Genomic DNA, 205,535 nt, shown 5'->3' with positions numbered 1-205,535 from the left:
GTTCTTTAACAATCAGGAAGAAGTAAAGAAATGGGTAGATTGCATTGCTGGTGGTGCTTAAGGGTGCTGCTGGTGATGAAACAAACACATGGAGAGTATGATTTTAGATGCTTATGGAAGTAGGTGTCTGAGGTTATAGGATCAAGCGAATAAGTGCATGTGGTGGATGCCTAGGCGATTACAGGCGAAGAAAGACGTGGTAGCCTGCGAGAAGCTCCGGGGAGCTGGCAAACGAGCATTGATCCGGAGATGTCTGAATGGGGAAACCCACCCGCGAGGGTACCCATGACTGAATACATAGGTCATGAGGAGCGAACCTGCTGAACTGAAACATCTAAGTAGGCAGAGGAAAAGAAATCAACCGAGATTCCCGTAGTAGTGGCGAGCGAACCGGGAAGAGCCTGCAACATTTAGCCATTAATTTAGCGGAACGGAATGGAAAGTCCGACCATAGTGGGTGATAGTCCCGTACGCGAAGGATTAGTGGTGGAACTGGGGTTGCGACAAGTAGGGCGGGACACGTGGAATCCTGTCTGAAGATGGGGGGACCATCCTCCAAGGCTAAATACTCGTAATCGACCGATAGTGAACCAGTACCGTGAGGGAAAGGCGAAAAGAACCCCGGGAGGGGAGTGAAATAGAACCTGAAACCGCATGCATACAAACAGTGGGAGCCTCGAAAGGGGTGACTGCGTACCTTTTGTATAATGGGTCAGCGACTTACATTCTGTGGCAAGCTTAACCGAATAGGGGAGGCGTAGCGAAAGCGAGTCTGAATAGGGCGAATAGTCGCAGGGTGTAGACCCGAAACCAGATGAGCTATTCATGGCCAGGTTGAAGGCAGGGTAATACCTGTTGGAGGACCGAACCCACTAGTGTTGAAAAACTAGGGGATGAGCTGTGGATAGGGGTGAAAGGCTTAACAAATCTGGAAATAGCTGGTTCTCTCCGAAAACTATTTAGGTAGTGCCTCACGTATCACTTCTGGGGGTAGAGCACTGTTTTGGCTAGGGGGTCGTTTAGATCTACCAAACCAAGGCAAACTCCGAATACTGGAAAGTGTGAGCGTGGGAGACAGACACCGGGTGCTAACGTCCGGTGTCGAGAGGGAAACAACCCAGACCCTCAGCTAAGGTCCCCAAGACGTGGTTAAGTGGAGAACGAAGTGGGAAGGCGAAGACAGTCAGGAAGTTGGCTTAGAAGCAGCCATCCTTTAAAGAAAGCGTAATAGCTCACTGATCGAGTCGTCCTGCGCGGAAGATGTAACGGGGCTCAAACCATGCACCGAAGCTAGGGATATCAGTAATGATATGGTAGGAGAGCGTTCAGTAGGCCTGAGAAGGTGAGGTGTGAACCTTGCTGGAGGTATCTGAAGTGCGAATGCTGACATGAGTAGCGATAAAGCGGGTGAAAGGCCCGCTCGCCGAAAACCCAAGGTTTCCTGCGCAACGTTCATCGGCGCAGGGTGAGTCGGCCCCTAAGGCGAGGCTGAGAAGCGTAGCTGATGGGAAATCGGTTAATATTCCGATACCTTTGTGGAATGCGAAGGGGGGACGGAGAAGGTTAGGCAAGCCGGGTGTTGGATGTCCTGGTTTAAGCGTGTAGGCAGATCTCTTAGGTAAATCCGGGGGGTTAATGTCGAGGCGTGATGACGAGTAGTCTTAGACTATGAAGTTGCTGATACCAAGCTTCCAAGAAAAGCCTCTAAGCGATAGTTTCACGAAGACCGTACCGCAAACCGACACAGGTGGGTAGGATGAGAATTCTAAGGCGCTTGAGAGAACTCGGGTGAAGGAACTCGGCAAATTAGCACCGTAACTTCGGGATAAGGTGCGCCCCGATGATGTGAAGGTCCTTGCGACTGGAGCAGTAAGGGGTTGCAGTGAAATGGTGGCTGCGACTGTTTAATAAAAACACAGCACTCTGCAAACACGAAAGTGGACGTATAGGGTGTGACGCCTGCCCGGTGCTGGAAGGTTAAGTGATGGGGTGCAAGCTCTTGATCGAAGCCCCAGTAAACGGCGGCCGTAACTATAACGGTCCTAAGGTAGCGAAATTCCTTGTCGGGTAAGTTCCGACCCGCACGAATGGCGTAACGATGGCCACACTGTCTCCACCCGAGACTCAGCGAAGTTGAAGTGTTTGTGAAGATGCAATCTCCCCGCTGCTAGACGGAAAGACCCCATGCACCTTTACTGTAGCTTTACATTGGACTTTGATGAGATTTGTGTAGGATAGGTGGGAGGCGTTGAGAGCATGCCGCTAGGTGTGCTGGAGCCGACCTTGAAATACCACCCTGATGTTATTGAGGTTCTAACCTAGGTCCATTAACTGGATCGGGGACCGTGTATGGTAGGCAGTTTGACTGGGGCGGTCTCCTCCCAAAGAGTAACGGAGGAGTGCGAAGGTATCCTAGGTACGGTCGGACATCGTACTGATAGTGCAATGGCATAAGGATGCTTAACTGCGAGACTGACAAGTCGAGCAGGTGCGAAAGCAGGTCATAGTGATCCGGTGGTTCTGAATGGAAGGGCCATCGCTCAACGGATAAAAGGTACGCTGGGGATAACAGGCTGATTCCTCCCAAGAGTTCATATCGACGGGGGAGTTTGGCACCTCGATGTCGGCTCATCACATCCTGGGGCTGTAGCCGGTCCCAAGGGTATGGCTGTTCGCCATTTAAAGTGGTACGTGAGCTGGGTTTAAAACGTCGTGAGACAGTTTGGTCCCTATCTGCAGTGGGCGTTGGAAGTTTGACGGGGGGCTGCTCCTAGTACGAGAGGACCGGAGTGGACGAACCTCTGGTGTACCGGTTATGACGCCAGTCGTATTGCCGGGTAGCTAAGTTCGGAAGAGATAACCGCTGAAAGCATCTAAGCGGGAAACTTGCCTCAAGATGAGACTTCCCTGAGGGTTTAACCCTCCTAAAGGTTCGTTCGAGACCAGGACGTTGATAGGTCGGGTGTGGAAGCGCAGTAATGTGTTAAGCTAACCGATACTAATTGACCGTGAGGCTTGATCCTATAATCACAGACATCTTCTGTGTGAATTTACCTTATATTTACTTCTTCTTGGTAGTTGAAGACACCGACTAAGCTTTGTTTGGCGGCTATAGCGTCTTGGACCCACCCCTTCCCATCTCGAACAGGGCCGTGAAACGAGACCGCGCCGATGATAGTGTGGATTGCCCATGCGAAAGTAGGTCACCGCCAGACTCCCTACTCAAAAAAACCCCTTAATCAGGGGGTTTTTTTCTATTATTTAATTAAATTATTTAATTTAGTTGATTGGGTTAACTACGTAGTGTTCCTTCTGTTGTAGGTATACAACCTCAGCAAAACCTGATGGCACAATATCTGACTCTTTTACGTCATACAAGTCATGGTAATCTCGTCCTTGTTCTTTTAATGAGTTGTTACATACTTCAAACTGGACATCTTCTTTTTTTAGGGCTTCAATTTTTGTTTTAATATCATCATTTGGATGATCAAGCAAAGTGACACCCTTTGCATAAAGAATAACTACTGTTTTTAAATGTCCTTTCCATTCTTTGGTGGCTTTTATTGCGTTTTCTATATTTCTTAATTTCATTCCTTGGATTTTTGGGTTATCTGTAGTTAGTGGTACTACTACTTTTAAGTTTCCATATTCTTGATGATGAATAGTTGGTTTTACGTAGTGTGATTTAGATTCTTCTGCAAACGTATTATTAGTGGTTATGGCTGATAATATTATGAAGCTCGTGATAATGGTCTTTCTAATCATTGTTATAACTCCTTATGGTTAATTAGTTTGTTGGTAAGCTGCAAATCCGTATTCTTTAAAAATAGATAATGCTTTTTGCGATTGTAAAAAATCTATCCATAATTGTGCAGCCTCGAGATGATGGCTTCCTTTAACAGTTGTCGCAGCGTAGATTGCTCGTGTATTGATTTGATCGGGTAACATTACATAATCAATTGGATTGCCGATTTTTTTTTGAAATATCGCCTCAGATTGCCATGTCACTCCTGCATCTGCCTTCTTTTCAAGCAGTGTGAGTGGTGTTTGTCGGTGATGAATATGGGTAAGGATGGTTTCACCATTGCTAACCTTGGTTTCATACACCGCTTGTTTTAACTGCTCTCCCCCTGCCTTCACCAAACTCTTTTCAATTTGTTGGGCTATCCCTTCAAATTGCGGATTGGGCATAACCAGTTTTACTCCAGGTTTTGCTAGGTCATTGAGAGAGGTAATATGTATTGGATTGCTTTTAGGTACCATAATGGCAAGGGTATTCGTTACATATGGCACAGCCTTATTATCACTGCTAAGGCCATCTTTGATAAGTTGGTTAACCCGTCGTAAGCCGGCAGCATAAACATCTGCCTGTACTTGCCAGGTCATATTGCCAACAGTTATCACCCCTTGTTGTTCGATTTGTTTGTATAGTAATCCCGGTGGTAGGGTTTCATAATAAATTTTTCCATCAAACTCTGGATGTTCTTTAACAAACTCTTCTACCAAGGGAGCCATAACAAAAAAGTAATTGCCTCCTAAAAATATGTTGAGTTCTGAATGAAATGGGTCACCATGAATATCAGGTAGGTTATCTACTTCAGGTACAGTTATCTCAAGTCCTCTTTGCTTAACTGGATTGTTCTTGCCATGACTCCAGGGTGGATAAAAGTTATCTTCTGCATAAGTATTGGCACTAATTAAACATAATGAAACAACGACTGTGAAAAGGCGTTGTCTTTTATTTTTTGTCATTTTGTTTTTCAATTGAGCTAATGTGCTGTTCATAATTGATATCCTTAACGAATACTAATAACGAGAGTCTTGTGGTTTACCACCTTGCGGCCAATCTTTGGTTTTTTTAGCGAAATCTGGGCGAGCTTGATGGGTGAAATACTGGGCTACATCAACGGCATCTTGATCAGATAACCCACCTTGTCCCAACGGAAAGTTCATGTTGTTTGAGATAGGCATATCATGTTTTACAAACGCTGCTGCCGTATAGGTTCGACTCATCCCTGCGCCAATATTAAATGATCTTGCCCCCCACACTGGCGGGAAATAGTAATGACCATCTTTGGCTTTTAATCCAGCACCATCCTTACCGTGACAAATAGCGCATTTCTCCTGGTAGACAGTTTTACCATGGGTTTCATTGGCAATGACTGCGTACATTTTTTTACCTACCCCTCTACCTGGTATTGCTGCTTTGGGAGCCACAGGAGATTTCATGGCATCTATAAAAGCGACCATGGCATTTATTTCCACAGAGTTTTTATCTAAGGGTTTTCCGTTCATTGAGCGTTGCATACAACCATTTAATCGATCCTTAAAGTCAATTACCTTTCCCGCGCGTGGTCTGTAACTTGGAAATACGGAGGTTAATCCTACATAGGGTCCTGCCAACTCCACTGTTCCAGCATTCAAATGACAACTGGTACAGTTAAGATCATTGCCTACATGATTGGGTAGCAGCTGTGCGGTATGAAGCATAATCGACATCCCTTGAATTAACTGACTACTATTAGGACGATCTAGCATGTCAGCAAAACGTGGGGTATTAAATTTTCCTGGTAGGGTATTACTAAGATTTAATTGTTGACGAATTGTGGCTACCTCTTCTTCACGAATAACTTGTGCATGATTTCCCCATTGTGTTCTGATAAATGTCAAAATTTCAGCTATCTCTTTGTTGCTCAATTGTTGAAATGCTGGCATGGCAAAACCACTTTCATAGGTATGGGTTTTAGGCGCGTAGGATCCTGTTAATAAAACATGAATCAAGGAGGTGGTATTGTCAGATAAAAGAGAGGTATTATTCTTAAGCGTGGGAAAATAATGCGTAACTCCTTGCCCGTCTTCCTGATGGCAGGTTGAGCAGAATTGGATATATCCTAATCCTCCTCGTGTGTGATAAAGCGCTTTCTCGTCACTCTTCGTTGTAGTTGAAAAGCTGAATGTGCTGGCTGGGGTAAGGCTTACTAAATAATCACCGATTGCTGCGAGATCATTGTCAGATAAATATTGAGTACTATGGTGTACAACTTCAGACATTGTGCCATAGGCTGTGCCATATGAATTTTGGCCAGTTTTTAAGAACTCTGCGAATTGGTTACTGTTCCAATGATTTTTTAAATTTACCGCATGCCAATTTTCAATGGTATTACCAGAGAGATAAAAACGGCCGGTTTTACCCATTGCGGATAGGGTTTTTTCTTCCATGCCATAACCCCTTGGCGTATGGCAGGAGCCACAGTGACCTAAACCTTGTACAAGATAAGCACCCCGATTCCACTGGCTCGATTGAGTGCTGTCATTTTGATAAATACCTTTATTTAAAAAGAATTGGTTCCATACAGCAATACCTGCTCGAATATTAAACGGAAAATGTAATTGATTCTGTTTTTCTTCAGCATGAATTGGTTTAACTCCTTTCATAAAATAGGCATAGAGAGCCTGCATATCCTCATCAGTGATTTTGGCAAAGCTCGTATAGGGCATTGCGGGATACAAATGCTCTCCATCAGGAGTAATTCCTTCTCTTAAGGCTTTAGCAAAATCTTGGTAAGTATATTTACCAATCCCCGTTTCAGGGTCAGGGGTGATATTGGTGGAATAGAGTCGTCCAAAAGGAGTGCTAAATGCGACTCCCCCCGCCATGGGTTGATCGTCATGGCTTGTGTGACATGCTACACAATCGCCTATCCGAGCAAGGTAGGCTCCTTTATCAATTAAATTGTTACTATCAACTGAATTTGCTGCAGAGCACGTGGCGCTAGTGAGTAAACCAAACAATAAAGTGAAACAGATAAATTGTAGTCGGTGTGTCATTGCAAGCTCTCTCCTAAGTTTATTTTTTTATGTTTTTTTCTATTAAACCTGATTTTTTAATTTGATTAATTAATTATTTATCGATATTGTATTAATTAAATTAATGCATTAAAGGTGTTCAGTGAAGTTAACCTTACGGCAATTACAATTGTTTTTGGCAGTATCGCGTACCCAGAGTGCAACAAAAGCGGCTGAACAGGTGGCTTTATCGCAGTCTGCCGTTAGTATTGCCATTAGTGAATTAGAAAGACATGTTGGGGCTGTTTTATTTGATCGAGTTGGTCGTAAATTAGTATTGAATAACAATGGCCGTTTGTTTTTGCCACGTGTACAGACTTTAATGGCTCAATTAGAGGATTTAACTTATCTTTTTAAGGATAAAAATTCGTTCTCTTTGTGCCTTGGCGCAAGCTTAACTATTGGTAATTATTTACTGCCACGATTTCTTGCTCAATATTGGAAGAAAAACAATATCGTACTGGGAGATAGCGCACCACAGGCGCAAATAATGATAGATAGCACGCTTAGAATTGTTGATAAAGTAGTTAATTTTGAAGTGGATTGTGGTTTGGTTGAAGGCGTATCACATCGCACAGATTTAAATATAATTCCTTGGATGACAGATCAATTATTGTTGGTGTGCTCTCCCCACCACCCGATTGTTAAAGGGATTAACGCACGTAAAAAGATTTCATGTTCACGATTAAGTGATACCAATTGGTTAATTCGTGAACAAGGTTCTGGAACGCGAGAAATTCTTGAGCAAAATTTATTTCCTCATCTCAAAATGATTCGTAGCAGCCTTGAATTTAGCGATCATGAAGCGATAAAACATGCCGCTGCAGAAGGGTTGGGTGTCGCCTGTTTATCGCGTTTTGTGGTTGAGGATATGCTGCGCTCAGGTCAACTCATTGAGTTGAATGCGGATATTCCTCAGTTACAGCGCTATTTTTATATTTTACTCAATCGACATCGCACGGTGACTCCAGCTACTGAGAGACTACTTGAGTTTTTAGTTCGCTCAGGTGAGCAGTCGTTAAAACAAAACTAAACAAGCAATAATTACAAACTATATTGAGACAATTCGATGGTGTAGTGTCTTTCATCAACACACGTTAATGTCGCGAGACCACCTATTGGGAGTGTGTATTTATCGCGCACATGACCAAAGGGGAAATTTTCTATAATGGGTATGGATAATTTGTTTCTTAAATAATGAATGACTTGCGTGAGAGAATAATTGGTGGCTGAACGATCTGTGGCGACACAATGATTAAATTGGCATAGTAATAGAGCGCTTTGTTTTTGTAGGATCCCTGCATGATAGAGTTGCATAAGCATACGTTCAATTTTATAGGGCTCTTCATTGACCTCTTCAATGAATAAAATCCCTCCTTCAATAGCAGGTAAATAAGGGGTACCCGTCAAATGACTGAGAATAGATAAGTTACCTCCCCACAGTATTCCCTGTAATGGACGAGGAAGATAGTTGAGCGTTTTTTCATGATCAGATAGAGCGTTCTTGTTTTCAAGAAATGGGATACGTTGACTGATAAAATGTGTTGAGGTTAATAAAGGTTCGAACACTGACTCAAGGTAGGGGCTCAGGTTGTCATGCCCCATGTCAGGTACTAACATGGGCCCCTGAAAACTGACATAACGGGCTTTGGCGAGTAGTGCTAAATTGAGTGCCGTTACATCGCTAAAGCCAATGATTGGTTTTTGTGACTGAGCGATGAGTTCATAGTCGATATGCTCTAGAAGCCTTGTTAAACCGTAGCCACCGCGTGCAGCAATAATGGCTTGTACTTTATTATCTGATACCAATGAATGCAAATCCGCTAAGCGTTCTGTATCAGTTCCAGAGAAATACTCGCTTTGTCCTCGTGTATGAGAGCTTTCAATAAGACTAAAACCACGCTTAATGAGATAGTCTTTTGCTTGATCTAATCTATGAAGATCTGCAATAAAGCCAGACGGTGCACACACACCAAAGGTGGCATGTGTGCTAATACGCTTGGGAAGACGTCGGTTCATTATACTCGTGATGATTGAGCATCAACCACAGCTAAAGCCGTCATATTAATAATGCGACGCACCGTTGCTGTTGGCGTAAGGATATGCGCTGGTGCATTAATACCCAACAGTATAGGACCAACCGTGACATTGTCCCCAATCACGCGTACCAAGTTGTAGGCGATATTGGCCGCATCAAGCGTTGGCATAACCAACAAATTGGCTCTACCAGTTAGTTTTGATCCAGGCATGACATTATGACGAATCTCATCGGACATAGCAGCATCAGCATGCATTTCACCATCTATTTCCAGTTTAGGTAGACGTTGTCTGATGATTTCTAAAGCCTCACGCATCTTGATTGCAGACTCTGTGTCATAACTACCAAAGGAGGAATGCGACAGCATGGCAACACGTGGGACAATACCAAAACGTTGTACTTCCTCTGCGGCAAGACTGACAATGTCCGCTAATTCATATGCAGTGGGATTAGGGTTGACGTAGGTGTCACAAACAAAGAAAGTCCCTTTGGGGTTTAACAACATATTCATGGCTGCTGCAGTGGAAACCTCTTTTTTTAAGCCCAACACATTCTGAACATAATAAAGATGCTCTGCATAGCGACCAATACAGCCGCAAATTAACCCATCCGCTTCCCCTCTCTTAACCATTAAAGCCGAAGTTAGTGTGGGTTCACGATAGACCTCATGTTTGGCTAGATTGGGCGTTACCCCTTTGCGTTCCATCATCTGATGATAGAGTTGCCAGTACTCTCGATAACGAGGATCTGAATTGATGTTAACCATTTCAAAATCTTTGTTTTCAGTTAAACGCAAACCAAGGCGCTCAATACGCATACTAATCACTTCTGGACGGCCAACTAAAATTGGTCGAGCTAGACGTTCGTCACAAATGGTTTGTACAGCTTGAAGAATTCGTTCATCTTCCCCCTCTGAGAAAACAATTCGTTTAGGAGAAGTCTTGGCTTTAGCGAATACAGGACGCATGACAAGATTAGAATGATAGACAAATTGATTCAAACGATCATGATAGGCTGCCATATCACTGATAGGGCTGGTTGCAACGCCGCTATCCATCGCCGCTTGGGCTACGGCAGAGGCAATTTTAACAATGAGACGTGGATCAAAGGGTTTAGGAATTAAATACTCCGCACCAAATGTGAGGTTTTGATTGCTATAGGCTTCTGCCACAATATCAGAGGGTTCAGCGCGCGCAAGACTAGCAATGGCTTGAACGGCAGCGATTTTCATGGGCTCATTAATTGTGGTAGCCCCCACGTCTAGAGCGCCGCGGAAAATGAAGGGAAAACACAATACATTATTAACTTGATTGGGGTAATCAGAACGTCCTGTTGCAACAATGGCATCATCGCGAACTGCTCGCACTTGATCGGGGTGAATTTCTGGTTCTGGGTTGGCTAGAGCTAAGATTAATGGTTTATTTGCCATTACTTTAACCATCTCAGGTTTTAATACCCCACCTGCTGATAGACCTAAAAATATATCAGCCCCACCAATCACCTCAGCCAGGGTTCTGGCACTGGTATCCTGACAATAACGCTCTTTATTGGGGTCCATTAATTCTTTACGACCAGTATAAACAACGCCAGCTAAGTCGGTTACATAAATATTATGGCGTGGTATCCCTAAGGCCACCAGCATATCAAGACACGATAAGGCGGCAGCCCCAGCCCCAGAAGTAACCAGTTTGACTTCGTTGATTTTTTTGCCAACCACTTCAAGACCATTTAATACAGCAGCACCCACAATAATAGCAGTACCGTGTTGATCATCATGGAAAACGGGGATTTTCATGCGTTCACGAAGTCGTCGCTCCACTTCAAAACATTCAGGTGCTTTGATATCTTCTAAGTTGATGCCACCAAAAGTAGGTTCGAGTGCGGCAATGGCATCTACTAATTTATCAACATTGGTTTCGTTGAGTTCAATGTCGAAACAATCAATACCGGCAAATTTTTTAAACAAAACCGCTTTCCCTTCCATTACCGGTTTGGCTGCAAGAGGTCCAATTGAGCCTAATCCAAGTACTGCTGTACCGTTTGTCACCACGCCAACTAAATTTGCTCGCGAGGTTAAATGTCTTACCTGGGAGGGATCCTCCACAATTGCTTCACAGGCAGCTGCAACGCCGGGACTGTAGGCTAGAGCTAAATCGGCTTGGGTGGTGAGTGGTTTGGTTGCGGCAATCTCAATTTTGCCTGGAGTGGGTTGGCGATGGTAATCCAGCGCATTTTTTCTTAAATCGTCAAGCATAGTATCCTCATTATTTTACAGGAGTCTATTTTTTTCCCTTCTTATGACTCCAATAGATGCTATGTTAAACTCTTATATCTATTTAGGCGAGGTACTTTTGCATGTCAGGTAATACCCTTGGACGATTATTTTGTGTTACATCTTTTGGTGAAAGTCACGGCCCAGCCATTGGCTGTGTGGTTGATGGCTGCCCACCAGGCTTGGCTTTATCTGAAGCTGATATACAAAAGGAATTAGATCGTCGTAAGCCAGGTACATCAAGGCATGTTACTCAACGCCGAGAAAGTGATGAAGTCGAGATACTCTCAGGAGTGTTTGAAGGTAAAACCACAGGGACTCCTATTGCTTTACTAATACGTAATCATGATCAACGCAGCAAAGACTATAACAACATTCAAGGCGCCTTTCGTCCAGGTCATGCGGATTATACTTATATTCAAAAGTATGGTTTACGCGATCATCGGGGCGGTGGTCGATCCTCTGCCAGGGAAACTGCCGTACGTGTTGCTGCTGGCGCCATTGCAAAAAAATGGTTGGCGGAGCGTTATGGTGTTGTTATACGGGGTTATTTGTCGCAGTTGGGGAGCACTGTTATTCCTTTTCAAGATTGGCAAGCGGTGAATCATAACCCTTTTTTTGTGGCAAATAGTGAGATTGTTCCTCAACTCGAAGAGCAAATGGATGCTTTAAGGAAATCTGGGGACTCTATTGGTGCGCGTATTAATGTAGTTGCATCACACGTTCCAGCAGGCTGGGGTGAACCAGTCTATGATCGCCTTGATGCGGAAATTGCTTATGCCATGATGAGCATTAATGCGGTTAAAGGGGTGGAAGTAGGGGCAGGTTTTGCGAGCGTCACCCAGCGTGGAACTGAGCATGGTGATGAAATGACCAGTAATGGTTTTTTAAGTAACCATGCAGGTGGTATTTTAGGTGGTATTTCAACTGGACAAGATATTTTAGTCAGTATTGGCATTAAGCCGACTTCCAGTATTAGAATTCCAAGACAAAGTATTGATCTAACGGGCCACAATCAGGAGGTGGCGACCACGGGACGTCACGATCCTTGTGTTGGGATAAGAGCAACGCCAATTGCTGAAGCGATGCTAGCTATTGTACTGATGGATCATGCTCTACGCCATCGTGGACAAAATGCTGACGTAGTGGTACCCACACCACCAATCCCCGGAGACTTATCTCTATAGGCCTGTTCGATCTTTTAAGGCTGTGTCATAATTTAAGGTCTTAATGAGGCTTTAAAAGATGAAACCAACAACCTTATATGAAAAGTTATGGCGCTCTCATGTGGTTCGTGAAGAGGCCGATGGTACTGCGTTAATTTACATTGATCGTCACTTGGTTCATGAAGTGACGAGTCCACAAGCATTTGAAGGATTAAAGCTGGCAAATCGTCCGTTGTGGAGAGTTAACTCAATTTTGGCGACGGCAGATCATAATACTCCCACGACCAATCAAGAGATTATCGCTGATCCTGTGTCACGTTTGCAGGTTGAGACTTTGGATAAAAATTGCGCAGAATACAAAATTACTGAATTTCCGATGGGAGACCATCGTCAAGGTATCGTGCACGTAATTGGTCCTGAACAAGGAGCAACCCTTCCTGGCATGACGGTGGTATGTGGTGATTCTCACACCAGCACCCATGGCGCTTTTGCAGCGTTAGCCATGGGCATTGGTACCTCTGAAGTGGAACATGTCATGGCCACCCAAACTTTAATTACCAAGCGCGCTAAAACATTGCGCGTTACAGTTGAAGGTACTTTATCCAAAGGCGTGACAGCAAAAGATGTGGCCTTGGCTATTATCGGTAAAATCGGTACCGCAGGGGGGACAGGTTTTGCTATTGAATTTGCAGGATCTTCGATCCGTTCCTTGAGCATGGAAGGACGTATGACTTTATGTAACATGGCTATTGAAGCGGGTGCCCGAGCCGGGATGGTTGCAGTGGATGACACCACGATTCAATATATAAAAGGCCGCCCCTTCGCACCGAAGGGGGAGTTGTGGGACAAAGCTGTCACTTATTGGCGCACATTAGTGAGTGATGAGGGAGCTCAATTTGACAAGGAAGTGAAATTAGAGGCTTCTCAAATAGAGCCTTTGGTTACATGGGGAACCTCTCCTGAAATGGTCGTACCTATCAATGGCCTTATTCCTGACCCTCAACTTGAATCAGATGTTACTCGTCGCGAGGGTATGGAGCGTGCCTTGCGTTATATGGACTTAACTCCTGGAAAAGCGATTACATCTATTCAAATTGATAAGGTATTTATTGGTTCATGTACCAACTCACGTATTGAAGATTTACGTGCCGCAGCGCAGGTACTAAAAGGTAAAAGAATTGCCGCCAATATTAAATTAGCTCTCGCAGTTCCTGGCTCTGGTTTGGTTAAAGCCCAAGCCGAACAAGAAGGGTTAGATGTGATATTCAAAGAAGCGGGTTTTGAGTGGCGTAATCCTGGTTGCTCAATGTGTCTTGGTATGAACGATGATCGCCTATCACCTGGAGAGCGTTGCGCATCCACCTCAAATAGAAACTTTGAAGGTCGCCAAGGTGCCTTGAGTCGCACCCATCTTGTTAGTCCTCAAATGGCTGCAGCCGCTGCTGTCGCTGGGCATTTTGCTGACGTTAGAGCGTTAATCAGTTAAGGGATAAAACGAATGCAAGCATTTACACAAGTGTCAGGAGTAGTTCTTCCGATTGATCGGTCCAATGTGGATACCGATGCCATCATTCCTAAACAGTTTTTGAAATCCATACACCGTTCAGGTTTTGGCCCACATTTATTTGACGCATGGCGCTACCTAGATGAAGGTCAACCAGGGCAGGACTGTTCTAGTCGTCCATTAAATAAAGACTTTGTAATGAATGAACCACGTTACCAAGGCGCAAGTATTTTATTGGCGCGTGATAACTTCGGTTGTGGATCCAGTCGTGAACATGCTCCTTGGGCTCTCAGCGATTATGGTATTCGTGCCTTAATAGCGCCAAGTTATGCTGATATTTTCTTTAATAATTGTTTTAAAAATGGCATCCTCCCAGTGGTCTTGGCAGAAGCAATTATTGATAAATTATTTCAGGCAGTCCTTTCAACGCCACATTATCAACTCACTGTCGATCTCAATGCTAAGCAGGTTATTACTCCTGATGGTGAGCAATTTGCTTTTGAAGTTGATGATTTTCGTCGCTACTGTCTTTTGAATGGCTTGGATGACATTGGTCTAACTCTTCGTCATGCCGATGATATAAAAGCTTATGAAGCACAACGTAAACAATCTGAACCTTGGATTTTTGGAGTAACACAGTAATGAAAATAGCACTGTTGCCGGGTGATGGTATTGGTCCTGAAATAATGGCTGAGGCCGAAAAGATAATTGATTTCTTTGTCCGTGAAGGCGAGCACATAGAAACTGAAACAGCTCTGGTTGGAGGTGCTGCGGTGGATCAGTTTGATGATCCCCTACCAGATACCACTTTACAGCTGTGTCTTGCAGCTGATGCAGTACTATTTGGATCTATTGGTGGGCCCCAGTACGATACCTTGCCTCGCCCCAAGCGACCTGAGAGAGGATTGTTACGTTTACGTAAAGCCATGGACCTCTTCGCTAACCTCCGACCTGCCCGAGTATATGAAGCATTAGCTGACTCTTCAACCTTGAAAAAAGAAGTGGTGGCAGGTCTTGATATTATGATAGTACGAGAACTTACTGGTGATATCTACTTTGGTGAACCACGGGGTATTCATATTAATGACCAAGGGTTACGTTGTGGTGTTAATACCATGACCTATGATGAGAATGAAATTAAGCGTGTGGCGCATTGGGGTTTCCAGGCCGCGCAAAAAAGACATGGTTCGTTATGTTCAGTTGATAAAATGAATGTATTGGAAACAACACAATTATGGCGTGATGTCGTGATTGAAGTATCTCGTGATTATCCTGATGTGAAACTAACGCACATGTTGGTTGATAATGCGGCGATGCAGTTAATTCGCAATCCGCAACAGTTTGATGTCATCGTTACAGGTAATCTATTTGGCGATATTCTCTCAGATGAGGCCTCCATGTTAACAGGCTCAATAGGGTTATTACCCTCTGCGTCATTGAACCAGTCTGGACAAGGTTTATTTGAGCCTATTCATGGTAGTGCGCCGGATATAGCTGGGCGTGGAATAGCTAACCCCTTAGCTCAAATCTTATCCCTAGCTATGATGTTTCGTTATTCATTAAAACGAATAGACTTGGCTGATCGTATCGAGAGTGCCGTTGAGAAAGTGATTAACCAAGGAATTCGTACGCAAGACATTGTCCGCCCTGGTGAGAGCGCTGTGTCAACAAGTGCCATGGGTGACGCAGTGCTTTCAGCGCTGGCGTAATAAAGGTTAAGGAGAGTGGCGGTTATGTTAACGGTTGGATTTGTTGGATGGCGTGGAATGGTGGGGTCTGTGCTCTTAGAGCGCATGAGAGCAGAACAAGACTTTGATCATATAGAACCAGTTTTTTTTACCACTTCACAAGTGGGTTCATTGGGTCCTAGCGTGGGTTCACACGCAGCTAAACCGCTATTAAGTGCTCAAAGTCTGGATGATTTGGCGCAAATGGATGTAATTATTTCCTGCCAAGGTGGTGATTATACCGAGGCCACGCATGCACCATTAAGGCAACGTGGGTGGCAAGGGTATTGGATTGATGCAGCTTCCACTTTACGCATGAAGGAACACGCCATTATTATTCTCGATCCTGTTAACAGACAGGTGATAGATAACGCTTTAAATAAAGGTATTAGAGATTTTGTTGGTGGTAACTGTACTGTAAGTCTCATGCTTATGGCTTTAGGGGGCTTATTTAAAGCCAATTTAGTCGAGTGGGTATCTGCTATGACCTATCAAGCAGCTTCTGGTGCAGGGGCGCAAAATATGCGTGAATTATTGGCGCAAATGGGTGTATTACACCAATCTGTGTCTGAGTTACTTAACGATCCATCTTCCGCTATTCTTGATATTGATCGTCGCGTCAGTGAAACGCTTCGCTCACAGAGCATGCCTACTGAAAATTTTAGGCATGTTCCACTAGCCGGTAGTTTGATCCCATGGATTGATAAGGCAGTTGATAATGGTCAGAGTAAGGAGGAATGGAAGGGTGGTGCTGAATGCAATAAAATTTTAGGATTGCCACCGTTTAGATCGCCTGGATCAATTCCTGTTGATGGTTTATGTGTCAGGGTTGGAGCCATGCGTTGCCATTCTCAAGGTTTAACGATTAAATTGAAAAAAAATGTGCCACTAGATGAGATTGAGGCGCTGATTGCTAAAGCCAATGAGTGGGTAAAGGTCATTCCAAATGACAGAGAACTTAGTGAACAACAACTCACGCCAGCAGCAGTATCGGGTACTTTATCGGTACCAATTGGTCGATTACATAAATTGGCTATGGGTGATGATTATTTAGGTGCTTTCACCGTAGGTGACCAATTACTCTGGGGTGCTGCAGAGCCACTACGTAGAATGCTCAATATTGTGGTTAATCAATAATGCTATTCAATATTGATGACGTACCAAACTGGTTGAAAGACGATCAAGGTCATTCTTGGTTACGACTACTTAATGATTGGGGTTACTATCATCCAAGTGAACTCATTGTTGGCGGATTTATTGGCTTTTTATTTACAATGGGAATTATTGTGGTGTGGCGTATAGGTAAGTTAAGACCTGCAGCTCCTCCTAATCTATGGAATGACGATTCGCTTTTTGAAAAAACACTAGGCCTCACCAGAGAAGAGCTAGCAGAAGTAGGTCTACCTTTGGCTGGCAAGCTGATAGCGCTAGAAGAAGACGTTATCATCGCGCCCACTTATGACGCTATTAACGAGAGTCAAACAAACAAAAAACAGCCATCTCTACCTCAATCAATAACCGGCCTCACTTTGCAAGAGTGCCTATTGATTGCGCAATTTTGTTCTTGGCGTGATGATAGTTTAGGGGTTCGTATGGCCATTAAACGGGTTATGACGGAAGGTGATGACCAACAGAAAAAAATGGCGCTAACGATACTTGAAACCATCAATCAGACAACTTCATGAGAATCGCCTTAGGCGTTGAATATGATGGCAGTCGATTTTGTGGTTGGCAAAAGCAACCTCATTTGCGTTCTGTACAAGCAACACTAAATAAAGCATTGAGTACTATTGCAGGAGAAGAGATCAACACAGTCTGTGCCGGTCGAACTGATGCAGAAGTTCATGCTTTAGGTCAGGTTATTCATTTTGATACCAATGCTATACGCCCTCATCAAGCTTGGGTACGTGGGGTTAATAGTTTATTACCACGAGATGTGTGCGTATTATGGGCAAAAGAGGTTGATGAGCTATTTCATGCACGATTTAGTGCTTTGTCCCGCACTTATCACTATTGGTTGTACTCACATCCAATTCGCCCAGCGTTAGCCTATCCCTATCTAGGTTGGACTCACATGCCGTTAAATCTCAACGCCATAGAACAGGCTATGCATTCCCTTTTGGGCGAACAGGATTTTAGTGCTTTTAGAAGTAGTGAATGTCAAGCTAAGTCCCCTATTAAGATTATGTATGAGGCGCAGATAATACCTCGTGGGGCATTGATTCAACTTGTTTTTAGAGCCAATGCATTTTTACATCATATGGTACGTAATATGGTGGGGGCATTAGTTTATATAGGGCAAGGTCGTGAGAATGTGCAATGGGTAAAATACCTCTTAGAACAGAAAAACAGGACGCTTGCCGCCCCCACTTTTGCACCACATGGTTTATATTTGAGCAAGATAGAATACAGTGAGAGTTGGCAAATACCAGACAGTCATGGACGCCCTCATTTTTTTATATAAAAGCGACTTAAGGAAAGCTTATGCGAGTTAAAATTTGCGGTATTACAAGCATTGAGCAAGCGCTAGCCATAGCCAAGCTAGGGGCGGATGCAATAGGATTGGTCTTTTATGAAAAAAGTCCTCGATATGTCACTATTGCCACTGCGCAGGCTATTGTCGCTGCGCTCCCTCCTTTTGTAAGCAGTGTGGGCTTGTTCGTTAATCACGATAAAGACACGGTAGAGGATGTTCTGCAACAGATCCCACTTGATTACTTACAATTTCATGGCGATGAGCCTCCTGAGTTTTGTGGGCAATTTAATCGTCCCTATATTAAGGCTGTACGAGTCAAAGAGGGGATTGATTTGGTACAATATGCAGTTGAGTTTAAAAAAGCCAAAGCGTTGTTGGTTGACGCTTACTTAGATGGGATACCTGGTGGCACTGGTAAAACCTTTGATTGGCGCTTAATACCCCAAGAACTACCTTTGCCGGTTATTCTATCGGGTGGTCTTACGCCAAACAATGTTAAGGAAGCCATCAAGGCAGTGATGCCATGGGCTGTAGATGTAAGTAGTGGTGTGGAACAAAGTCCAGGAATAAAAGACATAGATAAATGCCACGCATTTATTCAAGGAGCGCGATGATGAAGCCGTATGATATGCCAAGTAGTGATGGTCATTTTGGACCTTATGGGGGAACATTTGTTTCGGAAACCCTTATTGCTGCTATTGAAAATTTAAAAAAAGAATACTTATTTGTTCGTGATGATCCTGCATTTCAGCAGGAATTAGCTTACGAATTAAAACATTATGTGGGTCGTCCAAGCCCTATTTATCATGCCAAACGCTTGTCTGATAGTTTGGGTGGGGCGCAGATTTATTTAAAACGTGAAGATTTAAACCACACAGGTGCCCATAAAATTAACAATACGGTGGGTCAGGCCATGTTGGCGAAACGCATGGGTAAACCTCGCGTCATTGCTGAAACTGGCGCAGGCCAACATGGTGTGGCAACGGCGACGGTTGCTGCGCGCTATGGTATGGAATGTGTGGTGTATATGGGCGCTGAAGATGTTAAAAGACAAGCCCAAAATGTATACCGCATGAAGTTACTGGGTGCTGAGGTAGTTCCAGTGACAAGTGGTTCTAAAACCCTTAAAGACGCTTTAAATGAAGCCATGCGTGACTGGGTCACTAATGTTCATAATACATTTTACATTATTGGTACTGTTGCAGGACCTCATCCTTACCCCATGATGGTACGTGATTTTAATTCTGTAGTAGGACGCGAGTGCCTTGTACAAATGCCTGATATGATCGGTCGTCATCCTGATGCAGTACTGGCGTGTGTTGGTGGTGGTTCTAATGCAATGGGTATTTTTTATCCCTACATCAATGAAACGGATGTTCAGTTAATTGGTGTGGAAGCAGGTGGTGAAGGTATTGCTTCAGGACGTCATTCCGCCTCATTGTCTGCAGGAAGTCCAGGCGTGTTACATGGTAACCGCACTTATCTATTGCAAGATGATAATGGTCAGATTATTGAAACTCACTCCATTTCTGCTGGGCTAGATTATCCAGGGGTTGGGCCTGAGCATGCTTGGCTTAAAGACTCCGGAAGGGCGCAGTATGTTGCCATTAATGATGATGAAGCACTTAAGTCTTTTCATACTTTATGCCGTCTTGAAGGAATTATTCCTGCACTTGAATCAAGTCATGCACTGGCTCATGCCATTAAAATTGCTCCGACGCTACCTAAAGACAAAGTACTATTGATTAATTTGTCTGGTCGTGGTGATAAGGACATGGCAACCGTTGCTGAACAAAGTGGCATTACTCTTTAAATGATAAGAACATAGGACTGAGATTGTGTCGCGAATAGAAAACGTATTTAATAATTTACAAGCACAAAAGCGTTGTGCGCTGATTCCTTTTTTTACAGTTGGTGATCCTGATTTATCAACTTGTCTGCCAACGATGCATGCTATGGTGAGTGCAGGAGCTGATGTAATTGAACTAGGCGTTCCCTTTTCTGACCCTATGGCTGATGGTCCGGTGATACAGCGTGCTAGTGAACGTGCTTTAAAAAATAATGTGCGATTGGCAGATGTGTTGCAAGTGGTTAAAGAGTTTCGTCAAACCAACCAACACACACCTATAGTATTAATGGGCTATGCTAATCCTATTGAGAGAATGGGTGTGGAAGTATTTGTCAGTACTTGTCATCAAGTGGGTGTGGATGGTGTGCTTGTTGTTGATTACCCTCCCAGTGAAGCACAAGCATTATCTCAAGCTTTAGCACCTTACTCTATTGACCCCATATTTTTGATTGCACCCACAACCACAGATGATCGTGTAAAAGAAATTGCACGTATTGCTAGAGGCTATGTGTATTACGTTTCGCTAAGGGGCGTTACAGGGGCCAGTCACATTGATGTTGAAGATGTAAAAAATCAATTACATAGAATTAAGCAGCATGTCACCATTCCTGTTGGAGTGGGATTTGGTATCCGCGATGCAAAAACTGCTCAAGCAATTGGTGAACTTGCTGATGCGGTGGTGGTGGGGTCAAGAATTGTTGAAACCATAGAAAAATCAGAGAAGGACACCATCCCACGTGATGTGGGCGCATTTATAAATGAATTAAGACAGGCTTTGGATAATTCACTATGAGTTGGTTTAAAAAATTACTACCACCACGTATTAAACGTGATAAGCATAATATTAAAGGCTCTGTTCCTGAAGGGTTGTGGGTGAAATGCGGTTCATGCGAAACTGTACTGTATCGTTCAGATCTTGAGAGCAATCTGCATGTTTGCCCAAAATGCTCTCATCATATTCGTATTAATGCTCGCACCCGTTTAGATTTATTTTTAGATCAGGGAGACCGTTTTGAAATTGGCTCCGAAGTGATTCCCGTTGATTCATTGAAGTTCAAAGACAGTCGACGCTATCCTGAACGTCTGGATGAAGCAAAACAGGCTACGGGTGAAACCGATGCTTTGGTGGTTATGCAGGGTACGCTTGAGGGATTACCTGTTATTGCTGCGTCATTTGAGTTTTCTTTTATGGGTGGATCAATGGGCTCTGTGGTAGGAGAGCGTTTTGTGCGTGCAGTAGAAGCGGCAATTGATCAACGTCTACCTTATATCTGCTTTTTAGCTAGTGGTGGGGCAAGAATGCAAGAAGGGTTGTTATCTCTTATGCAAATGGCTAAAACTTGCGCTGCATTAACCCATTTGTCAGAACACAAGCTTCCTTTTATATCTATTTTAACGGATCCTACCATGGGTGGGGTATCGGCAAGTTTTGCCATGATCGGTGATGTGGTCATTGCAGAACCTAATGCGCTCATTGGTTTTGCTGGTCCAAGGGTTATTGAGCAAACAGTTAGAGAAAAACTGCCAGAAGGCTTTCAGCGCTCTGAATTTCTATTAGAAAAGGGTGCGATTGATATGATAGTTGATCGTCGAGAAATGCGCCCACGCGTAGCCAATATTCTTCGTCAACTAACCAATGTGTCTCAAGACGAGTAATAGATAGCGATGGCGAAACCCAAGGAGTGGGATGATATAGATCTGTATCGTGTCAGCGCACGAAGAAGGGCAATAGGTGCCGCCGTCATTATGGTTATAGTGATCGTGTTACTCCCTATGATGCTTAACCACTCCCAATCGCCAAAGCTTAAATCAGAGACTAATACAACTCCTCAGGTAAGTGCAGCACCTATATCTATTGCCAACTTACCTAATACCCCACCTCAATCGCTAACGCCGCCTCAGGATGCAACGCTGATTAACAACAAACAAGTGGCAGTGAATAATCAGACAGCATCAACTACTGCTCCTAACCAAACACCCAAAGCTATTACACCTGTAATTAATAACAAACAATCAACTTTTGATGCCAATAAAAAAACAGAACTTGCCACAGTTAAATCCGAATTAAATGATAAGCAAATAACCACTTCTAGTCAGGTTGAGTCTAAAGCGCAGGAGACAGTCCAACAAAAATCAGTTGCCTCGCAATCTAATAGTGAGCAAGAAGCCGCTTTATCCTCTGGAGTATCTCCAACTAGTAAAGCACAACATGACAACCAGCAGAAGACAGGAAAAAATAAAACTGAAGCGAGTTCGTCAGTTGCCAACAACAAAAATAGTAATAAGATTCTACAGTTGGGCCTCTTTAGCGAAGAGTCTCGTGCCAAAATACTTGTTAAAGAAGTGAAGCATCACAATTTACATGCCAAAATTGAAAAAATTAAAATAAAAAACAGTGATCGTTATCGGGTTTATGTAGGGCCATTCTCTTCAAATGAAAAACTTCATAAGACAAAAAAACAATTGAATGATGTTGGCTTTGCTTCACTAGTTAAGGACCACCGCTAGTGAGTATTGAGCATCTTAATTGGATAGATTATGTAGCCATCGGCCTGATTGGTTTATCCACTTTGTTTGGCTTGTTTCGTGGTATGGTTAAAGAGGTAATGGGAATCGTTGGTTGGGTGGCAGCGTTTATACTGGCTAAACTGACTAGTCCAATACTTGCTAATTATTTGATACGTTTTATTGATAACCCTAGCCTGCGTTTGGTTGCTGCTTTTGTCATAGTGTTTATTGTTGTATTAATTATTGTGGCAATTATTTCATCAATGCTTGGTTTTGCTGTGGAAAAAACTGGCTTAGGATCCTTAAACCGTTTATTAGGTGCAACCTTTGGTTTGGTTCGCGGTTACTTCATTTTTCTCATCTTGATCATATTGGCAGGGTTTACCTTACTGCCACAACAGGCTGATTGGCAAACTTCTACGAGTGTTAAGATAGGGCTGTGGGGTGTGTCTCACTTGAAACCTTATCTTCCTCAAGATGTAGCGCAATTTTTTCATTTTTAGTACGTAAATGTGCTGAGTGGAGTAGAATATTAATTCTTCAGAAATAATCTTCGGAGTGTGATTTGGTATGTGTGGAATAGTGGGTATTGTTGCAAAAACTCCAGTTAACCAGTTGCTCTACGATGGTTTACAACTTCTACAGCATCGTGGTCAAGATGCAGCAGGGATTGCTACAGCAGATGGCAGTACCTTTCACATGCACAAAGGGTTAGGTTTAGTTCGTGACGTGTTTCGCACAAGAGACATGAGAAGTTTAACGGGAAACATTGGTATTGGCCATTGCCGTTACCCTACAGCGGGTTCAGCCAAATCCTCCGCAGAAGCACAACCATTTTATGTGAATTCGCCTTTTGGTATTGTATTAGGACATAACGGCAATCTCACCAATTCAGATGAATTAAAAGAAAATTTGTTTGCTCTTGACCGTCGCCATGTCAATACAAACTCTGATTCAGAGGTGCTACTTAATGTACTCGCTCACGAACTTGATGAAGTAGCGAAGGGAAGTCGACTCACCCCCAGTGAAATTTTTTGTGCAGTATCAGGGGTGCATAAACGTTGTCGTGGCGCCTATGCTACTGTCGCGTTGATTGCAGGTCATGGTTTATTGGCTTTTCGTGATCCTTATGGTATCCGTCCTTTGGTGATTGGTACACATATGACAGCAGATGGGCCTGAATATATTTTAGCCTCAGAGAGTGTTGCGCTTGATGCGTTAGGTTTTAAACTATTACGTGATGTTGAACCCGGTGAGGCAATCTTTATTGATGAGTCAGGAGTATTACATCATCAACAATGTGCGCTTAATCCTGAAAAATCCCCTTGTATTTTTGAATACGTCTATCTGGCTCGCCCAGACTCTGTTATTGACGGTATTTCAGTTTATGAAACTCGTTTACGTATGGGCGAGAGTTTAGGGCAAAAGATTCAACACACCGCACCACACTTGAATATTGAAGTGGTGATTCCGATTCCTGATACCAGTCGCCCAAGTGCGTTGCAATTAGCACAGAAATTGAATGTCCCCTATCGCGAAGGGTTTATTAAGAACCGTTACATCGGTAGAACTTTTATTATGCCGGGACAGGCTGAAAGAAAAAAATCAGTCAGACAGAAGCTTAACGCCATTGGAATGGAGTTTGAGGGTAAAAATGTATTATTAGTGGATGACTCGATTGTTCGTGGTACCACTAGCCGTGAGATAGTTCAAATGGCCCGAGACTGTGGCGCACGTCAGGTTTATTTTGCCTCAGCAGCTCCTCCTGTACGTTTCCCGAATGTATATGGTATTGATATGCCAAGCCGTACGGAGTTATTGGCTACCGGACGTACCGATAAAGAAATTGCTCTAGAAATCGGAGCAGATGCTGTGTTTTATCAGGACTTAAATGACTTGATTCGTGATGTGAAGTCACAGGCTACCAATATTGAACGATTTGACTGTTCATGTTTTGATGGGTGTTATATTACAGACGATGTGACTCCTGAGTATCTGGCTAAGATTGAGTCTGCTAGAAAAGACGGGGAAACCAACGCTCAAAAAAAAGTTAATCAACTTGATTTAAACCTCACTATCGCTGAAACCGCTTAACTGCTATGACAGAACCCTATGATTTAGAAACACTGGCTATCCGTTCAGGAATCCATAGAACACAATTTAATGAACATGCTGAAGCATTGTTCATGACTTCAAGCTATATTTTTGATAATGCTCAGCAGGCAGCTGATCGTTTTCAGAACAAAGAACCTGGTTATATTTATTCACGTTTTACCAATCCAACTGTTAACGCTTTTCAAGAACGATTAGCTGTCATGGAAGGAGGGGAATGCGCTATTGCTACAGCCAGTGGTATGTCAGCGATACTTACCACCATGATGGGCTTGTTAAAAGCAGGTGACCATGTGGTGGTGTCACAAAGTATTTTTGGTGCTGCTGTTCAGTTATTTACTAATATCTTAGCGCGTTTTGGTATTGAATATACGTTTGTTCCTCTGTCTGATATTAACGGTTGGAAACAGGCGATTAAATCTAATACACGGCTTTTTTATCTTGAAACTCCTTCTAATCCCACTATGGAGTTGGTGGATATTGAAGCGTTATCTGAGGTGAGTAAAAACGCCAACATTCATCTTGTGGTAGATAATTGTTTTTGTACTCCCATACTACAAAGGCCACTTTTACTGGGGGCAGATATTGTTATTCACTCAGCAACAAAATATATTGATGGTCAGGGAAGAGTGTTAGGTGGAGCCATTGTGGGGTCCAAAGCGGTATTAATGGATGGAATTTATTCTTTTTTAAGAACTGCTGGCCCCAGTTTAAGTGCGTTTAATGCATGGATATTGTTAAAAGGGCTCGAAACGTTAAAACTTCGTGTGGAAGCTCAATCTCATGCAGCCCTTGAGCTTGCTAAGTGGCTATCTGATCATCCTCATGTGGCTCGTGTGTTGCACCCAGGATTAAGTTCTCATCCACAATATGATTTGGCTAAAAAACAGCAAACCCATGGGGGGGCGGTGGTTAGTTTTGAAGTCAAAGGTGGGCAAGAAAAAGCGTGGAAAGTAATTGATTCTACTCAATTAATTTCTATTACTGGTAATCTTGGTGACACCAAGACTACCATTACTCATCCAGCAACCACCACTCATGGCAGAATAAGTGCAGAGGCACGTAAGCTTGCAGGTATAAGTGATGGTTTAATTCGTGTTTCGGTAGGATTAGAATCCCTTGATGATATTAAACTCGATTTAAGCCGTGGATTAGATTGATTGCTTATCCAAACGGCTTAATTGGCGAGCAATCGTAAAAAAAGAGTTAACATAGGGTATTGATAGGTCTTCTTTACGAATACCTAAATGTATTTTTTTCATGATCCCCTTTTTGCCTAACTTAACTAATGATAATTGAAGTTTTGGCACATATTCTAATGCCAACCATTTCGGTAGTGCTGTAACTCCTCTTCCATTGGCTACCATTTGTAAGATAATGTCTGTGGTTTCAACAGTCTTGTGTTTGCGAGGCATGATACCTGCTGGCATTAGAAATTGATTGAAAATATCTAATCTTTCAACACTCACAGGATAGGTAATGAGTGTTTCGTTGTTTAGATGTTCTGGGTCAATAAACGGATAATGTGCCAGCTGATGATTATTGGCAGTTACCAACACCTGCTCATAATCAAAGACAGGTTCAAAATACAGTCCCGATTTATACAGAGGATCAGGAGTTACAAGGATATCTATCTCATAACTGAATAGGGCGCCCATTCCCCCAAACTGAAATTTTTGTTTCACATCTACATCCACATCAGGAAGTGATAGTAAGTAGGGGGAAACAACTTTTAATAACCATTGATAGCAGGGGTGACACTCCATGCCAATATGTAATGTCCCTCTCTCCCCCTGTGCGTATTGACGCAATTGATTTTCAGCCATAATGAGTTGAGGTAGCAATCGGTTGGCGATAGACAATAAATATTGCCCTGATTGGGTAAGTTGCAACTGTTTTCCTTCCCTAATCCACAATGTTGTACCCAACTGCTGCTCTAGTTTTTTTATTGAGTGACTTAGAGCTGATTGAGTTAAATGTAATTGTTTGGCGGCAGCAGTTAGCGAGCCACATTGGTCGATTTCTTTTAATATAGCTAAGTGGATACGCTCTAACATATATGAATAAATTTCATTTATTTCTGAAAAAATACCATTTTACTTCATAATTAATTTTATCCAAAATAGTATTTTTTAATAGATAGATTGGATAAAAAATGGTTACAACGCATAATCTTGGTTTTCCTAGAATTGGTCGTCACAGAGAACTTAAGTTTGCTCTTGAGTCGTATTGGCAAGATGGGTCGTCCTTGACTGATCTCATTGCGCTTGGTAGTCATTTAAGACAACAAAATTGGCAGCATCAGGCAGCACTCGATTTTATTCCGGTTGGAGATTTTTCCTTTTACGATAATGTGCTTGATATGACGTTTTTACTGGGAAACTTGCCTGAACGAGTTAAGGAGTTTCAGGGGCATGAGTTAGATAATTATTTTCGTCTAGCACGAGGGCGCTCAAAACAAGCACATCATAATGATATCGGGTGTTGTTCAGGCGTTAAGGCAGGTGAAATGACTAAATGGTTTGATACTAACTATCATTATATTGTTCCAGAATTTACCCGCCAGACCACTTTTGAGTTAAACCCAACAAGAATTTTAAATTTTATTCAAGAAGCAAAACTATCTCATCAAAATATCAAACCAGTAATTATTGGTCCTGTTACTTATTTGGCTTTAGGTAAGGCCAAAGATGATATAAATAAGTTAGATCTGCTTACAAAACTGTTACCAGTTTATGGTGAATTACTTGAACTGTTTATTAATCACGGAATTGAGTGGGTACAGATTGACGAACCCATTTTAGTCACTGAACTTAATTCTGAGTGGCAACATGCCTTTAATATGGCGTACCATCATTTAAAGTTTAGTAAGATAAATATTTTAATCGCTACTTACTTTGGCCAGTTAAAAGATAACTTACATTTAGCCACTAATCTTCCTGTGGCAGGCTTACATATTGATGTTTCTGATAATAAGGATGAGATTATTCCTGTTATTAATTTATTAGCACCTCATAAAATACTTTCTTTAGGCTTAATTAGTGGGAGAAATATTTGGCGTTCAGATTTAAATAGTATTCTTGATTGGTTAGAGCCTATTGCAAAAGAGCTTAAGGAGCGGTTATGGATTGCTCCTTCATGTTCGCTTTTGCACGTTCCAGTGGATTTGGCTAGTGAGGATAAAATGGATGAAGAAATTCGTAGTTGGTTATCCTTTGCTATTCAAAAAATAGAAGAAATTAGATTGTTGGGGAGTGCTATTAACCAGGGGCGTGCAACAGTTCAAGATCAACTAGATATAAATAAAGCAGCTATCGAATCACGACAGTCATCAGATCGTGTTAATAATAGACAAGTTCAAGAGAGAGTAAAAGCTATTCACTCCAATATGGGGCAGCGTAAAAGTAGCCATTCAGTACGTGTCATTAAACAGAATACCATATTAAATCTACCAATTTTTCCAACTACCACTATCGGTTCTTTTCCGCAAACAAATGAGATTCGATCTATTAGAAAGAAGTACAAGTTGGGTGATATCTCTTTTACAGATTATTCATTAGCTATGAAAAGTGAAATAGAGCGCTGCGTAAGAGAGCAAGAGCGTATAGGGCTTGATGTACTTGTTCATGGGGAACCTGAACGAAATGATATGGTTGAATATTTTGGTGAGCAATTGAACGGCTATGTATTTAGTCAAGCAGGATGGGTGCAGTCCTATGGCTCACGCTGCGTTAAACCACCCATCATTTATGGCGATATTAGCCGAGAAAAGGTCATGACTGTAGAGTGGGCTGTCTATGCTCAGTCACTCACCGATAAGCCAATGAAAGGAATGTTAACTGGCCCTGTGACCATGTTAAATTGGTCATTTGTTCGAGATGATCAGCCACGTTCCACCACCTGTAGACAACTTTCATTGGCACTGAGAGACGAGGTTATTGATTTAGAACGTGCTGGTATTAAAGTAATTCAAATAGATGAAGCAGCTTTAAGAGAGGGACTCCCTCTACGCAAAGCGCTATGGCAGGATTATTTATCTTGGGCAATAGAGTGTTTTAGAATTACTGCCAATGGTGTAGAGGATGAAACGCAAATTCACACTCATATGTGTTACTCCGAATTTAATGACATTATGGAGGCGGTGGCGAGAATGGATGCAGATGTTATTACCATTGAAACGTCACGTTCAGATATGGAATTATTAGACGCCTTTGACCATTTTAACTATCCCAATCAAATTGGTCCGGGCGTGTATGACATTCATACCCCCAATACCCCAAATAGTGTAGAAATTACTCAGTTAATGAAAAAAGCCGCACAGCGCATCCCATTACATAATTTATGGATTAATCCTGATTGCGGCTTAAAAACAAGAAAGTGGGATGAGGTTATTCCTGCCCTTGAAAATATGATGAAAGCAGCTTATGAGCTCAGGCAGAACATGAATTAACAAATATTTAACACAATATGTTGTGTTTTTTGTTGACTTTTACCCCGAATATTGTGTTTAATAGCTAAACGGTTTGTAAGAGTAGTTCTTACAATTAAAAGGGAACAAGGTGTGATACCTTGGCTGCCCCCGCAACTGTAATTGGCGAGTACTTTCTCCTTTCTATACCACTGGATAACTCTGGGAAGGTTTGAGTAAGTATTAGGACCCAAAAGCCAGGAGACCTGCCGTATTTCTAAACAACAAAAAATGGGGCGGGGTGTCCTCTGGTTGAATAATTTTGTTATTCCTTGTTTGCTTACGCAAAAACCACAGTCATCGCGCCTACCTTAGGGAGGCTAAGTGGATACCAATATTTCTCAAGATGTAAATCTAGAACAAGCTGCTAATCTTTATCAAGTTGTTCGACGTTCGGGTGATGTGGTTAGTTTTCAGGCAGATAAAATTAATGTTGCAGTACATAAAGCATTTATCGCTGTACATGGAGAAACTGCTCAACTGTCTAGTTCTGTAAGGCAACAGTGTAAACAGCTTACTGAACAAGTCATCTCTACTTTGCTGCGTCGTCAACCTCTAGGTGGAACAGTACATATTGAGACCATTCAAGATCAAGTTGAATTGGCATTAATGCGTTCAGGTGAGCATGATGTGGCTCGAGCTTATGTGTTATATCGCGAAAAACGTGCTCAAGAACGCGCCAAAACCCAACCATCTCATGATGTAACAATTCATGTTAAGGAGGGAAATAACACAAAACTATTAGATATCGATTGGTTAACAAGTATGGTAAGTGAAGCGTGTCATGGTTTGCATGATGTTGAGCCATCACTCATCGTTAACCAAACTTTACGCGATTTATATGATGGCATTTCATATATTGAATTAGAAAAAGCGTTAATCATGTCTTCTAGAAGTCTCATTGAACGTGAGCCTCAATATAATTATGTCACTGCGCGATTATTACTTAAACAAATTCAGCGCGAAGTATTAGGACAGACTGCCAATGATAAAGAGGTTGAATTATCTACTCGACAATATTTCAGTCAGTTTATAAAGAAAGGCATTGAAGCAGAGTTATTAGACCATAAGTTAGCTGAATTTGATTTAACCATATTGGCTAACGCCATTGATATCAAAAGAGATCGTCAATTTGGTTATCTCGGTTTACAGACATTATATGATCGTTACTTTTTGCATATTAATGAACAACGCATTGAACTACCGCAAATCTTTTTCATGAGAGTGGCGATGGGGCTAGCTCTTCAAGAGATTAACCGTGAGGAGAAGGCCATTGAGTTTTATCATCTACTCTCATCCTTTGACTTTATGAGCTCAACTCCAACCTTATTTAATAGTGGAACCAAACATTCTCAATTGTCCTCTTGTTACCTTACTACGGTACAAGACGATTTAAATAGTATTTTTGACAATATAAGAGAAAACGCACTACTACAAAAGTATGCAGGCGGTCTTGGTAATGATTGGACACCTGTCCGGGCTTTGTCTTCACGTATAAAGGGAACCAATGGTAAAAGCCAAGGGGTGATTCCCTTTTTGAAAGTAGTTAATGATACTGCTGTTGCAGTCAATCAAGGTGGGAAGAGAAAGGGTGCTGTGTGTGGATATCTTGAGACTTGGCATCTTGATATCGAAGAATTTCTTGATTTAAGAAAGAATACTGGGGATGATCGTCGACGTACGCACGACATGAACACCGCCAATTGGATTCCTGACCTATTTATGAAGCGTGTTGATCAAAACCAAGATTGGACGTTGTTTTCTCCGTCCGATGTGCCTGATTTACATGATAAGTATGGTAGAGCATTTGAAGAAGCGTATCTGCGTTATGAGAGTAAGGCTGACAGCGGTGAAATTACTTTGTTTAAGAGGGTGTCTGCAGTTCAATTATGGCGTCGAATCCTGTCTATGTTATTTGAAACAGGTCACCCATGGATTACTTTTAAAGATCCCTGTAATATTCGTTCTCCCCAGCAACACGTAGGTGTAGTACATAGTTCTAACTTATGTACAGAAATCACACTAAATACATCAGACACAGAAACAGCAGTATGTAACTTAGGCTCGGTTAATTTACTACAACACATCAAACCAGTTGACGGAATATTGACCGTTGACGAGGAGAAGTTAAGAAAAACAATTAAAACAGCAATGCGTATGTTAGATAACGTTATTGATATTAATTTCTACGCAGTAGCAAAAGCGAGAAATTCTAATGTACGACATCGTCCTGTTGGACTAGGTATTATGGGTTTTCAGGATATGTTACACGCTATGCGTATCCCATATGCTTCAAATCAAGCTGTTGAATTAGCTGACTCAACAATGGAACAGGTTTGCTTTTACGCTTATCTGGCGTCAACTGAGTTGGCAGCTGAACGTGGAGCTTATTCTAGCTTCAAAGGAAGTTTATGGGATAGAGGTATATTGCCACTCGATACGCTTACTATGCTGGAACAAGAGCGTGGTGGATATCTTGAAGTTGATCTCAGTACTCGACTGGATTGGTCAATAGTAAGACAAGCTATTGCACAACACGGAATGCGTAATTCTAATTGTGTGGCTATTGCCCCTACTGCAACCATTTCAAATATTGTTGGTGTATCAGCAAGTATTGAACCTGATTATCAGAATCTCTATGTAAAATCCAATCTCTCAGGCGAATTCACTGTTGTTAATGAGTCATTGGTTAATGATTTAAAACAAAGAGGATTGTGGGATGAGGCGATGATTGCGGATATCAAATACTATGATGGCTCATTAAGTCAAATAGAAAGAATTCCGCAAGATTTAAAAGAGCTATACGCCACAGCCTTTGAGGTTGATCCCAAATGGTTAATTGAAGCTGCTGCACGCCGACAAAAATGGATTGATCAGGCACAATCTCTCAACCTCTATTTTGCAACACCCAGTGGAAAAAAACTAAACGAAATCTATGTCTTGGCATGGTTACGTGGTTTGAAGACAACCTATTACTTACGTTCATTAGGTGCTAGTGCAGCAGAGAAATCTACTGGACAAGGAGGGGAACTCAACGCAGTTAAAATTCAACCGCAAGAAACGGAAATCAAACAGTGTTTGATTGATGATCCCACCTGTGAAGCTTGCCAATAATAAAATTAAAAGGACTATAATAATGCTGGTATTTGAAGACGAAATTCAATTAGGTAATCAAATTAATTCAGATGTAAAAGAAGTAAATCAAGACCATGTAGCTGTCAACAAACCTATTTTACATACTGCTGCAAATCAGTCATCTCACACAGGACGTGTAGCTGTGGCTGAGAAAAGAGCCATCAATGGACAAACAGATGTGAACCAACTGGTTCCATTTAAATACCATTGGGCCTGGGAGAAATACCTTGCAGGCTGTGCAAATCATTGGATGCCTCAAGAAATTTCAATGAGTCGCGATATCGCGCAATGGAAAGAAAATGGGGTATTGTCAGAAGATGAAAAATTAATTGTTAAACGTAATTTAGGGTTCTTTGTTACAGCTGACTCTTTGGCTGCCAATAATATTGTATTAGGTACTTATCGCCATATTACTGCTCCTGAATGTAGACAGTATTTGTTAAGACAGGCTTTTGAGGAGGCGATTCATACTCATGCCTACCAATACATTGTTGAAAGTTTAGGATTGGATGAATCTGAGATTTTTAATGCTTACCATGAAGTGTCGAGTATTCGTGAAAAAGATCAGTTTTTAATACCTTTTATAGAAACCTTAACCAATCCTGATTTTAAAACAGGCACACCTGAGGCAGACCAGCAACTTCTTTTATCATTAATTGTATTTGCCTGCATGATGGAAGGATTGTTTTTCTATGTTGGTTTTGTACAGATTTTAGCATTAGGGCGTCAAAATAAAATGCAAGGTGCTGCAGAACAATACCAATATATTCTGAGAGATGAATCCATGCATTGTAACTTCGGGGTGGATTTGATTAATACAATCAAATTGGAAAACCCCCATTTATGGACTGAATCCTTTAAGAATGAAGTGAAAGAGTTAATGCAAAAAGCGGTAGAACTGGAATACCGTTATGCAGAAGACACAATGCCGCGTGGGGTATTGGGTTTAAATGCACACATGTTTAAAGAGTACCTCCGTTTCATAGCCAATCGACGATTACAGCAAATTGGTATTGATGCTTTATTTCCTGGAGCAACCAATCCTTTTCCTTGGATGAGTGAAATGATTGACTTGAAAAAAGAGAAAAATTTCTTTGAAACTAGGGTAACTGAGTATCAAACAGGTGGTGCCTTGTCTTGGGATTAATAACTGTTTAATAACTTATAAAGTGACGGCCCGACAGCCGTCACGATCGCAATATAAGTAACCAGCTTTTTGATTGGTCCAATCGGTTAAAACCCAACGCTCACATTTATGATCGTCGATATGGTAGACATGCCGTGCTGGTCGATGAGTATGGCCATGGATAACGCGAGGATAATCATTCTTCCTAATCAATTCCATAACAGCCTGTGCTGACACATCCATTATTTCCATGGTTTTCTTTTTCTTAGCATCAGTGCTCATATTTGTTGCATCCTGAGCCATTTTGCGTCGTTGTTCGATGGGTAAGGCAAGAACTTGTTTTTGCCATTGTGGAGAGCGGACTTGTTTGCGCCATTGTTGATAATCCACATCATCGGTACACAATTGATCACCATGTGTCAGGATGGTTCTAACACCATAGAGTAAAACATCTGTTGGGTCGGTGATTAACGTTGCACCTGTTGCTTGGGCAAATTGATTACCAATCAGAAAATCACGGTTGCCGTGCATGATAAAGAGCAACGTTCCGGAATCTGTTAATTCTTTTAAAGCAGAAACAATTTTTTGATTAAAAGTTGATTCTAGATCATCATCTCCAATCCAACTTTCAAATAAATCACCCAAAATATAGAGAGATTCAGCTTCTCGAGCAGGACCTGCTAGAAACTCAAGAAAACGCTTACGTAATGTAAGCGTTTTGGGTGATAAATGAAGATCAGAGATGAACAGACTATGTTGCACGATCGTCTCTTATTCTACCGTTGCAGAGAGAATAACAACATCATCTTTAGGTACATCAGCATGGCCTGCACGATTCCCTGTGGCCACTTTTTTGATTGCGTCAACTACAGACTGTCCTTCAGTAACTTGTCCAAATACACAATAGCCAAAGCCATCAGGGGTGGCTGAACGGAAATTGAGGAAGCTATTGTTAGCAACATTAATGAAAAACTGAGCGGTGGCAGAATGCGGGTTGGGTGTACGTGCCATAGCAATAGTGTACATGTCATTGGTTAACCCGTTGGCTGCCTCATTGTCTACAGGTGCACGAGTAGCTTTTTGGTTCATGCCGGGTTCGAAACCACCACCTTGAATCATAAAACCATCTATCACACGATGAAATATGGTGTTGTTATAAAAACCAGCTTCAACATATTCCAAGAAATTAGCTACTGTTTTAGGTGCTTTTTCAGCATTGAGTTCAATGACGATATCACCAAGATTTGTTTTAAGACGAACCATGTTTACTCCAAGTTAGAAAGGGTGGTTATTTTTTGCTTTAAACTTTTACTTTTGGGATTTTCTTTTTGTGCTTTTGTATAAGCCTCTTTGGCTTTAGTCAAATAGATATCACCAAGATTTTCTAATGCAGTTGCATAGTTAGGTTGAATTTGAACTGCCATTTCAAGCATTTTTCTGGCGTCATTCAAACGACCTTTTTGTGCATAGAGTACTGCAAGATTATTGTACGGGGTAGCCATTTCAGGGGCCACCTCGGTTAAGTTTTCAAGCACACTAATGGCCTCGTCTACCTTTTTTAATTGAGTGAGCGCCTGTGCTTTTATAAACAAAACCTCACCGTTATGTGAGTCCATATCTAAGTAGCGATTAGCCTCTTTAATTGCTTCTGCATATCGTTGCTGAGCCATAAGAGGCTGTAAGGTTTTCATTGGGTTAACCGGAAAACCTGCAGGAGGATTTCCAGGTTCAGTAACGGACTGTACACTGGCTGTACTTTGTTGATTAGGATCAGACTTGGGAGTGGTTGGATTGGGGTTATCGGCCAGTGAGACTAATGGCACTAACGACACCAGACAAACTACAAGGGTCGAGAGGCGACGTATCATATCGTGGTATACTTTCGGATTTAGATAAACTTTAATTATATCAATTAATTGTGTTTATTTCCAATGGCTTGAATTAGCCCTAAATTGATAAGATAACTATGCTAACACTTCACAATTCTCTGACTAAGAAGAAAGAAACTTTTATTCCTATTGTAGCTAATCAAGTTCGTATGTATGTATGTGGTATGACAGTATATGATCGCTGCCATTTAGGACATGCCAGAATGCTGGTTAATTTTGATGTTCTATACCGTTGGTTACAGGTGCTTGGTTTTCAGGTGACTTATGTACGAAATATTACTGATATAGATGATAAGATTATTGCTAGAGCTCACGAAAATAATGAGTCAATACAGTCTCTTACTGAAAGAATGATTGATTTAATGCACGCTGATCTAACTGCCCTTGGTGTATTGCCTCCCAGTGTAGAGCCCAAAGCCACTCAACATATTCCAGGTATGATCAAGTTAATTGGGCAACTGATTGAAAGAAAGCTTGCTTATCTTGGTGATAATGGTGACGTCTATTATTCTGTTAGAGATTTTCCTCATTATGGAAAACTATCTGGCAAGTCACTTGAAGATCTTCGTTCTGGTGAGAGGGTTGCAGTTGATCTTCATAAGAAAGATCCCTTAGATTTTGTACTTTGGAAAGCAGCCAAACCAGGTGAACCTTTTTGGGATTCTCCTTGGGGAAAAGGGCGGCCTGGTTGGCACATTGAATGTTCAGCCATGAGTGAGCATTATTTAGGTGAGCATTTTGATATTCATGGGGGAGGGCATGATCTCCAATTCCCTCATCACGAAAATGAGATAGCTCAATCTGAAGGTGCGCACGGTCATGAGTTTGTAAATATTTGGATGCATAACGGCTTTTTACGCGTTAATGATGAAAAAATGTCTAAGTCGTTAGGTAATTTCTTCACCATCGCTGATGTATTAAAAGTGTTTCATCCAGAGGTAGTGCGTTTCTTTCTACTGCGTGGCCATTATCGCAGTCCGTTGAATTATACAGATCAACATTTAAATGATGCTAAAGCCGCATTAACAACATTGTATACAGCACTTCGCGGACAGCATCTTACCCTGCCAACTGATGTAGATTGGAACAATGAGCATGCTAAACGTTTTCAAGAGGCAATGAACGATGATCTTAATACCTCTGAAGCAGTAGCAGTACTGTTTCACTTAGCCCGTGAATTTAATCGAACCCAGGATAAGTTAAACTTAATTTTACTCAAACAACTCTCTTCAATTCTTGGTTTACTAGATCAAGACCCAGAACAATGGTTACGTCAGGGAAGTGTTTCTGATAGTGGCTTAAATTTATCTGATGAAGAAATTGAGCAGGCTATTGAGGACAGAAAACAAGCAAGAAAAGACAAAAATTACGCTCGATCAGATGAAATTCGTGATACGTTGCTGTCCAAAGGGGTGGTCTTGGAAGACACCCCCTCTGGTACAACATGGCGTAGACTATAATTTATTCGTTACTTGGGTTAAAAAAGTCACGCACTTTGTCCATAAATGTTTTGGCACGTGGACTGTGCGTGTCACTACCATGAGTAGTGGAGTCTAATTGGCGAAGCAACTCTTTTTGCTCTTCAGTGAGCCTTACTGGCGTTTCAACAGTAACATGGCACATTAAATCACCATACCCACTTCCTCTTAACTGTTTAATCCCTTTTCCTCTTAAACGAAAGACTTGTCCAGTTTGAGTTTCTGCTGGTATTTTTAATTTAGCTTGACCATCTAGAGTCGGGATTTCTATCTCTCCCCCTAGCGCTGCTGTGGCAAAACTAATCGGCATCTCGCAATGAAGATCAGCACCGTCTCGTTCAAAAACAGGATGTGGTCTAATCTGCACTACTACGTATAGATCTCCTGGCGGTCCACCTGACACGCCATGTTCACCTTCACCTGCAAGGCGGACTCGATCACCGTGATCAATACCTGCCGGAATTTTAACAGAAAGTGTTTTATGTTTTTTAGTACGACCTGAACCATGGCAATCATTACATGGGTTAGTAATCATTTTGCCTGAGCCATGACAGACAGGACAGGTTTGTTGTAAAGAAAAAAACCCTTGTTGCATACGGACTTGTCCTTGTCCTCCACAGGTCGAGCAGGTGGTAGGTGAAGTCCCTTTTTTAGCACCTGATCCATTACAGCTCTCGCAGGTTACCATTGTAGGTATTCGAATTTGGGTTTCTGTTCCTCGTGCAGCTTGCTCTAGACTGATATCAAGGTTGTAGCGTAAATCAGCACCACGATACACTCCACCTTGACGAGAACGACCGCCAGCCCCTCCGCCGCCAAAGAGATCGCCAAATATGTCACCAAAAGCATCAGAGAAGCCACCCATGCCACCGAACCCTCCTGCTCCTGGCCCGCCTCCTTGCGAGGGGTCAACACCCGCATGACCAAACCTATCGTAGGCTGCTCGTTTGTCATCATCAGATAGAATTTCGTAAGCTTCTTTAGCTTCTTTAAATAACGCTTCTGCTTTGGGGTTATCTGGGTTACGGTCGGGGTGATGTTTCATGGCTAATTTTCGGTAAGCTTTTTTTATATCTTCCGCGCTGGCATCACGACTCACACCAAGAACTTCGTAGTAATCTTTTTTACTCATAATTAAATATCGTTCTCTTTAATGGACGAAGGGCCGGAGGTGTGAGTGATCATTGATCAATACACGTCCGGCCAATGGTTCCTTAATAATTACTTTTTATCTTTAACTTCTTCAAACTCGGCATCAACGACGTTTTCGTTGGCTTTTCCAGAATTAGAACCGGACTCTTGCGAGGCTGCCGAATCTGCTTGAGGATTTTCTGCTGCATACATTTTTTCAGCTAAGGTGTAGCTTGCTTGAGACAGCGCTTCACTTTTTGCTTTCATCGCTTCAACATCATCATTTTTCAAGGCATCTTGCGCTTCTTTTAAAGCTGTTTCAATCTTCGCTTTTTCGTCAGCTGATACTTTGTCGCCATGATCTTTTAATGATTTTTCAACGCTATGAATCAATGCTTCCAAGCTGTTTTTAGCGTTCACTTTTTCTAGGTTTTTGCGATCTTCTTCTGCATGATCTTCAGCATCTTTTACCATACGTTGAATTTCGCTTTCTGATAAACCAGAGCTTGCTTGAATAGTAATTTTATTTTCTTTGCCTGTGGCTTTATCTTTTGCGCTGACATGTAAAATACCATTAGCATCAATATCAAAAGTTACTTCAATTTGAGGCATTCCTCTTGGTGCTGCAGGAATGTCTGAGAGGTTGAATTGACCTAAGCTCTTATTGCCCGAGGCAACATCTCTTTCACCCTGTAAAACGTGAATGGTCACAGCAGACTGGTTGTCCTCTGCAGTAGAAAACACTTGGGATGCTTTAGTTGGGATAGTGGTATTTTTTTGAATGAGTTTAGTCATTACACCACCTAATGTTTCAATACCGAGTGAAAGCGGAGTGACGTCTAATAATAATACGTCTTTAACATCCCCTTGTAATACCCCACCTTGAATAGCCGCTCCGATAGCAACGGCCTCATCTGGGTTTACATCTTTTCTAGGATCACGGCCAAAGAACTCTTTAACACGCTCTTGTACTTTAGGCATACGTGATTGACCGCCAACTAAAATAACATCAGCGATATCATTAATGTTAACACCTGCATCTTTGATTGCTACTTCACAGGGTTTAATAGTGCGAGCAATCAAGTCTTCCACTAAACTCTCAAGTTTTGCACGAGTTAGTTTGACCACTAAATGCTTAGGTCCCGATGCATCAGCAGTAATGTAAGGTAAATTTACTTCTGTTTGATTGGAAGAGGAGAGTTCGATTTTCGCTTTTTCAGCAGCTTCTTTTAAGCGTTGTAGAGCTAACACATCTTTTTTCAAATCAATACCGTTCTCACGTTTGAATTCCTCAGCTAAAAACTCAATAACACGTAAGTCGAAATCTTCACCACCAAGGAACGTATCCCCATTGGTTGAAAGTACTTCAAACTGATGTTCTCCATCAATTTCTGCAATCTCAATAATAGAAATATCAAATGTACCGCCACCAAGGTCATAAACAGCAATTTTTCTATCACCCTCTTTTTTGTCTAGACCAAAAGCAAGAGCAGCTGCAGTGGGTTCGTTGATAATACGTTTTACTTCAAGACCTGCAATTCGTCCGGCATCTTTGGTTGCTTGACGTTGACTATCATTGAAGTAGGCTGGAACGGTAATCACTGCCTCTGTAACTGGTTCACCAAGGTAGTCTTCGGCTGTTTTTTTCATTTTCTGTAAAACAGCAGCAGAAATTTCAGGTGGTGCCATTTGTTTACCTTGTGCTTCAACCCAAGCATCACCATTTTTTGCTTTGATAATGCTATAAGGCACCATATCAATATCTTTTTGAACCATGTTTTCTTCAAACTTACGGCCAATAAGACGTTTTACAGCGAACAAAGTGTTTTTAGGATTGGTAATAGCTTGGCGTTTAGCAGGAGCGCCAACCAATACTTCACTACCTTCAAGATAAGCCACAATTGAAGGAGTGGTACGTGCACCCTCAGCGTTTTCAATTACTTTTGGTTTGCCATTTTCCATTACAGCAACACATGAATTGGTTGTACCTAAATCTATACCGATAATCTTGCCCATAATAATTAATCCTTAAAATATCTGTTAGTGTTTAAATAGGGATGTATTTCTAAAATTCAAGGGTGTTACGATGATTTTGCTTTAGATACGGTAACTAAAGCTGGTCGTAACACTCGCTCATGCAAAGCAAATCCTTTTTGCATAACTGATAACACAGTATTGGGAGCTACCTCGTCATTTTCTAGAGCAGCAATGGCTTGGTGGCGATTGGGATCAAACTTTTCATTAACTGGATTAATTTCTGTGAGATTGAATTTCTCAAAGGTGGTTTTTAATTGCCTTGCTGTGAGTTCAACCCCATTTCTGTAACTATCAAGACTTGCTTCTGTTACAGCTAAAGCAGCATCAAGGCTATCCATTACTGCAAGTAATTCTGATGCGAAGGATTCCAATGCAAACTTCTTGGCAGAAGCTAAATCTTGAGCAGCACGTTTGCGAATATTTTCTGATTCTGCCAATGCCCTGAGCCAGGCATCATTTTTTTCTTTTACTTGTTTTTCTGCTTCAGTCAGCGCCAGTTGTAGGGTATCTAACTCGCTGACGGTATCGGCACTGTGTGCTTCACTGTTTTCTGTACTGTTGTTGGATGAATCCAATTCATCATGTGGTTTTTGTTCCATACCAGTCTCCATCAAAGAATATACCCTAAGTGGAGACTATTTTTAGATTTTCAAGTATGGTTAGATAAAAAATTATCTTGCTGCACCTAAAGCCAATGCTCGCTGCTTAGATAACTCACCTTCACGCTGATCATCCTCTTGATTCCATTGAGGTTTTAGCCAACCTTGTAGGTGCGACAAGGTTATATCTGTTAACGCATTAATCCAAATGGGATCATCATTTAATGCGGGAATATAGTGATAATCACGCCCTCCAGCTTCCATAAAGGCTGCTTTGACTTCCATCCCTATCTCTTCAAGAGTTTCGAGACAATCTGACGGAAAACCAGGACAGACTACATGTATGTTGTTTATACCTTCTTTAGCTAGAGCGATAACTGAGGGTTCGGTATATGGCTTTATCCATTCCGCACGACCAAAAAGTGATTGGAATGTAACCATATATTGACTGGGTTGTAAACCTAACTTTTCAGCAAGTAGGCGTCCTGTTTTATGGCATTGGCAATGATATGGATCTCCCTTGTCAAGGGTATATCGAGGAACCCCATGAAAGCTCATGATGAGCTTTTCCGGGCGACCATGTTGTTGCCAAAAAGTATTGATGCGTGAGGCGAGGGCATTAATATAAGCAGGATGATCGTGATATTGACGAACTACTCTTACTCCAGGTGTATTGCGATAGCGTTTTAATGTGTCAAACAACGCATCCATAGAAGAGCCTGTGGTACTGGCTGCGTACTGAGGATAGAGTGGAACCATTAAAATATTTTCACAACCTTGTTCCTTCAATTCTTGGATACGCGATGGAATGCTTGGGCTTCCATAACGCATAGCATAGGTTACAACTAATGGCGAAGGGGTGCTTTCTTGCAATTGTTTAGCAAGTTGTAGAGCTTGTTTTTCAGTGTTAGCTTTTAGGGGAGATCCTTCAGCAGTCCAAATAGAGGCGTATTTTTTTGCTGATTTTTTAGGACGAACATTTAAAATAATACCATTTAGTATTAACCACCAAATTGGCCGCGGAATTTCTACTACTCTTGTGTCACTCAGAAACTGTTTTAAGTAACGTTTTAGTGATGGCGCATCAGGCGCATCTGGTGTACCAAGATTAACCAGTAGCACTCCGGTTTTAAGTGTTGAACCATGGTTGAACACTGGTTCAGGAAGATAATTAGCCATTGCAATCCTTATTCATTAATGTTGGGAAAGTGCGCTAGAAAGAAGTTTTGCCGTGATATCTACAATCGGGATAATACGTTCATAAGCCATACGTGTTGGTCCTACTACGCCAAGAGTTCCAACTACTTGGCCATCGACTTCGTAGGGTGCTGTCACCACGCTAAACTCATCTAGAGGTACAACGGAAGATTCTCCGCCAATAAAGATTTTTACTCCATCAGCACTCTCACTCATTTCTAATAGTTGTAACAATCCAGTTTTTTGTTCAAATACATCAAATAATTGGCGTAACTTACTCATGTTATGACTGACATCATTATGTTGAATAAGTTTTGTTTCGCCGCTCAATATGTAATCATTTTGTCTTTCCTTAAGCGCCGCACTACCTACTTCCAGTGCGGTGTTCATAAGGGATTGAATGTCACTGCTCAGAGTCTGTAGATCAGATCGTAAAGTATGTCTGATTTGATTAAAATCACTACCAGAATAATGTTCATTCAGGTAGTTTGCAGCTTGAGTTAAGTCACTTTGACTGTATTGCGTTTCCGTAAAAATAACTCGATTCTGCACATCACCTTCAAGGGTGACGAGAATGAGTAATAATCTTTTTTCGGAGAGTCTTAAAAATTCAAGATGTCTAAATCCCTCACTTCGTCTTTTAGGTGTTCTCACCACTCCGGCATAGGCGGTTAATTCTGATAGCATTTGCGAGGCCGCAGAAATTAGGCGTTGAGGGTCAGTAGGGCTCAAATGCTCTTCAAGTTGCGTGCGAGTGAGGGCTTCGATGGGTTTAATGGTCATAAGGCTATCAACAAAAAAACGATAACCGCGAGGTGTAGGAATCCGTCCCGCTGAAGTATGTGGGCTTGAGATAAACCCTAATTCCTCGAGATCCGCCATCACATTACGAATGGTTGCCGCTGATAAATCCATACCAGAGGTTTTGGATAAGGCGCGCGAGCCTATGGGCTGCCCATCTTCTATGTAGCGTTCAATTAAAGCTTTTAATAAAGCACGTGCACGATCGTTTAACATAACCATATTTTACCTAAATGTGGTTTAATTCCAAACATGAACTTTATTTTTAAAAAAATCGGTATTGTTGGTAAGTACAACAGCCATAATTTAGCCGCGCCGATGGGGCGTTTAATTCATTTTTTTGAAAAAAATGAATTATATTTTGTACTTGACCCCAAAAGTGCTGCTGCCGTTCCAGCTACCAGCGCCCAAATCGTACAAATTGAAGAAATGGGACAATATGTTGATGTGGTGGTGGTTTTGGGGGGCGATGGTACGCTGTTGTCGGCCGCACGCTCTTTATTAGGGCAAAAAGTACCTATGCTTGGTATTAATCTTGGTCAGCTTGGTTTTTTAACCGATATTCCATCGCAGCATTTAGAAGAAGAATTAATAAAAGTTCTTCATGGTCACTTTGTTGAAGAAAAGCGTTCTTTGTTAGAAACAGAGATTTGGCGTGACAACAAAATGATATCGCGACACTTTGCTTTAAATGACGTGGTCTTAACAAAAGGTGCTCAAGGCAGCATGATTGAGCTTGAGGTCTCAGTGGATGAGCGTTTTGTCTACAGTTTACGTGCCGACGGACTTATTGCTGCGACACCAACTGGATCCACAGCCTATGCGCTCTCAAGTGGTGGACCTATTATTCATCCTGAACTACAGGCTACAGTGTTGGTGCCAATTTGTCCTCATACACTCAGTAATCGTCCTATTGTATTGAGTGAACGCTCAAAAATTGAGGTAGTTTTACAAAAAGGAAAAGGATCATTTGCCAATTTTGATGTGCAAGACCATATGGCATTAGAGAGCGATGACCGATTAATCATTTCACATGCAAAAGAGCAAGTGACGCTGTTGCATCCCGTAACCCATGATTATTATGCTATGTTACGTGAAAAGTTACGCTGGGGGACAAAACTGTAACAATGCTAAGATCTTTATCAATTCGTAATTATGTCATTGTTGAGTCACTTGATTTGGAGTTTGATGCTGGTTTAACTGTGTTTACTGGAGAAACGGGAGCAGGCAAGTCCATATTAATTGATGCACTGTCATTAGCGCTTGGTGGACGTGCAGATGCCTCTGCTATTCGTCAAGGCGCTACTCGTTCTGAAATTGCTGCAACCTTTGATATTACTAGTAACCATCATTTAAATACTTTATTGCATGAGATGGGTTTATCAGCAGGTGAGGATGAACCTATTTGTTTATTAAGACGCTTAATTGATAATCAAGGTAAATCCCGTGCTTTTATTAATGGTTCCTCAGTTACCCTAGGACAATTAAAGGATGTGGCGCAGTATTTGATTAACATACATGGTCAACATGCTCATCAAACACTTCAGTTAAGTGCAACACAACGGCAATTACTCGATAGTTTTGCGGATAATTTTAAGTTAATTGAAAAAGTATCGAACTGTTATCGAGACTGGCAAGACAAATCAAAACAATTTGAAAATTGGCAACTACGTTCAGCCACTCTTGAGCAGGATAAGCAACGAATCATTGATGAAATTAAAGAATTAGAAAATGTTGTCATCGCACCCGATGAATGGGTTGAGTTTAATGAGCAGCATAGCCGTCTGACCTATGCCCTTCAAGTGTTAAATTTAAACCAACAAGTTATGGAAAGCTTGGGGGAGGGTGCTGACAGTGCGCTTGAGCGAATCGAAAAAGCGCTTTCGCTTTTACAGGAGATGCCCTATGAAGATGCTAAGCTGAAACCTTCCATTGAATTAATACACAGCTCGGCTATTCAACTTGATGAAGCATTAATAGGTATTCGACATTTTATTCATAGTATTGAATTAGACGATTCGCGCTTACAGGCTATGGATGAACAAATGGCTCAACTACTTCATTGTGCGAGACGTTTTCGTGTGGGCCCTGAAAACTTGTGGCAGCTATTACAAACGCGTATTCAGGAACTTAACTCGATTGAATTATTGAGTAGTGGAGAGGATCTGGAAAAACAACAGAAAAAAGCATTTGATGATTATCTACATGTGGCTGGTTTATTAACCGAAAAAAGACAAAAAGCAGCACAATTATTGTCCACAATTATAACTAATACCCTTAAGGATTTAGCCTTAGGTGATGGGCGGTTTACTATTGAAATCATGCGACTTGATGAGCCTACCATGCATGGTATGGATCAGGTAACTTTTAAAGTGTCTACTCATGAAAAACAACTACCACAAGACATTGCAAAAGTTGCTTCGGGTGGTGAATTATCTAGAATTAGCCTCGCAATACAAGCTGCCTTAAGTCAAACCGCTAACGTACCTACACTTATATTTGATGAAGTAGATACAGGAATTGGTGGACGTGTTGCTGAAATTGTCGGTCGCTTGTTAAAAGAGCTCGGTAAAACATTTCAAGTATTATGCGTCACACATTTGCCTCAAGTTGCGAGTTGTGGTCATCATCATTTTCAAGTGATGAAAAAAACCAATACCGATGAAGTGGTAAGTCGTGTGGAATACCTGACGCTGGATCAGCGCAAGAATGAAATTGCAAGAATGTTAGGTGGGATTGAAATAACCGCTACTACATTACAGCATGCTCAAGAAATGTTAGATATGGCGCGAGAATAGTCGCTGTGGGGATAGATTATCCAACAAAGTTTTCTCAATAGGTTGTGGTTCCCCAGTTATTAAACTTCTTATAATTCTGGCATTTAATACGCTCCATACAATTCCGCGAGAAGCATTACCCATAATACAATAAAGACCTTTTTGAGAGAGTTCGCCGACCACAGGTAGACGGTCTCGACTGACACTTCTATAAGCAATTCGGTCTAATACACTATTAAATGCAAGCGGATTTTTTCCTAGAATAGCTAACAGGCGCTGTTGGTTTTTTTCATGATTAGTGATTGTTGGATTGGGATCAAGCTCATGATCATAGGTGGCTCCTGATAGAACTTGATTGTTGGGTAATGTGATAATGTAACCATCCTTACATAGTACAGGGAGTGCGGCTGTTAAGTTAGGGTGGTTAAATAAAGACAATTGACCGCGATTGATTGTTAAACCAAGCATTTCAGTCACAGAGAGATTATTGGCTCCAAGACAAAGTACAAGAGAGTCAAATTCACCTATTTGTTCATTATTGGCATTAAAGACTAGCCATTTGTCATTTTGTTGTTTGATTTGCTGTATTTCAGTGTTCAAATGTAGTGTTAATCGTTGTGATGAGAGGTGTATTGCTCTCTCACACAATCGTTGAGGATTGATGAAGCCTGCTTGCGTAAAAAAAAGTCCTCCTAATGGGTGATCTATTTGAAAACGTGTTTTTATTTCTTCACCAGTCAGGTAGGTAACATAATCAGTTGGGAAGTGCCGTGTTTTAACGATATCTTGCTGTGTAATTTGTTCAGTATGGTCTTTAGCTAGATGGATAACACCGGGGTAGTGTGCTATGAGTTCACTTGAATGGTATTCAAGCTCTTTAATCAATTGTTTAGTTAAGAAAAAGCCGCGGCGTGTAATTCGTGACAAGATATTGTCATCTTTACTGACCACAGGCCTTAAAATACCTGCAGGATTACCAGAGGCGGCGTTGGCAATATGACTACCACGTTCAAATAGTGTGACATTAATTTGACTTTGAGTAAGTACATAAGTTAACAACGATCCAGCTATTCCACCTCCCACAACACCGACTTGTTTAACAGAAGATTGTTTAAGATAGCGTGAAATATGTGGAAAATAACGTTCCTGACGAATGGCTTGTTTGTCTTCTGGAATGCGATCAAATTGCCCTACCAAACGATGTTTTTTTTGCCCAAATCCTTTCTCGCGAGTTAAGTTAAAGCCCGCTTTGGTAAGTACTTCGCGAACACTTCCAGCCACGCACCAAGTTGCTAATGTGGTTTTAGCGTGACAGTGTTTGGCTAAGGTCATCAAGATATCTTCTTGCCACATATCTGGATTTTTTTTAGGAGAAAATCCATCTAGAAAAAGGGCGTCAATAGACATGGTAAGGTTATTCGTGGCACTTCTAATGTCATCAAAGATTAGGGTAAGGGTGATGGATTCTTTATTGAAACGAATTTCATGATATCCGGTAGTTAAAGATGGCCACTGATTAATAAGTTGCTTAGTTATATTTTCTGGAAAAACATACTCTTGAATAATGTGATTTAAATCAGATGAGCTAACAGGAAATTTCTCACAAGCTACATAATGCAAATGAGCTTGGTCGTTTGATCTATTTTCATACCAACATTGAGCTGTAGCAAGAAAATTAACACCAACGCCAAATCCTGTTTCAAAAATGGAAAATTGATTATTTTTAAGTGCAGCAAATCGCTCAGGTAAATGATTTCCTGAAACAAATACTGTATGCGCTTGTTCCCTAGCGCCCGATGAGGAATGATAAATATCATCAAATTCTAAGGAATACACTGTACCATTGATTTGTTGGATAGCAGCTTGTTTTACTTTGTTCATGTGTGAAAGTTTATCATTACTGTGCGGGAATACCTCTCGTTTGGGGAGATAGAACGTTAATTAAGCACTTTTATTTGCCCTTACTATTACTTATAACTAAATAAAAAAACAATTCTTTTATTTGAGTCAGTTATGTTTCTTCGATAATCTCACGGGAATCACAAACATCGTCAAGTGATTCGGGATAGAGTTGGATGGCTAGCCCGTATGGTTGAAGTAGATGTCGGTAATTATTGTGTAACCTTGATAGTATGATGTTACATATATATATTTTGGAAAAATAGAGAGCTATCGTTATACTTATTAAATACTTAATACTTATTCTTAATCCATGAGTCTTTTTTTAATTTTAATTAGTTTATTTACCGAAAAGTATCGTCCCCACTATTTACAGGATTATACGTTTTCTTATTTTACAAAATACTTGGTTTATTTGGATGAGTTGTTGAATTCAGGTGAGCGTCATCATGGAGTAGTAGCATGGTTGGTAGCCACATTACCGATACTTATTATCTATAATCTTTTCGATTATCTTTTAACCTACATTAACCTTCATATAATGTGGTTGATAGATTTATTGGTTTTACTCTCAGTGATACGTTTTCGTAGTATTTTAAAAAAATTGATTAGTGCGGGAGAACAAATACGCACTAAAGTGAAGGAAAGCAGTGAATTGGATGAGGATAGCTTATCCCCTCAAGAGCTTCGTACCCAACAGGTTGCAAGTTCCATCGAGCACGCTATCAATGAGGCACACACTTATTTATTCTCTATTTTATTTTGGTATGGGGTGCTACCGGGTGTAAATGGCGTATTACTGTACATTACTGCTTTATATATTAATAATCATTGGGGTCAGGATAGGCAAACTGATTTTGGTTATTTCTCTAGAAGAATGTTTTACTATTTGAATTGGCCTGTGTATTACCTAACAGCCCTGACATTTGCAATAGTGGGTAACTTTGAAGATGCTTTGTTTTGTTGGCGTACCCAGGGTGTTAAAGAAGGAGAATCAGCTACCTCGCAAATTTATTTTGCGAGTGCCGCAGGTGCGTTAGGTATTCGTTTGGGTGACCCTAATTCGGCTCAACGTCTTATCAATGGACTAGATTTGGGGTTGGGGGAGTTGCCTGATTTAGATCATCTTAAAAGTACTGAAGGACTTATTTGGCGGGCACTTGTAGTGTGGATTATCGTTTATGCGTTAATGACTTTAGCAGCTCATGTTTAACGTTGATTTGCTTGTTGCAGTTCAATAAGTAACTCCAGTCGTCGTTGTTTCATGGGATCATTTGCTGCGCATTCTTTGAATTTACACTGCGGTTCATTACGATGCTGGCAGTTGTGAAAACGACATTGTCCAATGAGCGGGCTGAACTCTCTAAATAGATTCTCAAGTCCAGCATTGCTAATGTGGTTGAGTCCAAACTCTTGAACACCAGGCGAATCAATGATGAAAGTATCGGAATTTACCTTGTAGCGTCTAGTAAATGTGGTGGTATGTTTACCAGAGTCTAGAGCAGCTGAGATATCATTAGTTCTTGCTGGTTGATGAGGTATTAACTGATTAATAATTGTCGATTTACCCATCCCTGACTGCCCAACAAGAAGGCTTGTTTTTTTATCTAAGACAGTTAATAGGGCGTTGATGTTTTGATTTTTAGCACTAATGTCAATGACTTGGTAATTAAGAGTTGTGTAGTAATTAATAATCTGACGGTCGCGATCGCTTAAGGGTAAATCTATTTTATTATGGACAATGACTGTATCGCATTGATTGGACTCGCCGGCAACTAAAATTCTTGCTAATAACGCATCACTAAAGGTGGGTTCGTTGGCAATAACTGCAACCACTTGATCGATATTAGCAGCCAGTGTTTTTTGTCGATTATGATCAGAACGATAAAAGAGATTTTTATAAGGAATTTTATCGATAATTACCGCTTCATTATTTAATGTTGTTTCTATTAATACTCGGTCATTACAAGTTATGTCTTGCTTTTTGCCACGACGAGTAGCAATAAGAATATCACCTTGATTGTTTTCAACCTCATAGTGACGACCAAAACTAGCCGTCACTGTAGCTTCAATTGCTCTCATGCTGGGTGACGGGCTAAACGGTCGAGATGAGCAATACGTATGGCTGCTGGTGGATGTGAATCGTATATGGCTGAGTGAAGTGGGTCAGGTGTTAGTGTCGCTGCGTTTTCTTTATACAGTTTAACTAATGCGCTAATAAGAGAATCGGCTTTTGCATATCTACTGGCATAGGCATCCGCCTCAAACTCATGTTTTCTGGAAAAGAGGCTCATGAGTGGTTGAAGTGGAAAACCTATTATTGGGATAACCAGCATAAATAAAGTAAGCGCCATGGCATTACTTGGTATTTGATGCCCTAAACCAACGTAAAACCAGTTAGAAGTATAAAACCAGCCCAGTAGTGCTAAGAAAGCCAAACTAAGTATGAAAATACTAATTAAACGATAAATAACATGTCGTAGACGATAGTGACCTAACTCATGGGCCAACACGGCAAGGATTTCATCGGTATCAAGACTTTCTAATAATGTATCAAAAAACACCACTCTCTTGGCTTTACCAAAGCCGGTGAAATAGGCATTGCCATGACTAGAACGCTTCGAGCCATCCATAACAAATAAACCACTTGCATTAAAACCGCATGTTTTTATGAGCTGTTCTACTTTCTTTCTTAATTCACCCTCAGGTAAAGGGGAAAAACGGTTAAACAATGGAGCAATCCAGGTAGGATAAATAGCCAACAACAGTGTATTAAATAACATCCAAGCACACCAAGCGTAAAGCCACCAATAACTCCCCAGAGATGCCATCATCCACAACGCTGCTAAGATAATTGGGATACCTAGTACCATTCCCAAAAGTGTATTTTTAAATAAATCGATTACATACATTTGAGGGGTCATACGGTTAAAGCCAAATCGTTGTTCAATGATAAAAGTACTATAAAGGGTGAGAGGTAGATCAATAATTGCCCCCATTAGGCTGACCCCGCCAATCAGTAACATACCGCTGAGTAGAGGAGATTGGAAATGGTTAATGAGCCAATTATTCCACAATGAAAGTAGACCTTCTTCAATTAAACAATAAAGCCAAATTGACTCAATAACTGTACTAATCATAGTCATCTTAACTTTTGCTACAGTATAGTTAGCGGCTTTTTGGTGTTGTTCAAGTGATATGGAGGCACTAAATGCATTAGGAACCTTATTCTGATGGATCCATACATGATTTAACTGACGACGACTCAACCATAATTTTGTGAGGGTCACTAATAGTAAAAGTACTAAAAATAAAGTATTAAAATTCACTGCTATTCCTTCTATAAACCTGTTAACCTTTGAACGTTCATTATTTATTTAAAGTTTATTATGGCACAAGATAAGAATCATCTCATTTGGATTGACATGGAAATGACTGGATTAAATCCCGTCACTGACAAAATAATTGAAATCGCATTAATTATTACTGATAGTGAGCTCAATCAGGTTGCTACCGCTCCCGTAATGGTTATCCACCAATCTGATGAAATACTTGATGGAATGGATGCATGGAATAAAGGTACCCATGGACGTTCTGGTCTGATTGATAAAGTGAAAGCCTCTCTCATAGATGAAGCCACAGCAGAGCAACAGTTACTTGAGTTTGTGAGTCAGTATGTTCCTGCTAATGAATCACCAATGTGTGGTAACACTATTTGTCAGGACCGTCGTTTTTTAGCTAAGTACCTACCAAAGTTGGAACAATACTTTCATTATCGAAATCTGGACGTGAGTACGCTAAAAGAGTTGGCTAAACGGTGGCGTCCCCAGCTTTATAATGGTTTTAAAAAAGCTGGGAAACATGAAGCTCTTGCAGATATTGAAGAGTCAATTGCTGAACTTCGTTATTACCGAGAAAACTTTTTGCGTATGAATTAACGAAAGGCATCCTCTAGGGTACGCATAAATTGGTCTTTTGGTACAAATCCGGCCATTCTTAGGTTAATGAGTTCTACGCCGTTTTTGTTGTAGAGAATCATTCCAGGCGGACCAAATAAACCGAATCGGGCCAATATGGCGCGATCTTCAGTACTATTTTTTGTGACATCAGCGCGAAGAAGAGTAGCTGTTTCTAGTTTATTCTTGACCTCTTTTTCGGAGAAAACAGAGTTTTCCATTTCAATGCAAGAGGTACACCAGTCTGCATAGAAGTCTAAAAAGACGGGTTTATGGGCTACTCTTGCTTGATTTAGCGCTTTATCCAGTTCTGCAACGGAGTGAATTGCTTGGAAATGAGGTCCTTCTGTTTTGAATAAACCAATCCATAATGGTTTAACCATCCACACGGCCACAGCAATGAGTAATACACCAAAGAAACGTTTCACCCAGTTCATCCATTGACCAGCTCGAGGAAGAAATGCTCCTGCTGAGGTCCCGATTAACACTAAGGGTGCCCCCATACCTAACGACATGACAAACAAAGCACTCCCTCCAATTAGCCAATTTTTAGTTTGAGCAATATAGATGAGCCCTCCTGCCAGAGGTGCCGCGACACATGGTCCTACAACTAAAGCGGAAATCAACCCCATAATGGCCACTGCAAGGTATTTTCCTCCAGGAAGACGATTGGACTGATGATTTAGTTTTGTTTGCCAACTGGCTGGTATTTGAAGTTGATACACATCAAACATTGATAATGCCAATAAGATAAATATTATTGCTATTGCAATCTCTACAGGGGGTGTTTGTAAGCTATTAGAGACAAGGGTGCCGGTTAAGCCTGCAATGACCCCTGCTATGGCATAGGTAACAGACATACCAAGTACATAAGTGATAGATAACCAAAATGCTCTTAATTTTGTGATATCGCTTCCTTGCCCCGCAATAATTCCAGACAGTATGGGTACCATTGGAAAAACGCAAGGGGTAAGGGACAGTAACAAGCCAAAAGCAAAGAAACTCAGTAGCATCCAAGTGAATGAAGCACTTCCTAAGAAAGCAGCAAAGTCATTAGGATTAGTTGAGTCGCTATTGAGTTCGCTTGGATGAAATTGATTGGGTGAGTCAAGGGGAACGAGAATGTTAGGTGCTGCTGCCATCGTGAAATGACGTACAGTTGGCGGATAGCAAATACCATGGAGTGCACAGCCTTGATAGGCTATACCAAGTTCCGAGGTTGTGGCGTTGTGAATGGTTAGTTTTGCTGTAAAGGGTTGAAAGTAAACCCAAACATGGCCATAAACAGGGTCTTCTTTTTGAGTGGCTTGAGGTAATTCAAGTGTACCTAGGGGTTGTTGATGGTTATCAACAATATGAATTTTGTCTCGATAAATGTAATACCCTGGTGCTGGAGTAAAGGTAAGCAGAAAAGTATCGTTATCGGTTCTATTAACTTGTATCTTGAAAGCTTGTTCTGGTAATAAAAATGTTTTTGTAGGGGGTAGGTAATTATTGCTGGTGTTTTGGTTACTATTATCCAGGAAGTTGTTAGCCCAAACAGGGAGAACAATCGTTAACAAAGTAACCAACCATAATTTGCGTAACATAAATTTCTACCTAAAGACTTTATTAATTTATCATTTTACTCTGACAAGCGTTTTAATGCCCAGTTCACGTGTTCTCTGACAATGTTTGATGGATAATCCAAGCGCTTTTTTAATGCATTAATGTCTTTTTCACGGCCTAGCCCATTACCGAGTGCCACAGCTACATTTCTTAACCAACGGATAATACCGATACGTCTAATTGCGCTGCCCTCAAAGCGACGTTCAAATTGTTGTTCATTTAACAAAAAGAGATCTGCAAGGTCTGTTCCAGATTGAAAGCGAGATAAAAATGTACTTTCTTTAGTATAACGAGTAAACCGATTCCACGGACAAACTAGTTGGCAATCATCGCAGCCATATATTCGGTTCCCAAAACGAGGTCTTAATTCTTCAGGAATACTGCCACTGTGCTCAATAGTTAAGTATGAAATACAGCGTCTAGCATCCAGTACATAAGGCGCTACGATGGCTTTGGTTGGGCACACATCAATACATGCGCTACATTGGCCGCAATGCTCTGTGGTGATAGGATCAACATCAAGGGGTAGATCGGTAAAAATTTCACCGAGGAAAAACCAAGACCCAGCCTCTCGGTTAAGTAGTAACGTATTTTTACCACGCCAACCTAAACCAGCTTGTCTCGCTATTTCTACTTCCATAACAGGGGCGCTATCGGTAAATACTCGATAGTTGTAGGGACCAACTAATTGTTGTAAGTTTTCTGCTAAGACTTTTAGTTTTTGACGAAGTGTTTTGTGATAGTCTCTGCCCCTAGCATAATATGAGATATAGCCGTCAGTTTTTGTATTTAATTGAGCCTCAATGTTATTAATCGGTTCTGTGAGGTAGGGGTGAAAGAGTGAAATGACACTCAATGTTCCTGGGTGAAGCTGTGGAGGCGATTCTCTTAAATGAGTATGTCTTTCTAAAAAGCTCATATCACCGTGATAGCCTTTTTTTACCCACTCTTTCAGTTGAAGATTTGCAGATGTTAATTGTGGACGACTGACTCGTACCCCCTCAAAACCCAATTGCTGAGCTAGAATAACAAGTTCTCTTTTTATTAATTGTGTATCCATCATATTTGTTTAAGTGTTATTGAGGACTATTTTAATGTCAAATCCTGTTACGCATACCTGGATTTTGCAAAACGAAGAAGCAACTTTGAGTTGGGGAAGGCGTTTCTCTGATTTTTTGTACCCAGGCTTAGTGGTTACCCTTGAAGGTGAGTTGGGTGCAGGGAAAACCACTCTAACTCGTGGCGTACTACAGGGGTTGGGGTATTTGGGACGAGTGAAAAGTCCTACATATCCTATACTTGAAACCTATTCTCTTTCGAGGTTATACTTCTATCACTTTGATTTTTATCGAATCTATGATAAAAATGAACTTGAAGATTCAGGTTTTAGAGAAAATTTTGGTGGTAGCGTTGTGTGTTTTGTTGAATGGCCTGAAAAAGCACAAGGATGGCTACCATCCGTAGATATAGGTATTAAAATCAAAATCTTAGCTGATAAAAGAGAATTTACTGTTGTAGCGCTGTCGGAGGCGGGTGGTTTATGCTTAGAAAAATGGCAAAAACTTGGTTGGCTTTAATTCTCTTTCTGGTTTCCTGTTGGATCCCAAGTTTTGTTTTTGCCCAAGAGATCACTGTTGCCGCGGCTCGAATTTGGCCAGCGGAAGATTACACTCGTGTTACTCTGGAGTCTAAGAACGCCATTGAGGCAAAATTCTTTACTGTAGCTAATCCAGATCGTTTGGTTTTAGATCTTTCCCAAGTAAATGATTTAAAAATATTACGTTCTTTGAGCGAACATTTATCTGCTACTGATCCTTATATTAAGGCGATTAGAATTGGACATTTCAACCCCACAACGGTAAGAGTTGTGTTTGATCTAAAAGTGCCTGTTAAGGCAAGCTCTGTATTATTAGATCCGGTGGCCAATTATGGATACCGATATATGTTAGATCTTTATCCTGTTAATCCCAATGATCCGTTAATGAGTTTTTTAGCAAAACAAGAACCTGTAACTAAACCTTCCTCTAATCAAGTTACAGTTAATAATCAACAAGATAAACAAAGTGATTTGGCGCAAAACAACAAGTCAAACTTGTTAAGCAATCCAGTTAATAATGCTTCTTTATCTGATCAAACAACTTCTGCACCCAGTAAGGCTGTAATTGAAAATGATGCTGTGTCCAAACCAATAGTATCTACACCAGCTTCACATCCCATTACTGCAAAGCATGATTTTTTGATAGCTGTTGATGCGGGACATGGAGGAGAAGATCCAGGTGCCCATGGCCATGGCGGACATAACGAAAAAGACGTTACCTTGGCTATAGCAAAGCATTTGAGTGCATTAATTAATGAGGATCCATCTCTTCGTGCTGTATTAATTCGTGACGGTGATTACTTCATTCCTCTTCAAGGAAGGACTGCAAAAGCACGGCGATTACATGCTGATATGTTTGTATCAATTCATGCTGATGCTTATGTTACTGAGGATGCAAAAGGGTCTTCCGTGTTTGCGTTGTCTGAAAAGGGAGCAACCTCTGTTGCAGCCAAATGGCTTGCTCAGCACGAAAACAATGCAGATCTGATTGGTGGGGTAGATTTAAACCATAAAGATCCTTATTTGGCTCAAACTTTATTTGATTTATCTCAAACAGCCACCATCAATGATAGTTTAAAGCTGGCTCAGTCTGTCTTAACTCAACTACATCAAGTTAATGACTTGCATCGTGGTCGAGTTGAACAAGCAGGGTTTGCTGTATTAAAATCACCAGATATTCCTTCTATACTCGTAGAAACAGCATTTATTACTAATCCCACAGAAGAACAACGCCTAGTCGATTCCGACTACCAAGATCAATTGGCTCATGCTATTTTAAAGGGAATTAAAACCTACTTAGCCAACAATCCCCCAGCACAGAACAATACTGTGTTGGGAACCAGATAAATTTACGTAATGACAAGAATACATTCCCTAGATCGGGTATTAATTGCCCAAATTGCTGCTGGAGAAGTCATTGAAAGACCAGCTTCAGCTTTAAAAGAATTAGTTGAAAACAGTATTGACGCAGGGGCACGTCACATAGAGATTAGTTTGATCGATGGTGGAATTTCAAAAATTGAAGTGATCGATGATGGAATAGGGATTTTTCATGAAGATTTAGCTCTTGCTTTGACCCCTCATGCAACCAGTAAGATTAGTAACTTAAATGATTTGCAGTCAGTGGAAAGTCTAGGTTTTAGAGGTGAAGCACTAGCTAGTATGGCTTCAGTTGCAACGGTAACAATTATCACCCGAGAACAACACGCAAGTCATGGCTATCGCGTTCAAAGTAGAGCAGGTCGTATGACTGAGGTAATTCCTGCAGCAAGGTCGATTGGTACCTCTATTGTCGTTGATGAACTGTTTTCTGAAACTCCAGCGCGACGCAAATTTTTAAAGTCATCGAATACTGAATTTGCTCATTGTGATGAAGTATTAAAGCGCATGGCTTTAAGCCATCCAGACATTGAGTTCAGACTAAGCCATAATGGCAAAGCACTTCGACACTGGCCGCAAGCAACGCATCAACTGCGTTTGAAAGCATTATTTGGTGAGGAATTTATAAAAGGGGCTTTAACGGTCGATGAACAAGCAGGTGGAGTAAGAATCGAAGGATGGATAAGTCGCCCCACCTACAGTAGTAGTAATCGAGAGTCCCAATATGTATATGTGAATGGTCGTTTTGTACGTGATAAGTTGATTAGCCATGCTCTAAGGCAGGCTTATCAAGATGTTCTTCATCATCAACGATTTCCTGTTGTTGCTTTGTTTATTACTTGTCCTTTTGATTTGGTTGATGTGAATGTGCATCCAGCCAAAACAGAGGTACGATTTCGTGAGCCTCAAACGATACATCAGTTGGTATTTCATGGGTTATCCAAAACATTGGATAAGACAAATCCCAGTCAATCAGTAGACGTCAGTTCTTCTGTAACACATCAAAATAACTATCCAGTACTACAAAATTCACTACCTATTGACTCCACTAGATCAGTAAGTAGCTTAAATCAGTTTGGTTTTGGGCAATCAATGTCTTTGAATTCTTTGAAGCCCACTCAAGGGATGGAGCGTGATCAAGAAAGTAGAGATATCAATGCGTTTTCCTATCCGTTAGGGTTTGCTATTGCCCAGTTACATGGTATCTATATCCTGTCACAAAATGAGCAGGGATTAGTCATTGTGGATATGCACGCTGCACATGAACGGATTTTGTATGAACAATTAAAGTTGGCAATAAAAAATCAGGTTATTCAAAAGCAACAGTTATTGATACCGGTGACCTTTAGAGTGGATCCAATAGCATTGAATTTGGTTCATGAAAATCAAGAGGTATTGAATCAAGTAGGCTTTGAGCTAAGTGTTGTAGGTCCTGATATATTGGCTTTAAGAAGTGTACCTGTTTTGCTTGCAAAAGGGGATCTAGAGCAGATTGCAAGAGATCTAATTGGGGAATTACTTCAATATGGCTCATCAAGGCTACTTGATGAAAAACACAATCAATTGTTATCTACCTTTGCATGTCACGCTGCTGTCCGTGCACATCGACAATTAACCGTCACAGAGATGAATGCTCTGTTGCGTGATATGGAGTTAATTGACCGAACTGATCAATGTAATCATGGACGCCCAACTTGGCGGCAAGTTGGGTTGTCTGAGATAGATCAATGGTTTTTACGGGGTCAATGAGGATGAATCCTCCGATTGTATGTTTAATGGGGCCTACCGCTTCAGGAAAAAGTGACTTGGCTTTAATGCTTGCTAGGCAGTTTAATGGAGAGATTATTTCTGTCGATTCAGCAACAATTTATCGTCACATGGATATTGGTACTGCAAAGCCTAGTTTAACGATCCAGCAGGAAATACCTCACCATTTAATTGATATCATCAATCCTGATCAGCGTTACTCAGCCCACCAATTTGCATTAGATGCATCTAATTATGTGAATGAAATAGTGAGGCGCGGAAAAGTTCCTATCCTTGTAGGTGGCACCATGTTGTATTTTAAAGCCTTATTATTTGGTTTTAATGAGTTACCCTCGGCTAATCAAGAAATAAGAGAGCAACTTGATAAAGAAGCACTTGAATTGGGCTGGCCACATATGCACCAACGTTTGATGGCTGTGGATTATGAAACTGCTACGCGACTGAAAGAGAACGATTCTCAACGCATTCAGCGAGCCCTGGAGGTCTATATACTGACCGGCCAACCTCTTTCTTCTTTTCATCAAGACCAACAAAAGCGTTATTGGCAAGGACCTGTACTTTCTTTGGCGTTAATTCCTCAAGATAGAGCACGATTACATCATAATATTGAGTTACGTTTTAAAATAATGATTGAACAAGGTCTAGAAAATGAATTAAAAGACCTTAGGAATCGTTTTCAATTAGTGCCTGAACTACCGTCAATGCGTTGTGTTGGTTATCGCCAAATGTGGCAATATTTAGAAGGCGAATATGATTTTAATAAAATGATGGAATCCGGTGTTTACGCTACCAGGCAATTGGCAAAACGGCAATTAACATGGTTGAGAAGTTGGTCTAACTTAGAGAGCTTTGATCCGTATCAAAGTGACACAAAAGAGCTTTTATTTCAGTCAGTACAACAGTATGTCACTTGTCACTTTTAATGTTTTGTTTAATATCGGTCACTAACACGTTTAATTCACCTTGGTTAAATTGAATTGAAAGTGATTCATTGACATGCGTGTCTCCTGCGCGACTAAGAATATGCCCGTTTTGATTACGTACAATGGCAAACCCTCTGGCCATGATATTTTGTGGATTAAGGTAATATAATGATTGTTCTAAATTTTTTAGTTTTATTTGATAACGCTCCAGCAATCTCTGTTGCGCTAAATTGAGTCGAATATCAATTTGATGAATGTGATTTTTTTGGTGATTAATCCGCTGTCCAGGATGAACAAGTCTTTGTTGTAGGCTGGAGAGGAATATAACCTGCTGTTTTAACCACATTTTTAAAGTGGTCGGTAATTTGTCACGTAGTTGATCAAATCTCATTATTTCACGTTCAACTATACGTTGAATTTGTTGATTAAGACGTAATTGGATTTGAGTAAGTTGTTTTGATAATTGAGGCCGGTCTGGGCTCACCAGTTCGGCTGCTGCAGTAGGAGTGGGTGCTCTATAATCAGCAACAAAATCTGCAATAGTAAAGTCAGTTTCATGACCTACACCACTGATAATGGGTAATTGCGAGTGTGCGATAGCTCGAGCTACAGTTTCCTCATTATAAGCCCATAAATCTTCAATACTACCCCCTCCACGACATAGTATGACAACATCACATTCATCTCGATTATTAGCGACGTTGATCGCTTCAGCAATTTCCCCAGCGGCGCCTTGACCTTGAACGCGAGTAGGATAAATTATGATAGGAATATCTGGTGCTCGTCGTTTAAGAGTGGTTAACACATCTTGAAGAGCAGCAGCCATGGGAGAGGTAATAATACCAATTGATTTTGGGTGGCTGGGAAGTGATTTTTTTATAGAACGATCAAATAAACCTTCTTTTTCTAATTTATTCTTTAATGCATTAAACGCTTCGTAGAGCTTGCCTAATCCTGCTTGGCGCATATTTTCAATAGTTATTTGAGTTTTTCCACCTGGCGCGTAATAGGACGTTGTACCGCGTAACTCAACAGACATTCCGTTTTTAGGTAGCCAATCAATTTTTTGATTTTTAAAACGAAACATCACGCAACTCATTTGCGCATGTTCGTCTTTGATTTGAAAATACCAATGCCCTGAGCTTGCTGCAGTAAAATTTGAAATTTCTCCTTGAATCCACATCATGGGAACAGCGGTTTCTAATAAGCGTTGTAATCGACTTGTAAAGTCTGAAACAGTTACTACAACCTCAGACTGTTGGGCTGTTTGTGGGGGAACGTCATCAAAAGTAGTGTTAATTATAGGGGCCATTTAACAAATCGTTACAGTTACTAGGGTTACAGAGGTTTTAGTAAAGTCAAGCTTTAAACGCATAAATTTACATTGTTTAAATTTTACTCGCCCCAGAAAAAAACATTATTTATTAATAAGTTAAACAAGTTTTATAAAAACTGTTCACAAACTTATCCACAGAATTTGTGGACAACTTGAATTCGTCGCCAAGAGCAACGTAATCGATTAAACTAGTAGTATATTTTATCCTTATAGTTCCAGGTGTGTAATGCAATTATTAAGTGAAACTGGCTGGCCCAGTTTATTGTTGTTGGTGGCCTCAGTAATTAGTTTGGCTATCATTATCGATCGAGCGTTAGCTCTCAGAACCACTTCAGTGTGCCCCAAAGGATTGCTGGAGGAAATGATCCAATTAGAGAGAACAAACCAATTGGGCGCTGATAAGTTAACTATTATCAGCCAATCTTCCGCACTAGGAGCGGTATTGGCTACTGCTATCAAATATCGCCAGTCAAGTAGAGAACTCATGAAAGAGGCGATAGAAGAGCGTGGCAGAAGTATGGTGGTTCGACTAGAAAAAAACTTACCTACCTTAGGCACTATTGCTACGGTTAGTCCACTGCTAGGTTTGTTGGGAACGGTTGTGGGGATGATTATTTTGTTTGGTCAAGACAATTCCATTGCCTCTCATGCAGATCAGTTAGCTAGAGGTATTTCAGTTGCCTTGTACAACACAGCTTTAGGACTGATTGTAGCGATTCCTAGTATGATTTTTTATCGTTTTTACCGATCTCGTATTGATTTTTTCGCTGTTGAAATGGAACAGCAAGCCATTCAACTTGTGGATGAACTCACACTAAACCAAGATCATGGACTTTCGTAGAGGGCAACGTCGGGAAGATCCCGAAATTAATTTGATTCCAATGATTGATATCCTGTTGGTTATTTTGATCTTTTTAATGGTTTCTAGCACATTTGTACATCAACATGGGTTGAATATTAACTTACCATTAGGCAGCACTAAAAATAATGAATTAACCAAAGATCAAGTGATTGAAGTCGACATGGATCAGCAAGGTATGGTTAGTGTTGATCACCATCTCTGGTCAAACAATCTTTCTCAATTATCTAATTTAGTAGTAAATCATTTAAATAATAAGACGAACACTTACGTTATTATTCGAGCTGACAAAAATTTATCACACGGCAAAGTGATGGAGATTGTGAGTGATTTTCAGCAAATAGGATTTAATCACTTTACTTTGGTTACTGAGGATTCTAATCATTGACATGGTAAGCCAGAAGATAATTGATAAGTGGTACAGTCAACACGTAAGCTGGTTATTAATACCATTAAGTGGATTATTTTTTTTGGTTATTACAATTAGACGTTGGCTTTATAAAAAACACTTTTTACCAATTTCCTCGCTCCCTGTGCCGGTGATAGTTGTTGGTAATATTACGGTTGGTGGTACTGGAAAAACGCCTTTAGTTATTGCCTTATGTAATTGGTTAAAAACACAAGGTTATTACCCTGGGGTTATTTCACGTGGTTATAAAGGTCAAATAAATCAAGTTCATGTTGTGAGTCACGAAGATGGCCCATCCCTAGTTGGTGATGAGCCTTTGCTTATTTTTAAAGAAGCAGCTGTTCCAGTTGCAATTGGCAAAAATCGTTATCAAGCTGGTGTTGAATTACTCAAAAAATACCCCGAAATAAATATTATTCTTTCAGATGATGGATTACAACATTATGCGTTACAGCGTAATCTAGAAATTGTTGTTGTTGATGGTCAACGATTGTTAGGTAATACCTATTTACTCCCAGCAGGACCTTTACGTGAACCACAAAGTCGTTTATCCACTGTTGATGCAGTTGTGATTAATGGTGAAAACGAGTCACTTCTAGATAACAGACAATCGCAATTTAACATGACAATGCGTCCTGAAACTTGGATTAATGTAAATAACCCTCATTTGCGTCAACCAATCAATGCTTTTTCTAGTGAACGATGTGTCGCAATGTGTGCCATTGGGAATCCACAGCGTTTTCTAAATACCTTAGCCTCAATAGGGGTGGTACCCTTTGCAACTCGAATTTTTGAAGATCATTATCATTATCAAGAAAATGACTTTAAAGAGTGGCTAGATGAGAAAATATTAATGACTGAAAAAGATGGGATAAAATGTCATTTGTTTGCACCGCAAAATGTGTGGATGCTTAAAATTAGCGCTCAATTAGACGAGCCGTTTTATCAATGGTTACAGGTCAAATTAACCCATTTAAGAGAGAATAATGGATTCTAAATTATTGGAAATTTTGGTGTGTCCGTTATGTAAAGGACCATTAATTAAAAAGAGTGGGAAAGATGAGTTGATATGCGCTCCATGTCGTCTTGCTTATCCTATAAAAGAGGATATCCCCGTTATGTTGCAGCAAGAAGCGAGAGATATCCCTGTTGATGAGGATATAAAATAGTGCCACAGAGTTTTATAGCTATTGTTCCTGCACGTATGCAATCATCAAGATTGCCACGTAAAGCCCTAGCTATGATTGGCCCCTATCCATTAGTTATACACAGTGCTCTTCGGGCTCGTGAAAGTGGTGCGCAACGAGTGGTTATTGCAACTGACCATGTGGATATTGCTCAAGCTGCAAAAGAGTTTGGTTTTGAGTATGTTATGACTCATGCTAACCATTTGTCTGGTACAGATCGGCTGGCTGAGGCGGTTGATCTCCTTCAGCTTGAAGACCATCAGGTCATAGTTAACGTTCAAGGGGATGAGCCCCTTATAGAGGGTAAAGTCATAGCTAATGTGGTTGAAAGACTGATAAAAAGCCCTGACTGTGTTATGAGTAGTGCTTGTTATCCTATTGTAGAGTTCGCTCATTTTACCAACCCTAATGTGGTGAAAGTGGTTTTAAATCAGCGCCAAGAGGCTCTTTACTTTAGTCGTTCTGCGATACCATTTGATCGTGATAGTCAAAATAAGACACTGCCAAACACGATGAAAGCATGGCATCATATGGGGTTATACGCTTATCGCGCAGGTTTTTTGAAACATTACAAGCAGTTAACACCGGTTACTTTGGAATTAACAGAGAGCTTAGAGCAGTTAAGGGTGTTATGGTATGGCTTTAAAATAGCCATGGAAATTACAGATCAGGCTCCATTACCTGGGGTGGACACTGCTGAAGATTTACAACGTGTGCGGCACTGGTTTGAAACACACGAAACATATTAGTAAAAGGGAGTCGTTTTCATGAGAATCATTTTATTAGGAGCACCTGGAGCAGGGAAAGGAACACAAGCTGCTTTTATTAAAGAGCAGTTTAATATTCCTCAAATTTCAACGGGTGATATGTTACGGGCCGCTGTTAAGGCTGGGACTCCTTTGGGTATTGCCGCTAAGAAAGTAATGGATAGTGGTGGATTGGTATCAGACGATATCATAATTGGTTTGGTTAAGGATAGAATCGCTGAACAAGATTGTGCCAATGGTTTTCTGTTTGATGGCTTCCCGCGCACGATCCCTCAGGCTCAAGCACTTAAAGAAGCAGGGGTAGCTCTGGATTTTGTAGTTGAAATAGACGTTGCCGATGAAGAGATCATTCAACGTATGTCAGGGCGTCGTGTACATGTTGCATCAGGGCGTGTTTATCATACTAAGTTCAGTCCGCCTAAAGTTGCTGATAAAGATGATTTAACTGGGGAAGCGTTAATTCAACGCGACGACGATAGAGAAGAAATCGTTAAAAAACGTCTCCAAGTCTATCATGATCAAACAAAACCCTTAGTTGATTATTATGAAAACTGGAGTAAAACTGGTGATACACAGGCTCCACGTTATGTGAAAATTGCAGGGGTAGGAGCAGTTGATCAAATTTCACAATCTATCATGGCTGCATTACAAAAATAGTAGGGTAATCAATTATGAAAAAACCTCCAATGAATGCCTTTTACGCACAATCAGGTGGTGTAACGGCAGTAATTAATGCTAGTGCTTGTGGTGTAATTGAAACAGCACGACGTTATCCTACAAAAATCGGTAAGGTATTGTGCGGACGTCATGGTATTTTGGGGGCATTGGAAGAGGATTTAATTGATACAAGTTTTGAAAGTGCTGAGGCAATTCGAGCTCTTAAACACACCCCATCGGGTGCTTTTGGTTCAGCGCGTTTCAAATTAAAAAGCCTTGAACAAGATAAGGCCTCTTATCAACGATTAATTGAAGTGTTTAAAGCCCATCAGATAGGTTATTTTTTCTATAACGGTGGTGGTGATTCTCAGGACACTACTCATAAAGTCTCGCTGATGGCCAAAGAGATGGACTATCCGTTGGTATGTGTGGGTATACCAAAAACTGTGGATAATGATCTGCCTTTAACCGATTGTTGTCCGGGTTTTGGTTCTGTAGCTAAATATGTAGCAACCTCAATTCGTGAGGCAGGGTTTGACGTGGCTTCAATGGCAAGAACCTCAACAAAGGTGTTTATCTTGGAGGTAATGGGGCGTCACGCTGGGTGGATTACAGCCGCCTGTGGGTTAGCTTCGGAAGGCAAAGGTCAGCCACCTCATTTATTACTTTTCCCCGAAGTACCGTTTAATCCAACTGAGTTCTTAAAACGAGTCAAAGAATGTGTGGAGCAGTTTGGTTACTGTGTTATTGGAGTCTCTGAGGGATTACGTAATCAAGAGGGTAAGTTTCTCTCTGAAAGTGGGCTTAAAGATGCTTTTGGCCATGCGCAGCTAGGTGGAGTGGCTCCTGTTATTGCTAATTTAATTAGAGATAAACTGGGCTACAAATATCATTGGGCCGTCGCTGATTATTTGCAAAGAGCGGCACGACATTTGGCATCCAAAACAGATGTTGAGCAGGCTTACGCAGTGGGAAAGGCTGCTGTTCAATTTGCTCTCAAAGGACATACCGCCGTGATGCCTGTTATAGAGCGTCTTAGTGATGAGCCATATCGTTGGCAAATTGGCATGGCACCATTAGAAAAAGTAGCCAATCAAGAAAAAATGCTCCCAAAAAGCTTTATTAGTCGTGATGGATTTGGTATTACTGCACAAGCCAAACGTTATCTTTCACCATTAATTGAAGGGGAGGATTATCCACCCTACGAAAAAGGTTTACCGCAGTACGTTACTCTCAAAAACAAGGCTGTCCCAAAAAAACTAAAAACACAATTCAATCCACGTTAATCATGATACCCGTCCATGCGACTCATTTACTAGAAGGAAACCCATACGATCCTTCACAATTGAAGACGTGGATAAAAAAACAATTAGTTGATAATCAGGGTATGACCTATTTTGACGGTCGGATTATGATGACGGATGAAGAAATGGAACAGGCGGTTCCAGCTGCGGTACTGATTCCATTGGTTAATAAGCCTGAAGGCATTCAAGTGTTATTAACACAGCGGGCATCACATTTATACAATCACGCAGGTCAAGTTAGTTTTCCGGGTGGTCGAATTGATCCTGAGGATCGTAATACGCAAATTACTGCTTTAAGAGAAACGGAAGAGGAAATTGGTCTTGGTCGGGATAAAATTGAGATTCTAGGTTCTCTAAAAGAATACTTTATTCCATCAGGTTTTAAGGTAAGTCCATGGGTGGGGTGGATCAATCCACCCTTATCGTTAACTCCAGACCCCTTTGAAGTTGACCATATTTTTGAAGTACCACTTAGTTTCTTTTTTGATCCGCAGCGACACCATTTAAAACAAGATGAATTTGAGGGGCGTCAACGTCGTTATTACGTATTTGAGTATCAAGAAAAAACCATCTGGGGTGCGACAGCCGGTATGTTGATTGACTTATATCACACCCTCTACTCAAATCTTAAAAATAACGCTTAAAGTTTTCTGTAGCGGCAACCAAAGCGCTAAGTATACCCGGTTCAAAAGCTGAATGCCCTGCATCTGGAACAATCTGGTAGGTGGCTTCAGGCCATGCTTGATGCAGTTCGTCTGCTGTAATAATTGGACAAACACCATCATAACGACCTTGAATAATAGTTGCCGGTAAATGTCGAATGCGGTGAATATTATTTAATAAACTATTCTCAGGTAGAAAAATATCATTAGTAAAATAGTGTGCCTCAATACGAGCTAACCCTAAGGCTACTGCATTACTACCAAAATGACTTACTAGAGCGGGGTTAGGTAATAGGGTGGAGCATGAACCTTCAAAAGCACTCCAACGACGAGCAGCTTCTAGATGAATTTTTGGGTCAGGATCTTGTAATCTTTGTTGATAGGCATGAAGTAGATCGTTTCTTTCTGACTCAGGAATGTAATGAGTAAAGTCGCGCCACGCTTCTGGGAAAATAGCTTTAATGCCATATAAAAACCAGTCAATTTCACTTTTACGACAGAGAAAAATACCACGTAAAATTAAGCCCAAACATCGATCTGGGTGGGTTTCTGCATAAGCTAATGCAAGCGTACTTCCCCATGAACCACCAAATATTAGCCATTTTTCAATACCTAACAGTTGCCGTAGTTGTTCCATATCTTGAATCAACAAAGGAGTAGTGTTTTCCCTGGTTTCTCCAAGTGGTGTAGATCGTCCTGCGCCACGTTGATCAAAAATGACTATACGATATCTGGTGGGATCAAAAAATTGTCTGTGCATAGGTCCGGCACCGGCACCTGGCCCACCATGCAAAAATACAACAGGAATTCCGTTTGGGTTACCTGATTGTTCCCAATATAGCTCGTGAATATCGCCAACAGCCAAACGTCCTTTGGCAAAGGGTTCTATAGGGGGGAATAATGAATATGTACGCATAACTTTAAAATTAGTCTAAAAATAAATCATGTGAGAAGTTTACCTGATTGATAGAATATCGCATGGCAACAGTGGTAATCTAGTAGACATTATTACATAGGGGAAAATCTATGCTATACGAGTTGCACGAATTACAACATGCTTCTTTCTCCTCCTTACGGGCATGGGCTAAAACTGCCGCTCAACTCTATGGTAGCCCATATAGCCCACTTAGCTATACACCAATGGGACGTGTTGTTGCAGCTGGTTCAGAAGTTTTTTTGCGTACCACTCAACGTTATGAAAAACCAGCATTTGGCATTGATTATACGGAAATAGATGAGAAACCCTATGCGGTTTTAGAAGAAACTGTTTTAGAAAATCCTTTTTGTCATCTTAAGCGTTTCAGTAAAGTTGGTTTAAATGTAACTCAACCTAAGGTATTAATCGTTGCTCCCCTATCTGGTCATTACGCTACTTTACTGAGGGATACTGTCCGATCTTTTGTCAAAGATTTTGAAGTATGGGTAACGGATTGGGTGGATGCAAAGTTGGTTCCTTTGTCTTTTGGTGCTTTTCATTTTGATGATTACGTCAAGTACGTACAAGATTTCATTCGGTTTATTGGTTCAGATTTACATATTGTTTCAGTCTGTCAGCCTACAGTTCCAGTATTAGTAGCAGTATCACTGATGTCTGCAAATCAAGATCCCTTAGTGCCGAAATCAATGATTATGATGGGTGGCCCAATTGATACACGTAAAAACCCTACTACAGTTAATGATTTTGCAAAATCTCACCCATTATCCTGGTTTGAGAGTAGAGTAATTTATCGCGTTCCCGTGAAATATCCAGGTTACTTAAGGCAAGTTTATCCAGGGTTTCTACAACATGCAGGTTTTGTAGCGATGAATCCTGGAAGACATATTAATTCGCATAGAGATTTCTTTTATCAACTGGTTCGCGGTGATGGAGAAAGTGCTAATGTTCACCGTAGTTTTTATGATGAATATAATGCCGTTATGGATTTACCAGCAGAATATTACTTAGAAACCTTAGATCGTGTTTTTCATCGTCACGCACTAGCAGAGGGAACGCTGGTCTCGTGTGGTGAACTTGTTCGTCCAGATGCTATTACCAAAACTGCTTTGTTAACAGTGGAGGGGGAGCTTGATGACATATCAGGTAATGGACAAACTATGGCAGCTCAACTGTTGTGTGCCAGTATCCCAGAGAAGCATCGAGAGTCTTTACTTGCAAAGGATGTAGGACATTATGGAATTTTTAGTGGACGTCGTTTTAGAGAAATGGTTTATCCAACCATAAAGTCATTTATAGAAAAAGAGGCTTGATTATGTCTGATGCCACATCTAATCCGTCAGCGGATATGTTTGAAATGTTTCAAAAAATGGTTAATCCGATGGCTTTCCCACTACAAGGTTTGTTATGTGCAGGTTTGGATCCAAAAGAGTTAGAAAAAAAGATTAATGAACTTATCACTGTAAAACATTGGCTTAATGCCAATGTAGGGATGATTGATTTAACGATTAAAACGCTTGAATATCAAAAAACCTTAATGTCCTCTGTGAGTGATGTAACTAAAATGACCGAACCACAGGGACATACTGCTGGTGCAGAAGCTAATCCCATGATGAATCCAGCTCTATGGCCTTGGGCAATGATGAAAATGACTGGCATGCAGCCCACAGATCCTACTGCTGGGAACTCATCTGGCTCGGACAAAAAAAGTTAACGTCGTTGATAGTGTATAAAACTCATTGAATATTTATTTTTATCGTCTTGGGGATAATATTCAGACGATACTGTATGCCATAGATCAAGGTCGATAACAGGGAAAAAGGTGTCGCCTTCGACTTCGGCGTGAATGATTGTGACATATAACTCATTGGTGATATTCAGTGTTGTGTTGAATAATTCGGCTCCACCAATAATAAATAGTTTTTCTGAGTTACCACAACTTGCTATAGCCTCATCTACTGAGGAAAAAATGTCAGCTTTGTCAATACGAAATGAAGGGTCACGGGTGAGTATTAAGTTTCTTCTTCCTGGTAACAGCCGGCCAATAGATTGATAGGTCTTACGCCCCATAAGTACTGGGTGGCCAAGTGTGGTTTTTTTGAAAAAAGCCAAATCTGCTGGAAGATGCCAGGGGAGAGCGTTATTTTTCCCAATAACACGATTTTCTGACATGGCAACGATCATAGCTATAGATGGTTTGTCGTTCATTTTGTCTCTATATTTCAAAAAAATGATTGTAAACTTCTTAAGCATACAACAAATGCTCTGGTATTATAGGTATTTTATAGCTTAACTAGCATTTCCATGAAGTACGAAGAGCTTACCTTATCTCCCCCTTGGGTACATTTACCTACACGTTACGGCAAATTTCGTGCTCGTTCTTATGATTTTGAAGGCCAAGAGCATATGGTGCTGGCTATGGGGGATATTGCTCATGGTCCTGTACTTGTTCGTATTCATTCTGAATGCTTAACAGGCGATGTGTTCCACTCTCTACGCTGTGATTGTGGCCAACAATTAGAAACCTCTATGGAAAAAATAGCTCAACTTGAAAAAGGGGTTATTATTTACTTGAGAGGTCATGAAGGTAGGGGTATTGGACTTAAGCAAAAATTAGCTGCTTATTTGCTCCAGGATCAGGGATTGGATACAGTGGATGCCAATTTATCGTTAGGTCTTCCGGTAGATGCGCGAAGTTATGATGCTGCAATAGCTATTTTACGAGATTTGCAGATTCCTGAAATTGACTTATTAACTAATAATCCCGAAAAGCTAGCTCATTTAACTCGATCAGGCTTAACAGTTCGTCAACGAGTATCACTACAAACAGCTATTCATCCCATTACCCAAAAGTATTTGCTGACCAAGCGTGATCGTATGGGTCATTTTTTGGACATAGATGTTGCTGACAAGGACCAGATAAAATAAATATTTATTGTTGAGTGAGGGAGAGATGATGTTACGAAATCGGGTAGCCATTATAACTGGATCAACAAGTGGGATTGGTCTAGGGATTGCGAGAGAATTAGCTCAATCTGGAGCGGATATTGTCTTAAACGGTTTTGGTGATCTAGGCGAAATCCATCACCTTAGAGAACAATTGAGCCAAGAGTTTGGGGTAAGAGTCATTTACCATCCTGCGGATATGCAAAAACCAGAACAAATCGAGCAAATGGTGAGTTTAACCGTTAGCGAAATGGGGCAAGTTGATATTTTGGTTAATAATGCAGGCATTCAATATGTCTCCCCTGTAGAGAGTTTTCCAAAGGATCGCTGGGATGCCATTATTGCTATCAACCTGTCATCTGCCTTTCACGCCATTCAAGCGGTACTTCCTAATATGTATCAAAGAGGTTGGGGTAGGATCATCAATATTGCCTCAGCCCATGGCCTGGTTGCTTCTGCGAATAAATCGGCTTACGTAGCAGCTAAACACGGCATTATTGGCTTAACTAAAACTGTTGCATTAGAGTCCGCAAAGTCTGGCGTCACATGTAATGCGATTTGTCCAGGGTGGGTATTAACTCCGCTAGTACAAAAACAAATAGATGCCATTGTTCAAAAAGAAGGGATAACCTTCGAACAGGCAAAGAGTCGTTTGCTTTCTGAAAAGCAACCCTCCGGAGAGTTTGTTACCCCTGAACAAATTGGTAAGGCGGTAATATTTTTATGTTCCGATGCAGCACAATCAATTCGTGGAACCAGTTTATCCATTGATGGCGGTTGGACTGCACAATAATTTTTAGAGAGAAAACTATGTCAACAAGTAAAGTATATAAAGACGCTGAAAGTGCATTAAGTGGATTATTAGATGATGGTATAACGATTGCAGCTGGCGGTTTTGGTTTATGCGGTATTCCAGAAAACTTAATCGCAGCATTAGTAAAAAGTGGGGTAAAGGATCTGACTATTGTTGGAAATAATGCTGGTGTTGATGATTTTGGTATGGGCTTGTTATTGAAAACAAGACAAGTTAAAAAAGTAATTGCCTCATATGTTGGGGAGAACAAAGAGTTTGAAAGACAAGTTCTTGCCGGTGAGCTTGAGTTGCAACTTACACCTCAGGGAACGTTAGCTGAAAAGTTAAGGGCAGGTGGTGCTGGCATTCCTGGTTTTTATACCAGAACTGCTTACGGTACAGCCCTTGCAGAAAATAAAGATACACGTGAGTTTAATGGGAAATCTTATGTTCTAGAAGAAAGTATTGTCTCTGATGTATCTATTGTTAAAGCATGGAAAGGCGATACGCTAGGTAACTTGGTTTACCATAAAACCGCACGTAACTTTAATCCTATGATAGCAACTTGCGGTAAAGTGACTGTTGCTGAGGTAGAAGAGTTAGTCCCTGCAGGCTCACTTGGTCCTGACGAAATTCATACGCCAGGAATATATATTGACCGTATTATTCAAGGCAACCATTATGAAAAAAGAATTGAGTTTCGTACACTGTATACCCCTCCCGGGGAAGGAGTGGCTAGTACTCTTGGCACACGGGAGAAATTAGCTAAGCGTGCAGCGCAAGAGTTACGTGATGGATTTTATGTCAATTTGGGAATTGGTATTCCAACTCTAGTTGCAAATTATATTCCGCAGGGAATGAATGTTATTTTACAGTCTGAAAATGGGTTGTTAGGAATTGGCCCATTTCCAACTGAGGACACTATTGATGCTGATTTGATCAATGCAGGAAAACAAACCATCACAACCTTACCTGGATCAAGTTTCTTTTCAAGCGCAGATTCTTTCGCCATGATCCGTGGTGGACACATTGATTTGTCTATTTTGGGTGGATTGGAAGTGTCTGAAAATGGGGACCTTGCTAATTGGATGGTTCCTGGCAAGATGGTTAAAGGCCCAGGTGGTGCCATGGACTTGGTGTCCGGTGTGAAACGTGTGATTGTGTTGATGGAACATACCGCGAAAACAGGTGAACCAAAAATCTTAAAACAATGTGCCTTACCCATCACAGGTCAGGGTGTAGTGAATATGATCATTACCGATCTATGTGTGTTTGATGTGATACCAGGACAAGGTCTTGTGTTAATTGAACTCATGCCAGGAGTCAGTGTAGAGGAAGTGAAAGCTAAAACTGGCTGTGACTTTATTGTGTCCCTAAATTAATATCTCCCAAGAAGAGGTTGGTTTAGGGTATTATTAATGGTTCAATGGCGGGTCTCCTCGCATTGTGCAGTGGTGAACCTGGTCAGGTCCGGAAGGAAGCAGCCACAACTACAACGTACAAGTGCCGAGGGTTAGGCTCGCCACCCTCTTTTTTGAACTTAAGTTAAGTAAAGATCAGAAGATGATGAAAAAAACTCAATTTTTATTAGGTAGCTTAGGCATTGCTTTAACCCTATTTACTACTAGCGCTTTAGCAACTCGTGACGGTGTCGCTTTTGAAGTGGGTGAGGGCAATCATACTGACATGGCAAGAATTAGTGTTGATCATTCTTGGGATAAAAAATGGTTTACAAATCATTCCTGGTCGCTTGGCGGATACTGGGATTTTTCAGTTGGGAAATGGAATCCTCATGCCTCCTCAGGTGGTAATCATGAAGTTAACGACTATAGTATTACTCCGGTATGGAGAGTTAGCCCAACTCAGTCAAACTCATCTTTTATTCCGTTTATGGAATTGGGTATAGGCGCCCATTATATTACCAATCATGATGTCTATTTAGGTCGTCAAATGAGTACTAACTTTCAATTTGGTGACCATGTTGGTGCTGGGGTGACTCTTGGTCAAAAACATGACTGGGATGTGATGGTACGCTTTCAACATTTATCTAACGCTGGTATACAAAACCCAAACCCAGGAATCAATTTCTTACAGTTACGTGTAGGCCATTGGTTTTAAGCTAACTGAATAATTCATACGTTATGGCTACCTCGATTGCACTTGCAAGAAAATGGCGACCTAAGTCTTTTAAAGAGATGGTCGGACAAGAGCATGTGGTAAGAGCATTAAATAACGCAATTGAAAGTGGTCGTATTCATCATGCTTATTTATTTACTGGAACTCGAGGAGTGGGTAAGACTACCCTTGCTCGTATTCTAGCTAAATGTTTTAATTGTGAAACAGGCTTGACAGCAATACCCTGTGGTCAATGTGAATCGTGTCAGTCAATTGATCGAGGCCGAAACCCTGATTTGATGGAAGTGGATGCGGCAACCAACACACGCGTTGAGGAAATGCGCGAGTTACTTGATAATGCCCAATACATGCCTGTGGCAGCACGCTATAAAGTGTATATCATCGACGAAGTTCATATGCTTTCTCGTTCAGCATTTAATTCAATGTTAAAAACGCTTGAAGAGCCACCTGAACATGTTAAATTCATTTTGGCAACCACTGATCCACAAAAAGTACCCATAACTGTTTTATCTCGTTGTTTGCAATTTAACTTAAAACAAATGAGACCTGAGCAAATCGCTTTGCACTTAGGACATATCTTAAAAGAAGAACAGATAGCCTACGAAGATAATGCATTAACTTTGATAGGGCGAGCTGCTCAAGGGTCGATGAGAGATAGTTTGAGTCTGTTGGATCAAGCTATCGCCTATAGCTCATCTGAAGTGAGAGAAGAGCATGTGGCGAATATGCTTGGTGTGATTTCTGAAGATTATCTATACCAAATATTGAATGCATTAAGTCAGCAAGATGCTTATACTTTGATCGCAATATCTCAATCTATGGCTGATCGCTATTTGTCTTTTGTTCAAGCGCTAGAGGATTTAGCTCGTTTAATTCATAATGTAACACTTCTTAAAGCCACCAAAAAAGCCCAGGATACATTAGGTTTAAGTGACTCTCTTTTACCATTAACAGAATCTTGGGATGCTCAGACATTACAGTTGTTATATCAAATTGCAATTCAAGCAAGACATGATATGTATCTAGCGCCGGATGAATTGTCAGGTTTTCGTATGGCTTTATTGAGAATGTTGGCTTTTACTCATCAGGATGCAGCATTACCTGTGTCCCATGAGATAAAAAGTGAAAATAGTAAAAAAAAACAGTTAATTGAGCAAACTCACGACACAGCTCCCTCGCGTTCTGAAAAACAGACACATATACCTCCTAGTCTTGCTAATTGGCCTGAATTGGTTACTCGATTGTCTGGGGCGGGCATGGCATATGAATTATCACGTCATTGTCAGTTAAAAAGTTTTGAAGCTGGCCATCTATATTTAACTATAGACCCTTCTCAGAAAACGCTTATTCCCTATCAAGATAGATTGCAAAGTGCGCTTGAATCTATTCTGGATATGGATATTAAACTCACCATTGAACTGATTAAGGAAGAGGGACACACACCAGCGCAATTAGAAGAAAAAAAAGAGCAGGCAGCGCTACAGGCGGCAAAACATTCAATTGAACATGACCCATTAGTGCGAACCTTATTAGATGAGTTTGGCGGGAAGTTGATAGAATCAAGTATTAAACCAATAAAAAACAATTAATGAGAGGTTAATTATGATGAAAGGTGGCCTAGCTGGCTTAATGAAACAAGCGCAACAAATGCAAGAGAACATGAAAAAAGCGCAAGAAGAGCTTGCGCAAACTGAAGTCAATGGCCAGTCTGGTTCTGGTATGGTTAAAATCACCATGACCTGCGATCATGATGTAAAACGTATTAGTATTGATCCAAGTATTATGGATGATAAAGAAATGCTGGAAGATTTAATTGTAGCTGCTTTCAAAGATGCACATAGACAAGCAGAACAAACGACGCAACAGCGTATGGCAGGTTTTACTGCCGGCATGGGTATGCCACCTGGATTAAAACTACCGTTCTAAGATGCCAGATAGTAAAAAAAACTCTTTACTTGATGAGTTGGTTGAAGCGTTGCGTTGTCTACCAAGTGTAGGGCCTCGATCTGCTCAACGAATGGCATTTCACTTGCTGCAACACGATCGTCATGGCGCAGCAAAGCTGTCTACGGTTTTATCAGATGCGCTAAATAATATTCATCATTGTGAGCAGTGCAATAACTTTACTGAAGCATTGATATGCGATTTATGTTCATCGACGAGTAGAGACAATTCTGTTTTATGTGTTGTTGAGTCGCCTGCTGATTTATTAATGATGGAGCATACATTAGCCTATAAGGGTATGTATTTTGTGTTAATGGGAAAAATTTCACCACTTGATGGGATTGGGCCGCAAGAAATTGGGTTACCACGATTAATTAAACGTGTTGAACAAAGTGCCATTCAAGAAATCATCATCGCAACTAATTTTACAGCTGAAGGTGAGGCCACATCTCATGCGATACATGAAATTTTAAAGCCTTTTAATATCAAAATTTCACGTATTGCCAGAGGGGTTCCAGTGGGTGGAGAGCTAGAGTATGTGGATAGCGGTACTTTGGCACAAGCAATTATAGAAAGAAGAGAAGCTCAATTTTAAGTATAAGGACTGGTTATGTTAGATGTTCAATTGTTAAGAAATCAATTAGATGATGTGATTCATCGTTTACAACAACGTCATTTTAAATTTGATGTTGATAGATTCACAACACTTGAACAAGAACGTAAACAAGTACAAATGAGAACGCAAGAACTACAATCTCAGCGTAACAGCTTATCAAAAGAAATTGGTCAGGCTAAAGCCCAACGTCAGGAGGCTGAACACTTAATGCAGCAGGCCACTGCCATTAATGAAGAATTGGCTGAAGCCTCACAAAAACTTGCGGTAATTCAAAAAGAATTAGAAGAATTGTTACTGGGTATTCCTAATCTTCCTCATGCTTCTGTACCTGTTGGAGAGTCTGCTGATTACAACGTTGAAGTAAGAAGAATAGGGACTCCTAGAGTGTTTGATTTCACGCCCAAAGATCACGTTGATCTAGGTGAGGGTCTAGCGCTAATGGATTTTAACCGAGCATCCTTATTGTCTGGTGCACGTTTTTCCGTATTAAAGGGTTCACTGGCTCGATTACACAGAGCGCTAACTCAGTTTATGTTGGACATACACACCACAGAGCATGGCTACCAAGAAGCGTATGTGCCTTATTTGGTTTCTGCTAACACGCTTCGTGGTACAGGTCAGTTACCAAAGTTTGAAGCTGATTTATTTAAAGTCCCTAGAGAGGATGCCGAACCCTTATATTTGATTCCTACAGCAGAAGTACCATTAACTAACTTTGTTCAAGATACTATTGTTGATGAACAAGCTCTTCCCATTCGATTAACTGCACATACCCCATGTTTTAGATCTGAGGCAGGATCCTATGGTAGAGATGTAAGAGGTTTAATACGTCAACATCAATTTGATAAAGTTGAGTTAGTGCAAATTGCCCATCCTGAAAAATCCTATGACGCATTAGAGGAATTGACTTCTCATGCAGAAACCATCCTTCAGCGTTTAGAATTACCCTATCGAGTGATGTTGTTATGTACTGGTGATATGGGTGCAGGAGCTACTAAAACCTATGATTTAGAAGTATGGTTACCAGGGCAAAACGCTTATCGTGAAATCTCTTCTTGCAGTAATTGTGAAGGATATCAAGCCAGACGTATGCAAGCCCGTTTCCGTAGTCAAAAAAATAAGCCTGAATTAGTTCATACATTAAATGGTTCGGGTGTGGCTGTAGGGCGAGCGTTGGTTGCCATCCTTGAAAACCATCAGAACGAAGATGGTAGTATTAATATTCCTAAAGCGCTACAACCTTATATGGGTGGAATGAGTGTATTAACAGCGAGTAAGTAAGCTTACTTATTCATTAACCCTAAGAATTTAAATCCAGGACGATAGTTGGGTTCAAAGCGGCTGAGAATGTCATAGTAACTTCTAATGTTCTCCACATAGTTTACGGGTTCCCCGCCACGCGCAAACCCGTATTGAGTGTTACTGAACACGGCCGGGACACTCAGTAGTGGTAAAGTTTTTTTAATGTCATTCCACGCGTTTGGATTCATCCCTTTGCGTTGTGCGATTTTTCTGGCATCCTCAAGATGAGCAAGTCCTACATTATAAGCAGCCAAAGCCATCCATACTCTATCAGGCTCGGGGACGCTTTTGGGAACAGACTCTTCTAATTGTTTCAAATAGAGAGCGGCAGCTGGAACTGATTCATTGGGATCAAGTCGGTTACTGACATGTAAATGATCCGCGGTATCTGCCGTTAACATCATTAATCCTCTTACCCCAGTTGGTGAGAGTGCATTGTTATCCCAGCGCGATTCTTGATAAGCAACAGCAGCCAATAAGCGCCAATCAATGTTAGTTAAAGCCTGTGCTTTTTTAAAAATTTGAGTAAATTTAGGAAGTCTTGATGCGCGTTTTACCATGAATACTGATGAATCTTCACGATCAAGAGCATTAATATGCCCATAATAACGCTCTACTACTTCAGATAAATTGCCGCCATGATCCCAACGATTAAAAAAACTCATGGCTGCAATAAATAATGGGTTTTTTTCATCTTTGGGAAAGGCCCAAGCAAGAGGGCTTGATGGAGAGAGATTTAATGCAACGACCAAGTCGGGATAGTAATGCTGAGCAATAGCTACGGTATTCGAATCGCTAATAGCGAAATCTACTGTCCCTTCGTATACCTTTTGCAGTAAATCTAGATCGATATCACCACGAGGGTAACTCACCCATGATAACTGGCTATTTTTTTGTTTAAATTGAGTGAGTATATTTAAATGAGTGGGGTCAGGTACGACACCTACTTTTTTACCGACTAAATCATCTAATGATTTAATAGAATTATTAAAATTGTTGTTATATACCACTACAGGATGACTATTTTGATAGGCAAGTGTGAAATCAAATTCCTTTTTAAGTTCATTGGTTTCGTGTACCGCTGCAGCAGCGAAATGAGCTTTATGTAATTTAACTGCAGTTAATACTTGATCAAGATTATCTAGAACGAGAAAACGTACAGGTTTACCTAAATATTCACCAAAACTGACTCCTAAATCATGTTCTAGTCCTACTGTTTTACCATCTGGATCAGTGAGATAAGTTGTGGGTCCTAAGCGGGTAGCAATAACGATTTCTGATAAATCATTTAGATTGGTGACAGGTGAGAGGATAGGTGCGTCTTTGAGTAATGTCGCACCATCTTTGTCTTGTGTGTGTTCATAGGACCATAAAACAATGAATACCATGATGGTGAGTAATAATAAGAATACGCGTTCAGGTGAGCCTAATGGTTTCACCATGAAAAAAAGTATATTTAATATGTGACGTAGAGTCTGTGATAACATGAATTAGTTAATAATTAGAGTCTAGGAAATGCAAGGGTTACATTACGTCATTGTGCCTGCTGCAGGTATAGGTGCGAGAATCGGCGCAGCAGTGCCAAAACAATTTTTGAAAATTGGACAACACACGGTGTTGGACTATACCCTTCAAGCCTTGCTCTCCTGTGTAACGATTAAACACGTAGTCGTTATTTTATCACCCTCTCATGATTTGTATAAAAATCAATTAGATACTAAGGATGAACGCGTAAGCTTTATCACTACTGGCAGCGATACGCGCGCAAAAACTGTGTTGAACGGTTTACACTATTATTCGTCTTTTGTTAGAGATGAAGATTGGATTTTAGTTCATGATGCAGCAAGACCTTGTTTACAACTGGCTGATCTTGAGCGTCTATTCAAAGAGCTTGAACAGGATCCTGTAGGTGGTATTCTCGCTCTGCCTATAAGTGACACAATCAAGCAAGCCGATGGGAAAGAGCGCATTGACTTCACACGCGATCGGAAAGATTTATGGGCCTCACAAACACCGCAAATGTTTCGCTATAAATTATTAAAAGAAGCATTGGCGCAACATCACATAGATACTACAGATGAAGCATCATCGATTGAAAAACTGAATTTAAAACCAAAGCTTGTACAAGGTAGTTCCACCAATATTAAAATTACTTATCCAGAAGATATAAATATTGCTACATATATTTTAAAAGCGCAGGGTCGTTATGAATAAAATACGAATAGGTCAGGGCTTTGATGTACATGCTTTTGCTGAAAACCGTCAATTAATTCTAGGTGGTGTGACGATCCCTTACCACTTGGGATTATTGGGCCACTCTGATGCTGATGTATTGATTCATGCACTCTGTGATGCTTTACTAGGCGCAGTAGCATTAGGAGATATTGGCCGCCATTTTCCTGATACAGATGAGCGTTTTCGTGGAGCAGATAGTCGTCAATTACTCCGCCAAGTCTCGTCAATGTTAAAAGCCTTAGGCTGGTCTATTGTCAATGTTGATATTACTGTCATTGCTCAGGCTCCTAAAATGGCTCCTTATATCCCACAAATGATTACACACCTAGCAGAGGATTTAGTGCTTGATGTAGAGGATATTAATATTAAAGCCACAACCACTGAACAATTGGGTTTTACAGGAAGAGGTGAAGGTATTGCAGCACAGGCTATCTGCCTGTGCCAGCAAATTGGTTAGTAGGGTAGTTGTGCGCTTGGAAAGACCGTTAGAATGTTTTTCCTAAAGTCCTCTTTGATGCGCTCGAGTGCGTCACTGTTATCCGCTTCAAAGCGCAACACGACAACTGGTGTTGTGTTGCTGGAGCGAGCTAAACCAAATCCATCTTCATATTCAACACGAACACCGTCTAAAGTGAGGATGTCCCGTGCTCCTTCAAATTTTCCCTGTTCTTGCAACAGACTAATAAGTGTTTTATTTTCTCCCTCTTGAAGCTTTATTTGTAATTCAGGGGTACAAATACTATTAGGTAAAGATTCAAGGGTGAGAGACGGGCTATCAGTACGGCTTAAAATTTCAAGTAAGCGCGCACCTGCATAAAGTCCATCATCAAAGCCATACCAGCGTTCTTTAAAAAATACGTGGCCACTCATTTCTCCTGCCAGAAGTGCCTGAGTTTCTTTCATTTTAGCTTTGATGAGAGAATGCCCAGTTTTCCAAATAATCGGCTCACCTTTAAACTGTCGAATCCAAGCAAATAAATGTCGTGTACATTTCACATCAAACAGAATATTCGCTCCAGGGTTTCTTGCTAGTACATCTTGTGCAAACAACATTAGTTGTCTATCTGGGAAAATAACTTCTCCAGAAGCGGTCACTACCCCTAAACGATCACCATCACCATCAAAGGCTAATCCTAAATCTGCTTGTTCGCGCTTGACGCACTCAATTAAATCAACCAAATTTTCTGGTTGAGACGGATCTGGATGATGATGCGGGAAATGACCATCTACCTCACAATATAATTCAATAACTTCACATCCTAATTGCTTGTACAAATTGGGTGCAAAACGACCGGGAATACCACTGCCACAATCAACGACAATTTTGAGTGGTCTGGTTAAATGCACATCTTTCGTGATGGTAGATAAATAAAGTTGATCAATTTCAGCTTGTCGATAACTACCGGATTCTGAGGTAAATTGATTGTTTTCAATACGAAGTCGTAATGCTTGTATCGTATCTCCGGATAAAGTTTCCCCACCTAAAACAATTTTAAAACCATTATATTCAGGAGGATTGTGAGAACCTGTAACCATTACCCCTGTGAAATTAGCCCATTGATAGGCAGCAAAATAGAGCATTGGTGTGGCAACCATACCCACATCAATTACATTTAAACCAGACTCTTGAAGCCCTTGTGATAGGGCGGAACTAAGATGGGGACCAGATAGTCTCCCGTCGCGCCCAATAACAATCTCTTTTAAGCCTTTTGATTTGGCTTCACTACCAATAGCCCTACCAATTAACAATACTGAATCTGTGGTTAATTGCTTATCGACGATGCCACGTATGTCATATGCTTTAAAAACTTCTTTTGCCACATTCATTGTTCTATTCCTAATAAAAATTAAGTTTAATCATTAAATGATTTGCAGTAGGACATTATTATATCGGGTATCCACTGTAAAAACCCAGGAAATCGTCCATTTACAAAGCCGACATGTCCACCATATTGCGATGTAATAAGTTGCGTGGAGTGCGAAAGTTGGGATGGTTTAGGGATGAGATGTTTGGGTATAAAAGGGTCGTCTTGACTCATTACAAGTAATGTTGGTGTGGAAATAGCATGCAAATGAGGTCCTGCGCTAGATTGACTCCAATAATCCCTCGCACCCTTAAAGCCATGTAGTGGCGCCATAAAGTATTCATCAAATTCAAACATATTTTTGGCTGTCAGTACTTTTTTCAGATCAAACAGACCTGGAAATTGTTTGGCCTTAAGTTTGGCTTTGGGTTTTAAAGTGCTCAGGAAATGATGAGTATATACTCGATTAAACCCTTGATTAAGAGTTGATGCCACAGTCTCTAAATCAAGTGGAGGAGCAATAGCTACGGCGCCCTTAATTAATTTGTCAGAAGTTTTTTCTGCTAACCATTTTAAAAGAATATTCGCACCCAGTGAAAAACCAACTACGAAAATAGGTAAATTAGAAAATTGCCCACTAATAAGGGGGATTAACCAGTCAAATTCTTGGCTATCCCCTGCATGATATAAGCGTGGCATGAGATTAATTGGTCCGCTACAGCCTCGCAGATTTGGGGCAACCACATGGAAGCCTTGCTCTATGCCAGTGTGAGCAAGACTTCTAATATATCGTGACTGACTATTTCCTTCTAACCCATGAATGAGTACGATTATGGCGTGCGCTTGAGGATGTTCTATATAATCAATATCAAGAAAATCGTCGTCTGGTGTTGAGACAGTTTTTCTTAACCAGGGAATAGGAGGGCAGGGTACGTAACGTGCACCATAAATAGTATGAATATGCGGCTGTTTTAACCACCATGAGGTGGTAAAGTGTTTGTAAGAGAAATTAGACATCATTGGCGATAATGCAAAAAGATGTTTAAGATTATAAAATTATAAGATTACATAAAGAGTACTGCGTGAATTATGACACGTCCAGCCAAGATTTCTATCAATAGCAACAATATTATTCAAAATTGTAAACTTGCCCGACAAATTCATGGCGGCAAACTATTGGCTGTGGTTAAGGCGAATGCTTATGGTCATGGTGATCTATTGGTTGCACGGCAATTGGCAGAGTATGTTGAAGGATTTGCAGTTGCCTGTCTTGAGGAAGCCGTTGTGTTGAGGGAAGGAGGAATAACTCACCCCATCGTCTTATTAGAAGGTCCCTTTTCGGCTTTAGAGATACCTGATTATCTTCACTATCAATTAACACCCGTCATTCATCATATTGATCAATATGCCTGGTGGAGTGAGGCTACTTCATCTCAGGGTATTTGGTTAAAGTTTGATACAGGAATGCATCGTTTGGGTTTTCAAGAAAAAGAGATTAACGAACTATTCAGAAATAACAAAGCTCAAAATAGCATACGAATTGATGTACTTATGACACATTTTGCTAACGCAGATTCTATTGATCCTCAATTAGTACACTTGCCCATGGAACGATTTAAGCGCGTTTTGAGTGAGATGGGTATTGAAGGCAGTATAGCCAACTCCGCTGCAATTATGCTGCACAGTCAATTACGATCTAATTGGGCTCGTCCTGGACTTATGTTATATGGTGTTGATCCATTAGGACGCGCAGCCAGTGAAGTGGGTTTGAAGCCAGTTATGAAACTAACATCAGAAGTAATTGCGTTACGTTGGATTGATGTTGGAGAGTCGGTAGGATACGGTAGTACGTTTACGGCATCACAACCTACCCGAGTAGCAACAATTGCCTGTGGTTATGCAGATGGTTATCCGCGCACGGCAAAGAATGGAACGCCGGTATGGATTAATGGTAAAAAACTGCCTTTAATTGGCCGGGTATCAATGGATATGATTACCGTGGATGTGACGCAACAAGCTGACGTTCAGTTGGGTTCGCAGGTTGAGTTATGGGGAGACAATATAAATGTGGCTGAAGTGGCTCATTGTTCAGGTACGCTAGCTTATGAACTACTTTGCCATACTCATAGACCCGCTCGTATTAATAGTTAATAGATAAAAATATATGGATAGTGCGGATTTACTGGTTTTAGAAACGCTTAATAGTTGGTTACAAGATAAGCGTCGTTGTTATTTGGTTACTCTGGTCGGCACGGTAGGTTCAGCACCTCGTTCAGCTGGATCTCTTTTGGGGTTGACGGATAAGGGAGATATAGTCGGCTCTGTATCGGGTGGTTGTGTCGAAGATCAGTTGGTATCTTATATCAGAGAAAATCCTCTTCAATACCCTCAGTATTTGAGTTATGGAATAGATCAACACCAGGCGTTACGTTACTTATTACCCTGTGGCGGTACCATTGAGCTTGTTATTGAACCCTTAACTGAACACAGTCAGCTATCAGCATTATGCGCTCTCATCAATTCCAAGACAAAGGTACTACGTCAATTATCAGTGACAACAGGAGAAGTAAAGTTAACTCCTATTACAGAATTTGTGCCAAAAGTGAATTGGCATGATCAGCAATTAGAGGTTGTATTTGGACCTCGTTATCGATTATTAATTATTGGTGCTAATCAAATTGGTATTTATTTAACACAAATGGCCCAGGCACTTGATTATCATGTTCTTGTTTGTGATCCTAGAGAAGAAATTAGACGCAACTGGCCAATTAACAATACCGAAGTAAGTGCTTTAATGCCTGATGATTTTATTCGAGAACAACAGCCTGACTTACATACAGCCATTGTCGCTTTAACTCATGACTTAAAACAAGATGATTTAGCATTGCTTGAAGCGTTAACATCCTCTGCATTTTTTGTCGGTGCAGTAGGTTCAAAAAAAACGCAACAAGCAAGACGAACGCGATTAGAAAGCTTTGATTTAAGTGCTACTCAACTAGCCAAATTAAAAGGACCTGTAGGATTGTCTATTGGTAGCAAAACTCCTCCAGAAATTGCACTTGCCATACTCGCGCAAATTACAGCAATTAAAAATGGAATTACTCTTTGATGAGTGATTATAATTGTGCCTTATTATTGATGGCAGCAGGTTCAAGTCGCCGATTTGGTGAAAATAAATTATTACTTACTGATAGTAATTGTACATATCTTGCCATCAATACTGCCCAACGTTATGCTCATTTATCAGTTAAGTGGGCTATTATTAATGCCAATCAGCTTTCTTTACTCCCTGGCTTATGTCAATTAGGCTATCAAGTCAAAGTAGTCAGTGCATCATCCTCGTTTTCTGAATCATTAAAGCAGTTAGTCCATACCACTTCCCACTATAATGCATGGCTTATTGCTCTTGCTGATATGCCACTTGTGAGTCGTTCTACAGTTGATCAAATTACGTTAAGTTTGAGCCAAGGTAATCAGTTGGTTGTACCAAGGTTTCAGGGTGTAAGAGGGAACCCTGTTGGAGTTGGACGGCAGTATTTGCCAGTAATTAATGCTTTAAATGGTGATATTGGCTTGAGAAAAATTGTTGAGCAACAACCAACCCAAGTCACCTGGATTGATACTAACGATCAAGGTATTATTTTTGATATCGATGAAACTAAGGATTGGGCTCAATATAATGAGCTAGTGAATTTAATTCGTTAATAATATGTTGTGGCGTTATATCAGTCAGGCATTTTAAGTGTCCCAGCGGGCATACCCTTTGAAAACACGGACTACAGGATAATTGAAGAGTCACTACTTTAGCTTGAGAGCAAAGTGGTGGGGTGAATTGTGGGCTAGATGATCCAAAAAGTGCCACCACAGGACGTTTGAGCGCTGCAGCAATATGCATTAACCCCGAGTCATTAGTCACTACCGCCTGCGCAAGTGCCATCAAATCTACCGCTTGAGCAAGATTGGTTATCCCGCATAAATTCGTTATATTCTTACTTGATACCCCTTGCATAATTTCATCTGCAACGGCTTTATCTTTATTGGATCCCATTATCCAAATTTGTTTGTTTTGTGCTAATAGCTCAATAGCCAACTGATGGTAATGCCTGGTTGGCCAACGTTTGGCAGGACCATATTCAGCGCCAGGACAAAGAACTATGATGGGTAAGTCGAGATGAAGGTTGAGCCTGTGAATGAGTTCCTGCTGATTGAGCAAATTGGGAACAAGTTGCGGATAGAGTGAGTGATTAAATTCAACTTTACTTTCGGAGAGAGCTAAAAATCTTTCCACCATAAGTGGATGGCGCTTGGTATCGAGGGTTATAGCATGGTTGAGTAAAACACCTCTTCCTTCTCTTTTATAACCTACTCGAATTGGAATGTGTGCAAGCCATGGAATGAGTGCTGACTTGAATGAATTAGGAAGAAGAATGGCCTTATCATATTTGTTTTTCAATAAACGAGAGGCATGCCATAAACCACTTATATTAAGCTCTTTGTGTATGAGTGGGCTGTCTATAACATGATCAACTTCAGGAATTCTCTCCAACACCCCACGAGTCCAAGAGGGAGCCATGACATCTATTGCGCATGATGAAATCGACTTGAGTTGTCTCATGAGAGGTTGACTAAGAACAGCATCGCCAACCCATGAGGCGCCTATAATAAGTATTCTGTTCAATGCTGAGCTTTAGGCAGTGGCCCTTGCCATTCATATTTAGTACCACAATAGGGGCACTGAGCATGCCCTGTTTTTGTGATGTCTAAAAATACCCGTGGATGGGTATTCCATAGGGCTACTGCAGGCTGAGGACAATGTAGAGGTAAATCTTTTTCACTTACCAGAATAACCTGTTGATCCAAAGCTTTTCCTTCAGACATGTTTATACTCCTACGTGACTTAACCAATGTTGATGTTGAGCACTTTGACCGGTTACCACTTCAAAATATTTACTTTGCAGCGCTCGGGTGATAGGTCCTCGCATCCCTTGACCAATCACTCTATTATCTACCTCTCGAATTGGGGTTACTTCTGCTGCTGTACCCGTAAAGAAAGCCTCGTCTGCACTGTATAGTTCATCCCTAGAAATTCGTCTTTCAACAACGGTGAGGTTCATTTCATGGGCTAATTGAATAATGGTATCGCGAGTAATTCCTTCAAGCGCACTTGATAGATCAGGCGTGTAAATCACGCCTTTTTTTACAATAAAAATATTTTCACCAGATCCCTCTGCCACAAACCCATCTACATCTAATAGTAATGCTTCATCGTAGCCATCTGTGATCGCTTCATTGTTGGCAAGGATAGAATTCATGTAATTACCTGATGCTTTAGCCTTACACATAGTAATATTAGGATGATGTCTAGTATAAGAAGAGGTCTTCACACGAATCCCTTTTTCAATCGCCTCTTCTCCTAAATAAGCACCCCAAGGCCAAGCAGCGATAGTAATATGCGTTTTCGCGCCACGTGGTGAAACCCCCATTTTTTCTGAGCCTAAGAATACTAATGGACGTATGTAGCATTCCTTAAGAGAGTTTTCACGAACTGTGGTAATTTGAGCGTCCATAACCTCATCCATGGAAAAAGGCATAGGAATTTGTAGAATATGGGCTGAGCGGAATAGGCGTTCAGTATGTTCTCTAAGGCGAAATATGGCAGGTCCTTGTGGCGTATTATAGGCGCGTACACCTTCGAATACAGCCATACCATAATGTAGTGAATGAGTTAAAACATGCGTATTAGCTGTACGCCAGGGTATCAGTTGACCATCTTGCCAGATCAATCCATCGCGGTCAGACATTGACATAGAGCACTCCCAGTACAAAATATCTATTTTAGCGGAAGTTCACGTATTCTCCTAGCCAATACTTATTCGTTATTGTAACCGGTTGATGCACAATAAAACCGTTATAATTGCTTTGTTATGAATGCATTGAAAAGACATATTTTTGCGCTACCCAAGCACTTATTACGACTCAGCTTAGTTGGGTTCGTTTTAATTGTACTTACTTGGTTTGCTCTACAAGCTTTCACCCTCAGAGACCCTGAGCGTTATCGTCCCCAACTTGTTACTATGTTTCACCAAAGTACAGGGCTCAGTATCACAATTGGCTCCATTGAACATGCACCTTGGCGGATTCAGCCGGGCGTATTACTAAATAATATTGTTATCTTTAATGAACAAAAACAACCCATATTAACGGTTCCAAAACTTGAAGCAAGACTCTCTTTAATCAATCTTTTCCGAGCAAGATTAGACTTTAGTCGCCTAAAAATCACCATAGATGAAATTAGTGTCAAAAGAGACGAGCAGGGACAATGGTTTTTAGCTTCTCTACTTATTCCGAAGTCAGATACGAATAAAAATCCTTTTTTACATTGGCTCATTCAACAAGGGCACTGTAACCTTACTATTAATAAAGTGGTATTTTCTGATCAATTTATTCATAGCCCTAATTACGTATTTCATCGTGTGGCGCTGGAACTTAATAACTCAGGAAGTCGACACTTTGTTAAAGGTAGCCTTATTCCCGATCGTTATTTTGGCGATATGATGAGGTTTGAGGGGGATGTATATGGCAGCCAGTCTGATAATTTATCTAGCTGGCAGGGAAATATTAAATGGCTAACCAATCGGTTTAACTTTACTTCTCTTTCACCGTGGTTCAATCAATTAAAACCATTCGAGTCAGGATATGGGTCTGTTAATGCAATCTTGATGATGCATAACAACCTTCAGTTTGGTATTGAAGCGGATATCGATCTTCATAATATCCAAGGCAGACTTACCAATGCTTTAAGTAATACAAATGTAGGTGAAATGATAGGACATGTAGGATTTAATCAGTTAACTAATGGTTTTGAGGTGAATACCAAACAGTTGATGGTTAAAGGTAATAGTTCGATCAAGTTAACTCGTCCATTAAATTTATATTTGATGTTATCTGATACACGCAATGTGTTAACTGCTAATCAGTTGGTTATGGATGATATTCATAATAATCTTGATCAAATGCCGTTAACGGAAAAGCAAAGACAGTTTTGGTATAAATTAGGACTACAAGGTGAAATAAACAACCTTAATGCTACCTGGCAGGGTGACCCCAATAATAATGGGCAATATCAAGTATCGTTAGATCTACACCAATTTGCCTCAAATCCGTATCAATTATCTCCCGCAATTCATGATTTTACGGGTCATGTGGACGTGAGAGATGACGGTGGGCGAGTAAAAGGACAGGGAACATCGCTTACCTTAAACTATCCTACTGTCTTCTCGCGACCTATTTATTTAGATAAATATGCCGTTGATGCAAATTGGATTCGTAATGGTGAGAATGTTGCACTTAATTTAAATGAAATTAATCTCTCGAATACAGATATGGCAGGTAGTTTTTCTGGCAACATGAGTTTATCTCAGAACGGCCCCGGTAGGGCTCAACTGCAGGGTAGTTTGCAACGTGCAGATATCAGTTCTGTGTGGCGCTACATGCCATTGACTGTCAATCAAGAAGCAAGAGATTGGTTAAAACAAGGTTTGGTAAGAGGGTTGGCTAAAGAAACCACCTTTAAAATTGATGGTGATTTAAAACAGTTTCCTTTTGCAAACGACCAACAAGGGATTTTTCAAGTCAATGCAAAAGTATCTGATGCTTTGGTTAACTTTAATTCAAAATGGCCTGTCATTGATCATGTAGCAGGAGACTTCTACATGAAAGGCCCTGGTCTTGGTTTTAAAGCTAACACTGGATTAATACAAAATAATCAACTAAAAGAAGTGACGCTTACCATTGCAGATTTAGTGCACAGTAATGAAGTGTTAGAGGTGGGTGGGAAAATACAATCTTCAGTAAAAGATACTCTTGAGTTTATTAGAAAAAGCCCGGTTAGCGAGTATATACATCATGTCACTAACCAGTTAACTGGGGCAGGTAATGGGTTATTGTCTTTAAAAATGACAGTTCCTTTGTCACATACAATCGATACCACACTACAAGGCGACTATCAGTTTATTGACGCAGTATTAGATGATGGAAAAAAAGGAATTCCTCCCATTAATTCATTAAGTGGACATTTGTATTTTACTGAAAGCGGGGTGTCCTCTGATTTACTGAAAGCGAGTATTTTAGGTGGGCCAGCACAGTTACTATTTACAACCAATCAAGATCACACAACAGTCCTCAAAGCACAGGGTAGGGCGGATGCCTCTACTTTGTATGGAGTATACGATAATTCATTTTTAAAAAATGTATCTGGGCAATCCGATTGGACGGCAGATATTACTTTTACTGCCAATAAAACGAATGTGTTATTGGATTCAAAAGCGTTATTAGTTAATGAACCCGTTAATATACATTTATCAACTCGTCCAGATGGACTTATTGATCTTGCTTTGAAAGGTAACACGTCTATAAAGGGACTAACTATTTTATTCCCCAATCCAATATTAAGTTCGCTTGATAGTGCGGTGGATTGGAATGGCCATGTGATTTTGAGTCAAAAAAATGATCAAGTCAGTTTTTCTTTGGCAGCACTGGTATTGAAAAAGCCCGTCACCATGACGGTAAAGGGATCCTTGTCGCATTTGTTAGTGGCTGATTTATCAGGGCATACAGATGTCGCTTCTTTATCTCGTTTAGGAATGGAAAAGTTAGAGACTATTTGTGCAGGGGGATTTGATTGGCGGGCACGATTTGAGAAACGAGCACAAGACACCACCATTACTTTTACGAGTAATTTGAAAGGAACCAGTATTTCAGGGCCAGAACCCTATCAAAAAACAGCCAGTCAATCTCTGCCTTTAACGGTTGTTGTTGAACCGCTGGAGAGTGGTAGAACCTTGATGAGCCTGAATATGGATTCATGGTTTGGTATGAAGGTGTTCTATGAGTCTAATAAGGATGGTAGCTTTAATGCTACGCGTGGGGTAATTAACATGGGTGGATCCTATCTTGGTCAAGTAGGCCCTGGTTTTTCGTTAACCGGTCGATTAGATAACGTCAATGTTGATGAATTGATTGGGTATTGGAATCAACATCAAAATCAATGGCAAAATGACAGTAATACGAAAAAAACCAAATCCAATTCAGCAACAAACAAGATATTTGGTAGAGTTAACGCAATTGACTTAAATTTCAATAATGTGATTTGGCGTAACAGAATTTGGTTAACGCATCATCTTCGAGCAAACTGGCAAGATCCACAATGGAATGTCGTTTTACGTGGAGAACAGATTAACGGTTCATTAAATTGGATTAAAGATGGTAAAGGTGCCATTAAAGCTGTATTTACACAACTTATAATACCTGACACCATTAAGAAAAAAGATGACGCTGTTGATGGCTCAACCACTGTTAAACCTCATAAGAAGCATCGCTCAACAGATCTTGCGACACTCAATGATTTAACAAAAATGCCTGATATAGAACTGACAGCGGATCATTGTCAATTTGGAAAGAAATCCTTTTCGCATTTGGAGTTCTCTGCTCAAGGACAAGACAATATATGGCATATTAATCGTCTTTTAGCGCTCACCGCAGGTGGTGAGTTAAGGGGGAATGGTCAATGGGCTGGTGCTATTGATCAGGAAACAAAGACTGAACTTACTGTAGATATCGAGGCTAAAAATTTAGGTGATTTTTTAACTGCGCTTGGTTACGACAAGCTTATGTCCCGTGGTGACGGGAAAATTCATGCTAATTTGTCGTGGGTAGGTGGTCCTAAAGATTATGATTTTGATTATTCATCAGGCAGTATGAATTTGGATTTACAAGATGGACAATTTTCTAAAGTTGACCCTGGTGGAACCGGAAGAATTATTGGTTTATTGAGTTTACAGAGCCTCCCGCGCAGAATTACACTAAATTTTCATGATATTTTTTCACAGGGTTTTGCCTTTGATACAGTAAAAGGTGACTTTTCAATACATGAAGGGGTATTGAATACTCCTGATTTTGTTATGTCTGGTCCTGCAGCACGAGTAAAATTGACTGGGCAAATAGACGTACCCAATGAGACGTCAGACTTGATTGCTAAAGTTGATCCCGCGGTAGGTGGTGATTTATCCCTTGCTGGAACACTCATAGGCGGTCCTGTAGTTGGTGCAGCAACTTATCTTGTGCAAAAGATTTTACGTAACCCTCTAGATAAAGTTTTATCTTATCAGTATCGAATTCGTGGAGATTGGGATAATCCACAAATTGATTCTGTTAATGGAGATGCAGTAAATTAGCTATTTATGATGAGAGTAATATGACCAAGTCTACAACCAAGAAAAAAGATTCAGGTTTTGGTAAAGCAAAACTATTACCAGGTAACTTTAGAGTTGCGGCAATTCAAATGGCCTCAGGCCCTCATGTCGATGCCAATCTGTTAGAAGCGGGTAGACTTATAAAAATGGCTACCGATCAAGGCGCGGCTATTATTGGCTTACCTGAATATTTTGCCATTATGGGAATGAAAGACACTGATAAGGTGAAGGTTGCCGAGTCTTTTGGTTCAGGTCCTATTCAAGATTTTCTATCACGATCTGCTAAACGCTATGGCGTATGGATTGTGGGTGGTTCAATTCCTATTAAGACAGAGCAGCAGAATAAGATTCGTAATAGTTCACTGGTATTTGATCATACGGGTAAATGTGTAGCCCGATACGACAAAATTCATTTGTTTGGTTTTCAACGAGGTGTTGAAAAATATGATGAATCTAAAACGATAGAGCCTGGTAATCAAATCGTCACTCTAAATAGTCCCTTTGGTAAGATTGGATTATCTATTTGTTATGACTTACGTTTTCCTGAGCTATATCGAGCTATGGGTGAATGTGATCTGATTTTTATTCCTTCTGCCTTTACTGAGACAACTGGTAAAGCCCATTGGGATACTCTCATCCGCGCTCGTGCCATTGAGAATTTGGCGTATGTGATTGCTCCTGCGCAAGGTGGATATCACATGAATGGTCGGGAAACACATGGATCGAGCATGATCGTGGATCCTTGGGGAGTGGTACTTGACCGTCTCTCTAGAGGTTCAGGAATTGTTATCGCTGGTGTTAATCCCGTTCATTTAACTGAACTTCGCACGAGCTTACCGGCACTAACCCATAAAACCCTCAAGGTTCAATCCTCTTGAGAGATGAAATTAAGGATAAATACTTATGAACGCCACTTTTAAAAATGCACAATCCATTCTCTTAGAGCCATACGGTCTTGGAGTAGGGCAACTAGATCAAGTGCTGGGATCGATTCTTACTCATCAAGTGGATTATGCTGATTTATATTTTCAGTATAGCCGCGCTGAGGGATGGAGCTTAGAAGAGGGACAGGTTAAGTCAGGTTCATTCCATATTGAGCAAGGAGTAGGGGTGAGGGCTGTTACTGGTGAAAGAACTGCCTTTGCTTATTCAGATGATATACAGTTGTCTAGCCTTCAAGAAATTGCTAAAGCGACCCGTTCAATTGCACAGAGTGGACAGCAATTTAGCCTGTCAAAATTAACACACAGCCTTGACACGAGACAGCTCTACTCAAGTATTGATCCCCTAATGACTTTAGCTGATGACAAAAAAGTGGCGTTGCTAGAAAGAATTGAAAAAATTGCCAAAGCCATGGACCCAAGAGTAACCCAAGTAATGGCATCGTTAGCAGGTCAGTATGAAGTCGTTTTAGTAGCCAGAAGTGATGGTCATATGGCTACAGATATTAGACCTCTAGTGCGCTTATCGTTACAAGTTATTGCTGAGCATAATGGTCTACGTGAGCAAGGTTCTGCAGGGGGTGGAGGGCGTTTTGGTTATGAATATTTTAGTGATGAGTTACTGGAGGATTATGCCAGAAGAGCTGTTCATCAAGCGATAACAAATTTAGATGCAAAACCTGCTCCAGCCGGAGCAATGCCTGTGGTATTAGGACCTGGTTGGCCGGGGATTCTTCTACATGAAGCAATTGGTCATGGTCTAGAGGGTGACTTTAATCGTAAAGGATCGTCAGCATTTTCAGGGAGAATTGGGCAACGAGTGGCAGCCCCTGGGGTCACTGTGCTTGATGATGGCACCATAGCCAATCGTCGTGGCTCATTAAATTGTGATGATGAAGGAAACCCCACGCAAGCTACAGTGTTAATCGAAGATGGTATTTTAAAAGGGTACATACAAGATACACTTAATGCAAGATTAATGGGTATGTCTGTGACGGGTAATGGACGCAGAGAGTCTTTTGCCCATTTACCTATGCCTAGAATGACTAATACTTACATGTTAAATGGCAATATGGCCTCTGATGAAATTATCGCTTCAGTTGATAAGGGTATATATGCTGTTAATTTTGGTGGTGGACAGGTAGATATTACTAGCGGTAAATTTGTCTTTTCCGCTGCAGAGGCTTGGATGATTGAAAATGGACGGTTAACCTATCCAGTTAAAGGAGCGACTTTGATCGGTAATGGTCCCGATGTTCTAACGAAGGTGTCAATGATAGGTAATGATATGTCTTTGGATCCTGGTGTTGGAGTATGTGGGAAAGAAGGGCAGAGCGTTCCTGTTGGTGTGGGGCAGCCTACTTTAAGAATTGATGGCCTGACTGTAGGTGGAACCATTTAGTCTGTTAAAATAGCTATTTTAAAATTCAAATACATAGGTTCAACGAATTCAATGAATACTGATCACCTTTTCAAGACGGATGATTTAAGAATACGTGAGATTAAGGAGTTGTCTCCTCCATCCCATTTACTGCGCGAGTTTCCTTTATCGGAAAATGCCTCAACCGTTGTTTCTGCAACACGCCAACAGATACACAATATTCTGCGAAATGATGATGATCGGCTACTCGTTATCGTTGGTCCTTGCTCTATACATGACCCACAGGCTGCTATAGATTACGCAACACGTTTGAAAGTTTTGAAAGAAAAATACGCCAGTGAATTATTGATTGTCATGCGTGTTTACTTTGAAAAACCAAGAACAACAGTGGGTTGGAAAGGGTTAATCAATGATCCTCATTTAGATGGCACGTTTCAAATTAACGAAGGTTTGAGATTAGCCAGAGGATTATTGTTAGATATTAATGAGATGGGTGTTCCTGCTGGAACGGAATTTCTTGATTTAATTACCCCACAATATTTTGCTGACTTAATCAGTTGGGGAGCAATAGGTGCTCGTACTACAGAAAGCCAAGTGCATAGAGAGTTGGCATCTGGTTTGTCATGTCCAGTTGGATTTAAAAATGGTACTGATGGGAACTTGAAGATTGCGGTAGATGCCATCCGTGCTGCACAACAACCCCATCACTTTTTATCTGTCACCAAAGCGGGTCATTCTGCAATAGTTGCGACTAATGGTAATGAGGATTGTCACGTTATTTTACGTGGTGGAAAAGCCACAAACTTTGATGCCGATAGCGTTGAGTCTGCAGCAAGTGAACTGGTTAAAGCGCAATTACCGGCTAAAGTTATGATTGATTTTAGTCACGCTAATAGCCAAAAAGACCCACAAAAACAACTGTCGGTTGCCGATAACGTCGCTCAGCAAATAGCACACGGTGAGACACGTATTATGGGGGTTATGATCGAAAGTCATATTGTGGCAGGCAGACAAGATCTGGAGCCAGGTAAACCCTTAGTGTATGGACAAAGCATTACAGATGCTTGTATTTCATTTGTGGATACCGAGACTGTTTTTGAGACGTTAGCAAACAGTATTCAACAACGTCGTAAAAATAAAAAATAATCTATCGTGGGGGATCGGCAATGAGCGAGGGATTTCACGTACATGGCTCTCACGAGCATGAATTGGAACATCAAGCAGGACACGGTGTTCCTCTTGCTCAACAAGTCGCTGTATTCACTGCTATCTTAGCTTCAATTGGTGCAGTGGTCAGTTATCTTGGTAGTAACGCTCAAAATGAAGCTCTTTTCCATAAAAATGAGGCTGTATTGTTTAAAGCCCACGCAAGTGATCAGTGGAGCTTCTATCAGGCCAAAAGTATGAAAGGCAATATTGTTGCAATTGCAAAAGAATTTGCTACGGGCCAAGACAAAGAAAAATACGCGAGTGAAGTGGGGCGTTACGAAAAGGAAAAAGCTGAAATTAAAGCTAAGGCAGAAGAGTTTGAAGCCAAATCAGAAGCTGAGAATAAATTGGCAGAAAAAGCATTTCATCCTCACCATTATCTGGCAAGAGCGATGACATTTTTGCAAATCGCTATTGCTCTCGCTTCTGTCACAGCACTGACTAATCGCAAGTGGTTGCTGGTGCCAACCGGAATTGGGGCGATAATTGGAATATGCCTGGCTTTTTTTGCTTATCTTTAAATAATGAGATTTTTTCTACTTTTGCCGATGATCTGAGAGAGTAATTCATAGATCTCATTATTTTTTTAAGCTACGCCACAACACATCCGGTGTATGCGCATGGCGATTAATTTCCCTTGCTATAACAAACAAATAATCAGAGAGTCTATTTATATATTGCATTGCAAAGGGTGAAATCATTTCATGATGACTCAAAGACACAAGACGTCTTTCCGCACGTCGGCATACAGTTCTGGCATGGTGACATATTGCTGCAGCTCGGTTGCCGCCAGGTAAGATGAATTCTTTTAAGGCGCTTAAATTAGCATTAATTGAGTCTAATCCTGATTCTAGTTCCTGCACTCTTTTTTCTTCAATAACTATGTGCCCTGGAATACAAACTTCAGCTCCAAGATCGAAAAGATCGTGTTGGATACGAGTTAATTCCTCGTCAATGTAGGGCGGAATCTCATAGGTCAGTAATAAGCCTATAATACTATTTAGCTCATCAACATCCCCCATCACTTCAACGCGATAGTGATCTTTGTTAACACGACTGCCATCTCCTAAACCAGTAGTTCCAGCATCCCCTGTTTTGGTATAAAGGCGTGTGAGTCTATTTCCCATGTTTGTCTCAATTAAATGTTTGTTGGCCTAGTTTGTCACAGACCGTTATAATGTCACTTTGTTCTTAATCTTGCCATAATAAAGTCAATATCTGTATGAAAACTGTTTTTTTAGAATTTGAACAACCGATCGGTGAACTCGAAGCCAAGATTGAAGATCTTCGTTTTGTTCAGGAAGACTCGGCTGTGGATATTTCACAGGAAATTGAGAGGCTACAAAAAAAGAGTCAAACTCTGACCAAAGACATTTACTCTAATTTAAGTGCCTGGCAGATTGCTCAGGTAGCAAGACATAGCCAACGACCCTACACGCTTGACTATATCGAGCATATTTTTACTGATTTTGAAGAGCTTCATGGTGATAGAGGTTTCGCAGATGATCCTGCGATCGTTGGGGGGATAGCTCGTTTTCAAGGCCGTCCAGTAATGATTATTGGCCACCAGAAAGGACGTGATACAAAAGACAGGATATACCGAAATTTTGGTCAAGCACGCCCTGAGGGATATCGAAAAGCATTGCGTCTCATGCGTTTAGCTGAAAAGTTTAATATGCCAATTATGACCTTTATTGATACGCCAGGTGCCTATCCTGGAATTGGCGCTGAAGAGCGTGGTCAGTCAGAGGCTATTGGTAGAAATTTATATGAGATGGCAGCGCTTAAAACACCCATCATCTCCACCATAATTGGTGAGGGAGGGTCAGGCGGCGCATTGGCCATCGCCGTGGGCGACATGACTCTCATGTTGCAGTATTCCGTTTATTCAGTTATTTCACCTGAAGGTTGCGCTGCGATTCTTTGGAAAACAGGGGATAAAACCAGTGATGCAGCAGAGGCGTTGAATATTACTGCACCTCGTCTAAAGTCGCTGGGTTTAATCGATAAGATTATTAATGAGCCATTAGGTGGAGCGCACCGAGATGTACAAAGCATGGCTCAATCTCTTCGCCGTACTTTGCAAGAAGCACTTAAAACTGTTGATGAACTATCTGTTGATGAGCTACTCGCCCGTCGTTTTGAAAGACTGATGAGCTATGGCAAATTCAAGGAAATCCGCAGTTAATCTCATTGATCAGGTTGGTCAGTTTTTACAGAAATACATTACTGACCATAACTCTCATATCACAGTTGCGGTGAGCGGAGGATTAGACTCTGTTGTTTTGCTTTATCTTTGTTCACAATTAACTGACCAATTACAATTTCGTTTATCTGCAGTACACATTAATCATCAATTACAGAGCATAAATGATGAGATGCAACAACATGTCATTAAATTATGTGAGAAGTTATCTATTCCTTTAACAGTTGTAGCAGTTAATGTTGAGCTTGATTCGGGTCTCGGTCTTGAAAAATCAGCAAGGCAAGCCCGTTATAATGTTTATAAAACATTAGATACAGATTTCTTATTATTAGCCCATCATGCCAATGATCAGGCTGAAACATTTTTAATACAGTTGTTTAGAGGGTCTGGATTGCCTGGGCTTGCTGCTATGCCGGAAAGTAGATTGTTAAAACCGACGACCATTCAGTTACTTAGGCCTTTAATTCATGTTAAACGATCTGTATTGTATGACTACGCGCTAACGCGACAATTAACCTGGGTTGAAGACCCAACCAATCAAGATAGTTATTATGCAAGAAACTATATAAGACAAGTCCTGGCACCTCTAATTGGCAATAAGTTTTCGCACTGGGTTGATACCCTCAACCGCACCAGTCTACATCTAGCCAAATCACAACAGCTACTTGACACCTTAGCGCTGATTGATCTTCAGCAGTGCACTCTCGATAACAGACTCGATGGGAGAAAGGTTGTTGCTTTGGGAGAAGAGAGAGCCGCTAATCTTGTTCGTTATTGGTTAGTAAAAACAAATCTCCCTGTTTTACAAGAGGCGCAGTGGCAATCATGGTGGCAACAAGTTAAGACTCGTAAACAAGATACTCATCCGCGCCTTGATTTCGCGGGGGTTTCATTAGTTAGTGATAATAATTACTGGTATATAATCAACAACATAGCCCCATGGCAAACAATAACAGTATCCACTTGGCAGTTGAATGACATAGAAATTCCTTATGTTGGTGTATTAACTAGCCAGCGCGTATTAGGAAAAGGGGTCAAAGAAACCTCTTTAAATCAGTGTGTTACGCTTAAAAGACGAGAGGGAGGTGAAAGCCTTAAAGTGCATTCTCAGCGCCCGCACAAAGAGATAAAACAGCTCTTTCAAGAATTACACATTCCGCTTTGGCAACGTGATAGATGGCCTTTTATCAGTGATGAAAAGGGACTAATTGCTATCCCAGGAGTGGCAACAGAGTTAGTTCATCAGGCTGGGCCTGATGAATGGGGTATTGTACTTATCTGGCGTTTTTACTATATAAATGGCCAGGGTGATGCGCTGCATGTTAAAATCTAGTGCTTTTTATATTATTTTTGGAGTGTTTTTCATGGCTATTGAGCGTACCTTATCTATTATTAAACCCGATGCAGTCAAAAAGAATGTAATCGGACAAATTTATAGTCGTTTTGAACAGGCTGGATTAAAAATTGTTGCAGCAAGAATGGCTCAATTATCTCAAGCTGAAGCAGAAGGATTTTATGCCGTACATAAAGAGCGTCCTTTCTTTAAAGACCTCGTTTCTTTTATGATTTCAGGTCCAGTTATGATCCAAGTCTTAGAAGGTGAAGGTGCTATTCTTAAAAATCGTGATTTGATGGGCGCGACCGATCCTAAGAAAGCTGCTCCCGGAACCATCCGCGCTGATTTTGCTGATAGCATTGATGCCAATGCCGTACATGGCTCAGATGCGCCAGAAACTGCTGCTGTGGAGATTGCTTATTTTTTCCCAGCTCTTAACGTATATTCACGATAAGAACGGTGCAATGACTGTCAACTTGCTTGGGCTAACACAAAAAGAACTCGCTGAGTTTTTTGTAGAACTTGGAGAAAAACCTTTTCGTGCCAAGCAAGTGATGAAATGGATTCACCAGTTGGGAGTGTCTGATTTTAATGACATGACTGACGTAGCCAAGTCTCTTCGAGATAAGCTTACTCAGCTTGCTGTTGTAGCAGTACCGAAATTATTGAATGAACAGCTTTCATCTGATGGTACTCGAAAATGGCTGCTTGAATTAACCCCCGGTAACGCTATTGAAACCGTTTTTATTCCTGAAGACGATAGGGGTACTTTATGTGTCTCGTCACAAGTGGGTTGTGCACTCGCTTGCACCTTTTGTTCGACGGGGCGCCAAGGATTCAATAGAAATTTAACCACGGCAGAAATTATTGGCCAGATTTGGTGGGCCTACAAAGCGTTAGGAAAAAACCCTAAAGGTGAGAGAGTCATTAGTAATGTTGTACTAATGGGTATGGGAGAGCCATTACTGAATTTTGATGCTGTTATTAATACTTTATCCATTCTTTTAGATGATATGGCTTATGGGCTATCGAGAAGAAGAGTAACTTTGTCCACATCAGGTGTTATCCCTGCACTACAACGTTTACAAGAGCAAATGCCTGTGGCCTTAGCTGTGTCATTGCATGCACCTAATGATGCATTACGCGATATTTTGGTGCCAATAAATCAAAAATATCCACTAAAACAACTCATGCAAGCATGTCAGTCCTATGTGAAAGCAGGACCAAGAGACTTTATTACATTTGAGTACGTTATGCTTAAAGACGTGAATGATTCAGACAAACAGGCAAGAGAGCTTATTCAACTGGTGAAGGATATTCCTTGTAAATTCAACTTGATTCCCTTTAATCCATTCCCTGGAAGTGGTTATGAAACCTCAACCAGTCAACGTATTAAAAGCTTTAAAGATATTTTGGTGCAACACGGTTTTATTGTCACAGTAAGAAAAACCAGAGGTGATGATATTGATGCTGCCTGTGGTCAGCTCGCTGGGAAAGTAATTGATAAAAGCCGACGACATGAGAAATTTATGGAGATTGAAAATGACTGATAATATAAATACTCATGACGAGAATAACGTTAGCCTTGGTCAACTATTGATGCAAGCTCGTGAGGCTAAAGGATTATCTCTTATTGATGTAAGTGATAAATTAAAGTTTTCTGTTAAGCAATTAACCTATTTAGAAAATAATCAGTTTGATCAATTGCTCAGTCCCTATTTAGTAAGAGCGATGTTACGTGCTTACGCAAAATTTCTTGTTTTGTCTGAAGAGCCTCTCATTGACGAACTAGAAAAGGTGCTACCTGCAGCTCGAGTTCAGACTTTTGATAAACAAGCGGTGGCTGTGAAACCAAAAAACGTTAGTTTCTCTACTGGTAAGAACACACAAAATCGTTTTGGCTTCAAAATTATACTACTTGGTGTTTTGTTAATTCTTCTACTCTCATTATTTTTGTGGTTTCAGAAATCACATAATCACAAGAGTGAGGGTACGTTAGCACCTTTAAAGAACGAGTCGCCCGAGAAAACTGATAGCAATAAATCCAATACGCTTTCAACTGTTCCTGATTCTAGTAAATCAGTTGATAGTAGTAACACCTATAATACTAATCAAAGTAATTCAACAGAAGTGATAAATCATCCATTGGCCTCTCCTGCCCAGGCAACACCTTCCTCTGTAACGTCTTTAGAGCAAAAAATCGATGCCTCTCCATCTGGAGTAAGTCAAGATAAAGCGCCTATAAATTCTATTCAAAATAGTAACCATTAAAATGAACACGATAATCAAAAGACGAGTCAGTCGTGAGGTGAAAGTTGGTGAAATTCGTGTGGGTGGTAATGCCCCGATTGTAGTTCAATCAATGACCAATACTGACACAGCAGATATTGATAAAACTATTGAGCAGGTTATTGCTTTGTCTAAAGCAGGTTCAGAGATAGTAAGAATTACTGTTAATACAGCAGAAGCTGCCCAAAGTGTTCCTATTATTGTTAAAGAGTTACGGCGTCAATCTTGTTACACACCTTTGGTTGGGGATTTTCATTTTAATGGGCATAAACTACTTACTGAATTTCCAGACTGTGCCAAAGCTTTAGATAAATATCGAATTAATCCAGGCAATGTTGGACGTGGTTCTAAAAAAGATGAGCAATTTGCTACCTTGATTGAATTGGCTATACGTTATGAAAAACCAATTCGAATTGGTGTCAATTGGGGAAGTCTCGATCAAGATATGTTGGCACGTTTTATGGATGAAAATGCAACGACTGCCAACCCCTTATCTATTGAAGAACTAACCCGCAAAGCACTGGTAGCCTCTGCTCTTGAGAGCGCTCACATGGCGCAGAAATTAGGATTACAAGAAAATAATATTATTCTGTCCTGTAAAGTAAGTGGCGTACAGGATTTGATTCACGTATATCGTGATCTTGCTGCGCGATGTGATTATCCATTGCATTTGGGATTAACTGAAGCTGGGATGGGTAGTAAAGGGATCGTTGCGTCAAGTGCAGCCATGGGGATTTTATTACAAGAAGGCATTGGTGACACAATTCGAGTATCACTTACACCGGAGCCCAAAGGTGATCGAACGCTGGAAGTTAGGGTGGCGCAGGAACTGTTACAGACTATGGGGTTACGTGCTTTTACGCCAATGGTTACTGCTTGCCCGGGATGTGGCCGAACAACTAGCACGTACTTTCAAGAGTTAGCAAGTGACATTCAAGAGTTTTTAAGAAATTCAATGCCACTATGGAAGACTCAGTATAAAGGTGTTGAAAACCTTCATGTGGCTGTGATGGGTTGTGTGGTCAATGGACCTGGAGAGAGTAAGTTGGCAAACATAGGTATAAGCTTGCCGGGTTCCGGAGAAAGACCTGTTGCTCCAGTTTATGTTGATGGTGAGAAAACAGTTACCTTAAAGGGTGACAATATTGCAGACGAGTTTAAAGCAATAGTGACCGATTATATAAAAAGAAAATATCAATAGTTAAAGGGTTGTTTTGTTATGGGGCAATTAAAATTTCAAGGTATTAGAGGGATGAATGATATTCTTCCTCAATCTTCTGCTTTATGGGGAGCCTTGGAACAAGAATTAAGACAATGGCTTACTCAGTATGGGTACCTAGAAATTCGTACGCCAATGGTTGAGGATACGGGGTTGTTTGTTCGCTCGATCGGGGAGGTCACGGATATTGTTGAAAAAGAAATGTATAGTTTTGAGGATCGTCTTAATCAGGATAGCTTAACACTTAGACCCGAAGGTACTGCCTCATGTGTGCGCTCAGTGATTGAGCACAATTTACTTTATTCAGGTCCACAAAAGCTATGGTATCAAGGACCGATGTTTCGCCATGAGCGGCCACAAAAAGGGCGCTATCGCCAGTTTCATCAGTGCGGCGTAGAAGCCCTTGGTTTTAGTGGGCCTGATATTGATGCAGAAATGATTTTAATGACGCACCGCTTATGGCAGCGCTTAGGTTTAAAACATGTTAGTTTAGAAATTAACAGTATTGGTAGCCTTGAAACTAGACAGGCATATCGCTCTACACTTATCGAATATTTTACTGCTCATCAAGATAAATTAGATGATGACAGTAAAAGACGTTTACATACTAATCCGTTAAGGATACTTGATAGTAAAAATCCTGAATTGACTCAATTAATTGATAATGCTCCTAAGTTAATTGATCAATTAGATGACTATTCAAAGACGCATTTTGAACAATTAAAACATTTATTAGATCATGCTGGCATTCCTTACCATATCAATACCAGATTAGTACGCGGTCTTGATTATTACAATGCCACCGTGTTTGAGTGGACCACTACTTTACTCGGTGCACAAAGTACGATTTGTGGTGGTGGTCGTTACGATAAACTAGTTGAGCAGCTTGGCGGTAAAGCCGCACCAGCTTGCGGTTTTGCAATGGGTATTGAAAGACTATTGGCACTCATAGAAGAAGAGGGTAATTTAACTTCTCTCCCGACTTACCCTGAAGTATTTGTTATACATCAGGGAAATGGTACTCTTGAAGTATCTTTTAAACTTGCTGAATTACTGCGTGATCTAGGAATTCGAGTACTTACCTACTGCGGTGATGGGAACTTTAAAAATCAAATGAAACGAGCTGATCAGTCACAAGCACACTATGCTTTGATCGTTGGAGAGAATGAATTGGCCAGTGGGCGTTATGTGTTTAAGCCGCTGAGAGGTCAAGGTGAGCAACAATTGTTCTCAGAAGCTGAATTAATCAATTTTTTTAATGAGAAATAAAATATGTACGATCATCAAGAACAAGAACAGATAGAAGATATTAAGGCCTGGTGGAAACTGTATGGTAAATTTGTTAGCTTGGGTATAGTGGTTGTGATTATTGGTTACGCTATGTACCAGGGTTATAACTATTATCAACAATCACAAAATGAAAAAGCTGGTGTACTGTTTGAGGCTGTTCAAAATACTTTTCGTACACAAGACACAAAACAAACATTAACTGCTGCAAAACGTCTACAGGAAGCTTATCCATCAAGTCCTTTATCAAGTAGAGCAGCGTTAATCAGCGCCTTCTTAAGCCACAAGACAGGTCATGACGATGATGCTATCAACGAGCTAAATTGGGTTGAGTCACATACTCATGAAGCCATGTTAGTTGATTTATCAAGGTTGCGTCATGCGGGGATTTTAGCTGATCAAAAAAAATACAATGAAGCCTTGGATTTATTAAGTCAAAATAAAGATCCTGCAATGCTAGCTGCTACGCTTGATTTGAAAGGAGATATTTATACGCTTCTTGGCAAAAATACAGAAGCAAAAAACAGTTATCAACAAATTATTGATCAATCAGGTTCTCAGAATACCTTGTTCAAACAACTTGCACAGGTTAAGTTAGATGCGCTTGGCGGGAGAAGTAAATAATGAGTAATAATTTTCTTGTAAAACACACCAAGTGGTTGATGGTTTTATTTTTTTTGACTAGTTGTAGTTCCAGCTCAATTGTCGTATCAAAATTAAAACCATTAAAAGACAAACAACAATTTACTATTAAGTGGTCTGATCATCCTGGATCTGCAAAGGATCCTTTACTTGAGTCTGTGGTGACTGACGATGCAATCTATGTAGGTACATATAAAGGAAAAGTATATTCTTATAAAGTTAACGATGGTGATACCAATTGGCGTATCGACACCAACTCAAATTTAACTGCGGGTATCGGATATGGTGCTGGAGATATCTTTGTAGCGGACAATAAAGGAATACTTTATGCCTATGACTTGCAAGGTAAAGCACAGTGGCATGTTCCTTTAGGTAGTGAAATGTCATCAGCACCACAGTCCTCCAATGATGTCATTGTTGTAACAACTGAAGATGGCCATATCTACGGACTTGCTGCACAGGATGGCTCACAAAAATGGCTATTGGTTAGAAATATGCCCTCTTTGGTGTTACGTAATGCAACGGGGATGACTGTTACCAGAGGCGCTGCGTTTGTTGGTGTTCCTGGCGGGCACTTGCTTGCAATTGATGTGAATACGGGCAATATTGGTTGGGAGTCGGCTGTTTCAATTCCTAGGGGTGCCACCGAACTTGAGCGTATGAACGATGTTATGGGACATCCGGCTTTAGGAGAGGCTGATGTCTGTGCCGCCAGTTATCAGGGTAAAGTTGCCTGTATGGATCTTCCCAGAGGGAGTATCATCTGGGCTCATGACTTAAATACAGTTGGTCCAGTAGCTGCTTCTGATAATAAAATTTATGCTGCAGACGAAAAAGGAAATATTTATTCTTATTATCGCTCTAGTGGTGCTATAGATTGGAAAAACGAATCACTTGAGGGGCGCTTTTTATCTGCTCCTGCAGCAACATCTGACTATGTTATTGTGGGTGACATCAAAGGGGTTGTTCATATCTTGAGTCGCATTGATGGTAGTGAATTATCAAGAATAGATACAGATGGATCGGCCATTACCAAACAACCCTTAATCATTAACAGTAATACTTTTTTTATTCAAACACATGACGGTCATGTGTATGTAATTATTGCAGAAAGCAAATAAGCTAGGGGATACATATGATTCCAACGATTGTTATCGTTGGTCGACCTAACGTTGGTAAATCAACGTTATTTAACCGATTAACAAAAACTCGCGATGCCTTGGTAGCTGATTTGCCTGGTCTTACTCGTGACCGTCATTACGGTCGAGCAAAATTTGAGGATTTTCAGTATTTTATTGTTGATACAGGAGGCTTCGAGCCTATTGCTAAAGACGGTATTTTACTTGAAATGGCTAAACAAACCTTACAGGCGATGGACGAGGCTGACCGAATTATTTTTCTTACTGATGGTCGATCTGGTCTTACTCCTGGAGACAGACGTGTTGCTGAAGAATTAAGATTGAGAGGTAAACATGTCACTCTCGCAGTCAATAAACTCGAGGGAATGCCTGTTGATATGGCAACTGCGGAGTTTTATGAGTTGGGTATGGGAGAGCCTTGGGCCATTTCCTCTGCCCACGGTGAAGGAATACATGATTTATTAGAAGAAGTTTTTAAAGGTTTAGCACCTGAGCAACAACCTACTACCCAAGAAGAAGTTGATCAAAGCATTCCGCGTATTGCTATAGTAGGGCGTCCTAATGTGGGAAAATCTACCTTAATTAATCAATTATTGGGGGAGGAAAGAGTCATTGCGTTTGATCAACCCGGTACCACTCGAGACAGTATTGAAATAGAATTTGAGCGACAAGGAAAAAAATATCTATTAATTGATACGGCGGGACTGCGCCGACGTGGCAAAGTGTTTGAGGCCATCGAAAAGTTTTCGGTTATTAAAACAATGCAAGCTGTGGAAAGTGCTAATGTTGTTGTCATGACATTAGATGCGCAGCAAGATATCTCAGAACAGGATGCCCATATAGCAGGTTATGTGGTTAGTACAGGGCGTGCTGTGGTGGTAGCTATTAATAAATGGGATGGACTCGACAATTATCAAAAAGATAAAGTTAAAAATGAAGTGGCAAGAAAATTATTCTTTTTGGATTTTGCTCAATACCATTTTATTTCAGCGTTAAAAGGGAGTGGTGTATCAGGATTATTACCCTCTATTGATAAAGCTTATGCAGCGGCAATGGCTAAATTATCAACACCTAAATTGACCCGCGTATTGCATGATGCCGTAACACAACATCAACCGGCAAAGGCGGGGCCCTTTAGACCTAAACTAAGATATGCCCATCAGGGGGGGCATAATCCACCGATTGTGATTATTCATGGTAGTGCAATCAACCATATCGCAGATTCGTATAAACGTTATTTAGAAAATACGTTTCAAAAAGCCTTCGATTTAAAAGGGACTCCGCTACGAGTTGAGTTTAGACAAGGACATAACCCCTTTGCGGATCGAAAACCAAAACCCTTAACTGAAGCAGAGGAAAATCGCTTAAGACGTAAAAGAAGGCGTGGTAGAAAGCTGTTTGGAAAATCATAAATTGTAACAATTTTAAAGAAGGGTGGTAAAAGTCTGAAAAATCAAGTACATTATTGAAGGGCGAGAGGGATAATAATTAATACATTTTCGGGAGATCACGAAATGAGCACTAAGGGCCAACTATTACAAGACCCGTTTTTGAACGCGTTGAGAAAAGAACATATTCCAGTTTCTATCTATTTGGTTAATGGTATTAAATTGCAAGGTCAAGTTGAGTCGTTTGATCAATATGTGGTTTTATTGAAAAACACAACAACACAAATGGTGTATAAACACGCCATATCTACTGTAGTTCCTGCACGATCAGTATCAATGCCTAATGAGACTGCCCTTGAGGATTAATTTCTAATGTCGGACAAGGGTCCGTTGATTGGTCGTGGTCGCAAAGCTTCTAACAATAATTCTGTCCAAGAGAGTGGTGATCTAGAACGTGATGATACCTTTCTTGGAAATCTTGATGTTGCACTTCTGGTTCACATTAACATAGACAGTGAACGCAATAAGAATAATCCACAGGAACTTGTTTTGTTATCAGAAACGGCGGGTTTGCGAGTAGCTGAATCGATTTCAGGTAAACGATTTAAACCTGATTCCTCCACCTTTATTGGTAGTGGAAAAGTTGAAGAAATCCGCTCAAAACTGCGTCAACACGAAGCTGGTGTAGTGGTCTTTGATCACGAATTAACTCCTATACAGGAAAGAAATTTATCTCGTACTCTACAAGCACGAATCATTGATCGTACTGGTTTAATTTTGGATATTTTTGCTCAACGTGCACGTAGTCACGAGGGGCAGCTTCAGGTGGAGCTCGCACAATTAGAAAGACTTGCTACTAGGCTGGTACGTGGATGGACTCACTTAGAAAGGCAAAAGGGTGGGATAGGTTTAAGAGGTCCTGGAGAAACTCAGTTAGAGACCGATAGACGTTTATTAGCTAAGCGCGTTAAATTGCTTAAAGATCGATTGGAAAAGGTTAGAAAAAGTCATCGAGTACAACGTAATTCACGCAGTCGAGCGGGAATACTAAGAGTATCTTTAGTAGGTTATACGAATGCTGGGAAATCAACTTTATTTAATAAACTAACCCATGCCAAATCTTATGTTGCAGATCAGTTATTTGCCACATTAGACACAACGACCAGACGTGTTTATGTTGAAGGTTTAGGGCAAATGGTGTTATCTGATACAGTAGGATTTATACAGAATCTACCTCATACTTTGGTAGCAGCGTTCAAGGCTACATTAGATGAAACGATTGAGTCGGATTTATTGCTTCATGTGGTTGATTGTGCCGATCCGGAGCGCGATGTACATCAGCAGTCAGTTAATGCTGTTTTAAAGGAAATCGGTGCAGACCATATTCCTCAATTGGTTGTGTTAAATAAGATAGATCAGCTAGACAATTGGCAGGCGGGTCTTATTCGTGGTCCCTATGGTACAATTGACGAAGTACATATTAGTGCTATACATGGCCAAGGGTTGGAGTTTATCCGACAAGCCTTTGTCGAACGTATCAATGCTTTAAAGCAAAATGATGAAATTTCTATAAACAATGATAATGAGTTAATACTCGACTATGGCGATCAAAATACCAAGTTGGATCATACACCTTAAAGATGGCCCACCAGATTTAGACGAAATCTGGCGTAATTTTTTAAAACGATTTAAACAATCTAACAATACTTCATCTGGTAACGATAACAACTCAAATCAACCGATTGGTTTACCTAGTGGGAAAAATTTTGTTTTACTCATTATTGGTTCCATTGTGTTTTTTTGGCTAATTTCTGGTTTTTATATTGTTGATGCAGGTCATGTTGGAGTAATACTACGCTTTGGGAAGTTTCAGGAAGTCACTAACCCAGGACCCCATTGGCATTTCCCTTATCCTGTAGAAGCGCAAGCAGCAGGTAGCCCCGTGAATGTTGCCCAAGTCCGCACGGTAGAGCTAGGTTACCGTAATAATCTTAAATCTAAAGTATTACATGAATCATTAATGCTAACAGATGATGAAAATATTATTGATAACCAATATGCCATTCAATACACCATCAAAGATCCAGTAGCCTTCTTATTCAATAATAAAGATCCTAATGCCACTGTGATGCAGGTGGCTGAGACTGCAATTAGAGAAGTAGTAGGCCGTCATAAAATGGATTTTGTGCTCTACGAAGGCCGTTCACAAATTGCTGATGAAGCTCAACATTTAATGCAACAAATTTTAGATAGATATAAAACTGGCATCTTGATTGGTAAGGTGAATATGCAAAATGCTCAACCTCCAGAACAAGTACAAGCTGCCTTTGATGATGCAGTTAAGGCGGGGCAGGATAGAGAAAGACAAAACAATGAAGGTCAAGCCTATGCAAATGATATCGTCCCGCGTGCTAAAGGAACTGCTTCAGCATTAATTGAAGAAGCGAAAGCCTATGAACAACGAGTCGTTGCTCGTGCACAAGGAGATGCAAGTCGCTTTAAACAAATATTGGTTGAGTACGATAAGGCGCCACAAGTAACTCGTGAAAGACTTTATCAAGATATGATGCAACAGGTTCTAAGCAACACTACTAAAATCATCACTGATAATAAGAGTGGGTCCAACCTTCTTTATTTGCCTCTTGATAAATTGATTAACCAACAAAAAGAGTCTAAAAGTGAAGGGATAGATTATGGAAAAAATAATCAATCACAATATCCCTCTGGTGTGACTGGTGTTGAAGAAAAATCTATCTCAAACAATCCAACTGTCAGTCAATCTACAAACCCATCACAAAACGTAGATGTTGATCGTTCTCGAGATGCTTTTAAGAATAGAGAGCGTGAGGAAAGATAATGAAGAATGCTGGTATTTACATTATTACGCTTATATTGGTTTTAGTCGTGGCCTCCATGGCTGTATTTACTGTTTCACAAACTGAAGATGCCTTGGTATTTGAACTAGGTAAAATTGTTTCAGTAAAAACAGAGCCAGGTCTGTATTTTAAAACTCCTTTTATTGAAAATGTTCGTTTATTTGATACACGAATTCAAACGCTTGATAATAATGAACCTCAACGTTTCATTACTTCAGAAAAAAAACCACTGTTAGTTGATTATTTTGTTAAATGGCAAATTGCTGATGTTAAACAGTATTATGTTAGTGTTGGAGGTGATGTAAAAAGAGCCGAAATACGCTTAGCACAAACCGTTAACGATGAGTTAAGAGCAGAATTTGCAAAACGATCGGTTCATGAAGCGGTTTCAGGGGAGCGCGAGAGTATTATGGCTAATATGCGTTTGCGTGCAGACCAAGACGCCAAAGAGATTGGTGTGAAGGTATTAGATGTACGAATACGTCGTGTTGAGTTAACCCCAGAAGTCAGTGATTCAGTATATCGTCGTATGCAAGCTGAACGTAAACGGGTTGCTAATGAACTGAGATCAACGGGTGCTGGTGAAGCTGAAAAAATTAGAGCAGACGCAGACAGAGAAAGAGAAGTGATCCTCGCTGATGCTTTCCGCCAAGCGCAAGAAATAAAAGGTAAGGGTGATGCTAAAGCAGCATCTATTTACGCAGAAGCGTATAAACGTAATCCTGAGTTTTATGCTTTTTATCGTAGTTTACAAACCTACCAAGAGAGCTTGAAAACAAAATCAGATGTATTAGTATTAGACCCTAGTTCGCCTTTTTTTAAATATTTAAAAAATCCTCCAGGAACAGTAGGGGCAAAATAAATTGAGGAGTATTGTTATTGCCGCGCTAGGTATGGTACTGATATTTGAGGGGGTCATGCCTGTTATTGCGCCACGCCAATGGCGTAATACCCTGTTAAAATTAACTCAATTAAGTGATGGGCAAGTACGCTGGATCGGAGTACTTGCCATGGTTTTAGGAATAATAATTATACAAGTGAATCGATGACTTACCGTTGGCTATTACCTGAATACTGTGAGGATATACTCCCTGAAGATGCGTGGGCTTTGGAAAATGCTCGACGCAAATTACTTAATTTATTCAAAGACAGAGGCTTTAATTTAGTTATTCCTCCTTTGATTGAGTATGTTGAGTCGCTACTGACTGGAACGGGACATGATATGGATCTACAAACGTTTAAGTTAGTTGATCAATTAAGTGGCCGTTTAATTGGCGTGCGGCCAGATATTACTCCGCAAGTTGCACGTATCGATGCGCATAGCATGAATAGGGCTGATATAAATAGATTGTGCTATGCAGGACCAGTATTGCACACCAAACCTGATGTACTTAGTCAATCACGAGAACCCTATCAGGTAGGAGCGGAGATTTTTGGCTTAAGTGAAGTAACTGGTGATATTGAAATTCAAACTTTAATGTTGGATGCGCTTAGTGAACTTGAGTTTAATGATGTCATTTTAGATGTGGGGCATGTGGGGATTTTTAGGGGATTAATGGAAGCCCTACAAATTGACAGTAAAACTGAGAATGACTGGTTTAAGCTGTTGCAGCATAAAGATATACCTTCACTTCAATCTGTCACACAGGGTGTTACAGCTGAGTTTCGTCAAGCTTTATTAAGTTTACCTAAACTCAATGGTGGTGGTGAAATTCTTGATTTAGCAATCAAGTCTCTACCTGCTACGCCTAAAATAATGGTGGCATTAGAACAGTTGATTGCAGTAAGAGAGCGTTTTAATAATAGAGTAAAATTATCTTTTGATTTATGTGAGTTACGCGGCTATCACTACCATAATGGCTTAGTCTTTCAGGTATACAGTGCAGACTATAAAGGAGCACTAGCTAGAGGTGGTCGTTATGATGAGGTAGGCAGTGCCTTTGGACGCTCTCGTCCAGCAACAGGGTTTAGTCTTGACTTAAGACAATTGATTACGTTCAAACGATAGTTATTGGGAGAATGCCTTTATGGCAAAAAATGTTGTAGTGATTGGTACCCAATGGGGTGATGAAGGAAAAGGTAAGTTAGTCGATTGGTTAACTGACCGTGCAAATGGCGTGGTACGTTTTCAAGGTGGACATAACGCAGGTCATACCTTGGTGATTGGTGGTAAAAAAACTGTATTAAGTTTAATCCCCGCTGGTATTTTAAGAGAGCATGTTCAGTGTTACATTGGTAACGGCGTGGTATTAGCCCCTGAAGCGCTACTTCGCGAAATTGACATGCTCGAAGCCTCTCAAGTTAATGTCTCACAACGCCTCATCATCAGTGAAGCCTGTCCATTGATTATGCCTTACCACATAGCAATTGATAAAGCCCGAGAAAATAAAAAAGGTAACAATAAGATAGGCACCACTGGCAGGGGTATTGGTCCTGCTTATGAAGATAAGGTTGCAAGACGTGCAATTCGTCTTCAGGATTTAGCTCATCCTCAACGTTTTAAAAATAAATTAGAAGAGAGTCTTGATTACCATAATTTTGTTTTAACACAGTATTTTAATACTTCACCGATTAATTTGGATGAAACCTTTGATCAGGTAATGGCTTTATCTGGTCGGATTTTACCAATGATTGGTGATGTATCAAGATTATTAAACGAAGCATCAAAACAGGGACAAAAATTATTATTTGAAGGTGCACAAGGAACATTACTTGATATTGATCATGGTACTTATCCTTTTGTAACTTCAAGTAACTGTGTGGCAGGTGCAGCAGCTCCCGGAAGTGGGGTGGGCCCTCAACAATTGGAGTATGTTTTAGGTATTACAAAAGCTTATACAACACGAGTAGGCTCAGGACCTTTCCCGACGGAGTTAGATGACGAGGTAGGTAAACAATTGGCTACCCGCGGTCATGAGTTTGGAGCTGTCACAGGTCGTCCTAGACGGACGGGATGGTTTGATGCAGCAGCACTTAAACGGTCTATACAAATCAACGGTGTAACTGGGTTGTGTGTGACTAAACTCGATGTTATGGATGGGATTGAAACAGTAAAGATTGCGGTAGGGTATACAACACCTGATGGCGCTACAGATATACTACCGTTTGGGGCTGAGGCAATTGAACAATGCCAACCTATTTATGAAGAGATGCCTGGTTGGACTGAGAGTACTGTTGGTATCGAAAATTATGATCAACTACCGATTAATGCTAGACGTTATCTTGAAAGGATGGCTGAATTATGTGAAGTACCTATCGATGTGGTTTCAACTGGCCCAGATCGTAGAGAAACCATAGTATTACGTCATCCGTTTGAATAATTATTCAATAAATCTGGAACTCAATTAAATAAAATTTGCCATAGTACTTCTTAACGTAAAACCAAGGAACAACTATGGCAAATGACATTTTTTATACATTAGTTAACAATAACCAACAGTACGCTCAAGGAAAGGTGCTGCATAACGCATCCTATCCTGGTCCGCAGCCTATAAAACCTGCCAAAAGAACAGCTGTCATTGCTTGCATGGATGCAAGAATGGATGTTGAGGATATTCTTGGACTTCAAACAGGGGATGCTCATATTATTAGAAATGCTGGCGGAATAGTTACTGATGATGTCATTCGTTGCTTGGTTATTTCCCATCATTTACTTGATACCCAAGATGTAATGGTAATTCATCATACTCGTTGTGGTATGTTGTCTTTTACCGATGAACTGTTAAGAATGGGTTTAGAAGGCGATACAAAAGCCGTAGAGATACTAAAGTCTGCTACGGGTAGAGATTTTACTCCATGCGGTTGTGCAAGTCATTCACCCAGTGGCTTTCATGCATTTCGTGGTGAGCTAGAACCACTTGATGCGCCTGTTACTGAGAAACAAATTGAGCGTTTAGAAATGGACGTCAGAAAGAGTATGTCCATGATTCTAAACCATCCTTGGTTGCCAACCGAAGGTAAAGATAAGATTAATGTTCGTGGATTTATTTATGATGTAGATACAGGAAAACTTCAAGAGGTAAGCTATCCTGGAACGATGGGTAGTTTCTAATAAAATGGGTGACAATTTTTGTCACCCATCTGTATGTTTTTACTATTTACCAAACTCAAATACTTTGTTTCTTCCAGAATTTTTAGCGTTATAAAGAGCCTGATCAGATAAATTCATAAAGTTATCAAGGCTACTTCTCACAATTGTTTCGCCATAAACCCCTACACTTGTCGTGATATTTATAACTTGCTTGCTATCTTTAGTTATAAAATCATTTGACTCAATCTCTTTACGAAATCTATCTGCAACTGAAACTGCAACGTGTGGAGGGGTATCTGTCATTAATACGGCGAACTCTTCACCACCAAGTCGCACAATAAAATCGGATTTTCTCATTGTATTATTTAGTATTTTTGAAAAACCCGTAAGAATAAAATCACCAACAATATGTCCATATTGATCATTCACATTCTTGAAATAATCAATATCTATATAGAGTAGTGATAAAGGCCTTTCTTTTCTATTTTGATGAGCGTGAATTTTTTCAGCAATATCAAAGAAAGACTGTCTATTTAATAATCCGGTGAGTTGATCTGTATTGGCTTTAGTAATTAATTCTTTGTCAATAAATTCTTTAGAAAGTAATAAAAATCCAAAATACATTATAAAATTTACAAGAAAGACTAATAAAACCAAATTAGTGTTTGAATAATCAGAAAATTTTAAATCTGGATGGCGATATCCTTGAACTATTTTTGTTATATTAAAAATGACATAGTAACCTCCAAAAAATGTCATAAACTTTTGTAGTAAAGAAATAGATTTCCAATTTTTTGATACATCAAGAAAAATAACAATAGACATTATCAGATAATAAGAAGAAAAAATTCCTATACGATAACCAGGTTTAATTTGAGTGGATACAATTATTATCCAAAAAACTAATAATATAGTTACTATTCGAAAGTTTGATATGCTGATCTTTGGTTTGTTTAAACAAAGCTTAAATGCATTTGTCGCAGAGAAGATTGCAATACAAAAAATAGTGTAGGTTAATACATAAACAGACTCAATTAATATATTGTGCTGAACAACTAAGGGATTAGTTAATATAAAGTATTCCAGTAAAAGACCAATACCGGCAAGCATTCTTGAATGCGCAATATTTCTAATTGCTAAAACAGAAACTTTACTTTCGTATACATAAATATAAACAAGTATTGAAAATATAATATCTATAACACCAAAGATAAGAAATGTGTCTCTAATTTGCATATATAAGACTTATTGGTATTTCTATTCAAGAATAGTAATTTATTATTACCCTGTTCAGTATACATTTTTTTTCAAATAAAATCACTAGTGTCCGGTTAAATTCCATCTAAAATCAATTGGTTATTTAATTGATGCTGGCCTGAAGTGTCGCTCGTGTTCGTAAGTGCTTGTTGTAAAGTGATTTTCTCGAAAAGGGTGAGCGATAAAACCTGTAGCAAAGTGTAGAGCGAAGCGTTCAGATTGAGGCGTTTTTTGATGATGGCAACGAGGACATAAACCGATACGGCGATCCAAATTTGAGTTTTGACCGCATTCTCTGATGTACCGAAAAAACATTTTATCCGAAGATGCTGCTTGATCCATTTGAAAAATAATTCCACCTGCCATCGGCTCTTATACAATGCGCAAATGGTCGCTGCGGGCAACGTCATCTGATTGGTGAGGAAAACCAGCGTCCTGCCGGACTCGGCATCCTTGAAGCGGATGCGGCGCAAATGCACGGGGTAGTCCTGTTTAGTATAAAAACCGTCCAGCGCAATCGCCTGGTCGCAAATAATACCGGTCGAGCGTTCCGTTTTCACTGAATAAACACGGTGCGCCTTCATGTTGGATTTGGCTCGTGTGACGAAGAATGCACCAGCCAGATGTAACGAATGAAGCCTGCTGAAATCGACGTAGCCACGATCCATGACATAGATTGCACCGGGCTCCGGCTGCAACAGGTCGAGTGCATGCACATCGGCCATCTTGCCATTGGAAATGTGGATGAAACTCGGAATGTTACCTTTCAGGTCGAGCAGCGTATGCATTTTGACGGCGGCTTTGGTGGTGCGAAAATGCGCCCACGGAAATACTGACAAGCACAGGTCGATCGTAGTTGAATCGAGCGCATAAACGGTATTCGACAAGTCCAACCCAAGGTCGTCCTTGATGTAAAGATTGCGCGCCTGAACAATCAGGCGCTGCCCGAAATCTGCGTAAATTCGCCAGTCGCGAGACTCATTGGCATCGGCCAGTGTCGAACGTTTCATTGTTCCGCGAAAGCCCATGTGGTAAAGTTTTCCGACTTGAGCGCCAAGGCAGACTTCGATGTCCCGCAGACTTTCGCGGTAAGTCAGTTGAGCAAACGCCATGATGCGATACTGCTCGGCGCAAGTCATGGTGCGAACACCACAGTCGCCGTCGTACTTCTCGACATATCGATTGAAGGTTGTCCAAGGCAGAAAATCCATTATTTGGGCAAAAAGTGTTTTTCCAGCGTTCATGGCGGCCTCTGGGGAAAATTTCGGAATTTTGTCCGAATTTTCAAATCGACACCACCATTCACCGCTCGAAATCCCACGCCAGCCATGGGTTACAGCGTTTCGCATCATTAATTAACCGGACACTACTGAAATAAAATATTAAAATTACATTTTTAAATTGTTTTGAATGCCAATACTAATATTCTAGTTAGAGATTTAAGGAGGCAATAAGTTATAAAGTTGTTGGTTTTGACCTGCACCCAATTTTTAGTTTTATGTTAAATCTAGTAAAGTTCATTTATGTAAAGGAGAATGGACTTGAAGAAGCGATTTACAGAGGAACAGATTATTGGGTTTTTGAAGGAAGCAGAAGCTGGTATTCCTGTAAAAGAGCTATGCCGTCGACATGGTTTTAGCGATTGTTCTTTTTATACTTGGCGTGCCAAGTTTGGAGGAATGACAATACCGGATGCTAAAAAGCTGCGGGATTTAGAGTCTGAGAACAGTAAATTAAAGAAACTGTTGGCTGAGGCTATACTGGACGCTGAAGCTTTAAAAGTGGCTCTTGGACGAAAGTACTAAGCCCACAAGACAAACGCGAGGCTGTAAAGCTTATGTGCCAGACTACGGCTATTTCTGAGCGACGTGCCTGTTATCTTGTGGGTATATCAAGAACTGTTCTTCATTACCAGCCTGTAAGTGGGATAAAGAATCAGGAACTACAGCAACGTATTGTTGATCTTGCCCATGAGAGACGTCGATTTGGTTATAGACGTATTCATGCTTTATTAAGACGAGAAGGAGTAGAAGCCAACCATAAAAAGGTATTCCGTCTTTATCAGGAAGCGGGGTTGGCTGTTAAACGTAGACGTAAGAGACATGGCGTGATGGTACAAAAGCAGAGCTTATCCTTACCCAGTAGCCCTAATGAGGTATGGTCCATGGATTTTGTATCAGATGCCCTAGCCAGCGGAAGAAGGGTTAAAGCATTGACCATTGTGGATGATTTTACTAAAGAGTCTATTGATATTGCTCTTGAACACGGTATATCGGGACAACAGGTGACCCGTATACTGGATCAAGCTATTTACTTTAGAGGTGCTCCTAAAGCCATTCGAACGGATCAAGGGCCGGAATTCACAGGTAAAGCACTAGATCAATGGGCTTATAGGCATGGGGTAGAGTTACGTTTAATACAACCTGGGAAACCTACCCAAAATGCCTATATAGAAAGTTTTAACGGTAAATTCAGGGATGAATGCTTGAATGAGCATTGGTTCATGAGTTTAAAAGAAGCGAGAGTACTTATTAATGCTTGGCGAAAAGATTACAACGAGCATAGACCACATAGTGCTCTGAACTATCAAACGCCAGCAGAGTTTGCGGCAGCATTTAGGTCAAAGCAAACAGGGTCAGTATTACAGGAAAAGAAGGATGTTTAACAGAATTTTACTAGATCGATACTGAGACTATAAATGGGGGCAGGTCAGGTAGATGCTCTTTGTTATTAGCAATTTTGTGAAATCTTTCTCGATTTTTCCAAAATCGTTGAGTTTAGCGTACCTTACAAGGTTAACTTAACTACTTTACGCTACTATATACAATTATTAAATGTTTTATATAGGGTCACCAATACGCTAATTGGCAGCGTTTTCGTCAATAAACGTACCCAAGCCGTCTGTTTACCCTTGGTCGCTCGTTTTCCAGAGGGAGTAGGCAAGGTGGAAATACGCGTCAAAGGTCACGAGCGTATCATCTTACCCATTGGGCACACCTGGGAGGGTTTCTTTTTGGACGGTCCGCGGGTGGTGAGTGATGATTTTCTCTCTGCACGTGCCTCACAGCACCAACCAGAGCGAGAAGTACCTTAATTAATATTACGCTATCTGCTCGACGCTAATCTTATCGTTTAGGTGCTAAAGAGGCGCCCGTTCGAGACACTGAAAATCCAATATTTATTCGGTCACAAGGCCATTTCATCGATTACCCTGCCAGAGCTTTACACGGCATTGAAAAGATGCAACGCGTAAGCGAATGATTAAGATAACTATTTTCCTTCTTTAAGTTGATTTTTTTAGCGATAAGTATAGCTATCAACCCATGCGAACGGGGATTGATTTTTAACGGAAAATACATTATTATGCAAAGTTCACTATTTATATGTCTCAGAATAATTGAATATTCTGAGATTTAATGATTTTTAAGGAGTTACACATGGCTAATACCGCTCAAGCGGAAAAACGTGCCCGCCAAGCTGAAGCAACACGTGCTCATAACATGTCATTGCGTTCTACTTTGCGTACTGCTGTAAAAAAAGTACGTAAAGCAGTTGAAGCAGGTGACAAATCAGCTGCTCAGGCAGTATTTAAAGATACCGTTGGTACTATTGATCGTATTGCTGATAAAAAAATTATTCATAAAAATACCGCTGCACGTACCAAGAGCCGTCTTTCTGCTGCAGTGAAAGCAATGGCTGCTTAACTGACGCAAGCTAAGTAACAATAGAAATACTATACGTGACGGCGGCGATAGAAATATCGTCGCCGATTTCATTTGTACTAAATCAATTTGAGGTCAATTGTAATGAGTCATTTGATGAATACCTATGCAAGGCAACCCATTGCTTTTACCAAAGGCAAAGGGGCATGGTTATGGGATGAAAATGATCGTCCCTACTTGGATGCACTCTCAGGAATTGCTGTAAATGGTGTGGGACATGCTCACCCCAAACTCGTTAAGGCGATTAGCGAGCAAGCACAACAATTGATCCATACATCAAATATCTATCACGTACTCAAGCAAGAAGAACTGGCCGATAAATTATGTGCCGTTGCACACATGGATAACGCTTTTTTCTGTAGCTCAGGTGCTGAGGCCAATGAAGCTGCCATCAAACTTGCCAGACTCTATGGCCATCAAAAAGGAATAGAACAACCAACCATTATTGTTATGGAAAAAGCCTGGCATGGCCGTACCATTGCTACTCTATCAGCAACGGGTAGCCGCAAAGCGCAAGCTGGTTTCGAACCATTGGTAGCTGGTTTTGTAAGAGTACCTTTTAATGATTTAGATGCCATTCGAGCTGTGGCACAGAACAATCGTAATATTGTGGCAGTGCTTCTTGAGCCCATCCAGGGTGAGGGTGGTATTAGAGTGGCCGAAACGTCTTATATGCAAGCCTTGCGTCAATTATGTACAGAAAATGATTGGTTATTTATGATTGATGAAGTGCAAACAGGAATCGGCAGAACTGGTCATTGGTTTGCCTTTGAAGAGATGGGGGTTAAACCTGATGTTCTAGCTCTTGCTAAAGGCTTGGGATCAGGGTTGCCAATTGGCGCTTGTCTTGCCTCTGGTAAAGCGGCCGATGTATTTAAACCAGGTAACCATGGTACCACCTTTGGTGGCGGTCCTTTAGTCTGCGCCGGAGCGATTGCAACACTTGAGATTATGGCAGAGGAGCGTTTGGCAGATAACGCCGCTACTCTTGGACATTACATGAAAGAGCGTTTGATCAACGAATTGATGCACACCAAAGGCGTGATTGAAGTCAGAGGTAAAGGATTAATGTTGGGTATTGAGTTAGATCGCCCCTGTGGCGAATTGGTGGCTCAAGCTATTAATCAGGGTTTATTAATTAATGTTACTTCAGACAAGGTTGTGCGCTTACTACCACCTTTAATTATCAATAAAGAAGAAGCAGCACAGATTGTTGATGGGGTGGTTTCTTTAATTAAAGCATTTTTAAACGGGTAATCGTGTGAAGCACTTTTTACAGCTGAAGGATTTCACCAAGGAAGAGTTTGATTATCTTTTCCAACGCGCTAAAGTCATTAAGGCCATGTTTAAAGCCTATGCTATATATCATCCGCTCAAAGACCGTATGCTAGCTATGGTGTTTGAGAAACAAAGTACTCGTACACGCGTTTCCTTTGAAGCGGGCATTCATCAGCTCGGTGGCTCTTCTATTAATTTGACCACCGGAGAGACACAATTAGGCCGTGGAGAACCCATCGAGGATGTGGCACGAGTCATTTCTCGAATGGTGGACTTGGTCATGATTCGTACTTTTGACCAGTCTATTATTGAACGCTTCGCCGCCTACTCACGGGTGCCTGTGATTAACGGGTTAACCAATCAGTATCACCCTTGTCAAATCATGGCCGATATTTTTACGTTTATTGAGCATCGTGGTTCAATGCGCGGTAAAACAGTAGCTTGGATTGGTGATGGTAACAATATGGCTAATACGTGGTTGCAGGCAGCCCATATATTTGATTTCCAGTTACATGTTTCAACACCTCAGGGTTATGGTATTGATGTGGCCGCTTTTCCTGAGGAAGAGTTAGCCCATCTGCAGGTATTTGAGGATCCCATGCAGGCAGCTCATAATGCTGATCTTGTCACCACTGACGTATGGACCAGTATGGGTTTTGAAAAGGAGACTGAAGAGCGTAAAAGTGTATTTGCTCCTTTCCAGGTTGATGCAGACATGATGAAACAGGCGAAAGAGGATGCCTTATTTATGCATTGCCTACCTGCTCATCGTGGTGAGGAAGTCTCTGAGGATGTGTTAGAAGGTAATCAAAGTGTGGTCTGGGATGAGGCGGAGAACCGTTTACATGTTCAGAAAGCATTAATGGAATATTTATTATTAGGTCGTTTACCCAATTAAAGGTTTAACCAGTATGAGTGACATTAAAAAAGTAGTTTTGGCGTATTCAGGTGGTTTAGATACCTCTGTTATTTTGAAATGGTTACAGGATACCTATCAATGTGAGGTCATTACTTTTACCGCTGATATTGGTCAGGGAGAAGAGCTAGAACCAGCGCGCGCTAAGGCACAACAATTTGGTATCAAACATATTTACATAGACGATCTACGTGAAGAGTTTGCACGTGATTTTGTTTTCCCGATGTTTCGTGCCAATGCGATTTATGAAGGCGAGTATTTATTGGGTACCAGTATTGCCCGTCCTTTAATTGCTAAACGACAAATTGAAATAGCCCGTGAAACAGGTGCTGATGCCGTCTCACATGGCGCCACAGGAAAGGGTAATGATCAGGTTCGTTTTGAATTAGGCTACTATGCCTTGCAACCTGGGATTAAAGTCATCGCTCCATGGCGCGAATGGGATTTGACTTCGCGTGAGAAATTACTTGCTTATGCAGAAAAGAATGGTATTCCAGTGGAAATGAAGCATAAAACAGGTGGCAGCCCTTACAGTATGGATGCCAATTTATTACACATTTCCTATGAAGGGAAAATTTTAGAAAACCCTGCCCAAGAGCCTGAAGAGGATATGTGGCGTTGGACTCTCTCCCCTGAAAAAGCACCAGATCAAGCGCAATACATTGATTTAACCTTTGCACGTGGTGATGTGGTTGCCATTGACGGCAAAGCCATGACGCCTGCGCAAGTATTAACCGAACTTAATCGTTTGGGTGGTATGCATGGTATTGGTCGCCTTGATTTAGTTGAAAACCGTTATGTGGGAATGAAATCACGTGGTTGTTATGAAACCCCTGGCGGGACTATTTTACTAAGAGCACACCGTGCTATTGAATCAATCACCCTAGATCGTGAAGTGGCTCATTTGAAAGATGACTTAATGCCACGTTATGCGTCTCTCATTTACACAGGTTACTGGTGGAGTCCTGAGAGAGTGGCGTTGCAAAAATTGATTGATGACACTCAAGTTCATGTCAATGGTTGGGTACGTCTCAAATTATATAAAGGTAATGTGATGGTGGTAGGACGTGATTCTCAAACGGACTCCCTCTTTGATCCCACTATTTCTACCTTTGAAGATGATGGTGGCGCTTATCAACAATCGGATGCAGCAGGGTTTATTCGTTTGAATGCATTGAGAATGAGAATTGCTGCACGCTTGAGAAAATAACAGGAGAGTTAACTATGCCTTCTTTTGATATTGTCTCTGAAGTAGATAAACAAGAAATTAAAAACGCTGTTGAACAAACCAACAAAGAAGTGGGTAACCGTTTTGATTTTAAGGGCTCTGACGCCAGAGTGGAGCAAACTGATTATCAACTCACTGTATTTGCAGATGATGAATTTAAATTAGGGCAAGTAAAAGAAATACTCAATATGCGTTTAGTGAAGCGCGGTATTGATATCCGCAGTCTTGATACGAAAAATGTAGAAACGATTAGTGGTAGCAAAGTAAAACAGCAAATCACTGTTAAAGTAGGCATTGAAACAGAACTGGCAAAAAAAATCATTAAATTACTAAAAGACAGTAAGATGAAAGCGCAAGGTTCAATTCAAGGTGATGTGGTGCGCGTATCAGGGGCAAAAAGAGATACCTTGCAAGAAGCCATTCAGCTGATTAAGTCAGCAGAATTAGGGTTACCCTTACAATTTAATAACTTTAGGGACTAGTCAGTAGTAGTGCCCGTTCGTAGAGAAAGTTTTTTTTCTCACCAGTGATGGTTACAGCGAGCTTCACAGCGTCACTTAATGATAGTTTTTCTGTTAAGGCGGTCAGCAGTTTATCGTGACGGGTAATATCTAGAGTCGCTGCGTCTATTGCTAATCCCTCGATAATCACCACATATTCTCCCTTTAGACGATGAGGGCTGTGATCAAGCCAATCCCGAGCGTCTTTCAAAGTAGTACGATGCACTTCTTCAAATAGCTTGGTTAACTCGCGTCCTAATACCACTTGTCGCCTCTCACCAAACACTTCACATAATGTTTTTATGGTTGCTTTGATACGATGAGGTGCTTCATAAAAAACGGTTGCATAAGGAGCAACTTTAAGATTATCTAATAAAGCTGTTTTTTCTTGATTTTTACTGGGTAAAAAACCGACAAATAAAAATTGTCCTTCTTTCAATCCACTAACACTCATTAATGAGATAGCTGCATTAGCTCCAGGAATAGGGCATACGGGAATGCCATGTTGATGAGCAAGATTCACTAATACTTGTCCAGGGTCACTAATACCAGGTGTTCCCGCGTCAGAGATCACAGCAATTGATTCACCATGAAGTAGTTTTTCGATGAGCTGTACACTTTGTGATTGCTCGTTATGCTCATGCAGTGAGCACAGAGGTGTCGTGATACCAAAATAGTTCAATAAAGGCTGTGAATGACGGGTATCCTCAGCGGCAATGAGTGCTACTTCTTTTAAGGTGGATACCATTCTGGCGCTGGCATCACTGAGGTTACCAATTGGAGTGGCCACCATAAATAAGGTACCGGTAGTACGACCCATAAAAAAATCCTAGGAAAATGATGACAGAGACTGCAGACAAGTATAATCTTTTCATATTTGTTATCAATATAAAACTGATATGGACTTAATTAAACGCGTAACACAACATTTTAACGACAGCGCCAACCTCAAGCTTACTTTAGCGAATGAACTTGCCGCTCCCATTGCTATGGCTGCTGAAAAAATGTTTCAGTGTCTGCTCAACGAAGGCAAAATATTAGCCTGTGGTAATGGTGGTTCGGCAGCAGATGCCCAACATTTTGCCGCCGAATTATTGAATCGCTTTGAGATGGAGCGCCCCCCTTTGGCCGCTATCGCGCTCACCACTGACTCATCCACACTGACGTCAATTGCCAACGATTACCATTACAATGAAGTATTTTCAAAGCAAGTGAGAGGGCTTGGCCATAGTAGAGATGTATTATTAGCCATTTCCACTTCAGGTAACTCTGCCAATGTAATTGAAGCCATTAAGGCTGCTCATGAACGTGAAATGTCAGTGGTTGCACTCACCGGCAAGGGTGGAGGTCAGATGGCTGAGCTCCTTGATGGAAACGATGTACATATTTGTGTTAATTCAAAAGTGACAGCACGTATACAGGAAGTTCATTTGTTGGTATTACATTGTTTGTGTGACGCCATTGATTGTATTTTATTAGGAGTCGAGGAATGAAGAAGTTATCCATCACGAGAAAACTGACTACCACTTTTTTAATGCTGGTTTCTGTCCCCTTATTACAGGCTTGTTTTCCGATTGTGGCGACAGGTATTGTGGGTACTGGGTTTGTTGTGGCGGATCGTCGTACCTCAGCAACGCAATTAGAAGATCAAGAGATTGAGTTGAGAGCGAATAATGCTATTGATCAAAAATATATGGATAAGGTACATGTTGTCCCAGTGAGTTACAACAGACATTTGTTGTTGGTGGGTGAAGTACCTGATAGTCAAACTTTGAGTGATGTGGTTGCAATAGCTAAGCAAACGACGAATGTTCAAAGTGTCATTAATCAATTGACTGTTGGCCCTAATTTGTCATTGTCTAGTCGAGCTGAAGACACGTACATTACCAGTAAAGTGAAAGCACGTTTTTATGGCGATGCGAATGGTACCTTCTCTCCCGTCCATGTGGAGACAACCACAGAAAACCATGTGGTCTATTTGATGGGTATGCTGACACGTAATGAGGCTGATTCAGCAACGCAAATTGCCAGTACCACATCGGGTGTGTCAAAAGTGGTGAGAGTGTTTGAATATATCGCCCACGTACCTGATAGTGAAAAACTTCAAGATCAGTCAGGCACAAAAGCCAACACATCAAGTAAACCAGAGGATGTTCAAGCACCAGCCCCCTCACAGGATGTGTTGCCTAACGCCACCAGCCCCGTACCGCAATAAGGTTGTATGGCGATGCTAAGTTTCGAGAAAAAAATCGTCTCCCCTGGGGATTGCATTGAACGCGTACGATCACTTCCCAGACCCTTGGTGTTCACTAATGGTGTATTTGATATTTTGCATCGCGGACATATCACTTATTTAGCCCAAGCGCGCTCCTTAGGTAGCGCGCTCGTGGTGGCTCTTAATAGTGATCAATCTGTAAAACGACTGGGAAAAGGAGCGGATCGTCCTATTAATACACTCACTGATCGATTGGCTGTCATCGCGTCTCTAGAAGCCGTGAGTCTCGTAACCTGGTTTGAAGAAGATACCCCCATCAAGCGTATTGAGGACATTGTGCCCGATATTTTAGTCAAGGGTGGTGACTGGAGTGTCGAGAATATTGTTGGGGCAGATATTGTTAAATCCCATGGTGGCTCGGTATACTCCATACCCTTCGAGCATGACCGCTCTACCACTCAACTGATTACCAAAATTCGTCGTTTATAACGTTAATGACTGCCACACATATCGATGTGAAAGCCTAATCCTTCAAGCGTTAAATTATCTATAACGTGATGGGGGAGTGAGAGATGAGAGGACAGTAAAGAGCGGTTACCACCACTGATAACAAGTGTTACTGTTGATAATCCCACTAATTCTCTAAATTCGTTATAACGTTCCTTAATCGCTCCGATTGTAGCCTCTATGGCGCCACGCGTTAGCGCATCGGCACTGTTTCTAGGCCAAGCCACATTGTGTCCCTGAGAGGCGTTAATATTCGCTGTACCAAGATTGAGTGCTTGTTCCATCATAGTGATGCCAGGAATAATCACTCCTCCTAGAAACTGGTTGTGACTGTCTAAAGCGTCAATGGTGGTGGCAGTGCCTGAGTTCACTACCAATATTGGCCCTGTCATAAACTGACGTGCAGCAAATAGGGATAACCAACGGTCCACGCCTAATTGTTTGGGATGATGATAGAGATTAACCAGTGGTGGCAGCGCACTCTCTCCTGTTAATACTTGAATGGGAACAGAAAGTTGTTGGCTTATATTGGTGAGTAAAAGAGTGAGGCTATGGTGAGAGACATTAGCCAAATGCACTGCTTGAGGAGAATGAGTTTGGATAAGTGCATGGAGTAAATCATGACTATTCTCAGTTAATAAATCACCTTGCTTTAGCCATGTGTTCTTTTCTCTTAAGCCCCATTTGATACGAGTATTACCGATATCTAAAGCAAGTTTCACTGGGCTCTCCTTAAGCTAATTTCACCAGAATGAAAACACTCATCACCTGTGCCATTATTAATGACGATGGATCCATCAGATAACACCCCGGTATGTAGTCCATTGGCAATCATGCCGTCAGGTTTCATTAAATAAACCTGCTCATTAAAATGATCACAATGATGAAGCCATTTATCTATAAAAGGAGTAAAACCCACTTGCTCAAATTGCACGAAATAATCATTAAGACGATTTAATATTAATGCCAGTAATTGTTCTCGTGAGGGAGCATGTCCTGATTCATCACTGCAGTCTGCAAAGGATTTGGTAAGGGATGAAGATAAACCGGTTTGAGTACTTATATTTATCCCAATACCAATGACAAGATGACATGAGGACTGATTAAAGTGCCCGGTTTCAACAAGAATACCAGCGAGTTTTTGTTGTCGTCTTACAATATCATTGGGCCATTTAATGCGAACCTGTGAAACAGATAATAATTGCAACGCTTCTGTCACTGCTAAAGCAACCATAAGAGGTAGGGCAGTGGTATTGTTGATACTTAGATTAAAACGATAATTTACAGAAAAAGTCAGCGAATGCTGTGGATCAGAGAGCCAGCTTCTACCTTGCCTACCGCGACCATGTGTTTGATGTAGTGCCACCACACAAGTGGGTTGTGTGAGTGTGTTGTCTTTAATCTGCGCTAACAAGTAATCGTTACTTGAAGACAGTTCATTCATTACCTGAAGTGTAAAAGTATTGGTTTTAAGTGAGTGATGAAACTCATCATGAGCCCATGATATGGAAGTGTTAGTCATGTTCAGCAATGCCATAGTGTAATTGGCTAGTAAATACTTCCTGTTGGTAGGCCATATTACTTAAAATTTTATCTAATAATAATGCCACTTGACGAGATAAATGACTGTCCTTTCGGTAATCAGCAGGAGCAATAAAGTCAACGCGATTGGCTTTAAGTAACTTAATACAGGTGGCTTGATCATGTACATCGTCTTCAGGATAGACTGCTATGGTGTGACCGCCATTTTTTTTAGTGAGCGCCATGCTAGGGACATCAGTCATCCCATCACCTATATAAATGATATTTTGAAAAGGGATAGGTCGTTGCCATTCTGGCATATGTTCATTAATCGATTCGTCTAATTCCTCTTTTCCTTTATTCACGCGAAACAAATACTGTGTTTTAGTGGTATCCGTAATGAGTTGTTTAGGAAAGGTTGCGATACCTTGGAAATTAAAATGATATTCAGAGGCATAAATTTGCTTAAAGAATTTACGAATAGAAATACCCTCAAGAATTTCTTTCATGCCAGCTGAAATAATGTAATGCTGTATATTCACCGTCCCCTGACTTTTACGTTTCACATAATTGTTGATTTTAGGAAACCAGTCTTTGACCCCAGGAAAGTACTCAATATCTTTTCCCATTTTTTTAAAATCATCACGACTGATAAATACTCGTCTATTGTGTGCTTCTTCCAATAGGATACGCATATATACCAGCATTTTTTCACCACCCGTTTCTTTGGCATCATGCTCTACCAGACGCCAAAACTCCTCAGGTTTAATACCCAGTTTAGGAAGTACAGTGTATTCTTGCATGGGTTGTGGGCAGAGTGTGCCATCAAAGTCGTAGACCATGGCAATAGTGTTGTGAGTAAACGTGGGAATAGGTGGCATAGCGATTCCTTAATCGTTGAACGATCTATTTTAATAGAACCTGATTCATACTTGTAAAAGTATAAATTAAACTTACCTCATTTTTGTGTATTTAAATGTTAGTGATTTACTTCTTTTAAGGTGTACAAAATATGAATTGATACATATTTTGCTTGTTTCTACCTTGAGAGAATCAACGCTACCCCTTAAACTAACAGTATTCTTACTTTTTTATTGATGAGCCATGTCCACCAATTTTATTCGTCAAATTATCGAGCAAGACTTAGAGCGTAACCAAACCTCGGGTCGTGTTGCCACGCGCTTTCCTCCTGAACCCAATGGTTACTTACATATCGGTCACGCAAAGTCTATTTGTTTGAATTTTGGGCTCGCTAGAGACTTTGAAGGACAGTGTCATTTACGTTTTGACGATACCAACCCAGCCAAAGAAGACACCGAATACGTGGACTCAATTATTGATACAGTGCGTTGGTTAGGCTTTGATTGGGGGGCACATTTATATTATGCCTCAGATTATTTTGAACACTGTTATCGTTATGCAGAGTCATTGATTGAACGAGGGCTGGCTTATGTGGATAGCCTTCCTTTTGAGAAAATTAGAGAATACAGAGGGACGTTAACCACTCCAGGAACCAATAGCCCCTATCGTGACAGATCAGTAATCGATAACCTCACTTTATTTCGCGCCATGCGTGAGGGTCAATATCAAGATGGGGAGCATGTACTTCGCTTAAAAATTGATATGGCCTCAGCCAATATGAATTTACGTGATCCCATCATTTATCGTATTCGCCATGTGAGCCATTGGCGCACAGGTAACAAATGGTGTATTTATCCCATGTACGATTATGCTCATGCTATTTCAGACGCCTTGGAATCCATTACCCATTCCATTTGTACCTTAGAATTCGAAGATCATCGCCCACTCTACAATTGGGTAGTTGAGCATACAGACGTGCCCTCACAGCCTCATCAGTATGAATTCTCTCGTCTTAACATGACATACACCATGATGAGTAAACGTAAATTACTAGATCTGGTTACTCAAGGACATGTTTCTGGTTGGAATGATCCGCGTATGCCTACCCTAGTGGGGCTAAGACGTCGTGGCTATACCCCACAGTCAATACGTCTTTTTTGTGAACGTATCGGTGTATCAAAAGCAGACAGTCTTATTGATGTCACAGTACTGGAAGATTGCTTGCGTGAAGATTTAAATGACAACGCACCACGACGTGTGGCTATACTTAAACCCGTTAAATTAATTATAGATAATTATCCAGAAGGGCAGAGTGAAGTATGTACAGCGCCAAACCACCCTCATCACCCTGAATGGGGGCATAGAGAACTCCATTTCACACGTGAATTATTTGTTGAGCGTGATGATTTTATGACTGAACCTGTGAAAGGCTTTTTTAGATTGTTTCCTGGTGCCGAAGTGCGTTTACGTTATGCCTATGTGATTCGTTGTACTTCATTTGATACGGACCCTACGACAGGGGAAGTCACAGTGATTCATGCTGACTATCTGCCAGATACGAAGAGTGGTACTCCTGGAGCGGATTCGGTAAAAGTGAAGGGGAATATTCATTGGCTATCAAGCACAGAGGCGGTGAGAGCTGAAATACGACTTTTTGATCGTTTGTTTAAAGATCCAAATCCCGGCGCTTTAGATGATTATCAACAAGCGCTGAATCATGATTCTCTTATTGTATTAAAAGATGCCTTGATTGAGCCTGCATTACTGACAGCAGAAAACAGAGAGTCTTTTCAGTTTGAACGTAACGGCTACTTTTGTGTGGATGAAGTAGACAGTAAAACAACAAGCCCGGTATTTAACCGGGCTGTGACGTTGCGTGATTCATGGAATACCACTAAAGGGAAGTGACAGGGTTTTTGATCTTGTCTCTTTCTATGAGTGCGTAGGCAGAATGATTGTGAATAGATTCAAAGTTTTCTGATTCAACAACGTAGTAATCAATTCTCTCTTCTTGGTTGAGACGGTGTGCAATATCACGCACCATATCTTCCACAAATTTAGGGTTATCGTAAGCGCGTTCGGTAACCCATTTCTCATCAGGACGTTTGAGTAAACCAAATAGTTCGCATGAAGCAGACTCTTCAGCAATACGAATGACTTCCTCAATCCACATAAAGCGATTCAAGCGCGCCGTGATGGTTACATGTGAGCGTTGGTTATGTGCGCCATATTCAGAAATCTCTTTAGAACATGGGCAAAGGGATGTTACAGGAACCAATACCTTCATGGTAAAGGTTACATTACCCTCTTTAATTTCACCAATAAAAGTCACATCATAGTCAATCAATGAACGAACGCCTGATACAGGTGCGGATTTATTTACAAAGTAGGGGAATTGCATTTCTATATGCCCTGCTTTTGCATCAAGACGCTCCACCATTTCTTGTAACATGGTGCCAAAGGAGGTAACAGAAATTTCTCTGCCTTCGCGATTTAAAATTTCCACGAAACGAGACATATGCGTTCCTTTAAAATGCTGTGGTAAATGCACGTACATATTAAAAGAGGCAATTGTATTTTGCGCATCACCTAATTCACGATCAGATACTCTGATGGGGTGACGAATACCTTTAATTCCAACGCGATCAATTGCAATTTGGCGTGTGTCTTCCGTTGATTGAATATCAGGAATAGTCAAATTTTCAGGGGCGTTCATAGTCTCTCCATGTGGACGTGAGGAATTAAGAGGGGGGGTTCCCATATTAAGTTCCACTTCGTCGTAGTTGTAGTGAAGACAGCCTAGCCTCAATGGCGTGCCGTAGCCCTACGCTATCAAGCCCAACTTCTTGAATGAGAAGTTTAGGGTCTCCTTGGTCGATCCAACGATCAGGTAAGCCAAGTTGCAGTAATGGCATAGTTAAACCATGTTTAGCCAAAACCTCAGCCACCGCACTTCCAGCACCGCCTTGAACCACATTTTCTTCCACGGTGACTAAAAGTTGATGATTTAGCGCCATATCAACGATTAATTGTTCGTCTAATGGCTTGATGAAGCGCATATTTACTACAGTTGCATTAAGTTCTTGACCAGCTTCGAGTGCTGCATTAACCACTGATCCAAAGGCTAAGATCGCCACATTTTTGCCTTGACGACGAACTTCTCCTAGACCCACTTCCAACACTCGTAACTCTTTGACAACATGAGTGCCCGGTCCGTTCCCTCTTGGGTAGCGAACGGCGGCAGGACCTTGCCAATGATAGGCGGTGGTAAGCATTAAACGACATTCATTTTCATCGGCGGGAGCCATGATGAGCATGTTCGGCAGGCAGCGTAAGAAGCTAAGATCAAAGCTACCACAGTGTGTTGCTCCGTCTGCCCCCACAAGTCCTGCTCTATCAATCGCAAACATCACGGGTAGATTTTGTAAGGCAATGTCATGAATAAGTTGATCATATGCACGTTGTAAGAAGGTGGAGTAAATTGCTACTACTGGTTTTAATCCTTCAGCAGCAAGGCCAGCAGCGAAAGTGAGCGCATGCTGTTCTGCAATACCCACGTCAAAGTAACGATCAGGATAGCGTTTAGAAAACTCAACTAACCCTGATCCTTCACACATGGCTGGGGTAATCCCAACCAGTTTACTATCCTGTTCAGCCATGTCACATAGCCACTCACCAAAAATGTGGGTATAAGTAGGTTTGCTAATGGGTTTGGGGATAATTCCTATTGCTGGATCAAAGGGGGTGACACCATGGTAGAGAATGGGATCGAGCTCCGCTTTGTCGTAACCTTTCCCTTTTTTGGTGACGATATGTAAAAACTGTGGTCCAGAGAGTCGTTTTACATTATTTAATGTGGATACCAATGTATCCAGATCATGACCATCAATAGGGCCGATATAATTAAAGCCAAATTCCTCAAAGAGTGTGGCTGGTGGGTTAACAAACCCCTTAAAGTGCTCTTCCCAGCGTTTGGCAATTTCCAAAATGGGAGGGGCAACCCCTAGTACTTTTTCACCTTGTTTTCTGACGCTGTTATAAACGCGTCCGGACATGATGCGAGCCAAATAATTACTTAATGCACCCACAGGACGTGAAATAGACATTTCATTGTCATTGAGTATCACAATCAGATCAGAACCTGTGTTGCGAGCATTATTCATGGCTTCAAAGGCCATGCCGCCAGTCATTGCCCCATCACCGATGACGGCGATGACTTTTCTTGATAAGCCAAGTTGCTTAAAGGCTGTGGCCATACCAAGGGCTGCACTAATTGAGGTGCTAGAGTGTGCCGTACCAAAGGCGTCGTAGTCGCTTTCACTGCGCTTTGGAAAGCCTGATAGACCGTCTTTCATGCGTAACTGTTTCATACCCTCACGCCGACCAGTAAGGATCTTATGGGCGTAAGTTTGATGACCTACATCCCAAATCAGTCGATCATCAGGTGTATTAAAGACCCAATGAAGAGCCACAGTCAGTTCGATGGTGCCAAGGTTACTTGATAAATGACCACCAGTTGATGCCACAGATTCTAAAATAAATTGTCTTAACTCGGTGGCTAATTGCCCTAGTTGTTCGCGCCCAAGCTCACGTAATTGGTTGGGCCAATTAATGGTATCAAGTAGCGGTGTAGGAGAAAAAGTAGTCATGAGTTAGTGTTGGCGATGAACAAATAATTGACTCAATTGCATTAGATAGTAAGCAGAATCACCCAATTGCTCAATTAATAAAAAGGTTTCATCAGCTAAGCGCTCTAGTAAACGCTGCGCTTCATTCATACCCATTATACTCACATATGTTGGTTTGTTGCGAGCAGCATCCTTGCCTGCTGTTTTGCCCAGAGTGGCTGAATCGCTTTGCGCATCAAGTAGATCGTCTTTTATTTGGAAAATTAACCCTAAATGTCTACCGATGGTTTTTAATATGTTTTCCGTGTTGGGAGTAAGTGCTTGCCCACAGTAAGCACCCATTAAAATAGAGGCTTCTATTAAAGCACCTGTTTTCATTTGATGCATTTTTTCTAATAAACCTAAATCCATACTTTGATTAACGTGTGTCAGATCAATGGCCTGTCCACCCCCCATTCCTAATGAACCAGAGGCTCGTGCTAGTTGTTGAATGAGTTGTAACTGTTGTGAGGCGTTGAGTTGGCTGTCTTCACTGAGCCATTCAAAAGCCAAGGTTTGTAGTGTATCACCTGCTAATAGAGCAATGGCTTCTCCAAACTTAACATGACAAGTGGGCTGCCCGCGTCTTAATACATCGTTATCCATCGCCGGTAAGTCATCGTGTACCAAAGAGTAAGCGTGAATCAACTCAATAGCAGCCGATGCGAGACTGAGGTTGTCAAAGTTTGCGCCCGTGATGTGTCCGCTCGCAAAACACAATAAAGGACGAATTCGTTTGCCGGGACTTAATGCTGCATAACGCATCGCTTGATGAAGTATGGCAGGTTCAAGGTCTGCACCAGGAAGATGTTTTTCTAGAAATTGATTAACGCGCTCAATACACTGCGTTGACCAATTATTAAAATTAAGAGCTGGTTGGTCCATTGTCAAACTCTGTGAGTTCACCATTGGTTAAGATTTGAATTTTTTGTTCGGCCTCTTTTAATTGCTCTTGGCAAAAGCGAATCAGTTCAGAACCTCGGCGATAGGTTTCAATGGCTTCCTCAAGAGGAAGTTGCCCACCCTCTAGTTGTGTAAGTAGCGTCTCAAGTTCTTTAATAGCCGCCTCATAAGTTAACTCTTCTGGTTTTTTAGCCATGACTTATTACTTCTTAGAATGAGAAAGATTTGGTTAATAATTAAAATGATAGTCTAGTTGCCTTATATTGGCCACTTTAATAGCATGCATAAAAACCATTCCTTAAAACCACAATAATTATGTTTAAAAAGAAGAGTTGTCGTCAAAGGAGCTGTTTGATAACAGTATTTTTTTATACGGTATTTAGTGGGAGCCTTTTGAGCTACTCTTAATACCATAAATGCTATCCACTTTATGTCGTCTATCAATTAACCTACTTGCTAAAAAAACCAACTAGGTTAGTATTTAGCTATGGAAAAACACACCCCACATTGTAAGTTGTCAGTGATTAAGGCGTTAGTGGAGTCGGGTAAAGTTCGTGCGACCTATTCTGCTATGCAGGGCGCAGCGTAAATGGGGGTTGGTTTCATAGAAATGCTGAACGTGGTAACTACGCTCACGACAGCTGATTTTTATAAGAGTATGACTACTCACGTCGATCATACAGTGTGGCAGGACGTCTAGCGCCCTTGTACTCGGGCTGATGAAGTGTACCTCAAGCTAACGGTTATTGATGACGTGTTGATCTTTTCGTTTAAGGAGCTGTGAATATGAAATGTCCTGTTTGTGGTGTAGCGGAATTGATCCCAGACACTCGCAACGTAACTTACACTTACAAGGGTTCGTCCACTGTCATCGAGGCGGTGACAGGTGATTTTTGCCCTGCTTGCGATGAAATGGTTTTAAATGCAGCTGAATCAACGCGTATCAGTGAATTGATGATGCAATTCAACAAAGAAGTTAATGCAGCTTATGTCGACCCCATCTTTATTACACAGATACGAAAAAAATTACGTTTAGATCAGCGTGAAGCGGCTGAGATTTTTGGTGGTGGTATTAATGCGTTCTCAAGGTATGAGAACGGGAAAACGAAACCGCCATTGGCTTTGGTTCAGTTACTCAAAGTATTGGATCGACATCCTGATCTGTTGGATGAGATTAAGGAAGTATGACCACCATTAAGCTAGCTAGCTGCATAGCATATTGGTCAGAGGCCGATGCTTCTTTTGTTGGTTTTTTGCATTAATAGTAAAGCGGTATAAATTTCTGCTTTTGTCATAGCGAGTAATTTGGTATATCAAAAAACCCATCCAGAAAATTCCTTCTATCTCCGTTGACATAGTCATAAATGCTGCTTGCCTGATTTAGCGGGGGGGGTTAGAATAGCCGGCTACTCTTTGATTTTTAAAGAGTAATAGGTGTTTTTATTAACTCTGCATTCTTTGTTTCCCGGGAGGGTGTGGCTATGTCTAAATTGGGATCAGTTATTGAACTTGCTTCTGCCACGTCTCAATTGCCTGTACGTTGGTATTCTGACCCGTTGGTGGCTCAGATTGAAGCAAATACGATTTTTGCCCATGGACCGCGCTATGTGGGTCATGAACTATTAGTTCCTAATCAAGGTGATTATTATGTCTTACCTTGGCGTCATGATGGCCAGTTATTGGTCAATCATGGTCAAGGTATTGAGTTGTTATCTAACGTTTGTCGTCATCGACAAGCTATTATGCTCAAAGGACGTGGTAATTCTCAGAATATTGTTTGTCCCTTACATCGTTGGACTTACGACTTAAAAGGGCAATTAGCTGGCGCTCCTCATTTTCCAGGAAAACCGTGCTTGAATCTCGATCGTGCACCATTAAACGCTTGGAATGGTTTGTTATTTGATGGCTTTGATGTTGCTCATGAACTGAAAGAGTGTTTGGTTACCAAAGACCTCAATTTTGATGGCTACGTGTTAGATTCTATTAAAACTGCACATCATGATTTTAATTGGAAAACGTTTATTGAGGTGTACCTCGAAGATTATCATGTGGTGCCGTTTCATCCTGGTTTGTCTGGTTTTGTAAATTGCGATCAATTGAAATGGCAATATGGAGATTGGTACAGCGTTCAAACGGTAGGTGTTAAAGATCACTTACTAAAACCAGGTAGTGATATTTATAAATCATGGCATGATGTGGTGCGTCGTTATAACGATAACCAAGACCCCCCTTATGGTGCAATTTGGATGGTGATTTATCCTAATATCATGGTCGAGTGGTATCCCAATGTATTAGTGGTTAGTACTGTCTGGCCTGATGGTCCCGATAAGTGTAGCAATATTATTGAGTTTTATTATCCAGAAGAGATCGTTATGTTTGAGCGTGAGTTTGTTGAAGCGCAACAACAGGCCTATCTAGAAACCGCTCTTGAGGATGATGAAATTTGTATGCGCATGTCTGAGGGACGTAAAGCACTTGTTGCGCGTGGCTTGGATGATGCTGGACCCTATCAATCCCCGATGGAAGACGGTATGCAACATTTCCATGAGTTTATTCGACGTCATGTTTCTCCTCATCTAGATTAATCAATGAAACTATTCCCCCGTCTTGGTGCTGGATGGATGTTAGTGGCGGGGGTGAGTTTTTCTTGTATGGGGCTGTTGGTTAAATTTGGTGCCCACTACTTTAGTTCTGCTGAATTGGTTTTTTACCGATCTATATTTGGCTTCATGATTATCGGTGCATCAGTTATTGCAGAAAAACGCTCGCTCATGACGTCATATTGGTATCTCCATGTTATTAGAAGTTTTTCTGGCTTGGTGTCTCTGTGGCTCTTTTTTTACGCTATTTCTCATTTGCCCTTGGCTACAGCTATTACCTTAAATTACACCTCCCCTTTATTTTTAGCCGTATTGTTAACATTCATCGCACGAGAAAAATTAAATCCTTTTTTATTTATTGCCTTACTCGTAGGATTTGTAGGAGTGATGTTGATTTTGAAGCCCCATGTGAATGACAGCCAATGGTTTGCTGCACTCATGGGGTTGCTATCAGGTCTTGGTGCAGGAATCTCATATTTAGTTGTACGCATCATGGGGCAAAAGGGAGAACCTGAATGGCGTGTGGTATTTTATTTTTCTGCGCTATCAACTCTTGTGATGGCAGTAATTATGTTTTTTCCTGTGGGTGTCGTGAGTCCCCAACCTTTTTCTATCGCCAAACAACATATCGGTATTCTCATTGGGGTAGGATTCGCGGCTACAATTGGACAACTAACCATGACGCGCGCATATCGTTTGGGTAAAACATTGTTAGTTGCTAATTTAGCGTATGCAACCATCGTGTTTTCAGCAGTAATGGGTATTGTGTTTTTCAGAGAGTGGTTAAGTACCAGCGCATGGTTAGGTGTTGTCATTGTTATTGTATCAGGCATTATGGCAAGCTGGATAACCAATCAACGTTCAATGGAGTGATAGTGATGAGTCCTTTATTAAATGCAGAGGAATTAATTAATCATTTAGATGATTGGCTTATTGTGGACTGTCGTTATAATTTATTGCAGTCCAATTGGGGGTATGAGCAGTATGTGGAGAATCACCTTCCTGGTGCCCGCTTTGTTCATTTAGATAACGATTTGTCTGCTGCCAAAACTGGCTTTAATGGACGTCATCCTTTAGCTCGCCCAGAACAATTAATCACAGTCTTCCAACGCCTTGGTATCAATCACGATTCTCAAGTTGTAGTCTATGATGATATGGGTGGATGTTTCGCTAGTCGCTTATGGTGGAGTCTTAAATGGCTTGGTTTTGATAAGGTGGCTGTGTTAAATGGCGGTCTCCAAGCTTGGAAAAAAATAGGCGGTCCATTGACTAGCATTGAACCTGAGGTTGCACCAGGAAACTTTATCGGTCAACCCAGAGAAGGGTGGGTTTTACAGGTTGATGAAATTAAAGAGAATTTAGAGAGCAAAGAGTATCTCATTATTGATGCCAGAGCTAATGATCGCTTTAGAGGAGAAAATGAAACCATTGATCCTGTTGCAGGACATATTCCTGGAGCCATTAATCGTCCTTTTGTAAATAATTTAGACAAAGAGGGATTGTTTAAAACTGCATCTCAAATTAAAAACGAATTTACAAGATTACTCTCTGCCTATCCACAGCAATCTATTATTCATCAGTGTGGTTCGGGGGTAAGTGCCTGCCATAATTGGTTAGCTATGAGTTATGCGGGGCTAGAGCACTCACTAAAACTATATCCTGGTTCATGGAGTGAGTGGGCCTCTGATCCTACAAGACCTGTTGCGAGGTGAATAAGTTAATTCATGATCCAGAGATACTCTAAAACTAGTATTAGTTGACGAATGTTTGGGTTGTGGATGCAAGAGAAAAGCAGGTCTCATGAGATCAATTTCAGCATTTGAAATAGAGAGAGTGCGCGCTACTTTTACCCAATTACTGATTACTGTTTTTAGTTCTGTAATTATTAGTAAGGCTTGATTTTTTGTGAGTTAATAATAGTCGCAAATAGAAATACAACTTTCCAATAATGGGCGATTATCTAAAGTATCAATATTTGAAACGAAGAGCACCTTGCCTTGTTTGGTCTTGAACCCCAATTAAATAATCCCATGCGTAAAGTATTTTAACTACTTTATTAGAGTCTTTAGCCTTCATTGCTTCCGTACGTTGCATCAGTAACTGGCCCCAACGACCAAGTGACGAGTCTAGAAAAACGCCAAAATTACTCTGGATTGGATCTGGATGGAAAGTGGCTTTGTCTAAAGTAAGGGAAGGATCAATGAGGAAACTATTTGGATTTATAAGCCATGAATGATCATATTTAAAGCGGATATTGCCTCTGTTATGATGTAAGTAACCAACTTTTAGGTATCGGTCCTGTTAGTAAAGTATCAAGCCACACTTCTAAAGTACTATTCATCGTTTATCCCGCGATGAGGGAGTTTTAAATCTTGTAGGCGTCGCCCAAGTTCATCGTCTTTTGCTAGTAACTCAAAATCACCTTGTAATTGTAGTGCTGCAAATATTCTCACATAGGTACCTAAAGTAATAGCACTATTTCCTTTTTCAGCTCGATGAAGAGTTACTTTAAATATATTGGATCGTTTAGACACACTTTCTCCAGAAAGACCTCTGCGTAAACGTGCAAGTTTAATTCTCTCACCAAGTCGCGTAAGAATTTTTTATTCAGAAGGAAAAATGGGTTTTGATTTTGATGGCATGTACCCTGTTATATACAAAAAATTACTTTTTTGTATATAACGTGATACGTTTTTTTGGTTTGTAAACTAAACATTGCTTGCCTTACATTAAGTGTTGGTGGTTTGTTTTACGCTGGCTTATCTCAAAAAAGTTAATTTTATATAAATTTCATAGGTTGATTTAAAGTCGAATAGAGAGTGGTTGAGTGGGTTGGTGATGGGGTGGTACACATCTATTTGAATTTTCTTGGGATTTTATCTATAATATAAGGCTTTTCCGTAATTTTAATTGGTTTTCATTGTTACAGTTAACCAACCTAATAGGTGATGATATGGTTGTAATTCGTTTATCCAGAGGGGGCGCCAAGAATCGTCCTTTCTACAATGTGGTAGTGGCTGATTCACGCAATCGTCGTGACGGTAGATTTATTGAGCGTGTTGGTTTTTACAATCCATCACGTGCAGAATCTCCAGATGGTTTAAGGCTTGATTTAGCTCGTGTTGCTTATTGGAAGAGCCATGGTGCGCAAGCGTCAGATGCTGTTGAAAAGTTAATTAAATTAGCTCCGAAGTCAGGAGTAGCCGCTGCCTAAGTGGGTTGTCATGGGGCGCATTGGTGCCCCGTATGGCGTAAAGGGAGGCTTTCATGTTATCCCTTTCACTGATGACGTTGATGCATTAACTCACTATACAACTTGGTGGGTAGGCACCGAAGATCAGTGTGCTGAGCAGGCTGTTGCTGAATGTCGCGTACATGGTAATGGTTTGGTGGCTCGTTTTAACAGTATCAATGATAGAGATATCATTGCTCTTGAAAGAAGCAAGTTAATCTTAATGCCGCGTGAGTTGTTGCCTGAACCTGATCCTGACGAAGTGTATTGGACTGATGTAATTGGCTTAAAAGTAACAAATTTACAAGGTCAAGAATTAGGTTGCGTGGATCGACTGTTAGAAACAGGGGCACAAGATTTACTAGTAGTAAGGCAAGGTAGCAATGAGAGGCTGATTCCTTTTGTTGAACCAATTGTAGTTGAAGTTAACGTGACTCAAAAGCAGGTTGTGGTGGATTGGGGGTTAGACTACTAATGCCTTATCAAATTGATGTCATCACATTGTTTCCTGATCTGGTTGAGAATGTTGCAAAGTATGGGGTAACAGGACGTGCCAAAGACAATGATCTGTGGCAACTAACAACCTGGAATCCAAGAGATTTTACCCACGACCCTTATCGCACGGTTGATGATCGTCCTTATGGTGGGGGTCCTGGAATGGTGATGTTGGCAGAGCCTTTGAAAGATGCTATTCATGCTGCTAAACAACGCCAAATTGAGCAAAATATAACTGAACCTAAAGTTATATTTTTAAGCCCTCAGGGTGCACTGTTGACTCACCAAAAGGCGGTGGAACTCAGTCAACGTAAAGGTGTTATTTTACTCAGTGCACGTTATGAGGGAATTGATCAGCGATTAATTGATCGTTATGTGGATGAAGAAATTTCTATCGGAGAGTATGTGCTCTCAGGTGGTGAGTTACCAGCTTTAGTATTAATGGATGCACTGTTGCGCCAGATCCCTGGAGTGTTGGGGGATGCAAGATCAGTTGAACAGGAATCCTTTGTTAGTAATTTGTTGGATACGCCTCATTACACACGGCCAGAGGTGTTTGAGGGGGTGGCTGTACCGCCTGTATTATTATCAGGACACCATGCCCATATTGAGCAATGGCGTCATGAGCAGGCGTTAATTAAAACCTGGCAAAAGCGCCCAGATATGTTGCACCGTCAACCTCTTTCTGGGGATGATAAAAAAATAGTAGAGAGCTTTATCGCTCAACAGTTAAATAAGGAGTAGTAACATGAATTTGATTCAGCAATTAGAACAGGAAGAAATGCAGCGTTTAGGTAAAAACATTCCTGACTTTGCACCTGGTGACACCGTTGTTGTTAATGTTAACGTGGTTGAAGGTGAAAGAAAGCGTGTGCAGGCATTTGAAGGTGTTGTGATTGCTATCCGTAACCGTGGATTGAACTCCTCCTTTATTGTTCGTAAAGTATCCTCAGGTGAAGGTGTGGAAAGAACCTTTCAAACCTATTCGCCTATGATTGCGAGTATTGAAGTAAAGCGTCGCGGTGATGTACGTCGCGCAAAACTTTACTACCTACGTAGCCGTTCAGGTAAATCTGCACGTATCCGCGAAAAACTCGCAACCCGTAATAACACGGCAGCTGCTCCCAAAAATAACGCAGCTGAATAAGCAATTAGTACAGTTAATCGTCAACTAATTGATCAATTTTGCGATAGCCTCTGGCTTGAAGAGGGGTTGTCGCAAAATACCTTAGATAGTTATCGTCGCGATTTGATCCAGTTTCAAAACTGGCTAGACAATCAACATCCCACAGTATTACTCAATCAAGTAAAAGCAGAACAGATCGAAGCATGGTTATCTTTTTTGTTTTTATCTAAACACAGCTCAGCACGTTCATCAGCAAGAGCCCTATCAAGTTTGCGTCGCTACTATCGACGTGCTGTTCGTGATGGTGTGATGAGCGCTGATCCAACTCTTAATATTGATTCGCCCAAACTACCACGCAGTCTGCCCAATTCCCTCAGCGAAGCGCAAGTGGAAGAGTTATTAAATGCACCTAATGTGAAAACGGAGCTGGGATTAAGGGATCGCGCTATGCTTGAGTTGCTGTATGCCAGCGGTCTTAGAGTTTCTGAACTTGTGGGCTTAACACTGGCTCGGGTTAGTTTTGATACAGGAGTGGTACGTGTGTTTGGCAAGGGCAGTAAAGAGCGTTTGGTTCCTATGGGGATGGAAGCCAATGATTGGTGTCAACGCTATGTCAATGAAGCCCGTCCTCAACTCTTGAAACATCGTCCTCATGAAACCTTATTTATTAACCATCGCCAAGAGCCAATGACTCGTCAAGGTTTCTGGTACTTAATTAAGCAATACGCAAAAAAAGCAGGTATCATGACGCCACTCTCGCCGCATACGCTGCGTCATGCTTTTGCAACGCATTTAGTTAACCATGGGGCAGATTTACGCGTAGTGCAATTACTTTTAGGTCACGCGGATATTTCAACTACACAGATTTATACACATGTGGCGCGCGAAAGATTAAGGCAAATACACGAACAACATCATCCACGAGGATAAAGCAAAAGGGCATCCATTATGGCATTGATTATTACTACTCTTGTGTTCGCTTATTTGTTGGGTTCTATCGCCTTTGCAGTGGTAGTGAGTCGCTTGATGGGTTTACCTGACCCACGCTCTTTTGGTTCTAAAAATCCTGGTGCCACCAATATGTTAAGAGGTGGAAATAAAAAAGCAGCGTTACTGGTATTAATTGGTGATGCTTTGAAAGGATGGCTTGCTGTATGGTTAACCCATACTTTTATTGTTCCCCATGGAGCCTATTGGCTTGAAGACATAGCTGCCATAGCGGTATTTATAGGGCATGGTTATCCTATCTTTTTCCAGTTTAAAGGAGGGAAGGGGGTGGCGACAGCGTTGGGCATTTTATTGGCATTAAATCCTCTCTTGGCGCTCATCACCTTTGCTGCCTGGTTGTTGGTCATGCTTATCTCAAGAATCTCCTCTCTTTCAGCGCTCACCGCACTGGTCGTAGGACCACTGTTGAGTGTGTGGTTATCACACTCCATTGAAGAGAGAGGGACAATTCTATTACTGGCGTTAATACTTCTGGCTCATCACCACAGTAATATACGTAAACTACTAAGCGGCCAAGAAACCGTGTTTAAAAAACCTTAACCCCTTAACCCAGGCATCATTCCTTTCATGCCACGCATCATTTTAGCAAGGCCGCCACGAGACATCATCTTCATCATTTTTTGCATTTGCTCAAACTGATTAAGTAAACGATTCACTTCCTGAACCGTCACCCCAGCTCCCGCTGCAATACGTTTTTTTCTTGAGGCTTTGATAATTCCAGGAAAACGGCGCTCTTGTTGAGTCATGCTATTAATAATACCTTCTACACGATTCATTGCCTTATCATCAACGCCACCTTGCTGAGGGATGTTTTTAGTTAACTGTGCTGGTAACTTGTCCATCATCGCACTTAAACCACCGGCTTTTTTCATTTGAATGAGTTGTGACTTGAAATCTTCTAAATCAAAATCCAATCCTTTTTTAATTTTATTGGCGAGTTTTTCAGCTTCTGCTTGATCCACATGACGTTGCGCATCTTCAATTAATGACAGCACATCTCCCATACCAAGAATTCGTGAGGCAATACGGTCTGGATGGAACACCTCTAGACCGGTTAGTTTTTCTCCAGTCCCTACAAATTTAATTGGTTTTTGTGTTACTTCTTTTACTGATAAAGCCACGCCACCTCTTGCGTCACCATCGAGTTTGGTTACGATCACCCCGGTTAAAGGCAATGTGTCACCAAAGGCTTTAGCAGTATTCACAGCATCTTGCCCTTGCATGGCATCGACGACAAATAGCGTTTCGATCGGTCTGAGGGCCTGATGGAGAGCTTTAATTTCAGTCATCATCGCCTCATCAATAGCAAGGCGTCCCGCAGTATCCACAATCAACACATCAAAGAAGTGACGACGTGCGTAATCTAATGCTTTTTCAGCAATAGCCACAGGTAATTCATTGGCCGAGGAATCAAAAAAATCCACTTGCAAAGAGCCAGCTAAAATCTTTAATTGTTCGATCGCAGCAGGGCGATAAACGTCACAACTCACTAATAACACTTTCTTTTTTTCTTGTTCTTTTAGCCATTTAGCAAGCTTACCGCTAGAAGTGGTTTTACCAGAACCCTGCAAGCCTGCCATCAATACCACAGCAGGGGGTTGAGCTAGCAGAGACAATCCTTCACTTTTTTCCCCCATCAATTTAGTCAGTTCTTCATGAACCACGCCAATGAAGGCCTGTCCTGGAGTGAGACTGGTTATCACTGATTGCCCAAGCGCTTTGGTTTTGACTTCTTCGACAAAGCGCTTAACAACAGGGAGTGCTACATCCGCTTCTAACAAGGCAATCCGTACTTCGCGCAGCGCATCTTGTATATTGCTTTCAGTCAGGCGTGCTTGGCCGCGTAGCGTTTTAATCACACCTGATAGGCGTTCTGTTAACTGATCTAACATAATCTCAACAATCCTTGAGGCTGATAATGGTAAACTAATAGTATGATTACATCTGAATACAGTTTCTATTTTATCACTGCTTTCCTCTATCTAATGATTGGTATTAGAGATTGGTTAAGTTTTAATGTGACAGAAACAAAACCAGAACAGGCTCAGCGCCGCGAGTGGTCTACGCGACTGTTCCTGTTAGTAGCCTGGTTCACCCATGTGCGTTTGATTCATCAAACAATTGTGATGAATAATCAGCTTGATTTTTCTATTGGCCCTAGCCTGTCACTGCTTGCGGCCACCACAGTTGCTATGTATTGGCTTATTGGTTTTCGTCATCAAATGGGTTTGTTGCGCCCCGTAATTCTTTTCTTGGCAATTCCTGGGGTATTGGCGCCATTGATCTTTACTCAAGAAAAAGCAGTGAACTACACAGGTATCGCCTTTAAGGTACATGTGATGGTGTCTTTAATGGCTTATAGTTTATTTGGTATTGCCACCATTCATGCGTTATTTATTCGTGTATTAGAAAAGCGTATTCACAGCAAAGTCCTGGCGCGTATTTCCCGTTGGCCTTCACTGGTTGCTATGGACGCCATTTTGTTTCAAATGTTATGGATTGGATTTGTCTTTTTAACGATTACGTTAATTAGTGGTGTGTTTTTTTCAGAAGATATTTTTGGCAAACCCTTGGTAATGAGTCATAAAATTGTTTTCTCTATTCTATCCTGGGTTATTTATGCTACGTTACTCGTTGGTCGCATTCAATATGGTTGGCGCGGTAGGAAAGCTGCTTTTTTCGTTGAATCCGGCTTTGTTATGTTGGTGTTAGCTTATGTGGGTAGTAAATTCGTGCTGGAAGTCCTGTTACATCGTTCTTGACAGAACTGCCTCATCTATTAGATACTAACTTATTGTTTTTATTAGTGAATTTTAAATCTTGGATGATATCCCTATAGGGGTGCTACTTAGCGTCTTAGCAGTGTTGTTGGTGTTATCTGGTTTTTTCTCGATGGCTGAGACCAGTATGATGGCACTGAATCGTTTTCGTCTAAAGCATTGGGTAGCGCAGGGGCACCGTGGTGCCAAACTAACCCAAGAGCTTCTTGAGCACACTGATCGATTGCTTGGCGTATTGTTGCTTGGTAATAATTTTATAAATGCAGCTTCCGCCGCAATTGTGACTGTACTTACTGTTCGTTTGTTAGGTAAGGGCGAGGTGGCGCTCACCATTGGTACCATTTTAGTCACTCTGGCTATTCTTATTTTCTCTGAAATTACGCCTAAAATTTTGGGTGCCGCCTATGCCGAAAAAATTGCTTTTCATGTGAGCTATATTTTGGTCCCACTATTACGTGTGTGCTATCCCATCGTCTGGTTTGTTAACTTATTTGTGCAGGGATTGTTAAACATTACACGTCTTAAACCTAAAACAAGTAGCTTACACACCAGTATGACTTTAGAAGAGTTAAGGGTCATGGTATTGGAGGGCAGTCGTTTTATTCCACAAAAACATCATCACATTTTGATGAACTTATTTAACTTAACCGACATCACTGTAAAAGATGTCATGATTCCTCGCAATCAAATTGAAGGAATCGATTTGTCTTCCCCGCTTGATTTAATCGAGCAGCAATTATCCACGTCTAACCATACATTGCAGCTGATCTATGATGGTGATCCAGATCAAGTCTTGGGGGTGCTCCATGTACGTAAATTGTTTAATCAAATTCATAATGAATCCATTACGGTGGAGGCAATAAAAGAGATTATCGAGTCGCCTTATTTTGTTCCTGAGAATACTCCTTTGTTTACGCAATTAAATAATTTCCAGGAAAATCGTCGTAAGATGGGTTTGGTTGTTGATGAGTATGGTGAGTTACAAGGCTTAGTGTCAGTTGAAGATATTTTAGAAGAGATTGTAGGGGAATTTAGTAGTCAATTACCCTACCAAGGGAGTTTTTTTACAAAGGAAGAGGAGGGTGTTTACCTTGTTGATGGGGCCTGTTCCTTACGTGATTTAAATCGTAAGTTAAATACCCATTTTCATTTAGATGGGCCAAGAACATTAAATGGTCTCATTATAGAAACCCTAGAAGATATTCCTGAACCGGGCACAGCGTTGAAGTTGGACGGTTATCCAGTAGAAATTATTCAAACGCAGGATCGTATGGTAAAAATGGTACGCCTACAAACTCTTCAGTTCGTCACAAAACAATCAGAGGATGCCAAGTCTTGAGATGATTACACTTCTCTACTCGCCAGTGGTAATAGGGATGATAGGTTTTATGATGGGTCTATTTATTCATCGTTTGGCTAACTATTACGCCCATAACTTAACCCCACAAGGACAATCAACAACTTCTTCATTGACGAGTGATATGCTGGTAGGGTTAGCTTGTGCCATGCTAAGTTTAGTCAATTTTTATTTTATTGGGCACACGCTGTGGGCATGGCTCACAGTATTATTGATTTGGAGTTTATGTTTATTACTCTTGATGGATCTCAAGACGTGGTTACTACCAGATCTGATAACCTTACCTTTAATGTGGCTGGGGTTGATTGTGCATGACTTAGGCCTGGGTAGTGTATCGTTACATGACGCTCTATGGGGTGCTGTATTAGGTTATGTGTTCCCATGGTTAATCAAACACCTCTATTTTTTACTGACTGATCGTCAGGGGATGGGGCATGGAGACTTTAAATTGTTGGCAGCCTTAGGCGCGTGGTTGGGTTGGCAGGCGCTACCTGTGGTTTTATTGATCGCCTCTTGTGCTGGATTGGTTGTGGGGCTGATGTTAATGTGGTGGCGTAAAAAAACACTTAAAATGGCGGTACCATTCGGTCCGTTTTTAGCTTTTGCAGGAGTACTTATTTTATTCAAACAAGGTCACTAAGGGAGAGAGAGACCATGAAGCCTTTTATTATAGGGATGACTGGAGGAATAGGGTCAGGTAAATCAACCGTTGCACAACTATTTGCCAACTTGGGAGCGTGTGTTGTCGATACTGATGCCATATCACATCAGCTAACTGGCCCACATGGCGGGGCAATGCCTGAAATTGAAGCGAAATTTGGTGAGCAGTTTATTAATGATGATGGTAGTCTTAACCGCCAAGCGATGAGGGATTATGTATTTAATCATCCCCCAGCAAGAAAGAAATTAGAGTCTATTTTGCATGGTCGTATTCGTGAGTCGGTTAGTCTAGCAATTGAAAAAGCAACAGAGCCTTATATTATTTTAGTGGTACCACTATTAATTGAGGTGGGTACTTATCGTCCCATCATCTCGCGCGTATTGGTTGTGGATTGTGATGAATCCGCACAAGTTAAACGAGCCAGTGAGCGACCTGGTATGACGCGGGAGGCGGTACAGGCTATAATGGCAGCGCAAACAGACAGAAAAACACGCTTGCGTGTTGCCGATGATGTTATTGATAACTCAGGGTCCATTGCTTTACTTGAACCGGTGGTCAAACAACTGGATCAACGTTATCGAGAGATGGCCGTTAATGCGCAAGAATAGTTCGAGTACAACTTGCTAATTGATTCAGTTTAAGAGAAACTTGATAAAATACTAATAATGAGACAGTTGTGATTACCTACGATTATCCCTTGAACGCTCAAATCCGTACGCTTCTTAAGCTGACGAGTTTGTTTGACCGCCTACACTTTTATGTAGGCCAGGATAGTCCTCACAGTCATCATGCTGCCTTAATGACCATGTTTGAAATATTGGATATTACTATTCGAGATGATATTAAGTCCGACTTACTCATGGCTCTTGAGAGACAAAGACAAGTACTATTAACCCTGCGACACAATCCTAAAGTAGAGCAAGAACCACTTGAAAAAACCATTTCTGAACTGGAGTTGGCGGTATTCAATTGTCAGCAGACCAAGGGCAAGTTTGGTGAACATCTGCGTAATCATGAGTGGTTAATGTCGGTCAAACAACGCGCCAGTATTCCGGGTGGATTGTGTGATTTTGACGCGCCACCTTATCATTATTGGTTAATGCAAGATGTCCAATCAAGACGGCAAGAACTATTAGCTTGGCTTGAACCGATGGAGAGCACTTATCGCGCTATGCAAGTACAATTGTCCTTGTTAAAAGACAGTGGTAAAACACAAAGTCTGGTTGCTGTGAAAGGGTCATTTCAGCAAGCCCGAGTGGGGGCGGAGGCGAAACTTCTGCGTGTGCAGTTGGATCAGTCTTATGCTTGTACGCCTGAGATTAGCGCAAATAAATATATGTTAAATATTCGTTTCCTGCAGCTCGGCGTTACCACTCGAGGTATTGTTTACAGTGAAGATATTCCTTTCAATCTTATCACCTGTAGCTTCTAGATTATTCGCGAGCGCCTTGTAGTTGTTGCCAGTCATTTCTTGACGTGTTGATACCAATCCCTACTGCTTCAACTTCACTAAACACAGCCGTTTTTTTAATCGATGCTTCCACGTGGGCGACACGACTGTCTGAAAAACAAAAATCAACTAAATCGTGTAGTAAGTGCTCAATTAATTCCACGTGCTCTCTTTTTGACCAGCTTTGAATAAAGTCACGTATCGGCTCATAGTCAACTGTGTCACTAAGATGCTTGATTTTACGCATCACTGAAAAAGGAATGGTTAAGGTGACGTTAACCAATATGTCCTGCGGTCCGGTTTTCTCAAACGCATGCACACCAAGATGTACGGTTGCATGCGCGTCAACAATACTACAAATATAATGACTCATATTAGTGAATAGTGGTTAATGAACTTTTTAGTTTCGCCATGGCGCGTTGTTCAATTTGTCTTATGCGTTCTGCAGATACACCAAATTCATCTGCTAAATCATGTAGCGTTGCAGCTTCTTTATCATCCGCTTGTAACCAGCGAGCTGTAATGATACGGCGGCTACGTTCATCAAGTGCTGCTAGAGCATTACTTAAGCCTTCGCCAGAGAGTTTATCTTGTTCGCGTTGACTGATTTGTTCAACAGGTTCAAGAGCGTCATCAGCAAGATAGGAGATAGGCGCAAATTGTTCATCGCTGTCCTCTTGGGGTTCAAGGGAAATATCTTGTCCGCTAAGACGCATTTCCATTTCACTGACATCCTCTGGACGAACACCAAGTTGCTTAGCAACCTCAGCGGTTTCTTGGGCTGACAATGAACCAAAACCTGGCTTTAAACTTCTTAAACCAAAAAATAATTTACGTTGTGCTTTGGTGGTGGCGATTTTAACTAAACGCCAGTTTTTTAACACGTATTCATGAATTTCAGCTTTAATCCAGTGTATAGCGAAAGAGACCAATCTGACGCCGCGTTCTGGATCGAAACGTCGTACGGCTTTCATTAAGCCTACATTACCTTCTTGTATTAGATCAGCCTGAGGTAAACCATAGCCACTGTATTGACGGGCAATGGAGACGACTAAGCGTAAATGAGACAAAATAAGCTGCTGAGCAGCGTTGAGGTCATTACTGTCGCGTAAACGACGACCTAACTCTGTCTCCTCTTCGGCAGATAAGAGTGGAAAACGAGAAACAGTCTGAATATATTGCTCAAGACTGCCCGCTAAGTTTAGGGCAGGGATGGGCAATACCATAGCTTCACTCATCAAAAAACCCTCCACAAATTTAAACCATTTAAGTTATTTTAGCACTCTTAATATAAGAGTGCTAATTCGGTGAAGGGTTCCAATAATAAGGAAACTTAAAGGCTAGGAATTAAAGGTAATAGTTCCTGTGGTTCTTGTCGTAAGGTGTAATCTACATCAATAAAGTGGTATAAAATTTTACCTTGTTTATCAATAAGATAGGTTGCCGGTAGGGGTAGGCTGAAAGAGTCGTCCCCATTAAAAGCAGGAATATCAATACCAAATTGTTGGTATATGGGCTTCAAGTTCTCTGCCAGTGTAAATACTAACCCCAATTGGCGGCTCACGCTATTACCCACATCGCTTAAAATGTCGATGTCAATTCCAGCTTTGGCTGCTGTATCTTTGGCGTGATCTGGGGTCTCTGGAGACATACCAATAAGTTGAGCGCCACGAGCTTTAATTTCCGGCAAAATATCATGAAAAGCTTTCATTTCAAGGTTGCAATATGGGCACCAGCCACCTCGGTAGATATTTAAAATCACTGGACCAGATTGCAAATAGTCATAAAAGCGCTTTGTCACACCGTGTTGGTTGTTGAGGGTGAAGTCAGGAAATGAGGCACCGGTTTTTAATGCGTTTTTTGCTAGATCAGCTTGATGAAGAGCTTGCGTGGCCTCAGTCATTTTTTGCCAGACATCAGCGGGTACTTTACTTTTTACCGCATTCTTATACTCATTTAAGGCATCTTTTAAGGTGCTCATCGTGACTCCTTTATATTTGAATTAAAATTCAAATATAAAGGAGTTTAACTATTAATTCAACCTATTAATTAGAATGGGTTAATGTTGATAACAATGAGTATTCATTCTCTTAATAGAGAAGGATGTTAATTAATATAAAAAAATATTAAACTGTGCATTCTGTTTTTAATAGTGGATAAAAAAATGGGTAGACACGCACAATTTGAGCGCCAAGATGTGGTTAATAAGGCTGCAAAGACGTTTTGGGACCTGGGTTTTTATGCCACTCGTATGACTGATCTTATCGAAGCCACAAAACTACAACCAGGTAGTTTATACGCCACATTCAATTCTAAAGATGAATTATTTTATGAGTGTATAGATAGTTACGGTAGACAACTCATTGCCGATACTGAAGTATTCATGACGCAACAATCTCCCAAAAAAGCCTTGGTGGGTTATTTTGAGCATCTTGTTGAAGAGATGCAAAGTGTGGTTCCACCTCATGGTTGTTTATTAGTTAATTCACTAATCGAACTGTCTAGACTGGATGCTAAAGTGAAGGGGGCAGTTGAAAAGTACATTGGTGAAGTTGAACGTCTCTTTGAGAGAACAATTAGTGAAGCGATTGCTCTTGGTGAAATCTCCCCAACACAGTCTCCCAAGGAACTGGCCACTACTTTAATGGTCTCTATGTGGGGAATTCGTATTTTAAGTGAAACCAGTCAAGGGCAAGCGAAAGTATCAGGCGTAGTTAATCAAGTTTTAAAATTACTTGATGTCTAATCTTGCCCGTTAAAGGGAAAATCATGTCGTCAAAACTAACCTTATGGTTAAGTGGTTTATTAATGCTTGCAGGTTGCCAGCAAACAGTCCACCCGCCTATGTCTACTGTAGATCAGGTTGATTTAAATAAATTCATGGGTAGCTGGTACGTTATTGCAAGTATCCCTACATTTCTTGAAAAAGACATTAGTAATGCAGTTGAAACCTATCACCTCAATCAAGATGGTACCGTTGGCACAGTGTTTACATACCATGTTGATGGCCCGCAAGGACCACAAAAGACAATGACAGGAAAAGCATTCATCAAAGACGCCAGTCATGCAAAATGGGATATGCAGTTTATTTGGCCTATTAAGGCCGATTATCGAATAGTTTATTTGGCCCCGGATTACTCTTTAGTTATTGTTGGACGAGAAAAGCGAGATTATGTATGGGTTATGGCAAGAACCCCTCACATCTCAGATTCTACTTATCAAGAAATGAAACATCTCATACAACAATGGGGATACAACACAGATAAGCTTGAGATGGTGCCACAGGTCTGGACGAAATAATGAAAATTGCTGTGGTAGGAACAGGTATATCAGGCCTTATGGCCGCTCATCTTTTGTATAAGCAACATGAGCTCACTCTATTTGAAAAAGAAGATTACATAGGTGGCCACGTTCATACTCATGAGCTGCAATGGGGAGAGCGAGACGATCAGCATTGTTTTGTTGATACAGGGTTTATTGTTCACAACGATAGAAATTATCCCCATTTTGTTAAATTACTTGAAGAGCTTAAGGTGCCCACAGAAAACAGCGTCATGAGTTTTTCTGTGATGAGCCCACAAGATAACTTTGAGTATGCAGGAACAAATCTTAATACGCTATTTAGTCAAAGAAAAAATATAGTTAATTTACAATTCTGGCGCATGTTAAGGGAAATACTACGCTTTAATCAACAGGCTCTCGTATGGCTTAACAGTAGTACTGAAGAGCTCACCTTGGGTGAGTATTTGGCAAAATTTAACTATAGCGATTGGTTTAGAGAGTACTATATTTTACCGATGGGATCAGCTATTTGGTCCACATCAATCAAGGATATGTACAGCTTTCCAGCTCGTTTCTTTATGCGTTTTTTTGCTAATCACGGCTTATTAACTGTCAATGATCAACCTCAATGGAAAGTGATTCAGGGCGGATCTTTTGCTTACGTAAAAAAAATTACCGCCCCCTTTAATAACGCTATTCGTTTAAAGACACCGGTGATGAGGATCGATCGTCAACACGATAAAGTAACTATTTACACAAAAGAGGGTGCCGAGCAGTTTGATAAAGTGGTATTAGCTTGTCATAGTCAGCAAGCACTCTCTTTACTCGCTCAACCAAGTGAATGGGAGCAAAGCGTTTTGTCAGCTATTCCTTATCAAGCCAATGAAGCTGTTCTGCATTATGATGAGTCGCTGTTGCCAAGTCATAAACGTACTTGGGCTTCATGGAATTATCGTATTGATCACGCTAACCAACACCAGGCAGTGCTGACTTATCACATGAATAGATTGCAAAACTTAGCTGTTGATCGTGAGTTATGCGTCACGCTCAATGCCACTCATTTAATTGATCCCCAGAAAATCATCAAAAGGGTACATTACGAACATCCATTGTTTACTGTGCAAGGTGAGTGGGCTAAGCAACAACATCATAAGATCAACGCACAGAACAACACCTACTATTGTGGTGCTTGGTGGGCTAATGGGTTTCATGAAGATGGTGTGGTGAGTGCGATTGAGGCAGTTAAATCGTTAGTGGCACGTGATCATGCATAGTGCCATTTATACAGGATGGGTAAGACATCGACGTTACTCTCCTGTGGTACATCAATTTAACTATCAAGTATCAATGATGTACTTTGATCTGCAAGAAATTGACGAGTTGGTCTCTCAGCATTGGTGTTTATCGACACATCGTTTCAATTGGCTGCAGTGGCGACGGCAAGATTATCTAGGAGACCCTAGTAAGTCTCTCTATGAAGAAGTGAAAAGAGTTATTTTTGAACGTACTGGAATGACAAATATTGGATCAATTAGGCAACTGACACACCCGCGCTATTTGGGCTTAGGGTTTAATCCTGTGAGCTTATACTACGCATATAGCAAAACGAATAATCAACTATGTGCAATTGTTGCTGAAGTGAGTAATACGCCATGGTTAGAAAAACATATCTACATGCTTCCAATCCACGAAGAAGAGAGAGTACGTCAAAAATATATTCTTAAACATGAAAAAGAATTTCATGTATCGCCTTTTTTGCCGATGGATATGAACTATTTGTTTCGTGTGTCAGCACCACAGGAATCACTCTTTGTCCATATGGAGAATTGGCAAAAAGACAAAGTATTTGATGCGACTCTCGTTTTGAAGAGGCAATCTTTTACTCAGCAACACCTTATTCGTACCTTACTACAATTTCCGCTTATGTCATGGAAAGTGGTGTTTGCTATTTATTGGCAAGCAGTCAAATTATGGCTTAAGAGAACTCCTTTTTACTCACATCCTTGAAATTGATCGAGTTTATTCATTATGTCTACTACTGAGCGAATCCCCTCACTATTTCCAAATGTATCAAACCGAAAAAAGATGTCATGGCTTGATCGATTTGCAAAAAAAACAGTGATTAAATTACTGTCTTCATTGGTTTTTGGACGCATAACATTAATCGATGAAGGGCAACAGGAATGGAGTTTTGGTCGTGAAGGGAGCGATCATGAATACATCGTGCAGGTACACGATGTTCGATTTTGGCAGGCGGTATTGATGGGTGGAAGCGTCGGCGCAGGTGAAGCTTTTATGGCAGGCTATTGGGATTGTCATGACTTGACGGGATTGTTACGAGTTATTTTAAAAAATCGTGTTGTACTAGATCAAATGGAAAAAGGGTGGGCACGCTTAAGCTACCCTGTTCGCAGTTTACAGCACTATTTAAGACGTAATAGTAAGCTTGGGAGTCGCAAAAATATCGCCGAGCACTATGATTTAGGTAATGAGTTTTATAAGTTATGGCTTGATCCTTCTATGTTTTACTCAAGTGCTTATTTTGAAGAAGAGGACAATACACTTGAACAAGCATCATGGAACAAGTGCCGTATATTGGCAGAACAATTAGAACTCAATCAATATGATCACGTGTTAGAAATTGGCAGTGGTTGGGGAGGTTTCGCTTGTTATGCAGCCAAACATTATGGTTGTCGGGTCACCACGGTAACTATTTCACAAGAGCAATATCAGTTTGTATTAAAGCGTATAGAAGAGTGGGGGGTGGCCCATTTAGTTGAAGTTCAATTAAAAGACTACCGTGATCTTGAGGGGGTTTATACCAAGCTTGTTTCAATAGAAATGATCGAAGCGGTTGGTGCTGAGTTTTTACCTGTTTACTTTGAGCAATGCTCACATTTATTGAAACCCAACGGTATTATGTTGTTACAAGCAATTACCATTAACGATAGACGTTACCAACAAGCATTAGATGAAGTTGATTTTATTCAGAAATATATTTTCCCAGGTGGCTTTCTACCAAGTATTAGTGAAATGCTGAGAGTAGCTATAACGCATACTGATTTTCTCCTGAGCGATTTAAGTACCTTTGGTCGTCATTACGCAAAAACGTTAAATAGTTGGGCTGATAGATTTTTAAGTCAGCTAGACCGGGTACAACAACTGGGTTTTGATCAGCACTTTATTCGAAAATGGCAATTCTATTTAAACTATTGTGAAGCTGGATTCATGGAACGTGATATCGATGTCGTTCACATGAAACTGGTTAAACCTGAGTGGCGAAAATCATTTAACGATATCTCATCGAGTGGGTGTTAATACGTGTGGTATAACCAATTATAAAAGTTAGTACACTATTTACAATGAATAATACAAGACCGGTGTATAAAACAATACTGCCACTAAAAAGCGTTTGATTAGATAAAAGATGATTATAAAAAACGTTATGAAGTCCTTGATCTAAAGTCTTTAAAATTATCCAGCTGGCTAACGTACCTAGACAAATAACAATGGCTGATTCTAATAAAATGATCTCTATCATTGGGAATATCAATTGAATACGAGTTGTTCCTAGGCACGTTGCTACGTAACGTTCTTCATTAGAGTGTAAGTAATAATGTCGGATTGAACTGATAGATAGTGTGATAAACAATACTGTCATGACAGTAGTGAAAAGTATCAGTAAATGATGAATAAAGTCTCTCGTCTGAATGGTTCTCTCAACCCAAGGTAAATCAATATTCACTTTATGAATAGTGGGATTACTTTGCCAACTTTTCAATAATCGATCTAAGTCTTGTACAGATGAAGCTTTAATTGTCACTATCAATGCATCAGGTAAAGGATTAGTATGAATATGAGAGAGAATGTCTGTGAAATTATTGTCTTGTTTTAATTGAGCTAAACCACTCTCTTTGGTAATCAGCTCAGTCTTTAGTACTCCAGGTGATTGGTTGATTGAAGCTTGAAGTACTTGTAGTTCTTTTTGTGTGGTTGAGGTATTAACAAAAATAACCGTATGAATATTGGCTAATACTTCTTTTGTATGGTTGTCATAGTAACGAGATAGAGTTAATGCAGTTAATATAAAAGAAAAACATAACGCCATGGATAGCATTAAAAAAACCACATTAAAACGAGTTTTTTTAATGAGATGGTTAAACTGGATTAATGAGGATGTATGAGAAAGTATCATGGTGCAATATCAAAAAGTAAATGTTCCGTATCATCCGTCAAATGAGAATCCATCAGTTCAATGGTTCTCGTATGAGGATGCGATGAACTAGGTGTGAAATACTTACCACACTCAACAACAGTTAAGCCTTGTTGATGGCGATCGTGAATGAGTGTATCTATCAATTTAGTTGAATCACTATCAAGATAGTCAAGAGCGTCATCAATAACCAATAAAGAAGGCTCATGAATGAGTGCTCGGGCAATGAGCAATTTACTGTACTCAGTATCCGAAAACGTAGACACCATATCACGATAGCGGTGACCTAATTCTAGGTCAGATAAAATTTGCCGCCCTTTTTTTTCTGCGGTTGACCGTGAGATCCCCAATATTAACAGTGGTTGAATAATATTTTCTAATGCACTGAGATGACTAATTAATGGTAACCAGCGCGCTGCTAATCCGATCTTACGTCTAAGACGCGCTAATTGTGATTGATTCATTCGGTTGATAGCTTGGTCGAGTACAGTGATGCGTCCTTTCGTGACCGACATCATGCCCAAGATGAGCATAATAAATGTGGTCTTTCCAGATCCTGTTTTACCAATTAGCTTAACACGCTCACCTGCGGCAATATCGCAACTTAATTCTTTTAACGCTTCATATCCGGAGGGATAGGTAAAACTAACTTGTTCAAATCGAATCATTCTAGTAGCGCATCCACAAATGAGTTGGCAGAAAAGGGTTGCATGTCGTCTAGCTGTTCCCCTACGCCAATAAATAATATAGGTTTTGGACATTCTCCAGCAATCGCCGCCACCACTCCGCCACGTGCCGTGCCATCTAATTTAGTAATAATCAAACCAGTTAACTGTAGCGCATCATCGAAGGCTTTGACTTGGGTAATGGCATTCTGACCGGTATTAGCATCAAGGACTAGAATCACTTCATGTGGTGCACTAGGATCAGCCTTTGCTATCACACGTTTTACTTTTTTAATTTCTTCCATGAGATGTAACTGCGTAGGTAGACGACCCGCAGTATCAGCCAATACCACATCTATTTGTCTTGCTTTAGCAGCTTGAATGGCATCAAAGATCACGGCGGCAGAATCTCCTTTCTCTTGTGTAATGACATCCACCTGGTTTCTCTCACCCCAAGCAACTAGTTGAGCAACTGCTGCGGCTCTAAAAGTATCCCCTGCTGCTAATAATACGCTGTAATTGTGATTTTTAAGATGTTGTGCGAGTTTTCCGATCGAGGTGGTTTTTCCGGCACCATTAACGCCGGCAAAAACCAAAACAAAAGGTTTAGCTCGATCTGGGTCAAAAGTGCGTTCTAATGGTGAGAGTAAATCAATTAGCATAGAACGCAGTAACGGCTTTAATGCAGCAGCCTCTTCTACCCGTTCCTCCTTGGCTTTAATTTTGAGGTTTTTAATCAGTAGTTGTGCTGTTTTAACGCCTACATCAGCAAGAATCAGAGCTTCTTCTAAATCATTAAACCACTCATCATTTAAGCGACCGGTAAAGAGTCCGCTAACTTTGTTGTGGAGGTTATCGCGGGTTTTTTTTAAGCCACTTTTAAGGCGTGTTAACCAGCCTTCTTGAGTGGGGGCTGGAGAAGTATTTTCTTTAGGTGATTTCTTAAAAAAACTAAACATTGGATAATAGGAGCTTTATTAGGCTAAAAAGAGATTTTACCCGATCTATGCTAAAGGGAAACAAGGGAAAAGTTAAAATTATTGGGGGTAAATGGCGCGGTAGGTGGCTTGAGTTCTCTGGCATTGATGATTTGAGGCCAACCCCTAACCGTGTTCGTGAAACCGTATTTAATTGGTTGGGGCAAACCTTAACGGATAAAACATGTTTAGATCTGTTTGCTGGTAGTGGTGCTTTGGGCTTTGAGGCACTATCAAGAGGGGCTCAGTGTGTTGATTTTGTTGAGGAAAACCGTATTTCGGTTCAAGCATTAAGAGCCAATGCGACAAAATTAAGTGCTCATAACGCTACCGTATTTGCTCAGGATAGCTGGCAGTGGGTAAACAGTCATAATGGGGTGTACGATATTATTTTTTTGGATCCCCCCTTTAAGAAGACTGACTATGCTAGTCTTTTACGCTTAATTAAAGCAAAATTGGCGCCACAGGGGATAATTTACTGTGAATCGCCTAAAGGATTAGCTATTGATGAGCAGTGGCAAGTAATAAAACAAGCTCAAGCAGGTCAAGTACAATATCAGTTATTGCAGGAAAATAGGATTACTACATGATAACCAGGGCAGTATATGCAGGTACTTTTGATCCCTTAACTCTAGGCCATGAAGATTTAATTCGCCGTGGATCTCATTTATTTGGCGAGGTGATTGTAGCGATTGCTGACAGTCGTAATAAACGGCCACTTTTTACATTGAATGAACGCGTTGAGTTAGCCCGTGATTGCTTGCGTCACCTTGATAATGTAAGAGTTGAAGGGTTTTCTGGTTTACTTGCTGATTTTCTTAAAGTGAATGAAGCTAACGTAATTTTACGGGGTTTAAGGGCAGTGTCAGACTTTGATTTTGAATTTCAAATGGCAGGAATGAACCGTCGCCTCCATCCTGATGTCGAAACATTATTCTTAACTCCATCTGATCAATTTATGTTTGTTTCATCAACAATAGTAAGAGAAATCGCTTTATTAAAAGGGGATGTGAGTCAGTTTGTAAGTCCTCCAGTGATTCTTGCGCTGCAGAAAAAAATAGAAATGTTGCAGAAAGGAAACGAATAAATGGCTTTAATGATTACAGATGAATGTATTAATTGTGACGTGTGTGAACCTGAATGTCCCAATGATGCAATTAGTCAAGGCATTGAAATTTACGAAATAGACCCAAATAGCTGTACAGAATGTGTGGGTCATTATGATACTCCTCAATGTCGAGAAGTGTGTCCGGTTGACTGTATTCCGCTTAATCCTGACTTTGTAGAAAGCAAAGAGCAGCTCAAAGGCAAATACGATTTATTAATGAAAAAAAAGAACCAAGCTGCCTAACGGGGAGTTTAATTACATGCGTTTTTGGAAAAAAGGCTTATTAGCCACACTTGCTTTAACTGGTTTCGCCACACCTGTGTTTGCTCTTGATGTCCCCAATAATGAACTGACTTCGAAAAGAATGTTTGAGTTCTTTTTAGGGGAAATTGCCGCTCAGCAAGGGCAATTTGATATTGCTATAGGTGAGATGACTGAACTGGCTCAAGATACAAAGGATCCGCGCATTGCCCAACGCGCCACTGAAATGGCTCTTTATGCTAAACACTATCCCGCTGCGTTAACCGCCTTGGATTTATGGTTAACAGAAGAGCCTAACGCTGCTGAAGCACATCAAATTTTATCTGCATTACTGTTCACTAATGTGGCCCAAGAAGATTTGGCTAAGACCATTAAAGATTGGTTGGCAACCAATACCAACGGGGTTGATGAGATGTTCGATCGCCTCACTCCGCCAATTGTACAAATGCATGATGCCAATCAATCCTATAAGTTAGTACAAAACATTACTGAAGACTATGATCAAAGCCCAGCAGCGCAGTATTTGTTGGCTATTACGGCTTTTCAAGCAGGTCAAACTGATGATGCCTTAGCAGCGGTTAATCATTTACTTGATATTAAAGGTGACTCTGAGAAAGCAGCCATGCTGAAAGGACAGATTTTGGGGCATACACGTCCTCAAGACGCACTGGACTTTTATCAACAGTATCTTAATCAGTATCCTAACGCTCAGACAGTTAGGCTAAGTTACGCTCGTGAATTAGTGAATCAAAAGCAATTCAAGCAGGCGCGAGACCAGTTTTCTTACTTGGTTCAAAAAAATCCACGTAACGCAGATATTAAGCTTGCAGTAGCTTTACTTACCTTACAGCTAAAAGACTATGGTTCAGCAATGAATCAACTCAATGATTTACTGAGCCAGGGTGCCTCTGACCCTAGTATGATTCATTATTACCTAGGTGGCGCTGAGGAAGATCAAAAGCACTGGCAATTAGCGCTTGATCAATATGCACAAGTTAAGGAAGGTGATCAATATTTCAATAGCCAAGTCAGAATGGCTATCATTACTGCCAAACAAAAAGACTTACCTTCTGGTTTAGATATACTCCATCGTCTTCGTCCTCAAGATGATCAAGAAGCTGAGCAGTTAATGTACAGTGAAGAGGAAATGCGCCGTGATGCAGGCGATATTCAAGGTGCTTATAATCTCTTGGGTCATGCTTTAAAACACCAACCTGAAAACGTCAATATGCTCTACGAGCAAGCGATTTTGGCTGATCGATTAAATCGTTTTGATGTGGTGGAAGACAATCTAAAACGCGTTATTGCCATACGTCCTAATTATGCGCAAGCATATAATGCATTGGGTTACAGCATGACTGAACGTGGGCTGAAGCTTGATGAAGCAAAGCGCTTGATTGAAAAAGCGTTAACGATTACTCCTGATGATCCATTTATTTTAGATAGTTTGGGATGGGTGAATTACCGTTTGGGTAATAATGCTGAGGCTCTTCATGCACTTAAGAAAGCTTATGCGTTGCAAGAAGATCCTGAAATAGCGGCTCATTTGGGTGAGGTTTTATGGAAATCTGACAGCCAAGATGAAGCTAAACAAGTATGGCAAAAAAGTTTGAGTTTACATCCTGATAATGCTGCTTTAAAAGACACCATGCATCGTTTCATAAAGTAGACGCGATTGATGTTGTTTAGACAGAATTATCTCATTATATGGGTAGTATTGATCCTTGCGGGTTGTGCTACCCATAATGCATTTGAAGTAGCACAAGACCAGGTGGATGGAATCGGCGCCATTCATCAGGTCTCTTTTATGGGACGCTTGGTCGTAGCAGACAATGACCATAGCGACAGCGGCTCTATTGAGTGGCGAGGAGATTTTGTTCAACAACAAGTGGTGTTGTTGTCGCCCTTGGGGACTACTATTGCTGAGTTAACGCATCGCCCTGATCAAACTCAATTAAGCTTATCAAGTGACAGGGTAGTGAGTGCTAGTAATGTGGAAGAAGTTACCAACCAGATGCTAGGCTACCCCCTTCCTTTGGATGGCATGCCTTGGTGGATACTGGGGTTAACTTGGCCTGACACTGCAGGTGAGATCACTCATGATAAAGAGGGGAGAGTGTTGACAGTAAAGCAGGATGATTGGCTTGTTTCTTATGGTCAATGGCAGAATATTAACGGCCAATGGCTACCTAAACGTATTAGTCTCACGCAAGGCGGGATTAAAATTCGCATTATTGTTGATCGCTGGCATATTGTTAGACGTTAATATGTATACCCCCACACTGAGCTTACCAGCCCCGGCTAAGATTAATTTGTTTTTACATGTTTTAGGTCAGAGAGAGGACGGCTATCATCTTTTGCAGTCTCTTATGACCTATCTTGATTTTAATGATGAAATTTCTCTTACTCTAAGGCAAGATGGTCAGATTAAGCGAGTGGGTGAGTATTCTGTTAATGAAGAGCATGACCTGGTTATAAAAGCAGCTCGACTATTGCAACAACAAGCTTCTGTGGCAGCGGGGGTAGAGATCTCTTATAAAAAAAGAATCCCGATGGGGGCCGGCTTAGGTGGCGGCAGTTCGGATGCTGCAACAGTTTTAATAGGCTTAAATAAAATTTGGGATTTAAAGGCAAGTAGACGGAAGTTGGAGGAAGTTGGGCTCACTTTAGGGGCGGATGTGCCTTTTTTTATTAGAGGGGAGAGCTCTTTTATGGAGGGGATTGGAGAGATTCTTCATCCTTTTCATGTTACTCCCCGTTGGTTTTTGGTGCTTAACCCCGGAATGGGGGTGAGTACCGCCGAAGTCTTTCGCGATCCACAATTGACAAGAGATGCACAACCCGTCAAAATGTCAGACTTTTCAGGAATAGTTGGTCGCAATGATTTGCGGCCAGTGGTAATAAGACGTATTCCTGAAGTTGGGCAGTTATTGGAGTGGTTATCAAAATGGGGGGAAGCCCAGATGTCTGGCTCAGGAACCTCTTGTTTTGTGGCTTTTGATAGCGAACAAGCAGCTTATCAAGCCTGGACTACTAAGCCTAAACATTACACAGGTTTTATAGCTCGTAGTATGGATTATCATCCATTGCGAGAGTGGTTATAAACAGCAGGGGAGTCGCCAAGTGGTAAGGCACCGGATTTTGATTCCGGCATTCGTAGGTTCGATCCCTACCTCCCCTGCCATTTTTATTTAAACATTCAAACAGTTAGAGGTTGTTGAGAGTTCCATGTCATCCGCTAATTTAATGGTTTTTACTGGAACAGCCAATCCAAAGCTTGCCAGTGAGGTTGCTAATCACCTAACTATTTCAGTTGGTAGAGCTACCGTTGGTCGTTTTAGTGATGGTGAAGTGATGGTGGAGATTCTTGAGAATGTCCGTGGTAAGGACTGTTTTATTCTCCAGTCAACTTGTGCCCCGACCAATGATCACTTGATGGAAATCATGGTGATGACTGACGCTTTGCGTCGTGCCTCAGCAGCCAGAATTACTGCAGCTATTCCCTATTTCGGTTATGCCAGACAAGATCGTCGTCCTCGCTCAGCGCGGGTTGCTATTTCGGCGAAAGTGGTAGCAAATATGTTGCAAGGTGTGGGCGTCGATAGATTGCTTACAATGGATTTACACTCCGATCAAATACAAGGTTTTTTTGATATACCTGTTGATAATGTGTATTCCACCCCAGTCTTCTTGGGAGATATTTGGCGTGCAGCATACCCTAACTTGACTGTCGTTTCTCCTGATGTGGGAGGGGTGGTTAGAGCGCGTGCAGTAGCTAAAAGACTAGAAGCAGATTTAGTTATTATTGATAAACGTCGTCCTAAGCCTAACGTGGCTCAGGTAATGAATGTAATTGGTGATGTGGCAGGTAAAACCTGTTTGATTATGGATGATATGGTGGATACTGCAAACACATTATGTGAAGCAGCGGCTGCTTTAAAAGCCCATGGTGCTAACAAAGTACTGGCTTATATTACCCATCCAGTGTTGTCAGGTAATGCACCAAATAGAATTAAAGACTCTGCTTTAGATGAATTAGTTGTAACAGATACCATCCCTTTGTCTGAGTTATCTGCAGGATGTACAAAAATTCGTCAGTTAGGTATTGCAGAGATAATGGCAGAGACTATCCGTCGAATTAGTGATGAGGACTCTGTCAGTTCATTGTTTATGGAGTAGTTGTACCCTTATTATCTGGTCGCGGATAGTGAGGTTTTATAAATTGTAATCAAAGGAAATTATCATGGAAATTAAAGTAACCCAAAGAAGCGTACAGGGCACTGGAGCGAGCCGCCGCCTGCGCCGTCAGGGACGTGTACCTGGCATCGTATATGGTGGAGGAGCAGACGCTCTAGCTATCGAGTTAGATCATAACGAGATCTTTCATAAATTACGTCAGGAAGCATTCCATTCATCCATTCTCACTATGAAAATGGATAATAAAACAGAACAGGCATTATTGCGTGATGTACAAATGCACCCGTTCAAACCTATCGTGTTACATGTGGATTTTCAGCGTGTTAGCGCCAATGAAAAAATTCATATGAAAGTGCCTTTACACTTTGTTAATGGTGACATTTCACCTGCAGTAAAATTGTCAGGTGCAATTATCAGTCATATTTTCAATGAAGTGGACGTCTTGTGCTTACCAAAAGACTTGCCTGAATTTATTGAAGTTGATTTGAAAGAGTTAACTGTTGGCCATTCTCTCCATTTGGCTGATGTGAAAGCGCCAAATGGTATTGAGTTTGTAGCCGTTGTTAAAGGTGAAAACCCTGCCGTGGTATCAGCTGTACTGCCACGTGCTGCTAAAGCGGAAGACGACAGCGCACCAGTGGTATCTGCTGCTGATGTGCCTGCAGCAAACCAAAAAGCACCCAATACTGAAAAGTAATTGCTAAGTAAACCAATGGGCAAAGACCGTTATTTCTTTGCCCATTATTTTAGTCGTGTCTCGTGGAGTCGACTGTGCGTTTGATAGTGGGTCTAGGAAATCCTGGTAAGGAATATGAGGCCACGCGCCACAATGCAGGCTTCTGGTTTGTTGATCGCCTCAATCAAGAATATCAAGGGACGTGGTCTAATGAATCACGTTTCCAATCTCAAGTTTCAACCGTACGTATTAATCAACAAGACATATGGTTATTAAAACCATATACTTTTATGAATGCTAGCGGTAGAGCCGTGTCTTTATTTACGCAGTTTTATCGTATTGATCCTTCAGACGTATTAGTAGTTCATGATGAGCTTGATTTGTCAGCGGGTGAAGTGAAATTTAAGTTTGGTGGAGGCAGTGCCGGCCACAATGGCTTGAAGGACATAACTCGCGCTTTATCAAAACCTGAGTATTGGCGCCTTCGTGTTGGTATTGGGCATCCTGGTGAGCGTCATAAGGTGGCTGACTATGTTCTTAATCGAGCAACAAAAATTGAATCTGAACAGATAGACGAAGCGTTAAATAAAGCCCAACAAGTGATCCCTGAGTTTTTAAGCGGATCAAAAGAGCAGGTAATGAAATTACTTCATTCTAAAGGGGGTAAGTAATGATGACTCGATCTCTTGAAAAGATGACTTCATTGGTATTGTTTCTATGTGTATATCTGGTATTGATGATGTCGGCGCATGCTGAGTCAAAACAAGAAATTGACGCCGAAGTAAAGGAAACACAGCAACATTTTTACCAGTATTCATCAGCGGGTCATGAATTGATGAAACAATCGGTGGGGTACTTGGTTTTTCCGCAAATCATTAAAGCAGGTCTCGGTTTGGGTGGCTCTTACGGGGAGGGGGCATTAATTGTTGGCGGTCGGACAGTGGCGTATTACAGTATTGCCTCAGCCTCATTTGGTTTTCAGATGGGAGTGCAAACACATAGTGCTGTTATCTTATTTATGAAACAGGCGGTGTTAGATCGCTTCCGTAATAGTCCAGGTTGGCAAGCTGGTGTAGATGGCAGTGTGGCTCTTGCGACCCTTGGTGCAGGTGGCAAAATTGATACGCAAACATTAAATCAACCTATTATTGGTTTTATTTTTTCGAATAAGGGATTAATGTTTGATTTAAGTCTTGAGGGATCAAAGATCACTCAAATTTATCGTTAGTTTAGGTGGATGAGTTATGAGTTTACAGTGCGGGATTGTGGGATTACCCAATGTTGGTAAATCAACGTTATTTAATGCGTTAACCAAAGCGCAAATTGCAGCAGAGAATTATCCTTTTTGTACTATTGAGCCAAACGTTGGCGTTGTGGAAGTCCCGGATCCACGTCTGAATCAATTAGCAGCAATAGTCTCACCAGAAAGAATTCTCCCCGCTGTAACGGAGTTTGTAGATATCGCTGGGTTAGTGGCGGGGGCCTCAAAAGGTGAAGGTTTAGGTAATCAGTTTTTAGCTAATATAAGAGAAACAGATGCCATAGCCCATGTGGTGCGTTGTTTTGAGGATCCCAATGTGATTCATGTGTCAGGTAATGTGGATCCTATTAGCGATATTGAAACAATTAATACTGAACTTGCTTTAGCTGATTTATCGACTGTAGAAAAAGCGGTACAACGTGCCCAAAAAACTGCCCGTGCAGGGGATAAAGAGGCAGTCAAGTTATTGGCAATTCTTGAAACAATTCAAGGTAAACTAAACCAAGGTATGCCTGTTAGAGCAATGGGTTTTGATGAAGAAGAAAAGGTTCTCATTAAACCTTTGTGTTTAATTACAGCCAAACCCACCCTATATGTAGCTAACGTTGCTGAAGGTGGTTTTGAGAATAATCCCTTATTAGACAAAGTAAAAGCGTTTGCTGAGCAAGAACAGGCACCTGTAATATCTATTTGTGCTGCAATAGAAGCGCAACTCTCTGATCTCAGCGATGAAGACAAATTGCTCTTTCTTTCAGATATGGGGTTAGAAGAGCCAGGACTAGATCGTTTAATTCGTGGCGTATATAAACTTCTAGGATTGGAAACTTACTTTACTGCTGGTGTCAAAGAAGTACGAGCCTGGACTATTCGCAGAGGGTCTACCGCACCACAGGCTGCTGGGGTGATACATAATGACTTTGAGCGTGGCTTTATACGGGCTGAAGTGATTGGTTTTGAAGACTTTATTGCTTGTAAAGGAGAGTCTGGAGCTAAAGAAGCCGGAAAAATGCGTTTAGAAGGTAAAGAATACCGAGTACGTGACGGCGATGTTATGCATTTCAGATTTAATGTTTAATGTTTTCTTTACAAAATGTTACAATTGGCTTATTTGTTATTTAGTGGTTCAGGTAGGAGTGGATTATTAATACGATATATATGAAGGGAAAGAAGTCATCAGCGGTATTACTGCTGCATGGCTTGTATGGAACCCCTCAGCAATTACAATATATTGGGCGAAAACTGAATGTTCAAGGTGGATATAGTGTTTGCATTCCAAATATCCAAGGTTATTCAGTTTTTGATAATCCGGAAGCCAATAATACAACCAATTGGCCGCATTGGTTAGAACAGGTTGAAGCACGTTTTGATGCCTTAAAACGTGAGTATGATGAGGTGAGTGTGGCAGGCTTGTGTATAGGCGCTGACTTATGTCTTGAGCTTGCTGCTAAGAGAAGTCCTGATATTCACTCATTGATTTTATATTCAGCACCACTACGTTACGATGGTTGGAATGTGACTTGGCTGAGATGGTTTAAATTTATTGGTTATTACACGCCAATTCGTTACTTTTGGTCACTTACTGAGCGCCCACCCTACGGTCTTAAAGATGAAAGGATTCGTCAATGGGTAGCGCATCAAATGGAAAAAAAAGGATCATCAGCCATTGGTTCATCTGCCTCTCCCTTAACAGGCGTTGTGGAGTCTGAGAGATTAATGCGCAGTGTGCGTGGGAAACTGCACAAAATTTCTGCTCCGACCCTTATAATACATGCTATTGAAGATGACTTGGCTAGTCCAAAGAATGCAGAACAGATTGAAAAAAGCATTTCTTCCACAGTCATTAAGAAAGTACTACTAAATAACTGTTATCATATTATAACTATGGATTTTGAGAAGGAGCGAGTAGCTCAAGAGACGCTTAGCTTTATTCAAGGTCAGTCACTGCCAGAAAATGTGCAGAATAAAACTAATTTGTTACTAGTTAGCTAGAAAAGAGTATTCATGAGTTCATTACCTGTTATACAAAAAATGCTTGTTGAAGAGTTTGGTTTAACTCCAGAGCAAGTCCAACCCGACTCTCAACTAGATGAGCTTGGCGTTGATTCACTAGCCACTGTTGAATTTATGTTTATGTTGGAAGACCGGTTTAAGCTTAAGATGAGCGGTGAACCTGTGCCTATCAAAACAGTGGGAGATATTGCCAAGGAAGTTGACGCGGCAATGGAAAAACAAGGTATTAGTCTTACAGATAACTAATATGCCATGAAAAAAGTTGTGGTTACTGGCATTGGGGCTATTACCCCACTTGGACCTGACTTCAGTTCACTAATGAATGCAGTCTACCAAGGGCAATCCGGTGTTAAAGCACTGGATACGCCCTGGATTAGTCAATTACATTCTCCCCTTGCTGCCCCGGTTTTATTCCCCGTAGAAGATCACTTTACAAAACTCAGACGCTTGATGCTAGATCGTGTGGCTCAGTTAGGCTTATTGGCGGTAAAAGAGGCCGTTAACCAAGCCCAGCTCGATACCTCTGTTGACGCAGGATTAGGCGGTGGAATTTTTTGGGGAACTGGTATGGGTGGTGCCCATACGCTAGAGCAGGCTTATATGGATTCATTTAGTAATCCCACTTCACGTCCACGACCTACCACTATTGTGATGTTTATGACTAACTCCACAACAGGTCAGATTGGTATTGAGCACAAAATAAAAGGTCCCAGTACCACTTATTCATCTGCTTGTTCCTCTTCAGCTGTAGCTATAGGAGAAGCCTTTGAAGCCATTCGTCATGGCAAAATTAACTATGCCGTTGCAGGCGGTAGTGAAGCGCTATTAACACTGGGTGTAATGAAAGCATGGGAGTCGTTACAAACCTTAGCCCGTCCTGATAAAGAGCATCCTGAAACCTCTTGTCGTCCTTTTTCTAAAGATCGATCGGGCTTTATTTTAGGAGAAGGGGCAGCATCACTAATATTGGAAAGTGAGGAACACGCCATACAAAGAGGGGCAAATATATTGTGTGAGATAGTGGGCTACGGCAATACCACTGATGCCTCACATATTACCCAACCCGATGCCAATGGCCAAGCAAGGGCAATGAGTTTGGCTTTATTTCAAGCAGGACTTAGTATTAATGACGTCGATTATATCAACGCTCATGGTACAGGTACTCAAGTGGGTGATATCAGCGAAACGAAAGCTATTCATCATGTATTTGGTGACCGTGCAAAACACATACCAGTGAGTGCCACCAAAGCGTTACATGGTCATTTAATGGGAGCCACAGGGGCGGTGGAAATGGCAATCGCGTTAGGTAGTCTGCTAAATCGTCAAATACCAGGTACTGCTCATCTATTTAATCCTGACCCTGAATGCGATCTGGATTATGTATCTGAAGGTGCTCGAGTCTTAGAAAAAATTGATGTTGTCATGAGTAACTCGTTTGGTTTCGGTGGAAACAACGCAGTACTTGTTGCTAAACGCTATCGTTAACTCACTCTCCTAATTTATTAGTATATTCAATCTACACTACTTATAAGTTCAACCTTATCTATACCTATAGAAAGTAGAGTGTTCCCTACTAAATTCCTGCAGCGTGAGCTTGTTGATCTGCATGATAACTTGAGCGTACCATAGCCCCACAAGCGGCATGTTGAAAGCCCATTATCTTTGCTTGTTCGGAAAAATACTCAAATTCATCTGGCGTAACATAACGCTTCACAGGTAAATGATGTAAAGTTGGTTGTAAGTACTGGCCAATAGTTAGCATGTCGGTATGGTGCTCTCGTAAATCATGCATGACCTCAAGAATCTCTTCGTTGGTCTCACCGAGACCTACCATCAATCCTGACTTAGTAACGATATGGGGATGTCGGAGTTTGAATTCTTTAATCAACTTTAAAGAGTGCTGATAATCTGCTCCTGGACGTGCTTCACGATATAGACGAGGAACGGTTTCTAGATTATGGTTCATCACATCAGGTAGGGCTTTGCCTAAAATATCTAAGGCAAGATTTAAACGCCCCCTAAAATCAGGGACCAATACTTCAATTTGGGTTTGTGGTGACAGTTCACGAACTGCTTCAATACAACGCACAAAGTGTTCGGCGCCACCGTCGCGTAAATCATCACGATCAACACTGGTAATGACAACGTAATTTAATCGTAAGTTGGCAATACTTTGCGCTAAATGAAGAGGTTCGTTGGTATCGAGAGGATCTGGCAAACCGTGCCCCACGTCACAAAAAGGACAGCGTCTGGTACAGCGGTCTCCCATGATCATAAATGTAGCAGTACCTTTACTGAAGCACTCACCAATATTGGGGCAACTGGCTTCTTCACAAACAGTGTGGAGTTGTTGCTCGCGTAACAATGATTTAATTTCATTAAAACGTGGGCTGGTAGCGGTTTTAACGCGAATCCAATGAGGTTTTTTTAATGGTTCCTGAGGAACAATTTTGATGGGGATACGAGCAGTTTTAAGTGCCCCTTTTTCTTTAACACTCATGTTCGATTGCCTCCACACGTAACAAGCTAGAGAGGGCGATAATAACAGCTTTAATCACCGCTTCTTTTGTGACATCCTGACACCATTCTTTGACCTGTGTTGTTGCAAGATGTTCATAACCACAGGGATTAATAAACGTGAATGGGGTTAAATCCATATCGACATTAATTGAAAACCCATGCCGGCACAGACCATTTTGAATACGTAATCCTAATGCGCTTATTTTAGCATGATCAACATAAATTCCCGGTGCACCCTCAACACGATGAGCTTCAATTTGAAAGAGTTTTAATGCTTGAATTACTGCTTCTTCAATGGTGTTAACCAATTGTCTTACAGTTAATTGATGACGTTTTAAGTCTAATAAAATATAAAAAATTAATTGTCCTGGGCCGTGGTAAGTAATTTGCCCGCCACGATCAGAACGAATAACAGGGATGTGAGTGGGGTTAGTCAAAAGATGGCTCATCAGCCCCGCTTGCCCTAGGGTGAACACCGGAGCATGTTCAAGTATCCATAACTCATCACAGGTATCAGCCTGACGCTGTTGATTAAAGCGTTTCATGCTCTCCAGTGACTCCTGATAGTCGGTGAGTCCTGGTAGGCGACGAATAATTAAAGAAGGATGGGCAGACACGGCAGTAACATTACAGAACCATAACCACTAAAGGATGAGAAGACAGTTCACGATATAAGTTATCTAATTGCTCACGCGATACTGCGCGAATAGTACAAGTGACACTTAAATACTTTCCTTCTCTACTACTGCGCATTTCCATTGAGGCGGCATTAAAATCTGGAGCATGTTTGAGGACAATCTCAAGAATAGTTTGAGCAAAACCATCTACCGTTTTACCCATTGCTTTAATTGGAAACTCACAAGGGAATTCAAATGGATCATCAGGATTAGTTGATTCATCAGAAAAATCTATTGTCATATTATTTTAAGCTTTGGTAGAGAGTTAATAACTGTTTGAACAGAGGGCCTGGTTGTCCATTGCCTACTGGTTTCCCATCAATTTGGGTAATAGGAACGATTTCACGTGTGCTCGATGTCATCATGATTTCGCTCGCTTGCAAAAGTACTGTTTGAGGAACAGGGGCTTCTTTAAAGGGAAGTCGATGTTGTTGTGCAAGATCAATAATCAGATCGTAGGTGATGCCAGGCAAAATTAAATTGTTTCTTGGCGGGAAAAGAAGGGTGTTGTCATGAACAACAATAATGTTGCTAGCAGCACCCTCAGTGACAAAGCCATCACGAATGAGAACACATTCAACAGCCCCCTGATCGACTGCGTATTGACGCAATAATACATTAGCTAACAAAGCGGTGGTTTTTAAATCACAATGTAACCAGCGGTCATCAGTATGAGTCACAACTTTAATACCATTCTCAAGCCAGTCTTGTGGTACTGGAGCCATGGGTTTTGCCATAGCAAATACCGTGGCTGACGTATTTTTAGGGAAAGCATGATCTCGTGGAGCAACTCCTCGAGAAATCTGTAAGTAGATAGAGGAGTCTTCTTGATCAGCTTCTCCTACCAACTGACCAATAATAGTTCGCCATTGATCGTGATTTAGTGGCGCCGCAAGACGTATTCCTTTTAGACTATTATCAAGGCGTTGTAAATGAGCATCTAGCGCAAATGCTTTTCTGCTATAAACGGGAATGACTTCGTAGACGCCGTCACCAAAAATAAATCCTCGATCTAATACTGAAATCTGTGCTTGTTCAATGGGGAGCCACTGACCATTTAAATAAACATTACTCATTTAATCATTAACCTTATTGAATCCCAACCGCGTGTAAATGCATTACCAAGAGGTACATTATCTAATGAAACCAAAGGAATGTCTTCAATGGCGTGACCGTTATAGGTGATTTCTAGCTTACCTACTGGTTGACCCACAAGGATTGGAGCTACTATAGGTTGAAAAGTAGTTAATAGCTCATGAAAGCGACTGCTGTCTCCAGCAGGATGAGTGATCCAGACATCATGGGTAAAGCCTGCACGAATTTCATGTAAGCTTCCTTTGTAAGAGCTAAGAGTTTTAACCGCAGTGTCTTTCTTAAACAAAAGTGTGCTTTCAAAAGTCTGAAATCCCCAATTTAATAATTTTTGGCTTTCGCTGGTTCGTGCTTTGTCGCTGTTGGTACCTAGCACCACAGAAATAATTCGTCTCTGTCCACGTTTTGCTGTACTGATTAAACAATAGCCAGCAGATTCTGTATGCCCAGTCTTTAGTCCATCCACGCTTTGATCGATCCACAATAAACGATTACGATTGGGCTGTGAGATGTTGTTATAGCGATATTCTTTCGTTGCAAAAACAGGCATGTAATCAGGGAAATCGTTCATCAGTGCCACAGCGAGTTTAGCGAGATCGCGTGCTGTCGTGTAGTGCTGAGGATCAGGAAGTCCCGTGGCGTTAACGAAGTGTGTATTGGTCATACCTAGACGATTAGCCGTAGCATTCATACGACTAACAAAGGCATCCTCGGATCCCGCAACAGTTTCTGCTAAGGCTACTGTTGCATCATTACCCGATTGGATAATCATGCCATGAATTAATTCATCTACACTTACTGGTTTCAGTGGTTCGATAAACATTCTTGAGCCAGGTGCATGCCAAGCATGTTCTGATACGGTCACACTTTGGTTGAGATTAATCTTATGGTTTTTTAGCGCTTCAAATACTAAGTAAGCACTCATTAGCTTGGTTAGCGATGCCGGCTCAACGCGGTCATCAGGATTGAGGGTGGCCAATAACTGATGTGATTCCACCTCTTCCAGATAATAGGCTTTTGCTGCCACATAAGGTGCCACTAAATTGGTATTTGCTGAGTTAGTGTTGGTGGCTGCTGGAATAGGAGAAACATCAGCATAACTCGTTATACTGGATAATAAAAGCGCTGCTAATGCGCTCAGGCTAAATAGTTTATTCATCATGATTTACTCAAAAAATTATTTCGGAAAAACTCGTTCAACTAATACTTTGGTTGTACCATGCCCTAACATACCCAATTTATAGGCAGCGGTATAACTTAAATCAATCAGTCGATCATCTCTAAAAGGTCCTCGATCATTAACGCGTACGATAACCCATTTATGATTTTTTAAATTGGTTACTTTTACATAACAAGGTAGTGGTAGTGTGGTGTGCGCCCCTGTCATGGCATACATATCATAGGTTTCACCGGTTGATGTTCGATGATGGTTATACCGTTTGCCGTACCAAGAGGCATAACCCACAGCACGATAGGGAGCGTTTGAGACTTGCGGATAATACCATTTACCTAATGCCTCATAGGGTTTGTTAGCATAGCGATTATAGGGTTCCCAATGAGGTACAGCATTTGGCACTTCATCAAGATTTTTAGGTGGGTTACTTTCAGGGCCATCATCCAGATAATAGCCACCATTGGAATGACGATAACCACTTGTGGATGCACAGCCACTTAATAAACTCAAGATTAAGCAAGCAATAAGTAAACTGATAACTTTCATTGTTTAACTAATTGGCGATGATGATGAACACTCATTAGTATGCCAATACTTATAAAAAGTGTCACTAACGATGTGCCGCCATAACTGAGAAATGGTAAAGGTACACCTACCACGGGTAGTATGCCGCTTACCATACCCATATTCACAAAAGTGTAAGTAAATAGAGTCATTGACAGCGTTCCTGCAATGAGACGCGCAAATGGGGTAGAGCCTTCTATGGCAATAAAGAAGCCTCTCACAATAACTACTAACATTAAACTTAGAAAGAGTAATTCACCAACCAAACCAAACTCTTCACCAAAGACTGCAAAAATAAAATCGGTACTGTGTTCAGGCAAAAAGTCTAAATGAGACTGTGTACCATGTAACCACCCTTTACCCAGAATTCCCCCTGACCCTACAGCAATCATCGATTGTAGAGTATGGTAGCCAGCCCCTAGAGGATCTTTAGTAGGATCGATAAGGGTTAAGATTCGTTGTTTTTGGTAATCATGTAATATATGCCAGACCAACGGCAGAGAAGCGAGTGCACCGATCATTAACGTAATTAATACGCGCCATGATAAGCCTGCTAATACGATCACATACAAGCCTGAGCTTGCGATCAACAGAGCGGTACCAAGATCAGGTTGCTTAACCACCAGTAAAACTGGCATGATGAGTAATACTGCTGCTAATACAAAATCCAACCAATAGCGGTCTTTACCACGTTTATCAAAATAACTAGCAAGCATTAAAGGTAATGCAATTTTCATGAACTCTGAGGGTTGTAAATGAAGTGGGCCAATATGTAACCAACGCCGTGCACCATGACTAACCTCACCAAATAAAGCGACAGCTACTAGTAATACAAGAGAAAAAATATAAATAGGTAGTGCTAGTTTCTGAATGGTATTCGGTGAAATAGAAGCCAATACCCACATTAGCAGTAAGGCTATAAGAAGATTTTTAACTTGCCCAATAGTTTTGATCATATCCATGCCTGAGGCACTATAGAGAACAACCAAACCTATTAACATGAGAATCAGGCTAGTATTCAATAAAGTAGGATCAAGAGGTTTTATAAAACGATCGAGAAGCTTTTTAATCATGAGAGGCCTCTTGATCTGTAGTATCTTTGGCTTGAGTATCGTCTTTAATGGCTGTGGTGGGTAGCCCCAGCAAATAATTATCCATTACCTGACGTGCAATAGGAGCGGCAGTGGAGCCACCATGCCCCCCGTTTTCTACTAAAACTGCGACAGCAATTTTAGGTGCATCAGCGGGAGCAAAGGCAACAAATAAAGCATGATCTCGATGAAACTCCGAAGTTTGCCCTGCATTATACTTTTGCCCTTGTTTAACACCAATTACTTGAGCAGTTCCTGTTTTTCCAGCAATGAGATAGCCGGCTTTAGCTCCAGCAATCGCAGCAGTCCCACCAGGTTTCATTACCGCCACCATGGCATCACGAATAATATTAAAATGTTCATCGCTTTCAGGAATGGTGGCAACCACTTCCGGTTGTATGGCAGTTAGCGTGTTGTTTTGTGGGTTTCTCATGGATTTCAATAAATGTGGACGCATCATGACACCATGATTAGCAAATGTTGCGATAGCATTAGCAAGTTGTAAGGGAGTCACTAAAATATAACCTTGCCCAATACCACTGATGACTGTCTCACCGGTATACCAGTCTTGATGATAACGTTTTCTTTTCCAAGCCGTTGACGGATATAGCCCGCTTACTTCACCGTCTAAATCAATCCCTGTTTTTTTTCCAAAACCAAAGTGGTTGAAAAAATCATGCATACGATCAATTCCTAACTGATTAGCAAGGCTGTAATAGTAGGTATCACAAGATTGAACAATAGAGAGAAACATGTCTACCAAACCATGACCTTGTGGACGCCAATCTCTATAGTGGTGGGTCGATCCGGGTAGGGCGTAGTAACCAGGATCACTGATTTTAGTGTCAGCATTTCTCACCCCTGAATTAAGTGCCAGTAAAGCCATGAGTGGTTTGATGGTAGAACCTGGAGGATACTGGCCACGCAAAGCGCGATCATTAAGTGGTTTGTTGGGAGAGTCATTTAATTCAGTCCAATGCTCTTGATCAATGCCATCCACAAATAAATTTGTGTCAAAGCCTGGTTGACTGACAAAGGCTAGAATCTCCCCGGTTTTAGGATCAATGGCGACCAGTGCCCCACGATGATCGCCAAACGCTTTTTCTGCAGCCAATTGTAATTTGGCGTCAATGGTTAAATAAAGGTCTGTTCCTGCAACAGGAGCAGAATAAGACAATGTTCTCACCCCGTGTCCTGAGGAATCGGTTTCAACTTGTTCAGAGCCTGTTGTGCCGTGGAGTAGCGACTCATAGTGAGCCTCAATACCTAATTTACCAATATGATTAGTACCTCGATACGCATCAAGCTTGTCTTCATCATCTAAGCGATCCAAATCATTTTGATTGATGCGACTGATATAACCCACCACATGAGATGTGGCCTCAGCAAGTGGATAATTACGAATTAATCGAGACTCAACATTGACTCCAGGAAAGGCGTACCGATGAACTGAAAAACGTGCAATTTCCTCTTCTGTGAGTCGGCTACGAATGGCAACCGGAGCTAAACCGTGCGACTCCTCGTTGAGTTTATGAAACAGTTTTTTATCAGAGGGAGTAATAGAAATAATATGTGATAGTTGTTCAATAACTTGATCGACAGGAGCGCTTTCTTTTGGGTTAATTTCTAAGGTGTAGGTGGGTGTGTTGTTAGCCAGTATCACCCCATTACGGTCAAAAATATTGCCGCGGTTGGGTACCACGGGCACAATACTAATGCGGTTGGCTTCTGCTAGAGTATGGTAATAACCGTAGGAGACAACTTGCAGCCAAAATAAACGAATGAGTAATACCAGGCATAAGACAGCGATAACACCGACCAATATCTTGATACGAAACTGAAAGTCCCACCGTTCTTGTTGTGGATTACGAAGTGAGACCCGCTTTTTCATGAGGATTGTGATGTCAGCTTGATTTCAACCACGTAAGGAGTAACAAGCCAACATACTGCAGAGAGAATACTTTGTAAAAACCACAACCAATCAGGTAGTGTGCCAGCGGTGATGTAAATGATGAGAGTAATAATTACCTGGTTTAATAAAAAAGCAGGTAATAGATGTAATGCTTGATTCGCTGCATAAAAGGTAAGGATACGCTGACGATAGGCGGAGAGTAGCCAAAAGACAACGCTGAAGCTAAATGCGTGAACTCCCAAAATAGAGCTTTGTGCCACGTCCGATAACAATCCAAAAATAAAAAAAGCAGAACCGTTAACAACACGCGGCTCGTGAATTCCCCAATATAACAAAACAATCAATATCCAATTAGGTTCGATCAATAGCGCATAACCTGACCAGGGTAGTAAAGTAAGAATAACAGCCACCATTAAAGTTAATATAATCCTACTCATTGGAGCAGGTTTTTTAATGGAAGTATGTGTGCTGGATAGGATCATAAAAAATTAATTTTTCTTTTTAGTGTTTTTTTTCTTATCCAGAGAAGAGGGTACCTCTTGTAGAGGTTTGATTTTTTCAGCTAACTCTGTATCGCTGACCGGAGAGAGGATGGCTAAATAGTGTCCTGAGCGCATCACATGGTTGGTTTTACATTGAATCTTAAAGTAAGCAGAGTTGTTTTCACGAGTCACCGATACCACTTGCCCCACAGGAATCCCTGCTGGATATAACCCACCAAGTCCTGAGCTGACGATTTCATCTCCTACTTTAAAGTCACTGGTAATAGGAACATACATGACATCAAATAAGTCATTAACCCCTTCTCCCTCAGTGAAGGAGCGATAACCTGTTCGTAGGTTTTCAATGGGGACAGAGAGATTTTTATCACTAATTAGTGTGACTTCACTGCTATGAGGAAAAAGTTGAGTTATTTGTCCAATGAGTCCGGCACTCGTTACCACAGGAGACCCCACTAAATAATGCTGTGACGTACCACCATCAATCATTAATTTTTCATGAAAAGGATTGTGTACAGCATAGAGTGTTTGGCTAATTTGCATGACGCTATTGTAGCGCCCCTTTATGCCCACTAACGCTTCAAGTTCAGCATTTTTTTTACTTAATAATTCTTTATCTTGAATGCTGATATTGGCTTTCAGTAGTTCTAATTTAAGTCTTTTGTTTTCAGCCGCAAGCTCTAGTTGATTACTAAATAAATTGGTTGTGTGTGAGATTAAACTAGACGGTAAGTTAGCCACTGCTTGGAAGGGTTGGAGAGTGATGTAAACCAAATTTCTTAGTGCATTGAGTTGATGAAAATGGTTGTCAACGACAATAGCAAAGAGTGCTAAAAGCAAATATAAGGATTGTCTTAACCACAGAGGGGCACCACGTGTAAAAAGCTGAGGGGTACGTGTACTCATAAAAAAAACCCTAACACCACACGTACTCCCATGCTAAAAATTAGTCAGTGGTAAAAACCATACCCAAACGATCGATTTCTTCTAAAGCACGACCACATCCACGAACTACGCAAGTGAGAGGATCTTCAGCAACCCAAACAGGTAGACCTGTTTCTTCGCTGAGTAAACGATCAAGGTCACGCAGTAATGCGCCACCACCAGTTAATACCATGCCACGGTCGGCAATATCCGCCCCAAGCTCTGGCGGAGTTTGTTCTAAAACAAAATGAATGGTACTAATGATCGAGTTTAATGGGTCAGTGAGCGCTTCCAATACTTCGTTACTGGAAATAGTAAAGGTTCTTGGTACTCCTTCTGCGAGGTTACGCCCTTTCACTTCCATTTCTTTTACTTCAGAGCCGGGGAATGCGGAACCAATATTTTTCTTGATTTGCTCTGCAGTGGTTTCACCAATGAGCATACCGTAATTACGACGGATGTAGTTAATAATGGCTTCGTCAAACTTATCACCACCTGTTCTAACTGATGAGGAGAATACCAATCCCCCTAAGGATAGAACTCCAACTTCAGTGGTTCCACCACCAATATCAACCACCATTGATCCTGTGGCTTCAGCAACAGGTAAATTAGCACCAATCGCTGCTGCTACCGGTTCTTCAATTAAATAGACTTGTCTTGCGCCAGCACCAAGGGCTGATTCTCTAATAGCTCGTCTTTCGACTTGAGTTGAACCACAAGGCACGCAAATAATAATCCGTGGACTCGGTGACAACAATCTTGATTCGTGAACTTGTTTAATGAAATATTTCAGCATCTGCTCGGTAATGGTAAAATCAGCAATCACACCATCCTTCATGGGCCGGATGGCAGTGATATTACCAGGGGTGCGTCCTAGCATGGCTTTAGCTGCTAGACCAACAGCTTGAATAACTTTTTTGCCTTGGGTTTCGCCATCTTGGCGAATAGCAACAACGGAAGGTTCGTTAAGAACGATACCTTTGCCTCTGGAATAGATAAGGGTGTTAGCTGTACCCAAATCAATAGCTAAATCGTTGGAAAAATATCCACGTAAAAATTCGAACATAAACACTGCCCTTAAAGATATACTTTTTAGCCTTACATGATACCTGAATCAGGCACTGCTTTAAAGTAAAGGAAAGAGAAAATTGTGAGTTTAACAGACCAAGAAATAAAGCATCTTGCTAAATTAGCAAGAATTCATATTGAAGACACTGAGTTAACTCTATTGAGAGATCAGTTGGCTAAAGTCTTTCAATTAATTGATACGCTACAGGCAGTTGATACCGCTGGTATTGAGCCACTCTCTCATTCTTTGGCGCTAAGCCAACCTCTGCGAGAGGATCGTGTAACTGAACCTAATCTGCGCGATATGTATCAAGCCGTCGCCCCTGAAGTAGAAAAGGGTTTATATATTGTTCCAAAGGTCATTGAATAAGTCATGGATATTTCCTCACTTAGCGTCAAAAAAATTAAGCAACTTATTGATTCAAAGAGTATTTCTTCTGTTGAGTTAGCGGGATTGTATTTGGATCGTATTGAGCAATTAAATCCTCAATTAAATGCCTTTGTGACTGTGGATAGGGATAAAACCCTGGTTCAGGCTAAACAAGTGGATCAGTTAATCGCTCAAGGGCAAAGAAATCCATTAATGGGAGTGCCGATAGCACATAAAGATATTTTTTGCGCTAAAGGTTGGTTAACAACCTGTGGTTCAAAAATGTTGGCTAACTTTGTGGCACCCTATGATGCTCATATTATTGAAGAATTTAATAAAAGTGGAGCGATCACCTTAGGTAAAACCAATATGGATGAGTTTGCCATGGGCTCAAGTAATGAGACATCCTACTTTGGTTTAGTAAAAAACCCTTGGAATTTAACCAAGGTCCCTGGAGGTAGTTCTGGGGGGTCGGCTGCTGCTGTTGCAGCGAGATTGGCTCCTATAGCCACAGCCACTGATACCGGTGGCTCTATTCGTCAGCCTGCTGCGTTGTGCGGAATTACTGGGCTTAAGCCCACTTACGGTTACGTGTCACGTTACGGAATGATTGCTTACGCTTCAAGTCTTGATCAGGGTGGGCTCATGGCGCCAAGTGCGGAGGATATTGCATATGGCTTAAACATCATGGCAGGACATGATGAACGTGACTCCACTTCAGTTAACAGAGAGAAAGAAGACTTTAGCTTGCAACTTAATCAATCTATTGAAGGATTAAGAATTGGTGTGCCGCAGGAGTTTTTCAGTGAAGGTTTAGATAGTGATGTTGCGCAAGCAGTAGAATTGGCTATACAAGAATTAGAAAAATTAGGTGCGGTTCGAGTGCCTTTGAGTTTACCTAATACTTCCTTGTCAGTGCCTGTGTATTACGTATTAGCTCCGGCTGAGGCATCGAGTAATTTGTCACGTTTTGACGGGGTGCGTTACGGACATAGAACAAAAGAGTATCGTGATTTAATTGAGCTCTATGAAAAAACGCGTGCAGAAGGATTTGGTGCTGAGGTAAAACGACGAATTTTAACAGGGACGTATGTGTTGTCACGCGGCTACTATGATGCCTACTATTTACAGGCTCAGCGAGTAAGACGATTGATCCTGCAAGATTATTTACGCGCCTTTGAGCAATGTGATGTTATCTTAGGGCCTTCCACGCCGACTGTGGCCTTTGGTTTTAATGAAAAAACCAGCGATCCTGTTAGTATGTATTTATCAGATATTTTTACTATCAGTGTTAATTTGGCGGGACTGCCTGGCCTATCCATTCCTGTTGGTTTTGGTAAAGAGCATTTACCAGTTGGGCTACAACTGATAGGACCTCATTTTTCTGAAGCCAACTTACTAAATGCAGCACATCAGTATCAATTGCACACTGATTGGCATCAACATCTTCCTGCTGGCATAGCTGGAAATTAGGAGTAAATTCATGCAATGGGAAGTAGTCATCGGACTTGAAACACACGCACAACTCGCCACTCACTCAAAAATATTCTCTGGTGCGTCGACAGCGTTTGGCGCTGAACCCAATACCCAAGCATCAGCCATTGATATTGCTCTGCCTGGTGTGTTACCAGTATTAAATAAACAAGCCGTGGAGTATGCAATACGTTTTGGTTTGGCAGTGGATGCTGAAATTAACCCACGTTCTATTTTTGCTCGTAAAAATTATTTTTACCCTGACTTACCCAAGGGCTATCAGATTAGTCAGTATGAAGAGCCAGTGGTGAAAGGGGGAGTGATTTCCTTTATGCTTGATAATAAAGCTTATCAAGTACGCCTCACCAGAGCGCATCTCGAAGAGGATGCAGGTAAGTCTTTACACGAAGACATCCCAGGTGCCACAGGCATAGATTTAAACCGTGCTGGTACCCCATTGTTAGAAATTGTATCTGAGCCAGATATGCGTAGCGCCGGAGAAGCCGTTGCTTATGCCAAAGCGTTACATCAGATTGTGACTTGGATTGGTGTGTGTGACGGTAATATGCAAGAAGGATCTTTTCGCTGTGATGCGAATGTCTCTGTCAGACCGCTTGGCAGCGATACATTTGGTACGCGTTGTGAAATTAAAAACCTAAATTCATTTCGTTTCTTGGAGAGAGCAATTGAATTTGAAATTGAAAGACAAATCGATGTATTAGAAAGTGGTGGTGTGATTACTCAAGAAACGCGTCTTTATGATCCTGATCGGGACGAAACGCGATCGATGCGCAGTAAAGAAGATGCGATGGATTACCGTTATTTTCCAGACCCTGATTTATTGCCTGTAGTGATTGAAGAGTCCTGGGTGAATAGCGTAAAAGAGGGCATGCCGCCACTTCCCCACGTACTGAAAGAGCGTTTCATCAGTAATTATGGTCTTACTGAGTACGATGCGAATCTGATTACCAGTGATAGGGGATTGGCTGATTATTTTATCGCTATGACAAGTAACACTAAAGCTTCACCCAAACAATGTGCCAATTGGGTTGCTGGAGAGTTACTGGCGTCACTTAACCGAGCACAGCTCACCATAGACAAGTGCCCAATCTCACCAGATAAACTGACTCAATTGATTATCCGAATAGAAGATGGAACCATTTCTGGGAAGATTGCAAAAACAGTATTTGATATTCTATGGCAAGAAGGTGGTGAGGTCGATCAGTTGATCGATTCCCGAGGGTTAAAACAGGTTTCAGATAGTGGGGCCATTGAAAAAATCGTCGATGAATTAATGAGTCAGCATCCTGATCAAGTGGCTGAGTATCGAGCTGGTAAAGATAAAGTACTTGGCTTCTTTGTTGGTAAAGCCATGAAGGCATCTGGTGGTAAACTTAATCCTGCACAGTTAAATGATGTGCTCAAGACAAAATTGGCAGGATAAATGAATTTATCTTTAGGGAATGTACAACCACAAACAAAACGTTTTGTAGAGCCATTGGCTTTATCGTCAGGCATCGTATTGCCTGAGTATGAGTTGGTGTATGAAACCTATGGTGAATTGAATCAAGATAAATCTAATGCTGTGTTAATTTGTCATGCGTTGTCAGGTAATCATCATGTTGCAGGCATCTATAACGACGATCCTAAAACAATAGGATGGTGGGACAATATGGTGGGTCCAGGAAAGCCCATTGATACCAATCGTTTTTTCGTGATTGGGGTGAATAACTTGGGTGGTTGTCATGGTTCGACAGGGCCTTCAAGTATTAATCCTGCGACTCATCAGCCCTATGGAGCTGACTTTCCTTTTGTTACTGTGGATGATTGGGTACTTTCTCAATCACGTTTGGCTGACTATCTAGGTATTAAGTGTTTTGCCGCAGTGATGGGAGGAAGTCTTGGTGGTATGCAAGCACTACAGTGGTCCATCTCTTTTCCTGAACGCCTAAAGCATGCATTAGTGATTGCTTCAGCGCCAAAATTGTCTGCACAAAACATTGGTTTTAATGAAGTCGCACGACAAGCGATCACCACAGACCCTCATTTTTATGGTGGTGACTTTTACCAACACCAAGTGGTTCCTCATCGTGGCTTACGCTTAGCTAGGATGTTAGGTCATATCACTTATTTAAGTGATGATGCCATGATGGAAAAATTTGGTCGTGACTTGATTACCAGTACACCAAAGTTTTCATTGGATGTAGAGTTTGAGATAGAGTCTTACTTGCGCTACCAGGGTGATAAATTTGCCGATCGTTTTGATGCAAATACCTATTTGATCATGACCAAAGCATTAGATTATTTTGACCCCGCACAAAGAACAGATAATCGCCTTGATGTTGCTCTATCTGTCGCACGTTGTCGATTCTTGATCGTGTCATTTACCAGTGATTGGCGTTTTTCTCCCTCTCGCTCAGAGGAGATTGTAGAAGCGTTAATGAAAAATCAGTTGTCAGTCAGTTATGCTGAAATAGAATCATCACAAGGCCATGATTCTTTTTTAATGGACAACAATGATTATTTCTCTGTTGTAAAAGCCTATATGAATAATATCGCGAAGGATACACTGTGATACGTTTTGATCATCAAGTTATTGGCCAATGGATTAAGCAAGGATCTCGAGTTCTTGACCTAGGCTGTGGTGATGGTCAATTGATGAAATACCTGCAAGATAAATATCATGTTTCAGGATACGGTGTTGAAATTGAAGTGGATCGAGTAGTGAGTGCTATTGCAAATGGCGTTAATGTTATTCAACGAGATCTTGAAAGTGGTTTACTGGGTTTTGCAGAGCAGTCTTTTGATACGGTTATTTTGTCGCAAACACTTCAAGCTATGCGTAAAACAGAGTTTTTATTGAATGATATGTTACGTGTTGGGCGTGAGGGTATTGTCACCTTTCCTAATTTTGGTTACTGGAAAAATCGTTGGCAAGTATTAACTGGTTATATGCCAAAATCAGAGGATATGCCCTATGAATGGCACAATACACCTAATATTCATTTGTGTACTCTAAATGATTTTGAACGTTTGTGTGAGCGATTACATATACAGGTTATTGAACGTCACGTTATTACTGAAGGAAAAACTGTGCGTGTTGCTCCCAATCTGCTAGGTAGTCTTGCTATGTATCGAGTCACTAAAACTGCTTGAAGATAAACGTATCAATTGTTGTCTAATAAACCAGATAATCATCAATCCCGGTAATGCTGCAATAGTTGAGATTAAGAAGAAATTTACCCATCCCGTATTAGCAACAATGATTCCTGCAACAGGAGCAAGATAGACTCTGCCAATAGCAGTCAGTGCACTTAATAAGGCAAATTGCGTCGCGCTAAACTCGTGATGACATAAAGACATTAACAGCGCACTTAGGGCAGCGGTTCCCATTCCGGAAGTAAAGTTTTCTAAAAAAACGCTAATAATCATAAGACCTGCGTGATGGCCTTGATGGGCGAGTAGGGCAAAAGACAATGTAGCTAATGCTTGTAATACGCCAAAATAGAATAACGACCGATAGAGATTAATACGAGTCATAAGAGCACCTCCAATAAAAGCACCCAATAATGTTGCTGCTAGCCCTACCCCTTTGTTAACTGTACCCACTTCAATTAATGAGAAATGAACGCCTTGAATTAAAAAAGCAGTTGTTAGTGATCCTGCTAGTGCATCACTGAGTTTGTAGATAACAACTAACAACAAAAAATAACTAGCATAAGGCCGTTTAATAAACTCCGTAATAGGTGTAATAAAAGAATAATTATTTTGTTTGGGTTGGCTTGTAATAGGTTCAGGAGAGAGTAAAGAAATGCAAATTATCAATACCATGATAATAGACATGACTTGATAGGTAGTATGAAAGCCGTATAAGGAGGCTAACATTAATCCCCCAGCACCAGAAAGTAGCATGGCTAAGCGATAGCCTAATACAGCCATGGCAGAGCCCATCCCTCTTTCTGGCGCTGTTAGTATGTCTGTTCTGTAAGCATCAATAACAATATCTTGAGATGCTGAAAAAAAAGCGATGCATAAAGCAACCATACTGAATTGGCTGATGTCTGTTGTAGGCGATAGAGTGCTTAGCCAGTTAATGCTAAATAACAGAGATACTTGAGTGAGTAGTAACCACGTCTTACGTCTACCAATTTTTGGAATATAATATTTATCCATAAATGGTGACCACAGAAATTTCCACGTGTAAGGTATGCCAATTGCAGCAAATAGCCCAACTGTTTTAATGTTGATGCCGCTACTCACAAGCCATGCCTGTAGCGTTGTTCCTGTTAAAGCCAAGGGTAACCCTGAGGCAAATCCCATCGACAAAATAAGTAATTGTCGTTGTAAGGATAATGGCTTCGTACCTAACCAGCTCATGCTGTGTGATATCCTGTCACAATTGTTAAGAGAGTAATGTAATGACTAATTTTCATACTGATTTTATTGCTTTTGCCGTTGAGCAAAAGGTATTGCGTTTCGGTGAGTTTACAACGAAGGCGGGTCGTCAGTCGCCATATTTTTTTAATGCCGGATTGTTTTATACAGGAACAGCTCTTTCGCGCTTAGCTGATTTCTATGTCAAAGCCATTAACGACTCGGGTATTGAATTTGACTTGTTGTTTGGCCCAGCCTATAAAGGGATTTCCTTGGCTGCAGCCATTGCAATATCATTTGCCAAAGAGGGCCGAGAGGTACCCTTTAGTTATAACCGAAAAGAAGCAAAGGACCATGGTGAGGGAGGGCATTTGGTTGGTGCCCCGGTAAAGGGTCGGGTATTGATTGTTGATGATGTGATTTCTGCTGGGACATCTGTTCGTGAATCCTACGACATGATTAATAAAGCAGGCGCAACACCAGTTGGCGTCGTAACAGCACTTGATAGAATGGAGCGTGGGTTAGGCCTGTTATCTGCAGCGCAAGAGGTTAAAGAGACCTTAGGGATCCCTGTTATGAGCATTGCTAATTTAGATGATTTATTAGCCTATTTAAAAGAAGATGCTCAATTAGCGAATTTTGCAGAGAAAACGCTTGCCTATAGGCAACAGTACGGAGTCAAAAGTTAAGTGCTTTTATTGAGCTCATTAATAAGCTGATTGATTTTTTGTGTATCAAACGTCTTTAAGATTTTTTTAGTTATTTTTTTTGTTTTTTCAATATCGGTATTCAATATAATTTGTTTTACTTCAGGAATATGGGCGGGATGCATAGAAAATTCCGTTAATCCCATGCCCAACAAGAGACGAGTGAGTAGTGCGTCACCAGCCATTTCTCCACAAACTGCAACGGGTTTATTAGCGCTTTGTGCGTAAGAAATGGTATTGGCAATCAGAGATAAAATGGCTGGATGTAGTGGGTTGTAAAGATGTGCCACAGTATCATCTGAGCGATCAATAGCAAGTGTGTATTGGATTAAATCATTGGTACCAATTGAAATAAAGTCTAATTGATCTAAAAGAAGTGGTAACGCTATTGCGGCAGCCGGGACTTCAATCATGGCACCCATAGGCATTAAATTATTGTAAGCGATACCTTCATCGGATAGTTCTTTTTTTGCTTGATTAATAATTGATATGGTTTGATTTATCTCATGGTTACTCGAGATCATAGGGATCAAACAATGGACATCACCAAATTGTGACGCTCTTAAAATTGCGCGCAATTGAATTTTAAACAGATGAGGTTCTGACAAACAATATCGTACCGCGCGTAATCCTAGAGCAGGATTGAGAGTATGTCCTGTTGATAGACTTTCAATAGGTTTATCAGCACCAATATCAAGAGTTCTGATAATAACAGGCTGACCTTTTACAGACTCAACTACTTTTCTATAAGCTCTAAATTGCTCTTCTTCACCAGGAGGATGAGCGCGATTCATAAATAAAAATTCTGTTCGATATAAGCCAACACCCAAAGCGCCACTTTTACGAACTGTATCCATGTCTTGAGGTGACTCAATATTAGCTAAAAGTAAAATATCTTTTCCATCAATGGTTTTTGCTGGAGTAGAGCGAAGTTTTTTTAGTTTTTTCTTTTGCTCTATCCACTGTTCTTGTTTAATGCGATATTCATTTAATATGGTCTCGTCAGGATTAACAATCACTACCCCATACGTACCGTCAATGATTAAAAGCTCACCTTCTTTGATGATTTGCCATGCATGGTGAAGAGCAACAACTGAGGGAATGCTAAGACTCCTAGCAAGAATAGCAGTATGAGAGGTAGCGCCTCCCATATCCGTAATAAAAGCATGAAACGCCTGGTCTTTAAAAATCATCATATCTGCTGGGCCAAGATCATGGGCAACCAATATGACTTCTTCATCATTATCCCAACTTGGCATAGCAGGTGATTTTTTACCTAACAGTGCTTTGAGAATGCGCTCCACAACCTGAACAACATCAGCCTGTCTTTCGCGTAAATAGGTATCTTCAATGAGTTGAAACTGTTCAATTAATTGATCCATCTGCAATCGTAATGCCCATTCGGCGTTACATTGTTGCTGGCGAATTAAACTAATTGGTTCGTTACTTAACGTACCATCATTAAGTATCATTAGATGAAGTTGCAGAAAAGCAGAGAATTCAGTTGGTGCGTTATCCGGAATATTGGACTCTAAGGTTTCTAACTCACTTCTTGCTTCTGCAATAGCATCTTTAAAACGCTTGATTTCTTGTTCTATTTGTTCTTCTTTAATGGCGTAATGCGTAACTTCGATAGAAGTATGAGAAAACAAATGAGCCCGTCCGATGGCGATGCCATTAGCAACAGCAATCCCGTGGACGGTATAACTCATTTATTCTTCCTCATCGAATTTATTATTTATTAGTTGTATTAGTGCGTCCATAGCTTGCTCTTCGTCAGCACCATTACAGTCAAGTATAACAGTGCTACCACGACTTGCAGCTAACATCATGACGCCCATAATACTTTTTGCATTAACGCGTTTATTATTACGTGTAATACCAATGTCTGCAGTAAATTGTGAGGCAGTTTGGGTTAGTTTAGCTGAAGCTCTGGCGTGGAGACCTAATTTATTAATGATTTCTATTTCACGGTTAATCATATTGGTGATTCCAATAGCTTAATTATATTGTTGAATTCTCTCTTGTGGAAAAACCAGGGTAAACGTACTTCCTATATCAAGCGTACTGTCTATTTCGAGAACGGCTTCGTGATGGAGAGCAATTTGTTTTACTATAGCAAGCCCTAAACCTGTCCCTCCAGTATTTCTGGAGCGAACCTTGTCTACACGATAAAACCGTTCCGTTAACCGACTGATATGCTCTTTTTCAATACCAATCCCTGAGTCCTTAACAGAGAAGTATCCTTTATTATCGATAATATTCCAAGAGATAGTGATTTTACCTTGATCGGGGGTGTAGCGAACCGCATTTGAAACAAGATTACCAAAAGCGCTGATTAATTCATTATGAGAGCCTAAGATATCACATTGCGTCATCACACTGGTTTCAATGGTGTGTTTTCCATCACTAATATGCTCAGCCATTTGTTTGATTTGATCTATTAGACCTTGGATTGGGATTGGTTGTTTGGGCGCTGGGAACTGTTGTGATTCTAAGCTAGATAAAGACAGTAGTTCTTCTACCAGATGATGCATCCTAGTGGTTTGTTGGAAGATGGTTTGATAAATATGATCTACGGTTGCTTTGTCGAGATTAGGGTTATCAATGAGAGTTTCAATAAATCCCCCTGCCACAGTTAAAGGGGTTCTTAATTCATGGGATACATTGGCAACAAAATCACGTCTTATTTTTTCATCTTTCTCAACTTGCGATACATCATGGCTCACTAATAAACGTTCATTATTACTGTAGGGCACAATAATTATTGATAGAGTAATCTCGCTACCACGAATACCACGAATTAAAATAGGCTCATCAGGTGTTCTTTTTTTTATCCACTGTAAAAAGGCTGAGTGCCTAATTAAGTATGAGATGGATTGATTTTGATCGTGAATCAAATGAATATTGAAATGTTTTTCAGCGCTAGGGTTACACCACTGGATACGATCATCATTATCTAAAACAATAATACCGTTAGGTAGGGCTTTACCTGCATTTTGAAAACGAATCAAGGCATCTTTTAAATTGTTTTGGATGGTATTAGCGTTTTTTTCTAAAACGGCTAATTGTGAGAACACTTGATCCCATGCTTTACCAGAAAAAGGGAAAGAGACATGGTTGCCATAGGATTTTAACCATTTATTTAATAGGTATAGTTTCCATGTGTCATAAAAAATAAATAACAGTAATATACCCGAGAAGGTTAGTAACCCCCACGTTAGGTCAAAAGAAATCCCTACGATAAGCCCGATAACAGCGCCAAGAAATATGCCACTTAATGTATAGGTAAAAAAGGAAATCATAGTCTCACTTAAATTAATATAGTGAGATTATCAGACAATTTGAATTCAAGCGATAGCTGTTAAACGATATCCTGCGCCACGAACTGTTTGTAATAAATCTGCTGTACCAGAGGGTTCTAATGCAGCTCTCAGACGGCGGATATGCACATCAACAGTTCTCTCTTCGATAAACACATGGTCTCCCCAAACTTGATCAAGAATTTGTGTTCTTGAATAGACACGTTCAGGGTGAGTCATAAAGAAATGTAGTAGTTTAAATTCAGTGGGCCCTAAATTTAAATCAATACCATTTGCGCTGACACGATATGTACCTGGATCAAGAGTAAGCGTTTTAAACACCACTTTATCTTCAGTCATTTGTGGTGCGCGGCGGCGAAGTACTGCTTTGATTCGAGCGTTTAATTCGCGAATAGAAAAGGGTTTGGTGATGTAATCATCAGCACCAGAGTCTAGCCCTGATAATTTGTCGTTTTCTTCTGCTCTGGCTGTGAGCATAATTATAGGAATATTGCGTGTTCTTTCGTTATTTCTTATTCGTTTAATTAGCTCAATACCACTCATACCCGGCAGCATCCAATCAACAAGGATTAAATCAGGTAGAGTTTCACGGACTTTCTCAAGCGCTTCACCCGCATCGGAGGAGGTTAAGGGTATGTGACCTGCTTGTCTTAAATTCATAGCTATTAAATCTTGAATAGCAGGCTCATCTTCAACAAGCAAAATATTTGCGGCCAAACTGGTCTCCGTTTGATGAGTGTTTTGAGATGATAAAGTTGTCATTTCCATGACAACTTTATACCTATTTTATATGACGATATTGTTACATTGCCTTCATTATGCGTCTTTTTTTCTATTTGATCCAGAGACTAAAGGAATATGAAAAAAACGACATTCAAGTGCACCGTTGAATAAAGGAACTTTACGAGTAGGTTTTAGGCGTAACCCTTTAGGAAAAGTAAGATCTGCTGTTAAAAACCAGCTGTCCCAATTGGCATAACGTTTTTTTAGAGTTTCACCAAGCTGTGGATAGAGCTCTTGCAGAAACGATAAGTCACTTAACCTGACACCATAGGGAGGATTGGAAACAATCATTCCTTTGTCAGTGGGGGGGGTTGATTCAATAGCATTAACTTGTTTTAAAGAAATAGCCTCATCAAGATCGGCTGCTTTGAAATTAGCTAGACTTGATTGAATAGCATCACCTTTTAAGTCATAGCCCCATATGGGCAAAGGTCTTTGCTTTTCAGCTAGAGATTGCGCTTCTTTAATTATTTTTTGCCAAGCTGAGGCATCAAATAATTTTAACTTTTCAAAACCAAAAGATCGATGAAGCCCAGGCGCTCGCTTAAGAGTGATTTCTGCAGCTTCAATGAGAATAGTGCCAGAGCCACAAAACATATCAACTAACGGTATCTCTGGCTGCCAACCACTTAATGCTAATAATCCTGCTACTAAATTCTTCTTCAGTGGAGTGTCGCCACTTTCAACTCTTGGCCCACGTTTAAATAATGCCTCTCCACTTAGATCAATATAGTAAAAATAATCTCGATCTGTCAGGTAGACATAAATGCGTACATCGGGATCTCTCGTGTCTATAGATGGACGATGTTCGTGGAGTTCACGAAAGTGGTCACAAATAGCGTCTTTTACGCGCAGAGTGACAAAATCAATACTACGCAAAGGACAGTTTTTTGCGTTAGTTGTGACCATAAATGTATGGTTAACATCAAACCAATCAGACCATGCAAAAGAATAAGCGCTTTCATATAAATCTCGCTCATTCGCGTAAGTGCTTTTTTTGATTAGTAAAAGTATCCGACTTGCTATGCGTGAATAAAGGTTGGCTTTCATGCCGTCAGTGAAAGTACCAGTAAACCAAACGCCAGCATCGCCAATTACGGTATCTTTAAAGCCTAGAGAAATTAACTCTTCTTCTAAAGGTGCTTCAAGACCTTTGGGGCAGGTAGCGTAAAAGGAAAAAAGTGTCATGTGAAATTTAGAATGGTTTATAGATAACTAAGAAAACTATGGGAATTAAAATTACGACGGGAAATTCGTTAAACCATCTGTACCATACATGACTACGTTGATTACGGTTGTATTTAAAATCATTTAATAATTTTCCACACCAGATGTGGTAAAAAATAAGTAGTGCTACCAATGTAAGCTTGATATGTAACCAAACACCTATATCATGGTAGACAAACACCATGGTTAATCCGGTGGCGATGGTAAGGATTCCACCAGGAGTCATAATGCCCCAAAATAGTTTTCTTTCCATGATTTTAAAGCGTTCGTCACCTTTTGGATCGTTATCAAGCATGGCATGATAAACGTATAAACGTGGTAAATAAAACAAACCAGCAAACCAGGTAACCATTAAAATGACATGTATTGATTTAAGTGTTAAAAAAGACATATCAATCCTCTAAGAAAAAAAACATTGTGACACCCAATCACGGATTACCGTTAATCGGTGATGGAAAAAATGATCCGCTCCAGCCACAACCACAACCGCTAGTTGATGCTCTCTGGCCCAATCCATGACTGCGGATAAAGGAATAGTCTCATCGAGCTCGCCGTGAATCAGTAACGTTTCATCTGGCACTTTGGTTACCGGAAAGTTTCCGCATGGTGTACCAACCAATACCATTTTTTGGCAAGCTTCAATTAAATTAACCTGACTCATAACAAAAGCACCAAAAGAAAACCCAGCGTAGTATATAGGAAGATTAGGGTAGCGCTGTTTAAAATAATGAATAAGTGCGAGCCAATCAGTGGTTTCTCCCTGACCATCATCAAATGTTCCGGTACTGTTTCCCACTCCACGAAAGTTCATTCTGATACTAATGCATCCATGCCTTAAAAAAGTGGTTGCAAGAGTTTGGGTGACTTTATTGTACATTGTCCCACCATGCAGAGGATGGGGGTGAGCAATAAATGCAAGAGCTACCGGGTTATCTGTATCAGGTAGTTCGACCAGCGTTTCCAGTGCGCCATGTGGAACTTCAAATAAAAATAATTCTTTTTGTGGCATGAAATTATTCTATCCGTGTTAACTCTGTTTGGTAATGTAAAGACCGATTAACATAACTTTCTGCGTTTTTACTTAACGCATCAATTTCTTCTGGCGTTAGCATACGAATTACTTTTCCAGGGCTGCCAATAACAAGAGACCCGTCAGGAATGATTTTTCCCTCAGTGATAAGTGCGTTTGCACCAATTAAGCAGTTTTGCCCAATTTTTGCGCCATTTAATATCACTGCTTTAATACCGATTAATGAATTTTTCCCAATATGACAGCCATGCAGCATAGCCAAGTGCCCAACACTTACTCCATCTTCAATAACAATTGGCATACCAGGATCGGTATGCAGGACAGCACCGTCTTGAATATTTGTCCTACTACCTATGGTTATCGGCTCATTATCCGCGCGTAATGTTGCGTTGCACCAAACGCTTGATTGTTCAGCTAGAGTGACAGAGCCAATAACAACGGCACTTTCGTGAACATATGACTTGGGGTGAATGTTAGGAGTTTTATTGTCCAATTTAAAAATCATAAGAACTGTCCTTAGCCGGTTTACGATATTAAAGATTAGTTTGCGGGTTGTTGAGCCCGTGTTAGAATGTTGGGCAATCATGAACAATTGTTTATTCATGATTTGTTAATTATTACTTAAAACGTATAAGAGGAGTTTAACATGCATATGATTAAACCACGCTGGATTAAACCAGTTATTGGTGCTTCATTAGTAGCATTAACCTTGTCAGCTCAAGCTGCAGATACTATTAAAATTGGTGTTTCTGGCCCGTTAAGTGGCGGATCCTCACCTATGGGTATTTCAATGCGTGATGGTGTTAAGTTGGCTGCGGATGAAATCAATAAAGCAGGCGGTATTTTAGGTCGTAAAATCGAACTCATTGAGCGCGATGATGAAGCTAAAAATGAGCGTGGCGTTCAAGTTACACAAGACTTGATTAATCGTGAGCATGTCGTTGCTACTCTCGGATTTATTAATACAGGTGTTGCCTTAGCATCACAGCGTTTCTACCAACAAGCAAAAATTCCTGTTATCGATAACGTAGCAACAGGCAGTATTATTACGCAACAGTTTTTGCCACCTAAGTACCCTAAAAATTATATTTTTAGAATTGCAGCTAGTGACAAAATCCAATCTCATATGATTGTTGATGAAGCTGTTGTAAAACGTAAATTCACCAAAGTTGCTATTCTTGCAGACTCTACCAATTATGGTCAGTTAGGACGTCAAGATTTAGAAAAAGCGTTGGCTGCAAAAGGCATGAAGCCCGTTGCTGAAGAGAAGTTTAATATTAAAGACACAGATATGACCGCGCAATTGTTAAGAGCCAAAGAAGCTGGCGCGCAAGCAATCCTAACCTACGGTATTGGTCCAGAATTAGCTCAAATTGCTAATGGTATGGCGAAATTAGGTTGGAAAGTGCCAATGATCGGTAGCTGGACATTGTCGATGGCTAACTACATTGATAATGCAGGTAAGAATGGTGAAGGTGCTCGTATGCCACAAACCTTTATTCAGGAGCCAAACACTCCAAAACGTAAAGAGTTTATTAACGCATACATTAAAGCCTACCACCCAGCCCACGATCGTATCCCATCTCCTGTTTCCGCAGCTCAAGGATATGATTCAATGTATGTTCTTGCTGCAGCAATTAAACAGGCAGGGTCTGCCGATAGCTCTAAAATCCAACAAGCTTTAGAAAACTTAAATACTAAAGTTAATGGTGTGGTAACCACCTATGATCATCCTTTTACCAGTACCAATCACGAAGCTATTGACGTGAAAGATACAGTGATGGGTGAAGTTAAAGATGGTTTTGTTGTATACGCGTACGAAAATGACAAAAAAGGTCATTAATTTGACCTAGAGCTTAATGGTGTTTCGCTACTCAGCGAAACACCATTTAAGTTTTCAGAATGACTATCAATTGGGATTTCTCATGGAAATATTACTGCAATTAATACTAAGTGGTGTGGCTCTAGGCATGATTTACGCTGTAGTTGCCTTCGGTTATCAATCAACATTCGCAACCTCCGGAACATTGAACTTTGGTCAGGGAGAGGCGTTAATGTTAGGTGCCATGTTTGGTTTGACGCTTGCAGGTGATGTCATGGGCGGTCCTTATCTTAATTACTGGTTGATGATTCCTGCTGTGTTGATTTTTGGTGCACTCCAAGGAATGGTGGTTGAGGCCGTTGGCGTTCGACCTGCTATTAAGACTAAATCAGAATTCGGTTGGATTATGTCCACCATTGCTTTAGGTATTATTTTTAGAAACGTTGCAGAGAATATTTGGGGTAAGGATGATATGCCTTTCCCTTCACCAATTTCTTCAACTCCTTTACACATCTTTGGCGCAAGTGTTCTACCAATGGAGTTGATGGTGGATGTTGGCGCACTATTAATGATGATATTAGTTGAGTTATTTAATAGAAAAACAATTTATGGTAAGGCCGTAGTTGCTACAGCGAGTGATCGTGATGCTGCTGGTTTAATGGGTATTAATACTCGCATGGTCATTACTTTCTCTTATGCTCTGTCTTCCATGTCAGCTGCTTTTGCTGGCGTACTCATAGCCCCTATTACATTAACCGGTGCTTCAATGGGCGCTGTCCTCGGTTTAAAAGCGTTTGCCGTGGCTATCATCGGCGGATTGAATTCTGGTATGGGAATTATTGTTGGTGGCATTATGCTTGGTATAGCAGAAACCACAACAGGTTTTTATCTTTCAACCGGTTACAAAGATGTTCCGGGTTTGGTTTTACTTTTACTTGTTCTTGCAATTAAACCCAGTGGTCTATTTGGTAAGACAGCCATTAAGAAGGTATAAATATGAAGTTATTTAAAGTTCTTATTTCTCTTATAGCTATTGGTGTTTTATTTCTCATCCCCACACTATTGGGCGACAATGAATACTATGTTCATCAAATGGCTCTAATTGCTATTTATGCAGTGCTATTGTTTGGCTTGGACATTGTAGTCGGTTACACCGGTGAGGTTTCCTTAGCGCATGCTGGTCTGTTTGGTATAGGTGCCTATACCACTGGTATTTTAAGCTGGCGTTATGGCGTGCCTTTCTATATTGGTGATATCGCCAGTATTTTCGTTACCGCAGCCTTTGGTCTTCTGTTAGCTTTACCGGCACTACGTGTTACGGGCCCTTATCTGGCAATGGTTACCTTGGCTTTTGGGACCATCGCGCAAATTTTAATTAATGAAATGGACTTTTTAACTAATGGTCCTCTTGGTATTACTATTCAACAGCCAGTTTTATTTGGTAAAAGCTTGAATGAACAAGGTTACTACTATGTTGTAATCACTGTTCTTTTATTGGCTATGTTGTTGGTGGGTCGTATTCTGAAATCTCATTACGGCCGTGCTTTTGAGGCCTTAAGAGGTAGCCCTGTCGCATCCGATTGTATGGGTGTGAGTGTTTACAAATACAAAGTATTTGCCTTTGTAATTAGTGCAGGGATTGCTGGTTTTGCAGGAAGTTTGTTTACCTTTAATGAACTTTATATCGCTCCCAATACGTTCAATTTTGATTTAACTATTTTATTCTTACTCGCCATTATTATGGGTGGCAGAAAAACACGTCTAGGCCCCATTGTCGGAGCAACGATTGTTGTTTTACTACCTAACTTATTGGATGACATCGGCTTATTTAGAGACTTATCATTAGCTGCAGTAGCTGGTGTCATTATTTTTGTTCTGCGCCATTTCATTTCTGGGCAGAGAACCATTAAACCACTGATTATCCCGGTGGTGGCTGTCAGCGTACTGGTTACCAGTGCCTATCGTTTAGAGGATATGACTAATTGGCGTATTACTATATTTGGTTGCTTAATCTTATTTGTGGTTTATTACTTACAGAATGGTATTGTAGGTTGGGTAAGAAGTGTCATTGGGCACTTCAAACCAGAATGGGTTGCTCGTTCACTCATTAAGATTGATCCAAATAAAGAACTAGCCGATGCTGTTGAAGGTAAAACTTTAGCGTCAGATGATTTATTGTCGGCTAAAAAAATTCTTATGCAATTTGGTGGCTTGAAAGCCTTGAATGAAGTTGACTTGACTGTTTATAAAGGGACGATTCATGGACTTATCGGACCTAATGGTTCAGGTAAATCGACGATGATGAACGTCTTAACAGGTATTTATACACCCACTTCAGGAACCGTGTCTTTTGATGAAAAAGTCATCTCCGGCAATAAACCTGCTGATATTGCTCTAAAAGGTATCGCTCGTACATTCCAAAACCTACAATTGTTTGGTGAGATGACCGCCCTTGAGAACGTCATGGTGGGTCTACATCACACCTACCGCTCAAACTTACTTGACGTGTTACTCCAAACCCCTCGTTATAAGAGAGAAGAGCAGAAAGCTAGAGAGCGTGCAGCGAGTATTTTAAAGTTTGTTGGCTTAGAGTCATTCATTAATGAAGAGGCACGTAATCTTCCTTATGGCCGCCAAAGATTACTTGAGATTGGAAGAGCATTGGGATTAAATCCTGCCTTATTGCTGTTAGATGAACCAGCAGCAGGTCTTACTCCGCCTGAAATTACTGATTTAATCGATATTATTCGTAAGATTAAAGAGCACGGTATTACGGTCATTCTGATTGAGCATCATATGGATGTGGTAATGGGTATCTGTGATAACGTGTCAGTACTTGATTTTGGTCAGAAAATTGCTGAAGGTAAGCCACAGGAAGTGCAAAGCAATCCTAAAGTGATTGAAGCATATTTGGGTAGTCAGGCCAGTTAAATAGAGAGAATGTAATTATGCTAGAAGTACGTAATCTAAAAGCATCATACGGACAGGTACAAGTTTTACATGATATTTCTTTAACTGTTCCTAAAGGTAAAGTTGTAACACTGATCGGTTCAAACGGTGCAGGTAAAACTACAACCATGCGCGCTATCAGCGGCATGATTAAGCCCGCTGCAGGACAAGTTGTATTAAGCGGTAAAAATATAGCAGGACTCCCTTCTCATAGAATTGCGAAGTTAGGCCTAGCTCATTCGCCAGAAGGCAGAAAAGTTTTTCCGACGCAGTCAATCATGGATAATCTGTTATTAGGTGCTTTCACTCGTTTATCAATGGGTGGAGGAAGACCAAAGGGAGATATTTCAAGTGATCTTGATCGCGCACTGGATTTGTTTCCACGTCTTCGTGAGAGACAGCACCAGCTAGCAGGTACTTTGTCAGGTGGTGAACAGCAAATGCTTGCTATGGCACGTGCCTTAATGCTTAATCCTGAAGTATTGTTATTAGATGAACCTTCTCTTGGGTTGGCACCCATTTTAGTCGATGAAGTTTTTCATATTATTAATAGATTAAAAGAGCAAGGCATTACAATGTTGTTGGTGGAGCAATTTGCAGCAGCAGCGTTAGCTGTTGCAGATTATGGGTACGTTATGGAGAACGGTAAGATTGCTGTTCATGGCCCTGCTAAAGACCTACAAAATGATCCTAAAGTTGTTGCAGCGTATTTGGGTGGTGGTCATTAATTAATTGAATATGATTAAACAGAAAAGCCCCGTTAATGCGGGGCTTTTTTTATGAAAGCCACTGAGCTATCTCACTTCCTAAGACTAAGCCCAACAAAAATAAAGTTAACATTAACCATTTTTGTAAACTACTATTTTGCGCTTTGATTATCTCAATATCTTGATTGAGTTTGAGAGTATCACTGTCTTGATTTAGTTTTTGATGAATTAAACGTGGTAATTCTGGTACAAGACTAACCCACTGCCCACCTTCATTTTTAATTGCTTTAATTAAACCACGCACCCCAATTTGCTCACTCATCCATTTTTCTAAAAAGGGTTTGGCTGTCTTCCATAAATCTAATTCAGGGTCTAAATCACGTCCTAAACCCTCTACATTAAGCAGTGTTTTTTGTAGTAACACTAACTGTGGTTGGACTTCCATATTAAATCGTCTTGATACTTGGAATAATCTCAGTAGTACCTTGCCAAAGGATATATCTTTTAAAGGCTTATCAAAAATAGGTTCGCAGACTGAGCGGATAGCAGACTCAAATTCATCAGGACGGGTGTCTTTAGGAACCCATCCAGCTTCAATATGCGCTTGAGCTACACGGGCATAATCACGTCTGAAAAAAGCAATGAAATTTTGTGCTAGATAATTTTTATCTGTTTTATTTAATGTGCCTACAATACCAAAATCCAAACCAACATAGCGTCCATCATCAGCTACTTGGATATTGCCAGGATGCATATCAGCATGAAAGAATCCATCTCTGAAGACTTGCGTAAAAAAAATCTCAACCCCATCACGAGCAAGTTTAGGGATATCAACGCCCAACGCTCTTAATTTATCTACTTGGCTAATTGGGGTACCGTTCATACGTTCCATAACCATGACAGAGTTGTCGCAATAGTCCCAGTACACTTCTGGAATGATAAGAAGTCTTCGATCGGCAAAATTTCGACGTAATTGACTGGCATTAGAGGCTTCAACCATTAAATCCAGCTCATCTTTTAAGTGCTTTTCAAATTCTTGTATTACTTCCACTGGATGTAATCGGCGTGATGTAGGAATGAATCGTTCAATGAGATGCGCAATGCTGAACAGAAGTGCTACATCACGAGCAATCATTTGATGAACATTGGGTCTTAGTAATTTAACAGCAACTTCTTCGCCTGTATGTAACGTAGCAAAATGGACTTGAGCCACAGAAGCGCTAGCCACGGGTTCGATAGTAAAGGTTTTGAAGACTTTATCTAACGGACGTTGATAAATATCCTCAAGCATTTTCTTTGCCAATAGACCTGGGAATGGCGCTACTCTGTCTTGTAGTAGAGCTAATTCATCAGCGATATCAGGTGGTAGTAAGTCTCGACGTGTGGAGAGAGCCTGACCGAACTTAACGAATATAGGACCCAGTGTTTCAAGTGCCAAGCGTAAACGATTACCACGTGGGGTAGTAATAGGGCGCCAAAAAAGAAGACCTTTACTAATACGTTTTGTATAAGAAAAATTATTAGTAGAAAAGAGAAACTCATCTAGTCCATAGCGGATAAAAACAGATAGTATTTTAAAAATTCTAAGTAGTCGCATTATGTTTTATTACGCAGTTGGGTTTCAATCTTGGTTAGTTGTAAAGTGAGATCCTGTAGTGCTTCACGCCAATCATTAAATTCAGCGCGTGACAACAACAATTGTTTTTCCTCTGTCATGTACTCACTAATACTATTCTTAATTAAGTTAAATACAGATTGACCATAAGAAAAAGTATGTTTAGTAAATTGAGCTGCACGATAAGCTAAAATATTCCCTACAAAGTGACTCAGTATTTCTTCAAGATCAGGTCTAAAATTCTTTGCTACAAACCCCAAGTCATTAGCTAAAGCAGTATTGCCTTGCATATGAATGTAATGAAGTACGTTATCCGGGCTCTTGATAATTTCGGGTAAAGAGGAGCTATCAATAGAAATCATTAAATCTGGATCTCCCTCACTTTTTTCAATAAACTGAGGTAACCCATTGTCATTAATGAGTAGGTAAAAATACTGAGGACCAATAATCAATTGAATATGTTTGTTGTGATGGGGTTTTAACCTATCCAAAACCCAAGCATTGCTTGATATGAGTCGAGTAAATTGATGATTAGTGAGAGTAATCAATTTTTCTCTAATAGACTGAGGAAGGATAGAGTCAATCATTTATATTTTATATCCGCGATGAAGTGCTACTACCCCAGCCGTTAAGTTAAACCATTTGACAGAAAACAGCCCTGCCTCTTCCATCATGTTTTTTAGTGTTAGCTGATCTGGGTGCATTCTGATGGATTCTGCCAAGTATTGATAACTTGCAGCGTCCTTAGCAATCAGCTCACCCATTTTAGGCAGTAGCTTAAAGGAATACAGGTCATATAGTGGTTTTAACGGTGCCCAAATAGCAGAAAACTCTAGCACTAATAATCTACCGCCTGGTTTTAGGATACGCGTCATTTCTTTGAGTGCTTTATCTTTATGCGTCATATTACGTAAACCAAAAGCAACACTGACACAATCAAAGTAATTATTAGGGAAAGGTAGCGCCTCAGCGTCACATTGTACCGCGGGAATAGCTACACCTTGATCTAAAACACGATTACGACCACGCTCTAACATTGATCCATTGATGTCAGACATGATGATTTGACCTTGAGGCCCGAGTTTTTTTGCGAATCCAAGCGCCAAATCACCGCTACCTGAAGCAATATCTAAAATTCGTTCATTAGATTGAATGGCTGCGGTATGAATGGTGAAACGTTTCCAAATACGATGGAGTCCCATAGACATCATGTCATTCATAATGTCATAGGACGAGGCGACTGAGTCGAATACTGCACCAACACGTTTTGCTTTTTCACTTTCATCAACCTCAGTGAAACCAAAATGAGTTTTATTCATTAATGAACCTCTTGATCGCGACTGGCTCCGGCTGCCTCTAGACGGTTTAGGTAATCAGCCCAATTTTCTTCATAATAAATACCTAAACGTTTCAAATAATCCCATGAATAAATACCTGTATCATGGCCATCTGAAAAACGTATCTTAATTGCGTAGTGTCCCACTGGATCTATTTCATGGATATTGACCATTCTTTTACCAGTTTGAAGAACTTCCTGACCAGGTCCGTGACCAATCACTTCAGCAGATGGAGAATAGACCCTTAAGTATTCAATTGGAAACAAGTATTGCGTATTGTCGTCAAACTTGATTTCTAGTTGTCGGCTCTCTTGATGAAGGATAATATCAGTAGGCCAGGGGGTTTCTGGAGTTAATCCTGCCATGACAAACCATCCTAATTAAAAATTAACATTATCATATACTAACAACATGCTTTAGTAATAAATTATGAGTACACAATCTACTATTCTACAGCCAACAATTCCTCAACGGATAGAGGCTATTTCAAAGGCTATAGAATCATTACCTTCATCCCAAGAGGTCACTTTGGTTGCTGTGAGTAAAACGCAAACCAGTGAAGCGATTAGAATGGCTTATCAGGCAGGTATTAGGCATTACGGTGAGAATTACTTACAAGAAGCACTGACAAAGCAAATTCATTTAAGTGATTTAGAGATTGTATGGCATTTTATTGGTCCCATACAAAGTAATAAAACTCAGCTTATCGCTCAACACTTTGATTGGGTTGAGAGTGTTGATCGAGAAAAAATAGCCACACGTTTGTCCGAAGCGAGAATAACCAGTGGTAAAACTCCCCTGTCAGTATGTATACAGGTTAATATAAGTCATGAAGAGTCTAAATCTGGAGTGGCAGAAGGTGACATACTGGGTCTTGCAAAAGTAATCAGTCAGTGTGGAGGACTGGTTTTGAGAGGATTAATGACCATTCCAGATCCAACCCTAAATGAGACAGAGCTAAGAGTCCAATTTAAAAAAATGAAAAATTGGTTTGATCAACTACAATACCTTTACCCTACCGTAGATACGCTTTCTATGGGTATGACCCATGATTACTTAGTGGCTATAGAAGAGGGGGCAACATTGGTTAGAATTGGAACAGGCATATTTGGTGTTCGGGAGAAAAATAAATGACTATCGCTTTCATTGGTGGTGGCAATATGGCCAGAGCGTTAATTGGCGGCTTAATTAACCATGGCCAATCTGTGGAAGACATTGTTGTCGTTGAAATTGATCAAGGGGTAGCTACCACACTTCAACAAGATTACTCTTTAACTGTTATCCCCTCAGTAGAACATTTATCTTTAGAACAAGTCACTACGGTGGTGTTAGCTGTTAAACCTCAACAACTGGCTGAGGTAGCCCGTGGCATAACAGGCTTATATCCAGAGCTACGAGTAGTGAGTATTGCTGCTGGTATTACCACAAAAGCTTTATCACAATGGTTAGGTGGGCATACCAATATAGTCCGTGCTATGCCAAATACCCCAGCACTTATTCAAGAGGGGATTTCAGGTCTCTATGCGCTACCACAGGTAAGTGAAGAGGATCGATTGCATGCTCAGTCACTACTTACCGCAGTGGGTTCTGTCATATGGGTAGACAAGGAGGCGGATCTCGATGCTGTCACAGCTGTATCTGGAAGTGGACCAGCTTACTTCTTCTGGATGATGGAAGAGATGGAAAAAATTGCAGTGGCGTTAGGCTTGTCTGAGGATGTAGCAAAAAAACTAGTATTGCAAACTGCATTAGGAAGTACACAGTTAGCGCACAGGTCACAGGATAATCTCTCTACGTTAAGGCAAAAAGTGACCTCAAAAGGTGGGACCACGGAAGCTGCTTTAAATGTATTACAAGCAGAGCACGCGGGAGAATTACTAAAAAAAGCACTCTTTGCAGCACGAGACAAAGCACAGGAATTAGGTCATATCCTAAGCCAACAATAAAAGGATCATTATGCGTTCACTGGAAACCATTATTGAGATTGCGCTTACATTGCTAACTATCATGGCAGTACTGCGCTTTTTAATGATTTATTTTTCTGCTCCTTGGCGCCATCCAATTGGACAATGGTGTTATAAGCTCACTGAGTTTGCGGTTAGTCCGCTTAAAAAGATCTTACCCAAATCGGCTAAATTTGACTATGCGACCTTATTATGGGCATACCTGTTAGATATTCTTCTGGTTTTATTGAATATGGCAGCTTTTGGGCAGATACACTTTACTCAGTTTGTTTACGCTCTTCCTTTTGTGATATTCATGGCAATGATTGCTGTATTAAAACAAATGATATACATCTTAATGAGTAGTGTATTTGTGTATGCCATTTTAAGTTGGATTAGTCCTGCAAATGAACTCATGCCTTTAGCACGATCACTGACTTATCCGTTTTTAGGACCAGTCAGAAAAATTCTTCCGCCAATCGGGCAATTGGATTTGTCACCCGTAGTGTTAATGGTCATTTACCAACTTACTATTACTATTTTAATTGGTGCGTTGGAGATGCTGGTTGAACAACTACTTTAAAATTCGTTTACATCAATATCACATCATAATACTCTTGGCTTAGTCCTTGACTTGCTTGTAAGCTGATCGGTTTACCGATGAAATCGCTTACTTCAGCCAAGTTCGCAGATTCTTCATCAAGAAACAAATCAATGACTTTTTGGTGAGCAATTACACGATATTCTTTTGCCGTAAATTGTTTTGCGGTACGAACTACTTCTCTTAATATTTCATAGCACAATGTTTGAGGTGTTTTAAGTTGAGCGCGTCCCTCACAGCAGGGGCAAGGTTCACAGAGTACATGTGCCAAACTTTCACGAGTACGTTTGCGAGTAATTTCTACTAATCCAAGACTACTAAAGCCGCTGGCTTTTATTTTGGTTCTATCGCGAGACAAAGCTTTATTGAATTCTGTTAATACGGCTTGACGATGCTCTTCAGATTCCATATCGATAAAATCAGCAATAATAATGCCACCCAAATTACGTAATCGTAATTGTCTTGCAATAGCTTGCGCCGCTTCCATGTTGGTTCTGAAAATCGTATCATCAAAATTTCTAATACCAACAAATCCACCCGTATTTACATCTATAGTGGTCATGGCTTCTGTTTGATCAATAATTAAATAACCACCTGATTCGAGTTGTACACGTCTTGATAGCGCTTTTTCAATTTCCTCTTCCACACCAAACAAATCAAATAACGGTCTGGGACCAATGTAATGTTCAAGAGAAGCCAATGCTTGTGGACAATATTCGTTAGCAAACTCTTTTAGTTTTAAAAAATTTTCACGTGAATCAATTAATAATCGATCTGTATTATCCATAACAAAATCACGGATAATACGTTGTGCAAGATTTAATTCTTGATATAACAAATGGGGAGCAGAGTGTGTTTCTTGTGCTTTGGTAATGTGTTTCCACAATTGCGTTAAATAATCATAATCACATAACAGTTCTTGGTCAGAGGTGTTCTCTGCCACGGTTCGTATGATGAATCCCCCTTTATAACCGCTAGGAAGAATACTGATTAAACGATCTTTTAGTAGTTGTCGTTCTTCTTCATTTTCAATACGTTGTGAGACACCGATATGGTCATCAAATGGCAGATATACAAGATAGCGTCCAGCAATACTAATTTGCGTAGATAAACGTGCTCCTTTGGTGCCAATAGGATCCTTAATAACTTGCACAAGAATAGATTGTCCGTCTGCTAATAGTTTTTCAATTGGCGGGATGGGTTGGGTTGAATCTTTATTAAGTGCAATATCTGCAACATGTAAAAAAGCAGATTTTTCTAGACCAAGATCCACAAAGGCAGATTGCATGCCCGGTAATACGCGAGCCACTCTACCCCAATAGATATTTCCTACTAATCCTCTTGAGCTTGCGCGCTCTATATGTAGCTCTTGAGCCACACCCAATTCAATAATAGCCACGCGAGTTTCTTGAGGAGTAACATTAACAAGTATTTGGTTATTCATAATTTAGTTAAAAAGCGTTCAGTAGCTCACGGGTTTCATAAAGAGGTAAGCCTATAATGCCACTAGGACTCCCTTCAATATGCGTCACAAATGACGCAGCTAATCCTTGTAGAGCATATCCCCCTGCTTTGTCTTTATATTCTCCTGACTCAATATACCATTCAATATCCTGTTGTGTCAGTGACTTAAAAAACACATGGTTCACACTCAACTTTTCTAATAATTGATTTTTAAAGCAACATACTACAGCAGTAAGAACCGTATGTTTTTGTCCTGACAATAATTCTAAAAACTGTTTTGCTTCTTTTTCACTCTGTGGTTTACCAAGAATAAAATTATTAATCGTGGCAGTCGTATCAGCTGCTAGCAGAGGATAAAGCGGTTTGTTTGACTGAATTAAACGTTCCCAGCTAACCGTCGCTTTGGCCCTTGCTACCCGTGTCACGTAATCAATAGCAGCTTCATTATGAAGAGGGGTTTCATCGATGACTTCTAACTGATTGTCTGGTAAGAAGAGTTCGTACTCTACATCTATTTGACTGAGTAGCTCTCGTCTTCTAGGACTGTTAGATGCAAGATAAATCATTATTATTCTCTATGATAAGGGTGGCCTTGGAGAATTGTATATGAGCGATAGAGTTGTTCGCAAAGTATGGCACGTACCATACCGTGAGGCAGAGTAAAAGGAGATAGTGTTATTGTTAAATTGGCTAATTGTTTGATTGAGTGATGTAGTCCATCAGCGCTACCAATAATAAAATCAATAGATCGACCCAATTCTTCTTCATCTTTGATTAAGGAGGCCAATTGCATGGTGCTGATAGAACGCCCGCGCTCATCGAGTACAACAGTAAGATGGTCCTTTTTGAGAGATTGGGTAATTCTTTTTGCTTCGTTCTCAAGAATTTGTTCTGTGGTACGACCTGAAGTTCTAACTTCTGGTTTTATTTCTATGAGCTCAACAGAAAAGTCTTTAGGGAGTCTACTTAGATATTCTTCTTGAACGAGCGTTACCCAATTGGGCATTTTATTACCTAGAGCAAGAATACGGACTTTCAACTGACTGTCTTCTTTTTACTCAAAGAGGCAGGGGATTGAATAGTCCCTCCCCATAATTCAGATAAATTATAGTACTCACGAATACTAGGTTGCATAATATGTACAATCACACTCCCACAATCTACTAAAATCCATTCGCCACCACTCTCACCTTCTGTTCCATATACGGGAATCTGCTGAAGAGCACATTCTTTTTCAACGTTACGTGCTAGTGCTTTTGTTTGGCGTGTAGAATCTCCGCTTGCTATGATCATAACGTCACACAGCGTTGTCAGTTCTGCAACATGTAATACCTCAATATTTTTAGCCTTAATGTCATCTAAGGCTTTAACGATACATTGGCTAATTTGATCTGGATTCATAATCGCTCATTGGTAGAGATGATGTTGATGTATATAGTGATATACAGAATTAGGTACAACAGATTGAATATCTTTGTGTTGTTGTAAACAGTGTCTAACTGCAGTAGCAGAAATAGGACTTTCTTCAATATTAATGATGCTTAGTTTTCCAGCTGGGTCATTAACGTTTTGAGGATCACTATCATAATGCTTAATGAGTAGTGAACGTAGTTGTGGAGATAACTTATCTTCATTCACAGAGTAATCGGGTCTACAGGCAACAGCTAAGTGACAGTAATTAAGTAATTCTTGCCAATTATGCCACGTTGTTAAATTCAAAAAACTGTCTGCACCAATAACAAACCATAATGGCACAGAGCCACCTTGTTCGGCACGAATTTCTTTCAATGTGTCAATGGTATAAGTTAATCCTTGACGATGAACTTCTCTTTCATCAACTTTAAAATAGGGATAATTAGATAGAGCTAGCTTTACCATAGCCAAACGATGCTGTGCGTCTGCTTGAGGAGTGCGTTGCCAGGGAGATCCAGCTGGTAAAAACCATAGAGTTTCTAGAGCCAATTTATCAATTAACTGTTGGGCCACGCTTAAATGGCCGTTATGTATAGGATCAAATGTGCCTCCAAAATAACCTTGTGCTTTCAAGTGCTTAACCTACTCTAATTTCCCCATGGCCAAAGACCACATATTTTTGGTTGGTTAAGCCTTCTAAGCCTACTGGTCCTCGTGCATGCAATTTGTCAGTAGAAATACCGATTTCTGCACCTAATCCATACTCAAAACCGTCAGCAAAACGCGTTGACGCATTTACCATGACTGAGCTTGAGTCAACCTCTCTTAAAAATTGATTGGCATTAGTCCAGTCGTTAGTAACAATTGCATCGGTATGTTGTGAGCTATAACGGGCTATATGGTCAATGGCTTCACTGATATCAGCCACTATTTTAATTGATAGAACCGGAGCTAGGTATTCTGTAGCCCAATCCTCTTCAGTGGCTGCAATCATGTTAGGAACGAGCTGTCGCGTTAATGTGTCACCTCGACATTCCACTCCTTTTTGCTGATAAATAGTTAATAAAGGAGGTAATATTTGGGCTGCAATATCCTGATGAATCAGAAGCGTTTCCATCGTGTTACAGGTACCATAGCGCTGGGTTTTGGCGTTATCTGCAATGGCTATGGCCATATTCATATCAGCACTTTTATCAATGAAAACATGACAAATACCATCAAGGTGTTTAATAACTGGAATGGTGGCTTCATTAGAAATTCTTTCAATGAGCCCTTTACCGCCTCGAGGAACAATTACATCGATAAATTGATTGAGTTTAATTAGCTCTCCCACAGCGGCTCGATCAGTCGTATTTAAAACTTGAATTGCCTCTGTAGGGAGTTCCGCAAACTTAAGGCCAGCGTGAAGTGCTTTGGCAATTTCTTGATTTGAGTAAAAAGCTTCAGAGCCACCTCTTAAAATACAGGCGTTACCTGATTTCAGGCATAAACCTGCGGCGTCAGCTGTTACGTTAGGTCGTGCTTCGTAAATAATAGCAATGACCCCAAGTGGTACACGCATTTTACCCACTTCAATGCCGGAGGGACGTC

Annotated in this window: 208 protein-coding genes, 1 tRNA gene, 2 rRNA genes, 1 other RNA gene, 2 pseudogenes and 1 riboswitch (1 of these 215 running past the window's edge); of the genes and pseudogenes, 137 read left to right on the top strand and 77 right to left on the bottom strand. The window is 40.8% G+C overall.

From position 1 onward, the window contains the following. The first annotated feature begins 139 nt into the window (after positions 1–139). Positions 140–3,023: ribosomal RNA gene (locus tag FV185_RS07700) — 23S ribosomal RNA — on the top strand. A gap of 78 nt (positions 3,024–3,101) precedes the next feature. After that, a 5S ribosomal RNA gene (gene rrf, locus FV185_RS07695) occupies positions 3,102–3,215 on the top strand. A gap of 64 nt (positions 3,216–3,279) precedes the next feature. Here the strand turns inward: rrf and FV185_RS07690 are convergent. From FV185_RS07690 to FV185_RS07680, 3 genes are read right to left on the bottom strand one after another with little or no spacing between them, the layout of a single operon-like run. Further along, positions 3,280–3,765, bottom strand: a complete 486-nt coding sequence (locus FV185_RS07690; RefSeq protein WP_067495932.1) for a DsrE family protein — start codon at positions 3,763–3,765, stop codon at positions 3,280–3,282. An 18-nt stretch (positions 3,766–3,783) separates the two neighbouring features. Beyond that, complete coding sequence (locus FV185_RS07685; RefSeq protein ID WP_197457825.1) at positions 3,784–4,785, bottom strand: molybdate ABC transporter substrate-binding protein; 1,002 nt, start codon at positions 4,783–4,785, stop codon at positions 3,784–3,786. A 21-nt stretch (positions 4,786–4,806) separates the two neighbouring features. Beyond that, on the bottom strand, positions 4,807–6,828 hold the full coding sequence (locus FV185_RS07680; RefSeq protein ID WP_067495929.1) for a c-type cytochrome: 2,022 nt from the start codon (positions 6,826–6,828) through the stop codon (positions 4,807–4,809). Between the two features lie 121 nt (positions 6,829–6,949). Here FV185_RS07680 and FV185_RS07675 point away from each other — a divergent pair, with 121 nt between their 5' ends. Next, on the top strand, positions 6,950–7,879 hold the full coding sequence (locus FV185_RS07675) for a LysR substrate-binding domain-containing protein (RefSeq protein WP_067495927.1): 930 nt from the start codon (positions 6,950–6,952) through the stop codon (positions 7,877–7,879). A gap of 11 nt (positions 7,880–7,890) precedes the next feature. Here FV185_RS07675 and FV185_RS07670 read toward each other — a convergent pair whose 3' ends face one another. Continuing rightward, positions 7,891–8,865, bottom strand: coding sequence for a S66 peptidase family protein (locus FV185_RS07670; protein ID WP_067495924.1), 975 nt, complete (start codon positions 8,863–8,865; stop codon positions 7,891–7,893). Then, positions 8,865–11,138 carry an NADP-dependent malic enzyme gene (locus FV185_RS07665; RefSeq protein WP_067495920.1) on the bottom strand — a complete coding sequence of 758 codons (2,274 nt, stop codon included), beginning with the start codon at positions 11,136–11,138 and terminating at the stop codon, positions 8,865–8,867. Before FV185_RS07665 ends, FV185_RS07670 begins: the two co-directional genes overlap by 1 nt. A gap of 101 nt (positions 11,139–11,239) precedes the next feature. Here FV185_RS07665 and aroC point away from each other — a divergent pair, with 101 nt between their 5' ends. The 15 genes from aroC to FV185_RS07590 all read left to right on the top strand — a co-directional run bounded on the left by aroC (position 11,240) and on the right by FV185_RS07590 (position 25,658). Further along, positions 11,240–12,343, top strand: a complete 1,104-nt coding sequence (aroC, locus tag FV185_RS07660; protein WP_067495917.1) for a chorismate synthase — start codon at positions 11,240–11,242, stop codon at positions 12,341–12,343. A gap of 58 nt (positions 12,344–12,401) precedes the next feature. Beyond that, positions 12,402–13,808, top strand: a complete 1,407-nt coding sequence (gene leuC, locus FV185_RS07655; RefSeq protein ID WP_067495914.1) for a 3-isopropylmalate dehydratase large subunit — start codon at positions 12,402–12,404, stop codon at positions 13,806–13,808. Between the two features lie 12 nt (positions 13,809–13,820). Beyond that, the gene (leuD, locus tag FV185_RS07650; protein ID WP_067495911.1) at positions 13,821–14,468 is read left to right on the top strand and encodes a 3-isopropylmalate dehydratase small subunit; all 648 of its coding nucleotides are present in this window, start codon (positions 13,821–13,823) and stop codon (positions 14,466–14,468) included. Next, positions 14,468–15,535 carry a 3-isopropylmalate dehydrogenase gene (gene leuB, locus FV185_RS07645; protein WP_067495908.1) on the top strand — a complete coding sequence of 356 codons (1,068 nt, stop codon included), beginning with the start codon at positions 14,468–14,470 and terminating at the stop codon, positions 15,533–15,535. Before leuD ends, leuB begins: the two co-directional genes overlap by 1 nt. A 24-nt stretch (positions 15,536–15,559) precedes the next feature. Then, positions 15,560–16,690, top strand: coding sequence for an aspartate-semialdehyde dehydrogenase (gene asd, locus FV185_RS07640; RefSeq protein ID WP_067495904.1), 1,131 nt, complete (start codon positions 15,560–15,562; stop codon positions 16,688–16,690). Continuing rightward, positions 16,690–17,238 carry a hypothetical protein gene (locus FV185_RS07635; protein ID WP_067495901.1) on the top strand — a complete coding sequence of 183 codons (549 nt, stop codon included), beginning with the start codon at positions 16,690–16,692 and terminating at the stop codon, positions 17,236–17,238. Before asd ends, FV185_RS07635 begins: the two co-directional genes overlap by 1 nt. Beyond that, on the top strand, positions 17,235–18,017 hold the full coding sequence (gene truA, locus FV185_RS07630) for a tRNA pseudouridine(38-40) synthase TruA (RefSeq protein WP_067495898.1): 783 nt from the start codon (positions 17,235–17,237) through the stop codon (positions 18,015–18,017). Before FV185_RS07635 ends, truA begins: the two co-directional genes overlap by 4 nt. A gap of 20 nt (positions 18,018–18,037) precedes the next feature. Continuing rightward, entirely contained in the window at positions 18,038–18,643 is a 606-nt protein-coding gene (locus FV185_RS07625; RefSeq protein WP_067495895.1) for a phosphoribosylanthranilate isomerase, read from the top strand. Beyond that, a complete protein-coding gene (gene trpB, locus FV185_RS07620; protein ID WP_156474210.1) occupies positions 18,643–19,842 on the top strand; it encodes a tryptophan synthase subunit beta in 1,200 nt (399 codons plus the stop codon). Before FV185_RS07625 ends, trpB begins: the two co-directional genes overlap by 1 nt. A 25-nt stretch (positions 19,843–19,867) precedes the next feature. After that, on the top strand, positions 19,868–20,671 hold the full coding sequence (gene trpA, locus FV185_RS07615) for a tryptophan synthase subunit alpha (protein ID WP_067495889.1): 804 nt from the start codon (positions 19,868–19,870) through the stop codon (positions 20,669–20,671). Beyond that, complete coding sequence (accD, locus tag FV185_RS07610) at positions 20,668–21,534, top strand: acetyl-CoA carboxylase, carboxyltransferase subunit beta (protein ID WP_067495886.1); 867 nt, start codon at positions 20,668–20,670, stop codon at positions 21,532–21,534. Before trpA ends, accD begins: the two co-directional genes overlap by 4 nt. A 9-nt stretch (positions 21,535–21,543) precedes the next feature. Further along, positions 21,544–22,386, top strand: coding sequence for an SPOR domain-containing protein (locus FV185_RS07605; RefSeq protein ID WP_067495883.1), 843 nt, complete (start codon positions 21,544–21,546; stop codon positions 22,384–22,386). After that, a complete protein-coding gene (locus tag FV185_RS07600) occupies positions 22,386–22,889 on the top strand; it encodes a CvpA family protein (protein WP_067495880.1) in 504 nt (167 codons plus the stop codon). Before FV185_RS07605 ends, FV185_RS07600 begins: the two co-directional genes overlap by 1 nt. Positions 22,890–22,956: 67 nt before the next feature. Further along, positions 22,957–24,480 carry an amidophosphoribosyltransferase gene (purF, locus tag FV185_RS07595; RefSeq protein ID WP_067495877.1) on the top strand — a complete coding sequence of 508 codons (1,524 nt, stop codon included), beginning with the start codon at positions 22,957–22,959 and terminating at the stop codon, positions 24,478–24,480. 5 nt (positions 24,481–24,485) lie between these two features. Then, a complete protein-coding gene (locus tag FV185_RS07590) occupies positions 24,486–25,658 on the top strand; it encodes an O-succinylhomoserine sulfhydrylase (RefSeq protein ID WP_067495874.1) in 1,173 nt (390 codons plus the stop codon). Here the strand turns inward: FV185_RS07590 and FV185_RS07585 are convergent. Beyond that, positions 25,650–26,555, bottom strand: a complete 906-nt coding sequence (locus FV185_RS07585; RefSeq protein WP_067495872.1) for a LysR family transcriptional regulator — start codon at positions 26,553–26,555, stop codon at positions 25,650–25,652. The two genes, FV185_RS07590 and FV185_RS07585, sit on opposite strands and share 9 nt — an antisense overlap. 98 nt (positions 26,556–26,653) lie before the next feature. Here FV185_RS07585 and metE point away from each other — a divergent pair, with 98 nt between their 5' ends. The 3 genes from metE to FV185_RS07570 all read left to right on the top strand — a co-directional run bounded on the left by metE (position 26,654) and on the right by FV185_RS07570 (position 33,248). Next, positions 26,654–28,948, top strand: coding sequence for a 5-methyltetrahydropteroyltriglutamate--homocysteine S-methyltransferase (metE, locus tag FV185_RS07580; RefSeq protein ID WP_067495869.1), 2,295 nt, complete (start codon positions 26,654–26,656; stop codon positions 28,946–28,948). Between the two features lie 52 nt (positions 28,949–29,000). After that, positions 29,001–29,194: riboswitch (cobalamin riboswitch) on the top strand. A gap of 96 nt (positions 29,195–29,290) precedes the next feature. Continuing rightward, on the top strand, positions 29,291–32,080 hold the full coding sequence (locus FV185_RS07575) for a ribonucleoside-diphosphate reductase subunit alpha (protein ID WP_067495866.1): 2,790 nt from the start codon (positions 29,291–29,293) through the stop codon (positions 32,078–32,080). A 22-nt stretch (positions 32,081–32,102) separates the two neighbouring features. Then, positions 32,103–33,248 (top strand): ribonucleotide-diphosphate reductase subunit beta, encoded by a 1,146-nt coding sequence (locus FV185_RS07570; protein WP_067495862.1) that lies wholly within the window; start codon positions 32,103–32,105, stop codon positions 33,246–33,248. A 15-nt stretch (positions 33,249–33,263) separates the two neighbouring features. Here the strand turns inward: FV185_RS07570 and FV185_RS07565 are convergent, their stop codons facing one another. From FV185_RS07565 to FV185_RS07555, 3 genes are read right to left on the bottom strand one after another with little or no spacing between them, the layout of a single operon-like run. Then, complete coding sequence (locus tag FV185_RS07565) at positions 33,264–33,989, bottom strand: UDP-2,3-diacylglucosamine diphosphatase (protein WP_067495859.1); 726 nt, start codon at positions 33,987–33,989, stop codon at positions 33,264–33,266. A gap of 9 nt (positions 33,990–33,998) precedes the next feature. Beyond that, the gene (locus FV185_RS07560; RefSeq protein ID WP_067495856.1) at positions 33,999–34,490 is read right to left on the bottom strand and encodes a peptidylprolyl isomerase; all 492 of its coding nucleotides are present in this window, start codon (positions 34,488–34,490) and stop codon (positions 33,999–34,001) included. Positions 34,491–34,492: 2 nt separating this feature from the next. Further along, complete coding sequence (locus FV185_RS07555; RefSeq protein WP_082787081.1) at positions 34,493–35,095, bottom strand: tetratricopeptide repeat protein; 603 nt, start codon at positions 35,093–35,095, stop codon at positions 34,493–34,495. 98 nt (positions 35,096–35,193) lie between these two features. Between FV185_RS07555 and cysS the strand changes: the two genes are divergently transcribed. Further along, positions 35,194–36,576 (top strand): cysteine--tRNA ligase, encoded by a 1,383-nt coding sequence (cysS, locus tag FV185_RS07550; RefSeq protein ID WP_067495850.1) that lies wholly within the window; start codon positions 35,194–35,196, stop codon positions 36,574–36,576. 1 nt (position 36,577) lies between these two features. On the opposite strand, the gene dnaJ is transcribed toward cysS, so the two are convergent. The 5 genes from dnaJ to hrcA all read right to left on the bottom strand — a co-directional run bounded on the left by dnaJ (position 36,578) and on the right by hrcA (position 42,575). After that, the gene (dnaJ, locus tag FV185_RS07545; protein WP_067495847.1) at positions 36,578–37,726 is read right to left on the bottom strand and encodes a molecular chaperone DnaJ; all 1,149 of its coding nucleotides are present in this window, start codon (positions 37,724–37,726) and stop codon (positions 36,578–36,580) included. 89 nt (positions 37,727–37,815) lie between these two features. Next, entirely contained in the window at positions 37,816–39,741 is a 1,926-nt protein-coding gene (dnaK, locus tag FV185_RS07540; protein WP_067495844.1) for a molecular chaperone DnaK, read from the bottom strand. Positions 39,742–39,806: 65 nt separating this feature from the next. Then, positions 39,807–40,361, bottom strand: coding sequence for a nucleotide exchange factor GrpE (gene grpE, locus FV185_RS07535; protein ID WP_082787088.1), 555 nt, complete (start codon positions 40,359–40,361; stop codon positions 39,807–39,809). A 72-nt stretch (positions 40,362–40,433) separates the two neighbouring features. After that, on the bottom strand, positions 40,434–41,540 hold the full coding sequence (gene hemH, locus FV185_RS07530) for a ferrochelatase (protein WP_067495838.1): 1,107 nt from the start codon (positions 41,538–41,540) through the stop codon (positions 40,434–40,436). Between the two features lie 15 nt (positions 41,541–41,555). Next, positions 41,556–42,575, bottom strand: a complete 1,020-nt coding sequence (hrcA, locus tag FV185_RS07525; RefSeq protein ID WP_067495997.1) for a heat-inducible transcriptional repressor HrcA — start codon at positions 42,573–42,575, stop codon at positions 41,556–41,558. A gap of 36 nt (positions 42,576–42,611) precedes the next feature. Here hrcA and FV185_RS07520 point away from each other — a divergent pair, with 36 nt between their 5' ends. Both FV185_RS07520 and recN read left to right on the top strand, forming a co-directional pair. Next, the gene (locus FV185_RS07520) at positions 42,612–43,484 is read left to right on the top strand and encodes an NAD(+) kinase (protein WP_067495836.1); all 873 of its coding nucleotides are present in this window, start codon (positions 42,612–42,614) and stop codon (positions 43,482–43,484) included. A 2-nt stretch (positions 43,485–43,486) separates the two neighbouring features. Beyond that, positions 43,487–45,157 (top strand): DNA repair protein RecN, encoded by a 1,671-nt coding sequence (recN, locus tag FV185_RS07515; RefSeq protein WP_067495835.1) that lies wholly within the window; start codon positions 43,487–43,489, stop codon positions 45,155–45,157. Here recN and mnmC read toward each other — a convergent pair. Then, entirely contained in the window at positions 45,137–47,017 is a 1,881-nt protein-coding gene (gene mnmC / locus FV185_RS07510; protein WP_067495831.1) for an FAD-dependent 5-carboxymethylaminomethyl-2-thiouridine(34) oxidoreductase MnmC, read from the bottom strand. The two genes, recN and mnmC, sit on opposite strands and share 21 nt — an antisense overlap. A gap of 331 nt (positions 47,018–47,348) precedes the next feature. Between mnmC and FV185_RS07505 the strand changes: the two genes are divergently transcribed. Next, entirely contained in the window at positions 47,349–48,248 is a 900-nt protein-coding gene (locus FV185_RS07505) for a cobalamin biosynthesis protein (protein ID WP_067495826.1), read from the top strand. Here the strand turns inward: FV185_RS07505 and rsgA are convergent. Together rsgA and FV185_RS07495 are read right to left on the bottom strand one after the other, a co-directional pair. Next, positions 48,245–49,117, bottom strand: a complete 873-nt coding sequence (rsgA, locus tag FV185_RS07500; RefSeq protein WP_067495823.1) for a ribosome small subunit-dependent GTPase A — start codon at positions 49,115–49,117, stop codon at positions 48,245–48,247. The genes FV185_RS07505 and rsgA overlap by 4 nt on opposite strands. Further along, on the bottom strand, positions 49,114–50,364 hold the full coding sequence (locus FV185_RS07495; protein ID WP_082787080.1) for a M48 family metallopeptidase: 1,251 nt from the start codon (positions 50,362–50,364) through the stop codon (positions 49,114–49,116). The genes rsgA and FV185_RS07495 overlap by 4 nt, the downstream gene beginning before the upstream one ends. A 60-nt stretch (positions 50,365–50,424) precedes the next feature. On the opposite strand from FV185_RS07495, the gene orn reads away from it, so the two are divergent. Beyond that, positions 50,425–50,973 carry an oligoribonuclease gene (gene orn, locus FV185_RS07490; RefSeq protein WP_067495817.1) on the top strand — a complete coding sequence of 183 codons (549 nt, stop codon included), beginning with the start codon at positions 50,425–50,427 and terminating at the stop codon, positions 50,971–50,973. On the opposite strand, the gene dsbD is transcribed toward orn, so the two are convergent. Both dsbD and queG read right to left on the bottom strand, forming a co-directional pair. Then, entirely contained in the window at positions 50,970–52,580 is a 1,611-nt protein-coding gene (gene dsbD, locus FV185_RS07485; protein WP_067495814.1) for a protein-disulfide reductase DsbD, read from the bottom strand. The two genes, orn and dsbD, sit on opposite strands and share 4 nt — an antisense overlap. Positions 52,581–52,615: 35 nt before the next feature. Continuing rightward, positions 52,616–53,662, bottom strand: a complete 1,047-nt coding sequence (gene queG, locus FV185_RS07480; RefSeq protein WP_197457824.1) for a tRNA epoxyqueuosine(34) reductase QueG — start codon at positions 53,660–53,662, stop codon at positions 52,616–52,618. 31 nt (positions 53,663–53,693) lie between these two features. Here queG and tsaE point away from each other — a divergent pair, with 31 nt between their 5' ends. Genes tsaE through miaA form a run of 4 tightly spaced genes read left to right on the top strand, consistent with a single transcriptional unit; the run spans position 53,694 to position 58,266 of the window. Continuing rightward, positions 53,694–54,176: a tRNA (adenosine(37)-N6)-threonylcarbamoyltransferase complex ATPase subunit type 1 TsaE gene (tsaE, locus tag FV185_RS07475; protein WP_067495810.1), complete on the top strand. Its 483-nt coding sequence runs from the start codon at positions 53,694–53,696 to the stop codon at positions 54,174–54,176. Continuing rightward, positions 54,140–55,543 carry an N-acetylmuramoyl-L-alanine amidase gene (locus FV185_RS07470; RefSeq protein WP_197457823.1) on the top strand — a complete coding sequence of 468 codons (1,404 nt, stop codon included), beginning with the start codon at positions 54,140–54,142 and terminating at the stop codon, positions 55,541–55,543. The genes tsaE and FV185_RS07470 overlap by 37 nt, the downstream gene beginning before the upstream one ends. Before the next feature lie 9 nt (positions 55,544–55,552). Continuing rightward, positions 55,553–57,325 (top strand): DNA mismatch repair endonuclease MutL, encoded by a 1,773-nt coding sequence (gene mutL / locus FV185_RS07465; protein ID WP_067495807.1) that lies wholly within the window; start codon positions 55,553–55,555, stop codon positions 57,323–57,325. Beyond that, a complete protein-coding gene (gene miaA, locus FV185_RS07460; protein WP_420710414.1) occupies positions 57,322–58,266 on the top strand; it encodes a tRNA (adenosine(37)-N6)-dimethylallyltransferase MiaA in 945 nt (314 codons plus the stop codon). The genes mutL and miaA overlap by 4 nt, the downstream gene beginning before the upstream one ends. Here the strand turns inward: miaA and xseA are convergent. Further along, positions 58,250–59,578, bottom strand: a complete 1,329-nt coding sequence (gene xseA, locus FV185_RS07455) for an exodeoxyribonuclease VII large subunit (protein WP_067495804.1) — start codon at positions 59,576–59,578, stop codon at positions 58,250–58,252. The genes miaA and xseA overlap by 17 nt on opposite strands. 250 nt (positions 59,579–59,828) lie before the next feature. Here xseA and FV185_RS07450 point away from each other — a divergent pair, with 250 nt between their 5' ends. Genes FV185_RS07450 through FV185_RS07415 form a run of 8 tightly spaced genes read left to right on the top strand, consistent with a single transcriptional unit; the run spans position 59,829 to position 65,429 of the window. After that, entirely contained in the window at positions 59,829–60,443 is a 615-nt protein-coding gene (locus FV185_RS07450) for a MotA/TolQ/ExbB proton channel family protein (RefSeq protein ID WP_067495800.1), read from the top strand. After that, positions 60,430–60,849, top strand: a complete 420-nt coding sequence (locus FV185_RS07445) for an ExbD/TolR family protein (RefSeq protein WP_067495797.1) — start codon at positions 60,430–60,432, stop codon at positions 60,847–60,849. Before FV185_RS07450 ends, FV185_RS07445 begins: the two co-directional genes overlap by 14 nt. A gap of 1 nt (position 60,850) precedes the next feature. Further along, a complete protein-coding gene (gene lpxK / locus FV185_RS07440; protein ID WP_067495795.1) occupies positions 60,851–61,867 on the top strand; it encodes a tetraacyldisaccharide 4'-kinase in 1,017 nt (338 codons plus the stop codon). Continuing rightward, entirely contained in the window at positions 61,857–62,039 is a 183-nt protein-coding gene (locus FV185_RS07435; protein WP_067495794.1) for a Trm112 family protein, read from the top strand. Before lpxK ends, FV185_RS07435 begins: the two co-directional genes overlap by 11 nt. Then, positions 62,039–62,806 carry a 3-deoxy-manno-octulosonate cytidylyltransferase gene (gene kdsB / locus FV185_RS07430; RefSeq protein WP_197457822.1) on the top strand — a complete coding sequence of 256 codons (768 nt, stop codon included), beginning with the start codon at positions 62,039–62,041 and terminating at the stop codon, positions 62,804–62,806. The genes FV185_RS07435 and kdsB overlap by 1 nt, the downstream gene beginning before the upstream one ends. Positions 62,807–62,824: 18 nt before the next feature. Beyond that, on the top strand, positions 62,825–63,481 hold the full coding sequence (gene adk / locus FV185_RS07425; RefSeq protein ID WP_067495791.1) for an adenylate kinase: 657 nt from the start codon (positions 62,825–62,827) through the stop codon (positions 63,479–63,481). Positions 63,482–63,495: 14 nt separating this feature from the next. Then, on the top strand, positions 63,496–64,767 hold the full coding sequence (locus tag FV185_RS07420; protein ID WP_197457821.1) for a 6-phosphofructokinase: 1,272 nt from the start codon (positions 63,496–63,498) through the stop codon (positions 64,765–64,767). A 2-nt stretch (positions 64,768–64,769) separates the two neighbouring features. Beyond that, a complete protein-coding gene (locus tag FV185_RS07415; RefSeq protein ID WP_067495787.1) occupies positions 64,770–65,429 on the top strand; it encodes a CoA pyrophosphatase in 660 nt (219 codons plus the stop codon). Here the strand turns inward: FV185_RS07415 and pip are convergent. Further along, positions 65,413–66,363, bottom strand: a complete 951-nt coding sequence (gene pip, locus FV185_RS07410; RefSeq protein WP_067495784.1) for a prolyl aminopeptidase — start codon at positions 66,361–66,363, stop codon at positions 65,413–65,415. The genes FV185_RS07415 and pip overlap by 17 nt on opposite strands. A 110-nt stretch (positions 66,364–66,473) precedes the next feature. On the opposite strand from pip, the gene FV185_RS07405 reads away from it, so the two are divergent. Then, on the top strand, positions 66,474–67,694 hold the full coding sequence (locus tag FV185_RS07405; RefSeq protein WP_067495782.1) for a polyhydroxyalkanoate depolymerase: 1,221 nt from the start codon (positions 66,474–66,476) through the stop codon (positions 67,692–67,694). Positions 67,695–67,696: 2 nt separating this feature from the next. Then, on the top strand, positions 67,697–68,095 hold the full coding sequence (locus tag FV185_RS07400) for a PhaM family polyhydroxyalkanoate granule multifunctional regulatory protein (RefSeq protein ID WP_067495779.1): 399 nt from the start codon (positions 67,697–67,699) through the stop codon (positions 68,093–68,095). Here FV185_RS07400 and folA read toward each other — a convergent pair. After that, positions 68,092–68,589: a type 3 dihydrofolate reductase gene (gene folA / locus FV185_RS07395; protein ID WP_197457820.1), complete on the bottom strand. Its 498-nt coding sequence runs from the start codon at positions 68,587–68,589 to the stop codon at positions 68,092–68,094. The genes FV185_RS07400 and folA overlap by 4 nt on opposite strands. A gap of 138 nt (positions 68,590–68,727) precedes the next feature. On the opposite strand from folA, the pseudogene ribA reads away from it, so the two are divergent. From ribA to serS, 9 genes and pseudogenes are all read left to right on the top strand, one after another. Next, positions 68,728–69,309: pseudogene (gene ribA / locus FV185_RS07390) on the top strand (GTP cyclohydrolase II); the annotation flags it as partial. A gap of 28 nt (positions 69,310–69,337) precedes the next feature. After that, a complete protein-coding gene (locus tag FV185_RS07385; RefSeq protein WP_067495773.1) occupies positions 69,338–70,120 on the top strand; it encodes a 3-hydroxybutyrate dehydrogenase in 783 nt (260 codons plus the stop codon). Positions 70,121–70,137: 17 nt separating this feature from the next. After that, on the top strand, positions 70,138–71,502 hold the full coding sequence (locus FV185_RS09810) for a 3-oxoacid CoA-transferase (RefSeq protein ID WP_067495770.1): 1,365 nt from the start codon (positions 70,138–70,140) through the stop codon (positions 71,500–71,502). Between the two features lie 46 nt (positions 71,503–71,548). Then, an RNA gene (gene ffs / locus FV185_RS07375) (signal recognition particle sRNA small type) lies at positions 71,549–71,647 on the top strand. Positions 71,648–71,683: 36 nt separating this feature from the next. Beyond that, complete coding sequence (locus FV185_RS09445; RefSeq protein WP_082787086.1) at positions 71,684–72,238, top strand: acyloxyacyl hydrolase; 555 nt, start codon at positions 71,684–71,686, stop codon at positions 72,236–72,238. 23 nt (positions 72,239–72,261) lie between these two features. Continuing rightward, entirely contained in the window at positions 72,262–73,845 is a 1,584-nt protein-coding gene (gene dnaX, locus FV185_RS07370) for a DNA polymerase III subunit gamma/tau (protein ID WP_067495767.1), read from the top strand. Between the two features lie 13 nt (positions 73,846–73,858). Next, on the top strand, positions 73,859–74,182 hold the full coding sequence (locus FV185_RS07365; protein WP_067495764.1) for a YbaB/EbfC family nucleoid-associated protein: 324 nt from the start codon (positions 73,859–73,861) through the stop codon (positions 74,180–74,182). Between the two features lies 1 nt (position 74,183). Further along, the gene (recR, locus tag FV185_RS07360) at positions 74,184–74,795 is read left to right on the top strand and encodes a recombination mediator RecR (RefSeq protein WP_067495761.1); all 612 of its coding nucleotides are present in this window, start codon (positions 74,184–74,186) and stop codon (positions 74,793–74,795) included. Positions 74,796–74,810: 15 nt separating this feature from the next. Continuing rightward, entirely contained in the window at positions 74,811–76,097 is a 1,287-nt protein-coding gene (gene serS / locus FV185_RS07355; RefSeq protein WP_067495758.1) for a serine--tRNA ligase, read from the top strand. A gap of 2 nt (positions 76,098–76,099) precedes the next feature. Here serS and mltF read toward each other — a convergent pair whose 3' ends face one another. Next, a complete protein-coding gene (gene mltF / locus FV185_RS07350; protein ID WP_067495755.1) occupies positions 76,100–77,560 on the bottom strand; it encodes a membrane-bound lytic murein transglycosylase MltF in 1,461 nt (486 codons plus the stop codon). A 73-nt stretch (positions 77,561–77,633) separates the two neighbouring features. Here mltF and ispD point away from each other — a divergent pair, with 73 nt between their 5' ends. Beyond that, positions 77,634–78,332 (top strand): 2-C-methyl-D-erythritol 4-phosphate cytidylyltransferase, encoded by a 699-nt coding sequence (gene ispD, locus FV185_RS07345; RefSeq protein WP_067495752.1) that lies wholly within the window; start codon positions 77,634–77,636, stop codon positions 78,330–78,332. Then, positions 78,325–78,810, top strand: coding sequence for a 2-C-methyl-D-erythritol 2,4-cyclodiphosphate synthase (gene ispF / locus FV185_RS07340; RefSeq protein WP_067495749.1), 486 nt, complete (start codon positions 78,325–78,327; stop codon positions 78,808–78,810). Before ispD ends, ispF begins: the two co-directional genes overlap by 8 nt. Here ispF and FV185_RS07335 read toward each other — a convergent pair. Both FV185_RS07335 and FV185_RS07330 read right to left on the bottom strand, forming a co-directional pair. Further along, positions 78,807–80,180, bottom strand: a complete 1,374-nt coding sequence (locus FV185_RS07335) for a phosphomannomutase/phosphoglucomutase (protein ID WP_067495746.1) — start codon at positions 80,178–80,180, stop codon at positions 78,807–78,809. The two genes, ispF and FV185_RS07335, sit on opposite strands and share 4 nt — an antisense overlap. 26 nt (positions 80,181–80,206) lie before the next feature. Continuing rightward, positions 80,207–81,178 carry a YheT family hydrolase gene (locus FV185_RS07330; RefSeq protein WP_067495743.1) on the bottom strand — a complete coding sequence of 324 codons (972 nt, stop codon included), beginning with the start codon at positions 81,176–81,178 and terminating at the stop codon, positions 80,207–80,209. Between the two features lie 69 nt (positions 81,179–81,247). Here FV185_RS07330 and alr point away from each other — a divergent pair, with 69 nt between their 5' ends. From alr to FV185_RS07315, 3 genes are read left to right on the top strand one after another with little or no spacing between them, the layout of a single operon-like run. Then, the gene (gene alr, locus FV185_RS07325) at positions 81,248–82,309 is read left to right on the top strand and encodes an alanine racemase (RefSeq protein ID WP_067495740.1); all 1,062 of its coding nucleotides are present in this window, start codon (positions 81,248–81,250) and stop codon (positions 82,307–82,309) included. Positions 82,310–82,322: 13 nt separating this feature from the next. Beyond that, positions 82,323–83,267, top strand: a complete 945-nt coding sequence (locus FV185_RS07320) for an XdhC family protein (RefSeq protein ID WP_082787077.1) — start codon at positions 82,323–82,325, stop codon at positions 83,265–83,267. Beyond that, complete coding sequence (locus tag FV185_RS07315; protein ID WP_067495737.1) at positions 83,267–83,863, top strand: nucleotidyltransferase family protein; 597 nt, start codon at positions 83,267–83,269, stop codon at positions 83,861–83,863. The genes FV185_RS07320 and FV185_RS07315 overlap by 1 nt, the downstream gene beginning before the upstream one ends. Here the strand turns inward: FV185_RS07315 and waaF are convergent. Genes waaF through FV185_RS07300 form a run of 3 tightly spaced genes read right to left on the bottom strand, consistent with a single transcriptional unit; the run spans position 83,817 to position 85,965 of the window. Then, the gene (gene waaF / locus FV185_RS07310) at positions 83,817–84,836 is read right to left on the bottom strand and encodes a lipopolysaccharide heptosyltransferase II (RefSeq protein ID WP_082787076.1); all 1,020 of its coding nucleotides are present in this window, start codon (positions 84,834–84,836) and stop codon (positions 83,817–83,819) included. The two genes, FV185_RS07315 and waaF, sit on opposite strands and share 47 nt — an antisense overlap. Next, complete coding sequence (locus tag FV185_RS07305; protein ID WP_067495731.1) at positions 84,833–85,036, bottom strand: zinc-finger domain-containing protein; 204 nt, start codon at positions 85,034–85,036, stop codon at positions 84,833–84,835. The genes waaF and FV185_RS07305 overlap by 4 nt, the downstream gene beginning before the upstream one ends. 2 nt (positions 85,037–85,038) lie before the next feature. Continuing rightward, entirely contained in the window at positions 85,039–85,965 is a 927-nt protein-coding gene (locus FV185_RS07300) for a branched-chain amino acid transaminase (RefSeq protein WP_067495728.1), read from the bottom strand. Positions 85,966–86,082: 117 nt separating this feature from the next. On the opposite strand from FV185_RS07300, the gene FV185_RS07295 reads away from it, so the two are divergent. From FV185_RS07295 to FV185_RS07275, 5 genes are read left to right on the top strand one after another with little or no spacing between them, the layout of a single operon-like run. Further along, positions 86,083–90,390 (top strand): YhdP family phospholipid transporter, encoded by a 4,308-nt coding sequence (locus FV185_RS07295; RefSeq protein ID WP_067495725.1) that lies wholly within the window; start codon positions 86,083–86,085, stop codon positions 90,388–90,390. 20 nt (positions 90,391–90,410) lie between these two features. After that, positions 90,411–91,286, top strand: a complete 876-nt coding sequence (locus tag FV185_RS07290; protein WP_067495722.1) for a carbon-nitrogen hydrolase family protein — start codon at positions 90,411–90,413, stop codon at positions 91,284–91,286. 25 nt (positions 91,287–91,311) lie between these two features. Continuing rightward, the gene (tldD, locus tag FV185_RS07285) at positions 91,312–92,751 is read left to right on the top strand and encodes a metalloprotease TldD (protein WP_067495718.1); all 1,440 of its coding nucleotides are present in this window, start codon (positions 91,312–91,314) and stop codon (positions 92,749–92,751) included. Between the two features lie 51 nt (positions 92,752–92,802). Beyond that, positions 92,803–93,876 carry a 3-deoxy-7-phosphoheptulonate synthase AroG gene (aroG, locus tag FV185_RS07280; protein ID WP_067495715.1) on the top strand — a complete coding sequence of 358 codons (1,074 nt, stop codon included), beginning with the start codon at positions 92,803–92,805 and terminating at the stop codon, positions 93,874–93,876. 20 nt (positions 93,877–93,896) lie between these two features. Then, on the top strand, positions 93,897–94,460 hold the full coding sequence (locus FV185_RS07275) for a DUF4337 domain-containing protein (protein WP_067495712.1): 564 nt from the start codon (positions 93,897–93,899) through the stop codon (positions 94,458–94,460). A 57-nt stretch (positions 94,461–94,517) separates the two neighbouring features. Here FV185_RS07275 and FV185_RS07270 read toward each other — a convergent pair whose 3' ends face one another. Further along, positions 94,518–95,066, bottom strand: a complete 549-nt coding sequence (locus FV185_RS07270) for a cob(I)yrinic acid a,c-diamide adenosyltransferase (protein WP_067495709.1) — start codon at positions 95,064–95,066, stop codon at positions 94,518–94,520. Between the two features lie 95 nt (positions 95,067–95,161). Here FV185_RS07270 and accA point away from each other — a divergent pair, with 95 nt between their 5' ends. The 18 genes from accA to FV185_RS07185 all read left to right on the top strand — a co-directional run bounded on the left by accA (position 95,162) and on the right by FV185_RS07185 (position 112,372). Beyond that, the gene (accA, locus tag FV185_RS07265; protein WP_067495706.1) at positions 95,162–96,127 is read left to right on the top strand and encodes an acetyl-CoA carboxylase carboxyl transferase subunit alpha; all 966 of its coding nucleotides are present in this window, start codon (positions 95,162–95,164) and stop codon (positions 96,125–96,127) included. Further along, entirely contained in the window at positions 96,099–97,478 is a 1,380-nt protein-coding gene (tilS, locus tag FV185_RS07260; RefSeq protein WP_067495703.1) for a tRNA lysidine(34) synthetase TilS, read from the top strand. The genes accA and tilS overlap by 29 nt, the downstream gene beginning before the upstream one ends. Before the next feature lie 31 nt (positions 97,479–97,509). Further along, positions 97,510–97,935: a nucleoside-diphosphate kinase gene (gene ndk / locus FV185_RS07255; RefSeq protein WP_067495983.1), complete on the top strand. Its 426-nt coding sequence runs from the start codon at positions 97,510–97,512 to the stop codon at positions 97,933–97,935. A 10-nt stretch (positions 97,936–97,945) separates the two neighbouring features. Beyond that, positions 97,946–99,031, top strand: a complete 1,086-nt coding sequence (gene rlmN, locus FV185_RS07250; protein WP_067495700.1) for a 23S rRNA (adenine(2503)-C(2))-methyltransferase RlmN — start codon at positions 97,946–97,948, stop codon at positions 99,029–99,031. Continuing rightward, positions 99,024–99,752: a helix-turn-helix domain-containing protein gene (locus tag FV185_RS07245; protein WP_067495697.1), complete on the top strand. Its 729-nt coding sequence runs from the start codon at positions 99,024–99,026 to the stop codon at positions 99,750–99,752. Before rlmN ends, FV185_RS07245 begins: the two co-directional genes overlap by 8 nt. A gap of 1 nt (position 99,753) precedes the next feature. Further along, a complete protein-coding gene (gene ispG, locus FV185_RS07240) occupies positions 99,754–100,971 on the top strand; it encodes a flavodoxin-dependent (E)-4-hydroxy-3-methylbut-2-enyl-diphosphate synthase (protein ID WP_067495695.1) in 1,218 nt (405 codons plus the stop codon). Between the two features lie 18 nt (positions 100,972–100,989). Continuing rightward, positions 100,990–102,258 (top strand): histidine--tRNA ligase, encoded by a 1,269-nt coding sequence (gene hisS, locus FV185_RS07235; protein ID WP_067495692.1) that lies wholly within the window; start codon positions 100,990–100,992, stop codon positions 102,256–102,258. A gap of 3 nt (positions 102,259–102,261) precedes the next feature. Further along, positions 102,262–102,900 carry a YfgM family protein gene (locus FV185_RS07230; protein ID WP_067495689.1) on the top strand — a complete coding sequence of 213 codons (639 nt, stop codon included), beginning with the start codon at positions 102,262–102,264 and terminating at the stop codon, positions 102,898–102,900. Further along, complete coding sequence (gene bamB / locus FV185_RS07225) at positions 102,900–104,039, top strand: outer membrane protein assembly factor BamB (RefSeq protein WP_067495686.1); 1,140 nt, start codon at positions 102,900–102,902, stop codon at positions 104,037–104,039. Before FV185_RS07230 ends, bamB begins: the two co-directional genes overlap by 1 nt. Positions 104,040–104,053: 14 nt before the next feature. Then, the gene (gene der, locus FV185_RS07220) at positions 104,054–105,469 is read left to right on the top strand and encodes a ribosome biogenesis GTPase Der (protein ID WP_067495683.1); all 1,416 of its coding nucleotides are present in this window, start codon (positions 104,054–104,056) and stop codon (positions 105,467–105,469) included. Positions 105,470–105,571: 102 nt separating this feature from the next. Further along, positions 105,572–105,811, top strand: a complete 240-nt coding sequence (gene hfq / locus FV185_RS07215; protein WP_067495680.1) for an RNA chaperone Hfq — start codon at positions 105,572–105,574, stop codon at positions 105,809–105,811. Positions 105,812–105,817: 6 nt separating this feature from the next. Beyond that, positions 105,818–107,083: a GTPase HflX gene (hflX, locus tag FV185_RS07210; RefSeq protein WP_082787074.1), complete on the top strand. Its 1,266-nt coding sequence runs from the start codon at positions 105,818–105,820 to the stop codon at positions 107,081–107,083. Continuing rightward, positions 107,046–108,302, top strand: coding sequence for an FtsH protease activity modulator HflK (gene hflK / locus FV185_RS07205; protein WP_067495677.1), 1,257 nt, complete (start codon positions 107,046–107,048; stop codon positions 108,300–108,302). Before hflX ends, hflK begins: the two co-directional genes overlap by 38 nt. Beyond that, positions 108,302–109,183 (top strand): protease modulator HflC, encoded by an 882-nt coding sequence (gene hflC / locus FV185_RS07200; protein ID WP_067495674.1) that lies wholly within the window; start codon positions 108,302–108,304, stop codon positions 109,181–109,183. The genes hflK and hflC overlap by 1 nt, the downstream gene beginning before the upstream one ends. Position 109,184: 1 nt before the next feature. Continuing rightward, on the top strand, positions 109,185–109,370 hold the full coding sequence (locus tag FV185_RS09440; protein ID WP_156474203.1) for a DUF2065 domain-containing protein: 186 nt from the start codon (positions 109,185–109,187) through the stop codon (positions 109,368–109,370). After that, entirely contained in the window at positions 109,367–110,329 is a 963-nt protein-coding gene (locus FV185_RS07195; RefSeq protein WP_067495671.1) for an ATP phosphoribosyltransferase regulatory subunit, read from the top strand. Before FV185_RS09440 ends, FV185_RS07195 begins: the two co-directional genes overlap by 4 nt. 19 nt (positions 110,330–110,348) lie before the next feature. Further along, positions 110,349–111,641, top strand: coding sequence for an adenylosuccinate synthase (locus tag FV185_RS07190; RefSeq protein WP_067495668.1), 1,293 nt, complete (start codon positions 110,349–110,351; stop codon positions 111,639–111,641). Positions 111,642–111,715: 74 nt separating this feature from the next. Beyond that, positions 111,716–112,372 (top strand): beta-class carbonic anhydrase, encoded by a 657-nt coding sequence (locus tag FV185_RS07185; protein ID WP_067495665.1) that lies wholly within the window; start codon positions 111,716–111,718, stop codon positions 112,370–112,372. Positions 112,373–112,414: 42 nt separating this feature from the next. Here the strand turns inward: FV185_RS07185 and FV185_RS07180 are convergent, their stop codons facing one another. Both FV185_RS07180 and FV185_RS07175 read right to left on the bottom strand, forming a co-directional pair. After that, complete coding sequence (locus tag FV185_RS07180; RefSeq protein WP_067495662.1) at positions 112,415–113,587, bottom strand: GGDEF domain-containing protein; 1,173 nt, start codon at positions 113,585–113,587, stop codon at positions 112,415–112,417. A gap of 95 nt (positions 113,588–113,682) precedes the next feature. After that, positions 113,683–114,852 (bottom strand): IS4-like element ISCARN93 family transposase, encoded by a 1,170-nt coding sequence (locus FV185_RS07175; protein WP_067495976.1) that lies wholly within the window; start codon positions 114,850–114,852, stop codon positions 113,683–113,685. Between the two features lie 297 nt (positions 114,853–115,149). Here FV185_RS07175 and FV185_RS09565 point away from each other — a divergent pair. The 7 genes from FV185_RS09565 to FV185_RS07135 all read left to right on the top strand — a co-directional run bounded on the left by FV185_RS09565 (position 115,150) and on the right by FV185_RS07135 (position 121,234). After that, positions 115,150–116,273, top strand: a protein-coding gene (locus tag FV185_RS09565; RefSeq protein WP_156474208.1) for an IS3 family transposase whose coding sequence is annotated in 2 segments (ribosomal slippage) — positions 115,150–115,407 and positions 115,410–116,273 — 1,122 coding nt in all. Because the reading frame shifts where the segments join, the coding sequence is not laid out codon by codon here. Positions 116,274–116,354: 81 nt separating this feature from the next. Further along, positions 116,355–116,702, top strand: a complete 348-nt coding sequence (gene vapB, locus FV185_RS09700) for a type II toxin-antitoxin system VapB family antitoxin (RefSeq protein ID WP_331709091.1) — start codon at positions 116,355–116,357, stop codon at positions 116,700–116,702. A gap of 343 nt (positions 116,703–117,045) precedes the next feature. Next, the gene (rpsT, locus tag FV185_RS07155; RefSeq protein ID WP_067495653.1) at positions 117,046–117,312 is read left to right on the top strand and encodes a 30S ribosomal protein S20; all 267 of its coding nucleotides are present in this window, start codon (positions 117,046–117,048) and stop codon (positions 117,310–117,312) included. Between the two features lie 102 nt (positions 117,313–117,414). Continuing rightward, on the top strand, positions 117,415–118,587 hold the full coding sequence (locus FV185_RS07150; RefSeq protein ID WP_067495650.1) for an aspartate aminotransferase family protein: 1,173 nt from the start codon (positions 117,415–117,417) through the stop codon (positions 118,585–118,587). 4 nt (positions 118,588–118,591) lie between these two features. Beyond that, the gene (gene argF / locus FV185_RS07145; protein WP_067495647.1) at positions 118,592–119,506 is read left to right on the top strand and encodes an ornithine carbamoyltransferase; all 915 of its coding nucleotides are present in this window, start codon (positions 118,592–118,594) and stop codon (positions 119,504–119,506) included. A 13-nt stretch (positions 119,507–119,519) separates the two neighbouring features. Next, positions 119,520–120,734, top strand: a complete 1,215-nt coding sequence (locus FV185_RS07140) for an argininosuccinate synthase (RefSeq protein WP_067495644.1) — start codon at positions 119,520–119,522, stop codon at positions 120,732–120,734. A gap of 14 nt (positions 120,735–120,748) precedes the next feature. Continuing rightward, positions 120,749–121,234, top strand: a complete 486-nt coding sequence (locus FV185_RS07135) for a YajQ family cyclic di-GMP-binding protein (protein ID WP_067495641.1) — start codon at positions 120,749–120,751, stop codon at positions 121,232–121,234. On the opposite strand, the gene rsmI is transcribed toward FV185_RS07135, so the two are convergent. Further along, the gene (gene rsmI / locus FV185_RS07130; RefSeq protein ID WP_067495638.1) at positions 121,224–122,072 is read right to left on the bottom strand and encodes a 16S rRNA (cytidine(1402)-2'-O)-methyltransferase; all 849 of its coding nucleotides are present in this window, start codon (positions 122,070–122,072) and stop codon (positions 121,224–121,226) included. The two genes, FV185_RS07135 and rsmI, sit on opposite strands and share 11 nt — an antisense overlap. A 79-nt stretch (positions 122,073–122,151) precedes the next feature. Here rsmI and FV185_RS07125 point away from each other — a divergent pair, with 79 nt between their 5' ends. Genes FV185_RS07125 through rfaE2 form a run of 3 tightly spaced genes read left to right on the top strand, consistent with a single transcriptional unit; the run spans position 122,152 to position 123,956 of the window. Continuing rightward, on the top strand, positions 122,152–122,745 hold the full coding sequence (locus FV185_RS07125; RefSeq protein ID WP_067495633.1) for a phosphoheptose isomerase: 594 nt from the start codon (positions 122,152–122,154) through the stop codon (positions 122,743–122,745). Next, positions 122,742–123,467 (top strand): BON domain-containing protein, encoded by a 726-nt coding sequence (locus FV185_RS07120; RefSeq protein WP_067495628.1) that lies wholly within the window; start codon positions 122,742–122,744, stop codon positions 123,465–123,467. The genes FV185_RS07125 and FV185_RS07120 overlap by 4 nt, the downstream gene beginning before the upstream one ends. A 6-nt stretch (positions 123,468–123,473) precedes the next feature. Beyond that, complete coding sequence (gene rfaE2 / locus FV185_RS07115; protein WP_067495625.1) at positions 123,474–123,956, top strand: D-glycero-beta-D-manno-heptose 1-phosphate adenylyltransferase; 483 nt, start codon at positions 123,474–123,476, stop codon at positions 123,954–123,956. A gap of 2 nt (positions 123,957–123,958) precedes the next feature. Here rfaE2 and FV185_RS07110 read toward each other — a convergent pair whose 3' ends face one another. Genes FV185_RS07110 through FV185_RS07100 form a run of 3 tightly spaced genes read right to left on the bottom strand, consistent with a single transcriptional unit; the run spans position 123,959 to position 126,376 of the window. Beyond that, positions 123,959–124,696, bottom strand: a complete 738-nt coding sequence (locus FV185_RS07110) for a type III pantothenate kinase (RefSeq protein ID WP_067495623.1) — start codon at positions 124,694–124,696, stop codon at positions 123,959–123,961. Continuing rightward, positions 124,693–125,496 (bottom strand): biotin--[acetyl-CoA-carboxylase] ligase, encoded by an 804-nt coding sequence (locus FV185_RS07105; protein WP_067495619.1) that lies wholly within the window; start codon positions 125,494–125,496, stop codon positions 124,693–124,695. Before FV185_RS07105 ends, FV185_RS07110 begins: the two co-directional genes overlap by 4 nt. Beyond that, on the bottom strand, positions 125,489–126,376 hold the full coding sequence (locus FV185_RS07100; RefSeq protein ID WP_067495616.1) for an HAD family hydrolase: 888 nt from the start codon (positions 126,374–126,376) through the stop codon (positions 125,489–125,491). The genes FV185_RS07105 and FV185_RS07100 overlap by 8 nt, the downstream gene beginning before the upstream one ends. Positions 126,377–126,599: 223 nt before the next feature. Between FV185_RS07100 and FV185_RS07095 the strand changes: the two genes are divergently transcribed. Next, complete coding sequence (locus FV185_RS07095; protein WP_067495613.1) at positions 126,600–128,264, top strand: glutamine--tRNA ligase/YqeY domain fusion protein; 1,665 nt, start codon at positions 126,600–126,602, stop codon at positions 128,262–128,264. On the opposite strand, the gene folE2 is transcribed toward FV185_RS07095, so the two are convergent. The 4 genes from folE2 to xseB are packed head-to-tail and all read right to left on the bottom strand — an operon-like array spanning position 128,251 to position 132,122. Further along, positions 128,251–129,072: a GTP cyclohydrolase FolE2 gene (folE2, locus tag FV185_RS07090; RefSeq protein ID WP_067495973.1), complete on the bottom strand. Its 822-nt coding sequence runs from the start codon at positions 129,070–129,072 to the stop codon at positions 128,251–128,253. The two genes, FV185_RS07095 and folE2, sit on opposite strands and share 14 nt — an antisense overlap. A gap of 46 nt (positions 129,073–129,118) precedes the next feature. After that, positions 129,119–131,005, bottom strand: coding sequence for a 1-deoxy-D-xylulose-5-phosphate synthase (gene dxs, locus FV185_RS07085; RefSeq protein ID WP_067495610.1), 1,887 nt, complete (start codon positions 131,003–131,005; stop codon positions 129,119–129,121). Positions 131,006–131,008: 3 nt separating this feature from the next. Further along, complete coding sequence (locus tag FV185_RS07080; RefSeq protein WP_067495607.1) at positions 131,009–131,908, bottom strand: polyprenyl synthetase family protein; 900 nt, start codon at positions 131,906–131,908, stop codon at positions 131,009–131,011. Then, positions 131,889–132,122: an exodeoxyribonuclease VII small subunit gene (gene xseB, locus FV185_RS07075; protein ID WP_067495604.1), complete on the bottom strand. Its 234-nt coding sequence runs from the start codon at positions 132,120–132,122 to the stop codon at positions 131,889–131,891. Before xseB ends, FV185_RS07080 begins: the two co-directional genes overlap by 20 nt. 291 nt (positions 132,123–132,413) lie before the next feature. Here xseB and FV185_RS09890 point away from each other — a divergent pair. From FV185_RS09890 to FV185_RS07055, 5 genes and pseudogenes are all read left to right on the top strand, one after another. Further along, positions 132,414–132,710, top strand: a pseudogene (locus FV185_RS09890) (type II toxin-antitoxin system MqsR family toxin). Positions 132,711–132,712: 2 nt separating this feature from the next. Then, a complete protein-coding gene (locus FV185_RS07070) occupies positions 132,713–133,114 on the top strand; it encodes a type II toxin-antitoxin system MqsA family antitoxin (RefSeq protein ID WP_067495601.1) in 402 nt (133 codons plus the stop codon). A 293-nt stretch (positions 133,115–133,407) separates the two neighbouring features. Continuing rightward, a complete protein-coding gene (locus FV185_RS07065) occupies positions 133,408–134,511 on the top strand; it encodes an aromatic ring-hydroxylating oxygenase subunit alpha (RefSeq protein ID WP_067495598.1) in 1,104 nt (367 codons plus the stop codon). Between the two features lie 3 nt (positions 134,512–134,514). After that, positions 134,515–135,399 carry a DMT family transporter gene (locus tag FV185_RS07060; protein ID WP_067495596.1) on the top strand — a complete coding sequence of 295 codons (885 nt, stop codon included), beginning with the start codon at positions 134,515–134,517 and terminating at the stop codon, positions 135,397–135,399. A 5-nt stretch (positions 135,400–135,404) separates the two neighbouring features. Next, positions 135,405–136,238, top strand: coding sequence for a sulfurtransferase (locus FV185_RS07055; RefSeq protein WP_067495594.1), 834 nt, complete (start codon positions 135,405–135,407; stop codon positions 136,236–136,238). A gap of 621 nt (positions 136,239–136,859) precedes the next feature. On the opposite strand, the gene FV185_RS07050 is transcribed toward FV185_RS07055, so the two are convergent. After that, entirely contained in the window at positions 136,860–137,126 is a 267-nt protein-coding gene (locus FV185_RS07050) for a helix-turn-helix domain-containing protein (RefSeq protein ID WP_156474202.1), read from the bottom strand. 353 nt (positions 137,127–137,479) lie between these two features. Here FV185_RS07050 and rpsP point away from each other — a divergent pair, with 353 nt between their 5' ends. From rpsP to plsY, 6 genes are read left to right on the top strand one after another with little or no spacing between them, the layout of a single operon-like run. After that, on the top strand, positions 137,480–137,740 hold the full coding sequence (gene rpsP, locus FV185_RS07045) for a 30S ribosomal protein S16 (RefSeq protein WP_067495592.1): 261 nt from the start codon (positions 137,480–137,482) through the stop codon (positions 137,738–137,740). A 10-nt stretch (positions 137,741–137,750) separates the two neighbouring features. Beyond that, on the top strand, positions 137,751–138,233 hold the full coding sequence (gene rimM, locus FV185_RS07040) for a ribosome maturation factor RimM (RefSeq protein WP_067495589.1): 483 nt from the start codon (positions 137,751–137,753) through the stop codon (positions 138,231–138,233). Further along, positions 138,233–138,997 carry a tRNA (guanosine(37)-N1)-methyltransferase TrmD gene (gene trmD / locus FV185_RS07035; protein WP_067495587.1) on the top strand — a complete coding sequence of 255 codons (765 nt, stop codon included), beginning with the start codon at positions 138,233–138,235 and terminating at the stop codon, positions 138,995–138,997. The genes rimM and trmD overlap by 1 nt, the downstream gene beginning before the upstream one ends. Positions 138,998–139,001: 4 nt before the next feature. After that, positions 139,002–139,400, top strand: coding sequence for a 50S ribosomal protein L19 (gene rplS, locus FV185_RS07030; protein ID WP_067495585.1), 399 nt, complete (start codon positions 139,002–139,004; stop codon positions 139,398–139,400). 3 nt (positions 139,401–139,403) lie between these two features. Continuing rightward, positions 139,404–140,309 (top strand): site-specific tyrosine recombinase XerD, encoded by a 906-nt coding sequence (gene xerD / locus FV185_RS07025; RefSeq protein WP_067495584.1) that lies wholly within the window; start codon positions 139,404–139,406, stop codon positions 140,307–140,309. 18 nt (positions 140,310–140,327) lie between these two features. After that, positions 140,328–140,927, top strand: coding sequence for a glycerol-3-phosphate 1-O-acyltransferase PlsY (gene plsY, locus FV185_RS07020; protein ID WP_067495582.1), 600 nt, complete (start codon positions 140,328–140,330; stop codon positions 140,925–140,927). Here the strand turns inward: plsY and ffh are convergent. Beyond that, entirely contained in the window at positions 140,924–142,279 is a 1,356-nt protein-coding gene (ffh, locus tag FV185_RS07015; protein ID WP_067495579.1) for a signal recognition particle protein, read from the bottom strand. The genes plsY and ffh overlap by 4 nt on opposite strands. 42 nt (positions 142,280–142,321) lie before the next feature. On the opposite strand from ffh, the gene FV185_RS07010 reads away from it, so the two are divergent. The 5 genes from FV185_RS07010 (at position 142,322) to zapD (ending at position 146,617) form a co-directional block, all read left to right on the top strand. Further along, positions 142,322–143,149, top strand: a complete 828-nt coding sequence (locus FV185_RS07010) for a cytochrome C assembly family protein (protein WP_067495576.1) — start codon at positions 142,322–142,324, stop codon at positions 143,147–143,149. Between the two features lie 58 nt (positions 143,150–143,207). Then, positions 143,208–144,506: an HlyC/CorC family transporter gene (locus FV185_RS07005; RefSeq protein ID WP_067495574.1), complete on the top strand. Its 1,299-nt coding sequence runs from the start codon at positions 143,208–143,210 to the stop codon at positions 144,504–144,506. Positions 144,507–144,555: 49 nt separating this feature from the next. Next, entirely contained in the window at positions 144,556–145,164 is a 609-nt protein-coding gene (locus FV185_RS07000) for a prepilin peptidase (protein WP_197457817.1), read from the top strand. Between the two features lie 14 nt (positions 145,165–145,178). After that, positions 145,179–145,793: a dephospho-CoA kinase gene (coaE, locus tag FV185_RS06995; RefSeq protein ID WP_067495570.1), complete on the top strand. Its 615-nt coding sequence runs from the start codon at positions 145,179–145,181 to the stop codon at positions 145,791–145,793. Between the two features lie 68 nt (positions 145,794–145,861). Next, a complete protein-coding gene (zapD, locus tag FV185_RS06990) occupies positions 145,862–146,617 on the top strand; it encodes a cell division protein ZapD (RefSeq protein WP_067495568.1) in 756 nt (251 codons plus the stop codon). Between the two features lies 1 nt (position 146,618). Here the strand turns inward: zapD and FV185_RS06985 are convergent, their stop codons facing one another. The 3 genes from FV185_RS06985 to FV185_RS06975 form a co-directional block, all read right to left on the bottom strand. Continuing rightward, positions 146,619–147,008: a dihydroneopterin aldolase gene (locus FV185_RS06985; RefSeq protein WP_067495567.1), complete on the bottom strand. Its 390-nt coding sequence runs from the start codon at positions 147,006–147,008 to the stop codon at positions 146,619–146,621. A gap of 1 nt (position 147,009) precedes the next feature. Beyond that, the gene (gene rpoH / locus FV185_RS06980; RefSeq protein WP_067495565.1) at positions 147,010–147,873 is read right to left on the bottom strand and encodes an RNA polymerase sigma factor RpoH; all 864 of its coding nucleotides are present in this window, start codon (positions 147,871–147,873) and stop codon (positions 147,010–147,012) included. Between the two features lie 95 nt (positions 147,874–147,968). Next, positions 147,969–148,616: a peroxiredoxin-like family protein gene (locus FV185_RS06975; protein ID WP_067495564.1), complete on the bottom strand. Its 648-nt coding sequence runs from the start codon at positions 148,614–148,616 to the stop codon at positions 147,969–147,971. Positions 148,617–148,799: 183 nt separating this feature from the next. Here FV185_RS06975 and FV185_RS06970 point away from each other — a divergent pair, with 183 nt between their 5' ends. The 5 genes from FV185_RS06970 to FV185_RS06950 are packed head-to-tail and all read left to right on the top strand — an operon-like array spanning position 148,800 to position 153,235. Continuing rightward, positions 148,800–149,381 carry a TetR/AcrR family transcriptional regulator gene (locus tag FV185_RS06970; RefSeq protein ID WP_067495562.1) on the top strand — a complete coding sequence of 194 codons (582 nt, stop codon included), beginning with the start codon at positions 148,800–148,802 and terminating at the stop codon, positions 149,379–149,381. A gap of 23 nt (positions 149,382–149,404) precedes the next feature. Further along, on the top strand, positions 149,405–149,935 hold the full coding sequence (locus FV185_RS06965; RefSeq protein ID WP_067495560.1) for a lipocalin family protein: 531 nt from the start codon (positions 149,405–149,407) through the stop codon (positions 149,933–149,935). Further along, positions 149,935–151,191, top strand: coding sequence for an NAD(P)/FAD-dependent oxidoreductase (locus FV185_RS06960; protein ID WP_067495558.1), 1,257 nt, complete (start codon positions 149,935–149,937; stop codon positions 151,189–151,191). Before FV185_RS06965 ends, FV185_RS06960 begins: the two co-directional genes overlap by 1 nt. Continuing rightward, the gene (locus FV185_RS06955; RefSeq protein ID WP_067495554.1) at positions 151,184–151,924 is read left to right on the top strand and encodes a DUF1365 domain-containing protein; all 741 of its coding nucleotides are present in this window, start codon (positions 151,184–151,186) and stop codon (positions 151,922–151,924) included. Before FV185_RS06960 ends, FV185_RS06955 begins: the two co-directional genes overlap by 8 nt. A 21-nt stretch (positions 151,925–151,945) precedes the next feature. Beyond that, positions 151,946–153,235: an SAM-dependent methyltransferase gene (locus FV185_RS06950; protein WP_067495551.1), complete on the top strand. Its 1,290-nt coding sequence runs from the start codon at positions 151,946–151,948 to the stop codon at positions 153,233–153,235. On the opposite strand, the gene FV185_RS06945 is transcribed toward FV185_RS06950, so the two are convergent. The 3 genes from FV185_RS06945 to ftsY are packed head-to-tail and all read right to left on the bottom strand — an operon-like array spanning position 153,207 to position 155,754. After that, on the bottom strand, positions 153,207–154,112 hold the full coding sequence (locus FV185_RS06945) for a cell division protein FtsX (RefSeq protein ID WP_067495548.1): 906 nt from the start codon (positions 154,110–154,112) through the stop codon (positions 153,207–153,209). The genes FV185_RS06950 and FV185_RS06945 overlap by 29 nt on opposite strands. Then, positions 154,109–154,798: an ATP-binding cassette domain-containing protein gene (locus tag FV185_RS06940; RefSeq protein ID WP_067495545.1), complete on the bottom strand. Its 690-nt coding sequence runs from the start codon at positions 154,796–154,798 to the stop codon at positions 154,109–154,111. Before FV185_RS06940 ends, FV185_RS06945 begins: the two co-directional genes overlap by 4 nt. Continuing rightward, the gene (ftsY, locus tag FV185_RS06935; RefSeq protein ID WP_067495543.1) at positions 154,795–155,754 is read right to left on the bottom strand and encodes a signal recognition particle-docking protein FtsY; all 960 of its coding nucleotides are present in this window, start codon (positions 155,752–155,754) and stop codon (positions 154,795–154,797) included. The genes FV185_RS06940 and ftsY overlap by 4 nt, the downstream gene beginning before the upstream one ends. A gap of 47 nt (positions 155,755–155,801) precedes the next feature. Here ftsY and rsmD point away from each other — a divergent pair, with 47 nt between their 5' ends. The 15 genes from rsmD to FV185_RS06860 all read left to right on the top strand — a co-directional run bounded on the left by rsmD (position 155,802) and on the right by FV185_RS06860 (position 166,770). Beyond that, positions 155,802–156,362, top strand: a complete 561-nt coding sequence (gene rsmD / locus FV185_RS06930) for a 16S rRNA (guanine(966)-N(2))-methyltransferase RsmD (protein WP_067495540.1) — start codon at positions 155,802–155,804, stop codon at positions 156,360–156,362. Continuing rightward, positions 156,359–156,859 carry a pantetheine-phosphate adenylyltransferase gene (gene coaD / locus FV185_RS06925; protein ID WP_067495537.1) on the top strand — a complete coding sequence of 167 codons (501 nt, stop codon included), beginning with the start codon at positions 156,359–156,361 and terminating at the stop codon, positions 156,857–156,859. The genes rsmD and coaD overlap by 4 nt, the downstream gene beginning before the upstream one ends. Continuing rightward, positions 156,860–157,123 carry a YfhL family 4Fe-4S dicluster ferredoxin gene (locus FV185_RS06920; protein WP_067495533.1) on the top strand — a complete coding sequence of 88 codons (264 nt, stop codon included), beginning with the start codon at positions 156,860–156,862 and terminating at the stop codon, positions 157,121–157,123. Positions 157,124–157,139: 16 nt separating this feature from the next. Then, positions 157,140–158,810 (top strand): tetratricopeptide repeat protein, encoded by a 1,671-nt coding sequence (locus FV185_RS06915; RefSeq protein WP_067495530.1) that lies wholly within the window; start codon positions 157,140–157,142, stop codon positions 158,808–158,810. Positions 158,811–158,819: 9 nt separating this feature from the next. Continuing rightward, positions 158,820–159,407 (top strand): lipoprotein insertase outer membrane protein LolB, encoded by a 588-nt coding sequence (gene lolB / locus FV185_RS06910; RefSeq protein WP_067495527.1) that lies wholly within the window; start codon positions 158,820–158,822, stop codon positions 159,405–159,407. Between the two features lies 1 nt (position 159,408). Next, positions 159,409–160,245, top strand: coding sequence for a 4-(cytidine 5'-diphospho)-2-C-methyl-D-erythritol kinase (gene ispE, locus FV185_RS06905; protein WP_067495524.1), 837 nt, complete (start codon positions 159,409–159,411; stop codon positions 160,243–160,245). A gap of 5 nt (positions 160,246–160,250) precedes the next feature. Beyond that, positions 160,251–160,325 (top strand) — tRNA-Gln (locus FV185_RS06900). 44 nt (positions 160,326–160,369) lie between these two features. After that, the gene (locus FV185_RS06895) at positions 160,370–161,320 is read left to right on the top strand and encodes a ribose-phosphate pyrophosphokinase (protein WP_067495521.1); all 951 of its coding nucleotides are present in this window, start codon (positions 160,370–160,372) and stop codon (positions 161,318–161,320) included. Positions 161,321–161,384: 64 nt separating this feature from the next. Further along, entirely contained in the window at positions 161,385–162,035 is a 651-nt protein-coding gene (locus tag FV185_RS06890) for a 50S ribosomal protein L25/general stress protein Ctc (RefSeq protein ID WP_067495520.1), read from the top strand. Between the two features lie 62 nt (positions 162,036–162,097). Continuing rightward, positions 162,098–162,685, top strand: coding sequence for an aminoacyl-tRNA hydrolase (gene pth / locus FV185_RS06885; protein WP_067495516.1), 588 nt, complete (start codon positions 162,098–162,100; stop codon positions 162,683–162,685). Continuing rightward, positions 162,685–163,242: a BPSL1445 family SYLF domain-containing lipoprotein gene (locus FV185_RS06880; protein ID WP_197457815.1), complete on the top strand. Its 558-nt coding sequence runs from the start codon at positions 162,685–162,687 to the stop codon at positions 163,240–163,242. Before pth ends, FV185_RS06880 begins: the two co-directional genes overlap by 1 nt. Positions 163,243–163,258: 16 nt before the next feature. Beyond that, positions 163,259–164,350, top strand: coding sequence for a redox-regulated ATPase YchF (gene ychF, locus FV185_RS06875; protein ID WP_067495513.1), 1,092 nt, complete (start codon positions 163,259–163,261; stop codon positions 164,348–164,350). 80 nt (positions 164,351–164,430) lie between these two features. Beyond that, positions 164,431–165,264, top strand: a complete 834-nt coding sequence (locus FV185_RS06870) for an alpha/beta hydrolase (RefSeq protein ID WP_067495510.1) — start codon at positions 164,431–164,433, stop codon at positions 165,262–165,264. Positions 165,265–165,276: 12 nt separating this feature from the next. After that, entirely contained in the window at positions 165,277–165,531 is a 255-nt protein-coding gene (locus FV185_RS06865; RefSeq protein ID WP_067495506.1) for an acyl carrier protein, read from the top strand. Between the two features lie 6 nt (positions 165,532–165,537). After that, positions 165,538–166,770 (top strand): beta-ketoacyl-[acyl-carrier-protein] synthase family protein, encoded by a 1,233-nt coding sequence (locus FV185_RS06860; RefSeq protein WP_067495503.1) that lies wholly within the window; start codon positions 165,538–165,540, stop codon positions 166,768–166,770. An 88-nt stretch (positions 166,771–166,858) separates the two neighbouring features. Here FV185_RS06860 and lipA read toward each other — a convergent pair whose 3' ends face one another. From lipA to FV185_RS06805, 11 genes are read right to left on the bottom strand one after another with little or no spacing between them, the layout of a single operon-like run. Then, positions 166,859–167,785: a lipoyl synthase gene (gene lipA / locus FV185_RS06855; RefSeq protein ID WP_067495501.1), complete on the bottom strand. Its 927-nt coding sequence runs from the start codon at positions 167,783–167,785 to the stop codon at positions 166,859–166,861. Further along, the gene (gene lipB / locus FV185_RS06850) at positions 167,775–168,422 is read right to left on the bottom strand and encodes a lipoyl(octanoyl) transferase LipB (protein ID WP_082787069.1); all 648 of its coding nucleotides are present in this window, start codon (positions 168,420–168,422) and stop codon (positions 167,775–167,777) included. The genes lipA and lipB overlap by 11 nt, the downstream gene beginning before the upstream one ends. Positions 168,423–168,432: 10 nt before the next feature. Continuing rightward, positions 168,433–168,723, bottom strand: coding sequence for a YbeD family protein (locus FV185_RS06845; protein ID WP_067495495.1), 291 nt, complete (start codon positions 168,721–168,723; stop codon positions 168,433–168,435). Between the two features lies 1 nt (position 168,724). After that, a complete protein-coding gene (locus tag FV185_RS06840; RefSeq protein ID WP_067495492.1) occupies positions 168,725–169,558 on the bottom strand; it encodes a D-amino acid aminotransferase in 834 nt (277 codons plus the stop codon). Beyond that, on the bottom strand, positions 169,555–170,736 hold the full coding sequence (locus tag FV185_RS06835) for a D-alanyl-D-alanine carboxypeptidase family protein (protein ID WP_067495490.1): 1,182 nt from the start codon (positions 170,734–170,736) through the stop codon (positions 169,555–169,557). Before FV185_RS06835 ends, FV185_RS06840 begins: the two co-directional genes overlap by 4 nt. A gap of 15 nt (positions 170,737–170,751) precedes the next feature. Then, positions 170,752–171,294 (bottom strand): septal ring lytic transglycosylase RlpA family protein, encoded by a 543-nt coding sequence (locus tag FV185_RS06830; protein ID WP_067495488.1) that lies wholly within the window; start codon positions 171,292–171,294, stop codon positions 170,752–170,754. Further along, positions 171,291–172,385, bottom strand: a complete 1,095-nt coding sequence (rodA, locus tag FV185_RS06825) for a rod shape-determining protein RodA (RefSeq protein WP_067495486.1) — start codon at positions 172,383–172,385, stop codon at positions 171,291–171,293. The genes FV185_RS06830 and rodA overlap by 4 nt, the downstream gene beginning before the upstream one ends. Continuing rightward, a complete protein-coding gene (mrdA, locus tag FV185_RS06820) occupies positions 172,378–174,294 on the bottom strand; it encodes a penicillin-binding protein 2 (protein WP_067495484.1) in 1,917 nt (638 codons plus the stop codon). The genes rodA and mrdA overlap by 8 nt, the downstream gene beginning before the upstream one ends. Beyond that, the gene (mreD, locus tag FV185_RS06815; protein ID WP_197457814.1) at positions 174,291–174,752 is read right to left on the bottom strand and encodes a rod shape-determining protein MreD; all 462 of its coding nucleotides are present in this window, start codon (positions 174,750–174,752) and stop codon (positions 174,291–174,293) included. Before mreD ends, mrdA begins: the two co-directional genes overlap by 4 nt. 51 nt (positions 174,753–174,803) lie before the next feature. Continuing rightward, on the bottom strand, positions 174,804–175,721 hold the full coding sequence (mreC, locus tag FV185_RS06810) for a rod shape-determining protein MreC (RefSeq protein WP_067495480.1): 918 nt from the start codon (positions 175,719–175,721) through the stop codon (positions 174,804–174,806). A 40-nt stretch (positions 175,722–175,761) separates the two neighbouring features. Next, positions 175,762–176,805, bottom strand: coding sequence for a rod shape-determining protein (locus FV185_RS06805; protein ID WP_067495478.1), 1,044 nt, complete (start codon positions 176,803–176,805; stop codon positions 175,762–175,764). 84 nt (positions 176,806–176,889) lie between these two features. On the opposite strand from FV185_RS06805, the gene gatC reads away from it, so the two are divergent. The 5 genes from gatC to metW are packed head-to-tail and all read left to right on the top strand — an operon-like array spanning position 176,890 to position 181,806. Then, positions 176,890–177,177 (top strand): Asp-tRNA(Asn)/Glu-tRNA(Gln) amidotransferase subunit GatC, encoded by a 288-nt coding sequence (gene gatC / locus FV185_RS06800; RefSeq protein ID WP_067495476.1) that lies wholly within the window; start codon positions 176,890–176,892, stop codon positions 177,175–177,177. 3 nt (positions 177,178–177,180) lie between these two features. Next, positions 177,181–178,650, top strand: a complete 1,470-nt coding sequence (gene gatA, locus FV185_RS06795) for an Asp-tRNA(Asn)/Glu-tRNA(Gln) amidotransferase subunit GatA (RefSeq protein ID WP_197457813.1) — start codon at positions 177,181–177,183, stop codon at positions 178,648–178,650. 10 nt (positions 178,651–178,660) lie between these two features. After that, positions 178,661–180,094 carry an Asp-tRNA(Asn)/Glu-tRNA(Gln) amidotransferase subunit GatB gene (gatB, locus tag FV185_RS06790; protein ID WP_067495474.1) on the top strand — a complete coding sequence of 478 codons (1,434 nt, stop codon included), beginning with the start codon at positions 178,661–178,663 and terminating at the stop codon, positions 180,092–180,094. After that, entirely contained in the window at positions 180,095–181,225 is a 1,131-nt protein-coding gene (gene metX, locus FV185_RS06785) for a homoserine O-succinyltransferase MetX (protein WP_067495471.1), read from the top strand. Then, positions 181,222–181,806 (top strand): methionine biosynthesis protein MetW, encoded by a 585-nt coding sequence (gene metW / locus FV185_RS06780; RefSeq protein WP_067495468.1) that lies wholly within the window; start codon positions 181,222–181,224, stop codon positions 181,804–181,806. Before metX ends, metW begins: the two co-directional genes overlap by 4 nt. Here the strand turns inward: metW and FV185_RS06775 are convergent. Next, complete coding sequence (locus FV185_RS06775; RefSeq protein WP_067495465.1) at positions 181,765–183,027, bottom strand: AmpG family muropeptide MFS transporter; 1,263 nt, start codon at positions 183,025–183,027, stop codon at positions 181,765–181,767. The genes metW and FV185_RS06775 overlap by 42 nt on opposite strands. A 41-nt stretch (positions 183,028–183,068) precedes the next feature. Here FV185_RS06775 and pyrE point away from each other — a divergent pair, with 41 nt between their 5' ends. Next, on the top strand, positions 183,069–183,713 hold the full coding sequence (pyrE, locus tag FV185_RS06770; RefSeq protein ID WP_067495462.1) for an orotate phosphoribosyltransferase: 645 nt from the start codon (positions 183,069–183,071) through the stop codon (positions 183,711–183,713). Here the strand turns inward: pyrE and ptsP are convergent. The 8 genes from ptsP to FV185_RS06730 form a co-directional block, all read right to left on the bottom strand. Continuing rightward, entirely contained in the window at positions 183,710–185,443 is a 1,734-nt protein-coding gene (ptsP, locus tag FV185_RS06765; RefSeq protein ID WP_067495460.1) for a phosphoenolpyruvate--protein phosphotransferase, read from the bottom strand. The genes pyrE and ptsP overlap by 4 nt on opposite strands. Then, entirely contained in the window at positions 185,444–185,713 is a 270-nt protein-coding gene (locus tag FV185_RS06760; protein WP_067495457.1) for an HPr family phosphocarrier protein, read from the bottom strand. An 18-nt stretch (positions 185,714–185,731) separates the two neighbouring features. After that, positions 185,732–187,036 (bottom strand): phosphate regulon sensor histidine kinase PhoR, encoded by a 1,305-nt coding sequence (gene phoR / locus FV185_RS06755; protein ID WP_067495454.1) that lies wholly within the window; start codon positions 187,034–187,036, stop codon positions 185,732–185,734. Positions 187,037–187,081: 45 nt separating this feature from the next. Beyond that, positions 187,082–187,771, bottom strand: a complete 690-nt coding sequence (gene phoB / locus FV185_RS06750; protein WP_067495964.1) for a phosphate regulon transcriptional regulator PhoB — start codon at positions 187,769–187,771, stop codon at positions 187,082–187,084. A gap of 99 nt (positions 187,772–187,870) precedes the next feature. Further along, on the bottom strand, positions 187,871–189,025 hold the full coding sequence (locus FV185_RS06745) for a THUMP domain-containing class I SAM-dependent RNA methyltransferase (RefSeq protein ID WP_067495451.1): 1,155 nt from the start codon (positions 189,023–189,025) through the stop codon (positions 187,871–187,873). Positions 189,026–189,032: 7 nt separating this feature from the next. Further along, positions 189,033–189,455, bottom strand: a complete 423-nt coding sequence (hemJ, locus tag FV185_RS06740; RefSeq protein WP_067495449.1) for a protoporphyrinogen oxidase HemJ — start codon at positions 189,453–189,455, stop codon at positions 189,033–189,035. Positions 189,456–189,464: 9 nt separating this feature from the next. Continuing rightward, entirely contained in the window at positions 189,465–190,073 is a 609-nt protein-coding gene (locus tag FV185_RS06735; protein ID WP_067495448.1) for an alpha/beta hydrolase, read from the bottom strand. Positions 190,074–190,077: 4 nt separating this feature from the next. Further along, positions 190,078–190,599: a gamma carbonic anhydrase family protein gene (locus tag FV185_RS06730; protein WP_067495446.1), complete on the bottom strand. Its 522-nt coding sequence runs from the start codon at positions 190,597–190,599 to the stop codon at positions 190,078–190,080. 147 nt (positions 190,600–190,746) lie between these two features. On the opposite strand from FV185_RS06730, the gene FV185_RS06725 reads away from it, so the two are divergent. The 4 genes from FV185_RS06725 (at position 190,747) to FV185_RS06710 (ending at position 195,593) form a co-directional block, all read left to right on the top strand. Further along, positions 190,747–191,937, top strand: coding sequence for an ABC transporter substrate-binding protein (locus FV185_RS06725; RefSeq protein ID WP_067495961.1), 1,191 nt, complete (start codon positions 190,747–190,749; stop codon positions 191,935–191,937). Between the two features lie 82 nt (positions 191,938–192,019). After that, the gene (locus FV185_RS06720; protein WP_067495958.1) at positions 192,020–192,910 is read left to right on the top strand and encodes a branched-chain amino acid ABC transporter permease; all 891 of its coding nucleotides are present in this window, start codon (positions 192,020–192,022) and stop codon (positions 192,908–192,910) included. Further along, positions 192,907–194,847 carry a branched-chain amino acid ABC transporter ATP-binding protein/permease gene (locus tag FV185_RS06715; RefSeq protein WP_067495440.1) on the top strand — a complete coding sequence of 647 codons (1,941 nt, stop codon included), beginning with the start codon at positions 192,907–192,909 and terminating at the stop codon, positions 194,845–194,847. The genes FV185_RS06720 and FV185_RS06715 overlap by 4 nt, the downstream gene beginning before the upstream one ends. Positions 194,848–194,864: 17 nt before the next feature. Next, positions 194,865–195,593, top strand: coding sequence for an ABC transporter ATP-binding protein (locus tag FV185_RS06710; RefSeq protein WP_067495439.1), 729 nt, complete (start codon positions 194,865–194,867; stop codon positions 195,591–195,593). Positions 195,594–195,642: 49 nt separating this feature from the next. On the opposite strand, the gene ubiB is transcribed toward FV185_RS06710, so the two are convergent. From ubiB to FV185_RS06690, 4 genes are read right to left on the bottom strand one after another with little or no spacing between them, the layout of a single operon-like run. After that, the gene (gene ubiB / locus FV185_RS06705) at positions 195,643–197,169 is read right to left on the bottom strand and encodes a ubiquinone biosynthesis regulatory protein kinase UbiB (protein ID WP_067495438.1); all 1,527 of its coding nucleotides are present in this window, start codon (positions 197,167–197,169) and stop codon (positions 195,643–195,645) included. Continuing rightward, on the bottom strand, positions 197,169–197,774 hold the full coding sequence (locus tag FV185_RS06700; protein ID WP_067495436.1) for a ubiquinone biosynthesis accessory factor UbiJ: 606 nt from the start codon (positions 197,772–197,774) through the stop codon (positions 197,169–197,171). Before FV185_RS06700 ends, ubiB begins: the two co-directional genes overlap by 1 nt. Then, a complete protein-coding gene (gene ubiE / locus FV185_RS06695; RefSeq protein WP_067495435.1) occupies positions 197,775–198,506 on the bottom strand; it encodes a bifunctional demethylmenaquinone methyltransferase/2-methoxy-6-polyprenyl-1,4-benzoquinol methylase UbiE in 732 nt (243 codons plus the stop codon). Beyond that, entirely contained in the window at positions 198,506–198,889 is a 384-nt protein-coding gene (locus FV185_RS06690) for a gamma-butyrobetaine hydroxylase-like domain-containing protein (protein WP_067495433.1), read from the bottom strand. Before FV185_RS06690 ends, ubiE begins: the two co-directional genes overlap by 1 nt. Positions 198,890–198,953: 64 nt before the next feature. Here FV185_RS06690 and FV185_RS06685 point away from each other — a divergent pair, with 64 nt between their 5' ends. From FV185_RS06685 to FV185_RS06675, 3 genes are read left to right on the top strand one after another with little or no spacing between them, the layout of a single operon-like run. After that, the gene (locus FV185_RS06685) at positions 198,954–199,658 is read left to right on the top strand and encodes a YggS family pyridoxal phosphate-dependent enzyme (protein WP_067495431.1); all 705 of its coding nucleotides are present in this window, start codon (positions 198,954–198,956) and stop codon (positions 199,656–199,658) included. Beyond that, positions 199,655–200,470 carry a pyrroline-5-carboxylate reductase gene (gene proC / locus FV185_RS06680; RefSeq protein ID WP_067495425.1) on the top strand — a complete coding sequence of 272 codons (816 nt, stop codon included), beginning with the start codon at positions 199,655–199,657 and terminating at the stop codon, positions 200,468–200,470. The genes FV185_RS06685 and proC overlap by 4 nt, the downstream gene beginning before the upstream one ends. 10 nt (positions 200,471–200,480) lie before the next feature. Then, positions 200,481–201,050 (top strand): YggT family protein, encoded by a 570-nt coding sequence (locus FV185_RS06675; protein WP_067495422.1) that lies wholly within the window; start codon positions 200,481–200,483, stop codon positions 201,048–201,050. A gap of 7 nt (positions 201,051–201,057) precedes the next feature. On the opposite strand, the gene rng is transcribed toward FV185_RS06675, so the two are convergent. The 6 genes in view from rng to FV185_RS06645 are tightly spaced (at most 29 nt apart) and all read right to left on the bottom strand, a layout consistent with a single transcriptional unit that may run on beyond the window. Continuing rightward, a complete protein-coding gene (rng, locus tag FV185_RS06670) occupies positions 201,058–202,512 on the bottom strand; it encodes a ribonuclease G (RefSeq protein ID WP_067495419.1) in 1,455 nt (484 codons plus the stop codon). 7 nt (positions 202,513–202,519) lie between these two features. Next, complete coding sequence (locus FV185_RS06665; RefSeq protein WP_067495416.1) at positions 202,520–203,098, bottom strand: Maf family protein; 579 nt, start codon at positions 203,096–203,098, stop codon at positions 202,520–202,522. Between the two features lie 2 nt (positions 203,099–203,100). After that, a complete protein-coding gene (rlmH, locus tag FV185_RS06660) occupies positions 203,101–203,538 on the bottom strand; it encodes a 23S rRNA (pseudouridine(1915)-N(3))-methyltransferase RlmH (protein ID WP_197457811.1) in 438 nt (145 codons plus the stop codon). 29 nt (positions 203,539–203,567) lie between these two features. Continuing rightward, complete coding sequence (rsfS, locus tag FV185_RS06655) at positions 203,568–203,933, bottom strand: ribosome silencing factor (protein WP_067495412.1); 366 nt, start codon at positions 203,931–203,933, stop codon at positions 203,568–203,570. 6 nt (positions 203,934–203,939) lie between these two features. Next, positions 203,940–204,578 carry a nicotinate-nucleotide adenylyltransferase gene (gene nadD, locus FV185_RS06650; RefSeq protein ID WP_067495409.1) on the bottom strand — a complete coding sequence of 213 codons (639 nt, stop codon included), beginning with the start codon at positions 204,576–204,578 and terminating at the stop codon, positions 203,940–203,942. Between the two features lie 4 nt (positions 204,579–204,582). Beyond that, a protein-coding gene (locus FV185_RS06645) for a glutamate-5-semialdehyde dehydrogenase (RefSeq protein ID WP_067495406.1) crosses the window boundary here: on the bottom strand, positions 204,583–205,535 show its 3' portion. It continues 316 nt past the right edge of the window; only the last 953 of its 1,269 coding nucleotides appear in the window; its start codon lies off the right edge, out of view; the stop codon is at positions 204,583–204,585.

The organism is Ferrovum sp. PN-J185, assembly GCF_001581925.1.
Lineage (GTDB): Bacteria > Pseudomonadota > Gammaproteobacteria > Burkholderiales > Ferrovaceae > PN-J185.
This window is presented reverse-complemented; position numbering and strand designations above follow the sequence as displayed.

What these genes read in the sequence shown, in the direction of transcription:
- FV185_RS07690 (WP_067495932.1), bottom strand. Translation starts at nt 3,765, where the DNA reads ATGATTAGAAAGACCATTATCACGAGCTTCATAATATTATCAGCCATA.
- FV185_RS07685 (WP_197457825.1), bottom strand. Translation starts at nt 4,785, where the DNA reads ATGAACAGCACATTAGCTCAATTGAAAAACAAAATGACAAAAAATAAA.
- FV185_RS07680 (WP_067495929.1), bottom strand. Translation starts at nt 6,828, where the DNA reads ATGACACACCGACTACAATTTATCTGTTTCACTTTATTGTTTGGTTTA.
- FV185_RS07670 (WP_067495924.1), bottom strand. Translation starts at nt 8,865, where the DNA reads ATGAACCGACGTCTTCCCAAGCGTATTAGCACACATGCCACCTTTGGT.
- FV185_RS07665 (WP_067495920.1), bottom strand. Translation starts at nt 11,138, where the DNA reads ATGCTTGACGATTTAAGAAAAAATGCGCTGGATTACCATCGCCAACCC.
- aroC (WP_067495917.1), top strand. Translation starts at nt 11,240, where the DNA reads ATGTCAGGTAATACCCTTGGACGATTATTTTGTGTTACATCTTTTGGT.
- leuC (WP_067495914.1), top strand. Translation starts at nt 12,402, where the DNA reads ATGAAACCAACAACCTTATATGAAAAGTTATGGCGCTCTCATGTGGTT.
- leuD (WP_067495911.1), top strand. Translation starts at nt 13,821, where the DNA reads ATGCAAGCATTTACACAAGTGTCAGGAGTAGTTCTTCCGATTGATCGG.
- leuB (WP_067495908.1), top strand. Translation starts at nt 14,468, where the DNA reads ATGAAAATAGCACTGTTGCCGGGTGATGGTATTGGTCCTGAAATAATG.
- asd (WP_067495904.1), top strand. Translation starts at nt 15,560, where the DNA reads ATGTTAACGGTTGGATTTGTTGGATGGCGTGGAATGGTGGGGTCTGTG.
- FV185_RS07635 (WP_067495901.1), top strand. Translation starts at nt 16,690, where the DNA reads ATGCTATTCAATATTGATGACGTACCAAACTGGTTGAAAGACGATCAA.
- truA (WP_067495898.1), top strand. Translation starts at nt 17,235, where the DNA reads ATGAGAATCGCCTTAGGCGTTGAATATGATGGCAGTCGATTTTGTGGT.
- FV185_RS07625 (WP_067495895.1), top strand. Translation starts at nt 18,038, where the DNA reads ATGCGAGTTAAAATTTGCGGTATTACAAGCATTGAGCAAGCGCTAGCC.
- trpB (WP_156474210.1), top strand. Translation starts at nt 18,643, where the DNA reads ATGAAGCCGTATGATATGCCAAGTAGTGATGGTCATTTTGGACCTTAT.
- accD (WP_067495886.1), top strand. Translation starts at nt 20,668, where the DNA reads ATGAGTTGGTTTAAAAAATTACTACCACCACGTATTAAACGTGATAAG.
- FV185_RS07605 (WP_067495883.1), top strand. Translation starts at nt 21,544, where the DNA reads ATGGCGAAACCCAAGGAGTGGGATGATATAGATCTGTATCGTGTCAGC.
- purF (WP_067495877.1), top strand. Translation starts at nt 22,957, where the DNA reads ATGTGTGGAATAGTGGGTATTGTTGCAAAAACTCCAGTTAACCAGTTG.
- FV185_RS07590 (WP_067495874.1), top strand. Translation starts at nt 24,486, where the DNA reads ATGACAGAACCCTATGATTTAGAAACACTGGCTATCCGTTCAGGAATC.
- FV185_RS07585 (WP_067495872.1), bottom strand. Translation starts at nt 26,555, where the DNA reads ATGTTAGAGCGTATCCACTTAGCTATATTAAAAGAAATCGACCAATGT.
- metE (WP_067495869.1), top strand. Translation starts at nt 26,654, where the DNA reads ATGGTTACAACGCATAATCTTGGTTTTCCTAGAATTGGTCGTCACAGA.
- FV185_RS07570 (WP_067495862.1), top strand. Translation starts at nt 32,103, where the DNA reads ATGCTGGTATTTGAAGACGAAATTCAATTAGGTAATCAAATTAATTCA.
- FV185_RS07560 (WP_067495856.1), bottom strand. Translation starts at nt 34,490, where the DNA reads ATGGTTCGTCTTAAAACAAATCTTGGTGATATCGTCATTGAACTCAAT.
- FV185_RS07555 (WP_082787081.1), bottom strand. Translation starts at nt 35,095, where the DNA reads ATGATACGTCGCCTCTCGACCCTTGTAGTTTGTCTGGTGTCGTTAGTG.
- cysS (WP_067495850.1), top strand. Translation starts at nt 35,194, where the DNA reads ATGCTAACACTTCACAATTCTCTGACTAAGAAGAAAGAAACTTTTATT.
- dnaJ (WP_067495847.1), bottom strand. Translation starts at nt 37,726, where the DNA reads ATGAGTAAAAAAGATTACTACGAAGTTCTTGGTGTGAGTCGTGATGCC.
- dnaK (WP_067495844.1), bottom strand. Translation starts at nt 39,741, where the DNA reads ATGGGCAAGATTATCGGTATAGATTTAGGTACAACCAATTCATGTGTT.
- grpE (WP_082787088.1), bottom strand. Translation starts at nt 40,361, where the DNA reads ATGGAACAAAAACCACATGATGAATTGGATTCATCCAACAACAGTACA.
- hemH (WP_067495838.1), bottom strand. Translation starts at nt 41,540, where the DNA reads ATGGCTAATTATCTTCCTGAACCAGTGTTCAACCATGGTTCAACACTT.
- hrcA (WP_067495997.1), bottom strand. Translation starts at nt 42,575, where the DNA reads ATGTTAAACGATCGTGCACGTGCTTTATTAAAAGCTTTAATTGAACGC.
- FV185_RS07520 (WP_067495836.1), top strand. Translation starts at nt 42,612, where the DNA reads ATGAACTTTATTTTTAAAAAAATCGGTATTGTTGGTAAGTACAACAGC.
- recN (WP_067495835.1), top strand. Translation starts at nt 43,487, where the DNA reads ATGCTAAGATCTTTATCAATTCGTAATTATGTCATTGTTGAGTCACTT.
- mnmC (WP_067495831.1), bottom strand. Translation starts at nt 47,017, where the DNA reads ATGAACAAAGTAAAACAAGCTGCTATCCAACAAATCAATGGTACAGTG.
- FV185_RS07505 (WP_067495826.1), top strand. Translation starts at nt 47,349, where the DNA reads ATGAGTCTTTTTTTAATTTTAATTAGTTTATTTACCGAAAAGTATCGT.
- rsgA (WP_067495823.1), bottom strand. Translation starts at nt 49,117, where the DNA reads ATGAGAGCAATTGAAGCTACAGTGACGGCTAGTTTTGGTCGTCACTAT.
- orn (WP_067495817.1), top strand. Translation starts at nt 50,425, where the DNA reads ATGGCACAAGATAAGAATCATCTCATTTGGATTGACATGGAAATGACT.
- dsbD (WP_067495814.1), bottom strand. Translation starts at nt 52,580, where the DNA reads ATGTTACGCAAATTATGGTTGGTTACTTTGTTAACGATTGTTCTCCCT.
- queG (WP_197457824.1), bottom strand. Translation starts at nt 53,662, where the DNA reads ATGATGGATACACAATTAATAAAAAGAGAACTTGTTATTCTAGCTCAG.
- tsaE (WP_067495810.1), top strand. Translation starts at nt 53,694, where the DNA reads ATGTCAAATCCTGTTACGCATACCTGGATTTTGCAAAACGAAGAAGCA.
- FV185_RS07470 (WP_197457823.1), top strand. Translation starts at nt 54,140, where the DNA reads ATGCTTAGAAAAATGGCAAAAACTTGGTTGGCTTTAATTCTCTTTCTG.
- mutL (WP_067495807.1), top strand. Translation starts at nt 55,553, where the DNA reads ATGACAAGAATACATTCCCTAGATCGGGTATTAATTGCCCAAATTGCT.
- miaA (WP_420710414.1), top strand. Translation starts at nt 57,322, where the DNA reads ATGAGGATGAATCCTCCGATTGTATGTTTAATGGGGCCTACCGCTTCA.
- xseA (WP_067495804.1), bottom strand. Translation starts at nt 59,578, where the DNA reads ATGGCCCCTATAATTAACACTACTTTTGATGACGTTCCCCCACAAACA.
- FV185_RS07450 (WP_067495800.1), top strand. Translation starts at nt 59,829, where the DNA reads ATGCAATTATTAAGTGAAACTGGCTGGCCCAGTTTATTGTTGTTGGTG.
- FV185_RS07445 (WP_067495797.1), top strand. Translation starts at nt 60,430, where the DNA reads ATGGACTTTCGTAGAGGGCAACGTCGGGAAGATCCCGAAATTAATTTG.
- lpxK (WP_067495795.1), top strand. Translation starts at nt 60,851, where the DNA reads ATGGTAAGCCAGAAGATAATTGATAAGTGGTACAGTCAACACGTAAGC.
- FV185_RS07435 (WP_067495794.1), top strand. Translation starts at nt 61,857, where the DNA reads ATGGATTCTAAATTATTGGAAATTTTGGTGTGTCCGTTATGTAAAGGA.
- adk (WP_067495791.1), top strand. Translation starts at nt 62,825, where the DNA reads ATGAGAATCATTTTATTAGGAGCACCTGGAGCAGGGAAAGGAACACAA.
- FV185_RS07420 (WP_197457821.1), top strand. Translation starts at nt 63,496, where the DNA reads ATGAAAAAACCTCCAATGAATGCCTTTTACGCACAATCAGGTGGTGTA.
- FV185_RS07415 (WP_067495787.1), top strand. Translation starts at nt 64,770, where the DNA reads ATGATACCCGTCCATGCGACTCATTTACTAGAAGGAAACCCATACGAT.
- pip (WP_067495784.1), bottom strand. Translation starts at nt 66,363, where the DNA reads ATGCGTACATATTCATTATTCCCCCCTATAGAACCCTTTGCCAAAGGA.
- FV185_RS07405 (WP_067495782.1), top strand. Translation starts at nt 66,474, where the DNA reads ATGCTATACGAGTTGCACGAATTACAACATGCTTCTTTCTCCTCCTTA.
- FV185_RS07400 (WP_067495779.1), top strand. Translation starts at nt 67,697, where the DNA reads ATGTCTGATGCCACATCTAATCCGTCAGCGGATATGTTTGAAATGTTT.
- folA (WP_197457820.1), bottom strand. Translation starts at nt 68,589, where the DNA reads ATGAACGACAAACCATCTATAGCTATGATCGTTGCCATGTCAGAAAAT.
- FV185_RS07385 (WP_067495773.1), top strand. Translation starts at nt 69,338, where the DNA reads ATGTTACGAAATCGGGTAGCCATTATAACTGGATCAACAAGTGGGATT.
- FV185_RS09810 (WP_067495770.1), top strand. Translation starts at nt 70,138, where the DNA reads ATGTCAACAAGTAAAGTATATAAAGACGCTGAAAGTGCATTAAGTGGA.
- FV185_RS09445 (WP_082787086.1), top strand. Translation starts at nt 71,684, where the DNA reads ATGATGAAAAAAACTCAATTTTTATTAGGTAGCTTAGGCATTGCTTTA.
- dnaX (WP_067495767.1), top strand. Translation starts at nt 72,262, where the DNA reads ATGGCTACCTCGATTGCACTTGCAAGAAAATGGCGACCTAAGTCTTTT.
- FV185_RS07365 (WP_067495764.1), top strand. Translation starts at nt 73,859, where the DNA reads ATGATGAAAGGTGGCCTAGCTGGCTTAATGAAACAAGCGCAACAAATG.
- recR (WP_067495761.1), top strand. Translation starts at nt 74,184, where the DNA reads ATGCCAGATAGTAAAAAAAACTCTTTACTTGATGAGTTGGTTGAAGCG.
- serS (WP_067495758.1), top strand. Translation starts at nt 74,811, where the DNA reads ATGTTAGATGTTCAATTGTTAAGAAATCAATTAGATGATGTGATTCAT.
- mltF (WP_067495755.1), bottom strand. Translation starts at nt 77,560, where the DNA reads ATGGTGAAACCATTAGGCTCACCTGAACGCGTATTCTTATTATTACTC.
- ispD (WP_067495752.1), top strand. Translation starts at nt 77,634, where the DNA reads ATGCAAGGGTTACATTACGTCATTGTGCCTGCTGCAGGTATAGGTGCG.
- ispF (WP_067495749.1), top strand. Translation starts at nt 78,325, where the DNA reads ATGAATAAAATACGAATAGGTCAGGGCTTTGATGTACATGCTTTTGCT.
- FV185_RS07335 (WP_067495746.1), bottom strand. Translation starts at nt 80,180, where the DNA reads ATGAATGTGGCAAAAGAAGTTTTTAAAGCATATGACATACGTGGCATC.
- FV185_RS07330 (WP_067495743.1), bottom strand. Translation starts at nt 81,178, where the DNA reads ATGATGTCTAATTTCTCTTACAAACACTTTACCACCTCATGGTGGTTA.
- alr (WP_067495740.1), top strand. Translation starts at nt 81,248, where the DNA reads ATGACACGTCCAGCCAAGATTTCTATCAATAGCAACAATATTATTCAA.
- FV185_RS07320 (WP_082787077.1), top strand. Translation starts at nt 82,323, where the DNA reads ATGGATAGTGCGGATTTACTGGTTTTAGAAACGCTTAATAGTTGGTTA.
- FV185_RS07315 (WP_067495737.1), top strand. Translation starts at nt 83,267, where the DNA reads ATGAGTGATTATAATTGTGCCTTATTATTGATGGCAGCAGGTTCAAGT.
- FV185_RS07305 (WP_067495731.1), bottom strand. Translation starts at nt 85,036, where the DNA reads ATGTCTGAAGGAAAAGCTTTGGATCAACAGGTTATTCTGGTAAGTGAA.
- FV185_RS07300 (WP_067495728.1), bottom strand. Translation starts at nt 85,965, where the DNA reads ATGTCAATGTCTGACCGCGATGGATTGATCTGGCAAGATGGTCAACTG.
- FV185_RS07295 (WP_067495725.1), top strand. Translation starts at nt 86,083, where the DNA reads ATGAATGCATTGAAAAGACATATTTTTGCGCTACCCAAGCACTTATTA.
- FV185_RS07290 (WP_067495722.1), top strand. Translation starts at nt 90,411, where the DNA reads ATGACCAAGTCTACAACCAAGAAAAAAGATTCAGGTTTTGGTAAAGCA.
- tldD (WP_067495718.1), top strand. Translation starts at nt 91,312, where the DNA reads ATGAACGCCACTTTTAAAAATGCACAATCCATTCTCTTAGAGCCATAC.
- aroG (WP_067495715.1), top strand. Translation starts at nt 92,803, where the DNA reads ATGAATACTGATCACCTTTTCAAGACGGATGATTTAAGAATACGTGAG.
- FV185_RS07275 (WP_067495712.1), top strand. Translation starts at nt 93,897, where the DNA reads ATGAGCGAGGGATTTCACGTACATGGCTCTCACGAGCATGAATTGGAA.
- FV185_RS07270 (WP_067495709.1), bottom strand. Translation starts at nt 95,066, where the DNA reads ATGGGAAATAGACTCACACGCCTTTATACCAAAACAGGGGATGCTGGA.
- accA (WP_067495706.1), top strand. Translation starts at nt 95,162, where the DNA reads ATGAAAACTGTTTTTTTAGAATTTGAACAACCGATCGGTGAACTCGAA.
- tilS (WP_067495703.1), top strand. Translation starts at nt 96,099, where the DNA reads ATGGCAAATTCAAGGAAATCCGCAGTTAATCTCATTGATCAGGTTGGT.
- ndk (WP_067495983.1), top strand. Translation starts at nt 97,510, where the DNA reads ATGGCTATTGAGCGTACCTTATCTATTATTAAACCCGATGCAGTCAAA.
- rlmN (WP_067495700.1), top strand. Translation starts at nt 97,946, where the DNA reads ATGACTGTCAACTTGCTTGGGCTAACACAAAAAGAACTCGCTGAGTTT.
- FV185_RS07245 (WP_067495697.1), top strand. Translation starts at nt 99,024, where the DNA reads ATGACTGATAATATAAATACTCATGACGAGAATAACGTTAGCCTTGGT.
- ispG (WP_067495695.1), top strand. Translation starts at nt 99,754, where the DNA reads ATGAACACGATAATCAAAAGACGAGTCAGTCGTGAGGTGAAAGTTGGT.
- hisS (WP_067495692.1), top strand. Translation starts at nt 100,990, where the DNA reads ATGGGGCAATTAAAATTTCAAGGTATTAGAGGGATGAATGATATTCTT.
- FV185_RS07230 (WP_067495689.1), top strand. Translation starts at nt 102,262, where the DNA reads ATGTACGATCATCAAGAACAAGAACAGATAGAAGATATTAAGGCCTGG.
- bamB (WP_067495686.1), top strand. Translation starts at nt 102,900, where the DNA reads ATGAGTAATAATTTTCTTGTAAAACACACCAAGTGGTTGATGGTTTTA.
- der (WP_067495683.1), top strand. Translation starts at nt 104,054, where the DNA reads ATGATTCCAACGATTGTTATCGTTGGTCGACCTAACGTTGGTAAATCA.
- hfq (WP_067495680.1), top strand. Translation starts at nt 105,572, where the DNA reads ATGAGCACTAAGGGCCAACTATTACAAGACCCGTTTTTGAACGCGTTG.
- hflX (WP_082787074.1), top strand. Translation starts at nt 105,818, where the DNA reads ATGTCGGACAAGGGTCCGTTGATTGGTCGTGGTCGCAAAGCTTCTAAC.
- hflK (WP_067495677.1), top strand. Translation starts at nt 107,046, where the DNA reads ATGGCGATCAAAATACCAAGTTGGATCATACACCTTAAAGATGGCCCA.
- hflC (WP_067495674.1), top strand. Translation starts at nt 108,302, where the DNA reads ATGAAGAATGCTGGTATTTACATTATTACGCTTATATTGGTTTTAGTC.
- FV185_RS07195 (WP_067495671.1), top strand. Translation starts at nt 109,367, where the DNA reads ATGACTTACCGTTGGCTATTACCTGAATACTGTGAGGATATACTCCCT.
- FV185_RS07190 (WP_067495668.1), top strand. Translation starts at nt 110,349, where the DNA reads ATGGCAAAAAATGTTGTAGTGATTGGTACCCAATGGGGTGATGAAGGA.
- FV185_RS07185 (WP_067495665.1), top strand. Translation starts at nt 111,716, where the DNA reads ATGGCAAATGACATTTTTTATACATTAGTTAACAATAACCAACAGTAC.
- FV185_RS07180 (WP_067495662.1), bottom strand. Translation starts at nt 113,587, where the DNA reads ATGCAAATTAGAGACACATTTCTTATCTTTGGTGTTATAGATATTATA.
- FV185_RS07175 (WP_067495976.1), bottom strand. Translation starts at nt 114,852, where the DNA reads ATGAACGCTGGAAAAACACTTTTTGCCCAAATAATGGATTTTCTGCCT.
- rpsT (WP_067495653.1), top strand. Translation starts at nt 117,046, where the DNA reads ATGGCTAATACCGCTCAAGCGGAAAAACGTGCCCGCCAAGCTGAAGCA.
- FV185_RS07150 (WP_067495650.1), top strand. Translation starts at nt 117,415, where the DNA reads ATGAGTCATTTGATGAATACCTATGCAAGGCAACCCATTGCTTTTACC.
- FV185_RS07140 (WP_067495644.1), top strand. Translation starts at nt 119,520, where the DNA reads ATGAGTGACATTAAAAAAGTAGTTTTGGCGTATTCAGGTGGTTTAGAT.
- FV185_RS07135 (WP_067495641.1), top strand. Translation starts at nt 120,749, where the DNA reads ATGCCTTCTTTTGATATTGTCTCTGAAGTAGATAAACAAGAAATTAAA.
- rsmI (WP_067495638.1), bottom strand. Translation starts at nt 122,072, where the DNA reads ATGGGTCGTACTACCGGTACCTTATTTATGGTGGCCACTCCAATTGGT.
- FV185_RS07125 (WP_067495633.1), top strand. Translation starts at nt 122,152, where the DNA reads ATGGACTTAATTAAACGCGTAACACAACATTTTAACGACAGCGCCAAC.
- FV185_RS07120 (WP_067495628.1), top strand. Translation starts at nt 122,742, where the DNA reads ATGAAGAAGTTATCCATCACGAGAAAACTGACTACCACTTTTTTAATG.
- rfaE2 (WP_067495625.1), top strand. Translation starts at nt 123,474, where the DNA reads ATGGCGATGCTAAGTTTCGAGAAAAAAATCGTCTCCCCTGGGGATTGC.
- FV185_RS07105 (WP_067495619.1), bottom strand. Translation starts at nt 125,496, where the DNA reads ATGACTAACACTTCCATATCATGGGCTCATGATGAGTTTCATCACTCA.
- FV185_RS07100 (WP_067495616.1), bottom strand. Translation starts at nt 126,376, where the DNA reads ATGCCACCTATTCCCACGTTTACTCACAACACTATTGCCATGGTCTAC.
- FV185_RS07095 (WP_067495613.1), top strand. Translation starts at nt 126,600, where the DNA reads ATGTCCACCAATTTTATTCGTCAAATTATCGAGCAAGACTTAGAGCGT.
- folE2 (WP_067495973.1), bottom strand. Translation starts at nt 129,072, where the DNA reads ATGAACGCCCCTGAAAATTTGACTATTCCTGATATTCAATCAACGGAA.
- dxs (WP_067495610.1), bottom strand. Translation starts at nt 131,005, where the DNA reads ATGACTACTTTTTCTCCTACACCGCTACTTGATACCATTAATTGGCCC.
- FV185_RS07080 (WP_067495607.1), bottom strand. Translation starts at nt 131,908, where the DNA reads ATGGACCAACCAGCTCTTAATTTTAATAATTGGTCAACGCAGTGTATT.
- xseB (WP_067495604.1), bottom strand. Translation starts at nt 132,122, where the DNA reads ATGGCTAAAAAACCAGAAGAGTTAACTTATGAGGCGGCTATTAAAGAA.
- FV185_RS07070 (WP_067495601.1), top strand. Translation starts at nt 132,713, where the DNA reads ATGAAATGTCCTGTTTGTGGTGTAGCGGAATTGATCCCAGACACTCGC.
- FV185_RS07065 (WP_067495598.1), top strand. Translation starts at nt 133,408, where the DNA reads ATGTCTAAATTGGGATCAGTTATTGAACTTGCTTCTGCCACGTCTCAA.
- FV185_RS07060 (WP_067495596.1), top strand. Translation starts at nt 134,515, where the DNA reads ATGAAACTATTCCCCCGTCTTGGTGCTGGATGGATGTTAGTGGCGGGG.
- FV185_RS07055 (WP_067495594.1), top strand. Translation starts at nt 135,405, where the DNA reads ATGAGTCCTTTATTAAATGCAGAGGAATTAATTAATCATTTAGATGAT.
- rpsP (WP_067495592.1), top strand. Translation starts at nt 137,480, where the DNA reads ATGGTTGTAATTCGTTTATCCAGAGGGGGCGCCAAGAATCGTCCTTTC.
- rimM (WP_067495589.1), top strand. Translation starts at nt 137,751, where the DNA reads ATGGGGCGCATTGGTGCCCCGTATGGCGTAAAGGGAGGCTTTCATGTT.
- trmD (WP_067495587.1), top strand. Translation starts at nt 138,233, where the DNA reads ATGCCTTATCAAATTGATGTCATCACATTGTTTCCTGATCTGGTTGAG.
- rplS (WP_067495585.1), top strand. Translation starts at nt 139,002, where the DNA reads ATGAATTTGATTCAGCAATTAGAACAGGAAGAAATGCAGCGTTTAGGT.
- plsY (WP_067495582.1), top strand. Translation starts at nt 140,328, where the DNA reads ATGGCATTGATTATTACTACTCTTGTGTTCGCTTATTTGTTGGGTTCT.
- ffh (WP_067495579.1), bottom strand. Translation starts at nt 142,279, where the DNA reads ATGTTAGATCAGTTAACAGAACGCCTATCAGGTGTGATTAAAACGCTA.
- FV185_RS07010 (WP_067495576.1), top strand. Translation starts at nt 142,322, where the DNA reads ATGATTACATCTGAATACAGTTTCTATTTTATCACTGCTTTCCTCTAT.
- FV185_RS07000 (WP_197457817.1), top strand. Translation starts at nt 144,556, where the DNA reads ATGATGGGTCTATTTATTCATCGTTTGGCTAACTATTACGCCCATAAC.
- coaE (WP_067495570.1), top strand. Translation starts at nt 145,179, where the DNA reads ATGAAGCCTTTTATTATAGGGATGACTGGAGGAATAGGGTCAGGTAAA.
- FV185_RS06985 (WP_067495567.1), bottom strand. Translation starts at nt 147,008, where the DNA reads ATGAGTCATTATATTTGTAGTATTGTTGACGCGCATGCAACCGTACAT.
- rpoH (WP_067495565.1), bottom strand. Translation starts at nt 147,873, where the DNA reads ATGAGTGAAGCTATGGTATTGCCCATCCCTGCCCTAAACTTAGCGGGC.
- FV185_RS06975 (WP_067495564.1), bottom strand. Translation starts at nt 148,616, where the DNA reads ATGAGCACCTTAAAAGATGCCTTAAATGAGTATAAGAATGCGGTAAAA.
- FV185_RS06970 (WP_067495562.1), top strand. Translation starts at nt 148,800, where the DNA reads ATGGGTAGACACGCACAATTTGAGCGCCAAGATGTGGTTAATAAGGCT.
- FV185_RS06965 (WP_067495560.1), top strand. Translation starts at nt 149,405, where the DNA reads ATGTCGTCAAAACTAACCTTATGGTTAAGTGGTTTATTAATGCTTGCA.
- FV185_RS06960 (WP_067495558.1), top strand. Translation starts at nt 149,935, where the DNA reads ATGAAAATTGCTGTGGTAGGAACAGGTATATCAGGCCTTATGGCCGCT.
- FV185_RS06955 (WP_067495554.1), top strand. Translation starts at nt 151,184, where the DNA reads ATGCATAGTGCCATTTATACAGGATGGGTAAGACATCGACGTTACTCT.
- FV185_RS06950 (WP_067495551.1), top strand. Translation starts at nt 151,946, where the DNA reads ATGTCTACTACTGAGCGAATCCCCTCACTATTTCCAAATGTATCAAAC.
- FV185_RS06945 (WP_067495548.1), bottom strand. Translation starts at nt 154,112, where the DNA reads ATGATACTTTCTCATACATCCTCATTAATCCAGTTTAACCATCTCATT.
- FV185_RS06940 (WP_067495545.1), bottom strand. Translation starts at nt 154,798, where the DNA reads ATGATTCGATTTGAACAAGTTAGTTTTACCTATCCCTCCGGATATGAA.
- ftsY (WP_067495543.1), bottom strand. Translation starts at nt 155,754, where the DNA reads ATGTTTAGTTTTTTTAAGAAATCACCTAAAGAAAATACTTCTCCAGCC.
- rsmD (WP_067495540.1), top strand. Translation starts at nt 155,802, where the DNA reads ATGCTAAAGGGAAACAAGGGAAAAGTTAAAATTATTGGGGGTAAATGG.
- coaD (WP_067495537.1), top strand. Translation starts at nt 156,359, where the DNA reads ATGATAACCAGGGCAGTATATGCAGGTACTTTTGATCCCTTAACTCTA.
- FV185_RS06920 (WP_067495533.1), top strand. Translation starts at nt 156,860, where the DNA reads ATGGCTTTAATGATTACAGATGAATGTATTAATTGTGACGTGTGTGAA.
- FV185_RS06915 (WP_067495530.1), top strand. Translation starts at nt 157,140, where the DNA reads ATGCGTTTTTGGAAAAAAGGCTTATTAGCCACACTTGCTTTAACTGGT.
- lolB (WP_067495527.1), top strand. Translation starts at nt 158,820, where the DNA reads ATGTTGTTTAGACAGAATTATCTCATTATATGGGTAGTATTGATCCTT.
- ispE (WP_067495524.1), top strand. Translation starts at nt 159,409, where the DNA reads ATGTATACCCCCACACTGAGCTTACCAGCCCCGGCTAAGATTAATTTG.
- FV185_RS06895 (WP_067495521.1), top strand. Translation starts at nt 160,370, where the DNA reads ATGTCATCCGCTAATTTAATGGTTTTTACTGGAACAGCCAATCCAAAG.
- FV185_RS06890 (WP_067495520.1), top strand. Translation starts at nt 161,385, where the DNA reads ATGGAAATTAAAGTAACCCAAAGAAGCGTACAGGGCACTGGAGCGAGC.
- FV185_RS06880 (WP_197457815.1), top strand. Translation starts at nt 162,685, where the DNA reads ATGATGACTCGATCTCTTGAAAAGATGACTTCATTGGTATTGTTTCTA.
- ychF (WP_067495513.1), top strand. Translation starts at nt 163,259, where the DNA reads ATGAGTTTACAGTGCGGGATTGTGGGATTACCCAATGTTGGTAAATCA.
- FV185_RS06870 (WP_067495510.1), top strand. Translation starts at nt 164,431, where the DNA reads ATGAAGGGAAAGAAGTCATCAGCGGTATTACTGCTGCATGGCTTGTAT.
- FV185_RS06865 (WP_067495506.1), top strand. Translation starts at nt 165,277, where the DNA reads ATGAGTTCATTACCTGTTATACAAAAAATGCTTGTTGAAGAGTTTGGT.
- FV185_RS06860 (WP_067495503.1), top strand. Translation starts at nt 165,538, where the DNA reads ATGAAAAAAGTTGTGGTTACTGGCATTGGGGCTATTACCCCACTTGGA.
- lipA (WP_067495501.1), bottom strand. Translation starts at nt 167,785, where the DNA reads ATGAGTGTTAAAGAAAAAGGGGCACTTAAAACTGCTCGTATCCCCATC.
- FV185_RS06845 (WP_067495495.1), bottom strand. Translation starts at nt 168,723, where the DNA reads ATGACAATAGATTTTTCTGATGAATCAACTAATCCTGATGATCCATTT.
- FV185_RS06840 (WP_067495492.1), bottom strand. Translation starts at nt 169,558, where the DNA reads ATGAGTAATGTTTATTTAAATGGTCAGTGGCTCCCCATTGAACAAGCA.
- FV185_RS06835 (WP_067495490.1), bottom strand. Translation starts at nt 170,736, where the DNA reads ATGATGAATAAACTATTTAGCCTGAGCGCATTAGCAGCGCTTTTATTA.
- FV185_RS06830 (WP_067495488.1), bottom strand. Translation starts at nt 171,294, where the DNA reads ATGAAAGTTATCAGTTTACTTATTGCTTGCTTAATCTTGAGTTTATTA.
- rodA (WP_067495486.1), bottom strand. Translation starts at nt 172,385, where the DNA reads ATGATTAAAAAGCTTCTCGATCGTTTTATAAAACCTCTTGATCCTACT.
- mrdA (WP_067495484.1), bottom strand. Translation starts at nt 174,294, where the DNA reads ATGAAAAAGCGGGTCTCACTTCGTAATCCACAACAAGAACGGTGGGAC.
- mreD (WP_197457814.1), bottom strand. Translation starts at nt 174,752, where the DNA reads ATGAGTAGGATTATATTAACTTTAATGGTGGCTGTTATTCTTACTTTA.
- mreC (WP_067495480.1), bottom strand. Translation starts at nt 175,721, where the DNA reads ATGAGTACACGTACCCCTCAGCTTTTTACACGTGGTGCCCCTCTGTGG.
- FV185_RS06805 (WP_067495478.1), bottom strand. Translation starts at nt 176,805, where the DNA reads ATGTTCGAATTTTTACGTGGATATTTTTCCAACGATTTAGCTATTGAT.
- gatA (WP_197457813.1), top strand. Translation starts at nt 177,181, where the DNA reads ATGGATATTTCCTCACTTAGCGTCAAAAAAATTAAGCAACTTATTGAT.
- gatB (WP_067495474.1), top strand. Translation starts at nt 178,661, where the DNA reads ATGCAATGGGAAGTAGTCATCGGACTTGAAACACACGCACAACTCGCC.
- metX (WP_067495471.1), top strand. Translation starts at nt 180,095, where the DNA reads ATGAATTTATCTTTAGGGAATGTACAACCACAAACAAAACGTTTTGTA.
- FV185_RS06775 (WP_067495465.1), bottom strand. Translation starts at nt 183,027, where the DNA reads ATGAGCTGGTTAGGTACGAAGCCATTATCCTTACAACGACAATTACTT.
- pyrE (WP_067495462.1), top strand. Translation starts at nt 183,069, where the DNA reads ATGACTAATTTTCATACTGATTTTATTGCTTTTGCCGTTGAGCAAAAG.
- ptsP (WP_067495460.1), bottom strand. Translation starts at nt 185,443, where the DNA reads ATGAGTTATACCGTCCACGGGATTGCTGTTGCTAATGGCATCGCCATC.
- FV185_RS06760 (WP_067495457.1), bottom strand. Translation starts at nt 185,713, where the DNA reads ATGATTAACCGTGAAATAGAAATCATTAATAAATTAGGTCTCCACGCC.
- phoR (WP_067495454.1), bottom strand. Translation starts at nt 187,036, where the DNA reads ATGATTTCCTTTTTTACCTATACATTAAGTGGCATATTTCTTGGCGCT.
- FV185_RS06745 (WP_067495451.1), bottom strand. Translation starts at nt 189,025, where the DNA reads ATGACACTTTTTTCCTTTTACGCTACCTGCCCCAAAGGTCTTGAAGCA.
- hemJ (WP_067495449.1), bottom strand. Translation starts at nt 189,455, where the DNA reads ATGTCTTTTTTAACACTTAAATCAATACATGTCATTTTAATGGTTACC.
- FV185_RS06735 (WP_067495448.1), bottom strand. Translation starts at nt 190,073, where the DNA reads ATGCCACAAAAAGAATTATTTTTATTTGAAGTTCCACATGGCGCACTG.
- FV185_RS06730 (WP_067495446.1), bottom strand. Translation starts at nt 190,599, where the DNA reads ATGATTTTTAAATTGGACAATAAAACTCCTAACATTCACCCCAAGTCA.
- FV185_RS06725 (WP_067495961.1), top strand. Translation starts at nt 190,747, where the DNA reads ATGATTAAACCACGCTGGATTAAACCAGTTATTGGTGCTTCATTAGTA.
- FV185_RS06720 (WP_067495958.1), top strand. Translation starts at nt 192,020, where the DNA reads ATGGAAATATTACTGCAATTAATACTAAGTGGTGTGGCTCTAGGCATG.
- FV185_RS06710 (WP_067495439.1), top strand. Translation starts at nt 194,865, where the DNA reads ATGCTAGAAGTACGTAATCTAAAAGCATCATACGGACAGGTACAAGTT.
- ubiB (WP_067495438.1), bottom strand. Translation starts at nt 197,169, where the DNA reads ATGCGACTACTTAGAATTTTTAAAATACTATCTGTTTTTATCCGCTAT.
- FV185_RS06700 (WP_067495436.1), bottom strand. Translation starts at nt 197,774, where the DNA reads ATGATTGACTCTATCCTTCCTCAGTCTATTAGAGAAAAATTGATTACT.
- ubiE (WP_067495435.1), bottom strand. Translation starts at nt 198,506, where the DNA reads ATGAATAAAACTCATTTTGGTTTCACTGAGGTTGATGAAAGTGAAAAA.
- FV185_RS06690 (WP_067495433.1), bottom strand. Translation starts at nt 198,889, where the DNA reads ATGGCAGGATTAACTCCAGAAACCCCCTGGCCTACTGATATTATCCTT.
- FV185_RS06685 (WP_067495431.1), top strand. Translation starts at nt 198,954, where the DNA reads ATGAGTACACAATCTACTATTCTACAGCCAACAATTCCTCAACGGATA.
- proC (WP_067495425.1), top strand. Translation starts at nt 199,655, where the DNA reads ATGACTATCGCTTTCATTGGTGGTGGCAATATGGCCAGAGCGTTAATT.
- FV185_RS06675 (WP_067495422.1), top strand. Translation starts at nt 200,481, where the DNA reads ATGCGTTCACTGGAAACCATTATTGAGATTGCGCTTACATTGCTAACT.
- rng (WP_067495419.1), bottom strand. Translation starts at nt 202,512, where the DNA reads ATGAATAACCAAATACTTGTTAATGTTACTCCTCAAGAAACTCGCGTG.
- FV185_RS06665 (WP_067495416.1), bottom strand. Translation starts at nt 203,098, where the DNA reads ATGATTTATCTTGCATCTAACAGTCCTAGAAGACGAGAGCTACTCAGT.
- rlmH (WP_197457811.1), bottom strand. Translation starts at nt 203,538, where the DNA reads ATGCCCAATTGGGTAACGCTCGTTCAAGAAGAATATCTAAGTAGACTC.
- rsfS (WP_067495412.1), bottom strand. Translation starts at nt 203,933, where the DNA reads ATGAATCCAGATCAAATTAGCCAATGTATCGTTAAAGCCTTAGATGAC.